The following is a 230,686-nucleotide window of genomic DNA, read 5'->3' as shown; positions in this document are numbered from 1 at the left end:
ATAGACACTGATACAGCCGCACAAATACTTAATGCTGCCATTGGTGGGATTAAAGACCGGGGCAAAGCCGTTCGTGGTGAAAAGACTATGCTTGACGCGCTTGAGCCTGCATATGAGGCTTTCACCCAAGCCATGGCCAAGGGAGCGTCGCTGACAGACTGTCTGACATTGGCGACAGCCGCTGCCGCCAGTGGGGTTGAATACACGAAAACCATTATTGCGACAAAAGGGCGAGCCAGCTACCTGGGGGAACGCAGTATCGGCCACCAGGACCCGGGTGCGACCTCTTCATATCTCATGCTAGCAACACTTACCGCGTTTGCTAAAGAACAGGAGGCGTAAGCATGGTAGGAATAGTTGTAGTTTCGCATAGTGCCAAGGTGGCAGAAGGTATCTGCGAATTGGCTGGACAAATGGCGGCCCCAGGACAAAAGCTTATTGCCGCTGGCGGCATGGCTGACGGTGATATCGGCACAGATGCTTTTAAAATCCAGGCAGCGATTGAAGCCGCCAATACCGGTGATGGTGTTCTGGTTATGGTTGATTTAGGCAGTGCTGTCATCAGCGCTGAGCTGGCAGTCGATATGCTTGATGAGGAGTTAAAAAGCCGGATAGCTATCGCCGATGCCCCTATACTGGAAGGAACGGTAGCTGCTGCTGTTGATGCATCTATTGGTCAGTCCTTAGTAAGTGTGGCAGCTACCGCGGAAGGGGCTCGTGATCTGCGGAAACGGTAAGGGAAAGAATATACCCAGACTCAAGTGGAGGAATAGATATGACTAAAATAGAAGTGGTACTTACCAATGAGGCCGGGCTACATGCCAGACCAGCGGCACAATTTGTCCAAAAGGCAGCAGGGTTTAGCAGCAAGGTAACCATTCACTCTGGCGGTAAAACAGCCGATGCCAAGAGTATACTGGCAATTATGGGTCTGGGATTAGGTCAGGGGAGTAAAATAGAGTTAACTGCCGATGGCCCGGACGAAGGAGAATGTCTCGCTGCGCTAAGGGCGCTGGTTGAAGGCAATTTTAGCGAGGGTTAACCGATGGAAGAGATATTACGTGGAACTGGGGTTGTACCAGGGATTGGTATTGCCACCGTAAAGGTGTTGTCAAGTGATTTAACTAATGATTTAAAACAATATGAAGCAGGTACGCCGGCGCAGGAAGCCAGCAGACTGGCGGAAGCTATTCAAGTGGCAAGTGCTGAGCTTGTGCAGATGAAAGCGGCGGCGCAAACGAACGGTCAACAGAAGCAGGCCGATATTATGGATGCCCATTACACTATGACTAATGACCCTGAGCTTGCCGCTGCTATGGCTGCAAAAATAGAGCAAGGTATAGTAGCACCGCAGGCAGCGCTGGCGTCTGCTGACGAATTTGCTGCCTTATTTGACGCCATGCCTGATCCATATCTGCGGGAACGTGCCGCCGATGTGCGCGATGTTGGCAGGCGACTGGTGCGGCTCTTAGTCGGAGCCGGACAAATCCAATATGGCGTTGAACCTGTTGTGTTGTGCGCGCAGGAAATAGAACCATCCCTGGCGGCCGGTATGCCTGAGGACCAAGTGCGCGGCATAATATTGGGCCAGGGCAGTACCACCTCACATACCATCATTATTGCCAAATCACGGGCGATACCGGCGGTTACCGGTCTGGGCGATGCCGTAACCCGGATTGTAGATGGTATGCTTGCTGTTGTTGACGGTCATGCCGGCCAGGTTATTCTTAACCCTACACCAGAGCATTTGGCCGATTACCAAGAGAAAGCCGCGGCTGAGGCTGCCCGTATGCGTCAGGACAGTGAAGTAGCAGCGCTTGCGGCAGTTACGAAGAATGGCACTAAAGTGCAACTGGCCGCCAATATCAGCTCACCTGCAGATATGACCGCAGCGCGCGCGCAGGGGGCGGAGGGGGTTGGCTTATTCCGTAGTGAATTTTTGTTCCTGGGGCGTGATGTCCCGCCAAATGAAGAAGAACAATTTGCCGCCTATAAAGCAGCCGCCGAGCAGTGTGGTCAGCATCTGTGTGTTATTCGAACAATGGATATTGGCGGCGACAAACCGCTGAGTTACCTAACTATCAGCAAAGAAGAGAATCCATTTCTTGGCTGCCGGGCCATTCGTATCAGCCTTAAGCGCCCCGAACTGTTTATTACCCAGCTCAAAGCTATCCTGAGGGCAGGTGCTTACGGCAGTGTCGCCATTATGCTGCCCATGATTATCAGTGCTGCGGAAATTATCGCCGCCAGACAGTACGTGGAGCAGGCCAAGACTGAACTTGCCCAAGAGGGCAAGGTCTTTGGGGCTAGCGTGCCAATCGGTATTATGATCGAGACCCCGGCAGCTGCTATTACCGCCCGCGAGCTAGCAGGCGAATGTGATTTTTTCAGTATTGGTACTAATGATCTAGTGCAATATACGTTAGCTGTTGATCGAGGAAATTCGGCTGTGAGCTCGCTCTATAGTCATTTCCACCCAGCGGTGCTTAGGTTGATCGATGGTGTGGTAAAAGCCGGTCATGAGCACAAGATATGGGTGGGCATGTGCGGTGAAATGGCCGGTGATCCATTGGCGGCACCGCTCTTAGTGGCTATGGGTTTTGATGAACTCAGTATGAGTGCACCTGCTATTCCCCGAGTAAAAGAAGTCATCCGGCGTTTTGCGGACGAGCAAATGCGGCAAGTGCTGGTTAAGGCACTCGCCTTGAATGATGCGGATGACATCCGCAGTCTGCTCCGTGACTTTGGCCAAAATTAGGGATAGTACAGTAATTATTGACCTGCAGAGAATGTCTGCAGGTCAATAACATTTTCCGAACAATATTTATATTATTGATATAATCATTCGATTTATTTATTGACAGCCATTATCTGCTAATGCTATGATAAACAAGGGAAAAAAGGGGAAAAACTAAAAGAGTTATTTTGCGATAATCATAGGTGGCCCGGTTCGGAGTGTAATATTGTAATAGAATAAGTGAAGAAGCCGCAACTGGATAAGAATGGTTAGCTGCGAGGCGCAAAGTGTCTGAGAGATAGCGAAGCAGATAGCCGTTTATATCTAGTTGCGTATGAAAGGATTGATGATATGTCTTCTGTAGTTGTCATTGGAACCCAATGGGGTGACGAAGGAAAAGGCAAGATTGTTGATTACTTAGCAGAACAAGCCGACGTTGTAGTTCGGTATCAAGGTGGGAACAATGCTGGTCACACCGTAGTTGTTGACGGTACGGAGTTTAAACTGCATTTATTGCCATCAGGCATATTATATTCAGGTAAAACCTGCGTAGTTGGCAATGGCGTTGTAATTGACCCGGCCGTTATGCTTAAGGAACTGCAAGGCATGAAAGATAAAGGTATTGATACCTCAGGTTTAAAAGTATCTAATCGTGCGCATATTATTATGCCTTATCACCGATTGCTTGACGAAGTAGAAGAAGAGTCCCGCGGGGATCGTAAAATTGGCACAACCAAACGTGGCATTGGGCCATGTTATATGGATAAAAACGCTCGCTCAGGAATCCGGATGGTTGATTTGATGGATGAAGAGGAATTCTGCTCTAAGCTGGAGTTCAATCTGGAAGCCAAAAACCATCTACTAAAAGCCGTGTACGGTGTAGAGGGCTTTGACTTTGAACAAGTCAAACAAGAGTATCTTGAATATGCCCGACAACTTAAGTCCTACGTGACTGATACAGCTGCCGTTTTGCATACATCTATAAAAAATGGCCAAAAGGTGTTATTTGAAGGGGCGCAGGCCACCCAATTAGATCTGGATCATGGCACCTATCCCTACGTAACTTCCTCACATCCCATCGCCGGTGGCGCCTGCATTGGTGCTGGCGTAGGCCCAACGCAAATAAATAAGGTGATTGGCGTAGTTAAAGCCTATACCACACGAGTTGGTGAAGGTCCCTTCCCAACTGAACTTACTGATGAAGTGGGCGAAACCATCAGAGAACTTGGTCATGAGTATGGTACAACAACAGGTCGTCCCCGCCGTTGCGGCTGGCTGGATGCCTGCGTGGTACGTTATGCTGGTTATCTTAGCGGCATTGAGTATATGGCAATTACCCGCCTGGATATCCTCGACAGCTTGAAGACCCTTAAAATTTGTACTGGCTACAAATATAAAGGTGAGATCATAAACGAGTTCCCTGCCAGCCTCAAGGTCTTAGCTCAGGTTGAACCGGTTTATGAGGAACTGCCGGGTTGGCAAGAACCTACCTGCGCTGTAAGAAGTTATGAGGCATTGCCAGCCAATGCGCGTCGCTATGTCGAACGCTTGAGCGAAGTCAGTGGTATTAAGATTGGTATTGTTTCTGTTGGTCCTGGTCGTGAACAGACAATGATTCTTGCTGATATGTTTTAAGTGAAATAACAAAAATACCCTGCGACGGCGCAATGTCATTAAGTTAACCATAATGACATTGCGCGACGGCGGGGTATTTTTGTTGTTTTGAGTGAACATTTCCCAATAAACTGATATTGACAAGCCTATGACCATATTGTATAATTTAACCTTGTGAAGATGATCCACTAGCTCAGTTGGTAGAGCACCTGACTTTTAATCAGGGTGTCCCGCGTTCGAGCCGCGGGTGGGTCACCATTTTTCTATCCAATCCAGTCCAGAAGGTCTGGTAAAACAATACTGGCCCGTTGGTCAAGCGGTTAAGACACCGCCCTTTCACGGCGATAACGGGGGTTCGATTCCCCCACGGGTCACCATATAAGCAGAGAGCCAGGTTTCTACGAACGAAAGTGACATAGAAACCTGTGCGAATCGCTTAGTTCCAAGCGATAGCACGGAACATCCTTAAATTATTTCGGGCGATTAGCTCAGCCGGGAGAGCGCCTGCCTTACAAGCAGGATGTCGGCGGTTCGATCCCGTCATCGCCCACCAAGGAAAAAGGAAGAGTCTTTGAATTTTATTTCAAAGACTCTTCCTTTTTGAACTCTCCAATTAGCAGAAAATTTAATTAATACATCACCAGTCAGTCCCCAAAAATAACTTTTCGGTAACGATATTGTGCAGTTGGGTAATCGTTTGTGGAAGGTGTATGATTTTACCATATATAATAATGATAAGTTCATTTTGTAGGTGGATAAGTCGTGCTTCTTTGGCGCCAGGGATGCGAAGCCATTTAATAGTTATAATATTTTAATTATTGCAACTCCATCTTCATGTTATGGTGAACTATACTGACATAATACGGAAGGAGTGTGTTTGCTAAGTTATTAATGGCGACGCACAACGGGAGCAACTCGGATTTACCATTCACAATTGGCTGCTTAGCGATAGCTGACAGTTATATTTTGATACTAAGGGGGCACATAGTATAGTTGCTCTTGGTGGTATTTTATTTAGGTTACGTACTTTTATTACAAATTTTAGTGAAAAGACTCCTGAATCTGTAACAGAACACGGAAGCTGACATAGTAGAGGAATAGTATTAGGATTGGGAACTTCGTATTGCTGAAAGAGTTTTTAATTATGGACACTGAGATGCTCACTTGGTTACAGGTGGTTTTGCGGGAGATTTAGTCTGAATATATCAATAATAATGAGGGGGTATTACTATGGGTCTTATTAATTCACCTGCTCAAATGGTTGGCATAGCCTATAATGCTGGTAAAGCAAAAGGGGATTTGTCGACAGGTCAGTTGTTCGTGCGCGGTATCATGGGTGGGGTATATATCGCAGTCGGTGCTGCTTTTTGCACCATTGCCATGACAGGTGTCGCACCTTTGCTGGGTGCCGGATTTGCCAAATTGATTGGCGGTGCCGTATTCCCTATTGGCCTGATCGCCATCATTCTTACAGGTATGGAGTTGTTTACTGGCGATGCTATGTTATTGCCAATGGCTGTCTGGGCGGGAAAGAGCACCTATGGAAAACTTGTTAAGAACTGGTCTTTTGTATATCTCGGTAACTTTGTTGGTTCGCTGGCCTTTGCCGCTGTTGTCATTATGGGGCCGTTTACTCAAGGGAATTTCGCGGCGGCTGAACCAAATGCCTTTGGCCTCATGGCCGTAACCGTTAGTATTGGCAAGATTCTTACTTATAAAGCGGCGGGAGACGTCGGGCTGTTGTCCTTATTCTTTTCCGGAATTGGTTGTAACTTTATTGTCTGTCTAGCCGTTCTCCTGGCTATGACTGCCCAGGATGCCATTGGTAAGATTTTGGCCATTTGGTTCCCAATCATGTCCTTCGTCGTTATTGGTTTTGAGCACTGTGTTGCAAACATGTACTTTCTGCCTGCAGGTAAATTACTTGTGGATAGTTTCCCGAGTTTAATCACTAAAGTGGGAGCTGACGGCAAAGCCTGGAATGCTTTGCTCCAGACCAACGGCGGTATTTCCTGGTATGATATTATGGTGTGGAATATTATCCCGGTTACGTTAGGTAACATCGTTGGTGCTGTCATCGTTATTGGTGCTACCTACCACTACTGCTTTAAATGCGATGCCTGTGGAGCTGCTGCTACCCCAGCTGTTGATTCCAAAGGAGTACCGGTGATGAATGCTAAATAGTAAAAGTCAGTTGGTGAACTAAGGAGGGAATTTGTATTGCATATGTCCGTCTTTGCATATATCAGTCTAGGAATGGGCACTTCTGTCATACTCTTAGCATATCTGCTAAGTCCGGATGCTAAACTGTCACTTACTCTGCTGCCTATGGTTCTGCTCCTAGGTGGGATTCCGATGCTGATGAACGTAATGAATAGGCGGCATGTGGATAGAATGGATCTTCGTCATGTCAAATTAGGCAAGATTAAGGATCTGGCCAAAAAAGCAATCGGTGAGCAGGTGCGGATTAGCGGTACGGTTACTGCGGTATCACAGCAATGGTTGAATCGGCCTAATTTTCAGGTTGTTGATCCCAGCGGTGAAATCGGTGTTTATATGTTTGTGGCGCCACGTGATAAAATCAAAGGTGGCGACCAGATTGAAGTAGTTGGTACGTTGCGCTGGTCCTTCGGGTTCAAAAAGAAGAACAAAAAGATTTGGGGCCTACAAATGGAGAAAATTCCTGCGCTGTCTTGATATAGGAGTTATCTTGCCAAAACACTGTAGGGAATAAACTTCAGGATGTTCTAAATGATAATAGGGCTGTGGAAAACTTAGAGATAAGTTTTCCACAGCCCTATTTTACTAGCGTGCCCCCGTTGGCGTCCTCAGCTGCGTGGTGCCTTTTTATGGTTTATTGTTTGTGAATTTATTGGTCCTGCTCGGGCGGATGATACCGTTCCCCAGGTATCAACAGGAATAAAGCAGGTAGCAGCTAGCGCAAATAACAAGGCAATACGCGCTGATAGTATGGCAACGGCAATAAAGCTTTGTTTGAGTTGATCGGCCAGTTTTTTGGAAACGCCAATATAAAACATACCGATAATATGGTCAGAATCGTCTTTTATTGGGGCATAGCCTGTTTGGTATTTAATGCCGACGACCTCGGCCTCACCAATATATATTTTACCACCTGTCAGCACAGTTTCGCTAACATAATCGGCTGCGATAGTACCGGTTGCTCGACTACCATCGCGCATAATATTGGTAGAAACGCGAGTGTTATTCAAAAAAATGGTGACAGTGTCATCTGTTAAGCGACCAATCCTATCTACTAACTCGGTATCATCATTGATCCGAGCACTGCCTTTGTATAGCTCACCAGCTACCACATGCCAAGACCCAGGGTGCATATAGTCAGCAATTTCCTGGGCAGTGGCCAAATCAGACTTAGCTTTTTCGGAGATAGCCACTTCAATTTGAGTATGCATGTCACGGATAGTAATAATACCCATGACCAAAGATAACAACAATGCTGACCCAATGATAAAGACGGTAAACCTAGTTTTGAGACTAAGCTGCATGGCTAACCTCCTTACAGAAAAGTTCTACTTCAGCCCCAGTGCAATTTTAAGCTGTTTTACCCGGTTGCGGCTGACAGGCACTTCTTGTTTGTTGGCATCATTCATGCGCAGCAAATAGGAGCCGTGAAACCAAGGGATGATTTCAAGTATTTCATCTAAGTTAATAATATACTGTCGATGAATGCGCAAAAAATTGGCTTCTGTTAATAAGTTATCAAATTCCTGCAAGGTTAACATGGCCGAAAACTCGTCAGCGCGGGTACGTACATAGACATCTTTATCCTTGACGTAAATAAACACAATATCACTTTTGTTCATTGGCACGATTTTGCCGCCAGATAGTACGCAGACCTTGGCAATTTGCGACACCTTCTCAGCTGTGGCCCTAGAGGATAAATGCCGTACCTTGGTCATGGTTTGGGCGAGTTTTTCAGCAGTAACCGGCTTAGTAATATAACCAATAGCCGGTGTGGCAAATGCATCGACAGCGTGTTCCGGATAAGCGGTAATAAAAACAATATAGGGCGGTCGAGTCATGCTGTTTAGCTTTTGGGCCATCTCAAGGCCTGACATACCAGGCATACTGACATCCAGGAATACTAACGTTGGCTTCTTTTCCAGAATAAAAATAAGTGCATCAACACAATTAGTAAACTTGGCGCATACCTCAATATCTTGGTGTTGGCTCAGCAGGTATTCAATTTCGTCGCAAATGGGTTGTTCATCATCAACAATAACTGTTTTTGTTTTCACACTACACCACTTTCTTTCTGAATTGATAGATTTTGCTGGAAGGGAATGCGTAGCCAAATTTCCGTGCCGAATGGTGGCCGCGAGGTTATGGTTAGGCCGTATTTTGTTCCATAGAGACTAGTTAAGCGTTGATGCACATTGGTTAAACCCACTCCGTCTGAATGGCCGGCCTGAATTTTGGCTAGTTTTTCCGGGGGAATCCCCACGCCATTGTCAGAAATAGTTACAATCAGAGTATCTTCCTCAATATAGGCTTCAATGGACAACAGGCAGCTGCCTAGTTTTGGAAACAAGCCGTGATTTAAGGCATTTTCTACTAATGGCTGCAATGATAAGGCAGGGATTAGGGCAACAGCTGCCTCGTCATCGACATTAACAGCGACGTCCAGTCTGTCACCAAAGCGGGACATCGCAATTTCCAGGTAGGCCATAATAGCAGCCAATTCATTTTGTAATGTTACCAGTTCATCTTGATTGGAATAGCCTTGCTGCATCAAGGTTGCCAGACTTCCCAGCAAGCTGCGGGCTTTATCCGGATCAGTACGGCAAAAGGACATTATAATATTAATCGTGTTAAAGAGAAAGTGAGGGTTAATTTGGGCGCGGAGGGCTTTAAGCTCAGCCTTTTCCCGCATTTTTCGTTGCTTATCAACTTCAGCCAGTTGAATCTGGACAGATAGCAAATTTGCAATTCCATCAGCAATGTGGATATCTAGTTCAGACACTGTATTTTCGTGAACACGGGCTATTTCGATGGTTCCAATTACCTTGTCGCCGGAGAACAGTGGTACCACAACGCTGGACTTTAGTGGGCAAAAGGGAAAGGGGCAGCCCCGATCGGACGGAGTATTAATAACTTTCATAGTCTTGCTGGCGACCGCGTCTTTTACAGCAGCCGAGAGAATCGGCGCGCCTGGTTTATGGTGATCGGCACCCTGGCCGATAAAGGCTAGCCGTTTATACCTGCCAGTGATGGAGACCGCATCTACTTGTGTTAATTCGTAGATAATACTTGCTGTTACTGTGGCTGAATGCGAGTTGAAACCCAGCCTGAGGAACGGGAGTGTGCGACTGGCAATGTCCAGGGACAATTGTGCGGCGCGTGCCCCGTAAATATCCTGTTCCGCCTCAATCCAATTAATAATATATAAAAATAGCCATACACCGATAGTGCTGACACCCATAGTAAGCACCGCTGCTTTAAAGTTAAAAAACATCGTAGCTGTGGAAGCCGGAAACAGTGTAATCAGGATTATTTGACAAAGCTCGATAACTAAGGCTACAGTCGCACCAGTTAGTGGTGTAATTTGGTGGAAATTAAACCGAAGGCGTAACATACCGGAAAGGGTCCCAGCAACAATAAGGAAAAATGGCAGCTGTATGGATGAATATTCTACCAATATTAGGTAACTGGCACAAATAAAACCCACTCCAAACCCAGATACAGGCCCGCCAGCAATACCCCCGAGGATTACTCCAATTAAACGAGTAGTTACGCGTGGCTGATCCCAGGGCAAGGTGCTGTAGTTGCCTGTTATTGCTAGAAAGGCAAATAGGACAATTAAGGAGAATTGGCTTGCCCAGTGGAAGGGATAACGAGCGCAGCGCATAATAAAACGGCTGCGGGCTGTAAGATAGGCTGTCATAGCGATAAAAGACAAAGCGCTTACTGTTTCTAATAGAGTAAAAACCGTCATAAATGCCTCCATGTTAATCTAAAAAAGTATTCGGCATAAGAGTGAAATCCCCCTTTTTAGCAATAGTATTTTTTCAAAATATTATATAAAATTCAGTTTTAATATGCAGCAATCGAAAGTAGTAGGCTGTCGACAGTTCGAGTCTGTCCCGAGGTACTATAAAAAAACCTTGCGATAGGCAAGGTTTTTTTGCATTAAAATCATAATGGCCACAAAACATATAAGTAGAAAATTAAGGAGGGTGAGCTATGTTTGACAATCGTATTCATGCAGGACAGCTTTTAGCAGAAAAATTAGCGGAACTAAGCCTGAAAACCCCCTATATACTAGCAGTTCCCCGCGGTGGGATTGTGGTGGCATCTCCTATTGCGGCTAAACTGCAGGCTAAGATGGGCGTTCTTATTGCGAAAAAAATCGGACATTCACTGAATCCAGAGGTAGCCATTGGTGCAATTATGCCTGATGGCAGTTTGATTCACGACAACCAATATGTTAGCGGTATTGGGATAACGCAGGAAAGCTTTGACGAAATAACAGCAAAAGCCCGTGAGATATTTGATCAGCAGGTTAAGGCCTATGAGTCCCTGATTATTAAAAATCACGAAGTTAAAGGCCGTGACATTATTGTTGTTGATGATGGTATTGCTACAGGCTATACCATGCGTGCTGCAGTAAAGTGGCTGCAAAAATGGAACCCGGCTAGTATAACTGTCGCTGTGCCGGTAGCACCATCTGATGTTGCCCATAAACTGCGGGAAGAGCAAGCTGAGGTTGTGTGCATCGAAGAGCCAGATGTATTTACGGCAGTCGGCACTTACTTTAAAGAATTCAACCAAATGACAGATCACGAAGCTTTGGAGTACCACCGGCTTGCGCCGAATGCTATTGTTCGGCTGTAGATAAATTGATTCTTAGTTTTAGGTGGGGGTTTAACCTATCTGAAGTTAAGTCGAACAATTCCAGGGACTTAGCCGTCTAAGAGAAAAACCCATCATAAAAGGCAAGGGTAGTATCCCAAAGTTGATACTACCCTTGCCTTGTTGCGTTGCATGAAGACGGCGTTTTTTCCCGTAATTTGGGTTGCAAATCAGGGGAAAATCACCTAAATGTAAGACAGGTTTTACCAAAATAAATGTATTCTGAATACATTTATTTTCTGGGAGGAGAATGAGAAACATCAATTGAAAGAGTAATTAGAAAATTAAAAATAAATAGGGAGGGGTAGCGGTGGCTGATATTTTGTACAAATGTCAAAAGTGTGGCTTGATTCAAGAGGCAAAGGATGGAAAGAAACCAGAGACTTGTGAGCAATGCAGCAGTAAAGATATTACTACAATATCTCAGCAAACAGGACAATTAGGATGCGTTGGTAAATAGAACAAACTTATCACAAGAGTACCCCCTCTGCAATTATCAGAGGGGGTACTCTTGTGATGTTTCAGGGTACAACAATGGCAAGACTTTATTTATCTTTATAACTTTGAGCGGGATGCAGTTGCATGTACTATTAGACTGCAGCAGTGTATACAGGAAAAGTAACGGGGCCTATTAGCCCCGGGGAATGGTATGGTGAAGGATACCGTTGGTCATGTGCATGGCATAATAATACTATCGGAAAAGCTAAGTTAATGAAGATACGGATTGAATACACAGATGGCAGTACCGCACAATTAAATGGTAATGAAATCAATTATATTCAGTTTTAATAGTTGACTCTTTAAGTAACATGCCACAGACTTTAAGTAATCCTTAGCATTCAGGTATATTTCAAAAGTAACCTCATGCTAATGAGTGCGATAATTTCAGTAGTTGAGCATTCCTTAATAATCCCATACAGGTTCCAAAGTGAGCCTGTTTTTCTTTGCCCATTCCTACAATTACATCAATGATGCAACAATTGGTATTCAACAGCACTTGCACATGTTACACAGAAAATGATATAATATGCAAGCAAAGGAGGAGTACCGGCTTCTTGAATGTTGTACTCTTGATTTTGCATAAGAAAATGCCATAGAACCCATAGGGCATTTAGTGTTTATATGATGCGGGCGTAGCTCAGTGGTAGAGTACCGGCTTCCCAAGCCGTGGGTCGAGGGTTCGAATCCCTTTGCCCGCTCCAGTAAAATCAAGCCTTCCAGGCAAATGCCTGGAGGGTTTTTTCTTTTGTTTCTGTAATGTTTCTGTAATGAAAAAAATATCAATGCGAAACAGTGCGATAAAATGTTTAAACTTAGTGCGAATTAATGCGAAAAATAGTTGACATTCAATTGGTGGCGGGTGTATTATATTTACAGGAGGTGATTTTATGGCGAAACATTGCGGATTAACAACAAAAGAAATTGCAGAAATCTTTGGCATTACTGTTAACACTGCTAAACTGTGGTTGAAAAATGGTAAGATCAAGGGGCAAAAGATAGGTAGAGACTGGAGGGTTGATCCTTTAGAACTCAAAGGGTTAATTACTCCCGGTATGATAGTTGGCTTTTGCGAAGCAACAGACGGGATGCAAGAGTTAGCGAAAAAGCTTTATCCTGAAGAATGGCAAAAGATGCAAGATGATGAAGCTGCATTTATTCAAGAACGAGAAGAGGAGATGATCCTTAACAATATCAGAAGACCATATTCAGAAGAAATTGCATTGCGATTCCCTTATCCATACGATGATGACGAAGTTGTATTTGTCGCTGAAGATGGACAAGAGTGGTGTGCTGATGAGCCTGAAGTATATTGGGGTTACTACGAAGACAAGCTTAAAGAAGAGCAAAAGAAATTTGATAAGCTTTTTGAGATGCTGCAGAAGAAATACAACATACACCAACGCGAGCTAGACGAAGTCAAAAGAACTGCAGAGAACATTCTCCTGTTTAGGCTGGCGGGTTATAAAGGGGGTGACGAGAGTGTTTAATGAAACTGCCTTTTATACAATTGATGAAGCCGCAAAGTACCTAAACCTACCACGTATGCAGGTCTATCGTTTGTGTAGAACAAAGGGATTCCCAGGTATGAAAATTGGGAAACACTGGAGAATTAGTAAACCAAAGCTCACAGAGTGGACACAAAAATTTCCAACAAGCTAGTGTTAAGGCGAACCAGTGTATTCCCTAAGAAATCCAATATTATTAAGGAGTGGTGTTATCGAAGAGATAAACTTGTTAAACAAAAAAAATAAGACACTCGTCAAAGTGTCCTACTTCTATCTGTTGTTCTAAATTGTCTTTTGTAGTATTGTGCGTCAACACGATACTACAGCAGCAAACTTAATGTCAGCATCAAAAGTGGTTTATAGAAGTCTCTATAGAACCTGTACTTTTCCATGGCTTGCACACTATTTTACATTATATATTATACAGCAATTATGTTGACAATACAAGATGCTGATATCAAAAAAACAAAAATTTGAGGAGCGTGTTTATAATGATAAAGCTAACTTGGATCAATTGGAATTGCGAAAGTGATAGTGCAGAACTTACTACTATAGATGATGCTAGAAGATTTATTGAGGAATATATTATCGAGCAACCTATTTCGGGAGTTTGACACTTGTATAAACAAAAAATGCCCTTGAAGCCTTGAAATAGGCTTATTTTTTTGTCAAATTTTTCTTTTGATTATCGAGTAATATCTAATAATGTGTTATAATATAGGTGACAGGAGGTATTCGTTATGCATTTGAGTATTGTTCAGTCCAAAAATTCTAAATCTCTATATGTCATTCGTTCTACTTATAAAAACGGTCGCAATTCTTCTGAACGAGTGGAAAAGCTCGGCACCTATACTGAATTATTAGAAAAACTAAACGGCCAAGATCCTATCGCGTGGGCCAAAACCTATATTGATGAGCTCAACAAAAAGGAAAAAGCCGGCAAACGCGAAGTAAGTATCTCATTTTCTCCAGCAAAACACATCGGGAAAAATCAGCAAGTCCTTTTTAACGGCGGATATCTTTTTTTGCAAGTTATCTACTATGCTTTAGGTCTTGATTCGATCTCGAAAGCCATTTCGAAAAAACATAAATTTGCCTTTGATCTTAATTCCATTCTTTCTAATTTGCTATATGCCCGAATTCTTTTTCCCGCCTCCAAACTTGCCACCATGCAAATTGCACAAAAATTCCTTGAACCTCCTTCCTTTGAAATTCAACATATTTATAGGGCTCTTGGCATTATTTCCGAAGAAAGCGATTTCATTCAATCCCAACTATATAAAAATAGCCGCCGCACCCTCGATAGAAATACTCACATCCTCTACTATGATTGCACAAATTATTTCTTTGAAATCGAACAGGAGTCCGGTCTTAGACAATATGGTATGTCTAAAGAACACCGACCGAACCCGATTGTTCAAATGGGCCTCTTTATGGATGGTGACGGCATCCCGCTGGCATTCAATATTTCCAAAGGCAACACCAATGAACAAGTGACTCTGACTCCGTTAGAGCAAAAACTTCTGAAAGACTTTGAACTATCTAAGCTTGTTGTTTGCACCGATGCCGGTCTTGCTTCCAACGCAAACAGAAGATTTAACGATAAAAAAAATCGAGCCTTCATTACCACTCAGTCGATAAAAAAGTTAAAGAAACCTTTACTGCAGTGGGCTCTTGCAAAATCAGGATGGTTTATTCCAGGCACTGACGGTACTTTTGATCTCACAAAACTCGATACAGACGATACCCTTTATAAGGCCTATAAAAATACCACTTTTTTCAAAGAACGCTGGATAAAAGAAAATGACTTAGAACAACGCCTGATTGTTACTTTTTCTTTGAAATACAGGGATTATCAAAGAAAAATACGCAGCTCCCAGTTAGAACGTGCCATGAAGCTTGTTCAAAAAAATCCGCAGAAAATCGGTAAATGCCATTCAAATGACTTCAAACGCTTTATCGCGAAAAAAAGTATCACTCCCGATGGTGAAATCGCTGCAAAAAACTTGTATAGCATCGACGCAGAACTCATCCTAAAAGAAGAAATGTTTGATGGATATTATGGTATCTGTACTAATCTGGAAGATGATGCACAATCCATCATACATACAAATCATCAACGTTGGGAAATTGAAGAAAGCTTTCGCATTATGAAAACAGAATTTCAGGCACGCCCCGTTTATTTGAGCCGCGATGACCGCATTCACGCTCATTTTACAACATGCTTTTTAGCACTGACTCTGTATCGCCTTTTAGAGAAGATCCTCGACGAACGCTTCTCTTGCCACAGAATTATAGATGGCCTGCGCAATTTCAATTTTTATAAAGTCGCTTCCGAAGGCTATATGCCTACCTATGTCAGCGATGACTTTACAGATCTACTTCATGAAAAATTTCAATTCCATACAGACCGACAAATTATTCCAACTCAAGAAATGAAAAAAATTTTTAAAGCCACTAAAAACGAAAAAACATTACTCAAAAAGTAAGAAAATACGAAGTGCCTAGAACCCTTTATTTTCAAGGGTTCTAGGCACTTTTTTCTCTTGCAAGTGTCAAACTCGGGAATACAAGATGCTGATATCAAAAAAACAAAAATTTGAGGAGCGTGTTTATAATGATAAAGCTAACTTGGATCAATTGGAATTGCGAAAGTGATAGTGCAGAACTTACTACTATAGATGATGCTAGAAGATTTATTGAGGAATATATTATCGAGCAACCTATTTCTATAGACTCACTTAGGGTTACTGATGGTGCCAAAGAATATTCATGCAGAGTAACTACTAGTGGAAATCACAATGATGCAACTGTAGTTACTTGGTTAGACCATAATGGTGAACCCGATGAACAAACATTGAAGAACTCTACAGATGCCATGCAGTTTATTGAAGAGTATCTGCTTGGACAACCTACTGTTCTCAATTCGATTAAGTTAGGAGAACAAAGTTTAAGCCTAGTGATATAACTTAGGAGGGCTAACTGCTCTCTGTGGTTAGCCCCATTATTACCTAATAATGAGAGGAGAATAACTTATGAATAGACTTCGTGAAATCGCCAAAGAAGTAGAGGAACTCGATAAGCAAGCAGAAGGTAATGAACTTTACCAGAAGGTAAGTAAGTTGTTTTGTGAAACGGCAACAATTCAAGCGCAGGATATACAAGAATCCAATAAGAGGGTACATAGGTTTATTGAACAACATAAGAGTCTACAGGTTACTCACTATCAAGTAGTAGAGTTAAATGATTTGATGTATGACTTTATAGTAACCAATGGCTTACTAAGCGAACTGCAGGGATATATTGAGGAGAACGAATCGGCCAAGGTACTTCATTAATCTAAACTGAGAGGAGAATCATTAGATGTTAACAGTACTTACTAATAGTATTCCCAAAGTCAAACCGGACTATAACAGTATCTATCATGAAGCATTTAAGAGGGCATTAAAGCGACCTAATATACATCAAGCTATATTCTATGGAGTTAAGTATATTGTCACTATGTCTGAACCGGAGAAAGTAACTATAGATGAAGCAATGCTTAAATTCGAGATAATACACATAGTAACCGAATTGATATCTATGGTAACGCCTGGAGACCTAATCCAGATATTCCCTGTCAGTAAAGAATTCGATGGTGAGAAGTGGGGAAGCAAGGACTACTTCTACACGATGCAAACGATTAACCAAATGGGTATCAATGAGGTCATAGGTAACAAGGTTCAGGATTTGCTTTGGGATTATCAAAACACTAATATCAGTGAATTCCTAGTGGCTCTACTAAGTAATTTGAGTGATATTCGCCGCCTACATGGTCACAAGGGTATTGCAGAGGAATTCTGTGAGGAACAGGGCATTCCCATGTATACAACTCATAAGGACGCTAGTGATTGTGAGTATCTGCAGGATAACACTACAGGTAAAGCAATGAGGCTCAAAAGAAAGATGCCAAGGTATATCAAATGTGTAAAGTAGAACGTTAATTAACAAATAGATCAAAAGAGAACTTGACGGATAATTACCGCCCCTTCTCTTACTAGTAATAAAGATGCCTAGATATATTCAGAGGGTGAAGTAGGAGGAGAGATAAATAATGAAAAACAGGTTTAAATCAACTACTACTATTGGCAAAACCATAAAATGAAAGTGCTAATTTACTGGCTTTATCAGGTAGTATTTCAGAATTGTGTCACAATGTATAGGGCAACTTTAAATACTACTCAGAACCCCAGGCTAGTGAATTTTCATTATCCATAATTTGTGAGAGGGAGGGGCGGGACATGGATATGGGAGAGGCGGAAGATGAAGCAGTATATGATATAACTTTTGATTGTAAAGCTAGGGATGAACAGAAGTATGTAGATGCTGAAGTTAATGCTAAAAATATGCTAAGAAAGTGCTATTCTGAATTACGGAAAATAAAAGACGATGACGTTAGAAAAGAAATAGCGCGAATGCTCAAGGAAACAGACCTTCCGTTATATGATAATTGGCATTATACGCCTATATTGTACTATGAAGGTTTTCAGATGGATGATACTGAAGGTGATGATATAACCTTTGAGCCAATATCAAATAATTGTAGTTTGGAACAGATGGTTATAGAGGAGAACCTAATAGATATCACAAGAGATATGATAGCTAAATTATCTCCTGTAGAACAAGAAGTTATTACATTGTATTACTTTGAGCAAAAGACGCTGGAGGAATCCGGTAAGATAATCAATAAGGCCGCAAATAGAGTCCATGAGATCCGCGAGAGGGCATTAAAGAAACTTAAGAAGCTGGATATATCATTAGATATCAAAGCGTTTATTAATGAGATCACAGACTGGAATGATACTATATATAAACCTGTAGACAAAATGCTTCCGATAGCTGAATATATTCCCAACGCTTCACCATGTAAACTTATGGGTTATCTACATAATTCGTTCCATGATAAAGCCACGGTATGCCCAGGAGCATATGCTGCAGATAGTCAAACATTAATTTGTAGCAAAAAACTGTACATAAATAATCCTGAGAATATTCCTAAGAAACATATGACAATACAAAAAGTAGCCGAAGCATTATTCATAGGGAAAAACGAGATTGAGAAATTAAGGGATATTGGTAGACTACCTTTGGATACTGAATCTAAACAGAATAATATTAATGGGAAGGATTTAGTTGATTGCCAGAATGAAGTATATTTCAAAGGTCGTAAGAGTAATAAAAAGTATTGGTGTAAGAGGAAACAATTTAAGGATCAAAGGAAATACATAGAGATAAACCATCCAAACTATAACTGTCATAACTGCTCAAATAGATGCTCATGTATCGCCGGGGCGGGAGAGTACAAATGGAAACAAGCTTGGCCTAATAGTGATTTATGTGTTAGGATTAACTATGAAAATAAATATTTAAAAGTGTCTTGACAATATCGAACTATCAGTGATATAATTAAAGATTACAATAAATCGGAAAAAATAGCAATTACCCCCTATATATAAGTAGAGGGTATAAAAAAGAAATTTTCAAATTAGGAATTTTATAAGGTTAGATTAGATCACTCAGGCAATTTGCTTGAGTGATTTTTTATGGGCATTTTGCTAAACAAAGTTTATAAACAGGAGGTGAGACTGAATGTCGGTATTATCAAAATATCGTAAATATCGAATGAAAGCTTGTTTAACACAAGTACAAGCAGCAAATATTTTGGGAATCTCAAAGACTTATTTATGCCTAATTGAACAACTTAAACAAAATCCAACCAGAGAGCTACTAACTAAAATGATAAGTTTGTATCAATGCAGACCTAGTGACCTGTCTTAATTTTTACCTATTGACTAAACAAAATTTAAAAGGAGAGATTCAAATGGAAGTTGTTGGAGTTAGGTTCAATGAACCAAGCAAGCGGCACAAGTGGACGTTATCTGCAATAAGCCTAGTTTTGGTTTTTGGTGAAGACAAAATAAGAATTGCAGACATCATCTTAGGTAAAAACGATAGAGTAGGGTATTTCATTAAGTGGCCTACACATAGAGGCATTGACAGGAACGATGGAAGCACTAGATATTATTCAGTCGCGCATTCGATGACTGATGCCACTTATGACAAAGTTTATAGAGCTATTGTATCCGAATGGGAACGGAAGGAGGAACACCTGGAATAAGCAGCGATATTCAATTTAAGCCACACAGAAGGGACATAATCACACTAGCCGATATACTAACTGAGGATGGACTACTAATTGAAAACCTGGAACTAATCAAAGGCAAAGGTACTATCAGAACAAAACCAAAGGTTAACGCTATGCTATTCAGGGAAATCATCCAGCAGTACAAAGTTTACATGATAGAAAAATATGGGACTATGGAGGAATATTAAATGGATGAAGCATTCGTAAAGGTACTTAGAGAGTATGGTGCTATGAAAAACGCTAACGAACGAAAAATTATTGAGTACTATAGGAACTTACTTGAAGACAAGACGGAAGAAATTGAGAACCTTTTGAATATCGCAAAGATTAATGTGCATCAAGGGGAGATACATTTAGAGTCAATAGAGGATACACTCACAGAGATACTTAAGGAAAACCCAATGTTAACAGTAGCACTCAGTAAACTAATAATGAACGTATATTTACTAACGGTTTGCTCTAACACTGAGTTATTATCTCCAGATAGTATTGAGTTTGAAGTTAGTGAAATCCAAGATGCACTTCAGGTTATAAATAGTATTTGTACAGGTTATCTACAGGAAAACTAAGATCAATAATATTAAACGAAAAGGATGGATGTAGAATGAAGTCACTTACAGAACAAATCGAGGCAATCCAGGAGCATAATCCAATGATGTATGCAGAACTAAAACGGCTGATAACGAATTCATATCTAATAGTGGAACACTCTAACAACGGTATGGATTTACCTGTAGTTATAGTTGGAACGGAAGAAATTAGCAAAGCAGCCAGAGGTATTTTAGGTGTATGCGACTGTTATAGTTCAATGTTTGACTGTGGAAACTGTACAAAAAATTGTGAGGAGTGTTGTTAATGAAATATTCAGCGACAATAGAAATGAAATGTGATACCTGTAGGAAAACAATCAAAGGTCAAACAGAAATTCGATATGAGATGACTGTCGATAAAGATAAGAATGTAACTTTTGAATGGTGCTGTGACTCATGTTTTGATAAGTTCTTGAAGTCCTGGGAGACTAAAGAGCTACTAAACTACAAATCTGATGGATATATTGGTGGATCTTTGTTCAAAGTCAAAATGGCAGATGGCAGGGTACTAGATGGAACTTACAGCAATATCGTAGGCGTACCAACAACGAATTTTAAGGATGCACCGGACTCATTTACAGAAGCAATTCAAGGACATATTCAACAATGGAAACAGAAGATCGCAAGCGAGGAATACCAAGCTGAACAAAAGAAACTAATCTCAGATATCCGTTTCAATGACGCTCAGAATGTTCCAACATTGGACTTTGTTACTAAAGGTAACTTGCGTATGGATGGCGTTAGATACAGAGTGACAGCTAAAGGTGATATTCTAGTTGATCCAGTTGCAGGAGTACCAGACTTTGTACTGGAACAGATACCGGGAGAATTCGAGAAGTTCAAACGGGGGATAGCGTAGACTATCCCCTTTTGTTTTATCTGGGAAGGAGATGTGCGTTTAATGACACGAGAAGATAAACTGATGATAATCCTAGAGGCAGAGCCAATGCTAGAGGACAATATTAACAAACTAATCACAGCAGCTTATACATTGGTCAATGATGGTGGAAAGGATCAACATAAGGTTGAGTGTGAGAATCTTAAGTTACATGAGATATTTAAAGAGATTGGTCAAATATTCGTAAGTTACTACAAGGGTGGGCTTGATTAGCCTACTCTTTCTTTTTGCCTGGAGGAGACACAGAGTGAGACTGGAGGAGTCGTTTATATGAGAAAAATTATTAAGTATACGAAGGAATGGTGTTGTAGATATGATAACGAAGGAAAAGCTTTATGAACAAGGATACCGCGCAGATTTAGAACAGGGGAATCATTTGTACTATTGCGACCATTGCAAGAAAATCACGAGATCAAAGCAATGGGATAGCAGTCTCTATAATTGCTGTGGTGATACTACAGATTATCATTATATAGCTCACTTAGAAGCCGCAGTCAACCCGCCCACTAAGGAACAAAAGGTAAAACTGGATATATGTCATGATGATCCGGTGCTTAAGCAAGCAAGAACTGAATGCAAATCTAAACTTTCTAAGCTGCAACGCCACCTGTATTTTTGCGATTCGTGCCACAAGGTACACACTCAGACTAATTATGAACCAAGTTTACCTTGCGATTGCGGGAATACTTTGATGCTCAAGTATACCTATATAGCTGGCAAAGAGTACTTCTCATATGGTGAAGCTACGGGGCAACAGATAAGCGTAGATAATTTTGTTAAGCAGGTCAGGAAGTCCCTGGGATTATCACAGAAGATGCTTGCTAAGTTACTTGGAGTTAACCAACAGTTTATGTCAGCTATGGAACAAGGTACTAAACAGATACCGCAGCATGTCACTAGCAAGCTTACAGATATGTATTTTGAGTAATACCTAGGTAGTGAAATTAAGTGGCCTATAGTTTGTATCTAAGTCTGATTTTACTACCTAATAAGCCCTTGATTTTAGCGGGTTAAAATACCTAATTTAAGCAAAGGAGTGGTTGCGTTATTGCAAAACCAAAGAAAGCTGCTGAAGCACCAAAGAAGGAGCCATTGGTTATTACTTATGAACTCGGTAACTTAACTCCATCATGCAAATGGATTTTATGGGTTAACCAAATTTACAAGGTTGATACTAAACATGAGGAATCATTTATTGAACATATGGAGAACTTTGGTTGTCAGATTAATAAGCAAGAACCTGCAATTCGCTTAGTTGGATTGTGATGTGGAAGTGAATACTTATTACTATCAATTTACTTATATGCTATTAAGAGTAGGTACTCCGTTATAAGTTTCAATTTGAGCTAATTGGCAGTTATATTTTTCTTTAAACAAAGTTAGCAGAGGGATATAAACTGAGGGGAGGTCTTCACCACAAATAATAGCCTCAAGAGCATCTTGAAAGTAGAAGAACTCCGGTTCGGGATTATTATTTAATAAAACAAACCTATACTCAGACTCATCTTTCCAATCATAATTTTTGGTAAAGAAGTAAAATGAGGCATACTTTTCGAGATATATATTTAATAATTGATCTTCCTTCATACCACCTAATTCATTGCAATCAAAAGTTAGTGCATCATGCGCCACGGGTGGTTTGTCGTGATAAGTAACTTTTTCGCTTTTTAAAAATCCGTTTAGATTAAATTCTGAATTTATTTTTTCAGTTATTTTTTCGCGGTTAAAAACCAAACAAATACCTCTATGGTTTTCAGCGTATTGCGCCCACATTCTCGATTTAAAGTACCCTCTGCTATGTTTGTTCTTGGATGTTGTTTCATCACTATCTAGCGAAAAACATAAAATTTTGCTTTGTTTTTTTATTTGGTTGGTTACTTTTTGCCCTATATCAACAGTTTCCCAAAAAACTTTTTTATCTATTGACCCAGTGCTACAACCGGTACTTATCCATTCTTTTGTTTCTCTGGGATCATTGCTACATGAAAATAAATTAAACATTAGAGTGCCCGAATTAAGTATTTTTTCAAGTGCAGTAGCTAATTTTGTATAATGATATAAGTACTTATCTCGATAGACGCATAGACCAAACAGTTCTTCGCTATTTTTCAAGTTATTCTCCTCCCGGTATTACAGTAACAAAGTATATTTTATCCAAGTAATTGAATTTTTCCTGCAGTTCAAATTTAATTCAAACTCATAATTTTATAGACACGCCCAAAATAGATGCCATCGAGTAATAGACAGGTAGTAGTATTATTAATGTCTTTTGGCTTGCGTAGACATAATGATAATTTCATAATAAGAAGGTGACAACATTGATTAAAGTAATAGATAGCATCATGGGAAGCGGTAAAACAAGTTATGCTATTCAAATGATTAATGATAATCCAGATAAGAAATATATATACATTACGCCCTATCTTAATGAAGTGCAGCGTGTAAAAGACAACTGTAGAAACTTTGAAGAGCCAGACAGTAACATCAAGACAGGTGAGTTGAAGCTCGACAGTTTAAATAGATTGTTATCTGAGGGGAAAAATGTCGTTAGTACACATGCGCTCTTTAAGTTAACAACGAAGAAAACTATAGAAGCCTTAGAGAAACACAATTATACATTAATTATGGATGAGGTAGCGGAAGTAATATCAAATGAGGATTTTAGGAAAGACGATTTGCCAACTATACTAGCAGCTAAGTTAGCACATGTTGACGAGGAAACAGGGTACTTAATTTGGGACGTTGATAATTATGACGGTGCATACAACAAGATTAAGCGATTATGTATTACTAAGTCAGTTATAGTGGTCAATAATACAGCTTTAGTATGGGTATTCCCGGCAACAATCTTTAAAAAATTTAAGGAAACCTTTATATTAACCTACATGTTCGATTGTCAGGTACAGAAATTTTACTTTGATTTACACAATATCTCATATGAATACTATCGAGTTAGCAAAGCTGAAAACAATCACTATCAACTGGTAGAATTCGAAGAGGACTTCAAGGATGATACAAAGGATATCAAGATTAACATTTACACTGGCAAGAAGAATGACATTGGGACAGTCAAAGTAGGCCGTGATAGAAGTTCTTATGGATATCTAAGTAGTGCTTGGTATGATAAGGCAACGAGAGATCAGCTTAAGAGAGTGAAGGATAATATCTATGGATTCTTTAAGCACGATACACAGACATCTAGTGAATTAAATCTGTGGACTTGCTTTAAGAAAAACCAAGAGCAACTGAAGGGCAAAGGATACAGCAATGGTTTTCTATCTTGTAACGCTAGGGCAACTAATTTGTACAGAGATAAAATAGCGGTGGCATATGTTATCAATAAGTTTATCAATCCGATAGTCATTAACTTCTTTAAGATACATGGGATAACGATAGATAAGAAACAGCAGGAAAGTTATGCTCTATCAGAGTTACTGCAGTTTGTCTGGCGGTCAGCTATAAGGGAACATAAGGAAATATACTTATATATTCCCAGTGCTAGAATGAGGTATGCTCTACAGAATTTCTTAGGGAGAGAACATGAGGATTAACTTTCGCTACTTCAAAGGTAGCAGAATTTAGAATAAACCTAGTAAAATAAAGGGTTCTAAGGGTGTCTTCATTAAAAGAAAACTAAGGTATTATAGTAATGCTTATGGACATGTAAAGGACATCAACAGGAATGCCAATGGTATTATTTCTATTGGTTATCCTGTTGGAATATTTAGGCCAGCATAAGGCGACTATAATACAAGTCATAGGACAATAACATAACTTATACTTGAACCGTATTAACGCGATAGCGTTCTTTGCGATAGCAAAAGCAAGCGAAGCGCGAAGCGTAACCCTACTTATGATAAAACCTTAAGTACAACATCAACAATACATCAATCTACATATGGTTATTTCCATATGATTAGCTGATATGATTCTGATGAACTACTTAACCAATATCAATAAGTAATATCTATGGTTAGTGTTACGAAGGTGATAGTCAGCCAGAATGAAAACATATTCTGTCTAACTATAGCGAACTGCGCTATATTGGTTAACGAATCAGATAATACTAAGTACTTTGTTATGATTATTTGGTATGTTCTATATTTGATTGATTGGGAAACTAAATAAGCCTATAGTGATTGACATGTTTAACCCACGGCATTATTAACCGTGGGTCTTTTCATGTGCTTATCTATAGAAATATTTTAGATAGGAGGTATAGAGAATTGATAATAACTTAGATTGATGCATAGATGCTTTGCAACACATGGACTATATACCATCTAAATCTAGCGAAAACAGTGGGCGGGACAGTAGCTTGCAATAATTGGTAAATATAGGACAGCGAAAGCAAACTATTGTAGAATCTATATTTACAGATAATGTGATAACAATATAAACTAATGAAAAACGATTATTAATAGACGTTAAAAACAATATTAGGGAGTGGTATTAATTGGATAATGAACATAGAAGGATAGAATTTGATATCGTAGTAACCGGAATCAGCAAGCTAAAGGGTGAAATACAAAGCATTCAGGACGCATTCGGCAAACTTAAGAATCAGAATGCTATCAACAGTAATATCTCAGAACAACTCAAAGAAGACCTGTTAAAAGCTAACTCTATTGTAAGCCAACATGTGACCAGTATCAATGATGGACTTTCAAAAGTTGGTGACACTGGCAATAACGGAATGGGTAAGCTCTTTGAGAGCTACAAAAGGTCATTGTCTGACTTGACACTACAGGCAGAGAAGTACCACAGGTTATTCCAAGAGACAGGGAATCAGGATTACTTTAATAAATACCAAAACATAGTTCCAGTTATTCAGCAGTTGGATCGTGAGCATAAGTCCTTCAGTAATAGCCTGGGTTTAGCCAATAAGAACGCTAGTTTACTTGAACGGACACTAGGGAACCTGAAGCATCATGCAGGGTATTTGGTATCTGGAGCTATATTAGGTGCTGGCATTGGAATTCCTTATGCTGCTGTGACTACTTTGGCAGACCTGGAGCAACAGTATAGTCAGCTTATGACAACGATGCCGCAAATGCATGAGAATCAGTATTCATATAACCAAGTAGTCAAAGAATCTCTAGCGTTAGCTCAAAAGTATGGAACTGAGATTAATAATGTAACTGATAGTCTTAGGTTGGTAAGTAGGCAATATAAGGATACGGAAAAGGCTCTTTTCCTCAGCGAGATAGCTGTAAAACTCAGCGTGGCAGATAATTTTAGTCCAGAAATAGCTAACAAATATATAGAATCAAGTGTCTCAGCGTTTCAGCAACAAGGGAACGCTATTAATTTTGCTACACACGCTATGGACGCAGCAACCGCAGTATCACATAATGCACAGATATCAGCGCAAGACTTAGCTGAAGCTCACATGAGGTCTGCAGCGGCAGCACATGCAGTAGGCGTTTCTTATGATGAGCTAAATGCCTTAATAGGAACGATAACAAAAAATAGCGGTTTAAGTGGAGCTACGGTAGGCCAGGGTGTGAAGTCGATTTTGAATTCGCTCCATTCAACAAAAGCCGAAGAAGAATTTCAAAAGCTTGGTATCTCTATTTATAACATTGGTGAAGACGGAACTAAGAGCTTCAAGAAATTATCTGACCTACTAATGGAAACAATGGTTAAAATCCCAATGGTCAAAACTAATCTTGAGGAAGCATTTAGAGACATGAGTTCTGGGAAGTTCCAAGTGTCGAAGTTTGCTGCTCTCATGGGTGATCCTAATGAGTACATTCGATTACTTGGGGTTAGCATTAACTCTTCCGGTATGACCGATAAGCAAATAGTTTATCAACTCGATACAATTACACGTAAGGCTGAACGGTTAAAGGTATCTTTGGAATCCCTAGTTATGACGGGAGGTCAAGCAGGAGGAATTGCATATATAAAATCCTGGCTTGATGATATCAATAATTTAATCAAGGGACTGCAGCAAGTACCCACAGAAGTTTATTCTATTGTTGGTTCAATGGTGAAATGGAGCATTATTCTTTACGCTGTTAAGTCTGGATTAACTTTCCTTAGTGGTTCAATGGTGAGCCTAAACGCACTCAAGGCCGCTAATGTAGTCACCACAACCGCAGAGACAGCAGCTTTGACCGCTGAAGGAGCAGCCGCAGCCAGGACAGCAGGTTCAATGGGAGTCTTAGGAGCAGCAACCGCAACCGCTACGGGCGGTCTCTCGCTTTTAATGGCAGGAATCATAGCCGCTGGAACCGCAACAGCTATCTATGCTGCTAATGTTGGTGAATCTGTAAGCGCACAAGATCAAGCCGAACAGAAAACCAAAGATATGATTAGCGTAAAACAGCAGGAAATTGACCAGAACAAACGCCAAGTTGAACATATTGGAACTTTAGGTAGCGTATATGAACAGCTTAAGAGCCAATTAGCTAGTGTTGGTACTGATGAAGAAGCCAGGGTTAAGCTATTGGGAATCATGGGTACTACTGAATCAGAACTTGCTAAAATCGTTGGTGAAGCTGGAGTTGAGCGCATAAAATCTTCTGAGGATATCCAGACAACGATAACGCAAGAACAGGAGATCCACTCACAGAAATCAGTTGAGATACAGAGTTCGCTAAATGAGCTAAAGACCACTCAACGCAAACTTGCTGATGATACTATTACCTTTTGTAATGAACGTGTGGGAGCTATCAATAATGAAGCTGTAGCTTTTGATAAGGCATGTTCTGCTATTGGTGAAGCCCTAGGCAGTATCGAAGAAATGATGTTTAAGTATCACCGCAATAAAGCCAGTTGGTTAAAAGATATGGCTGGAACCTTGGATAGTGAACGTGAACAATTTAAAGATATGCCCTGGTATGCTCAAATAGGGTGGGGACAGGTCGAAGGTGATTTGTCTGCTGGTGGCATGGGCAATACCGCAGACCTACTAAAGCAAGCTGAAGAATCCAACGCTAAAGCAGAGAAAATAAAGAATGATGCCGTATCATTTTATGCTAACAAGGGCGGGACAGCCGCTTCATTAGCTGGACTATATACTCCAGGAGCAGGAGGTGCTAGGGTTGGTGGCGATGAAGTACCGGAACCGGACGCAAAGAAAGCCAAAAGTAAGTCTGGTAGTGGCACAAAGGATGCACCAGATAAGACTCAAGAGTTGTTTAGGTTGGAAAAGGGGCGAGAAGTAGATGCTCTCTTTAAGGACTTAAAGCGTTCTTCAGAAGACTATCAAGGAGCCTTAGATAAGCTTAATACTAAACAGGACATATTCGGTGTCTCTGCTGATATCACAGCGCAAAAAGTTGGAACCATGAACAGTTATATTATGGACTTAATTGCAAAAGGGATGGAAATGGAAAGTCTAGCGAGTGAATATGAAGATCAAGCGCAAAGCTTAGTTTCCACCAATGAGACTCTAGTAGCAGCCCTGGCTGAACGTAAGGCAGCATGGAGTTCATTATCAAAGCAAGAGAAACAAGAGTTTGTATCGTCCTACAAGGATTATGTTCAGGATGAAAAGACATTACTCAAACTTGTGGACTTAGCGGATAACTTAAGGACTAAGGTATCAGAGATAAGAAAAGATGCAACTAAGGCTGCTAATGACACTGTTAAGGTAACCGCAAGTGATGCTATGAGTGCTTATGAATTAAATATGAGAAAAATAGGTTATAACCAACAGAATGAAACTTACGGTTTAGGCAGGTTCGCTACGCCAAATCAAACGAAAGTTGTCGAGTACAAATATGCTGTTCAAGAATTGGCTGAAGCTGAAAAAAGACTCAAGCAAATACAGGATAGCCCACATTCTGACGAAGACTTCCTGAAGCAACAGGCCGCAGTAAACCAACTTAAACAAAAGGCTGAGGAGCTTGGAGATACATTTTATGAGATTCGTTCCGGGTACGCCAGTGTAGTCTCAGATATAGTAGTACAGAATCAATCATTAGGACAAATATGGAAGAAGCAATGGAACGATTTAGCTAATGATGCTATTAAAGCACTCTTTAAGATTAAGAACAGTACTCCAGGTTTACTAAGCCAACTCCTTGGATTATCTGGAGGCAAAGGTGGTAGCTCAAGTTCAGGTTATGGTTTCAACTTCACTTCCCTATTAACACCTTTTACTGGTCATGCTACTGGCGGGATATTTGATACAGAGCATATCGCAAGATTCGCGGAAGGTAACAAAAAGGAAGCTATAATTCCACTTGAGGATAATCGGGATCGTGGTAGACAACTATGGCAGCAATCAGGTAAAGAGCTAGGTATGCTTGGTGCCGATGGTTTAACAAAGTACGCTACTGATAAATTAGGGTACAATCCAGAGCTAATGAAGGGAGAGCAATATGCACCATATTTTAAGAATGAAGCTCTCGCTACTCAACCTGTAGTTAATGTCCATGTGCAGCAGCAAGAGTCACAAAATCAACACCTAATAGAAGCTAACAAACTTATGGTACAACAGAATCAAATGTTATTAGCTATGTTAAACAAAGAAGGTGGTAATGGGAATGTTACAGTAATACCTATGGCTCCAACAGCGGAATCAGTAAGCAAGATATTAAGTCAGAATCCAGAGATTATTACAAACCTATTATATAGAGAGAAATCACTAAATAGGTGGAGTTAAGTCAGAGGGTACGGTAAATCGCCGTATCCTTATTTATTTACTGAACGCCTTTTTGCGTTTAGATGGGGTACAAGTTATCCCGCCCATAGGTCAAGTTAAAAACGAAAGGATTGATTATATGATACTAGTTGACAGAAACGGTGAGGAACACAAGGTCTACCCTATGTTATTTAAAGACGCCCCAGATGCTACTCAGTTAGTCCCAAAGGTAATAGATGTGCTAATGTTGAGAGGGACTATCTTTGAGAAATTTAGGACTCCTGAAGCATATACACTCGAAGAACAATATGAAGCACTACAGGAGCTACTGAGGTATGCAAGCAAGGAAGGTACTAATATTGATACCTTTGATATCTGCATGGCAAAACTAGCGTTCTTTAATTTTATACAATATGGAAGGATGATGGATAATATGGAAAAATACGAAAGCGGTAGTATAGTTATGGATAGAAACGGTGAGGAACACAAGGTCTATAGTTACTTGATTAATGATTATAGTAAAGCTATGGAACTGCTACAGAGAATTGATACTGTGAGTATGGTGAACAATGTAATGGATACTGATTCTAAGGAAGCTATGTTGGAGATCGTATACTTAGCTTTAGACTGCAAAGAAGAACAGGAGGCTATTGCAGAGTACTTAGATGCTGAATTTGCCAGTAAGTGCATTAGGTTATACTATGGATTACCTGTGATGGAATAAAGATAAATCAATGATTTTAGTGAGCAGGATTACTATTAGCTAGCATTATCGGCAGAGTCGTCATCATGAGAGGTTTGTGTCTCTGCGTCCTCTTTTTCATTAAACTTAGCTGCAAGTGTTGTTGCAATATATTTGTCAAATAGATTTAACATTTCAACGATAGTATTTTGCACTTCTGAAAAAGGTTTCAAATCGAAGTCCTTGTATTTCCAACTTGCCTGAGCGTTCAAATATTCATCATTCCAACCTTTTGTAAGATAGTTGGTTGTATAAGAAAACAAACGTAAACGAGTTCTTGAGAAGATAGGAAATAAGAAAAGGGTATAGCTTTGAATAGACTGATAATTAGCTTTTGCGTAAATACGAATTGCTTTGAATGGAAGATCTTCGAGTTCAATATCAATTTTAGTGCTCGAAAACGGATTATCATCATCTATTATTAAGCGTACAAAATAATCTTCTACTCCTTTTTTTTCTAGCCAGTTTCCTATAGTGTCTATCTGCGGGAGATTGTTTATATCTCCAAAAACTTCGGTTGTAAGAGTATACAAATCTGCTATTTCACTTTTAAATGTGTAATTACTAACAGTTTCCCTAATAACATTATAAAGTTGTATGATGTCTTCCTGATTACAAAATTTTTCAGCTAACTGTTTTGCTTTTAAAACAAGTGGTGTTTTTCCTGACTTAACGGGATTTAGTCCCTGTAATGTAGAACTTATTTCCTTTCTAATATTTTCGGGAATAAGTCCAAACTTTTCAGTATAGTTTGCTTGAACAACAAAAAAAGGTGTTTGGTTACTATTATCTGCAAACTCATCTGATATATAATCCATTATATCTTTATACCTTATTTCAATCCCGTTACGACTAAGAATTGCTGACACAAAACTCTTGGTAAAGAAACTCATATCTTTGTTTTGATATGATGATTGTTCTGTAGTTGATGAAAAGAAAAAGTAGCAGTTATTTAAAGTATTTTTCTGTAAATATTTCTCAAATATATTAGCATCTTTAATATAAGATACACCTGAGTGGCAAGCATCCACAATCTTTATAGTAATGTTAGGATTTAGGCTTCGAATTAAGTTATCCACCTCTGAGTTTTGAAGTGAGCTACTTTTTCTTTGGTTATTATTATAGTCAGAAAGTAGATAATAGAATTCATCATTTAAAAAGTCACCATGACCCGTAAAGTAAAAAAGCAACTCATTTATTGTCTCTGAACGATATTTATCTAAGAAATCAACTAGTTTATCTTTGACTTCATAACTTTTAGTTTTACTACTAATACTCAAGATTTTATCGTATTTTTGAGTTCCTAGAAGCAGTTTACACATAATATCAGCATCTTGCTTACAGCCCAGTAATTCTCCCAAGCTATCATAATCACTCACACCAATAACAACGGCAATATTTTTCATATTTTCCTCCTCAAGGTCTTTTTGTCTAAATTATACATTTTTTATAAAATTCCTTTATTATAATTCATACCTAAAGCAAATAGAATGTTCACTAAAGTATACAATTATGTACGCAAAAACCATATCCTATAAACCCGCTATTCTCTTGTTCACTTATGTTTAAAATTAAATTAATAAACGTTCACTATAATAATTGACATTAATGAACACATTTGCTATAATGAGTACAAGAGATAAGAACACAGGGGGCGGAACATAATGAACATAGCGTACATAAGAGTTAGCTCTAAGGATCAGAACACAGGCAGACAGTTAGAAGCTATGAAGTCGCATAACATAGAACGCATATATGAGGAAAAGGTTAGCGGCAAGGATACCAACAGAGCGGAACTAAAGGCTATGCTTGATTATGCTCGTGAGGGTGACACTGTGTATGTCGAGAGCTTCAGCAGATTAGCCAGGAACATGCTGGACTTACTTAAGATCATTGATGAACTATCATCTAAGAAGGTTGGCTTTGTTAGCCTCAAGGAAAACATTGATACTACTACACCTACAGGACGGTTACAGCTTGGAGTATTCGCAGCTATCTATCAGTTTGAGCGTGAGTGCAGCAAGGAACGGCAACGCGAGGGAATAGACCTTGCATTGGCTGAAGGTAGAGCATACGGCAGACCTCAAGAGTACCGTATAGATGACAACTTTGTAGCTATATACAAGCAATGGAAGGCCGGGGATATCACTGCAGTCAAGGCTATGGAGCTAGTAGGGATGAAGAAGGTTACATTCTATAAGAGAGTCAAGGAGTATGAAGCGACAGTAGCGGGACTATAAGAGGGAGCAGGGGGAAACCCTTGCTTTTCTATTATGTATGGACATATGTATATTGTGGGGGGTACGCGGTGTCATCTCCAGACCAATTGTCGAAGTCCTGGAGAGCTACGCGCTCGTATAGCAGCGACTGAGTCTGCCCATAGAAAATCACTTGAAATATGGGGGGGGATAACTTATGCCGTCATGCCCACAAGGGGGTACGGGTGTCTTTTCGATAGGCAAAACAGAAGTAACTTTATGAACTAACTTCTCCAAAAATTTTATAGAAAAAATTCACTAGAAATATCTAATGTCGTACTCAGTATGAATATGGAAGGAATTAGTAGAACTGTAGCGAATATCTAAAGCAAATAATGCTCAGAGGTGATCCGCTATGAAGCGTATAGGACTACTAGCGATAATAATTGTAGTCATCTTTGGATGCGCCATATGTCATGCCGAGAGTTGGAAGCAAGTAGATAATTCCTCGTGGGTAGATATAGATTCAATTCAGTTGGAACCCAACGGAATAATTAAAGCATCAGCAAGGGAATATCTGCAGGACAGCAATTATTATTCAATGGTTCTGCTCATAGATGGAAACAATAGAAAATACTGTTATGAAGCTGTGGAACTTTATAGTATGCAGAGAAAGTCTTTGGGAATAGCTTCAGTTGATCCCAAAGATAAAGACTCATGGATGAACTATATAAGTGACAATAAAGTAATACAGAAGATAATCGAGAGGGCTGCTGCAGACTCCTGCAATTAATATCATAAGGTATTGAATAATGTGGAACTTTATAATATACTGTCAGCAGGAGTGATTTTTATGCAGTGCATTATTCATTGGCAAACTGTATATAAATTAATTTTAACAATAGCATCAATCGGGAGAAATCTAAATTCACTTAGAACAAATTCGCTTGTAATTAGAACAAAAAAACCATATAGAAAAGATAAGAACAGACATATAACTTGTCTGTTCTTTATTTTTTTATAAAAAAGAAGTTAAGGAGGGTAAGAAAACTACAGTCGGATAATCAGAAGAAAACTAGGAGGAATGTCAAATGATGACCAAAGTAAAATTCAAAAAGTACCTGAGCGAGAAATATAATATCTCTCAGGTTTTGGCAGAGGAAGTTATCAATATAGTATTTGATAGCATTCCTGAAGTAACTGCTAAAGAAGGACTAAAGATTTTGGGTTTTGGAATATTTACGAGTAAATTCAAAGGCGGACAGAAAAAGAGGAACCCTCAAAATGGCGAGAGTATATTTGTGCCTGAACATAGGAGCCCAGTATTTAAAGCTGGGTCTGAGTTTAGGAGAGTGGTCAATAAGTAACTTCAAGTGTTAGTTCTGAAAAAAAACTGTATGTATTGGAGAGCTGTATATGATGATATACGTTACGTGGATAGCCGGGGACTGCATGAGCCATTCTGCTGACTTCGATGCTTTAGATGGAGCAAAAGCATTTGTTTATGATTATCTATTGAGCGAACCTGTAGCAATAGACTCGGTGATTATTACTAGAGGTACTAAAAAACATTATCCATATGTTACTGCTAGTAAAAATCGACTAGTTGACAGTGTAGTAACCTGGATAGATTGGAATGGGGTATCTGATAAAGAGACATTGAAGAATCCCAGAGATGCACTAAGGTTTGTAAAAGAATACCTGTTATCCCAACCCGTAATATTCAATTCGATTAAAATAGGAGAACAAGGTTTAAAACTTACGATATAACTTAAGGCGGGGCTAACTACTATAATATGGTTAGCCCTGGACTTTTTAATGATATTGTGGGAATAAGTATAAGATATTACAAATTGTGACATATGGACAGGCGTATGATGAAGCTAGAGTAACTATTTGGAAAAATTAAGGGAGAGGGTATATCATGAAAGTAGTTATGTCGGTATTATGTTTTATTGCATTTTGTTTTGGTGTATTAATGTTTATTGGATCAAAAAGTGCTATTCATGAAATTGAAGGGTTGGTTTGCGTTCTTATTGGAGCAATATTTTTAAGTAGTGTTTGCATTGTTGACTCAATTGAAAAAAACAGCGAGGCAAACCTTGTGAGCGAAAAGGTGCCAATAAATAATTCAGATGAAAAATAGTTATCAGAAATTACAAAAAGCAGCGAATCATAGGCATATAATGTAACTAAAGTAGTAATTTGTAAGGGAGTTTAATCTATGTCGAATGAAATAAGGTGTCCAAAATGCGATATAACTAATCAAGATGACTTTACCTTTTGCTGCAAGTGTGGTTGTAAATTAGATAAACAGGATAGTTCAATCCAGCAGCTAAACGATGTTCCTCTTGATTCCAAACCAAAAGATAGCGTTGCAAATGCGTTACCTTTTTGGCGCAAGATTCCAGGTTATAGGTCTAAAACCCCATGGAAGATGGTATTAGCCACTTTTGTCTATGGATTTATAATTCTTCAATTAATAATTCCCAAGCAAAATACTACAATAAGCAATAAAGAAAAAACGTCAGCGGCTGTCTTATATCAACAACTTGAATCAGTATATAAAAATAAAGATTATGAGAAAGCCAAAAATGTATTTGGTGAATTATTATCAAAATATCCAGAAGCACCTGAGACACTTAAAGGTAAGCAAATGATAGACGGAATTGATAAAGTAATACAACAAGAAAAAGAAGATAAAACAAAAGAGGAACAACGTAAAGCAGAAGAAGATAAAAAAAGAGCCGAGGAAGCAGAACAAAAGAAAGCTAGACTAGCAAGCGCATTAAGTTATACAAGGACAAAATATGATGAGGTAAAAGATATTACTTGGTATTATGATAACTCAACATCAAACTATTCAAACGAAACTGATTTCTATGCATATATTGGGAAAAGCAAAACTGGTAATCCGTGGTTGCGTTTTAGAATCCAATTTGGTTCAGATGATTGGTTATTTATAAAGAAATATACTATTAAAACAGATGAAACTACGTTTACTATCACAACAAACTATAATGAGGTAAAAAGAGACGTTGTTTATGGAAATGGTATATCGGAATGGTATGATGTGCCACTTGATTCAGAAAAAGCTAAAATAGTTAAAGCGGTAATAGCATCCCAAAAGACAATATTGAGATGTGAAGGTGAAAAATATTATAAAGATAGAACAATAACTGCTGAAGAAAAAGCCGCGTTGCAACATATATTGGACTCATATGAAGCTCTAGGTGGTACGAGTATTTAGAAAGGTGTGTATTTCAAAAGGAACTTCGCATGCCTACCTTGCGCAAACCATTACCTACACATAATCTTAAATAACAACGAATAACGACCCTTGTCTTTTATTGCAGAAACGATTATAATGGTAATGGAAGGCAGGTGTTATCTAATGTCCAAACGAAAGAAAGGCCGCTTGAATGGCGAAGGAACAATCTATGATAAAGAAGTTAAGAAAAAACGTAAGAACGGCGAAGAGTATGTTTTAAAGTATGTTGAAGCTCAAATAATGATTGACGGACAAAGGTTAAGTAAAACTTTTAAGTCCAAGGGTGAAGCTTCGGCGTGGTTGCTACAAAAACGTGACGAGGTACGAAAGGGAATACATGTAGAAACTGATAAAATAACCTTTGCAGAGTTTTCGGATATTTGGCTTAAGGACAAGCAAAGGGAAGGTAAAAAGCCTACTACTATATCAGGATGGAAAATGTACCTGGACAAACACATTAATCCTTCTATTGGCGAAACAGCTTTGCAGAAGATAACTACAGTTCAACTTAATAAATTCTATGATGATAAACTGGGGATTAACTCAAACAAAAAACACAGTAGCAAAGATCAAGAGAAACATGAAGAGCCTATAAGTCCTAATACAGTTATTCACTTTCACAGAATCATACATAACATACTGAATCATGCGGTAAAGCAAAGGATGCTAAGTTATAATCCTGCGTCAGTCTGCAGTAAGCCAAAAGCAGTAAAACCAGAGATTAACATATTGACAGTCGAAGAAGTTTTAAAGCTTCTTGATATAGCAAGTAAGCACAATATTAAAAAGAATGGCGAGATTAACAAAAGTATTAATCCTAGTTATTATCCTGCATTAGTTGTCGCAGTGTACGGTGGTTTACGCAGGTCTGAATTATTTGGACTGAAGTGGAAATATGTGGACTTTGAGAACAGCACTATAACAATTGCAGAAACATTACTTAAAGATAGTAATAACAAGATATATCAGGATGACGATACAAAGTCATATGCAGGTAAGAGGACTATATCGCTACCTGTAGAAGTAATGGAATTACTAAAGCATCATAAGGAGTTCATTGGTGAAACTGATTATGTGTTTTCCAATAGAAACGGCGAAAGACCTGATCCGCATAACTTCAATAGATTCTTTGATAAACTACTGGAGAAAGCAGGTATCACCAAAAGTGTACGTGTACATGATTTAAGGCATACTAATGTTAGCTTACTGGTAAAACAGAACGTCAATCCAAAAGACATATCTAAACGGATTGGACACTCATCATACTCTTTTACAATGCAAACCTATGCTCACATCTTTCCTCAGACTGATAAGGAAACGGCAGAGAAACTATCGAATTTATTACAGAAACCAACTACAGAAACCCTTGAGAAACCTAGAATTGTAAAGGGTAGAAGAGTGAAAAAAGTTTCTGCAATGTTTCTGCAACAGGATGGAAAAGACTAGATAACAACGTAAAATAACCGTCATTCATGGTAATATATGTAATTATGTATATTGTCATAAGTGCTGTAAACCCTTATAAATCAAGCAAATCCCCTGTTGATAATTGTTTAAAAAATAAGTGGTACCGGCTTCCCAAGCCGTGGGTCGAGGGTTCGAATCCCTTTGCCCGCTCCAGTAAAATCAAGCCTTCCAGGCATTTGCCTGGAAGGCTTGATTTTTGTCAGGATGGCAATACACATTTATCTGTTGGTTTTGTTTTTACTAGACATTGCGACTAGTGGAAAACCAGGAATTACCATTATGCGCGGTTATTTATGAGCCGCTCCTGAAGCAGCTTTACGAAAGCTTTCATAGGGTGATTGACCCATCTGTCTTTATGATGAACTAAAAATGCGGTGACGTTAATGTCCGGCCCTTTCCAGGGTAACAAAACCAGTTCTCCTGCGTCAACCTCTTTTGCTACTGAAACAAGTGGCAATAAAGTTATGCCAAAGTTTTGCATAATAAGTTGTTTGATTGCTTGTATTTGTCCAACTTCAAGAACTGTTTTTAGGTGCACACCTTCTTTTTGCAGTGTTTTTTCTAAAAGAATTCGATAATTGCTATCAGATTCAACTAGTACCAGGGTTTGATCATTTAGCATTTTAGGATGTAGCTCAGTAAGTTTAGTAAGCTCATTATTAGGATAGGTTACAAAGACAATTGGTTCCGGCCAGAGAGGAGTATTTGTCAAGTCGGGATCGATTATTGAAGGTTCAAGAAATAAGGCAAGATCCATTACTTTTTTTCGCAATAAAATACGAAAATCATTACTAGTGCCATATTTTATCTTCAATTCGACATCTGGATAAAGAGAACTATATTCTTTAAGCAAAGAGGTCATCCTAAATACACATAATGATTCAGGTATGCCGATAATTAGTGGTCCACACGGAATATTGGATTTATTCAAAGCATTTTTTGCATCATCTTCAAGTTTTATGATTTTTTCTGCGTAGTCATAAAGATGTTGACCATCATCCGTAAGTGAAATTTGTTGACCAAATCGTTCAAATAAAAGCGTATTTAATTCTTTTTCAAGTAACTGAATATGAGTGGTTATTGTTGATTGTGTATATCCTGAAAATTGGGCGGCATGAGAGAAGTTTCCTAATTTCACGATATTAATAAAGGTTTTCAACTGACGAATTTCCATTGTATCACGACCTTCAATAAAATTGAATAGGCGTATTTAATCTTTCAATTTTACAATTACTTTTAATTAATGATATTATAAATGTCGAAAGATGTCTAGCGTATTCAAATACCGGAATGCTGCAATTAAATTAATTTAATGGAACCCGTTTGCTGTTAAAATTCTGAATGTTATCAAAGTTTCGACAGTGATAAATTTAGAAACTCTGTTAACAAAGGAGTATAACTAATGGACGATTACGTTAGGAATGCAAAAATATTGGTTGCAGGTGAACAAGGAATGGTTATTGATTTTGGCGATGAGATCACTGTTAAAATTAACAGACTTGTTCAGCAGTTAGTAGAGGTTCTTAACAGTTGGGAAATGAAGGGAATCATAGAGGTTGTACCAACATACCGGTCAATTATCGTTTACTTTGATCCATTACAGATTACTCGGGATGAGTTGACCCTCGGTATTAGACAATTTTTAACCCAACTAGGTAATGGGGAAATACAAGCGATTACACGAAGGGTGATTCACGTTCCCGTATGTTACGGAGGCGTCTTTGGTCCGGATATTGATTATGTGGTTCGCCGGACAAAATTATCGATAGAAGAAGTAATAAACATCCATACATCAAGACAGTATTTGATTTACATGTTAGGATTTACTCCAGGATTTCCTTATTTAGGAGGACTGGATGACAAACTTGTGGTTCCGCGGTTGGAAAAAGTAAGAAGTAAAATTCCAACTGGTTCAGTGGGAATTGCTGGCAGGCAGACCGGATTTTACACGGTTGAAAGTTCCGGAGAGTGGCGATTGATCGGGCGCACGCCGTTAAGGGCATTTTATCCGGAAAACCTCAATCCATTTTTGTTTACCGCAGGCGATTACTTGCAATTCAAATCAATATCTGTAGACGAATTTTTCGAAATCTTCAGCAAGGTTGAAACAGGTTCTTATAGTCCGGAGATCACAATCCGCTGAGACTGATAAGAGTTAATAGGAATGTGCTATAGTAGGGGCTTTCGTTTTCACAGATATGTAATACATCATGCTGTATACATAATAATGTATTACATATCTGTGAAAATGCATACTCTAGTTTTTAGTTCACGAAGAGGAGGTGAAGATGATGAAATTGAAAACGACTGTTTCACACTGTAAAGGCTGTGGCATTTGTATAGAGTTTTGTCCGAAACAGGTTCTCGAATTAAATGAACTAGGCAAAGTGAATGTCGCTCGTGAAGAGGATTGCGTTAGTTGTGGTCAATGTGAGTTGCGTTGTCCGGACTATGCCATTTTTGTTAGAAAAAAGTAATTAGGAGGAATCAATCCAATGGCTAAAGCAGTGTTAATGCAGGGCAACCAAGCTTGTGCCGAAGGAGCTATAACAGCGGGAGCACGGTTTTTTGCCGGCTACCCTATTACTCCTTCGACGGAAGTAGCTGAGTTGCTTGCCAAACGACTTCCACAGGTTGGTGGTACCTTTATTCAAATGGAAGATGAGATTGCCGGTATGGCTGCCGTTATTGGTAGTTCTATCGCCGGAACTAAGTCTTTGACTGCAACTAGTGGTCCAGGCTTCTCACTTAAACAGGAACTCATCGGCTATGCATCCATAGCAGAAGTACCGTGTGTCATTGTAAATGTACAACGCACCGGTCCAAGCACCGGTCAACCAACGTCTCCTGCTCAGGGTGATGTTATGCAGGCTCGCTGGGGATCGCATGGTGACAGAGGCGTAATCGCTCTTAGTCCGTCAAGTGTTCCCGAAACTTTTACGCTTACAATTGATGCCTTTAATCTTGCTGAAAAGTATCGTACTCCTGTTGTTCTCCTTTTAGACGAGATAATTGGTCATATGCGGGAGAAATTCGTGATGCCGGATAGTAATCAGCAAATGATTATTAATCGAAAGAAACCGACACTTCCACCTAGTGAATTTTTACCTTATAAACCAGATGAAGATGGTGTTCCGCCGATGCCGGCTTATGGTGATGGCTACCGTTTTCATACAACCGGTCTGGTTCATGATTACACTGGTTTTCCAACAGGCAGTAACGCTGTTACTAACGAGGTTATTGACCGGCTTCATTCTAAAATCACAAAAAATATTGACGATATAATGAAATACGAAGAATTCAATCTTGATGACGCTGAAATAGCCGTAGTTGCTTTTGGCGGTACTGCGCGCAGTGCTTATGCCGCAATCGAAAGTGCTCGGGCGCAGGGAATTAGGGCTGGTCTATTCCGTCCGATTACGATTTGGCCGGCGCCGGAAAAACAACTTTTACGTTTGGCTGATAAAGTCAAGGCCGTTATTGTAGCTGAAATGAATCATGGTCAATATGTTAAAGAGGTGCGCCAGATTATAAACGGCAAAACGCAAGTCGTTTCTCTGGCAAAATGGAATAACGAGCCGATTACACCAAGCGAAATGCTTGCGTCTATCCAAGCAATCCGCTAAGGGGGGAGAACATTATGGAAAATTTGTTAGCGAAATATTATCGACCGAGATTGCCGCATATGTGGTGTCCGGGTTGTGGTAATGGTATTGTTACGGCATGTGTTGCCAGAGCAATTGATAAACTGCAGCTTGACCAGGATAAGACGGCAATTGTATCAGGCATTGGCTGTTCGTCCCGTGCATCAGGATATTTAAACTTTGATTCTCTACATACTGCGCATGGACGAGCCATTCCCTTTGCAACCGGCGTCAAACTGACTAAACCAGAGCATAACGTAATCGTGCTCACAGGCGACGGTGATGCTACTGCCATTGGCGGTAATCATTTCATTCACGCTGCTCGCCGCAATATCAATCTTACTGTTGTTGTTTATAATAACAGCATTTATGGGATGACCGGCGGTCAGTACTCGCCGTTGACACCGCATATGAGTATGGCAACCACCGCTCCCTATGGCAATGTTGACAGGCCGTTTGATTTGTATGAACTGGCCAAGGGGGCTGGGGCCACTTTTATTGCCAGAGCAACGACATACCATGCGACCCTGCTCACTGATCTCATTGCTAAGGCAATCAGTCATAAGGGATTTGCTATTGTTGAAGCAGTTTCCGCATGTCCAATCTCCTTTGGACGCCAAAACAAAATGGGTGGTCCAGCCAAAATGATGAAGTGGCAGAAAGATCATGCCGTTATGGTAGAGGCAATGGCAAAACTGGATCAGACCCAGATTGAGGGGAAATTCCCAATTGGCGTATTGTACCAGGGCGAAGGTCCGGAATATGTGACTGAGTACCAGAAGGTAATTCAGCGGGCAATGGGGAGTGGTAAGTAATATGATGGAATTTCGGTTAAGCGGTTCTGGCGGACAGGGGCTGATTTTGGCTGGTATTATTCTGGCGGAGGCAGCTATTGGTGACGGCAAGGAAGCAGTGCAGTCACAGTCTTACGGGCCGGAAGCACGTGGCGGCTCAAGTAAATCGGAAGTTATTATCAGTGACAAAACGATTTATTATCCCAAAGTAGAAAAACCTGATTTTCTGTTGGCTATGACGCAGGAAGCACTTGCTAAATATAGCGTCGATCTTAACCAAGACAGCATTCTTGTTGTTGACAGTACATTTGTAAAAGAAGTACCTGCTCAATTTAAAAAGGTGTATTCGATACCGATTACGCAGATGGCCAAAGAAGAACTTGGGCGCGATTTGTTTGCCAATATCATTGCGTTAGGAATCGTAGCTAAGCTTACCAAGGCTGTAAGCCTCAAAGCATTGGAGCAAGCTGTGCTGGCACGCGTACCAAAAGGAACAGAAAAGATGAATAAACAAGCATTAGAGTTAGGTATTGCGTCTATAAAGTAGTAGCATGTTCAAGGCAGTAAAAAGGCGTTTTCTCCTGATAAATATTGTACGTTGTTTAAGCCGTATGATGGAAAACGCACAGGGTTTTATAGTATCCTTGTGCGTTTCCTGATATGGTCGTGTAGTATAATACAATATCAAAATTTGAGCTGCAATATATATAGGAAGTTGGTGAAAAGATGAATGGCGTAGAGTTATTCCATGCGGGCGAGCAAGGGTTGGTTGTGGAATTTGGTAAGGAAGTTAATAAAACAATCAACAGTAAGGTTCATAAGCTGGCAAAAGGCTTAATGGCTAAAGCCAACAAGGCAATTCTTGAAATTGTGCCAACTTATAGGTCATTGCTTGTTTATTTTGATCCACTTAGTATGAAGCGAGAAGAATTGATTACACAAATCGAGGACTTGCTGATATCCGAAACTCAGGCATTACAATCGGGAGAGGAAAAGGAAATAGCCAATATTGTTCATATTCCCGTTTGTTATCAGGAGGAGTTTGCCCCTGACTTAAAGTTTGTAGCAGAGTACAACGGAATTTCTGCTGATGAAGTTGTGGGTATCCATTCGTCCACTCCTTATCTGGTATATATGCTTGGATTTACACCAGGGTTTCCTTATCTTGGGGGCATGTCGCCGAAAATAGCTGCACCGCGCTTGGACAAGCCCAGAGTGCAAATTCCAGCCGGATCTGTTGGTATTGCAGGTAGTCAAACTGGCTTTTATCCTATTGAAAGCCCAGGAGGGTGGCGCCTGATTGGGCGCACACCAATTAAAGCCTTTAATTCAGCTGTTGCTAATTCGTTCTTATTTTCCGCAGGTGATTATTTGCAGTTTAAATCTATATCTGTAGATGAATTTCACCAAATCCGTAAACAAGTGGATGCAGGTACCTATAGTCCTGACGTTACGGAATTGCAGAGGGGGTGACGATATGTTTACAACAATAAACCCAGGCTTTTTTTCGACAATTCAAGATAGTGGACGTTGGGGATACCAAGCCTATGGTATGCCGGTGGCAGGAGCAATGGATCGCTATGCTTATCGGGTTGCCAACTTATTAGTTGGCAATAAAGCGAATGCTGCTGCTATTGAAATGACGTTACTTGGTGCTTCCTTTAAGTTTGATGAGAGTCAGCTTGTTGCCCTTTGTGGTGCTGATATGCAAGCAAAGTTGGATGGTGTAAGTGTTAAAAACTGGTCTGCCTTTGTTGTACAAAAAGGCAGTGAACTTAAACTTGAGTATGCTGTGACAGGCTGTAGAGCCTACCTTGCGGTTCGCGGCGGAATTGATGTACCTAGTGTATTAGGTAGCCGTTCTACTTATACACGCGCGAAAGTTGGTGGCTTGGAAGGCAGAGCTCTTCGTCAAGGTGATGTATTGAATGTTGCAAACGACACCGAAGCCGAAGTTCAGGCGGGAAATCTGAAGGTCGATTATGTTCCCCAGTACGAACAAAGCATAACGTTACGCATTCTTTTAGGGCCGCAGGACGATATGTTTACAGCAGAGGCGATAGAGACCTTGTTGAAAAGTGAATATGTAATTACGGATGAGGCTGACCGTATGGGGTATCGGTTGGAAGGTCCTAAAATTGCGCATATTGACAAAGCCGATATCGTCTCTGACGCATTGCCTTTCGGCGCTATCCAAGTACCTGCACATGGTATGCCGATTATCATGATGGCCGACCGTCAAACAACAGGTGGATACGCAAAAATAGGTGCCGTTATCGGTCCGGATTTGTTAAAGTTGGCCCAAGCCAAGCCAGGTGATGAAGTGCGTTTCCGGTTATGTTCGGAAGAAGAAGCAGTAAATGCTTTACAAGCAGAGCAGCAATCATACGAAAATATTGCCCGCAGTATTCAGCCACAAAAACTAGTTTCCGAAAGTGTCCGGCAGTTTAACATTGTTATCGAGAACCAGGGGTATACAGTTCAAGTAGAAGAGTACTAGCGGTGAGAACTTGATCTGGTTTGGATTATGGTGCTGAGAAGAGAGGGGAGTTATGCATGGAGAATTTAGGTTCTATGAATCCCAAAGATGTGAGAAACTTAATCCGGAAAAAACAGTTAGTGAGGCCGACTGCTGGTATCGCGCAGGGTTATACCCAGGCCAATTTAGCTATTTTGCCAAAAGAATTGGCGTATGATTTCTTACTGTTTGCTCAACGTAATCCTAAGCCTTGTCCGATTCTTGATGTAACAGAGATAGGTTCGCCTGAACCTAAGCTGGTCGCACCAGGAGCAGATTTGCGTTACGATATACCTAAATACCGGATATATAAAAAAGGTCAATTATATGAAGAAGTGCTCGACTTAGAGAAATATTGGAATAACGATTTGGTAGCTTTTTTGCTGGGATGTAGTTTTACCTTTGAAACACCGATGATAAAAAACGGGATACCTGTGCGGCATATTGAAGAAAACTGCAATGTTCCGATGTATATAACGAATATTGAATGTAAACCGGCGGGAATTTTCTCCGGCCCCGTGGTTGTCAGTATGCGCCCGATTCCTGCAGAACTAGTGGTCCGTGCCACTCAGGTAACATCCCGCTTTCCTGCTGTCCATGGCGCTCCCATCCATATTGGTTCTCCGGAACGTATTGGTATAAGAGATATTAACAAACCGGATTTTGGCGATGCGGTGACGATAAACGAGGGCGAAGTCCCGGTCTTTTGGGCTTGCGGCGTTACTCCCCAAGCAGTGGCGATGAGGGTAAAACCTGATTTGATGATTACTCATGCTCCAGGCTATATGTTTATCTGCGACACTCATGATGAAGACTTATCGATATTTTAAGTAAACGCGTCAGTAAATCCTGATGCCTATATACTTGCAGGAGCTACCATTTTCCTCATTCCGGAATCAAAGGGAAGAGAACTTGAATAGTCAGCTTCTTTGAGAAAAAATTCTACTAGGAGGTCGTTAGCTATGAGGATTGACTTAAATTGTGATATGGGAGAAAGTTTTGGGGTTTATACTCTTGGCCATGATGAAACGGCTATGCCTTATGTTACTTCAATTAATGTAGCATGCGGTTTTCATGCATCTGATCCGAATAATATAGTACACACAATCAAGAAAGCTAAAAAATATAATCTGGCTATTGGGGCTCACCCTTCCTTTCCCGATTTAGTAGGGTTTGGCAGGCGGGTAATGGCGGCATCGCATGAAGAAATATACGCTGATGTAGTTTATCAAATTGGTGCCCTAATGGGAGTTTGTAAAACAGAAGGACTTACGTTGCAGCATGTTAAACCTCATGGGGCGCTCTATAATATGGCAGAGAAGGATAGCAAGGTGGCTGCTGCCATTGCCAAGGCCATAAAAGAGGTAGACCCAAATCTTTACATGGTTTGTTCATGTGGTTCCATGATGGTTCAAGGCGCGCAAGCCGTGGGGGTCAAATATGTTGAAGAGGCTTTTGCTGACAGGGCTTATACGAAAGAAGGTACACTAGTACCGCGACGCGAGCAGGGAGCGGTTATCCATGATCCCCAAGCGGTTGCTGACAGAGTGCTTACCATGATTATGAATGGGAAAGTACAAACAATTGATGGTTTTGATGTGGTGTTAAAACCACAGACCATTTGTGTTCATGGTGATACCCCCGGCGCAGTTGATATGATCAAGGCAATTAGAACAAGATTAGTTCAGGACGGAATCATAGTTAGAGCGTTTAGCGTCTAAAAAATATCTGAATAGTCAGTGTATTGAGGTGCGATTAATGCAAGCCATAAACTTTACTTTGACTGAGTCATATAATGCGTTGCAAGAGCGAAATTCGGTATGTACGATTCGTTACGGAGACATAACAGACCGGTATAGGGAAGGTCAGGTCATAAATATTACCTTTGGCGATATTTATACAAAAAGGACAAAAGTATATACTGCCTATATTGATAAAGTGCTTGTAAAACCCATTGGATTGCTAACTGGCCGGGAATTAAAAGGGGAGAATCATAAGCTGAACACCAATGATGAATTTCTTGCATGGTATCGTAGCGCTTTTAAAAAAATAATGAATCGATCGGATCTTGTTACGGTCATCTATTTTTCTGAAATTATCGGATTGACATAGCGAAGTTTAGGCAACAACGATTAGTTACTTTAAAGGAGAAAAAATGTCTGATGAATCAATACAAGCCAAACAGACGGCGTATGACGCCAAGGTTGAAAAAGTAATTGTGAAAAATCCTGAACGTAAAAATCTGCCGTACAATAGACTCTATACCCCGCTTGATTTCGAAAACTTTGATTATGAGAGTAAGCTTGGATTTCCGGGTGATTTTCCCTATACCCGGGGTGTACAACCTACCATGTATCGTGGCCGGTTTTGGACTATGCGAATGTATGCTGGGTTTTCGACAGCTGAAGAGTCCAATAAGCGTTACCGTTATCTGATTGAGTCAGGTGCCACCGGTTTGTCCTGTGCTTTTGACCTGCCTACGCAAATTGGGTACGATTCGGATGACACAATCGCCGAAGGCGAAGTAGGTAAAGTTGGCGTGGCCATCGATTCGTTGGCCGATATGGAAATATTGTTTAGTGGCATCGACCTCGGTAAGGTATCTACTTCCATGACGATTAATGCCCCGGCTTCCGTCCTCTTGGCTATGTATATTGCGGTTGCGGAAAAACAAGGCGTAAGTCTCAGTCAGATTAAGGGCACTATTCAAAATGACATTCTGAAAGAATATGCGGCTCGCGGCACATATATCTTTCCTCCCAAGCCGTCTATGCGCCTGATTACCAATATCTTTGAATATTGTTCGAAAAATGTTCCTAATTGGAATACCATTTCTATCTCGGGTTATCACATTCGTGAGGCCGGTTCGACGGCCTCACAAGAAATTGCCTTTACGATTGCGGATGGGATTGCCTATGTAGATGCGGCTATTAAGGCTGGTTTGAATGTGGATGATTTCGCAGGAAGGCTGTCCTTCTTCTGGAATGCTCATAACAACGTGTTGGAGGAAGTAGCTAAGTTCCGTGCTTCCCGCCGCATATGGGCCAGAATCATGAAAGAGCGTTTTGGTGCGACTAACCCCAAATCCATGATGCTTCGGTTTCACACCCAGACTGCAGGCTCCATGCTTACAGCCCAGCAGCCTGCTAACAACATCGTCCGTGTCGCCTTACAAACCGCAGCGGCTGTTCTTGGCGGTACCCAATCGTTACATACTAATTCACAAGACGAAGCATTGGCATTGCCTACGGAAGATTCCGTACGGGTCGCTTTAAGGACTCAACAGATTGTTGCCTATGAAAGTGGGCTGGCTGATGTTGTTGACCCGTTAGCAGGCTCGTACTTTATAGAAGCGCTTACCGATAAGATTGAGCAAGAGGCCATGGCGTATATTGAAAAAATTGATGAACTCGGCGGTGCGGTTGTTGCCATTGAAAAAGGTTATATTCAAAGAGAGATTCAGGAAAGCGCCTACAAATGGCAAATGGAGGTTGAGGCCCAACAACGGATTATTGTTGGCGTCAATAAGTTCCAGATAGAAGAAAAGCCAGTAGAAGGCTTGCTCCGGGTGGATTCCTCTGTTGGCGAACTACAGAAACAAAAGCTGGCTGATCTTCGTGCCAAACGTGATAATGAAGCAGTCAAAGCAAAATTGGCCATGCTTGAGAAAGCTGCTGGGGAAGAAGAAACAAATCTCATGCCGTTTATCCTTGAAGCGGTTAAGGTATATGCAACCCTTGGCGAAATCTGCGGTGTCATGCGTAAGGTATTTGGTGAATACGAAGCGCACGTAAGCCTGTAAAGTGAAGGTGCTTCTCGGAAAAACAGACAGATAACCACAAGTTTTTAATTTATGAAATTAAAGTTCGTAAAAAAGAATAAAATCACCGCCTACAGGTACGTTATAGCCGAAAGTTAATGTATCAAGCTATCAAGCTGCAACCATTTAATATCAAATAATTGAGGAGTGTGATCAGCAAATGGGTGAGAGTAAAGTAGAGAATAGATTTAAAGGATCCTATCTCGGCGCTATTTTTTTGATGGCCATCACGGCAATTGGCCCGGGATTTTTGATGCAAACCACTGTGTTCACTCAAAAAACGGGAGCCAGTTTTGGCTTTGTAATCTTGGCATCGTTAGTAATTGATATTTTGGTTCAGATCAATGTTTGGAGAATTATCGTTGCTTCCGGTATGCGTGGCCAGGAAATTGGGAATACAGTCCTTCCAGGGTTAGGTTATTTTATTTCAATTTTAATTGTAATGGGTGGTTTATGTTTCAACATTGGCAATATCGCCGGAGCGTCACTGGGGCTCAATGTTTTGTTTGGCACACCAATTGAAGCAGGAGCAATCATTAGCGGTATCATTGCCTTATCTATTTTCTGTTTTAAACAAATAGGCAAAATCATGGACAGCTTTGTAAGTAGCTTTGGTATTGTTAGGATTCTTTTGGCTGTATTTGTCGCCATAGCAGCTATGCCGCCAGTAGGCGAAGCGGTTGTTAAATCTTTTGTGCCTGATCAAATTGATATAGTAGCGCTGATCACACTCATTGGTGGCAGTGTAGGCGGATATATAACATTTTCCGGTGGGCACCGGCTTTTGGACGCTGGCATCAAGGGCCTAAAATTTATTCCGCAGGCAACGCGAAGCGCCATAAGCGGTATTTTAATCACCGGTGTTATGCGTGTAGTTCTTTTCTTAGGTGCTCTTGGTGTTATCGTACATGGCCATTTTATAGATCCGGCGAATCCGGCTGCCTCCGTCTTCCAAGCTGCAGCAGGAAACATAGGCTATAAGTTGTTCGGTATTGTAATATGGTCAGCAGGTACTACTTCGGTTATTGGCTGTGCTTACACGTCTGTATCCTTTTTAAAGTCTTTTAGCAAGAAAGTTGATGAATATTATAGCAAAATAATAATTGGGTTTATTATTTTTTCGACAATTGTTTTTGTTATGGTTGGTCAGCCGGTTAAGGTACTTGTGGTCGTGGGGACAATTAATGGGTTTATATTGCCGTTAGCTTTGGCTTCGATATTAGTTGGGGCTTATAATAAAAAAGTTGTCGGTGAATACAAACATCCTATGTGGATGACCGTTAGCGGTGTTCTTGTTGTTGCTATCATGGGATATATGAGTGTACGTACGTTTATTAATCAATTTTTAATGTAACCATATGTTTTACTTTCTGTAGGTGAAAAGAGGTAGGGGGACAATGATGGAACAAAGAATTAGAGTATTAGTAGCTAAGCCCGGACTTGACGGCCATGATCGTGGAGCAAAAGTCGTAGCCCGTGCTCTGCGTGATGCCGGTTTTGAAGTAATCTATACAGGCCTGCGGCAAACTCCGGAACAAATTGCGGAAACAGCCATGCAGGAGGACGTTAACGTAATAGCATTAAGCCTGTTATCAGGTGCCCATAACACACTATTTCCTAAAGTCGTAAATCTTCTAAATGATAGGGAGATGGATGATATACTTGTTATTGGCGGCGGCGTAATTCCTAATACGGATATTCCCGGTTTAAAAAAGGCGGGTATCGCTGAAGTTTTCACGCCAGGTACTTCCACTGCTAGCATTGTGGAATATATTAAGACGAATGTCGCAGCAAAACACTGAGCGAAGTAGTTCTTGCTCATGAGGTGGTGTTAATTCCAGTGGACGTAGTTGCCGAATTATTAATTGGCTCAAAGCGTGCCCTGGCGCGGGCAATTACTATGGTGGAAAACGAATCTTCTGAAGCGGCCGCGATGATGCAGCAGCTTTACCCGCGAACAGGTAAGGCACTGGTTATTGGTATAACCGGCCCACCGGGGGCAGGGAAAAGTACGCTTACTGATAAATTAGCAAAGAAATACCGGCAACAAGGAAAAACTGTCGGTATTGTCGCTGTAGACCCGACTAGCCCGTTTTCCGGCGGAGCTATTCTGGGAGACCGCATCCGCATGAATGAATTGATTCTTGATGAGGGTGTATTTATACGCAGCATGGGAACGAGAGGCAGTCTAGGCGGTTTATCATGCAAAACGGCCGATGTTGTCGCCATTCTGGATGCCTTCGGTAAAGATGTGATTTTTATCGAGACCGTGGGGGTAGGACAATCGGAAGTTGATATTGTAAAAGCGGCCGATACTACGGTGGTTGTACTGGTTCCTGGACTTGGTGACGACATTCAGGCCATTAAGGCGGGAATCCTGGAGATTGGTGATGTTTTTGTTATTAACAAAGCTGACCATGAGGGTGCGGAACGGCTTAACAGTGAACTGGAAATGATGCTTGTTCTCAATCAAGATGACATAAAATGGAGACCGCCCATAAAGAAAACGGTGGCTAGCAGCGGAAACGGTATTGATGAATTGGTGGTTACTATTGATGATCATATAGATTATCTAAATAAATCCGGGGAGCTGCACCGACGCCGTAGTATGCGGGCAAAAAATGAATTGCTGTCACTGATGGAAGAGCGTATCAAGCGTTATGTAGTTAAGAAAATGAGTGAATCAGGACAATTTGATTCGTTGGTAGCCAGCATTGAACGGCGTGAAAAAGATCCATACACCATCGCAAGCATTATTTTGGCAGAGTGTCTAAGATAAAGAGTTACGGAGGAGGAACCTATTATGTTTAAAGTACTCAGAGTAGATCACATTGGCATTGCGGTGAAAGACTTGGATGCAGCTAAAAAGTTTTACACTGATATTTTGGGTATGACGACTCAGGGAGAAGAAGTAATTGAGCAGCAAAAAGTAAAGGTTTGCTTTATTCCCAGTGGTGACAGTGAGGTAGAACTGCTGGAGTCGACTACGCCTGATGGCCCCATTGCAAAATTTATTGAAAAGAAAGGCGAAGGGATACAACATGTAGCCTTACGCGTCGATAGCATCGAAAATGCATTAAAAGACCTTAAAGCAAAAGGCATTCGGTTGATTGATGAAGTGCCACGTTACGGTGCAGGCGGTGCAAGCATTGCTTTTGTTCATCCCAAAGCCACGGGTGGTATTTTACTCGAACTATCAGAACGTAAATAGTTGAACATTAAAGATGTCTTAATGTCATAGATAAAGCTTATCGTCATCTGGAGGTGTGTTATGGCTACTGTTCAGGAAAAAATAAACCATTTGAAAAAGATTCAACAAAAGGTAATACTCGGCGGCGGCGCAAAACGGATTGAAAAGCAACATGACAAAGGCAAGTTGACTGCCCGTGAACGGATAGAAAAATTACTTGATCCTGGTACCTTTGTCGAGTTGGATCAATTTGTCAAGCATCGGTGCACCAATTTTGGGATGGAAGCCACAGAATCCCCCGGAGAAGGTGTGGTAACCGGTTATGGTACTGTTGATGGCCGGTTGGTCTATGTATTTGCGCAAGACTTCACCGTTATCGGTGGCTCACTTGGTGAAATGCATGCCGCTAAAATTGTCAAAGTACAAGATTTGGCGTTAAAAATGGGAGCGCCGCTGATTGGTCTCAATGATTCAGGTGGTGCGCGGATACAAGAGGCTGTGGACGCACTATCTGGCTATGGCAAGATCTTTTATCGCAATACGCTGGCTTCTGGCGTAATTCCGCAGATATCAGTCATTATGGGGCCATGTGCCGGCGGGGCAGTTTATTCGCCTGCCCTAACTGACTTCATCTTTATGGTCAAGAATACAAGTCAGATGTTTATTACTGGTCCGCAGGTAATCAAATCGGTTACGGCTGAAGAGGTTACCGCCGAGGAATTAGGTGGTGCAATGACCCATAATTCTACATCCGGTGTAGCTCATTTTGCGGCGGAGAACGATGACGATTGTATGCAAAAGGTTCGCTATCTGCTGAGTTTTTTACCCAGCAACAACCTGGAAGAAGCGCCTATTGTTGCAACCGGCGACGACCCAGATCGCATTGAGCCTGGACTGAACACGATAGTTCCCGAACATTCAAATCAGCCCTATGATATGAAACAAGTTATAAAAATGCTTGTGGATAAGGGCGAATTTTACGAAGTGCATGCGCATTATGCTGCCAATATAATCACTTGCTTTACACGGTTTGATGGGCAGACGACAGGTATTATTGCCAATCAACCGGCAGTCATGGCCGGTTGCCTGGACATCAATGCCTCAGACAAAGCGGCTAGGTTTATTCGTTTTTGCGATGCATTTAATATTCCATTGCTTAATATTGTAGATGTGCCTGGTTTTTTGCCTGGTACTGACCAGGAATATGGCGGTATTATTCGTCATGGGGCTAAAATGTTATATGCGTACTCGGAAGCAACAGTACCTAAAATAACCTTGATTACACGAAAAGCCTATGGCGGTTCTTATTTGGCAATGTGTTCACAGGATCTAGGCGCTGACCAGGTATTAGCTTGGCCTTCGGCTGAAATTGCGGTTATGGGTCCAGCTGGCGCTGCTAACATCATTTTCCGGGGTGACCCGGAAGTAGAAGCAAAAACCGCTCAGTATGTTGAGGAATTTGCCACTCCCTATAAGGCTGCAGAACGAGGCTTTGTAGACCTGGTTATTGAGCCTAGTGAAACCAGACCGCGTATTATTACCGCCCTGTCGATGCTGGCAAGCAAGCGCGAAGATCGGCCTGCTAAGAAACACGGCAACATTCCGCTGTAATTGCTGTTAAGAGAGGACAGTGAAGCATGTGAAAGAGATACAAGGTATTACTCCTGAAATAATTGCTGCAATTAGTGCCAGTATTGGCATAGTGCTTGGCAATAGCGGCGCAAAGCATGGAGAAAACAGGCAAGGTAATCTTGCTGTGCGGATTAACCGTACTCATAGAGTTTGGATAGATGCTGGCCGACAAAACAATATGAATAATCGTCTGGTTAGATAGAAAGGTGGGGACGATAGAAATGAGAAAATTTAGGGTTACTGTCAATGGTACTTCCTATAACGTCGAGGTACAGGAAGAAATCAAGTCTGTTACCGCTGTTCCCTGCGGTCAAGCGGTTGTTCCTGCTGCTCCTACTGTTACGGTTCCGGCTCAGGCTGCTGCTTCAGTGGAAATCGCTGCAGGCGATAGTGCAATTAAGGCACCGATGCCTGGTAAGATTACTAAAGTTCTCGTTAAAAAAGGTGATACGGTTAAAAAGGGCGATGTTCTGATGATTCTTGAAGCCATGAAAATGCAAAATGAAATCACTTCTCCGGTTGGTGGCTGTGTTACGTTGATGAATGTAGCGAATGGCAAGAGTGTTAAACCTGGTGAAGTCATGGCAGTTATTGGCTAACGAATCCCGCCATATGAAACCTTTGAAAGTAGTAACCTAAAGAAAAGAGCTTGCTTATCCCTCTTATGGGAGTCAGCAAGCTCTTTGGTGTTTGATTAAGAGGAAGAACGCCCCGTAAAAAATACTAAAGTCTAAACTGGCTGACAGCGGTCTGAAGATCCTGGGCTAGATTGGCAAGATTCTGGCTGGATGAAGCAATTTCCTCCATGGCGGCCGATTGTTCTTCGGTAGCCGCTGACACAGTCTGGGCTTGTCCAACCGCTGTTTTGCTGTGTTCATCGATTTCCTCCACTGCTTCTACAATCTGTTGAGTACTACTGGCCATCTGTCGAATAGCAGCAGAAATCGACTTCACTTGTTCCGATACTTGCGTTATCAATGTTGCAATTTCTTTAAATGTGTGTCCTGCCATAGTGACAACCTCTGTCCCAACTTTGACCTCACGAGTACCTTCGTCCATAGCAATAACGGCCTTTTCTGTGTCTCTTTTGATATCACTAATTAGAGCAGCAATTTGCTTGGTTGCATCTTGTGACTGTTCGGCAAGCTTACGGACTTCTTCAGCCACAACGGCAAATCCTTTTCCTTGTTCTCCTGCTCTGGCGGCCTCTATCGCAGCGTTGAGGGCAAGTAGGTTTGTCTGCCCGGCAATACCGGATATCGCATCGACAATCTGCCCGATTTCCTTAGATCCTTCGCCTAACTTAGCAACAACTTCTGCTGAATTGTTGACAGTCTGCTCGATATGAAGCATTTGACTAACAGCTTTCTCTACCGACGAACTACCTTCTTTTGCTTTATCAGCAGCTTGAACTGATTGTTCGGCTACCTGATTGGAACTGGCCGCTACTTGTTGGATACTGGCTGATAGTTGCACTACTACAGCCGATGTTTTGTCTACTGCCTTTAATTGCTCTTCTGCGCCGTTTGCCACATCGCTAATAGTGCCGGCAACTTGACTGACAGCCTGAGCTGACTGTTCGGCGCTGGCTGTCAGTTCTTCTGAAGAAGCTGCTACTTGTTCAGCACCAGCTTGTATTTTACGAATCAATGCTGCCATATTTGTCGTCATCTTTTCAAAGCTTCCAGCTAACTGACCCAATTCATCCTGTGAAATAATATTTAATTTTTCTAATCTCAAATCGCCGCCTGCAACCTTTTCTGATATCTGTCGTATAACATCAATAGGCTTTACAATACGCAGCGTTATTTTGTATGTAATAAAAATACTAACTATAAGGCTTATCAACGTTAAAAATAAAAACATCATCATTAAAGAATTCAGACGACTTGTCATTTCACGCTTTTCCATATTGGCTGCAATCGCCCAATCTGTTCCCGCTACCGGTGCATAGGCCGCAATCTGTTCAATGCCATTGTAGGTATACTTGGCAATGCCAGCTTCGCCCTGTATCATTTTTTTAGCAATATCTCTTAATTCTGCTGAAATTGTTTTATCCTCAAGAAGATTGAGGCTCATCACTAATTCTGTATTTGGATGGACAATAACAAAACCATCTTTTTGAATCATAAAATTACTGCCAGTATCGCCAACCTTGGTTGCATTGACCTGTTCCTGAATAATACTGAATGGAATATTGGCACCAACCAAACCAACCACTTTTCCATCCTTTTTAATGGGAGAAGATACGATAATTGATAATTTGCCGGTAGACTTATTTAATAGTACATCCGAAAAAACAGTTTTTCCAGTTTTCATGACGTCCTGAAAGTATGTTCTTTCCTTAATAGATCCTTTCCAGCCCCTCGAAGAAAACCCATCTCCATTTATATTGGAAACAAATATTCCATCATAGAGAATAAGCCTTTTATCCTCCTGTATAATATACGAAAGAACTGCTTCAGGCTTACCAGAAACTAAATCACTAGTATTCGCCAGCATTTCCATATCACTCTGACGAGCAGACAACCATAAACTGCACTCTTTGCTAATAGCATCGGTCTGTATTTTGAGAGTATCTTCTGTCTGCCCTGTTAATAGATCACTAGATTTCCAATAACTAAAACTCGCAACAACTGTCAATGATAAAATCATCATAATTGCAATAGCAAGCATCAGTTTTATTTTAATACTTTTCATATTTATCCGCCCTCTATAATCGTATATTTCTTTAATAGCGTGGAGCCATTGTTTTGCCACAAGACTCACAACTGAATTGCGGAGGGTAACTTAAATAACCGAAGTCCCTTACTACTCGGTAGGGGACAATTTTACCGACTGATTCATTAAATTTTTTAGCAGATATTGATGGTTGCAAAATCGATCAACCTCAAAAAACAATGGGAATATTCAAGCCAGACTTAGGCTTCGAATATCCCATTGCTTTCCGATTAACTGCACATTTATTCTTTTATACCAAACCTTGCGCTTTCATTGCTTCAGCGACTTTAATAAACCCAGCTATGTTGGCGCCAACAACCAGGTTGTCCTTAAAGCCATAATCTTCAGCCGCCTTACTGGAGTTTTTAAAAATATTAAGCATAATCGTTTTGAGTTTAGCATCAACTTCCTCAAATGACCAAGCTAGCCGCATACTGTTTTGGGACATTTCAAGACCGGAAACGGCTACGCCGCCTGCATTGGCTGCTTTGGACGGTCCAAGATATACGCCATGTTCCAGGAAGTATTTAATTGCGTCGTTAGTGCAGGGCATATTGGAGCCTTCACAAACAAATTTCACTTCGTTCGCAACAATCGTTTTGGCATCTTCAATAAGAATTTCGTTTTGAGTAGCACAAGGGATAATAACATCAACTTTAACTCCCCATGGCTTTTCACCCGGGAAAAATTTAACACCATATTTATCAGCATAATCTTTAACCTGGTCACGGCAGGACGCCCTCATTTCGAGCAGATATTCAATTTTTTCGCCACTGATGCCGTCAGGATCGTATATATATCCGTCAGGACCTGAAATGGTTACAACCTTGCCGCCCAATTCAGTAACCTTCTTTATTGTTCCCCAGGTAACATTGCCGAAACCTGATACAGCTACAGTTTTGCCTTCAAGGGATGTGCCTTTGGACTTCAACATTTCCTGGCAGAAATAAACGATCCCGAAGCCGGTAGCCTCCGGGCGAGCCAAGCTGCCGCCATATGAAATGCCCTTGCCAGTTATAACGCCATTTTCATAGCTGCCTTTTATTCTCTTATATTGTCCGAAAAGGTAGCCAATCTCCCTACCGCCAACACCAAGGTCACCGGCTGGCACATCTGTATTAGGACCGATATCACGATACAGCTCTGTCATGAAGCTCTGGCAGTACCGCATAACCTCGTTATCAGATTTGCCTTTCGGATCGAAATCGGAGCCGCCTTTGCCGCCGCCCATCGGTAAACTTGTCAATGAATTCTTGAAGGTCTGTTCAAAACCGAGAAATTTAATAATTCCGAGATTAACTGACGGGTGGAAGCGCAAGCCGCCCTTGTATGGTCCAATCGCGCTATTGAACTGAACCCTAAATCCACGGTTCACTCTTACCCTGCCAGTGTCATCCATCCAAGGTACACGGAAAATAAATTGGCGCTCCGGCTCCACAATCCGTTCAACAATTCCTAGTTCAATATATTCGGGATTTTTCTTAAGAACAGGAACTAAAGAACTAAGCACTTCCTGGACAGTCTGGTGAAATTCCGGTTCGTTTGCATTTCGTTCAACAACTCGGCGATAAAGTTCGTCACAGTACTTTTGAGCATTTGTAGTCATATCAAAATCCCCCTCAATGTTTTTGTTGATCAATACATCCAATCAACTTTACTTACGCTTCTTCACGAACAACATGCACTTTACTGAATTCATTTAATTCGAGTACTTTTTTAGGATGAAATTCTACACAAATGTCATATCATTACAACTTAAAGCGGTCAATTTCAAACAAATACACCTCACCTTCTGCAGAATATAAAAATCTATTATATTTTTTATAGATATAACACAGTACATAGTATTTAATATATTGTATTATTCCTACAAGAAAAATAAGTACCTTCCCGTAACCATACTTATATAATCACCCATCACAGGTAAACTATACCACTCATCGTCCAATAAATTCCACTATTAAAAACTTTGATAATATTTAGAAATTTTAAAACAAACTCTTTTCTTTGGGTAATTATCAACTTTTATGGAATAGTACTGCTCAAGACATCTTTCGATATTTATAATATCATTAATAGCGATATTGGTAAAATTGAAAAAATAAATACGCATATTCTATTTTATTGAAGGCAGGGATAGCGTGGAAGTTCTAGACATCCATCATAGCGTATATATTCCCAATCGATTCCAAATCCAATTTAGTATATACTGATAGTAAGGTTTGCTGAGATTATTTCAAGGAATAGGAGAAGTGCTATGAAGAAATTCGGTGATATGAAAGCACGTTTTTCAGGTATTCATGACCTGATGAAATTCAGGGTTACAGAAATACTGTTGATATCTACTGCATACGACGCGTATGTCCTTGAAGAAGATGGACGGTTAGCCGAGCAGATTTATCATCATTTCAACGACTTGAGTATTCCTTTTATACCCAGGATTCATTGGGTAGCCGACGAAGAAGATGCTTGCGAAGAATTGAAAATGAGAACCATCCATCTGATCATTACCATGTCCCGCATAAGCGACCTGAGTTCATTTGAGTTTGAAACAAAAATACATAAAGCATACCCAAACATCCCAATTGTTATGCTTTCTTATGACCGACTGATTCCGGAAATGATTGCCCGGATCCGAGAAATTTCTTGTATAGACAGGGTGTTCCACTGGTCGGGAGATAATAAGGTTTTAGTAGCCATCATTAAATACATTGAGGACAAGCAAAATGTAGAAGCAGACAGTAAGTTGGGAGTTCAGGCCATCCTTTTGGTAGATGATTCTCCAGCATATTACTCGCAAATATTGCCTACTATCTATACGGAAATTTTGACACAGACCCGGTGCCTGGTGTTGCATGCCATGAATATCAACCATGGTTTGCTTAGGGTTCGCCTTAGGCCGAAGATTCTTCTCGCGGAAACCTATGAAGAAGCAATGGCGATTATCGGCAAGTACCGCTACAATTTGCTGGGGATAATTTCTGATGTGAGGTTTCCCAAGGATGGAGCACTACATCCCCAGGCTGGTATTGAACTGAGTAAAATAGTGCAGGAGATAATCCCTGACTTGCCATTTTTATTACAGTCCGAGGAATTGGAAAATGCCGAAAAGGCCAAAGCATTACATTTGGATTTTATCAACAAAAACTCTCCCAACCTACTGCATAATTTACGCACTTACATTCTGGAAAATTACGGTTTCGGTTCTTTTGTGTTTAAGTATCCTGATGGCAGAGTCATTGATGAAGCAACTGACATCACAAGCCTGGAAAGGATAATCCGTGATTTGCCGGATGAGAGCTTGTACTACCATGCGACGAAAAATCACTTTTCACGTTGGTTTCGTGCCCGAGCCGAAGTTGAGGTGGCGGATAGACTGAGATTTGTGGACACAGAGCACGTGGCTAGTGTTACTGATATTCGAGCCTATATCCTAAAAGTCTTGAATGATTATTTCCAGAAATACCAAACTGGGTTGGTTCTTGATTTTGAGGGCCTTTCCAAAAAAGATATGGAGAATGCCTTTATTAAACTGGGGACAGGTTCTTTGGGGGGGAAGGCCAGAGGGGTCGCCTACATGAACGTCATGATTGCCAAAGCCCAGCTGACAGATAAGTACGAAGATATGAAAGTCAAGGTGCCTCGCTCGTTTGTTATTGGAAGTGATGTTTTTGAAAAATTTATTGAAGAAAATAAGATTTTTTCCTTTCTTGACTCTAACCCAACAGAAGAGGAGATTGCGCAAAAATTTACGGAAAGCCCTTTGCCGGCTGCCACTAAAGAAAACCTGCGTGTCTTGACCGAATATATAAAATGTCCGCTCGCAGTTCGTTCGTCAAGCACTCTGGAGGATTCGAGAATACTGCCTTTTGCTGGTATTTACAATACATATGTGGTTCCAAACTATCACGCAGACCTTAAAATTCGGGTTAAGCAGCTTGAGGATGCGGTTAAGCTGGTTTATGCCTCGGTGTTTTATGCAGCTCCTGTGCAATATGCCAAGAATGCAGATATCCGAATTGAAGAAGAAAAAATGGCTGTCCTGATCCAGGAACTGGTCGGAGAACGCTATGGTGATTACTATTATCCAGCCATTTCCGGCGTGGCTCAGTCCTATAACTTTTATCCTTATGATCCGTTGAAGCCGGAAGATGGAACAGTAAGTCTGGCCCTGGGATTAGGAAAAGCCATCGTTGAAGGTGAGCGGGTATATCGGTTTTCCCCGGCTTATCCCAAACGCAATCCCCTCGTTTCAAGCCCTAAGGAGTACCTGGAAAAATCGCAAAATGCGTTTTATGCGATAAATTTCGAGGATTCTGCCGACATTACGTTGCGTGCCGACGAAGACTATATTTACAAGAAGCTGCTGATTTCTCAGGCGCATAAAGATCAGTCACTGGAGTATACTGGTAGTACCTATTCTGCTGAAAATGACTGCATCTATGACAACGTATATCAACCAGGGCCAAAACTGGTGACGTTTGCACCCATTCTAAAGTACAATAGGCTGCCGCTGACGCAAATTATTAAAGACTTGCTGAGGTTGGGAAAACAGTCATTTGGCACCGATGTTGAAATCGAATTTGCTGTCAATATTCCTAAGGATAAAAACAAACCTAAGGAGTTTAATTTTCTGCAGATCAGGCCGATGGTGGTTGGCAGAGAAGCTTTTGAGGTTAGTATGGATGAATCGGAGGAATCTTGGTGTTTCAGCCAACGCACCATTGGCAACGGAATCTATCAAAATATCCACGATATTATTTTTGTGGATCCAGAGACCTTTAATTTGCAGGACAGCGTTCAAATTGCTAATGAGATTGGTGAGCTAAACCAGGTGCTGTTCAAGGAAGGGCGCCGGTGCATTCTCGTTGGATTTGGAAGAATGGGAACATCAGACCGATGGTTAGGAATTCCTTTGACATGGGAGCAAATGTCTCAGGCTCTGATTATTGTGGAAGTCGATCTTAAAGACCTCCGTCCTGAACCTTCGCTTGGCAGTCATTTCTTTCATAATTTGACGGCTACCCATATGGGCTACTTCCATATTCAATATGATAATGAAGCTGAGGGGATGTTTGATTGGGATTGGCTGCTCAAACAACCTGTTCTGCAGCAAACAAAATATGTCAAGCTGGTTAGACGGCAGGATGCCTTCCGGGCTAAAATTGACGGGAGGAGCTTTAAGGGTATTATCTACAAATAAGCTTTTTCTTTCTGCTTTACCAGCATTTCTTGTGGCATGTCAATTTTATAGAGATCACTTGGATTGAACGCTTCACCAGTAACAAACATATTGAAGGAGACTCAAAGGGACGAATAGCTAACGCATCGAAAGAACCGTCCCCCTGAGTCTTTAACTCAAGCCTGACCCCTATGTCTCCTTAAATTGTTAAACCCATTGTTGTTACCTTGGGGCTAGCTAAACGTTTAACTCTATGTAAACACACTTTCATCATGGAGGAATTAAATTTGAGTTTTATAAGAAGTATAATCAGTATTTGCCTGATCGTCGCAATGCTCTTAGCTGTAAGTGGCTGTGCTAACAAAGGGGTAACTCCTTCACCGGAACCTGCTAAACAACAAGTTGTACAGGATACGGCAGATAAAGAGAAAGCCGTTATGGATAACTATAACGCACTCTTACAAAAGCAGGATGTTACTTTCCACGAAATAATGGAATATGTTGATGAAAACATTACTTCTGTATCGCAGACGGGCGCTTCATTAATGATTATTGGACTGGAAAAGGTTCAAAAAGAAAAGCTACCTAAATTGCAAGATAGGTTTGGCGATAGCGAAGCAGTCCAAAAAGCAATAACCAAAATCTATAAAAGTGGTCTGACAAGTCAGGCTATTAGTAGTATTGAAAATCAAGAGGCCAAAGATTTATTAGTTGAGTCCCAGAACAACGGCTTCAAGATAGAAACAGCCGAAGGAATGTATTTTCCCATAATCGACTACTCCGCTTATAAGAAATACCGCAATGCCGTTACTCAAGACATTGCCGAGTTTATTGATATCATGGCAGTTGAATCAGACAAAACCCCGATTAAAGACGCAGCACTTATGATTAGCTGGAGTGAAGTAATCAAGCGGGCGCAGGAGCAAGAAAAGTTTATCAAGGACTATGGTAATTCAGCCAAAGTAGAAGATATGAAACAACTTCTCAAGCGTTATTTGGTCTTTGCCCTGTACGGTGCCAATAATACGCCGCTTTTTAGTTATGATACGAAGCAGATGGTTACTGAGGCCAAGAAAACGTATTTGGAAACCGCCTTCGACGCTAACAAGGGGAGTTTTTCAAAGGTTATGAATGAGTATCTTGCTGTGCTGAAAAAGAATGACTTCAAACTAACCGTAGAATTACAGGAATATAGGAACAAAGCCTCGGAGAAAATTCGCTAAATGCCAGTAAGCGTTTGAAAAATCATAGAAAATAGTAACTATTGTTCTTGAGGTGCAAGAATTTCTTGCACCTCATTCTTAGTAAGACTTTTTGTTCTATAGCTAAGCAACACGCGCATTGAACTAAGTGTAGGAGGAGGGTTTTTATTTGCACGTATCTACGACTTTTCAAGGGTTAATTGCCACGAAACACCATACTTATCTTCAATCCAAGCAAATTTTTCACTAAAAGGATAAGCAGCCAATGGCATTAACACTTTGCCATCTTGAGATAAGGTTTTAAAAACCCGGTCAATCTCGTCTTCCGTATTACATTTAACATATAGCGAAATAGCCGGAGTAAACGTGAACGCATGCTCGATATAGCTGTCTATACACATAAAGACATGTCCATGTAGCGAAAACGTAGCCAGGAAGACGGTTCCTTCTTTGCCAGCCTCGTTTGCCCCATAGCGCGTAATATGTATGATCTCTGACTGGTCAAAGCAAGAGGTGTAAAGTTTCATCGCCTCTTCAGCTTTTCCTGAGAACATTAAGAAGGTATAAACTTTTTGATTTTCCATCGTATTACACTCCTTTGTTTCGTTTCGCGTACCCACAGTAATATGTAGCGAATGCAGACGTTTTACTCCTTATCAGGTTGAGCTCAGCCATATATTGGTAAGGGTTCATTCGTTACCTATTCCATGTTGTCTCGTTTAATAGAATGAAGAGAGGAGAGCTTACATGAACAAAAAATATAAAGCAATCATTTCAGTCATAGCCGGAGCAACAATCATAGCCGGAGTGATTCTGCCGGTTGCTATGTCGGAGCAAACCAAAGTTTATGCAAAATGGTTTAATAAGACAGACAGTCAAGAATATCGGGAAGAAGATAAAGCGGTTACTGAACTGTATGAATCACAACCGAATGATCAAAAGGATGACAAAATACCAGCCGAAGTTATTGTTTCTACCAAGGACGGTAAAACGGAACGGGTTGTTATTCAGTCAGAACAGGCTGCCGTAATTGCGGTAGCTATTGATAAGGCTGTGACTGAAGCCCTTCAAGAAGCCGTTGGTAAGGGAGACAAGGTATGGTTGCTGGACCCAGTAAAGGTCATACAAAACAATGCTGCTACGTATGGTTTTGATGCCGACCACGATAGTTTTACTCTTGTGTCTGAGGTATATAAAAGTGAGAAATCAGGTACAGGTGAAGCGAGTGTCCTCGTAAAGCATGGTGATAAATATTACCTTGTTCGGCTTACTCAGCCAACCGGTTCCGGGGCTACTAAGATATGGCAGATAAGCTCTATCAAGGAAGTAAAAGTAAAAACATCGGTTGAAAACAGCAAAGATAACAAAGTTGACGTAGGTCCAGGGGTTGAAGGACTTGACTACGATAAAGTGGTAAGATGGCAGCAAAACGTTGACGCAGGCCGCGAATTGTGGAGGCTTGACCCGCTTAAAGTTGCCAAGATGGAAGGCAAGAGCTACGGCTTTAATGATAACGATACCTATACTATCATTAGAAAACTTAATAGCAGCACAATTGCCCGCCACGGTCAAATCGACATTGAAGTTAACCATGATGGTAAGCTGTACACAATGATTCTCGTTCGCCCGTTTGGTGGTGGTGATGCAATCTGGACAACTTACAAGGTGATTGGTCAAAAACCTCCGGTAACCACTCCAGCGCCAACCCCAACTGAAACAGTCTTGTTCCAAGTTTTCGATAAATTCTACGGCTGGAAATGGCAAAAGGGAAGCTATCCTAAGGATATGGCCTTTGCAACTGTCGTTGATTATGAGGGGCAGCTTAAAAATGATAATCGTATTCCTGAGGCTGCGCTGCTAAAACTCAAAGATGTGGACTTTAGTAAGAAAGTTGCTTTGGTTGCGTATCTTGGCAGTTCGCCGGGAGGCTATGGAATTGGCATTGAAAAAGTAACAATGAGCGGCAATAATATGACCGTTCTAGTGCGGACCAAAAGCCCTCGCCCAGGCGATATGGTAACCATGATGTTAACATACCCATCTGACTTCGTTCTAATTGACCGAAATGTTGTAGATATCTGGGGCGGCGTTAATGTAACTTTTGTTGACCAGCAGGGACAAGTATTAAGCAAAAATAAACTTACAATCACACATCGGTAATCCTTCTATTTATTGACGGGGGCGTAGGCAGAATGCTTATGCCCCATTTCGTTTATACTACATAAAACCACTTTGTTGACTATAGCAAGGAGTGAAAGTGATGCCTGTTGAGGCTTATCTAAGCTTTAAAGGAAATTGCCGCGAGGCCGTGGAGTTTTATTCACAGGTTTTTGGAACAGAAAAGCCGCAATTCATGACCTATGGTGAAGCGCCACAGGGACCTGACCTTCAGTTTGCTCTTCCAGATGATCTGAAAGGTTGGATAATGCATACACGACTTACAATTTATGAGAGTAATGTTATGTTTTCCGATGTGCTCCCTGATATGCCATTTACTGTTGGCAATAATATAAGCCTTACAATTGTCAGCGATAACATGGAAAAAATGAAGCAATCATTCGGCAAACTTAAAGAAGGCGGCACTGTTAAGATGGAATTGCAAGAAACATTCTGGAGCAAGTGCTATGGATTTATAACAGACAAGTTTGGAGTTAGCTGGCAATTTAGCTTACGATAATTAACAATTTTCTTCAATAACCAATTTCCCGATGATATTATACCGAGTTGATAGTCTACGTATAGGAAAACGGCCTCAATCCCCTTGCATATCAATTGCGCTGCAGGGTTGGGCCGTTTTTTTTTTCGCCGATAGATCGAGCATGACCGGCTTGGGGATTTTACCCGGTATGGTATAATAAAAAAATAAGACACTCTAGCCAACAAGGAGACTTAGCCATGACATCAAGGCAGACCCACCTCGTTTTTGACACTAAGATTGGCGGCACCAAACCAGTGACAGTTGTCGATAACGGCCATAAATGCCCCTTCTGCTGCCGTGACGAACTTGAGGGCATCATAGCCGAAGATGGGCCGATACTTCTTGTCGCCAATAAATACCCGGTGCTCAGGGACACCTTCCCGACTGTCCTCATCGAAACCGATGACTGCGCATCTGAACTGTCGCTATATCCCAAGGACCACCTTCACCGGGTCATCCGTTTCGGCATCGAGAATTGGCTGGACATGATCGCCGGCGGCGAATTCGCCTCGGTCCTGTTCTTCAAAAACCACGGCCCCAGCTCGGGCGGCAGCATTCGCCACCCCCACATGCAGATCATTGGTCTCCGCCACCTCGACTACACCGCCAACATCCCCCCGGCCAGCCTCGAAGGAATCGTCATCAGCCGCGACGGCGGCGTCGAACTTGCCATCGCCGACAAGCCGCTGGTCGGGTTCGTTGAACTCAACATCAAGCTCGCCGACCTCAAGCAAATCGACCGCCTGGCTGACTACCTGCAGATTTGCGCCCACTACTTACTCAACCACTTCAACCGCCACTGCAACAGCTACAATATTTTCTTCTACCATACAGGCGGCCAGATAACTGCCAAGGTCATGCCCCGGTTCGTTACCTCGCCCATCTACGTCGGCTACGCCATCCCCCAGCTGTCCACCCGCATTCCCGACGTCGCTGCTGACCTCAAGCGAATATACGGATTATAATTTCAGTCGAGGTGATTTCAGGAGCATAATTGCGGCCCCGTGTAGGCGTTCATCGGTAAAGGAATAAAAATTACATCCTGGTGATTACTCCCACCTTACTAGGTGATGTTATGAAACAAAAGTGAATACTGACTGTATGAGTATATCAGTGGTTGTAGATAATAAAATATTACCTTATAGTAGGGGGAACTTGCGGTGGGGGAACCAGAGTTACAAGTGTCAGAGATTCTGTTGTCACCGGAGAAAGAAATTCCCCAAGCTGTTTTAGACACAATTGATAATTCCTTTGTTTTTAGTCTAGAAGAGCTAAATCATGCAAAGAGACGCAAGAAGACTATGTATATTTCTTCAAATAAAAAGGGCGAATTTATAGGTTATTGCATTACATCTGTAGGATTTCCGTTTGAGGTTGCTGAAGAGATTGAATGTGATATAGAAGGTAAAGTAGTATGGATCGACGTGTTTGAAATTGCTGTTCCACACCAAGGATACAACTATGGCCGAGTTTTTGTAGAGCAAATGAAGAGTAGATGCTCTTATGATATACTGCTGCTATCTATTGAAGATTCTATATGTTTTTGGCAACAGATGGACTTTAAATTCATTAGCTACTCTGGTGAAATGGCCTATATGATTTATGAAGGACACATCTAGTAGTTTTGCAGTTAGCCGTGAATTAGAGTGAGATAAATTACCTTAATGACGAACAAAACACTTACATATAAAACGACAGGAGTAATTCTCCCGTCGTTTTACTCATTTATTTGGCAAATTGCCCAATGTCATATCTTACACCTTCATAGAAGCGAATAAGGATAAAAAGTGACGTGCCGTTGTTGAGAGATAGCGGTTGCGAAGCCAGATAAGGGCGGCGGCTGTTTCGAGCGTAGGATTAACAATGGTTTTGGTGACAAGGCTGGCGCTGGGAACAAGGCTGACTGCCGAGCGGGGGACTAATGCAATGCCGACATCGGCAACTGCCCATGCTAATAGGGGCAAAACATCGTCGCTTTCGCAGAGTATTGTAGGCGTGAAACCTATATTATGGCAGTGCTCTAGCAGCATTCCCTTATATTTGCGATGAATCATTAATGGTTTATCTGCCAACTCTGTTAGGTTGATCTCTGTCGAATTACTGCCAATGTTGTTCCTCTGACCGGCTTTGAAGGCAATGACAAGTGGTTCACGCGGTAGTTCAATAGACTCATAGATTTCGGTATCAAAGGGAACCCGTACCATGCCGATGTCGACAATGCCCTTGTCGAGCAGTTCTGTGATGCGTCGGCTTTCTCCTTCGCGCAAATAAAACTGTACATGGGGATAGCGGTCGCGAAATATTCTGATAAGATCAGGCAAAAGCGTGACCCAAGAGGAGGTAACTGCACCGATTGATAGGGTGCCACGCAGCCCTGTTTCGAATTCTTTTAATTCTCGAATTGTGCTATTCGTCAGTTCTAAAATTTGTTCAGCGCGATTGCGCAGGAGATTACCAGCTTCAGTTATTTTTATTTTACGTCTGCCGCGTTCGAATAATTGAACGCCGAGCTGTGTTTCTAATTGTTTCATTTGTCGGCTGAGCGGTGGTTGTGCAATATGCAGACGTTTGGCGGCCGCAGTTATGCTTCCCTCTTCAACAATAGTGAGGAAATACTGCAAGTCCTGAGTATTCATGATAACCCTCCAGCAATACCTAAATGACATAGTAAGTGATTATATTTGGTATTTTACGTATAGTAAAATACTTGATACAATCATATGCGTGATCGGTATCAGTAGTCAACGGTAATTTGCGGAGGGGTTTATATGAATTTTAGTACTGTACATTTGTTTGGCTTTTTTGCCACGATTATAATAGTTTTTGCAGTTGGCATCTATTCGGCGAGAAAGGTAAAATCGGCCGAGTCATTCAGTCTCGGAGGACGTTCAGCAGGGCCGGCAATCGTTTTGGGAACAATTGCGGGCACGATTATTGGCGGGGCTGCTACCATCGGCACAACGCAATTTGCATATTCGGTAGGTTTATCCGCATGGTGGTATACGCTTGGAGCTGGTATTAGTTTTTTGATAATGGGCATTTTCTACGCGAGCCCGCTGCGTAAAACAGGATTGGAAACCATTTCTCAGTATCTTGTCCTGAACTATGGCAGACCAATGGGACCTTTGACTAGCGTTATTTCGTCAGTCGGGATCTTCTTCAGTTTGGTGGCAAGTGGTTTGTCGGCCATTCATTTACTGACAACGCTTTTTGGCTTTACGTCATGGCAGGCGGCGGTTATTACGGTTTTTCTGGTTGCGGTTTACGTTTTCTGGGGTGGTATGCAGGGAACTGGTTTATCTGGTTTGATCAAGATAGCGATCATTTACGTAACACTATTTACAGCAGGGTGGTATGCATTTCAATCTTTGCAACAATTGCCTAGTTTAGAAACGGCATTCCCCTCGCCCATGTGGTTCAGTCTGGTTGGCGATATGTGGGGCAGTCTTGGCAACGTATTTTCTCTGATTGTTGGTATTGTTTGTACTCAGACCTATATCCAGGCAATATTTGCGGCGCGCGATTCACAGACGGCTTTGATTGGTACGTGTACGGCTGCGGTGATAACCATTCCAGTAGGATTGCCGGCTGTTGCGATTGGCATGTTTATGCGGGTAAACTATCCTGATATTTTACCGATTGACGCACTGCCATTGTATATGATGCATCATATGCCGGCTTGGCTTGGTGGTATTGGCCTTGCAGGGCTTTTGATCTCAGTCGTGGGCTCAATTGCTGGACTGCTTCTGGGAGTATCCACCATGGTTGCCCGTGATATCTTTTGTGGGGTATACGGTGTTAGTGATAATCGCCGTTTGCTGTGGATTAATCGAACAACCATTGTCGTGGTGGCGTTTTGCGCTATGTTGACGGCGCTGGCTAACATGCAGTCGTTTGTATTGACCTGGAACTATTTATCGATGGCTCTGCGTGGCGCGGGTGTATTTTTGCCGTTAACATTAGCCGTGTTTTTGCCAGGCGTTTTAAAGAAAAAATGGGCGATTTCCTCTATGGTCTTAAGTACGTTGTTCGCTATTACCGGCTATTCCCTATTATCATTTTCTGTTAATCCGCTATTCACGGGCATGACAGTAAGCTTGTTAATTATTTTAATTGGGAATTGTTTTTCTTGGTTTTCACAGAGAAAGCATATATTTGAGTGAAATGAGGTATGTGTTGCCTGAAATCTGGAGACTCACGGGAACGGATAGTTGTTGCTTTATAAGAAGTTTGCACCAGAACCCATTTTTCAGCTTGAGTCGCTTAAGCTACAAGTATATAATTAATAAATAGATTATTTTAGAGAATAGTAGCGGCGAAATTAACGATTAAGTCTTGGTAATAAAGCTAAGACTTTTTTTGTTAAGGAGGTTTTGTATGGCGATTAGACTGGAAAAACTATTTAAACAGGCGGCGCATCCCTATGAAATGAAGCTTATTGCTGGTAAAGGTGGAATAGGGAATATCATCAATTGGGTTCACATGATTGAGGATGATCAGGTTGCGGAATTTTTACGTGGCAATGAACTGATAATTACCACAGGCATTGCTCATAATACAGAGGCGTGGCTCAATGGATTTGCACACAGGCTTTTTCATAATCAGACAAGTGGACTTATCCTCAATGTAGGGCCGTATATCAACACTGTTCCGCAAGATGTTATTGATTTTTGTGATCAAAGTAATTTTCCGCTATTCACCATACCTTGGCACATCCGGTTGGTAGATGTAACACGCGATTTTTGCCGTCGCATTATTAAAAGTGAGCAAACAGAAATCGGTTTATCCAGTGCTTTTAAAAACGCCATTTTTTTTCCGGAAGATGTCTCACAATATCAAGCGCAGTTGGAACGGCACGGTTTTAATGCATCTTCCTATTTTTGCGCAGTTGTGCTATCGATAAATTCCTATGACGAGTCCAGAAGAAAGGAGGATATAGCTGCTGTACGTTTTCGTATTGAAAATGTTGTCAACCGGTTCGGTGATAAGTATAATATCTTTTCGCAGGATAATCGGCTAAATCTCGTATTGGCTAAGTTTTCCGATAAGGATATAGCTGCTTGTATGAACTGCGTGATTGAGTACTACCAATCCTGTAGGCCGGGGTATAAACTGCATATTGGTATAGGGCAGAATGTAGAAGGATTGTCAAACTTGGCCAGAAGTTATAAACAGGCTTCCTCTGCATTGCATATGGCAGTAAAAAGTGATCAGGCCAGGGTTTACTATCAACAATTAGGAATATATAAAATTCTGCTTTCGACAGAAGATAGTACCGTATTGAGTGAGGTTTACAATGATGTGCTGGGGAAGCTGGCTGACTATGATGTTGCTAAAAACACAGATTATATGAGTACACTTAAGGTATATCTTGAAAACGATGCCAGTGTACAGGCTGTGGCCAAACTCTCTTTTGTGCATCGCAATACGATTAACTATAAACTGAATAAAATCAAAGAAATTACGGGCTATGATATTGCTCGTGAGGAGGACCGGCTAAAGATTATGCTGGCCTTTATGATTAAAGATATTTTGTAGATGAGTTGCCGCTTGTGCTGGAGCACAAATTACTTTGTGTTTTGAACTATTGTATTGCATGTTTCTGCAATGCTATACTTGGTACAAGAAAACAAGATAATGCTTACGAAATAAGGATAAAAGCAAAGGGGCTTTGTTCAATGAGAACAAAGCTTCTTTGTGTTATTCTAGGAGGTTTTATTGTGCAAAATGCTGCTTTACTGAGTGTACCCAAGATTATTGCCGGCAGCAATGCAATCGAAACATTGGGTAAAGAAATTGTGGGGATTGGCCGCAAGCCGCTGCTTATAATTGGTTCCGGTTCAATTAAGCAAAGTGGAACGTTTGATCGCCTGGCAGCTGGTTTGGGTGCAAACTATGCCTTATTTGAAAATGTACCGTCAGATCCAGACATTGAAACAGTTAACGCCGGTCTTACTGTGTACAGGACGAACGACTGTGATTGCATAGTGGCCGTGGGAGGTGGCAGTGTTCTTGATGCTGCTAAGGCTATTGGGTTACTGGCGACGAATCCCGGCAAGATCACAGATTATGAATTTACACCGCCCAAATACAAATGCCCGCCAATTATGGCGATACCAACAACGGCAGGTACGGGCAGCGAGGTTACAAAGTGGAGTATTATTACCGATCCGGTGCTGAAAAAGAAAATGGCTATCGGCCATGAATATTTGATGCCGACAATGGTAGTGCTTGATCCGATATTGACAATTTCCATGCCAAGAGAAGTAACAGCAGCGACGGGGATGGATGCATTGACACATGCTATCGAAGCCTTTATATCAGATAAGGCGACGCCGCTCTCCGAACTATGGAGTTTAAAAGCCATAAGCATGCTGACCAAGAATATCCTTACCGCAACCTATAATCCTACCGATATACATGCTCGGACAGAAATGCTGCTTGGGCAGATGTACGCCGGCGTTGCTTTTAATAACTCTTCGGTCGCTTTGGTACACGCGATGTCCAGACCCCTTGGTGCTTACTACGGTATTCCGCACGGGGAGGCTAATGCCATGCTGTTGGCAACAGTGCTTGACTTTAACCGACTGGCTTGCACTGATCGATATAAACCGATTGCCGAGGCAGTAGGCATTAGGACTGAAAACAAGGATCGGGATTATATTGCCAAAAGTCTTGTTTCGTATGTTGCCGAACTATTTAGCGAATTACCCTTGAAAAATAAACTCAGGCAGTTTGAGGTATCTGTTGACGATATTCCCAAAATGGCGAAAGACGCTTATGTTAACGCCAGTGCCATGGTCAATCCCCGTAAAGCCTTAGAATCCGAAGTGATTTCTATTTACAAAAGTATCTATTAAACAGGATGTCATCAGACGATTGCGTAAAAATAAATTGGAGTGATTAAAATGCTGACAGGACAGGAAGTAAAAGAAAAAGATTTGCAATACAATTTGCATTCGTGGTCAAAGCAGGGTAACCTCAATCCAATACCAGTAGCCAAAAGCGAGGGAATATATTTTTGGGACTATGATGGCAAGCGCTATATAGATATGTCGTCCCAGTTGGTAAACATGAATTTAGGACACGGCAACCAGGCGATTATAGCAGCGATCAAAGAGCAGGCGGAAAAACTCTGTTTCATAGCACCAAGCTATGCTGTGGAGTCGCGCTCCATCTTGGCCGAAAAACTGATCGCGTTAATGCCTGATAATATGGGCAAAGTATTTTTTACGAACGGCGGAGCCGATGCGAATGAGAACGCCATAAAGATGGCCAGAATGTTCACCGGACGCAATAAGGTATTTAGCCGTTATCGCAGCTATCATGGCTCCACTTTTGGTGCTGGAAACCTTACCGGCGAACCAAGACGATATCCGTTGGAACCGGGTATTCCCGGCTTTGTAAAATTCTTTGATCCCTATATTTACCGGGAGTCTATTCAATTTGAGAGCCCGGAAAAAGCGGCAGCCTACTATGTGGCTAAACTGCGTGAACAAATTATTTATGAAGGTTCCAACAATGTTGCGGCGATTGTACTTGAGACGGTTACCGGCTCTAATGGCGTTATTATTCCGCCAGACGGTTATCTCCAGGGAGTCCGCAAAATTTGCGATGATTATGGCATTATGATGATCTGTGATGAAGTAATGGCCGGTTTTTGCCGCACCGGTAAAATGTTTGCCTTTGAACATTGGAATGTAAAGCCTGATATTGTGTCGTTTGCAAAAGGTATTACTTGCGGTTATGTACCGTTAGGCGGGGTTGCGGTCAGCAAAGAAATTGCTGCTTACTTCAATGATAATACCCTGCTTTGCGGACTTACCTACAGTGGTCATCCCTTGGCCTGTGCCGCCGGTGTGGCAGCCCTGAACTATTATCAGGAGGCTGACATTCTGGGGAATGTGCAAAAAAACGGCAAGCTTTTAGGCGATATACTTGATGGATTTAAAGCCAAACATGCTTGTGTTGGCGATGTAAGATATATCGGTTTATTTTCGGCAATTGAATTAGTTAAGGACAAAGAGACCAGAGAGCCACTGGTGCAGTATGGAACCGATCCAGAGGGTATTATGGGCCGCATTATTAAGATGCTGGTACAAAAAGGCTTTATCACTTATTCGCATGAAAATATGATTCTTGTTGCACCGCCATTAATTATTACCGCAGAGCAGATGATGGAAGCCATGGCAATCATGGATGAAGTACTGGCTGCTGTGGATCGTGAATTTATCTAGTCGGAGATGATGTGATGAGTTTACTGCATGATGAGATTAAAGAACTTTCGGTAAAGGTTCATCCTGAGGCAGTTGATTTTGCTGTCAGGCTGATTCAGACAAAGAGTATCAGCTGTAACGAAAGGGCCGTGGCAGACTGTTATATGAATGAAATGCGTAAACTCGGCTATGAAAGTGTTTTCCGTGATGAAATGGGAAACGTCGTAGGCTGTATTACCTTCAGTGATGACGGCCCGGCCATTATGTACAATTCCCATATGGATCATGTGGATGAAGGTGCCTTAGATAACTGGCAGGGATATGACCCCTATGGGGGCTTACTAGATGAATGTCAGGTAGACAATCAGGATGCTTCGGCTCAGGAAACAGCCCGTTGTATTCATGGACGCGCGGCTTCTGACGTAAAGGGCGGAGCCGCAGTCGCAGTGTATACAGGCGCAATGTTAAAGGAACTTAAACAGCGGGGTTTTGCAATAAAAGGCAAATTTATCTTTACGGGCGTTGTTCAGGAAGAGCCGGCCGAATGTGCAGGTATGAGCTATTTAATTGACACTACGTTTCCTGAACACAATCTTACCTATGATGCGATGGTAAGCTCTGAGGCCAGTTCCCTTAGGCTGGTACTTGGTTCGCGGGGCAGAGTAGAGCTGTTGGTAACGATTCAGGGCAGAACTTCCCATGCAAGCACACCCTGGCGCGGTATTAATGCTATTGAAAAGGCTGCTTTTTTTCTAAGTGCTCTGAGGGAATTTGCTGATAAACTGCCTTGTGATGACGACTTGGGCAGGGCAACAATTGCCCCCACGATTATATCCTGTACGCCTGGGCAGTTAAGTATCATACCAGATCGCTGCCAGATTGCGATAGACCGCAGACTGATGCCGGGTGAAACGGCAGAGACAGCCATGGATGAGATCCAGACGATTATTGATAAGATTAAACGGCAGGATACTACCTTTAGTGCTGAGGTTAAAGTGAATTCCATACCGCAGACTTCTTATACTGGGTTAACACATGTTTTGCCTAAGGCTATGGTAGCTTGGAAGATTGCTAAAGATCATCCTTTTGTTATGGCTTGCGCAGAGGCGCTTGAAGCGGTGGGGCAAGAAGTTCAATATAGCTATTGGGATTTCGGTACAGATGCCTCAAAAACAGCCGGGCTTGACCGCAAACCGTGTATAGGCTATTCGCCGATGCAAGAACAATATGCGCACACTCCTTATGATAAGGTAAGGTGCGATTATATACGTAAGGCGCTCGCCGGCAATGCAGCAATCTACATTGCGGTCAGCAACCGAACCCGGGAAACATTTAAAGCAATATAGAGGGGGAAAACAACATGAATTTATCCAAAAAGTGGTTGGCGCTCTGTTTCGTAGTTGCCATGGCAGCGTTATCCCTTACAGGCTGTTCAAGCAATTCGAAAGGCTCAGATACTGCGAGTAAAGAAGAGGGTATTAAGATCGGGGTGCTTTACTCGACAACTGGTCCATTCTCTATTTCGGAAAAACCAATGCTTAATGCCGCTAAATTGGCGATTGAAGAAATTAATGCCGCCGGTGGCATTAAGGGAAAAAAATTAATTCCTGTCTATGAAGATTATGCTTCCGATCCGGCTAAAGCCACAGAAAAAATCAAAAAACTGATTTTACAGGATAAAGTTGTTGCTACCATTGGCACCAATTCTTCGGCTTCCCGGCTGGCGGTAATTCCTGAAGTGGAGCGCAATAATTCAGTACTGGTATACAATACCTATTATGAAGGTGAAAAACCATCCCCGAATGTTATCTATACCAATACGGTTCCCAGTCAGCAAATTGCTGAGTATATGCCTTGGATAGTAAAAAATATCGGCAAGCGTGTTATGTTCGTTGGTTCTGACTATGTATTCCCCGTAAATTCAATCAAAAAAGCTAAAGCAATGCTGATTCAAGCTGGCGGTGAAGTGGTAGGCGAAGAATATGTACCACTTGGACATACGGAGTTTTCTTCATTAATTAACAAGATAAAACAAGCCAAACCGGATGTTGTATTTTCCGCCATTGCCGGTGACAGTGTGGTACCGTTTTATAAACAATATCAGCAATATGGCATCTTTGCTAAAGACATTCCTATCTGCTCGATTGCGACTCATGAGGCCACTGTAAAAGGTATCGGTGCCGCAGCCGCTGCAGGACATTACAGTTCCTTTGACTACTTCCAGGTTATTGATACACCGGAAAGCAAAAAGTTTATTGAAGCTTACAATAAGGCCTTTAATGATAATACGACAGTAACTAATTTAGCGGAAGGCGCGTATCACGGTGTATATCTTTTGGCCAAGGCTTTGGAAAAAACGAGTGATTACGACGGCAAAACGTTAATCAATGCCTTTAAAGGACTGGAAATTGATTCGCCGCAAGGCAAGATTAAAGTGGATGAAAGTAATAACCATACCTGGCTGCAATCACGTATTGCCAGAATTAAAGAAGATGGGACATTTGAAATTGTTTATAGCTCCAAAGATTTGGTTAAACCCGAGCTGTAGTCCAATAGGCTTACTCTGACAAAATAGTAGCGCCGGCGAAGACCGGTAAAAAAATAACAGTGCTTGTAGCACAGTGTAGTGCGCCGCTCTAATTTTCCTGATGGGATCTTAGAGCGGTGTATTCTTTTGTTTAGGCACTTACTAGAGAGGAATGGTGATCATGGAACTTCTCCTTTCACAACTGATAAATGGTGTGAGTGTTTCCGCGATGTTGTTTATTGCGGCATTAGGGCTGGTCATTATATTTGGGTTGATGGATGTTGTCAATATGGCTCACGGTGATCTCATCATGCTGGGTGCCTATATAACCTATTTTGTAACTACCGTTTTTCATGCTTCCTTTTTCCTTGCTATGGTATTAGCGTTTATTCTTACTGCTCTATTCGGCGTAGTAATTGAAGCAACACTGATAAAAAAACTGTACGGAAAAGTTGCTGAAACCTTGTTGGCGACCTTTGCACTCTCCATCATTATCCAGCAAGTGGTCAGAATGACCATGGGACCGGAAGACAAGTTTGTCGGCTTGCCGATAGAGGGGAGCCTTACTGTCGGGAGTATAGTAATACCGCAGTACAATCTGTTTCTTATAGCAATTTCGATTTTAATTTTGCTGGCAACGTTAGGCTTGTTCTTTAAGACTTCCTTTGGTATGCAGCTAAGAGCCGTCACTAAGAACAGAAGCATGTCACAGTGCCTTGGTATTAATACGACACGCATCGATAGTCTCACTTTTGCGCTTGGCTCAGGGCTGGCAGGATTGGCAGGTGCCCTTTTGGCGCCAGTCAAAAGTGTAACGCCTTATATGGGTACTGCTTATATCGTAGACGGCTTTCTTACGGTTGTTTTAGGAGGATTTACCTCGATCATCGGGACTGCTGCCAGTTCAGTGGTAATTAGTGAATCAGTTACCGCAATGGCCGGCTATATGAGTGAAATAACAGCTAGAGTTCTTGTTTTCTGCATCATTATCATTCTAATCAGGTTTAAACCTGAAGGGTTATTTACGAGCGAAAGGAGATGACTGCTGTGCTCAATAAAATTAGGAATTTAGGTATAGAAAAATATATTGATCTTATTCTGCTTATCTTTTTAATAAGCTTTCCTTTGCTTGCGTCGCCCTTTCGGGTAGAACTTATGAGTAAATGCGTAATATATCTGATATTTGCACTTTCGCTTGATATCCTGTGGGGCAGTGCCGGATTAATGAATTTAGGTCATGCCATGTTCTTTGGTTTGGGAGGATACGTACTGGCGCTTTCGTATGCGGTGAAAAATGGAGTTCCAGCCTTTATGGTTAGTTTCGGCGTTACCGAACTTCCTTGGTTTATGCAGATTCTGCAAAATCAGGCAGTGGCTTTCTTACTTGGATTACTGGTGCCTGGTGCAGTCGCTGCCCTCCTTGGTTACTTTATTTTTACCAGTAGGGTAAAGGGCGTTTTTTTCAATATAATTACATTGGCGTTAGCCTCTTTGATAGAACTGTTTTTCAATAACCAGCAAAAATATACCGGTGGTGCCAACGGTATCAGCGGTTTGCCACCACTGTCCTTTGGCGGGTCGCCGCTATCCATTCTGGAGACCTATTATTTGGTGCTGGTGGTAGCTCTACTGGTGTATATTTTCTGTCGGTGGCTGAATAACTGCCGCTTTGGACTGATTCTCCGCTCCGTGCGGGAGAATGAAAGCCGCTTGCAGTTTTTAGGGTTTAATCCGGCGGCCTTTAAACTGGTTGTCTTTGTGGTTTCAGGTATGATTGCCGGATTGTCCGGGATGCTGTATGTTCCGGTCAATTCCTTTATTTCACCAAACAATATTGGGGTAGTATTTTCAACCTCAGTTTTGGTATGGCTGGCAGTCGGTGGCCGGGGAAATTTAACGGGAGCCATGATTGGTGCCTTTTTGATAACCTGGATGGAGAGTCTGTTGTCTGAAAGACTTGACGATAGCTGGCAATTAGTGCTAGGGGCAGTCATGCTGATCGTGGTTGTCTTCTTTCCCAAAGGAATTATCGGTACTTTGATCGATTGGCAGAAAAACAAAAGAGGCCATCAGCAACCGTCAGAGTGTGATGACAGTGCTGAACCGGCAATAACTCCTGATAACTATAATGTGATAAGAGAGAAGGTGTAGACAATGTCCTTCTTAGAACTACAAGATGTCAGTGTAAGTTTTAGCGGATTTTTGGCTGTCGATAAAGTTTCGTTAGGGGTTGAGCAGGGAGAAACGAGGGTTATCATTGGTCCCAACGGTGCCGGTAAAACTACCATCATTGATATGATTACAGGCAAAACGGCTCCGACCGGAGGTAAAATTCTGTTGGATGGGGCAGATATTGCCGGACTGGATCCTTATGAAATAGCCTCTAAACATAAAGTTGGACGTAAATTTCAAGGACCTAATTTATTTGATTGTCTTACCGTTTACGAAAATATTGAGGTGGCTTTAGCCGGGCACAGCAGTGTTTTCAAAAGTTTTGTTTATAAGCGCGATAAGGCTATAAAAGAGGAAATAAAGTCTATATTGAGTCAGATTAATCTATATAACAAGCGTGATGTGCTTTCAACTTCTTTATCGCACGGAGAACGGCAATGGCTGGAGATGGGGATGGTGATTGCACAGAAACCAGAGCTTATTACCCTCGACGAGCCTACAGCAGGTATGACCGCTGATGAAACTTGTAAAACCGGTGAAATGATAAAAACAATGATGAAAGATAAGACGGTTATTGTGGTGGAGCATGACATTGATTTTGTAGAACAAATTGCCCAAAAGGTTACTGTTTTGCATCAAGGTAAATTACTGGCAGAGGGTTCCTTTGACGAGGTCAAGAAAAATCCGAAGGTTGTGCAGGTTTATCTTAAGGACGATGATGACGAGGAGGTGGAAAAAGATGCTTGAAATCTGTAATGTATCCGTAAATTACGGACAAAGCAGGGTTGTCAATAATGTCTCATTTCAGGTGGAGCCATTAGAAAAAATGGTCATTCTCGGTCGTAACGGAGTCGGTAAAACTACGCTGCTGAAAAGTATTATCGGTTTACTGCCGCTGCAAAATGGCAAAATCATTCTCAATAATGAAGACCTTAGCGGCCTGAAAGCCTATGAACGAGCCATTGGCGGCGTGGCGTATGTGCCGCAAGGCAGGGAAATTATTCCTCACCTTACCGTTAGGGAAAATTTGGAACTGGCAGCGCTGGCACATACCAAAGAAATTACCCAGCGTATGGAAGAGGTTTTTGAATATTTCCCGATTCTAACAGAGCATCTGCACCGCAAAGGCGGTGTATTATCCGGCGGGCAGCAGCAACAGCTGGCTATCGGCAGAGCTCTCATGAGTCATCCACAGGCACTGCTGCTGGATGAACCGACAGAAGGAATACAACCCAATGTGGTCGCTGAAATCGCCAATATTTTGATCAGAATACACCGGAAAATGTTGATTCCTATCATTATCGTGGAGCAGAATCTAAAATTTGCCAGGAAGCTTGCCGACCGCTTTGTCGTTATGCAAAAAGGCGAAATAGTGGCCAGCGGCAAATCGGACGAACTGACAGACGAAATTATTCATAAATACTTAACTGTGTAAGGATTACTTAGCAGATATACTACATGAGCCGTACTTAAGAAAAGGGGTGAATTCATGTCACTCATCCAAAAAACAATTCAGGAGTTAGCGCCGTTAATTAAGCAGAAGCAAATTTCACCGGTTGAATTGGTTACTGCCTGCTTGGAACAGATTGCAAAGACCGAACCGGAACTGAACGCCTATATCACAGTCTTTAAGGAAGAGCCGCTGCGAGCGGCAAATAGAGCCGAAAAGGATATTTTGCAAGGACGGTACCAAGGAGTTTTGCACGGCATACCCTATTCTGCCAAAGATTTATATTATACAAAAGGAATCAGAACTACAGGTGGTTCTGAGGTATTAACAGATTTTATTCCAGATTATAGTGCCACTGTCATTGAACGGTTAACCCAGGCCGGTGCCATATTGCTGGGAAAAAATAACCTGCACGAATTTGCATATGGGACAACTAATGAAAATGAATATTTCGGGCCTTGCCGCAATCCCTGGAATACCAATAGGATACCCGGAGGGTCGAGCGGTGGCTCGGCTGCCTCGGTCGCGGCAGGCAGTTCCATATTTTCTATAGGAACCGATACAGGAGGATCGATACGGATACCGTCCGCATTATGTGGTGTTACCGGATTAAAGCCGACATATGGCAGAGTAAGCAAGTACGGTGTCATCCCTTTAAGCTGGTCACAAGATCATGCCGGTCCTATTGCTAAATCGGTGTGGGATAACGCCGCGGTTTTGACGGCAATTGCCGGGTTTGATCCTCAAGATCCGGCTTCGGTGCTAGTATCCTGTGATGATTATATTGAGCCGTTATCCCGAAATAGTATTTCCAAAATTAAGGGTATGCGCATCGGAGTTTGCCCGGATTGTTATGACGGTATTTTAGAGCCGGACATTGCCAAGGTACTTAAAGAGGTTCTTTGCTGGTTTGAAGATAATGGTGCCTGCATCAAAACCCTTTCTTATCCGCCGCGGGATATCCTTGGAATTACCGGCGTACTTACGATGGGAGAAGTTTACGCTTACCATGAACGGTTTTTAAAAACTTGTCCCGAAAAGTACGGCAGCATAGTACGGCGAAGAATGGAAAAAAGCCAGTACGTTCCGGCCCATACCTATGTGAATGCGCAGCGCTTACGCCAGCTGGATCAGCAAGAATGGGCCAAGATATATAACGAAGTCGATTTAGTCATATTGCCGACGACAATTGTTTCCGCTTTTCCAATCGGAATCGATACAATTCCTTTTGGTGATGAGGAAGTAGACCCAAGAATTCATAATACGTTAACCCTAATGACCGCAATCAGTGATTTCAATGGCTATCCTGCTATTTCCCTGCCTTGCGGCTTTACGGCAGAAGGATTACCAATAGGTATTCAACTGCAGGGCAAACCATTTGAGGAAGCCGGTCTGTTACAAACAGCGTATATTTACGAGCAGACACATGCAAACCAGCGGCGGCTGCCGCCGCTATGTTGTTGAGTTTATCGACACTAACGAAACGAGGTGAATGGATTATGCAGGTTAATACCTTACGCGATATAACTGCACAATTTTCTGGCAGAAATACCGATGCCTTCATAGAGTCTCACTTACCGCAGTATACACTGGAACTAGAGACGCTGCTGCAATCGGTCAATACTGTTGCTCGGAATTTTCCGCTGGAACTGAGCCCTGCTCAGGCGTTTATCCCTTATTATAAAAGGAATGTTGGTAAATAGAAGCTGTACTTGTTTTAGCTATTTTTACAGAAGGTGAGGAGAAGGAAGATGTGTAAAGAATTGACCATGATCGCTGCAGAGCTAAAACCGCTTGCTGTTGAGTTTTGTCAGCGGCTGATACGTGTACCGGCATTATCCGGGCGCGAGGAAGGGGTAGCTGATTTATACCTCGCGGAGATGGAGAAACTCGGGTATGATGAGGTTTTTAGGGATGAATGGGGTAATGTTGTCGGCATCATTAAAGGAACCGAACCAGGGCCGACCATTATGTACAACTGCCATTTAGATCACGTAGATCCGGGTGATTATAGTGAGTGGCAAGGATATGATCCATATGGCGCCGCCATTGATATAGATGAAATGGAAAATCAGGATCGTACTGCGCTAGAAAAGACGGAAGTAATCCATGGCAGAGCTGCGTCCGACGTAAAGGGAGGCGGTGCTTGTCAGGTTTACTCGGGGGCAGTTCTGCTGAAACTCCGTGAAAGGGGATATAAGATCACAGGTGATTTTATGTTTACCGGGGTGGTATTGGAGGAACCTGCTGAACAACTGGGCATGATTAAACTTGTTGAAGAGACTTTGCCGGCGAAGGGGATACCCTTTGATGGTGTGGTTTCCTGTGAAGCTACCGGGCTGAAACTATATTTAGGGCACAGGGGGCGCGTTGAACTTAAGATTACTGTTGAGGGTGTTACTTCTCATGGCAGCGCTCCTTGGTTAGGTATTAATGCCGTCAATAAGGCCGCCAAATTTATTGAAAAAGTCGAAACGTCAGTAGCCGAAAGTGCGCTTCAGGACCCACAACTTGGATGTTCAAGTATTGCGCTGACTAATATAACCTGTTCGCCTGGCTCTATGTGTATTGTGCCTGACAGGTGTTATATAACCTATGACCGTCGGCTTGTTCCCGGCGAGACACCAGAAAGCTGTGTGCAGCAGATACAAGACATTATTGATGCTCTTTCTGCACAAGATCAGGATTTTAGGGCTAAAGTCGAAATAGCCGCAGTACCTCGCATATCTTATACAGGTAAAGGGGCCACGTTGCCAAACGTTAAAGAAGCCTGGAAAATAAGCGAAACCAATCCTTTTGTTCAAGCCGCGTCAGCAGGACTCGCGAAGTTAGGCCAGCCAGTTAAATATGGTTATTGGGATTTTGGCACTGATTTATCGGTTATATGCGGGCGTATACGCAAGCCGTCGGTTGGCTATTCACCCATGCAGGAACTGTATTGTCACCGGCCTATTGATAAAGTCAGAATTGATTACATGGAAAAAGCAATTGCCGGTAATGTGGCTATTTTTTTAGAAATGTGCCAGCTTGCCAGTGATGCATTTGTGCTTGACTAATAAGGAAGAGCGACAACAAAACAATAATAAATGACAAAAAAACCAAAGCAAAGATGCTTTGGTTTTTTTGTTAGCAATATTATCAAAATACATTGCAACTAAGTGAATGAAGTGTAAATCAAAACAAAGTATCATGTCAATTAAAATAGTAAAGGAGGGGCAATACATGCTCAATACTGTCAGAGCTGGCATTTCGGCAAGACATGTGCATTTGTCGCGAGAGCATCTGGACATCTTGTTTGGTTCGGGTTATCAGCTTCGACCCTACAAATATGTTCGACAGCCTGGCCAATATGCTGCAGAGGAAACCGTTGATCTGATTACACCTAAAGCTGCTTTTAATAATGTGCGGGTGTTGGGACCGGAGCGAAAAGAAACTCAAGTCGAAATTTCGCTTACGGATGCACTAAAAATCGGGCTTACTGCTCCGGTCAGGGACTCAGGTGATATCAAAGGTTCACCGGGAATTACCCTGATGGGACCCAAGGGCATGGTTGTTTTGCAAAAAGGCGTGATAGTAGCTTGGCGGCATATTCATATGAACTTGGAGGATGCAGCTAAAGTAGGTGTCAAAGATCGCGATTTTGTGCGAGTACGCTGTGGCAGCGATACAAGACCACTTGTCTTGGAAAAAGTATTGGTAAGAGTAGATGAAAGCTTTGTTTTAGAAATGCACCTTGATACAGATGAGGCTAATGCTGGGATGATAGCAAATGGTGATTTACTTGAGATTATTTAGCTTATATTAATTTTTTATGGAGGAATGAACTATGCCAAGACCAGTTTTTCATGAAGAAAAATGTAAAGGATGTGAGTTGTGTTTAGATGTATGCCCTATGGGTATTATTGTGATGTCCCAGAGGTTTAACGGTAAGGGCTATCATCCGGCGGCTTGTGTCGATGAAACAAAATGTGTTGGGTGCGCTCTATGTGCCAAGTCCTGTCCAGATCTAGTAATTGAAATTAACGAGTAATGGGGAGTGGGAATTTTGTCTGAAAAATTGCTGATGAAAGGTAATGAAGCAATTGGTAAAGCAGCAATTATTGCCGGTTGCAGATATTATTTTGGTTATCCTATAACGCCGCAGTCTGAGCTAATTGAATATATGGCCAAGCATCTTCCGCAAACAGGTGGAACGTTTTTGCAAGCGGAAAGTGAGGTTGCAGCCATTAATATGGTTTACGGTGCTGCCGGAGCTGGAGCTAGAGTTATGACTTCCTCATCCAGTCCTGGAGTGAGTCTTAAACAAGAAGGTATTTCCTATATTGCCGCTGCCGAACTTCCCTGTGTCATTGTCAACATTATGAGAGGTGGCCCCGGGCTGGGGGGAATCCAGCCCGGGCAAGCTGATTACTTTCAAGCGACAAAAGGCGGTGGGCACGGTGATTATCACTGCATAGTAGTCGCGCCGAACAGTGCGCAAGAAATGGCAGATCTGACGATACATGCTTTTAATTTAGCAGATCAATATCGAAATCCAGTAATGATCTTAGGCGATGGGGCTCTCGGCCAAATGATGGAGCCGGTTGCTTTCCATGATAATCCGCTGGTTCCGGTTGATAAGCCCTGGGCTACAACGGGGATGGGAGAACGAGGTAAGCCCAATAATATCAATACTCTCTATCTTGAGCCTGAGGCGCTAGAACAAGTAAATATAAAACTGCAGCAAAAGTACCAAGTCATTCAAGAGAGGGAGGTACGATGGGAAACAAGCCATACTGACGATGCAGAGCTAATACTTGTTGCCTATGGAATAACCTCGCGCATTGCATTTTCGGCAATGAAAATGGCACGGGCCGCTGGTTTAAAGGTGGGGCTGTTTCGACCAATTACTTTATGGCCGTTCCCCAAAGAAGCATTAGCTAACGCGGTGACAAATGCGTCGGCTGTTTTAACAATAGAACTTAGTACCGGGCAGATGGTGGAAGATGTTAATCTTGCCATTAAGTGTTCAAAACCAGTATATTTCCAAGGACGCACTGGTGGCATGATAATGAGCTCAAAGGATATCTATGAAAAAATAGTTGAAATATTTAAAGCAGAGAGAGGTGAATAACAATGGAGGGGATTTTGTTCGCGCGGCCACAAGCATTAGTGGATATACCAACTCATTATTGCCCAGGTTGCCAGCATGGGCTAGCCCATCGTTTGGTAGCAGAGGTGATTGATGAATTAGAGATACAGAAAAAAACGATCGGTGTGGTACCTGTTGGTTGTTCAGTTATGGCAGACAAATATTTTAATCTAGACGCTCAGGAGGCTGCTCACGGGAGGGCACCAGCAGTAGCGACAGGGATTAAACGGGTCCATCCCGATAAAGTCGTATTTACCTATCAGGGAGATGGCGACATTGCCGCGATCGGCATGGCGGAAATAGTGCATGCAGCTGCACGCGGTGAAAAGATAACGACGATATTTATTAATAATGCTATCTATGGCATGACTGGTGGACAAATGGCACCAACTACGCTGGTAAACCAAGTTACGGCAACATCACCGTTCGGTCGTCAACAATCTTCAACCGGTTATCCCATTCGATTGGCCGAGATGCTCGCTACCCTTGATGGGGCGAAATATATTGCCCGTGTTTCTGTAAACGATCCTGCCAATATGAATAAAGCCAAGAAGGCGATTAAAACTGCTTTTGAAACACAGATCCGCGGCGAGGGTTTTGCGATGGTAGAAGTACTGGCTGCTTGCCCAACTAATTGGGGGCTATCACCAGTTAATGCCAAACGTTGGTTAGAGGAGAATATGCTGCCGCAATTTCCACTTGGCGTCTATAAAAACAGTGCGGAGGTGAAATAATGAGATACGAAATAATTATGTCTGGGTTTGGCGGACAAGGGGTTATGGTTATGGGACAGCTCCTGACCTATGCAGGAATGATGGAAAATAGAAATGTATCATGGATGCCATCCTATGGTCCGGAGATGAGGGGCGGAACGGCTAATTGCGGTGTCATTATTAGTGATGATGAAGTAGGCGCACCAATTGTTAGTGAACCGTCTGCGGCAATTATAATGAACGTGCCATCATTGGAAAAGTTCGAACCAGTACTAACGGAAAACGGAGCTATGGTTATTAATAGTTCACTTGTTGATAAAACCGTGCAACGCAATGATATTCAGGCTTATTATGTACCTATTAATGAAATTGCCAACGAACTAGGCAGTATAAAAATGATCAATATGGTGGCTTTGGGAGCTTTTTCAGCTGCAACTGGTATAGTAAAAAATGAATCGATTATTAATGCTTTTGCAAAGAAATTTGCATCGAAGCCTAAGCTTTTGGCAGCGAATGAAGAAGCATTTGGACGGGGTTATGATTTTGTGGCGAAGATTAAGGCTACTCGAAAATAATTTATTGCCAGGGACTGTGAAAAAGGGGAAAAAACAACGATGGCATATAGGATTTTAACGATAAATCCAGGGTCTACTTCGACAAAAATAGGCGCATTTAACGATTCAACCGAGATCTGGAGTAAAAATATCAGTCACTGTGCCAGTGAAATAAGCCGATTTACCTCAGTAAATGACCAGTATTTGTATCGATTGGAAAAAATCAGAGAAGAACTTCAGCGCAATGAAACTGGTCTAAATGAGTTTGATGCTTTTGTCGCGCGGGGTGGGCTGTTAAAACCTATAATGGGGGGAACCTATACAATAAATGAAAGTATGCTGGCAGATTTACAGGGAGCACGATACGGTACACATGCTTCTAATCTGGGAGCTGTTTTAGCAAAGAGCTTAGCCATGGAGGCTGATAAACCGGCATTCATCGTGGACCCGGTCGTGGTAGATGAATTGATGCCGATTGCGCGTATTACTGGTCGGCCAGAGATAAAAAAACGCAGTATTTTTCATGCACTCAACCAAAAAGCGATTGCTCGTAGGCTGGCTAAAAACGTTAATAGCCACTATGAAGACCTTAATCTGATTGTTGCTCATTTGGGCGGTGGTATATCTGTGGGGTGTCATAATAAGGGTAACGTTATCGAGGTGAACAATGCGCTGAACGGTGAGGGGCCTTTTTCACCAGAGCGATCGGGAACGGTACAGGCTGAGCAATTTGCGGAATTAATATTTTCGCTCAAGCTGGATAAGGAAATGGTAAGTAAGCTGATTGCCGGGCGGGGTGGCCTTGTTGCTTATCTTGAGACTAATGATGCGAGGGAAGTGGAAAAGCGCATAGCGGCTGGTGACCGTCAGGCAAAACTGGTGTATGACGCCATGATTTATCAGGTCGCCCGCTTTATTGCTGCAGCGGCAGTCTCTGTTTGTGGATGTGTGGATTACATTGCAATTACTGGTGGTATGGCGTATTCCCAATATATTATAGAAAAACTAACTAAGTATGTTTCATTCGTCGCGCCTGTTATGATTTTTCCGGGTGAAGATGAGCTTAAGGCATTGGCTGAAGGAGCACTCAGGGTATTATTAGGTGAGGAAGAATGCCGGGAGTATGTTTAGTTTATATTAAATAGAAGAATAGTGTGTAGGGGCATCGGCGGTTCTGCCGATGCCCCTAGTTAATTTTCTTGTTTGGTTAAGAGTTTGCAGGAATAAGTAAGTTTTTGTTGAAAAATAAAGCTGAATGTTCTTTATTGATGGAAAGTGTTCAGTAATAAAGAACATCGCTTCTGTTTTCATTGTACCAATCATTTGTGAGGTGACTGGACGTGCCAAAAATCAATCAACTAGGGAAGACTCAGCTTTTTGAATGGGGTTCTATTCTTTGGTTTGTGGAGCCTGATAATCTGGATGTTGAGCGGATGAGCGCTGGTCTTGTAACTTTTTACCCCAATACGATGCAGGAGGAACATCTCCATTTTGGGGATGAGCAAGTTATCTATGTTGTTTCCGGCAATGGTGTACAGATTATAGACGGGCAAACTTTTACACTTAAGCCGGGAGATATCAGGCATATGTCTCCATACACGCGACACAAGGTATTCAATGATTCGGCACAAGAACTAAAGCTGCTTATTGTCTATACACCGTCTAAGTTTCAAAGATTACTTTCTCAGCCAGTTGAAGCAGCTGGTTTAAGCGAGGATAGCGACATCCGGTCTTTTCTTGACATGCAGGTAATTGATGGGCTGTTAAACCGGTTGTCCGAGGCCTTAGGACTTAGCCTGGCCATCCTTGATACTGCAGGAGAATTTATCATCAAGACCGATAATTACCCCGAATTTTGCGGCCTGCTTCATAATGCCAGTGATGGTAGCCATTGCCGCCGGCGTATCCAAAAAGCAGTTCAGGAAATTGAAAATATCGGCAAACCGCATTTGTTTTTTTGCTGTAATGACATTGCCAGTATTATAATTCCGATTTTGAGCGGAAAGTCGGTCAAAGGTTATATCAAATGTGGGGAAGTATTCTTGACTAAACCGGACGGTGAACAAATGAGGCATTCAATCCGGGACTTAGCCGCTGTTTATCGACTGCCGGTCAACGATGTCCTGACCACTGTTTCGGCAATAAGAACTGAACCCAAAAGTCGGCTGTACGCGGCTGCCGAGGCGACTTTCGCCATAGCCAACTGTATTGCCGAAATGACGAGCACGGCGCTGCGGCAAAAGGAACTGGACAATAGCCGGCTTTCACTGATAAGGGAACAGATAGCTACCGAAAAACTAGAGAAAGCGTTGAAAGAGGCTGATTTTAAATTACTGCAATCACAAATCAACCCACATTTTTTGTTTAATACACTTAATACTATCGCTCATCTGGCCTATATTGACGGATCTGAAAAGGTTGCCAAGCTGGTTTGGAGTTTGTCAGATTTACTGCGATTTACATTGCAGAAAACAGAACAGTTAATTCCGCTGTATGAGGAGATGAGAATGCTAAATAGTTTTCTTACCATCCAGCAAGCACGGTTTGGTAAACACCTAAACATTGTTTTGGACATTGAACAGGGTTTAGATAAGGTATTTATTCCGGGAATGCTGCTGCAACCGCTAGTTGAGAATGCCATTATTCATGGAATTGAGATAAATACGCAGCCAGGATTGATTAATGTGACTATAAAACGGCAAGGAGATAAACTTTGTTGCCGAATCAAGGATAATGGTATCGGCTTTGATACCAAGGCCATGGGGACAAAAAAACAGGGTATCGGCTTGAATAGTGTAAAAAGCCGGTTGCAGTATTACTTTAACGATGAATTTGATTTCCGCGTTGTAAGTCAGCCAGAGAAAGGCACTTCCGTTGAGCTGAGTTTTCCCATAGGTGGTAATGAAAATGCGCAATATTAGAGTTTTTGTGGCAGATGATGAATCCACGGTCAGAACCTTTATCCAGTTAGTTATTAACAAGGAACAAATGCCGGTCTCTGCTTTTGCAGAAGCAGAAAACGGAAAAGATGCAGTGAGAATTGCCCGTGAATTTAAGCCGGATCTGGTTTTTCTTGATATACGTATGCCTGGTTTGGATGGGCTGCAGGTAGCGGAGATACTCTTAGCCGATAATCCTAAGACTACTATTGTTATCGTATCAGCGTATAATGATTTTGAGTACGCCAGGGCAGCGTTTCGGGCCGGAGTTGATGATTATATTCTAAAACCCATAAGGCCAAATGAAGTAATGGAGATAATCAAAAAAACTGCCGAGAAATATGAAGCTTGTGCTGATGCCCCTCAGCAGACTGTTAAAACTCCAACTTTAGTTAAAGCAGTGATTGATTATATTGAAGTGAATTTAAGCGGGCCACTTCATTTACGGGATATTGCCGGAGCTGTTTTTGTAAGTCCCTGTCATCTTAGTCGTACCTTCAAATACCTAGCTGGACAATCTATTGTTGATTATATCCAGGAACAGCGATTGTTAAAGGCAAGTGAGTTACTGGCCAGTAGCGATTTATCCATTACAGAAATAGCTGGTAAGGTAGGCTTTAATGATGCCGCATACTTTGCAACCTGTTTTAAAAATAAAATTGGAGCTACACCGATGAAGTATCGAAAAACGCAAGAAATTAAAAAAAAATAACAATAAAATGAACAACACAGACAAAATGTCGGTGTTGTTTTTTTGTCAGCATAATATTGAATACTTTTAACAACTTACTGAATGAATAATCAGACAGAAAGAATTATCATGTAATTAAATCTATTTAAGGGAGAGGATTTAGAATGCGTAGTGACATTGTAAAAAAAGGTTCCACTCGAACTGCCCATCGTTCTCTATTTTATGCAATGGGGTATACACCAGAAGACTTAAAGAAACCGTTAATCGGTGTTGTCAACTCATTCAACGAAATAATTCCCGGACACTTCCACCTGCGTGATATTGCTGATGCGGTGAAACTTGGCGTTTCGGCTGGCGGCGGCACTCCGGTGGAGTTTCCGTCCATCGGCATCTGTGATGGTATTGCCATGGGGCATGACGGTATGAAGTATCCTCTACCGAGCCGTGAATTGATTGCTGATTCGATTGAAGCTGTGGCAACTGGCCATGGTTTTGACGGTCTAGTGCTTATTCCCAATTGTGATAAAATTGTTCCCGGAATGCTGATGGCCGCAGCCCGGCTTAATATTCCATCGATTGTCGTTAGTGGCGGTCCGATGCTGTCAGGGCGTTACAAAGGGGCTGACATCAGTGTTAGTACAATGTTTGAGGCAGCCGGATTGTATGAAGCAGGTAAAATTACCGCAGATGAGCTTGATTGTATGGAAAAATCGGCATGTCCAGGCTGTGGGTCATGTGCAGGTCTCTTTACTGCAAATACCATGAATTGCCTTACAGAAGCCCTGGGCATGGGCCTACCTGGTAATGGAACAATACCGGCGGCTCATTTTGGGGCTCGCCGAATGTTAGCCAAAGCAGCGGGTGAAACCATAGTTCACTTGGTGGAAAGGGATCTTAAGCCCCGCGATATCATGACGAAAAAAGCGTTTGCCAACGCGATTACTGTTGACATGGGCATTGGTGGATCGTCAAACACTGTTCTACATTTACCCGCGATTGCCTATGAAGCTGGAATTGAATTGCCACTTGAACTGTTTGATACAATAAGTGGAAAAACCCCCTACATTACGAAGTTGAGCCCTGGTGGTACGAATCATATGCAAGATCTCAACGAAGCCGGCGGCATTTCTGCTGTCATGAAGGAACTGGAGAAACTTGGTCTTATTCATACTGATGTAACCACCGTGACTGGTGAACTGAGTGAGCGGTTAAAGCATGCTGTTATTGAACGTTCAGACGTAATTAAGAGTGTAGAGCAGCCCTATCGCCGGACAGGTGGAATTGCTATTCTTAAAGGGAACTTGGCTCCGGACGGTGCGGTTGTAAAAGAAAGTGCAGTAGCTGAAGATATGCTGGTGTTAAAAGGCCCGGCACGAGTATTTGATTCTGAGGACAAGGCTATTGAGGCCATTGTCGGTAAGACAATCAAAGATGGTGATGTGGTTATTATTAGGTATGAAGGTCCGCAAGGCGGTCCCGGTATGCGTGAGATGCTTAATCCAACTGCAATCATCACCGGTATGGGATTAAAAGTAGCATTATTAACGGACGGGCGATTCAGCGGCGCGACCCGGGGCGCATGTATCGGTCATATTGCTCCGGAAGCAATGGCTGGAGGACCTATTGGGCTAATTCGGGACGGCGATATTATTGCAATTGATATCCCAGGGCGGATGCTGAATGTAGAGTTGAGTGACAACGAGCTCGCTGAACGTAAAGCAGCTTGGGTAAAGCCAGCACCGAAGGTGACTACTGGATATCTTGCCCGTTATGCCAAACTTGTTACATCAGCAAAGATTGGTGCTGTACTAAAATAAGGAGGAGTTTCTATGGAAAAATTAGAAAGAGCAGCTCAATTTATAACTAAACTATTTCCGGTATGGGTCATTGTTTTTGCGGCAGTTGCCTTCTTCAGCCCTAATCCGTTTAAGCCCTTTGGCACATATATACCATATTTGCTAGGGTTGATTATGCTAGGCATGGGTCTTACCATGAGTCTGGATGACTTCAAACTGGTCTTTACCCGACCTAAGGATGTAATCTATGGGGTAGTCCTACGATTCGTAATTATGCCCGGAGTCGCGTTTGCTGTTGCTAAGCTAATGGATTTGCCGCCTTCACTGGCGGCTGGTCTAATTCTCGTAGGTGCTTGTCCCAGCGGCACCGCATCAAATGTCATGACATTTATTGCTAAGGGTGATACCGCACTATCGGTAACTGTCTCCAGTATTAATACCGTATTGGCTCCATTTCTCACGCCCTATATATTCTTACTTTTGGCTGGTACACTCATTCCGATTAATGCCGAGGCATTATTGGCAGATATCCTGAAAATCGTATTATTTCCTGTAGCTCTTGGCATTGTGATTCGCATATTTGCTGCAAGTTTTGTTGAGCGAGTTATAAAAATCATACCGTTAGTATCTGTGTTATCCATCATCGCCATTATTACCATCGTAGTTGCGTTGAGTGCTGCTAAGCTAGCTACCGTTGCTGCAATTGGTTTTATCGCTGTAGCTATGCATAATGGTATCGGCTTAGGTATGGGCTATGGCACCTCTCGGACTCTTGGTTTGACTCACAAAAAAGCAAAAGCATTAGCCTTCGAAATTGGTATGGAGAATTCAGGTTTGGCAGTAGCCTTAGCGGTAGCGCATCTTGATCCAATTGCAGCAATTCCTGGCGCTATTTTTAGTGTATGGCATAATTTCACCGGGTCACTGCTTGCAGGCTATTGGGGATCAAAAGATTCAGATGAAATGATCAGCCCCAATGACGTCAAAGCCTAATTAGGAAAAGCAGCCCCAATGACGGGGCTGCTTAAGCTAAACCATTTAATGAGGTGATGAAGATAATGAATGACGAAAAGTGGCTGTATAATGAAATGTCGCATTCCGGGGTGGACTTCTCTGATAGTAGAGAAGTCCGGATATATGATTCCTATATGCAGAAAATCAGGAATATAGAGCCGGAAGTTGCAAAAATGAAAGATGCTCTAATACTGGGGTCTGACGACAGCGTATTAGATATTGGCACAGGAACTGGAGAAATGGCCATTGGATTAGCTTGTCACTGTAAACAGGTGTTGGCGATAGATGTCTCTGCGGCTATGATAGAGTACGCCGAGCAGAAAGCAGCAAGGCGAGGATGTAGTAATATTACCTTTCAACAAGCTGGTTTTTTAACCTTTGCGCAACCGCAGCAATCATTGGATAGAGTTATTTCCCAATTTGCCCTGCACCATTTACCTGATTTTTGGAAATTTATCGCGTTAAAGAGGATATATACTGCTTTAAAGCCAGGTGGGATATTTTGTCTGCAAGATGCTGTGTTACCAGTAAAGGTTGACGACTATAAACGGTATTTTACTGACGTTGTTAAGCAAATTGAGAGTAGCGGAGGCGAGAAAGTAGCTAGGGATACAGAAAAAACTATTCGCGACGAGTATGTGACTTTGGATTGGATAATGGAAGGTTTGTTAGAAAAGGCCGGCTTTATAATTACCAGTCAAGAATATGGAGCTCCTTTTATAGGGACATATCTCTGTACTAAATAGGAGATAATATAAATAAGTACGGAGGAAAGGTAATGAACATTCTTGACAATCTTGTTGGCCTAGTATCAATTATCAAAGGTTTGTTTGTGAGTGATATTGGCATTAGTATAACTGACAGGGAAAAATTTGTGTACTATTTACCTGGCCGGAAGCTCGATCTCAAAGTGTCAATTGAAACTCCATTGAGCGAAGATATGATTACCAGTCAGGCAATGAAAAATCGGGCCCGTATAGTCAGGAGAATGGATGCTTCTCTTTGGGGGGTACCATTTATTGCCGTGGCGGTTCCTATTATTAACGAGTATGGTGAGGTTGTAGGAGCTATTTCAGTGCAAGAAACCATAGACCGGCAAGAAACCTTACAACGAATGGCCAATTCATTTACCGATAGTATTAACATATTGGCTAGCACAACCGAGGAGTTATCAGCGCAGGCCGAAGAAATTTCGGCAACCTGCCAAAGCCTGTCGGCGCAGGTTGTTGGTTCTTTGTCAAGAGCTAAGGAAACAGATAGGGTAGTAGGTTTTATTCAGGAAATATCAAGTCAAACCAATCTACTAGGGCTAAACGCTGCTATTGAAGCGGCGCGTGTAGGCGAGCAAGGACGTGGGTTTGGCGTAGTGGCCGAGGAAATCAGAAAGTTGGCAGCGAGCAGTGCAGAGTCAGTTCAAAAAATCAGGAAGATTCTTTTGGATATTCAGTCTGATAGTAGCGTTATCGGTCGACAAATTGGTCAAGTAGAAGCGATTGTCACTGATGTGGCTAGCGCGATCTCACAGGTGGCCGAGACTATTCAGCAAGTGGCGGCTGAAGCTCACAAACTGGACATAATTGCGTGCGACCTAGACGGAGAAACAAATTAATAAGATAATTTGTTTGATGTAATATTCTGGAGTGGCAGCCAGACTTAGTGCTACTGAATAGACGGCGTGAAAATGCCGTCTTTGAATTCCCAAGCCGTGAGGCGATGGTTAGAATTCCTTTGCCTCTTCCAGTAAAATCAAGCCTTTTAGCGATTTGCTAGAAGGCTTTTTATATATAATGGGCAGTTTCTGGGGCGAAACATAAAATAATACATTACGATAGGTTCATCCCGTTGGAATAGTGTCAGCAGACTTTAACGGCAACGGTATCATGGACTTAGCTGTACATAGTGCCCCTTTAGCAGTGAAATGAATATGATATTGCAGATTACTGCTAGATGAGGAGGCCATTAACTTGTCTCACTTTGCTATTATCGACTTCGGTAAAGCAGGATTTGAAATTGTACCAATAACCCCCGAAGGAAGTACTTACATAGCTCAATGCAGAGGTAAAATGACGTACTCTAGGCGGAATATCGCTAAATCAGCATTTAAACGGATGGAAATGACATTAAACAAACGTATCGACAATGCCAACCTGAGTAGGGGGCAAATTCGGTAATACTAAAATGCCTGATGGTTCAATTAAAGAGTAGGTTCTTTGTCAATTGGTAGGGTAATTCGGCATAAGGTGAATGTGTTGAGAAGCAGGGTGATGAAAAAGCCTTGCTTTTTTATTACTATCTCTATTCTATTTATACCGTTTATGCAGCAACGATCGGCGCCTTAATTTGCCGAAAAATTCGAGTATCGGAATAATTAGTTATCATAAATTGTCGAATATAGATTTTTTTTTGGAAATAAAACAGGAATAATGAGAATTTTAGAGAATTTTAATAAACATTATATTTTGCAAGTAATTCCTTTATTGTGGTATATCGTCGAGCCAAGAATTTTTATGTACGGAAGAATAATGTTTATCGAGAATTGATGTTATTTTTCGCTCTTTATTAGGCGGTGACCCCATTTTATCTTTATACATCGAAAGGAATTATCTATTTATATGACAAGCAAAAACTACGCAATAAAAATTTCTTTAATCTATTTTGCCTTTGGGGTAATATGGATTTTTTTATCTGATACTATTGTTGGATTTGTATCTTTAAACAGAGATATTATAATTTTGTTTTCCGTTATAAAGGGCTGGATTTTTGTTAGTTTATCGGCTTTTCTTATTTACATTATCGCCAACCGATATATACAGAAATTAGCTCACACTAACCAGTTACAACAAGAAATTTTGCGAGCTATTCCAGATTTAATCCTACGTATGGATTGCCATGGTAATTTTCTTGACTATAATAAGCCAGCTAACTTTGATTCATATGTTCCTCCAAATCAGTTCTTAGGGAAAAATATTATGGACATCTTTACCCGGGAATTGGCACATCAGGCCCTTGGGCATATAAAACAAACGATCAGTAGTGGAAATATACAACTTATGGAGTACCAGCTACCGCAAAATAACCAAGTACATTACTTTGAAGCTCGTTTTGTCAAAAATGGGGATTTAGAGGTAATGGCAATAATCAGAGATATCACTTATAAAAAACAAATCGAACAAAGGTTAGAACTTCTTAGTATAAGGGATTCACTTACTGAAGTGTATAACCGTACTTATTTTGAAGAGCAAATACTTAAGAGTGGCAGGCAAAATGGTAAAAACGTTGGCATTATCGTTTGCGATGTAGATGGCCTTAAATTAATTAATGATACATTAGGGCACTTCTCAGGCGATGAATTACTCAAGACCGTAGCCAAAATACTGAGTTCCTGCATATCTCCGCCAGATATTATTGCTAGAATTGGCGGAGACGAATTTGCAATATTGGTATCAAATCCAGAGTCTCAAAAAATGAACGAGTTATCTAAGGCAATTAAAATAGCTATAGAACAATATAACGATGCTAACCACAAGCTTCCGTTAAGTCTTTCCAGCGGCTGGGCAATAGGCTTTGAGGATATCAATTCGCTGTTTAAAGAAGCGGATAACAACATGTATCGGGAAAAAATGCATAAGGGTTTAAGTACACGTAGTGCAATAGTACACGCAATGATGCTGGCTTTAGAAGCCAGGGACTATATTACGGAAGGGCATGCCGAACGACTGGAAAGCCTTGTCGCAGATTTTGCTCAAAAAATACAACTGTCGGCCCCGATGGTTGCCGATTTGAAGCTTCTGGCAAAATTCCATGATATAGGGAAAGTGGGTATTCCCGACAATATCCTATTTAAACCTGACAAACTAACGCCTGATGAAATATCTGTTATGCGTCGTCACTGTGATATTGGTTTTCGGATAGCTAAATCAGTACCGGACTTAGCTCCTATTGCCGATTGGATTCTAAAGCATCAAGAATGGTGGAATGGAGAAGGATACCCCCTTAACCTTGCTGGCGAGGAAATTCCATTGGCGTGTCGTATACTTGCGCTAGCCGATGCTTTTGATGCCATGACGAATGATCGTCCATACCGTAAAGCAATGAGTTACCAAAAAGCTATGGACGAAATACGCAAATGTGCGGGAACTCAATTTGACCCTGTTCTTACTGAAAGTTTCATTGCAATGCTAACTAACTTAGAAAGATAAATCAAATAGCTCTTATCCAGGGGTGAAAGATCAGCTAACTGGTCTTTGAATTCCCAAGCCGTGGGTCGAGGGTTCGAAACCCTTTGCCTGATCCAGTAAAAAAATCCTTCCAGGCACTTGCTTGGAGGGATTTTTTGGTGTCAGGAAGGCAATAGACTATTACCTGATATTGTTGTATTGACCTGTCTATAACTTCATACTTTAAACTTTATATTATAGTAAGTAAAAACTAGGTAAGGAGTAGAGTATATGAAAAGAAAAATTTTAAAGATTCGAATATTTTATTGGTTGGGGGCCATTCTGGATGCACGCGTAGGAATTATATTATTAATAAGGAGGTATCTGGAATTGCCTGATTTTATACGAACCAATGGCCCGAGTGTTGATTTATTAGGTGCATTACATGGAGTAGGGGAAGCTTGCGCTCTGATGTGGGGATGGACATTTTTACTTATTTGGGCAGACCGGAAACCACTGGAGAGAAGAGGCGTGATTCTGTTAACCGCATTTCCAGTGGTTTTTCTCTTACTCAGTAATAATATGCATATAGTTCTGGGAGGATTTGATACTGTCTTAAACCAGAGTATAAATTTCGGGATAGGGATTATTTTAATAGTCTTTGCTTTATATTGTTATATTGAGGCAGGCAAAATTGAAAAAGAACTAAAATTGAGATAGACCTAAAAAGACTTATACTCAAAGTGAGGCGTATGTAAGTGTTCCTAATTAATCGAAACTTCGGGTTACTTTGGTTTGGTCAGTTAGTGTCGCAATTAGGCGACAAAGCATATAATATTGCCCTAATGTGGTGGTTGTTCGAAAAAACTGCGTCACCACTTTTAGTTAGTTTATTTCTGATCGCCTCAATGCTTCCTGAGTTGATCTTCGGTCCACTGGCCGGAGTGTATATCGACCGCTGGAACAAAAAAAGAATATTGGTTGCGGCTGATTTTGTTCGCGGAATTGTTATCTTAACTCTTGCTGCTCTGTATCAGTCAGATGTCTTGGCAATATGGCACATCTACATCGCCGCTCTTTTGATATCGCTCTGTTCGGCGTTGTTTAATCCCACTACAATGTCGATAATACCGAATGTTGTTGCAAAAAGTAGGCTTCAGAGAGCAAACGCTTTGAGTCAAATGGTAACAGGGGTGGTAGCAATAATTGGTCCGCTATTAGGAGCTTCCAGTGTTGCAATGCTGGGTTATATGGGGGTACTTATATTTAACGGCTGTTCCTATATAATATCGGGGTTTGCTGAAATTTTTTTGCGTATAAGTACAATGGAAGTAGTGATGAAAGAAACGGTATTCTCCAGTTTGGCGCAAGGGTTGCGCTACATTTGGTCAGATGCGCGAGTATCAGTAGTGGTAGTTGTGGTTGCCATCATTCATGTGTTTGTCGGTAGTATTGTGGTAGTCATACCTTTCTTGGCCAATTCATTGGCGGGAAGCGGGATTAATAATTTGGGAGTGCTACAAGCTGCCCTCGGCGGAGGGATGACTGCTGGCGCGGTGTACGTTTCTAAATATGCGCGTAGTTACTTCAACGGATTAAACTTTTTTTACGCTATCGTGTTTATGGGAGTGGGAATATTAATGCTGGGAATATTCCAGTTAGTCCACATCAGCTTATTAGAAATATATGCAATATGCTGTATAATAATAGGTGTGTGCGTAGCAGTTGTAAGCGTATTCTGGCGTACAATCGCCCAGATTTGCGTTCCGGAGGAAATGACCGGCCGGGTTTTTAGTGTGTTGTCTACTACGGGAAATATTTCTTTGCCTATTTCGATGGCGTTATTCGGTGCATTTTTAAATTGTGTGACTCCAGCGATACTACTTACTTTTGCAGGAATATGCCTAATCATTATTGGAATGGTGTTAGTATATAACGTCCGAACATTTTTCGCAGACTTAAAATTGTAAGGTAGCTTCGTTAATACGGTTTCCGTTGAAATAGAGAACCATTGCATTTATGTATTGTGTCAATTAGTTCCGGAAATAGGAGCGAAACAATATGACGTTTACCATTGGCAAATTAGCTAATAAGTTTAATCTATCCCGGAGTACGCTGCTTTACTATGACTCAATCGGCCTACTATCTCCTTCTGAAAGAGGTAGCAGCAATTATCGTATATACTCCGAAATTGATTGCAAACGTCTGGAGCAGATTGCTATATATAGGCAAGCGGGTTTATCTCTTCAACAGATTAAAGAGATATTAGATAACACAAAGTGTACCGCAGCAGCTAGCTTGGAAGCTAAAATAGAGGAGATAAATGAGGAAATTAATAAACTGAGGCAGCAACAGCATTTTATCATAGAGTTTTTACAGAATAGCAAACTTTTGGAACGAGTAGGCATAATACCCAAGGATGCTCTGGTCGAATTGCTTCAGTCCGCCGGAGTCGATGAGAAAGCTCAGTGGAGACTTCATAATCAATTCGAAAAGAAATTTCCGGAAAAACATAAGGCACTTTTGCAATTACTGGGACTAACTTCCGACCAAGCAAGTAAAGTTCGGGAGTGGTCGTGCAGAGAACAAGAAACGGCAAGTAGGAAGGCAATACATAATTATAAGAGATAAAAAGATATAGAATTCATGGACTAGATAAAAATATCAAGTCCGAAATCCCCTGAGTTAATTGACTTCGTGATACTTGAATCAAGGGGACGGTTCCGCTGATTCGAACTCACTCTTCTAGCGTGATAATTTCCATTGCATCAAAAGAACCGTCCCGTGCGCCAAAGGGTGGTGACAATGAAATGCGGATGTCAGCACCCTGTCCCCGTGACACCTAAGCAATAGAACTCTGTCAATAATGGGAAGCAAAATGAACGTCCCCCTGCTTCTTCCATATCCTTCTTTCTTCATTATACATCCAACTGATTGTTCGGATTTTTTCTTTCCCAAAATCGATAACCCTTCTGTACTATATCTTACAGGGGACAGGGACATCGTTCCTATGTTGATGGTTGAATATTATCCCTGTCCCCGTGTTTCCCTTCCGGTGGTATTAGGCCTGCTGGTGGCGATAGTTAAGACAATAATAGGGACTGGGACAGCAAACCTGTCCCCTTTGTCCCTCGGCTTTGTTTCCTCTGTATATAGAAATCAAATAGATAATTGGATACTTGTCTATAAGGCTAATTATGCTTATTTTTTTGTAGATTAATTAAATTTTCAAGAAATTTTTGGTTTTCACTAGGGGATGCCATTGGTAGTACAGTGCTCGAGGTATCATCTGATATTTTTTCATTGATAAATTCATACCATTGTTGTAATATCCTAGTCGTGTTTTCAGCTCGTTCATTTTCTAGTTTGCTAGTATATTTATCAAAAAATCCTTTTGCAATAACTCCAGAAGAAATAAGTAAAATTATTAATAGAATTAAGGTGGTATATGAAAAATTGTTAGTAGTTTGAGATATATCCTCTATTAGTCCGCTATTTTTATCATCTGCATAAGAAACTTGAAATTTATTATTGGCTTCCTTTATCCAGCAAACTATAGTAATTTCAGCATTTTTTGATAAACGAGGTAAAGATAATAACACTTTTTCCTGATCTATCTGCTTATTATTTATTGTTTCGGTAGTATCTAGTTTGTACTGTAGTACTTTACCGTCGAGAGTTGCGGCAATATTAATATTATTTGAAGAAAGGGATCCATCATTTTTTATTTTAATAAGTCTTACTGTAGTTGGTAAAGTAGATGCTTTCTCGCCTAATGGTATATCGGGGGCATATTCTCGGATTATATCACCTACGTTATAATCAACTTTAGTTGTAGTTAGTACTATTTTAGAACCAAGGAGTCGATCGTACATATTCGGACCAAAAATTAAAGCAAGCAATGCTATTAATGCAGATATTATAGCTATATTTTTACTCATTTAAGACCTCTCATGCAATCTAATTCGTGTATTGTCCACTCAGGAGATATACCTTCAGTAAGCCTCCGCGTAAATTCAATGTACTGTAGTCCACTGTTACAACATTCTCGCGTAATTAACTTTCTAAGAGCAGGAGCAGAATCATACGAGACGCTGTCAAATAAGGAATCTACTGCTAAAAAGAGGCTAGAGTTAAGTTGCAGTTTTTCACGATTAGTTATCAATGATAAAATAAATACAAAGTTTAGTAAAAGAATTTTGCTACTGGAGGGAGACATTAAAGTTTTGGTATTTAAAAAAAGTGATAGATCATCATTATTATAAATACCTAATTCCTTGCTGTAATTGTAAAAAGTACTTTCTAGAAGGCTAATCTTATCATTAAAGCTTTGATCCATCAATATTTTTAATGAATCATAAGCCTCTGTTGATTTATGTAGTAATGAAAGATTGTTTGCTATTGGATGATATAATTTTTGATATTCGTATCCGAGCATCTTAATTACTTCTTGAATAACTGTTTCTTCAAAAGGTTTATCTTTGGTTAAAACTTCTGAAATATTTGCAATGTATTGTTGTAATAATGCAAAAGAACTATCATTTAATTTAGCTTGATTTCTAAGATACTCAATTTGCTTCTTCGTTTCATCAAGGTAGGAAATGTTTAACCCCAAAATCTTTTTTATGGTTTTTATATCTATAATCCCATATGATAGATTCAGTTGAGGTAGGAAAGAAGATTTTAGTATTTGATATCCAGCGGTTTTATCGTCGTCGAATTCAAAGTGGGGTGACAATAGAAAGTTATATAATTCAATTAGCTCAGTGGTTCCCGCCTTAATCTCAAGATTAAGGTCTCCTGTAATATAAATCGCAGTTGATTTAATGGGACGATGAAATCTAATCGTTTTGGAGTCGAAAATACATTCGACATAAAAATCATTATAATCAACGAGAGAATTATTTGACAAATTTTTCTTTAGTCCTATGGTGTATTGGATAAGATCGAATAAGGTTGTCTTTCCTGAACCATTGGGGCCAAGGATTATATTCATCCCATCATTGAGAAGTACTTGAGAATTTCCAAAGTTTATTTCTTTTATATAGAATCGTTGCATTGATGATCCTCACTTTCAATAGGATATAGCTTATTTAGGTAAAAAAATGAAGATTCCTGCTAGTAAACTAAAAAATAGTGGTAGTTTCTAATATATATGTAAAAATATGATAAAAAATTCAAATATACAAGGATTTTCTCTCAAAATGAAGAAGTGTATTTAAAAAAGCTATAGGATGGTAATTTATGGAGTGGATTAAAGAGCAGATTCAATTTATTTTAAATAATAAAGAATGGATTTTTAGCGGTCTAGGCTTATCCGTACTTGGAGCTATAGGATGGATAATAAAAAAAATGGCATCTAAGGATGTTAGAGTTCAGCAGATACAGCAGTCGGGGGATGGTTCGACCAACTATCAAAGTGCTGGTAAGATGGTAATTAAAAAAGACAAAGACTGAACCCAAATTACAGATTTTCGACATTAATTGACTATGAATGTGTTTTGTTTATTTAAGAGTGAGCTATCATTCTTAGGCAAACTAATCATAATCGAAAGAGGATTAATATGTTAGATAGAAAAACTATTCAACAGGCCCAACAAGGTGGAAATTTTTCGACCAATATACAGGTTAATGGTCAATATTATGAACGAGAGCTTGTAAAGGATCTTGGCGTGGTGGCTGATATCTTTAAATATGTATTAGGCAAAATTGCTGAAAGAAATTATAAGTCTAGAAAGCGAATTGATGTCGATAAAAAAATTACTATTAATTTTGCAGAAGATAAATGGGACTTTATTCGCCGTCTCCTGGTAGATGCTTATCTTAAGATGGATATAGTCGAAGATATAATGAAAGAATATGATACGGAAATACAAAAAGACATTCACTCAGACATTTACTTCAGATATAATACTATTAATAATGAAGAGTCAGATCAACTAAAAGTATTTAACTTGTTATGTCAGGAATATACTCCAACGGGTAAGGATCATGATCCGCAGTATACTTGTCTTGTAAGAGCTTATGTACTTTTCTTTTTTGAGGACTGTACTTGGGGTAAACTGACTGCTTCAGAATTAGCGGAGAGCAGTTAGAATGGAGGTAGGACAGAATGATTATTCCAACGAAACATGAAAATCTAAATAAAAGTATACTTGTTATCGGTTCAGAGATTATTTCTTTTCTGAAGAGTTCTACATATTCCATAGATAGCTTATATTGGAATGTACGGAAAGGGAATAAAGATGCGGATTTAGATACATATCTTGATGCACTAACTTTTCTGTTTTGCATTGATTCAATTGAACTTGATCGAGATATATTGAGGATGAAATAAATGGTGATATTAAAGAAGTTATACTCAAATCCGTCAGGACTTTTTGATACAGTGGTATTCAATGAAGGAATAAATGTTATATATGGTCGATATTCCGACAAGGCTGGGAAGCGGGATTCCTTAAATAGTGTTGGGAAAACTAGCTTAGTAAATCTAATAAATTTTTGCCTACTGTCATCTTTTGATAGTAGATCAAAGCTTTATGGCGCGGGGAGTATTACCTCCGGATATCTTATTGCTTTAGATTTAGAAATTGAGAATGAGACTTATACTATCCAGCGGTCAACTGAAACACCAAGGAAGGCCTATTTTGGTGTTACTGGGGGTTTATTGGATAGCTACAAGATTGAAGAATTAAAAGTTATATTATGTAACAAATTTTTTGGCGATCAAAGCTACCCAGGAATGTTTAGTGACAAGTGGTTTAGAAAGCTTATTTCGTTTTTTATGAGAGATGAAAAGGTAGGTTACGATAAAGATCCAATAATTTACATGCCAGAGATGTCTAAATTAGAAAGTGTTCAGCACAACTTATTTTTGCTAGGCATCGATAACTGTTTAGCTTTTTATAACTATAGATTAAAAACTGAGCTAAAAGAAAAAAGTAAGACAATAAAAGAAGTGAAAAGTTTAATATGTAATAATTATAATATAGAAGATATTGAGGATGTTAATGCTACAATATCTAAACAACAAAGAGAGATTGAGCAGTTAGAAAAGAATGTTCAAATATATAGGCTAGATCAAAACTATAAGACTGTAGAAGAAGAGGCCAATGATTTAACGAGTAAAATAAAACAGCTAGTATTTAGCAATTTCGCTGATGAAACTAAAATTACTAAATACCAGGAGAGTTATGAAATTGGGTATACGATTTCTCCAAAAAAAATCAGTAGATTGTATGAAGAAATAGATTCAGCTCTTGGATTAAAAGTTAAGGTTATTTTAGAGGACGCGGTTGAATTTAAGAAACAACTTATCGAGTCAAGGAAAAGGTTTCTTACGTCAGAAATTAAGAAGCTAGAAACGGATATTCAAGAACGCAGAAAACTTATAGAAGTACTAGATACTAGGCGAGCTGATATTTTTCAATTTCTTGAAAACAAGGAAGCCATAAAAGATTTAACGGAAGCCTTTGAAAATTTAAATACTATAAGGGAACAACAACAAGAGCTAAAGGGAAAGCTCCAACTGTACAATGATTTAAAAGCTAGTATACTTGATTTGCGTCAAGAGGAGGCTATTCTCAATAAAAAAATTAACGAATTTATGATGTCTATCAAGCTCGAAGTAGAAAAAATCAGAGTGATTTTTGACGAATTTTATAATGCAATTTATCATAGTCAAGATGATGCCGTTTTTAATATAAGTTATAAAGATGGTCAGAGTGATTCGAAAATTGAGATTAAAGCTCAGACACCTGATAGTGGGGGATGGGGGAAAGGTCGAGGATGCATACTCGTATATGACCTAACAGTACTGTTTAATGCAATACTAACGAAAAGACGATTTCCGTCATTTCTTATTCATGATGGGATTTTTAATGGTATCGATAAGAGCCATTTCGTTTCTACCATGAACCTATTAGAAAAATATTCACATACGCATAAATTCCAATATATCTTTACTGCGAATGAGGATGATACATGGGTTCCGGATGAAAAAGATAAGGAGTATGGACAATTAAGTTTTGACTTAAAGGAAAAGCTAATAGCGGTTTATAATGAGCAAGAGACAGGGAAGTTATTTAAGCGTAAGTTTACAACTAATAGAGGGAGTTAGATTAACAACGGTGGGAGAGAAGAACTAGAAAACTACCTCATTAGGAAAGAAGTAAAGGGACGTATATTTTGCTTCTCATTGATCGACTGGATAAAGCGGGAAAGATACAACGGATATTGCCCAAAGACTCGAAAAAGTTTTGAAAGAATTTTTGCTGTTCCGACAGAAGAAATGAAACATGTCATGGGGATGAGGGTGGTGACAATGAAATGCGGATGTCAGCACCCTGTCCCCGTGACACCTAAGCTATAGAATTAAAAAACATTCTCCCTGTCCTCTGTTTTCACGGATTGCCTCCACCATAAAAACGCCTAAAGCAGCCGGAACTTTGCCGGTTTAAGTGCTTTAGGCGTTTTTATTGTAGCAGAGCTACTGTTTTTTAACTTAATTATCGTCTTATGGGGTCATTGGAGCGCCCTATCAAGTAATCAAGCGACACATTGAAATAGTCTGCGAGACTAATAAGCGTATCTGCGGATGGCACTGTTATCTCAGTTTCAAATTGCCCGATTGTTCCTTTGTTTTTTAATCCGATTTCTTCGGCAAGTTTCTGCATAGAAACTTTGCGATCGGTACGTAATTGCTTTAATCTTTCAGCGAATATTTTTTGTGGAAACATAAAATAAACCCCTTGACGTTTCGTAACACGAAACGTATAATAAAGTTATGTTTCGTGTTACGAAACTATTTAAATAATATGGATGAACTTCTTATTCTACAAATTTTAGATAAGCGAGGTGAAGTGGAGCAGTAAATTACTGTTATAAAAAGCCCCAAGGCGCAATCAAAAGGGGATGATAATCCTACAGCAAAACAAAAGCTTTCGCATTTTGGGCATGTGCGGATTGCTAGATCGCACTGGCAGTGAGAAGCAGCGTGCGAATTGATCCCTCAATTGTTTATCTTGATTTGTATACAAGTGAGGAGATCTATTAAATAGCAGCATTGCAAACCGTTAAGCATAATGCTGCTGGTTTCATGCGCCCAAATTGACGAATGCGCGTTAAGTGTTGTAAAAGCAATTCTATTATAGCTTATCCATTCTAAAGGGTAAATAAGGAAAGCAGTATCAGAGAAAGGAAGCGGATAAAAGAGCTAACCTAAACCACAGCAGGCTTACATCCAGTAAGCCGCCAAACAAGGGCGAAGTCTGCCCTAAAATGTGTCACAAAGACACTTACCGCCTATCGACACGGTAAGATTGCTACTAATGGAGACAAATCGAACGGAAAACAGGGGTGTGTTCCACATGCGATTGTCTCCATTATAGCGCAGCAAGCGCCTGTCTTCAATGTAGGTGATGCAAAAAATGGAGAAAGGAGCGAGAGAAAGTACGACCATTACGAAACAGGAAAGAGGTGTAGATCAATGAATCGGGTTCTGTTAAAAGCGGCGGTATTGTCCATATCCGTATTACTCTTGGCAGCCACGGCAGTTTCCCCGGCGATCGCCAATATCAGTGCGGCCTTTAAGCAGGTAAGCACCCAGACTATAATGCTGCTGGTGGCCTTGCCGTCGATGACAATGGTACTAGCTTCCCTGGTATTTAGCAAACTAAGCGAGTTTATGGGTAGACGAGCGCTCGTTCATGTGGCCATGCTGCTCTTTTTGGTTGGCGGCATTACGCCTTACTTCATGAATGATATGACCATGATCCTGGTGATGAGAGCTATTCTAGGCTTAAGTTTAGGCCTGATATTTCCGCTATCGCTGGTACTTATTTCCGACTTTTTCGAGGGTGGCGAGCGGGCTACGATCATGGGCCTGCAGAGTGTTTGTGTAAACGTTGGTGGGATTCTATTCTCCCTGCTGGGCGGCCTGCTGTGTGTAGCCGACTGGCATAATACCTTCCTGGCCTACGCAATTGGTTTCTTGGTACTCATCTTTGTATATTTCTATCTCCCCGAACCGCCTAAAACGCAGGTGACGGCCAACCAGGGGGAGGCAGCAGCCAAAACTCCGTTGCCCGGTAAGGTGTATTTTATCGAAAGTGTTGTGTTCCTGTATAATCTACTGATCTTCGTTTTTTTCACCAACGTCGCCATTCAGGTTGTTGGTGAAAATATGGGCAATGCGGCGACTGCCGGTTTTGCGTTAACCCTGTTTACCGGCGGCGGTCTGGTGGGTGGTTTGCTGTTTGGCAAAGCCATGCAGCGGTTAAAAGGCTATACCATTGCCATTGGCTGGTTACTGACCGGGGCGGGGATGGCGCTGGTTTCTGGCACGCAGGATTTCAATCTATTGTTAACCGGCTGTTTTATCGGCGGCATCGGCTTTTCCACCACCTGTCCGGCTTTCTTTGTTACTCTTTCCATATTGTCACCGCCCGCCAGGGTGGCGTTCAGTATCGCCTTAGCCTCTGCGCTGAGCGGTATCGGTCAGTTTGTCGCCCCCTTTGTGTTGGAAGCCGTATCCGGACAATTTGGGCAAGGACCGGGACGGTTTCCGCTCCTGGTCAGTGCGGTCGCCTTTGTAGCGGTGGGTTTGCTGTTGCTGCTGCAAAATTACCTACAAACACCCAGGCCAGTTAAGTGGAATAGCTGATCCGTAAACAAAAAAATAAATGGGAGGGTATACCTGTATGAAAACAAATCAGGAATTACTTAAGGAGCGTACCGAGCGGCTACAGAAAGCCATCCTGTTGGAGAAAACAGACCGGACCCCCGTCATTCTTACCGCTGACGCATTCTGCGCCAGGCATGTCGGGATGAAACTATCCGAGTTTTGTTTAAACATGAAAGCATCCCATGAAGCCATTTTGTCTTCCTTCCAAGCCCTGGGGGATGTAGATGGAACAGGCGGTACCTTTGCCGCCGCCGCGATGTTCCCGCTGATGTTTTATACGAAGATTAAACTACCGGGTCGCGATCTCCCGGACGATACCCCCTGGCAGCTGGATGAGCAGGAAATCATGACAGTCGAGGATTATGACACGATCTTGAACAAAGGCTGGCAAGCCTTTAGCGACGATTTTTTAAAGAATCGTCTGGGTGTGGATGTAGATTCTCTCTACGCCCAACTGGCCGATGTTCCGCTATTCATGAAAAACTTTGAAGAGGCCGGGTATCTAGTGTATACGCCCAGTGCCTCCATAACAGTAAATGAACATTTGAGCGGTGCACGGTCCATGCCCAAATTCTTGCGGGATATCTACAAAATGCCGGACAAAGTGGAAGCCGTGTTAGATATTATCCTGGCAGAAACCCTTGTCGGGTTCCGGGAACAAATCCGTGCTTTTAAGCCCTTAGTGGTATTTATTTCACCGGCCCGGGGGGCCAGTGAATTCTACTCCCCGAAAATCTGGGAGCGGTTTGTCTGGAAATATCTTAAGGCCGCCGCTGAAGTGATCATTGAAGAAGGGGCGGTCGTTGACCTGCATATCGACGGCAACTGGGAACGGGATTTAGCCTACTTCAAGCAATTACCCAAGCATAAATGCATCTTTGAATCCGATGGCGCCACAAATATTTACAAAATTAAAGAAGTCTTAGGCGATCACATGTGTATTAAAGGCGATGTGCCGGCAGCCCTGTTAGCCCTTGGTACACCGGATGAGGTCTATAACTACTGCACGAAACTGATTAACGACATGGGACCAGGCTTCATCCTGGCCTCCGGCTGCACCATCCCACCCAATGCATCAGTCGAGAATGTCAAAGCCATGATTGCCGCTGCTACCGGTAAATAAGCGCAATAACCTCCACTAACTTACAAATGAAAGAGAAATAAGTTGTTAAGGTGGGAGAAGGATGAAAAAAAGCGTAGTCATCGCTGCCGTGCTGGCTTTACTGGTGAATATCGCTGGCACTGTAGCAGCGGACAGACCAACGAATCCCTTTGGCGACGTCCCGGCTAACCACTGGTCCTATGCTGCGGTCAACAAACTAAAACAAGACGGAATCATTGACGGTAACGGCCAAGGCCTTGGACAAGGACAAGGTACTTTCGGGGGTGACAGAACGGTTACCCGCTATGAAATGGCGCAAATGATCGCCCGGGCTATCTGGAATACGGAAAAAGCCAATGCAGAGGATAAGGTAGTAATCGATAAGCTCGCGGCCGAATTTACCAGTGAACTTACCAGTTTAGGGGTGCGTGTCGAACCCCTGGAAAAGAAAAGTGACAAGATAACGATCTCCGGCTTTCTGCACCTTTCTGACCAGGTATGGAATAACAGCGGCTCTTTTGCCGGGCATACTGTAACTACCGGCGATACCCCGCACCCTAACGACGGTCACTATCCGGCCGTTGGTATGGATCTCTATGTCAATTACAAGATTAACGACAAATGGCAAGTGAAAATCGAGAATGAAGCTGTGAGAGATTTCAGAACAGGGGGCTTCTGGTCCCGCATTCCTAACGGCGACGGCACATATACGACGATTGACGGCACAGTTAGCGGTTCGCAGCGCTATGATCAACTGTATGCGGAGGGGCTTGTCGGCGCAGCTACAGTAAAAGCCGGCCGTTTTGATTACGGAGCCGCCTACGGATTAATGGTCACTCCCGGCCGCAAAGGGATCAATGGGGTTCAGTTGGCGGTTGGCGACCGGAACCGGACCATTTTGACCTATGGCTATTTCCGGCAAGGCTGGACGGGTAACGCCACCAATCCCTATCTTATTTCTAACAAAGCAGACAACCGGTATGCCGCCATTGAATGGGACGCCCCGCTTGCCAAAGACCTCAATGTAAAAGCAGCCTATCATAACCTAGCCACTGACGGCTCCGATACAAGCATTGTGTCAGACAATATTAACCTGTGGGAAGTCGGTGTCGATACGATGCTCGGCAAAAAACTGAACCTGTTTGCCACGCATGGCAAATCCGATGCCTCAAGTCAGAACAAGGCCTACATGGCCGGGATTACCTATGGACAAGCTGATCTCAATACCCCCGGCTCTTATTTCGTAACGGCCCGCTATCTGAATGCCGAGGCCAAGGCTTCCATTGCCCCAGATAACTACTGGGTGTCAAAATATGATTGGGGTCTGAAAGGGCCTGAGTTAACAGGGCAGTTTATCATTGATAAAAACATGGATATCTTTTTGTGGGCTGCCTCCCTGAAGTCTACTGACGGTATTCATACCGGCAAACTAAACACTGTCAAACTGGGGGTTGACTTCTACTTTTAAATTTCCGGTAGTCAGGGGGAATCCAGGCTAAAAAGGGTCTTGTGATATTCTGCAAAAAGACAGGGGACGGTGGGTGCGTCACTATTTAGTCAAGACGTTACCAACGTTCCCTTTGTCTTATTATGTTTTAACCGTGAAAAAGTCAAGAAAATATAAAAATTATAAGTATGGAATACCATATCAGGCTTTATTTATCGGTTTTAATAAGGTTTGCAGCTATTGGAAAGAGCAATTTGGGACAAAATATTGTTAAAATAGACACAGCCGGTAATTAACGGAGGAACCCAAAATGGAAAACACGCACAACTTTCTTTTGCCCAAAACCAATCTTATGGGAATGGGCGCAATCAAGGATTTGCCCAACGAACTATTGCCTTGGAAACTTACTAAAGCATTAATTGTTACTGACAAAAATATAATAAGCCTAGGCTGGGTAGAGCAGGTCGAGAAGATCTTAAAGAATCTATTTATTTTTTATGATATCTTTGACGGTGTCATGCATCCCAATCCCACGGTTTCCTTCGTGGAGGACGGATTATCCTATTTTCCCAGCAGGCTTAATATATTCAGCAGGCAATATAAACTAATTATTTCTATCGGCGGCGGTAGCAACCACGATTGTGCCAAGGCGATAGCGGCTGTCGCCACTAACGGTGGTTCCATCATTGACTATGAAGGCTACCTGAAAATGACAAAGCCGGCTATACCGCTTATCGCCATTAATACTACCGCCGGATCGGCTGCCGAAATAACAATGACTGCTATTATCAACGATGAATCGCGCAAAGTGAAAATGACAATCACTTCCCCCTTTATCACACCTTTTATCTCGGTTAATGATCCCCTGTTTATGACGACTATGCCGCAAGAAGTAACCGCCAGTTCCGGGATAGATGTTGTCTCCCATTCGGTGGAGGCCTATATGTCTATCGAATCTTCTCCCGTAACTGATTCGCTGGCTCTCACAGCCATAAGACTGGCTTTCGGCTATCTCCGGCGAGCCTACGAGAATGGCAACGATCTAAAGGCCAGAGAACAAATGATGTACGCCAATGCAATGGCGGGCATGGCTTTTAATAGTGCGGGACTGGGGTATGTCCATGGGATGTCGCACCAGTTGGGCGGCTTCTATGGCGGGTTTCATGGTTATTATAATGGAGTTTTGCTGCCCTATGTATTTCAGTTCAATGCCTCCGCAGTGCCGGCGGGGAAAATTCTCAATCTGGCTGAGGCTATAGGTGTAACAGCTTCCAGCAAGGCGGAAGCTGTGGAAAAAATCTTTATCGCAATAAAAAACTTAACTGCTGCAATTGGGATTCCCGCCGGATTAGATAAACTGGGTGTAGATGAAAACGATATTGATGTTCTTGCCGAAAACGCTTTAAAGGATATATGTTCATTAACCAACCCGCGAAAGGGCTCTCAGCAGGATGTCGTAAATCTATATAAAGCGGCAATGTGGGCCAAGCCGGGGATAATCACCGAAGCATACGACAATACTACTCCTGGCATGCTAATGTCTTTTCCTTTGCCTATTGCCGATAACGCGAATTTGAGTTATGGTACTCCGACGCAGATACACTAACTGGGCCGGGCGTAAAATAAAAAGCGGCCTACTTAAAGGCTACTTTCTTAGCAATCGGCTTGTACTCAGTAGACCGATTTTAAATTAGGTTTGCCATACTTTTCATCAGCTTATTTTTTATTTGAATCATCCCGTTGATCTTGGGGTAGCGGCTTTGCCGCCACTGGCTGTAACTCTTGGAAAAATCCGGTTCTTTCCGACCGGGCAAAAATGCCCTCCTGCCACATTTGGTAGCCATACAATATCAGGCCCATTGCCCAAGCGAAAAAAAACAATATTAAACTGGCGTCAAAATCTTTTATTCCCCTTCTTGCAATCCAAGGCACATAAATGGTAGCAAACAAGGTATTAAGAAAAAGTTCCGAGACTAAGAAATACTGAAAGCGTCTATAACAATATTTCAAAGTCCACATAGTCACTACTGGAAATAGCCCATAGGTGTAAGTGGGCATTAATGCAAGCGGATAAGTCGTTTCCCGGATATACCACCACCCGTTTGCAATCCCAATCTCAGTTGTAATAATGCATAGAACGGTGGCTAGAAGGCCGGCGGGCATGTAACGCTTCACATCTTCTCTTGGCATGAAAATCAAAGTCAGCCAAGGTATAAGGAACAGCCCCCACAGCAATACCTGATTGCTCATTGTAGATCCCCCCATTGTTGAACTTGTTTTATTATGAGGATATCGGCTTAAATTTATTTATGCATTTTTGGAAGTGCAGGGCGGCTATTTGAAAATAACAGTCGCAACCGCAACAGTCCGAACCACCACATAAAGATAAAAATTAAAATACAATCGTAAATTCCATCTCTCAAAGTAGCGGGTGGAATTTTTTATTTTTCGTAAAAACTTTTTAACATAAACATTAGCATTGGGAGGGTATATAGAGGGTAAGTAATGGCGGCATTATATTGTTTTTTACATAAGTTTTACATAGGCGTAACATTAGCTTTTTCTCCGAGTGATATACTGGAGCCAAAATCCAGAGAGGGAGGCAATACATAAACGTGAAGAAAAATATTCTAAAGGTAATCGCTGTTGGAGTGCTCAGCACAATGCTGTTGGCAGGCTGCGGAACTCCTAGTTCCTCGGGAAATTCAGCGTCGAATGGGCAAAAAGTTAAGATTGAATACTGGCACTGTAATGCAGAAACCCAGGGTGGAAAAACGGTAGAACAACTTGTCAGCGAATTTAATGCACAGAGCAAAGGCGTCGAGGTAGTGGCACGCTACAATCCTGACATGTACAAGGGCTTGATGCAGAATTTGCAGGCAGAGGTTGCAACCGGAAAATCACCGGCCGTAGTGCAGATTGGTTGGGCATTTTTGGATTACTTTTCTAACAACTTCAGCTATGTTGAACCACAGCAAGTGATTGATGAGTACTATCCGGAGGATAAAACCTTTTTGCAGGATAAGTTTTTGACTAACGTTTTAGGGCTTGCAAAAAATAGCAAAGGTAGTCAGGTGGGTATTCCGTACTCCTTGAGTACCCCGGTGCTGTATATCAATAAAGATCTTTTGCGACAAGCCGGGCTGGATGAAAATGGACCTAAAACATGGGAAGAGCTGATTGTGTTTGCTAATACCATTAAAGAAAAGACGGGAAAATACGGCTTTTATATGCAGGAGCCTGCCGATAATTGGGCACAACAGGCACTTATGGAAAGTAACGGTGCCAGAATGATGACAAATGGCAAGGCAAGTTTTGCTTCCGAAGAAGGTATTCAAGCGTACGAAGCCTATGCTGATATGGTCGCAAAAAAGAAATCCGCATTACATATTTCCTGGGGTGAGGGTGTACAGTCCTTTATTGACGGTAATGTAGGCATGTTGTATACAACAATCGCGCAGCGTGCAAACGTTCAAAAGGGTGCGTCTTTTGATGTTGGAGCGATAAACTCGCCAGCATGGCAGGGCAAGCCAAAGAGACTGCCGGCGGGCGGCTGTTTCCTGGCTATTACTGCTAAGACGAAGGAAGAACAGAAGGCAGCATGGGAATTTGAAAAATTCCTCTATAGTGTTGAATCCATAGCGGCATGGACCAAGGGTACCGGCTATGTACCACCGCGTAACGATGTTGCAACAGCTGAGAACGGTTTAAAGAGCTTTTTGGTTGAAAATAAGATGATGGCGGCAGCAACGACACAGATGGATGGCGTAGTATCCTGGACTTCTTTTCCAGGGGATGCAGGTCTTCAGGCAGAACAGCTTCTTCTTGATGTAAGGGATCGGATTTTGAACGGTAATATTTCTGCAAGAGATGGGCTGGTACAAACGCAGGCAAAGATTAATGAATTGCTGAAATAAATGAAGAAGCAAGGTGTGTTTGCAGAAATATCCAGATAGAAAAACGAGTACAGGTAATCGGTGAGTAGGCTCGACGAAAGCGTCGGGAATATAGTTAAAACGGTGGCCTAAGAATACATTCTGGAGCCACCGTTCTTATTTAATTGATTGAGATAAGACAACAAAGAGGGTGAGGAAATAGATAAAAAGCAAGCATGGTACAAATTCATTACCAGCAAGACCTTGATGGCTTATGGTTTTATTCTGCCTTCTTTACTTGTTTTTGCAGTGTTTATGTTCTATCCGCTTTTTTATACTATCTATTTAAGTTTTTTTGATTGGAATATGATTAAACCAGTAAAAGCATTTGTTGGCATTCAAAACTATATTGCCTTGTTTCAGGACCCTCTGACCTATACGGTGATGAAAAACACCCTGGCATATATTGCGATTTTGCTGTTGCTCAATTGGGCGGCCCCTTATATATTAGCCTTCATTCTATCATTTGTGATTAAACGGGGGCGGGGTTTTTATAAAAGTCTGTTTTTCTTACCTAGCGTCATTTCTCTTGTGGTCGGTTCTATTTTGTATTTGTGGATCTTAAATCCTGTCTCAGGTCCGGTTGCGATTATCGCCAAGTTTTTTGGGATTACCATACCCATATGGAGCAAGACCCAGGGGCTGGTCATCGTTGTGCTGAGTATCATTACCACCTGGAAAGTATTTGGCTATAATTTCATTGTCCTGTTTGGCGGAATTGGCGGTGTACCCCAAGAGGTCATTGAAGCAGCCCGACTTGATAATGTACCGCTGCACCGGATTTTTTTTGATATTGCAGTACCAATGAGCAGCGCCACAGGCATCTATGTGTTCGTCATGACCATAGTCCAGGGGTTGCAATATGTTTTTACTCCAATCAAGGTCATCACCCAAGGTGGTCCGGATAATGCAAGCTCCAACGCTATTTATAATGTTTATCAAGAGGCGTTTACGCTATATCACACTGGCTATGCTTCCGCCTTTGCCATTGTAACAATGGCCCTGTTTGTTACTCTGTTGATTTTCGAATTCAAGTATGTGGAGAAAGGCATTCATTATGAGAATTGACAAGGAAATTAAGTGGCATGTTCTGCTTTGTTGCGCTTTAGTCTTGTCTCTGACACCGATTGTCTTTGCTCTTTCAAGCTCTTTTAAGGAACTGAGTGAGGCATACAGCAACGTATTTGGCCTTCCACTACATCCGACACTCAGTAATTATGTGCAGGTATTTTCGCGGTTGCCTTTGATGCAAATTACCACCAATACGTTTTTGATTGCCGTGGCGGTTACGATTTTTAAAACGGTTACCAGTACACTAGCGGCATATTCTTTTGTATATTTTGATTTCAGAGGAAAAAATGTCCTGTACTTTATTTTAATTAGCACCATTTTTATTCCTTTTACCGTTACAATGATCCCTAACTACCTGACTATATCTCAGCTTGGATTCAGGAACAATATCATCGGTGTCATTCTGCCGCAGCTCAGTGATGCCACCGGTATTTTTTTGATCAGGCAGGCGATGCGGACTGTGCCGAGATCACTGATTGAGGCGGCGCGCCTGGATCAGACAGGGCACCTAAGGATTCTGGGAAATATTGTATTCCCTTTGGTTAAACCTGCGGTTGTTTCCAGTGGAATTATGTTTTTCATTAATTCATGGAACGAGTATGTTTGGCCGATCCTAATTCTAAAAGATAAGGCAAATTTCACACTGCCTTTGGCATTACAGCTCTTTATCAGCTCTGAGGGCGGCACTGATTTCACGATTGCCATGGCGGTGTCGGTTATTACTATGATCATTCCTTTGGTGCTTTATATTATTTTTCAACGGTATATTATTAGCACGTTTACTTCTTCCGGTGTTAAAGGATAGTGACAAAAATCTTTCAAAGGAGGGCAGCCCATATGAAAGAAATTGTTTTTGAGAACGTATGTAAGTCGTATGGTAAAACCAAAGTCATAGAGAACCTGAATCTTAACATCAAGCCGGGCGAACGACTGATACTTTTGGGTGCATCGGGCTGTGGAAAATCTACAACGCTGCGGTTGATTGCCGGTTTGGAGGAAATTACTTCCGGCAACTTATATATGAATGGACAGCGGGTCAATGATGTATCCAGCGGTGATCGAAATGTGAGCATGGTTTTTCAGAATTATGCCTTATATCCACATATGACGGTAGCCGACAATATTGTCTATGGACTTAAGATACAAAAACTGCCGAAGGAGGAAATTCGCCAAAGACTTCAGTCTGCATTGGATATGCTGGAACTTAACGGACTTGAGGATAGAAAACCAAAAGATTTGTCGGGAGGTCAGCGCCAGCGTGTGGCATTGGCGCGGGCAATAGTGAAACGAAGCGATTTGTTGTTGCTGGACGAACCGCTATCTAATCTGGATGCCCAGTTAAGAGGTCATGCCAGAAAGGAGTTAGTCAAAATTCACCAGACCTACCATCAAACTTTTATTTATGTTACGCATGATCAGGTTGAGGCTATGACAGTCGGAGAACGGATAGCACTCATGCACGAAGGAAAGTTGCAAATGATTGACACTCCCTATAATGTGTATAACCGGCCGGCCAATGTTTTTACGGCCAAGTTTATCGGTTCACCATCAACCAACATTTTTGAGGCACATTATGCTGAACGGTCAATTATCATAGGCAAACAAGCTGTCAGATTGCCCGAACTTTGGAGTGCCCATCTTGGGAAAAATGGTTGTCGGGAGTTTTATCTGGGGATTCGACCTGAGCATATCCAATTGGAACGGAATAAGACAGATAACGTATTTGTGGGTATTGTTAAATATATTGAAGAATATGGTAACCGTTGCGGTGTTTATTTCGATATCGAGGGCAACGAAGTTGTTGCGATCTGTGATAGGGCCGAATTTAAACCAGGCAATCGTGTGTGCTTTGGGCTTGCGGCCGATAAAATTCATATATTTGATAAACAGACGACGATGAACATTGGTTATCCGGAGGTGTATTGTGAGCATTTTTATCAGTACCAATCTGTATGAGCCAGAACAACTGACAGGGATTTTTAGCCTAATGAACAAAATTGGTGACCATTCATTGGGTATCGAATTGTTTCCGGAATGGCAGAGTGAAGTGTTCTGTCATAAACTGGCGGAGCACATGGAAAGCTTTCAGCGGTATCCGATCGCTTTACATGGCCCCTATTATTGTACTGAGCATAGCAAGGCTGAAGGAACTGTGGAGTATGCCAGATCGATGGATTACTTTCGTCAAACGCTGAAGCTGTCTCAACGACTGAAAAGTCGATATATCGTTTATCACCACAATAATTGCCGGGTGGAAGCGGAGTGCTGGCAGCAAATGGTGAGAGCTTCCACAGAAAATCTCATAACGCTCAGGCGCGAAGCTGAACATTTCGGTGCGCGGATTGTAATCGAAAATGCAGGTGTGCTGGCCAGAGGTAATATGTTATTTAATGAAGAACAGTTTATCAATATGGCCGATAGTATCCCGGATGCTATTTTGTTGGATGTGGGTCATGCTCATGCCAACGGCTGGGATTTGAGCCAGGTGATAAAAAAGCTGGCTCATAAAATCATTGCCTATCACGTGCATAATAACGATGGACATGAGGATAATCATAATTCCATTCTTGATGGGACACTGGATTTCGCTCAGTTTATTGCCTGTTATCAAAAGTATACACCGCAGGCGGATATTGTCATCGAATACGGAAAGCAGTGCGCGCAAAAAACAGATTCCATCGCAGCTGATATTGATTATATCAAACAAATTCTGAATTGACGGTTGACAGTATAAAGAACAATCAGGAGAGAAGAATGAAAATGCCGTCTTTGGATTCCCAAGTCGTGAGCCGCGAGTTCGAATCCGTTGCCCGCTCCAGGAAAACTAAGCCTTCCAGGCATTTGCATGGAAGGCTTGATTTATTGTCAGGAGGTAATACAAGAGGAATACTTGTAAGAGTGACAGTCGCTGTTATCCCAGCGAGTGATTGAGGTTATGATAATAAGTAGCCAGAGAACTGCGAGCACAGGTAAATAGGATTACTATTTTTTAATTTTGCCAGGACTTACGGGACAGGTTGTCTAATTTATCAATTAGGCTGCTTTTACTAAAATCCGGGGAATAAATGGTAAGCAAGGAAGGTTTAGATGAAGAATATAGTTTTTTTTGATGTGGATAATACCGTTGTTGATCGTGCTACTAACAGTATATTACCGTCAACCCTGGACGGGATTCATATGTTAAAGCAAAAAGGAACACTGGTTGCGCTGGCTACCGGCCGGTCGCTCAAAATGCTGCAGGATGAAAATCTGTTGCAATTAGCAGATATTATTATTTCTTCGAATGGTAGTCTGGCGACTTATAAAGGTGCGGTTATTTATAGTAAACCAATTGAGGCCGATATATTGCAAAAAGCCAGGGAAACATTCGGGAACAAGGTGGCTTATATTTTGCATACCCCTTATAAGTCGGTGGCCTTTAACCATGATGCATTCATTGATGAGTTTCTGGAAACTTTGCATGTAAAACTCGATACACCAGAAACATATCTGCATACACAGGAAGCGGTTTATCAGATTAATGCTTTTTTTACAGAGCAATATGCCAGCTTAAAGGAGCAGCTTGCTTTTTTGCGATTTATACCGCTTAAGGAGATGCAGCATGGATATGATGTATTTGCCGGTGATACCGGCAAGGGTGTGGCTGTGAGTGAAGTCCTTTTCCGACTCAAGCTTACTGATTACAAAACCTATTGCTTTGGCGACGGATTAAATGATCTGGATATGTTTAGCCATGTTGATGTAGCTATTGCCATGGGCAATGCCCATCTGGATTTGAAGGCTCAGGCAGACTATGTGACAGCCAGTGTTGATCAAGATGGTATTTATCAGGCATTAGCTTTGTATCGTCTGCTGTAAGCTCCCGAATAACCTAGTATTTTGCTTGTTCTTGATTAAAATCTGCCGTAATATAAAAATAAGCAGACTTCGTAATCATTAATTGCTAATTGAATACTAATGAGGTGGAAAAATAAAAAAACCTCACGCGGTACATTGTGCTGAATGCGCAGTTGTGAGGTTTTTTTATTTTGCCTTCCTAAATCGTAAGATAGAGGGTAGTTAATGGAGGTTTTATGTGTATGTTCACATGGAAGTAATCAATTCAAGAAAAAAGGAGATGAATGACAAAGGTAATAGACTATTTAGTAAAATAATTTTAGCTCACTAGCAGAGTGTTTGAGATCATGAAGGTGGTATAATATCCATAAGGCAATGTCGGGAGATGGCTTAGAGGGTATGTTTAGTAATATTTATCGGTTTTTAGTGAGGTGGTAGTAATTATTTCTGACGAAGAACTTGCTAGGCAATTGCAGCAGGGAAATGAGATAGCTTTGGAGACTATTGTTTCTCGCTACCATTCTAAGATATTTTCCTATATCTATCGGATGAGTAAAAATTATCATAGTGCTAACGATATTACCCAAGAGGTATTTATCAAAATATGCCGGAATATAAAAAAGTACAATCCAGAGTTTCTTTTCAAGACGTGGATTTATACAATTGCGTCAAACACATGTAAGGACTATTTGAAAAGTGCATATGTGCAAAAAACGATTCCTGGTCTTGAGATATCTGATAATATTAGGGATTATGAGGATACGCCGGAAGAATTTTTACAGAAGCAGGATGAACAGGAAACGATTATAGAAGTTCTCAATCAATTGGGAGACATTCACCGTGAAGTAGTTGTCCTTCGTTTTTATGAAGACCTGAAACTGGAGGAAATAGCATTAGTATTGAATATTCCTGTAGGAACCGTTAAATCAAGGTTATCTAATGGTTTGCATAATCTTAAAAAGCTGCTTAAAGAGGGGGGCGTGGAACTTGGATAAATATCAGGAGATTCTTAGCGAAATTGATAAGGATAGGAATGATAAAGAGATGGTTGGTGTACTAAACAAACTATCTGAATTTACCGTTCCTGAACCTACTGCTGCGATGACCAGCAGTTTGTTGAATAACCTCAAAGCCGTTTTGCAGGAAAATGAAATGAGTGATAGTAAAGAGGTTCCCATTATTAAACCTGTTGATCAAGTAGCGGTACAAAAACTTGCTAGTAATGGCGGTCTACTATCTGTTTTTCGTCTGGTGAAACCGCAAATGAATATACTGAGTTGGCGGTTTATGGCGACGACGAGTTTAATCATTTTTGCAGGTATTTTATTAACAAAGGGTGATATGAATTCGTTGATTTTTTTAACAAATGGCGCGCCAATCTTAGGCTTGTTGACGCTTTTTTATGAACACAGGGCCCAGTTTTATGGCGCAAATGAACTGGAAGCATCTTGTCCCTATACTCCAGCTCAATTGTCTGGTGCAAGAATTATTGTAACATTGGGATATACCATCATTGTTTGTCTGATTGCTACAGGGATGATAGCCCTTTCCTTTTCTGATATACTGACAAATGGAAAAATACTATTATGGAAGACAATTCTTGCATGGTTAGCACCAATGGTGTTTTTCCTCGGTGTTTCCCTAGCTGTTTCTTTGCGTTTTGGCATTAGTTATGGCTGTGGTTCTGCGTTTATAATATGGGCAATGCAAATTATTTTTGAACATAACGATTTTGGCAATCGTTTTATACAAGCGGGTTTATTGCGCGAAATGCCAATGGTGTTTTTAGTGATAGGTCTCCTGCTGATTGCAATGCATATACGTTACTTACGTATTGAAAATATTGATTACTCCCAAGAGGAATAAAAGAGAGAGAAGAATATGCTGGAATTATATTCCGTTACAAAATGCTTTAAAAAAAGTAGCGTGCTAAATAATGTTTCCCTTTCTTTGCCCAAGGGCTTGCATCTGCTGACTGGACCTAATGGGGCTGGTAAAACAACTTTATTACGCATCATCGCAGGAATTATTGCACCAACAACTGGTCAAGTATCTCTTCATGGAATGTTTCTCCCTAATGATAGTGTCAAGTTTAAAGCTCATATAGGGTACCTACCTCAGAAATTTGGTGTTTATCCTGAAATGACTGCTCAGAAATTTTTGAGGTATTTTGCCGATTTAAAGGGAATTCCTACTTCCTTGGCTGCTCATAGGGTTGAAGAGGTAATGGACATAGTAAAAATTACTTCTTTTCATAACAAAACGTTGCGTGACTGGACAAAAGGCATGCGTCAAAAGGTTGGGATAGCCCAAGGATTATTAAATGATCCGGATCTTCTCATTATGGATGAGCCATTATCAGGGCTTGATCCGGAGGAACGGTATTATTTTTGTAATTTATTTTCCAAAGTATCCTCTGAGCGCATTGTCCTATTGAGTACCCATATCATTTCAGAATTAACGGCTTTGGCAGATAGTATCATGCTCTTACATAAGGAAAAATTGCGGTTTAAAGGCCCAATACCCAGAATGATAGACGCTGCCAGGGGAGGGGTCTGGCTAGCTACTTTGTCTGAGGGCGAGTGGGATGATAAAAAAAATGAGTTGATAGTCAGTAGTTTACGGGTTGATAAAGGTTTGTATGAAGTAAGGATTATTAGCGATGTTAGGCCGGAGATTACGGGGGTGTGTTCCGTAGAACCTACTTTAGAGGATGCGTATATCTATCTAGTATCCCAGGATGATTCCGAATGAGGAAGAAATGGTATTTATGATGATAGAGATCAATAGCCTTAGTAAAAGATACAACAACGATTGTATTGCACTGAACGATATTACTTGCAGTATAGGCACAGGTGTGTTTGGTCTCTTGGGTGAAAATGGTGCGGGGAAAAGCACCTTGTTAAGGATTTTGGCGACGATGATTGAGCCTACGGGTGGTAGGGTAAGTGTTAATAGTTTAGATGTATGTTCAGAGAAAGCAGCGATTCGTAATCAATTGGGCTATTTGCCGCAGGAATTTGGTTTTTACTCCAGGTTGACCGGTTTTGAGATGCTGGAGTATATTGCAGTATTAAAAGGGATAACCGATAAGCAAATAAGAAAAACACAGGTGAATAAGGCGATTGACCTAGTTAATCTTGGGGAGGTTAAGGACAGACGAACTTCCGCATATTCTTTTGGCATGAAACAGAGGCTGGGGGTTGCACAAGCTTTATTGGGTAACCCCCAGCTTTTGATCATGGACGAACCTACTGCCGGGCTTGATCCGGTCGAACGAAATAATATTCGCAATATAATCAGTGAACTGGGACGTAGAATAACCATTGTTTATTCTACCCATATTCTTGCTGACATTGAAGCTTGTTGTTCGGAACTTGCTGTATTACGTCAGGGAAGTTTGGTATTTCAAGGAAAGCCAGATGAACTTGTCAAGTTGGCCACAGGTATGAGTTGGCAGACAACAGATACTGCCAGTACAACAGATGGTTATATGTCATTGATGGGATCGACAAGGTAAATATATATGAATAGTATAATGGCGATTGCCTTTCAAGAAATGAGAGTAGGTATAAAAGGTATTGGCTATTGGGTACTTGTGGTGTTAGCCAATGCTCTTTTACTGTATTCTTTATATGAGTATCAATCGTTTGTGCTTAGGGCTACGCAATTTTTTTATATGTTTTTTGTCTTTTGGAATATCGGTATGATTGCCAGGGATTGGCGCAGTGGCGCTTCAGAAATTTTCAATACACTTCCTTGTAAGGATTTGGAGCTGCTGTTGGGGAGAGCAGTAGGCAGTTTCTTGCTTTTAAGTTTGCTGGGTATGCAGATGTTCTTAGTTGTAACCACTGCGGTACTGTTCATTTTTCCTGCGCCGATGCCCTTTTTTGACCTGATATGGAACTATTGGTTGAATTATTTTTTGATCAGTATAAATTCAATATGCTTTACTTTGTTTATAGAGACACTTTGCCGTTCGAGTAATTTTTTAGCTACATTGCTAACCGCCTTTAGTCTAATGGTCACTCTTGATGGTGATCTTAACACCTCATTGCCATATTGGTTACCGCCGATAAATTTGGCTGTTAATCTGGCAGCTACAGAATTCCCTTCACAACTTACAGGGCGTTTTCCTAAGACTGGATTTATACCAATAGTTTTGTGCCAACAGTTGGGGCTTTCGGCAATGTTATTTTTATTCAGTTACTATTTTTATAGTAAGCGGCGTTGTTTGGGGCAACTGCGACTATCATATATACTGATGTTAACAATTGCCTTTGTCATGTTTTTAGCAAGTTCTATGCTATTTGTTCGGGAGTATGAAGGCCGCGATCAAACCTATCAGGAATCTTTTATTAATGCGGCGGCTGATGCCGGACAAGCAGTAAATACGGCAAACATGCTGCAACCTGTTAGCTATGTAATGGATATTAAATTAAAAACAGTCTTGAATATTGTGGATTGTGGTGCAAAGCTGGTTTTTAAAAATACAAGTAACAGCGAAATACAAGAGATTCCCTTAACCTTAAAAAATTATTATGTCATTCACAATGTAAAAGATGGCAGCGGCAAACAGCTTGTTTGGGAAAGAAACGGCGATTTTATTACAGTGAAACTAAGTGCGCCCCTTGCTGCCGGAGCCACTATGGAATTTGATCTGAATTATTCCGGCAAAGTATGGGAGTGGTTTACGAACTATGATGCCCAGCCGCGGGGATTCATTAATTTTGTTTCACCGGCGATGACATTATTACGGTCTGGTCATGCATGGTATCCTGTTTTAGGTAAAAACCTGGTATACAACATTGTTGTCTATCAGAGCAAGTGGACTGATCAACCCACACAGATATTGTCGGCGCGCAATGTCTCCCACCTGCCTGCTGCCTTTTTTATAACTGTTGAAATAGATAGGGACATGGAAGTTGTTACTGGACTACCTTTGAGGGAAGAAACCTATCTAGCAGAGGGAACTGGTAGGAAGTTTGCTTTTTTTAGTTCATCTGCCCAGGATGTTTTTTTGATTGCTGCTCCTTATGTAAAAATAGCTGATCCCAATGGAGATATGATAGCTTATTGTGCAAAACTGCATAAAGAGAACGCAAATCCTATCATTACATTAGTCAACGATAGGACCACATTTTATGAAAAACTGATACCGCTAACAGACAAGCAATCTTTGAGCATAGTAGAGGTGCCGCAATTCTTACTGAACAGTTGGATGGGGGAAACTGCTGAACGGAAAAGACTAGGATTGAAAAATGCTATTTTGATCTCTGAATATTATTTTAAATTATTGCCAAAAGCGGATACGAGTGAAAAGGAATTACAAAAGCTATATTTTGAAGAAGCTGTTCTAAGTCTTTGGTGGCCAGCATTTGATACAAGCGATCCAGGAAATATAAGTGCCGGAATGCTTTCCTATATGTATACCTTATATAACGAGAATATACTGGGCAAAGAGTATTATGACGACGTGAAACAATTCTGGTTGCAGTATAAGCCGGATTCTAACTTGGTGTCTGGTCCGGGCGTGGATAGGGATAGAAGCCATGCCGGGGGTGACAACCTGGTTGTAAAAGAGGTTTTTTTAATCCTTGATGATATTAGACAATCAGAGTTAGGTGATGAAGGCGTAAAATCCTTTATGCAAAAAGTCCACGCATTATCTGTTGACACATACGATAGGGAGCTGGATTTGCACGATGTGCTTCACGCTATGGATGAACTTGCGCAGGAACTTTTACAAAAGGGCTATCCGATTCAACAAGTCAATAGGATTATGACAGCGCCAAGGGAAAAGGCGGAATATATGAATTCGCTAAACTTATCTTCCGTGGAAGTAGTACGGCCATTTAAGCTTAAAGTTCGTTGATGAAAGTATTGATTGAGGGTAATACATATATGTATACAAGGCGCTTTTTGGGGTGCCTTGTATTTTTTTCTTATAAAAATGGGTTTGTTTGAACCAAAGCAAAGTTATTCTCGTAATGACTATGGGAGAATAAAAATTTGGAATGTAGGTGATTTTTTTTGAAGCGTTTATGGTTAATAGTAACTGTTTTTCTTTTAGCTTTAGGAAATTGCAGTATTGGATTGGCACAGTGGGCTGGGGTTGAATTGCCCGCCGTCACTGGATCTTATGGAGTAGGCACTGTGGTTCTACCTATGGTTGATCCAGGGCGGCCTGGCATATATGTCGATGGGAGTTCTTCCAAACACCGGGAGTTCATGACCCAGATCTGGTATCCAGCAAACAAAGGAGTAGATGGACCCAAGAGTACATATACGGATGAGGCTACTGCCGAATATTGGCTAAAGGCAATCAATACTCCCGGAGTGGATAAAAATATCCGGTTTAAGATTAAAACCCATGCGGTGGTTGGCGCTCAAGTCGTAGCTGGTCATGAGCGGTTTCCAGTAGTAATCTTCTCACCAGGATTGGGTATGAGTTATTTCCTATATCAAAGCATTTTGGAGGATGTTGCTTCCCACGGCTACATTGTGGTGGGGGTGAACTCTCCTAATAGTGCCTTAACATCTTTTCCAGATGGACATATAAGGGTAGCGTGGGTAGCGTCCGACAGCGAAGACGAAGTAGAAGAGAAGAGTAAGTATAATCAAGAAGTAGCGGATGATCTAACGTTTGCAGTCAAGCATCTGCAGGAGCTTGACAGTAATTCTAAGTTGCCGTTTGCTGGGCGAGTCGACTTTAAGCGTGTTGGGTGCTTTGGACATTCTTTTGGTGGCGCAGCGTCGATTCAGACTGGCATCCAAACCCCACAGGTAGCCGCAGCTATTGATTTTGATGGCTCAACTTGGGGAGAAGATTATAAAAGGCCAATTTCAAAGCCGATGATGATTGTCGGGCCATCAAGAGGAGATAAGACTTTGGAGGTGTTATGGGAAAATCTCCCTAAAAGTAGTTATAAGATCACGGTAAACGATAGTGCTCATTTAAGTTTCAGTGATTACATACTGATAACGAGAGCTCTGGGAATATACCAACCTGACCCGAACGACAATCCAAACCCGATGGATGCGACTCGGGCGATCCAGATTACTCGCGATTTGGTGCGAACTTTCTTTGATACAACTCTTAAACAGGCTAATCCGATCCAGATAAATAGGATAGGCACGAAATATCGGGAGGTGAAGGTTGAAGAAAAGCATGAGGAAAGTAGTACTATGTGCCTTTGGCAATCCTAAGGTTTGATCTATAATATTTTGAAAAGGTGGAATAAAAATGAGATTTAAGAAGAGTATTATGTTGATGGTAGTTTTAATGATCTTATCGATAAGCAGCGCTATGGCTGCCCCTAATTTTGTTTTATTGTTTTCTAAAGACAATGTAAGTGTTTACTTTGATCAAGAAAGCGTAACATATGATGGCACTATTATTAATAGTTGGCTAAAATTAAATATTAATAATAAGTCGTATGTGATTAACTATTTATTTAACACGGAGACTAAGCAAATGAAAGCTGAAAAGCAAAGAACATATGATAGTAACAATAAGCTGGTTAAAGAAGAGAATCTAACTCAAGAATGGGAAAATATTGATAGGGATAACATGATTCTTTACAATAAATTGCTGGAAAAAGTTAAAAAATAATTTGTAATGTAAGACTTTTTTTTGAGGGTTACCTGAGGGTGCCCTTTTTTTACTATGCAAAATCATAAGTGAAATAATAAATAGTCATTGAATGTATCGAACTAAAAAGCTATTTGTGTCGTACTTATTTATGTGTAAACTTTTTGCATATAATATTTCTATTTTTGAAAAAGGAGAATGTTAAATGAAAAATACCAGAGTAGCTGTAGTTTTTATGCTGGGTATGTTAGTCACTGGGTGGATTTTACCTTCCGTCGCCCTGGCGAGTGAGGGAAAAGACGCGGGAGGTTCAGCCACGCAGTCAGTCGAACAGCCTGTCGTAAAGGCAAAAAAGAATAAAGGATTATTAGCTAAAATGTTTCCAACCATTGGTAGTAGAATTTGGAACCCTCATATTAGCGGCAATGTCAAAGTGAATGGCAATAGTCATGTAGGTAATGAGCTCGATCTACATGACACCCTTGATTTGAAAATGGAAGATACTAAAGCCACAAATCCAGATGAGGTGGGGCTGATACCGCCGGACGGTAAAATAAGATTAAACTTTGAATACTATAAACTTGTGGGTAATAAGAACCTTAGTAGCAGTGCTAATTTTAAAGACACTACATACACTGCGGGTGAAGGTTTGAAAAGTGAAACGAGAATAAAATATCTGACCGCGAAGTGGCTTCCTTCTTATAGTCCAGAGGGAGACAGAAATTCTTCTTTGCTATTTGAATTGGTGTATTTCGGACAAAAACAAAGAGTGGCAGGAAGCCAGGGGGAAGAAGTAAAAGATTTCGATGGAATTATTCCGGCTATTGGCTATAGGATGGAATCTGGTAGGACAGGAAAAACGGTCTACTATGCAGAGGCTTCCGTTTACCCGGGAAAACAGTATTATTACAATACAGAAGCAGGTGTTGTAAAGTTATTTGGCAAACTTGCTCTCGGTGCCGGGTATCGTATATGTGCTCAAAAGATTACATCTGGTAATGACTACTTAGAGTTTAAGGCAAGCGGTCCTTTTTTACAGGCCATATATAAGTTCTAGAGCAGATCAAGTTGAAAAATGTAAAATTAATAACACCACAGTCGTAGCACAACAATTACAAGACTGTATAGAAGATGAAAAGTTTATGAGGATATCTATGGCTAAACGTAAGTAAATGCTGCTATGAAGAGCCGGATGCCTTAATAGGGTAAGTACGGTTCCGTGAGGGGGGCTGGAACGTGAGTTCCGCCTCTACTCGACTCTGAGTCGTCCTACTTAACCTATCTACTTTAAGGGGGCGCATATCAATTACGCAGGGGTTGAGGCTTTTTTCGCCGATACCTAAAAGTAACAGTTACCAAATAGTTTAGTATCCCTGCTACCTTGTCCCAATTTCCAAAGCAGTAGCAATAAACATAACCATGCTTAATGTACCGTTTAAATAGAAAAAAGCTACATTAATTTTAGATAGATTTATAGGTGAAATAATCTGGTGTTGTTTATATAGCATATATGCAGCAACCACTAAACCGATCCAATAGATTAAGCCTAAATTCAGGACCATGCCGGTAATAGTGAAACAAATTGACGCCGCAAGATGGATAAATGCCGAAATTGTTAACGCAGTCTCAATCCCAAAATAAGCGGGAATAGAATGTAAGCCTATGGTTCGATCAAATTCGACATCGTCGCAGGCGTAAATAATATCAAATCCAGCCACCCACAGGGCCACTGCGACACTTAACAACACAGCGCCAATCGGGACCTCATTGGTCAAAGCGATCCATGCACTTAGCGGAGCAAGCCCAATAGCCAAGCCAAGCACAAAATGAGAAAGCCAAGTAAACCGCTTTGTATAAGAATAGAAAACAAAGATTAACAAAATTGCAGGCGAAATGATAAACGCTAATGTACTTAACATATAAGCTGCAAGCTCAAATACAGCGGCGGCAATTAGCGTAAAAAACCAAGCCTCCCAGACTTTTATCAAGCCTTGAGGCAAAGCGCGGTTCCACGTGCGTGGATTTTGCGCATCAATAAAGCGATCAATAATTCGATTAAGTCCCATTGCCGTAGTTCTGCCGCCGACCATTGCCAAGGTAATCCAAAACAGATTCCAAGCGTTGGGCACCTTCCCGTCAGCCAAAAGCGCGGCAACATAGGCGAACGGTAGCGCAAAAACAGTGTGCTCAAACTTAACCATTGTTAAGAAAACCCTTAGCTTTGCAAACATGTATTTCTCTTCCCTCTGTAATAGTATAAGCCTATGAACTGGCGCAGTTGTCAGCCGCCAGCCATTTTTGCACAGCATAATCAAGTGGCAATATTGCCAAAACAGTTTCGCGCCATTCCGGCTCGGCTGCAAGCACCCGCAAGTCGACAGTTTTTAAATAGCCGCGGCAGGTGTTGCAGACCGTAACTGCCCAGCCAGGGAAATCATCGGTTGTTAGCTTTTTCATGTGATCTGGTCTATCTTCATGACAAAAACAGCAGCCAATTCGTTTATAACTCCAGTGGGTAAAACAACTGCCACAAACCAGAGTCCGTTTACCAGAGCCTTTTTCAAGACAGGCGAAACTGGCGACATCGCCGCAGACTGGGCATCTCGCCCCTACCCACTGGGCAACAGAGGCAGCTTTGGTAATGGCTTGCGCCATATGAGCCAAAGCTGCCTGGCAAGCCAGGTGCAGATAGACATTAGCGTTTTCTGCATTAATACCACAGGTCTCCCAAAGGCCGTTTACAGCTTGCTCTTGCCAATAGGCAGTGACGACCTGCAACGCTTGTCCCTGCGCAAGCGTTTTTGATCCATGTACTCTAAGAACCGCCACAAGCAATTCCGCCGCCGCCGTATATGGTAAATCCGGCATTGTCAACGCCGCTTCTCCCTTTGACACACGCATTAAGTAGTTCTCTTCTACCGTAACGGGTGCCAATGATTCAGTAGCCTTTTCTAAAGTAACTAAGATAGGTCTAAGTGCATCAGAACTAATCACTGACCATTCTCCTTTGTCGTTTCTTTGGTTACTTCGCGATACCATAATGCATGATGAGTTTTGGCAAAAGTACGGGTGATTGTTCCATATAACATCCCATGGATTGATTCTTTCGAACCGGGATGTAACAAACCAAGATACATATGAGCAATAATTACGGCAGTCATGCCAAGGGCCGCTAAGTCATGCAGTGGATACGCCCAGCGGATGACCTCCAAGGGGATAGCTTCGGCAAACCACATCATAAAACCCGTTATTGTCAGTATCGTACCGACCACAAGAACCATCAGTGAATTGATTTTTTGTCCAGCGTTAAACCGGCCTTGCTCCGGCAGTTCAGGATGCCCCCCCATAAATTCCTGAGCAAATCCTTGCAAAAATTTTATATCGCTTTTCTGAAAGAAAGTAATTTCCTTTAGCCAGCGAATAAAACTCGTGCGATCACCAATAAAGAAAAGAAGCAGTGAAACAAATCCAAAGACAATACCTGCACCCCTGTGGATAATCCGGGCTCCTTCAACTCCGCCTGTCAGTGCGGTAATGAAGTGAAACTTTGGCGAAAAAACGACAAGCCCAGTTAGTAATAAGACAAAGAAGCTAAGTGTGTGAACCCAATGTGTCACCCGTTCGCCAACACTAAAGCGCTGAATGCGGTCATTATCCATTTTTACCAACCCCCTGATCGCGTGATTTGCCGGCGCTCTTCTCATCATCTTTCTTCCTGGTTTTAATAAACGAAATTGCAGTTGTCAGTAAGGCGCCAGCGATAGCAATCTCACCGAAAGGACGAAGCACCTGTTTCCAGGCATGTACAGAAACTGGTACATGTGGTTCATCTGGCAAGCCATAGAACTTAGGTTCACGCAATAATATATAGGTAAAGTTAATCCCTTGTAGATTAGGAGCACTATATAAATTTGCCTTGGGATACAGTGGCTGGAGTGCCTTGAACCGCGCCTCGGCTAATGCCATAATATCTTCCCGTTTCCCGTAGACCAACGCCTCTGGCTGGCATGTTTGCACACAGGCTGGTGCCAAACCGTTGCCAACACGTTCAGGACAACCGGTACATTTATATGCTTTGTTGGTAATAGGATCCACCCGTGGTACGTGAAATGTACAATTTGTTACACAAAAACCACAGCCGATACACTTATTGTGATCAATCACAACAAATCCCAGCTCTGTATGAGATATAGCATCATGGTTACAGGCCTGCATGCAGGCCGCTTCCCCACAATGCATACATTGCTCTTTTCTGAACAGCCATTGCATTTTATTATTTTCGTACACTTCATCGAAAGCGATAAATGTCCAGGTTTTTGGCGTAAGTTGATCATGTGTTTGATAGCTGCTGGTAAACGTTGTTTTTTCTGCAGGCAGTGTGTTCCATTGCTTACAGGCTACTGAACATGCCTGACAGGCTGTGCATTTGGAAGCATCATATAACACGCTCATTCTTTCCGACACCTTACTTCACCTTCCTTACATTGACCAACTGCGCTTTGAATTCAGGTGTTCCCGATGCCGGATCAAAAGCAGCATGGGTTAGATTATTCACGCTCGGTCCGGTACCTAACCCAGCATAACCCCACCCAAACGGCATACCCACAGTGTATGTTTCTTTGCCGTTAATCATCAAGGGTTGAATGCGGTTGGTTACCATCGCCTTGACCTGAAGGGTGCCACGTGCCGAGGACAGTTCAACAACTTCGCCGTTAGTAACGCCGAGTTTAGAAGCCATGACCTTCCCCATCTCAAGGAAAGGTTCGGGCATAAACTCCACCAGCCAGGGCAAGTTCCGCGTCAGTGAACCGCTGCAAAAATGTTCGGTGCCAGACGTATATGTCGTCAGGACAAACGGGAATTCTTCCTTGCCGCCCAACTGTTGCTTCTCCTTAATAGCTTGTCGCACTTTCGCCAGAGGATTGATTTGAACATTCGGATGCAGAACATTGCTTGTTGGACTTTCAATCGGTTCATAGAACTCTGGCAACGGCCCGTCAGAATTAATTCCGGCCAGCGATATCGGCATATTAGTGCCTGGTTTCATATTTTTGAACGGAGCCGTAAACAAACGAGCCATTTGATCGGCATTCATCCTAAATGCCGTCTTGCCTTGTGGGGTATCTGGCCCCTTAGAGCGATCAGGAACATCGGGAACGTCGTTGCCAACCCACTGGCTCTTAGCCGGATCCCACCAAACAAGCTGACGAGTTGCATCTAGTGGCTGACCTTGTTGGTTGCACGAAGCGCGGTTATATAGTATCCGAATATTTGCAGGCCAAGCATATGTCCATTGGGGGAATAGGCCCAACCCGCCCGGATCTTTTCCATCACGCCGTTTGGCCAGGTTACCGTTCCCATAAACGCCGGAGTAAATCCAGCAACCTGAAGAAACTTGTCCGGCCTCGCCGGCAAGATACTCGCCCAACGACCCAAGCAATTTCCCAGTTGTCATGTTATAACCGTTGATTTCTTGCAATACCTTTTCAGGGTCTGCTTCGTGTCCGTAATCCCAAACAGAATGAAGAATTGGTGCATCTTTCGGATCGGTACTGCCTGCGTACAGCGAGCGTACCTTACGGAAGATTGAATCAAAAATATCAAGATCGGCTCTGCAAGCCCCCTCAGGCTTGAGTGCTGCCGATTTCCATTGTATCCAGCGACCGCTATTGGTTAAACTGCCAGCTTTCTCATAGGAAAAAGCGACCGGCAGGAAAATAACTTCGGTTTTTACTTCGGCAGAATTTACACCAGGCGCCTTCCAGAATGAAGCTGTCTCAGTTTCGAAGAAGTCACTGACTACCATCATCTCCAGCTTGGCTAACCCCGATTGTACCACCGCATTATTAGGAATACTCACCCGCGGATTAATCCCGACATTGAGTAGCAGTTTAAATTGTCCTCTGGACATATCTTCGGTCATCGGAATATAGCTTGTGGCTTTACCTGTCGTAATGCGCGGCAAATAGCCATATGCATAATCATTATCGGCAGTGGCTTTCTCGCCATACCAGGCTTTTTGCAGAGAGATCAAATGCTTAAGATTAGTTGATCCATATTTCATGCCATAAGCAGTTGTATCTTTGTCCTCTTCCATCGGCGTAGGAAGATAGCCAGGCAGCGTTGTCGATAAATTAGAGAAGTCGGTAGAACCTTGCACATTAGGCTCGCCACGTAGAGCGTTGACGCCGCCGCCGGCAACGCCAATATTGCCTAATAGCAATTGAATAATGGCATAACAGCGAATTCCCTGGGTAGCCGTGGTGTGTTGCGTCATTCCCAGTGCATACATAATCGTACCAATGCTGTTCTTAGTAATTATATCGGCAATTTGTTTAATGGTTTCTGCTGGGATCCCACTGATGGCTGACCCTGTTTCTAAGGTATACCGGCTATAATGTTGTTTCATCAAACTGAATACAGTCCCTGGTTCTTCCAGTGAAGCAGCCTTAACCGGCTGGCCCTGTTCATCCAGCACATATGACCAACTGTCGGTAGCATAACTTCCTTTTGTGCTGTCATAGCCTGAGAAAAGGCCATCCTGAAACGCAAAGGCTGGATTAATCTTACACAAAGCATTAGTAAAATTAACAAGATACTCTTTATTATACAAACTATTTTGCAGGATATAATTAATAATCGCGCCTAAGTAAGCAATATCAGTTCCCGGCCGTATTTGGGCAAAAAGGTTAGCCTTGGCGGCAGTCCTTGTAAACCGAGGATCAACGACAATAATTTTTGCACCTTTTTCCTGTGCCCGCAATAAATATTTCATTGCAATCGGGTGGTTTTCCGCCGCGTTTGAACCGGCAATTAGAAACCACCTGGCATTTTCCATATCTGTCCAAGAATTAGTCATCGCACCCCGGCCAAATGAAGGTGACAAACTTGTCACCGTAGGGGCATGTCAAACACGTGCCTGATGTTCGTTATAATTACTGCCGATTGTACGGATAAATTTGGTCATCAAATAACATTCTTCATTATCCAGCTCAGCCGATCCTAATAAACCGATGGCATTTGTGCTGTTGGTTGCAGGTAGCCAAGTGGTATCCCGCACTTCCTTAATTTTTCTGGCAATCTTGTCAACAGCTGTTTCCCATGATATTTCCTGCCAGTCTTTTCCTCCTGGCGCACGATAAAGCGGCTTGGTGATCCTGCGAGTATTACCCCGTACCTGCCCCAAAGCCGCGCCCTTAGGACAGAGCGTCCCTTTATTTGTCGGATGATCCGGATCACCTTCAACATTAACGAGGTTTCCTTCTCGTACATGAACAATCACGCCACAACCGCCAGAGCAGAAATGACAGATGCTAGGGTATTCAGTAGCATCATGTAATTTCAACGTATAACCAGTTGCTTTGGCTTTCTCGGTATCGAGATGTAAGCCCGTACTTAATATTGCAACAGTTGAAACAGACAATTTAAGAAACTGCCGACGGGAAAAATCCATTATAAAACCTCCCTTGTTTTTAAATAAAAAACTCTATTTATAAATTTCGTTTTTTTGCGAATATAAATTATCTTCGCCATTGATAGCAAAAATCCTGTAAAATTTTGCTACTTTATATTATTTATTAGAAGATTAACTCTTTATAGGCAACTTGAGTAAAGAATACTAAGTGTGATCCAAATAAAACAAACATCTACCGAATTCTCAAAATATCGGTAGATGTTTGTTTTAGGGCAAAAGGGCAAGTACCGGGTTATTGGCATACGATTATCAGCAACTCCGTCCCCTAAAATACATAGGTATTTGTTTGGAAGGCTTTTTGTGTGCGCCCAGCATGGGCGCTTACTCGTCACATGTCCAGTAAGGATGATGACGCGATTATAATTTTTGCAGAAGAAGCAACTGCGGAAAGGTATCAGGTGCTTAGCTTTGACTTACCTAGGCACGGAGACCGCAAAGATGAAGACTATGCTTGCAAGGTTCAAAACTGTGTCAGTGACCTTGCTGCTATCATGGATTATGCGCGAACTGTCTCAAGCAAGATAAGCTTGTTTGCTTGCAGTATGGGGGCATATTTCAGCTTGCTTACGTACCGGGATTTTCCGTTCGAACAGTGTTTGTTTCTTTCTCCTGTAGTCAGCATGGAGCGTATTATAAATATTATTATGTCATGGTTCAATATAAGTGAGGACAGATTAAAGTCGAAAGAGAGATTGAAACGCCAATCGGGCAGACACTCTACTGGGATTATTACTGCTATGTAAAATTCAATCCTATCGACACATGGGATAAGCCAACTGCGATTCTCTATGGTTCGGATGACAAGCTTTCTGAGTTTGAGGTAGTATCAGATTTTGTTAAACGATATAATTGCAAATTGCAGGTGTTGGAACATGGCGAACATTATTTCCATACTGACGAACAGTTGCAATATTTTAGACAGTGGCTGAGCGCTACTGTCTAAAATATTGCAATGTGCTTAGGCATTACTAACTATTAATTGGACGCGGTTACGCCCTTTGCGTTTGGCTTGGTACAGAGCTTCATCCGCTCTTTTTAAGACATCATGGAATGACTTGTCCTTTTTCCATGCCTCGGTTACTCCAATACTTACCGTGGTTTGTAATACTTTTTTATTATAAAATGCTTTATTATTTTCACATAAACTCCGCAATCTTTCTGCGATTTCTATAGCAAATTCGAGCTTGGTTTCAGGTAAAATCAAAGCGAACTCTTCCCCGCCTAATCTGCCAAGAATGTCACTAGGGCGGTTATGGTCTACAATGGTCTTAGTAAATGCCTTCAAAAAAGCATCACCGGCGGCGTGTCCAAATTTATCATTCAACGTCTTAAAATAATCCAAGTCCAGCATGATGAGCGAAAAGGATGTTTCGTTTTCTTTAAATAGGTTAAACTGGTGTTCACCTAACTGAAAAAATTTTCGTCGGTTCAACGCACCTGTCAAATAATCGGTATAAGCAACCTTTTCCAGCTCCAAGCGCATGGTATGCTCCTTTACCAAAGCATAATAGTGCTCATAACGGAATTTTCGAAATTTAGTCGCAATCACAATCCCTAATAACAGTGCAATCAAGTAAGAAACAAATATTACATCCAAGGATAAGGTATATTTTGGAGTTTTCATGAGTACCAGAATTGCTAAATCACTAATAGCTAAACATCCAGCCAAGATGCTCTTTCCCCAAACATTTCCTGGGAAATAAAGCGAAATCAAGAGGACTACCACAGTATCAAGATAAGTAAAATTAATATTATCAGCTTGCCTGGTTACATTGATAAAAGTACATAGCAAAATAAAAAGACTGCACCAAACATAGACTAACAGTTCGTGCTGTCGAAAAGTCTTTATCCTACTAAGGAAATACAAGGATACTGCAGATAATGACACAAAAATAACACGAGCCAAAACTGCCTGATAAAACTGAGGGCCTATCCCAAAAAACACATAATCGTTGCGTATAAACATAAGACAAAAACAAATGGCAACAATGATAGCTATTTTAGTATGGAATAGATCTTCTTTTAAATAAAATTGTTCCACCGCACTGTCATGAACATTCGAGAACATAGACATAGCATATTCCTCACTCAGTCTGCTAACTAATTTCTTGACAAGTTATTTCAGTATACAGTGTCGAAATACCTGCTTGTTTTATAAAAAATTCCAAAATCGACTATTCTTTTACGTTTTCTAACCTTAAATTTGCCACTTGCTGTGAATTTTGCAATGGGTTATATCAATGTGGCAGGATAGGTATATTATATCTGTGGCTCTATAATGATATAGTAAGATGAGGTTGCAGCCGATTTGCGACCTCTCTTTTTTATCTAGGCAATTTAATCCTGAAATGTATAACGGAGGTAGATGTAGGATTTTTGTTATATTTAGTAGAATTAGATAAATTTAGATTGATAATACGTAAAAGTTATTACTTGTTGTATATAGTAAGTGAGGAATTGTATGCGGCGAAAAATATTTACTAGGTCCGATTATAAGTTATTACCACTACTAAGTTTTGCTATTACAGGCATTGCGATAGTTTTAATGTATTACTTCAGTACCAAGGTAAGTTCCCAGCATTTAAGTTTATAAGTATAGTAGGCAACAGTGGAGGGGTAATAATGGATAAGGTCGGTCGATTTATACGGAATTGGATCATTCCCGACAGGTCCATAATTCTATTTTGTGCTGTTTTATTAGTTTTCGTCTGGTGTGGTGCTTTGTGGCAAATTGACTATGATCATAAAGCCACCATTGACATGATGCGTCAAGACAGTGACCGACTTACGCGGGCCTTTGAAGAGCATGTGCGCAGAGTGTTGCAAACGAATGAGTTCTATTTAAACAACATGAAGGCTGAATATGAGCAGACTTACACACTTTCCCCCGCATTAGAACGCGTGTTTCAACAACTGCGTCTTGATCCGATGGCCTCAGCCGGCATTGTCAACTCTACTGGTGATTTTGTGGTAAGTACTTTGGGAAATACTGCAGGCGTAAATATTGCTACAGTTCCTCATTTTGTTTACCATATCGCCGCTGACACGGGCGCGAGTTACCTTGGAAGACCTTTTGTTGGCCGGACATCGCAAAAAGTCAGCATACATATGACTCGCCGCCTCAATAATCCGGATGGTAGTTTCGCCGGTGTGGCAGTTATCGCAATGGATCCCTATTATTTTACGAAATTTTATCGTGAAATGGATTTTACAGAGAATTATACTATCCGCTTGATTGGACTTGATGGCATAATTCGCGCAAGCAATGATTTTTCTGAACTGGATGCCGACATGAGCGAATCCGCCCTTTTCCAGCAAATAAAAAACGCAACAGACGGTTTCTATTCTACTCACGGTAGTACTTTCGGCAAAATGTTAGAGGTCAGTTATCGCAGGATGCCTGAATATCCAGTGATTATTCAGGTTGGTGTATCGGAGGATGCTTTGGCGCCCTTTGTCCAGCGGCGCACCATCTACCTTGCCGTTGCCGGCGGCGTCAGCCTATTTATCCTATTTTCTATTGGGTATATTATTGCCAGAGCGCGAAAGCAACGTAGGGACGAAACCTGGCTTCGCACTTTTGTTGCGAATACTCCCATTATTTTCTATGCTGTGAATCCGAAGGGGAATTTCATGTTATCTGAAGGCCTTGTACTAAATAAGCTCGGCTTGAAGGCCGGTGAAGTGGTTGGTCGCTCGGCCTTCGAAATTTATCGTGATTATCCAGAGTTTCTTAATGCAATTCGTAAGGCTGCAGGGGGCGAAGCTGTCTTTTTAGAACATAAGGTAGGGGAAATTTATTTAAATAGCCGCATGATTCCTATATTTGATAATAATGGAAAGGTTAAAGCTGTCGTAGGGGCAGCTATTGACATTACCGACAGAGTCCTAGCCGAACAGCAACTTCAGGATGGTTTTGCGGAATTGACCGCGACACATGAAGAGCTTATCGCCATCGAGGAAGAGCTTCGCATTCAGTATGGCGAACTTGACAAGGTGAATCAGGATCTTATCAGTCAAAATACTGTACTTGAAGCGCTGCGAGAAATAGCTGCAAAATTGATGAGTCAAACCGACCTTGAGGGGTTGCTCAAGACTGTCATCATCTGGGCAACAGCGAGCGTTGGTACACCGCACGGCAATCTTGCCCTGCTCAATGAACAAGAGATGGTTATGGACGGGCTCGGTGGGCAGGGGATATTTGAAACTCACGCGGGTATTAAGCTGCCTCTTGATATAGGGATCATCGGTCAAGTATACAGGACAGGTAAGCCGGCTGTAGTTAGAAATTACAATACCTGGGCGAACAGACTGCCGCACCCCGCACTGCATGAGGTCCGCTGCTTTGCTCAGGTACCTTTAAAACGCGAAGATAAAGTTATTGGGGTCATCGGAGTGGCCTTTACCAACGAGCACTATCATTTTGGAGAAAAAGAACTGGAACTGTTGAACCGATTTGCCGAATTGGCATCGATTGCCGTGGAAAATGCTAGGAAAATGGACGAGTTGCATCGCAGTCAAAAGATGGCGATGGACATCTTTAACGCTGTCGGTGACTGTCTTGTTCTCAATGATGGGGAAACAGGCGAAATTTTGGCAGTTAACCACCGGATGGTGGAAGTGTCCGGGTATTCAGAAAAAGAATTCGAAGAGCATGGGAACATTTTAATTTCGACTGCCGCCAATAAAGAAGCTGCTTTACAAGTTATCCAGGCTACGGTAAGGGAGGGGCCCCAGCCACTTTATGAACGGGAAACCCATGACCGTGAGGGAAGACGCTTGATTTTCGAAATTAGTGCCACACCGGTTGAAATAGATGGCAAAATCCGCTGCTTGGCATCGATGCGGGATATTACGGCTCGCAAGCAGATGGAGGAAGGCTTGGAATATCTCCGCCAGCGCGATCCGATGACCGGTGTATATAACCGTGCTTATTTTGAAATCGACATGATGCGGGTGTCGTCCAGCAAACACCGCTCTATCGGTATCTTCGTCGGCGATGTGGACGGCTTGAAGTTGATCAATGATACGCTGGGTCATCGCCAGGGGGACGAGCTTTTGAAATGCGTGGCCGGCCTGTTGGCCGCCGGGATTAAAGCGCCGAACTATGTAGCCCGGATTGGCGGCGACGAGTTTGCAATTGTGCTATTTGATTCGACCAGGCAGCAGCTGGGGGAATTGGAGCAGTATTACCGGATGCAGGTGGAGGCTTATAATGTTGATAATCCCCACCTTCCGCTCAGCCTGTCGCTAGGGTGGGCCCTGGGCGAGGAAAATGTGAATGTGGAAAGCGTCTTTAAAACCGCCGATAACACCATGTACCGTCAGAAGATGCATCAGAGCCAAAGTGTTCGTGGTTCGATTGTTCGGACGCTAATGAAGGCGCTTGAGGCCCGCGATCATATTACTGAAGGGCATGCCGACCGTTTGAGCAGGCTGATGCTACTGATGGGACAATGCTTAGAAATGCCGCAAGAAGCTATTTCTGAATTACGGCTATTTGCCAAGTTTCACGATATTGGTAAGGTTGGCATTCCGGACAGCATATTAAAGAAGCCTGGTAAACTAACCGAAGATGAAATGAACATAATGCAACAGCATTGTGAGATTGGATTTAGGATTGCGAAAGCATCTCCGGACCTGGAGCCGATTGCTGACTGGGTATTGAAGCACCAGGAGCATTGGGATGGTAGAGGCTATCCGCTCGGCATCAGCGGCGAAGAAATCCCGATTCAGTGTCGTATTCTCAGCATAGTGGATGCATATGATGCCATGACAAGCGACAGGCCTTACCGCAAAGCTCTGTCCAACGAAGATGCGCTTGCCGAAATTCGTCGCTGTTCCGGAACCCAGTTTGATTCGGTTCTAGCAGAAAAATTTATTGCTATGGTTAGCCAGGAGGTGTTGTAAGCTTCTACAGGTTTATAGCAAAATTGATCATTTTATGTAAAAATATAGCAGGAATTGACTGGCGGAAACTAGAAGATAGCTATAACTTACGAATAATAAGTTGCAGCTATCTTTTTTCTTGGCTAAATTAAAGTGTAAGTAGGATTATGGTTGTGTATCAATTCATGGGGAGGATTTGAGTATGCAAATGCTTAGCGATTTAATCAAGAATAATCAGTCATTTTTAATAAAAAGAACTTTGGACTACGCTAAATTGCATAATTACACCAAATATACCTCTACCTTAGAGGAAGCTTGGGTAGTATCAATCACAGGTTTATCTACAGCGCTGCTTAATGCTTCTTCAATAAATCCTCAGGTTCCAGAAATTGATGTTGAGCATGACTTTGCGCACAATCCAATGGCTTCTTTTGGTATAAAAGAAGCCCAAAAACACAGGCAAAGAGGAGTTACCTTGGAAATGTTTTTAGGCTTGATGAAATATTATCGCCAGACATATCTTGACTTGATAATGCAATCAATTCAAGATCAGGAGCAGCGACATTTATATATGCTATGGGTAACTCGGTTTTTTGATCACAATGAGATTTCTTTTTGTTCAGAATGGACTGCTCAAACAAAACAGACAATAATATCAGAACTTCAAGTTGCCAATCGAAATCTAACAAACGAGAAAAATAAATACGTAACAATATTTGAAAGCATACCGAATCCGGCTATACTTTTAGATGATGAAAATCGTTGTATTAATATGAATTATGCGGCATACCAACTCTTTCAGGCAAACCACCAATCTCCAGGCTATATATATTATTCAACCTTATCACTACAACCACAACTGAAGGATCTTTTGCCTTGGTTAAACGCTGAATTTATGGACTTTTATCAAGGGGATGCATTGGAATTTTCATTAGAAAAAGATTTTGAGTTGCCAAATCAAGAAAAGCGAAACTATATTATAAAATTTCACCGCATGCTGGATGTAAGTGATAAGTTCGAAGGAACGATAATTTTATTTAATGATATTACAGAACGTAAGAAAATCGAAGAGCAGCTTTTGCATATAAGCTTTCATGATATATTAACTGGTTTGTATAATCGTAATTATATGGAGCAAGAATTAATTCGAGTGTCAACAGGCCAATACAATCCGGTAGGCCTCATCTCTATTGATATTGATGGACTTAAACTGGTTAATGATAACTATGGTCATGATGCAGGAGATACTTTACTAATTACTGTAGCCCAAATTATTAAAAAATGTTTTCGCGACGGTGATATAGTTGCACGCATTGGCGGTGATGAATTTGCAGCATTAATGCCTTTGAGCGATGCAATAGTAGTTCAGAATGTGTATCGAAAAATATATGAAGAGGTAGCTGGGCACAACTTGGTTAACCTAACAATTCCAGTCAGTATTTCGATTGGATGGTCTGTTGGAAATCCTAGCGTTATGGGCAGTATAAATGAAATTATTAAAGACGCGGATAGAATGATGTATGTTGAAAAGCAAGGTAATCGTTTGAAATATAGTACACTTTTCGGAGAACGGTCCAAAGAATATGGTCAGAAGTTATTTAAACCGATAACTTAGACGTTTCGGGCATAGTCATAAATAGTGATGGGTACCTGCATTTGGCTTGAGCCTGAGCCAAATTATTAAAAAAATGCCGACCAAACAAATGTAAATAGCCTGTCGTTAACTTGCACTATATTGAGCATATTTTTTCGGAGATATGCCAACTGCTTTTGTAAACGCTTTTAAAAAGTTGCTATAATCATTAAAGCCACACTTCTCGCAAACTTCGCTGACGCCCAGATCCATAGTTAATAAGGATTTGGCGAGGGTGATCCGGCGGGCATTAATGTACTTGTTAATAGTGGTACCGGTAGTTGCCTTGAAAATTCGGCAGATATAAGAGGTACTGAGGTAGAATTGCTCGGCTAGCTGTTCTACAGTAATCGTCTCGGTGATATGCTGATTGATGTAGGTGAGGATTTCTTGCACCTGTTGGTTGTATTGAAAGTTGGAATCTGCTGTTTCTGAACTATGGTTATTTATAAATAAACTATTGAGCATAACCATCATTTCCATAAATGCAACCCGCTCAATTATATCACTGCCAAATTCATTCGAAGTGGTTATTTTGCCAATAAAATAAAGAAAACGGTGCTGCTGCTCCTTATTTAATGAAATACGATGGTTAAATACCTGATTACGCTCGGTAAAACAATAGCTAAGGTCGGTTTGTATTGTCGAAATCTCCTTTAAAAAATCAGGATGGATAGAAATAATAATACGTTCATGAACCATATTATTAATTTGGGTTAAATAATGGCTTTCAAATTGATTGATAATAAATAAATCGCCTGGATTAATATCGTAAAATCGGTTATCTATAAGGAATTGTTTTCCACCTGAAATGGAATAATATATTTCATAGCAATCATGGATATGCATATCCATGATTTTTTCTTCTTTGTGCAAATGGGCAATTGCATAATATTTGTTTTTCAAACATTCCGAAATTGCTGTTTTACATGATGTGAATGCTTCCATATTACATACATCCTTTCTTAGGGTAATTATAATTATCTTGTTCAAGATATGCAAGATTTATAAGAAAAAATGACAGGATTATGAAATAATAGTATGATATACTGATTGCATAAGGTAAGACAACAAAATAGCTATATATTCCGCAGTAAAAAAGTTTGCAGGCGTAGGTTGGTGATGCATTGACAACGCCTCACTACTAGCGTTTAACTTCCGCTTTTGCCAACACACCACCTACCTGTAAAAATCTTTAACACGTTGTATATAGCAGCAGAAAAGTAAAATAAAAAGGAGGTAAAAATGATGGGTATTATGAAAAAGTTTGCATTGGAAGGAAAAGTTGCATTAGTAACTGGTGGCTCTTACGGAATTGGTTTTGCTATTGCAAGTGCTTATGCTGAAGCAGGTGCAACTATTATTTTTAATGACAGGAATCAGGAATTGGTGGATAAAGGAATCCAGGCTTATAAAGAAGCGGGAATCAGTGCCTTTGGCTATGTATGTGACGTAACCAAGGAAGATGAAGTTCAAGCTATGGTGGCAAAAGTGGAACAAGCGGTTGGTATCATTGATATTCTTGTAAACAACGCTGGTATTATCAAACGTATTCCAATGACTGAAATGACTGCGGAAGAATTCCGTCAGGTAATTGATGTAGATTTAAATGCACCATTTATTGTAGCGAAAGCAGTAATTCCGGGAATGATTAAAAAAGGACATGGTAAAATTATCAATATCTGCTCGATGATGAGTGAACTTGGGCGGGAAACAGTATCTGCTTATGCAGCTGCTAAGGGCGGCCTGAAGATGCTGACAAAAAATATTGCATCAGAATATGGCGAGTTTAATATCCAGTGTAACGGTCTTGGACCTGGTTATATTGCAACACCGCAAACAGCACCTCTCAGACAAGAAGGACATCCATTCAATAGCTTTATTATTGCAAAAACACCGGCTGCACGCTGGGGAACACCTGAAGATTTACAGGGGCCTGCCGTATTTTTAGCATCAGATGCCTCTGATTTTGTAAACGGACATATCCTCTATGTAGATGGTGGTATCCTAGCTTATATTGGAAAACAACCTTAATTTAGGTTTGTATTATAAGAGAACGTTGGAAACGTATTATTAGGAGGCATAAAAAATATGAAAATAGCATTAATAAATGAAAATAGCCAAGCAGCTAAAAATGAAATGATTTGTTCTGTTCTAAAAAGAGTGGTAGAACCAATGGGCCATGAAGTGTTTAACTACGGAATGTATAGTGCAGATGATAAAGCGCAATTGACTTATGTACAGAATGGAATCCTGGCAGCGATATTGTTAAATGCAAAAGCAGTAGATTATGTAATAACAGGATGCGGTACAGGAGAAGGTGCTATGTTGGCTTGCAACGCTTTTTCGGGAGTGATATGTGGACATGTGGTAGATCCATCTGATGCATATATGTTTGCTCAAATCAATGATGGAAATGCAATTTCTTTACCCTTTGCAAAAGGATTTGGCTGGGGTGCTGAGTTAAATCTTCAATATGCCTTCGAGAAGCTATTTGAAGGAAAAAGCGGACAAGGCTATCCTAAAGATAGAGTAATTCCAGAACAACGGAACAAGAAAATTTTAGATGAAGTTAAAAAAGTTGCTCATCAAGATATTATGACTGTTTTAAAAAATATAGATCAAGAGTTACTCAAAGGTGCAGTAAGCGGAGAAAAATTCCAAGAATACTTCTTTGCAAATTGCAAGAATGACGAAATTGCGGATTATATCAAGCATGTGTTAGCTTAACCAATCTCGTTGTCGCTCCAGAAAAATCAAGCCTTCCAGGCATTTGCTTGGAAGGCTTTTTTATCGTCAAGAAGGCTGTCAATGCAACTATGATAGAGCTTTTGTTAGTACGTTTTCTTGACTTCAATTTTATAAGTTTTTAGTTTTCGATATAGTGTGCTTCTATCCATTCCCAGTGATTTCGCGGTATGGGTTATATTTGAGTTGTATTGTGCTAATGCTGAAGTAATTCTATCTTTTTCAGATGCTGGAGACATGCCGGTGGGAATGTTGTTTGTAAGGACGGGTTCGGATTCTCTGTCGTGCCAATACTTTTGTATAACACCCTCAGTAATAACCTTTTCACTAGCGATTACGACTAATCTTTCAATGAAAAACTTTAATTCTCTAATATTTCCAGGCCAAAAATATTCAGACAGATAGTCGTATCCGGTCGGGGTAATTTCCAGCTGTTTAAGGTGTTGCTGGTTATAGTAATCCAGGAAATGATGGGCGAGATATTTTACATCGTCGTGTCTATTACGCAAGGGTGGTAACGTCACTGTTAGCACTTTAAGCCTGTAAAAAAGATCTTGCCGAAAATGTCCTGCTTTAATAAGTTCCATTAAGTTTTTATTGGTAGCGGCAATGATTCTCATATCAACTGGGATATATTTATCATCCCCTAAACGCATGACCTGCTTTTCTTGCAATACCCGGAGTAACCGACCTTGACCGTATTTGTCCATTTCTGAGATTTCGTCCAGAAAAATTGTGCCCCCATGCGCCATTTCAAATAAACCGGGTTTTCCCTTTTTTGTTGCTCCCGTAAATGCTCCTTCTACATATCCAAAAAGTTCGCTTTCAAGCAAATTTTGTGGTAAGGCAGCACAATTGATGGCAACAAATGGTCCACTTTTCCTTTGGCTATTATTGTGTATGCTTTGAGCAAATAATTCTTTTCCTGTGCCTGATTCGCCGGTAATTAAAACAGTGGCATCAATTAAGGATATTTCTTGTGCGATTCGTTTGGTTTCAATAATTTGCGGGGAGGCTCCTACGATATCGGTAAAGCGATATTTTGCAACAAACCGTTTGGCGACTACTTCATTGCGGATTCTAACTTCCATTTCCTGAATACGTGTGACATCCTGGAAAGCGATGATAGCACCGATGATCAATTGATCAACGATGATCGGCGTAATGTTGATGGTGATCCAAATACTACCGAGTCGGATGACTTGCCCGATAGTGTGCTGACCGTCTTGTAAACAGGCATCAACATTGATAAAGGTGAGTACTGAGTTAGTTTTTTGCCCAAGCATTTCTTTGGCCGAACGATTTAGCAATCGTTCGGCTGTTGGATTAAAAACCTTAATGATTTTTTCTTTATTGATACTAATGATGCCTTCTAATGAATGGTTCACTAATGTTTTAAATTCTTGGGCTCGTTCTTTTTCGATTTGTCGGCCTAGTGCGATTTTTTGAGCCTCTAAAAACGCTGAACGAATGGAAAAATCGCCAGATCGTATGAGGTGAGTTTTTAAGCCTTGCTTGGCAGCCAGAAGAACCGTTTTTATACCTCCCACCACAATATTGGCATCTGTTGCTGCGACTTCGCCTATTTTTGCGGGGATATCATCAATTGTCTTAAGGGGATAAATGGCCAGTTTAATAGCCAGAATGTCTGACAATACTTCAATGTCATTGGCCATATTGCGATAGGCTAATATAGCAACTTTGGGGTGCGGTAATCCGGTTATTTTTTTTGCTTCATGAAAAACTTGGGCGAGGTCTTGTCCGGTAATGGGAATTTCAACAACAGGGATTCTTACGTTTGATTCGATAATTAATTGGGCTGTGCCGCCTCTGCAAACAATAACGTCAACATCGTCATTTTGCAGTTTTTTAGCAAGTTGAATTCCCCTTTTTAGACGTGCTAAATAGAGGTCAATTTTATGGTCTAAGCCAAGTTGATGGATAATTTCTTTGCCTTGTAAAAATAATTGTTTATCAGGAGCAATAAAAACGATTTTAGACAAGTAGGATCACTCCTTTAGATCAAGTATTCTTAATTATACTGTTTGAAAAATCAAAGCGCAACAGCGTTTGTAGTATAAAATGCTACATTTGTTGTATGGGTTGCTTTATCTAATCGTGCCATTAAGGTTGAAGTGAAACGATAATTGTTGTCTTTGAATTCCCCGGCTGTGGGTCGCGCGTTCGAATTCATGGCTCACTCCAATAAAATGAAGCCTTCCAGGCATTGCTTGGAAGGCTTCATTTTATTGTCAGAGGCATTACATGGAAATTTTGCAGAAAATTTATAATTATAAAAAAGGATTACCGGTATTTGGTTTTGAATTTACAATAAAAAGATATACAATTTATGCGTGACTAAGCTGTAGGGATAGGATAAACCACATCTAAGTGTAGTCGTACTTTATTGCAGTGCCGGAGGGATTAGAACCATGACGGAGGATTTCATTGAAAGAGGTGCTTTATCTGGAAAATGGAATTTGGTTTTGGCAGCTTTGCCCTACGGAATTGGCATTTTGGATGAAAATGGGTACATTATCTATGCAAATTCAGCTTGTTTGGAAGTTGTGAATTACTCGATTATCCAGATGATCGGGCAAAGTATTGACAAATTTTTACCAAACGGCGTAAATTTTGTGGAAATACGCTCTAGTAAAAAGCCATTTAGATATAGTAGAGTCAGTCCGAGCGGCGGTACGGTAGTGACTGACATTATACCTTTTGACACAGAACAGGAAACAGGCGGTGCGATTTTACTAGTAAAAGACGATCAGCAGTTGAAGAATGTAACAGAGCAATTGCAATGGGCAATGGCAAAAGTCGAATATTTGGAACAAAGGTTAAAAGAGGAAAAAGAATCCGGCTGGTATTCGGGGCGGATGAGGAGCGAATCGTTGGAGCAAAAGATGATTCGCTCAATAAAGCCTGGTAAAGCTTTTGAAAAGTTTATCGGAATGAGCCAAAAGGCGTTGGACTTGTTAGGAGTATCTGCAAAAGCGGCCAAAGTGCAATCAACGGTGTTACTATGTGGCAAAAGTGGTACTGGCAAGGAACTTATCGCTGAAGGCATTCATCAGGCCAGTTCCCGGGCGCAGGGGCCTTTTGTTAGAATCAATTGTGCTGCCATTCCAGAAGCTTTGATGGAAAGTGAAATGTTTGGACATGAAAGGGGGGCTTTTACTGGCGCGGTAAAACGAAAACTGGGGAAATTTGAACAGGCGCACAAAGGAACGATATTTCTGGACGAAATCGGTGAAATGGAACTAAATATGCAGACAAAGCTGTTAAGAGTACTGCAAAACGGCTGTTTTGAGCGGGTGGGTGGTGAGGAAACTATTCGAGCTGATGTTAGGATTGTTGCTGCTACCAACCGAAACATGGAACAAATGGTCAAGGAAGGAGAGTTCCGGGAAGATCTATACTACCGCTTGAATGTAATTCCGATACAATTGCCGACCCTTAACGAAAGAAAAGAAGATATTCCCCTTTTAGTAGATTACTTTCTGAGAAAATATTGCCGCGAATTTGGTAAGCAGATTATGGGAATTAAAAAGGCTGCCATGGATGCTCTTATATGCTATGATTGGCCGGGAAATGTACGAGAACTGCAAAATATTATGGAAAGAATGGTGGCGCTGACTGATAGCTCTTATATTGAATTAGATGACATACCTGACTGCTGTTATTGCATGGAAGCACCAAAAATTAGTGTTGAGGCAGGAAATCTCTATGGGGCAATCATGCAGAGCGAATTATTTTCATTGGCTGAGTATGAAAAACACATCATCAAAGCCGCTCTTGAAAAGCATGGCAGCTATACGGCTGCCGGTAAAGCCCTGGGAATTACTCATAAAACAGTAGCGGCTAAAGCGCAAAAATATGGAATCGATAAATGAAAACCGTGATATCCACTAACAGGAAAGCAGTGTAGGGAAGGGGAACTTAGTACTATGTCAGGATATTTTGGTGAATTTTTTGGTACAATGGTGCTGATTATATTGGGCAACGGCGTAGTGGCTAATGTTGTTTTGAGCCGGACAAAAGCTGAGGGTGGTGGATGGATGGTAATTGCTTCTGGTTGGGCTTTTGCTGTGACTATTGGTATATTTTGTGCGAATGCCACCGGTTCTGTCCAAGCTGATATCAACCCCGCATTAACGCTAGCAAAACTTTTGATGGGTATTTATCAGCCGACCCAGGCTATTTATATTATGTTTTGCCAAGTTGTTGGAGCATTTGCTGGGGCATGTTTGCTTTGGCTTCATTTTTGGCCTCATTGGGCAGAAACGGAAGATAGCGGTTTGATATTAGCGGTATTTTCTACTGGGCCGGCTATTCGCCACAATCTAGCCAACTTATTCTCAGAAGTTATGGGCACTGTTATGTTGATTGTACCTGTGTTTGCCATATTCTCGAAAAATGTCGGAAATATTCCGCCAGGAATAGGTGCCTATTTAGTCGGGATTTTAGTATGGTCGATCGGCCTAAGCTTGGGTGGCACGACCGGATATGCTATTAATCCTGCCCGCGATTTGGGGCCGCGGCTGGCCCATGCTATTCTTCCTATTCCAGGAAAAGGCGATTCGGATTGGCGCTATGCATGGATTCCTGTAGTAGGTCCGTTTATAGGCGCTATGCTCGCCTACGTAATTGCACAGGCTGTTGGCATTATTTAGATACATGCGGTTTTTTGCGTTTAGAAAGCCTTATCCATGCTTCAAGAATTTTGATCCAAAAATTGAGTTGGTTTTTTTCTGTTTATATTGAGGATTCTTCCGATACTATATTCCGATATCAAATAACATAAGACTACAGATAAAATCGACACTGAAATAAATTTAATCCACACCGAAGCTTCTATCTTTTGTGCCATATAGGCCAGCGGTAAAAGGACAAAGTGGTGTATATAGTAGATAATATATGAATTAGCAGACAACCTGCGCCAGAGGTACGCATCGCTATTAAAAAAATCCCGGAATAGTACCATAAAACCAAAGGTAGCTGCAAGGCAGAAAAATGAGTGTACTAAAGCGTGACCTACTTTAAGCATTACTGGTGTAGTATCGCTAAATACAACTCGGTATGCAGTAAAAATCACAAGCATCAATATCGACGTAAAAAAACAATGTTTAGCAAGAGGGTTGTAGCCAGCTTCAGTAAACCATAAGCTGCGCCATGCATGTATTCCTAAGCCAAAGTAACACAAATACAGCAAGATACGTGTCGGTTGAATATGGGCTACATAGGCCGCACTTACCCACTCATCTACCTGGAAATAAAGATTGGCAACAAAGAAAGTTATTGCAGTCACTGTGCCAAACAGTAAAAAATCTATAAGGGAAGGCGATGAAGGTAAAATTTTTCTTTGAAAAGAGGATGGTGCAAATTTATATACAACAGTGAGCAGCAAAAAAAACCACGCTAACACACCCAAAAACCAATATTGTGCATGGTTAAAAATCGGAGGTCCAAAAAAAATTGCCCAAAAAGAAATATAGCTTGGCGGTGTAGCAGTACGGCTAAAGGGAATCGAATAGGTAATCAACGGCGCAAACAGCAATACGCCGACTACCCAGGGAACAACAATTCGGAAAAATTTACTGCGCCAAAATGCTGCTGTGCCTTTTTTTATTAGTACAGGCAATGCAAAATATCCAGCAATGAAAAACAGTATTGGCATAATAAATACGTCGGTAGTCATTACAAAAAGATCAAACAGTGGATTTTTTTTTATATCAATTACATACCACCATTCTGGTGGTCTAGTCATATACCCGATGGCAACATGAAAAATAACAACCATCAAAATAATAAATCCCCGAAGATTATCAAAAAAACATATTCTACCAGTATTACCCATAAAATCACCTCTCTCTATTGTTGTATAAAACTTTTATACGCAAAAATTATGCCAACGTATAAGGGTTGTTCCTTACCCTCAATACTATAAGCATATACGGACTGTTTTTAAAGATCGGCCGCTAGTTGGCTACTAATCGGTAATCCCAAAACGGGTAAAAAATACCCGTTACGGGGAATTTTTACCCGTTTTTTACATTGTATTTATGATAGTAAACAGCTGCTGTTACACATGATGAAATACTGCAATATATGACAAATTAGGTGTAAATTATATGTTATAATGTAAATTACGATAGCGGACTGACGTAATAATTATTATTATCGCAGGAGGATGGAAAAATGAAGCGTTCGTTAGGTATAAAACAAAAGTTAGTTATGTATACTACCTTGTTCATTGCTGTTGCTGTTTTGGCAGTTGCGGTGCCTGCACTTTATTTCTTCACGGCGAATATGGAAAAAGAGCGCGAACTGCAAACAAACCAAGGATTAGACGGTCTAAATACTATATTAGAAGATTATAAGAGCGATGCGGTCATTTATGCGACGCTTTTCAGCCGCCACCCCGAGGTTATTAAAGCAGTGGAGGCGCGGGATTCGGCTGCGCTAGTACGGATTATTGGACCATTGGCTAAAGAGGCTAAACTTGATTCGGTTACTGTGTCGGATGAAAAGGGCATAGTGATCGCCCGGACGCATGACACGAAAAAAGGTGATAGTGTGATGAATCAGCTCAATGTGCAGAAGGCTCTCAAGGGCACGACTTTTGCGGCCATTGAGTCAGGTACGGTTGTAAAGCTATCGGTTCGGGCTGGGGTGCCAGTGTATAATGCCGAGGGACGTGTTATCGGCGTAATAACACCCGGGTACAATGCAAGTCGGGATGAGATTGTCGACAAGGTCAAGCAGATGTTTGGCGTTGATGTCACGTTATTTCTGGGCGACGAACGGATTGCCACAACGATTATCCAAGATGGACAACGGGTAATAGGCACTAAACTGAATCCTGTAATTGCCGAAAAGGTGCTGAAGCAGGGGCAAAAATATGTTGGTCGTGCTGAAATTATCGGCAAGGAATACATAACGACATATTTGCCATTGATGGGACCGGAAGATAAACCCATCGGGGTACTGTTTGCGGGTCAAAATATTTCGGAACTTAACGTTGAAAAAAATAAATTGATGCTGAGCATTGGTGCGATTGCGCTTTGTGCCCTAGGGATAGGGATGTTTTTTACCTTTTTATTGGCTAAGGGTATTACAACTCCTATCAAGTACTTGGTGGAAGGCGTCGGCAAAGTGGCTGCAGGCGATCTTACCCAAAGGGTGGTGGTTACTTCCAGCGATGAAATCGGTGTTTTGGCTGGTCACTTCAACGTCATGGTGGATCAACTAAAAGCGTTGGTGACACGCGTGAGTGGTATAGCAGGAAACTTGTCCGCCGCAAGTGAAGAACTTACAGCCAGCGCTGACCAGACAGCCCAGGCAGCCAATCAGGTTGCTATTACCATTAGCGAAGTCGCAAATGGGGCTGAAAAGCAGCTAAAAGCGGTTGATGATACTGCTGTAGTTGTAGATGAAATGTCAGCCGGGATACAGCAAATTGCGGTCAACATCAATACGGCTGCTGATACTTCAAAAAGATCGACTGATTCAGCGCAAGCGGGCAGTGCGGCTGTGGAAAAAGCTATAAACCAGATGAGGCAGCTTGAAGACACTGTTACCAATTCAGCCCAAGTAGTTACTAATCTAGGGGAACGATCTAAGGAGATTGGACAAATTGTGGATACCATCTCTGGCATCGCGGGGCAGACTAACCTGTTGGCTCTAAATGCTGCCATAGAGGCGGCGCGGGCAGGCGAACAGGGAAAAGGCTTTGCTGTTGTAGCAGATGAAGTTCGAAAATTGGCCGAACAATCAAATGACGCGGCAAAACAGATCGCCGAACTGATCTCCATAATTCAACAAGATACTGACAGTGCGGTAGTGGCGATGAACGAAGGGACCAAAGAAGTCCGTGTTGGTACGGAAGTGGTGAGTGAGGCAGGCCAATCCTTCAAGGAAATATTCCGATCAATCACTGAAGTAACGACCCAAATCAGTGGAATATCGAAGGTCACAGAGCAGATGGTGAGCGGTAGCCAGCAAATAGTAACTGCAGTACGCGATATTGATGTCATATGTAAGGATGCAGCAGGGCAGACACAAACAGTATCTGCAGCTACTGAAGAGCAGTCTGCCACTATGGAAGAGATTGCATCTTCGAGCCAAGAGTTAGCTAAGATGGCAGAAGAACTGACAGAGACCATCAGCGCGTTCAAGATATGATGTAATTTACGGAGATTCCCAAGCCCGGATACTGTTGTTCACTCCAGTAAAAACAAGCCTTCCAGGTATTTGCCTGGAAGGCTTGTTAATTGCCAGAAAGACGATAATATGTAAACAGCCCAGTCGGATGGAAGTCCGACTGGGCTGTTTACATATTATCAATTAGTCTTCCGGATAAATCATCTGATCAGGAGCTACATTGCAACGCTTTGCCCAAGGGTAATAGATGAATGCAGTTGCAAGTAAGCCAACAATCCAGGAAATGTCGGTACCTCCTAACATCTTGGTAATGGGGCCTGTGTACATGGCTTGAGCCATGAATGGGATTTGTATCAATACGCCGATAAAATAGGATACAAGCGCAGGTGCATTCCATGCGCCATAACGTCCTTGGGGATTATATAAGGCAGGAACATCAATGTTTTCTTTTGAGATCAAATAAAAGTCAATGAGATTAACAGAACTCCACGGGGTGAAAACCATGAGCAGAACCAAGACAAAGTTCTTGAAAAGATTGAGGAAATCTTTGCTAGCAAAGAGGGCAATACAGACCGAAGCCGTGATCATTGCCACTATGAAAAGGGCACGTTGGGTTTTCGAAGCACTTTTTTTACCACTAAGCGCAGTAGTGATTGTCAATAACGACATGAAAGAACCATAGGCATTAAGCGTATTGACTGTTAGTTTGCCGATGACTATGACCATATAGATCACAACGGCAATCATTCCGATTCCCGCTAGTTCACCTAAATAACCTACCTGGTTTTTCAGGAAATTTCCGCCGTACCCCGCAAAGCTGGCGGCACTAATAATGACGCCAAGTGTCATCGCCCATTGGGTGCCGATTACGGTTCCGAGAAATGTATTCCAGAATGTGGCCGATTGGGGTGTGCTGCGCGGTAGATAACGGCTGTAGTCTGCGACATAAGGACCGAAGGTGAGCTGCCAGCCTGCCGATAGAGAAACAGCCAATAGGAAGGTGGTCAATTCAAAAGGCTTTACACCAAATAGAGAAGCGACAGGGAATTTTACAAATGCCATGATTGTAAGATAGCTAAAGCCGAGAAGACCTGTGATGGTAGCAATTCTGCCTAAAGCATGGATATATTTATAGCCAAGAAGTGCCAATAATACGGTGAGGCTGCCAAAGATTATAATACCAACAGCTGGCGTTTGAACGCCGAGGATGCCGTTTATAGCCTGTCCGGAAAGCACTGTGCCGGTTGTAGCGAAACCGAGGTACATGAGTACAGCTAAGACAAGGGGTACAATCGCACCAAGGACACCAAATTGCGCACGACTGGAGATCATCTGCGGCAAGCCCAAACGTGGTCCTTGCGCAGAGTGAAGGGCCATAACAGCACCTCCCAAGATATTACCAATAAATAGACCGATACAAGCCCAAAGAGCGTCAGCGCCAAAGACTACAGCCAAAGCGCCGTCCACCACACTAGTAACCTGCATGTTTGCTCCGAACCAGAGTGTGAATTGACTGAATGGAGTGCCATGCCTTTCGTGATCGGGAACCATATCAATAGAATGTGTTTCAATCAAACCTTCTTTTTCTTGGGCCACTACTTTCACTCCTTTTTTCATAACTGCTCAATAATTGATTGAACAGAACGTAAGTCTTTTTTTGATCAAATTATGCTTGATCTTAATAAAATCTTCTTTGGGAGAACTCCTTCCGTAACATATTTGAATTTTATTTGATGCTTAAACTATAGTATAAGCAGAAGCTGTCTAAAAAACGTCGATTTTTGTTTTATTAAATCATCATTTATAGCTATGCTGTCCGAAAAAGTGGTATTATGATAAAAAAAGAATGGATGTAAAAAAGTTAGTGGTGAAGCGTTATCATTGCATCACCTACCTGCGGCAGAATATAGATCAAACTTTTTTATTGGAGTTGAGTTTATGGGTAAATTACGTGTGATTATGTTTGGAACTCCGGCTATTTATTGGAATGAGCATAAAATGAATTTTCCATTTGTCAAAATGGAGGCTATGTTATATTATCTTTTGGTTGTTGGTGAAGTCACCCGGGAAAAGTTAGCCACAATGTTTTGGGGAGAAATGGATGATGCTGTTGCCAAGAAAAACTTGAGCAATACTATCTATTTAATTAAAAAGACTATGTCTACCGCGTTGTTAATTACACCAAATCGCACAACGATTGCCGTCAATCCAAGCCTTATTGATAGTACCGATGTAGAATTACTTAATACACTGGAAGTACAAGACTTTCTGGATAGATGCCAAGGGGATTTTTTAGATGGGTTTTACTGCAAAAATACGGATGCCTTTGATGAATGGGTCATTTTGGAACGTGAGCAGTTTAAAGAACAAATAACAGCGCGTCTTACTAAAAACATTAGTAAGCTTATCAATGATAAAAATTATACTATTGCCAAAAAAAATATTAAGCAATTAATCAAATTGGATGAATATAACGAAGGTGCTTACCGTTTATTAATGAAAATTTACGAACGGGAAGAAGTCTTTTATAAGGTTATTGAAATTTACCACGATCTTGAAAAAAAATTGGAGAAAGAGTTAAATCTGCAGCCCAGTACCAAGACCCAGGAAATAGTTAAGCGTGTAAGAGAAAAAAAGATTGTTACAACAATAACTCCGGAGTTTCCGGATAAGGAATGGTTTTTCGGTAGAGACATGGAGTTGCAGGTTTTGCGTGTTGCTGTTGATCATTTTTGTTTAAAACGCCATAAGCGGCAAATGATTCTTCTGCAGGGGGAGCAAGGGGTTGGCAAAACGGCGATTGTAGAGCGTTTGTTTGAAAATGGTTCGGCCGATAATTTAAGTGTTTTACGGACAAAGTGCTATCAAGCAGAATTAGCTTATGCTTATAAAGCGTGGAGTAGTATTTTTATACAGGTGATGAACCTGTTAAAACAAGATAAAATTACGATTCCGCCATTATGGCATAAAGTAATGTCTTATTTTTTCCCTGCCCTTGAAACAAGTGAGGCTTCTGCCGGACAAGAATCTTTTATGGTGGCTTACGAATTTAACCCGACGATGGTTGAGGAAATTATGTGTGGTGTCTTAGGCCGACTAACTAAACAGCGGCAGGTTATTATAGTTATTGATGATATTCATTGGATGGATAGTCAGAGTTTGGCAGTATTACATCAAGTTTTGCGCCTTCATGGTGCTCGAATTTTTTGTATTGCGATATGTCACAGTGAATATATAAGTCAGATCGAAAAGTTTTTGTGGGATTTTGAACGGGATGACATGATCGAGAATTTTATGGTTGAGAGATTTAGCTTTGAAGATGTGGTCAAATTATTGGAAGCAAAACTACCTGCAAATAAAATCAATGTGGAGCTGCAACATAAATTGTATGAGTACACCGGTGGTAATGCTTTATTTTTAATGGAATGCTTACATCTGCTGGAGGCGGGACAAGAATTGGGCAGTGGTTCTCTGCGGTTGCAAAGTGTGCTGAAAGAGCGGATTGGTAATCTTTCAGATAATGCCCGTAGAATACTTGAGGTAGCATCCATTTTTTTCAAATACTCTAGTTATAACGAATTGTTAGCTGTCTCTAAGATGGATGAATTAGCAGTGGTTGAAGCTATTGAAGAGTTAGAACGAAAAAAATTGATAGCCAAGACAGATAGTTCGCTGCACCAGGGACTTATATACACCTTTTACAATTTGCAGATTCAGAGCTTCGTGTATCAACAGATGTCGGTACCCAGGCGAAAATTGCTTCATAAGTGGGTGGGCATGGAGTTAGAAAGGCAATTTCATAGCAAACTAGAGACTAAAGATATTTACGAATCAATTTTATATCATTACACCCAAGCTGATGAAAAAATCAGAGTTCTTGAATACACAGTAAGGCTGGCTGAAAAATATTTCTGCCCGCAGTATGAATTGTTTCCAGAATTAAATGATTGCTATCCTGCCGGTTACAGCAATTTTAGGGAAAGTCGCCGTCAAACTATGGGCTATCTGGAAAAAATTGCTGAATTGCTCAATCGTATGGCAGCAGAGACGGTTGATGCCGGACAGGTAGCTGTTTATCAAATTGCGTATTGGGAAATGATGGGGCGCCATTATATTTGGCGTGGCGAGCATGTAGCAGGCATAAAAATGATTCATAAATTGTTGCGATTGGCTTCCACCAGAGGACTTCAGGATTATATAGGTAAGGGTTATCAACAAATGATATTTTTAGGTATTCAAGTTAGCAGACCCAGTATTATTAAAAAATTTGCTGAAAAACTGTTGCATATGGCAGAAAGGGGAAATTTACTGGAAAAAAAAGCTGCAGCCTTACGTTTTTTAGGAATTGCAGCAGCTTTAAACGGAAAATCGATGCAGGCAGAGCAGTATTATCGCCAGTCTATTGGGCTATTTAAAAAATTGGATATACGGAATAACTGCTATGTTCTGAACATTGCTGCTAGTTACAATTACATTGGAAACTTGCGGCGCGATGCTCTTGCTATGAAGGAAGCTCTCAACTATTACGAGCAAGCGGTCAGAATTGCAGGTCACAAAAGGATTAGTGAAGGCGTGGCCGTGTTTTACATCAATGCCGGATATACTGCCTTTAAACTGGGCGATAATGACAAGGCACGCCAATATTTAGCAGAAGCGTTGGCGGTAGGAGATGGTTTTGGGGACTACACGGGGTATTGGTGTTCACGGAGTTACTGTACACTATACTGTGTACTGGCTATCATTGCCGTCCAAGAAAAGCGTTGTCACGAAGGGCGAATGTATTTGAGTAAAGCCGATGAATTTTTAAATAGATATCATGATCATTATCAAACCGGACTGGTATTACAAACAAAAACAAAAATTAGACAGGTAATGGATAGAAATCATATTGTAGCTGATGTTTTTGGCGATTATTTGACGTTGTCAGCTTTAGAATATTATAAGCAGGCGCAAACTGTTTTTAATAAGTCAGGCGGGGCTTTAGATATGCAATCGTTGGATGAGGTCGTGTCAGGCTTTTCTTGAAAGATTTGATTAGTAATGTTTACTGATAATCTTTATTATCGCTAATGGGAATAATTTATGTACCAAACAACTGTTCCGTGCTATAATAAACATAGCGATTTAGAAAGCTGGTGTAAGCTATGTATGACCCCAAAGAGTTGTGGAAAGAAGTTGAACAGTTACAAGGAATACTTCATGAGACTATTGGTAAAAAAGGTGCTAACTCACCTGACGCGATTCGGGCAATTCAAGCATTCAGGAATAAGATGCAGGAATATAATGATTTAATCAATCGTCGTTAATTAACCCTTGATAAAAGAGCAACTACGTGTTAAAATAAGATAAATTAATAATTTAGGTCAATGCAGACCTCCTGAGCTTTTGCTCGGGAGGTCTTTTTTCTTAAGCTACCTTGTTTTTGCTAATCATAAAAATCTGGACAGAGAATTGAGATTGTGCTGATATCTCAATGAATTGGAGCGATTTACGATGAAAATACCAGATGCAGACTTAAAGCAAGAAATTGCGCGCGTCAATAACAATGTAAATCTTTCACTGTTTGGAACAGGCTTGCGAAAACAACGGGTAACCATTGTAGAAAACAAGATTATTATTACCGCCGATCATAAGCGCGTTCCTGCGCTGGCTGCACTTGACCAAAGTGACCGAATGTCCTCACGCTTAGCAGATGTTGCGATATTAGACGAGTATAAACGCCGCCTCAAGGAAGAGTTTATAAATCAAATAGGGCTGCCGGTGGTCTGCGTTCTAAAAGATTACGCTCCCGATTATGAATTGGCTGTGACGTTTATTCTGCTTAAGGATGCTTTAATAAAAACGTAAGATCGAGAAGGAACATACTAATTATTATGTAATATCCACAGTTTGAATGAACTAATAAAATGTCTATAGGTGGGTCGTAGGAACTCAAAAGAGAGCCGAAAGCTACCGCTTTTTGGAATGTTGATGAGTACGTAGAACAAGCGTACTCATGTAACATGACTTAGCGGTAGCTTTGTTTTTTTTAGGAGGTTTTATTTATCCAGATGGAAAGTATAACTTTCCCTGGATTGAACGACTAAGGCTTCTGCCGGCGTCCTAAAGGACTTGGCACAAGCCAAGTCTTATCTTATTGGGACAAGTATAAGCCTGTAAACGCCGGCAAGTAATAGTATAGCTGAAACACAACTTGTTCACCGATCGAGGAGGTAATTATATTGGATGAGATTATTAAAGTAAAAGATGTTTTAAATGCATTAGACAAAATAACTGGCGGCAGATGTGTCAAGAATCTAGATGATATATTCAGTGGCAAGAATAAATTTGTGATTATGAAGTCATCTAACATTCCTGGTAAAGAATGCATGGAAATGCCTGGTCTTATTTGTGGGAACTTAGAGGCAACCGTAAAGAAGCTTGCAGTAACCATGACACTTACCGAGTGTAATATTGAGTTAGCAGGTGCTACCGGTGTTGATGCTATTATTGCGCATCATCCGGTGGTTGATGCTGCCAATTCCGGTGGTGTTACGATGAGAGGGTATTTAAACTTGTATGGTTTATCGGTTTTTGAATTACATGAAGCTTTTCACGGTCTGCACCCTGGCATTGCTTATATCCATGGTCACAAGTCTTTCCGTGTCGATATTGCTTACGGCAATATACCAGGCAATATCCTGTATGTTGGCAAAGCCCTGAAGGATATACCAACGATCGGGGCTATTTTGGATCGGCTTAATGAATTTATGGGTATGCAGGAAGAACAAAAAATGTTGCTAACAGAAAAAAATGTGCGAAATTGTCATGAAATTTGTGAAACTAATGTGGCTACAGGAGGCAAACTGCTTGTCGGCACGCGAGAAAATAAAGTGGGAACAATTCTTCATATCTTCCCACACACTGGTTTTACGGCACAGCATCTTGAAATGGCGAAGCGAGAACACCCGGAAGCAGATACTGTTATTGCGTCAATAAGCCGAGTTGGGAAAGATAGTGAGCTAGTGAAAAAGGCGGAAGAGCTTGGTCTTAATTTCGTTGTCGGCAATTGTCATGCCATGGAAATTTTGGAAAATGGGTTGCCGCTGGCCATTGCTTTGCAAAAAATACTACCGGAAGTGGAGGTGGTACTCTTTCGCGAGCGGATTACCTCTACCCCGTTACATAAGGTTGGTACCACCGCTATCCGAAATTATGCGGATTATATTGCCAGCGAATATTTGATAAACAAGGAAGGAGGTAACGAGCAAACTGGCATAAGGTGATTCTGTGACAACCTAATTATAGATTTACAGCAAATATAAAATGTAGGGAGGACAAGACAATGGCAACTATATCTGATCGTTTGGGTAAGCTTCCTTTAGGTAGTTTCCACTATCGGCTCCTGGCACTAATGGGGTCAGGCATTGCATTCGAGGCGCTAGACACAGGACTTATTGCCTTCGTTTTAGCGAAAATGATCGGGGCATGGAGCTTATCCCCAGCCCAAATTGGGTATATCAGCAGCGCTGGCCTAGTGGGCATGGCGGTTGGCGCTATTCTGTCCGGCACGTTAGCAGACCGGGTAGGACGAAAAATGATTTTTGTCGCAACGTTAGGAATCTATGCCGTGGGTACTGGACTGTGCGGTCTAGCCTGGAACTACGAATCCTTACTGGCCTTTCGTTTTTTAGTAGGTGCAGGCATCGGTGGACAGCCACCAGTGGCGAACGCGTTGATGAGTGAGTATGCTCCAGTGAGGCATCGTGGAAAAATGCTGGTGCTGCAAAATAGCAGCTGGGCAATTGGTTGGCTAGTGGCAGCTTTGATTGCCTATCTGATCATCCCCAAATACGGCTGGCAACTTGCCTTTTATATCGGAGCGCTACCAGCACTCATCGTTGTTTACGTGTGGCGAATATTACCTGAGTCGGCCATGTATCTTGTAAGTAGAGGGCGACATATGGAAGCCCACGTACTGGTTTCCAAAATCGAGCAGGAATTGGGTGTTCCGGTAGGTGAGCAGCCGCGTGCTGACGAAATGCTAAGTGTGAGCACACAAAAATTCAACTTTACCGACCTATGGTCTCCGCTTTATATCCGTCGTACCATTTGCCTATGGGTCTTATGGTTTGGTATGGTGTATTCCTATTATGGTATTTTCACATGGCTGCCCTCACTATTAGTGAAAAGCGGGCATACTCTCATTCGATCTTTTGAATTTCTGTTGTATATGACTCTGGCCCAAATCCCCGGTTATTTCGCCGCCGCCTATTTTGTGGACAAGATTGGGCGCAAGGCGACCATGGGATCCTTGCTGGTCGTCTGTGCTTTGTCTGCTTATATGTTTGGCAGTGCCAAGTCTGCGGAAGACATTGTGCTGTGGGGTTGTGTCATGTCCTTTTGCAACTTAGGTGCTTGGGGAATAACTCATGCTTATTCTACAGAGCAATATCCTACTCATGCAAGGGCTGCTGGCGTAGGCTGGGCCGCCGCCTGTGGGCGGATCGGTGGCATTGTTGCTCCGATTGCTGTTGGAACTCTAATGACAGGCTCTGATCAGTATGGCACGGTATTTACCATGTTTACCGTTGTATTGGCGATCATTGCGTTAGACATTATATTCTTGGGAAAAGAAACTATGAATAAATCGTTGGATGAATTGACTGAGAGGCAGCTTATTGACGCTCAGGCACCTGCGGCTACAAAGAGCTTTGCGTTGGATAATACCAAAAGCTAGTTTAGTCTGATACTGGTTACATTAGGGGAACTGTGATCACGAATGTTCCCCGTGACTGCCAGTCAATTCGCACATCAGACCGGTTAAGGGGAATATGTGTTGTCATGCCGCTTACTGTGGCTATGTCTAGGCTTACACTAGCAGCCAAGAGACCGGGGTCAAGTATGATATCAGTATTAATTAAGAATGATATTTCAGATAGATCGTTCGGAAGAGTTATTCCAATGGATGGTGCAGCTTCGATTGCCGCTGACATATTCGAAGCGCTATAACGGTTGCTGCGTCCAGACCCTGCGAGGCGCTTGTCAGGTGGAATAATACCAGCTAATAAAAATTCGTCACGGCCAGCCGAATCTGGGTACAGTGTATTCCCTGCCAATGCAGTACTTTCAAAATAATTACTGGGGACTACCGCGATCTCCTTCTGAGTGTTCCAATCAAAGTAATACTTCATTGTTAACTACACCTCCATAAGATTTCCTTATATAAATATGTCATCCCTGCTAATTTTGTTCTTGCAGTGTTGTGAAGCGCCAGTTGTATAGAATATTTTTGTTGAAGCGCTATTGTTATAAGGAGTAGCCTTAGTCGCGTGGAACGCAGTTAGAGTGAGAGTTAAGGCTTCAAGGAGCGAAAGAAGCGATCGGCATTGAGACGATTAATACCAAAGAAGTATAGTAGTTTATATAGTAGGTGAACGTGAGGAGGTGCAGAAATGATGAAGAAAGTAGTAATTGTCGGTGGCGGCTGGGCCGGTTCTGCTGCTGCGTTAGCAGCGCGAAATACTGGTTGTGAGGTAGAACTGTTTGAACGGGCAGATATGTTACTTGGCACCGGATTAGTTGGCGGAATTATGCGTAATAATGGTCGCTTTACTGCTACGGAGGAAATGATTGCAATGGGTGGCGGGGAGTTATTTGAAATCTGCGATGCATGCTCACGCCATAAGAATATTGATTTTCCAGGGCATAAGCATGCTAGCTTATATGATGTATCAACCATTGAACCAGCGGTTCGTAGAGCATTGCTGGAGGCCGGGATAAAAATACATTTAATGGCTCGCATCAACGATGTTATTGTCGAGGCTGGCAAAATTGTCAAAGTTATTGCCGGTGTATTGCATAAGGATGAGGAAATGGAAGTTTATGGTAATGGATTTGTTGATGCATCCGGTACAGCCGGTCCCCAAGGTAATTGCATGAAGTATGGCAATGGCTGTGCCATGTGTATGTATCGTTGCCCGACCTTTGGGCCACGTTTCAGCATTGCTGCGAAGGCTGGCGTAAAAGAAGTTATCGGCGAAAAAGCCGATGGTACTTTGGGCGCAATGAGTGGATCATGTAAACTTCACAAAGATTCCCTTGCGCCTGAAGTCAAGGAAGAACTCGACAGAACCGGTGTTTGTGTTATTGCGGTTCCGACGCATTTGCAAAAAAGCATGGAATCCCTTGGGCAAAAGGCATGCCAACAGTATGCACTAAAGGAATTTGCCGAGAACATTGTTTTATTAGATACTGGTCATGCCAAACTCATGTCGGCCTATTACCCCCTCGAGTTGCTGCGCCAAATACCTGGATGTGCTAATGCCCGATTTGAAGATCCATATGCTGGCGGCATCGGCAACTCTATGCGCTATTTCGGTATGCTACCCCGAGACAATGCTTTGCAGGTACAAAGTCTGAAAAATGTCTTTTGCGCTGGCGAAAAAGCCGGATTACTTGTCGGTCATACCGAAGCAATTGTAACTGGAACACTCGCCGGTCACAATGCTGCACGACTTGTGTTGGGGCTTGATCCAATCCAAATTTCCCAAGAATTAGCTTGTGGTGACGCTATTGCTTATGTAAATGAAATGATGCAGACAAAGGCAGGACTAACGAAGAAGTATACCTTCTCTGGTTCGGTATATTTTGAGCGTATGAAAAAGAAAAACCTCTATACCACGAACATAGAAGAAATCAAGAAAAAAGTTACTCAGACCAATATGAGTGGAATTTTTGCAGAGAAGCTTGAATAGGCCCCTTTTTGAGCACGTATACAATTAGGGTTATTTAATGGAGGGCTGTCTGTGGGCAATATAACAGTGGCAAGGAGACTAGACCAGATTGCTTTCGCAGGAATCCGAAAAGTCTTCGAAAAAGCCAATCAATTAGAAGCACAAGGTAAAAAGGTGATTCACTTTGAAATAGGCCGTCCCGATTTTGATACTCCAGTTCACATCAAAGCGGCGGCGAAACAGGCGTTAGACAAAGGCTTGGTCCACTATGCTCCGAATAGTGGAATCCCAGCATTGCGGGAAGCCCTTTCGGCAAGGCTTAAAGCCGACAAAGACTTGACTTATAACCCTGATACCGAAATCATAATTACAGCTGGGGGACAGGAAGCTTTGTATGTAAGCTTTTTGAGCATTCTAAATGAAGGGGATGAAGTAATTCTTCCTGATCCCTGTTTTGGTCCGTTTCCCTTGGCAGTGGGCCTGGCCGGTGGTGTCCCCGTTAAAATTGGACTGCAGCCAAGTCAAAACTACGGTTACGATTGGGAGGCCGTTAAGAAAGCACTATCTCCCAGGACTAAGGCGATTGTAGTGAATTCCCCCCATAACCCGACAGGCGGTGTTTGGTCAGAGGAACAACTAAAAACAGTGGCTGCCTTTGCCTGTGAGCATGATCTATGGTTAATCTGCGATGACGCCTATGACCATTTGATCTACGAAGGCTGCCGTCTGTCACCTGCTAAATTTCCGGGAATGCGGGAACGAACCATATTATGTGGTTCCCTTTCTAAAACCTATGCAATGACAGGCTGGCGCATTGGCTATATAGCTGCGGTTGAGCCGATCATTGGCGCAGCTATCCGGCTGCAGCAGAATATTATGCTGTCACTCTGCACTTTCGCTCAGCATGGAGCGGTGGTAGGACTAACCGGTTCGCAAGACTGCGTCCGTACTATGGCAGCTGAATTTGCTCGCCGCCGTCAGCTGGTACTGGAAATGGTCCGACAAATCCCTGGAATTGAATTGAGTGGAATTCCCAAGGGAGCATTTTATGTTTTTCCCCGCATTACTCTGCCTAACATTACTTCGGCTCAGGTCGCTGACTACTTATTAGATAATGCGGGTGTTGCGGTAGTCGACGGCTTGGCTTTCGGGGCAAGCGGTAATGGGCACTTTCGCCTATCCTATGCGGTGTCGTATGAAGATTGTCGGGAAGGGCTGGAACGTATTGCGGCGGCGATGAAAGTGCTGGCGCAAAACAATAGTTAGGGGGGGAGAAATATGCCTATTATAATAAGTGCCATGCCAAAGTGGCGGTTTGATGCGTCGCAGGTTGCCTTGCCTGAAAACTGGGATATTCGGTTTATCAATCCGTCAACAGAGGAAGAATTGATTCTGGCCTGCAAGGAAGCGGAGTATCTGTTAGTGCCGGCTAGTACTCCCGAAATTAACGCCAATGTCCTGCGAAACAGTACTCAAATCAAATTGATTCAGAGCGTAGGTGCAGGGTTTGACCGTATAGACACACAAACGGCAGCAGCTTTAAAAATACCGGTGGCCAATGTTCCTGGCCAAAATGCCAAATCAGTGGCTGAATTCACCATTGGCCTGATGATTGCACTCCAGCGGCAGATCCTTGTGGCAGATCAGGAAATAAAAGCCGGCAGGTACGGAGAGATACGAAAAGTTCTATTTAAGCAGGGACTAAGTGAAATAGAAGACAGCAAGATTGGGCTAGTCGGGTTAGGGACGATTGGCCAGCATGTAGCGAGAATTTTACATAGTTTGGGGGCCTCTGTCAGTTACTACGATGGCAGGCGGCAACTGCCGGAAACAGAAGCTCAATTGCAGGTAAGCTATAAATCTCTGGAGGCACTGCTGGCAGACAGTGATATTGTAAGCCTGCATGTGCCGCTTAATGATACTACGCGCGGTCTTATCGGCCAACGGCAACTGGAACTTATGTCGCCTGGTAGTTTTCTGATTAATACTGCGCGAGGTGAAATAGTTAATCAGATGGCCTTGGCGCAGATGCTGGAAACCGGCCGCATTGGTGGTGCGGCAATTGATGTCTTTACGCCAGAGCCGCCAGAATTGGAAAACCCGTTGCTGACTCTTTCACCTGCGGCTAGGGATCGGTTGATTGTGACACCGCATATTGCGGGAGTTACTGTCAGGGCAATGCGCAAGATGCTGCAGGCTAGTCTGGAAAACATTGCGCGAGTCGTAAACGGTCAACCGCCGGCAAATATAGTAAATAGATAAAGGTCTAAGCAATAAAGCCAAGGAAAATTGGTTACATTCTGATGCATAGTGAAGCAGGAATCTGACCCTATTCGACTTATTGAAAGTATCCTAAGTTTGGTATGCAGGCGCTCTGCAGTTTGAGCAGTAGCGGGACATACCGGAATGATACTATGCGAGAGCGGAAGGGATTGGATATCTTGAAAACAGTATTGATCACATCTAAAGAATTTGGCAGCCAAATCGATGGGCAGCATAGAATAAACCTGGAGCAGTATTTTGCCGAAAACGGTTGGCAGATTGTATGGAACTCGGCAGGTTCTGCGATGAGTGCCAGAGACATCATCCAGCAGGATATTAGGCATAGGCTTGACGCAATTTTGGTTTATTCCAGTTCAGATGAAATTAGCCACGAGGTTTTCAAACACTGCCGAAATTTAAAAGTGGTATCCCGGCATGGTGTGGGTATCGAGAATATTGATGTCCTGGCCGCTCAACAAGCAGGCGTGGAAATTAAAACAACTGCCAAAATGCCTGGATATGAGACAGTTGCAGATTTAACCTTTGCGTTGATGCTGTCTTTGGCAAGGAAGGTGCCGCAGATTGACTCTACATTACGAAAAAACAGCTGGTATCGCCCTGTTAGCAGCGATGTTTGGGGAAAAACGCTTGGGATAGTTGGATTAGGACGTATTGGAAAAGCGGTTGCTAAACGGGCTAAAGGCTTTGATATGAAAATTTTGGTTTCCACGCGCCACCCTGATGCTGCCTTTGTTGCCGCAAACGGGATAACTTTGTGCTCAAGGGAGGAACTGTTGACCGCAGCTGATTTTGTCAGCTTGCATTGTATGTTACATCAAGAAACCAAGCATATGATTGGTGCCTCGGAGTTTGCCCTGATGAAACCAAGCGCATATTTGATTAACACGGCCAGAGCAGGTCTGGTAAACCAAGGTGAGCTACTTACCGCGCTGAAAAGCAAAACAATCGCCGGTGCAGCTATTGATGTATTCGAAAACGAACCGGCAGTGAATGATCCCATCATCGCGGAAGGCTTGGATAATGTTGTGGCAACCACGCATGTTGGCTCATATACGGTGGACTCTCTGAAGCGGATGGACTTTCTGGTGGCAGAAAATATTGTAGAGGCAGTATGATAACTAGTAGATGAATTGCAATAATGTATTGAAAGCGGGGATTTAACAACTTGATAAAATTGGTATGGTAGAGGCGCGAGACGCAATAGTACTACAGGGAGCTGGCTGCGATGAACTGTCAGGAAAGGGCGGATTGCCGAAGTGCTGGGATTGCTAATTCCCGGCATTGGGGCCGTATTCAACAGGTACGGCACTGTCATCTTCGGATGGTGAGCTATCGCACGAGGGTAAGACTCCTCTTCACTATGCCGGCAGCCTCTAACGTATAGGGTGGCTGCCTTTTTTCTATTAGTTTGTCAGAAGGTAGGATTACATTTCTGACAAAAAATTGACAAAGACTTAGCTTGCGATAGTAGAATCCCAACTAATTTAGGAGGTGAAAGTATGAACTGGGATAATATGCCGCTATTAGTCATTCTGGTACTGTCGGTTATTGGAAACAACAATTCCGTGGCCTTGGCCGTTTTGGCGCTGTTGTTAATAAAATTAATGGGTTTCTCATCCTGGTTTCCTAGTATTGAAAACTATGGACTAAATATTGGTATTACCATTTTGACAATGGCAGTGCTAACGCCTTTGGCACAGGGGCGAATTTCCATAGGAGAAATGCTAGTTGCCTTCAAAACGCAGGCTGGTGTGATTGCCATAATTGTTGGGTTAATTGTATCTTGGGTGGCAACGCAAGGCATGTATTTTTTGAAGGCGTCGCCTGAAACTACGACTGCTTTGATTATAGGTACAATCGGCGGTGTTTGTTTTTTGCACGGTCTGGCAATTGGGCCGCTTATTGCCGGCGGCGTAGTAGCCATGATATTAAATTTATTGAATTTGTTAAAATGAATTACTCCCAAACAAATCACAAAAAATTCTAAAAAAACCACATATTCCATTTTTTCTCAACATTGTATACTAAAGGTATCCTACGGAGAGCTCGTTTATTATCTATTTCAGTCAAAATCATAAGTATATTACTAATAGCAGGAGGTGAAAGCAAGGCCATATATCATCTATTAACGCAATTTTCTGTTCTCTGTTTGGATAATTTGTATTGATTATAAGGAGACTACTAATGAAAAAATTCTTAATTCTTGCAATCATGGGAATGCTTGTATTCTCTACGGCTGTCGTTGGCGCTAAAGCCAATGGTGATTACATCGACATCCAACGAGAAGCTTTCCAAAAAGAGGTTAACGGTAAGCAAGTTGATTTGTTCACACTGACAAACAAAAACGGTGTAGTCGCAAAAATCACCAACTATGGCGGAAAGATTGTACAACTTTTAGTGCCTGATAAAAATGGACGACTCGGCGATGTAGTGCTTGGTTACGAGACTCTTGATCAGACCATCAATGGACAAGCTTCGATGGGGTGTACCATCGGACGTTACGCCAATCGGATTGGTAAAGGGCAATTTACGTTAGAAGGAAAAGACTATCAACTCACAGTTAACAATGGCGCAAATCATTTGCATGGTGGTACTAAAGGAAGCCGCTTTGTTGTTTTTGACGCTAATCAGATTGATGCCAAAACCTTGCAACTTTCCTATTACTTTAAAGATGGCGAAGAAGGTTACCCTGGGAATTGCTTATTAAAAACTGTCTATTCACTAACAGACAATAATGAACTAATCATTACCTACGATGCAGTAACCGATAAACCAACCATTGTAAATTTTACAAACCATGCTTTCTTTAACTTGGCAGGAGCCGGTAGCGGCACCATTCTAAATCATCAACTAACCTTAAACGCTGACAATTTCACTCCTGTTGACGGTACACTAATTACAACTGGAGAAATCCGCCCTGTTAAGGGAACTCCAATGGATTTTACCAAAGCAACTACAATTGGTGCTAGAATTAACGATTCATATGAACAGTTAAAATTTGGCCCCGGGTATGACCACAATTATGTATTGAATAAGGCAGGCAGCGAATTGAGTTTTGCCGCTCGTGTTTATGAACCTAAATCAGGAAGAGTCATGGAAATCTATACAACCGAGCCTGGTATTCAGTTCTACGCAGGAAACTTCCTTGAGGGAAAAGTTCCTAGAGATATCGGTAAAGGAGGCAAAGCTTACAATTTCCGTGAGGCCTTCTGCCTGGAAACACAGCATTTCCCTGATTCCCCCAACAAAGATAACTTTCCTTCAACTGTATTAAAACCGGGCCAATGGTTCTCATCAACCACAGTGCATAAATTTTCCATAAAAAAATAGTAATAATTGAGGCCATCCAAGACAGGTGGCCTCAATTTTATTATTGCTGAAAGCGTGGATTCTTTTTGTGGGCGCTATTAAAAACTAACAAAGTGGGATTACCTTTAGTTTCAGAGTAAAGTAATGAATAGAGGAAAATGGTGTCCTGGTTTCGTATATAATAATTCAGGCTGTAAAGTTAGGTGACACAAGCAAAGTGGGCCTTTGGCCGTATTTTGGATTTTACATAGAAACATGATCTGGGAGGACAGTTATGGCAGAATGGAAAAATGACAATGAACTTTTCGCAATCATGCGCAAAGAACTTTATACACCAGTAGTTGGCGATATTCTTGATAAATTGGGACGGTATCATCAGTTTCTGCCGCAAGCGGTGCAACCGATGAAAGAGGATATGGTGCTTGTTGGTCGGGCTATGCCTGTATTGATGATTGATGTGTATGGCGAGCAGAAAAAACCGTTTGGCTTATTGACAGAAGCGCTTGACCAATTGCAGCCAGGAGAAATCTATATAGCCAGCGGTGGTGATATGTGCTGTGCCTATTGGGGAGAACTTTTGACGGCGACTGCTAAAACGCGGGGCGCTAATGGGGCTGTGGTCAACGGCTTTCACCGCGATACTCCCATGGTTCTGGAACAAAATTGGCCAGTATTTTCGCGGGGAAGGTATGCGCAGGATTCTGGTGTCAGAACACAGGTTGCCAATTACAGATGCCCGATTGAAGTGGGTGAAGTATGGATCAAACCAGGCGATCTGGTGTTTGCCGATCTTGACGGTGTGCTGATTATTCCGCAGGAAATCGAAAGTGAAGTCATTGTCCAGGCTTTGGAAAAAGCCAGGGCAGAAAAAGTGGTGCGCAAAGACATTGAGAATGGTCTTTCGAGTACAGATGCCTTCAAAAAGTACGGAATCCTGTAAAACCAGTTCGATCCCTTCCAGGCATCTGTTTGGAAGGCTTTTTTATTTTCGGCAAGAAAATAAACGGTGAATTTAACAGTAAATGTCCCTTGCATGCACGCAAAGAGAATTTTTGTCCATTGACGATATACAGAAAGGGCATTATAATAATCTTGGTACCTCTTTTAAATTTAATATCTATAGGATCTATTTTTATCAAGAGGTAAATTTGCAAAAATAGGAGTTGTCTTTTGCGTGTTCAAATCTTTATTTTCTGCGATCAGTAAAATTAGCTTAGTCAAACAAATAGTTCTTGGTCTTGTCCTTGGTCTTATCGTTGCGCTGTATGCGCCAGACCTTGCCAGCCGGGTAGCCCTTTTTGGGACATTATTTGTTGGTGCTTTAAAAGCTGTGGCACCAATATTAGTACTAGTCCTCATTATGAGTGCCCTTTCTAGTCAAAAGCAGGGCGTAGAAACCAATATGAAATCTATTATACTTTTATATATTCTGGGTACTTTTTCCGCTGCTTTTATTGCAGTGGTAGCAAGCTTCCTCTACCCAGTAGACCTTAAGCTTGTTGCTAATGCATCAGATGTAACACCGCCGAATGGTATTGTCGAAGTACTGCGTACTCTTGCTTTGAATGTTGTTGATAATCCAGTAAAAGCATTAATGACTGGTAATTATATTGGCATTCTCTCTTGGAGTATTATTTTTGGCATTGCACTTCGGCATGCCAGTGATACAACCAAAGAAGTTATTAATGGTTTTTCTGATGCTGTATCGCAAGCCGTACGTTGGGTTATCCAACTTGCTCCTGTGGGTATCTTTGGCCTAGTTGCAGATTCTATCTCTCGCAATGGTATTGAAGCCCTTATCGGCTATGGCAAGCTACTCGTACTTCTAATTGGTTGTATGCTTTTTGTTGCGTTGGTTATAAATCCACTTATCGTATTTTGGAAAATTCGTAGCAATCCCTATCCATTGGTATTTACCTGTCTCCGTGAAAGTGGTATTTACGCTTTTTTTACGCGTAGCTCTGCTGCGAATATCCCTGTAAACATGAATCTTTGTAAAAAACTTGACCTTGACCCAGATACGTATTCTGTATCTATTCCGCTTGGCGCAACAGTCAACATGGCCGGTGCGGCTGTAACTATTTCCGTACTTTCCCTAGCAGCAGTTCATACCCTCGGTATTCCTGTTGATATCTGGACTGCTTTACTTCTCAGTATTGTGGCTACCATTGGTGCTTGCGGTGCCTCTGGCGTAGCCGGTGGATCGCTGCTGCTTGTACCGATGGCCTGTGCACTCTTCGGTATTAACAATGATATTGCGATGCAAGTTGTTGGGGTAGGCTTTATCATCGGTGTATTGCAGGACTCCTCCGAAACAGCTCTCAACTCCTCTACAGATGTACTCTTTACCGCGGCTGCAGATATCGCCAGATGTAAAAGGCAAGAACAATTACAATTACAAATGCAAGAAGAATTATAAAATAAAATAGGGCCAGCTGTTTACCAGCTGGCCCTATTTTATTGCCATGATAAAGCAGAGAACTAGTTACCTGGGGAATACTATGTAGTTTCTATTATCATACACATAAGAAGCAGCTTTATTTTGCTATGCTGCATATTAACCAGAGTAGTAGCGCTGTCCCGACAGGAACAACTACCAAAGAGCCTATTACCGACAAGACATCTAAAACCATGATAATCCCCCGGTACATCATATGCAGGAGGGCAGTTATTGAGAATCCAAAATAGATGCCTATTTTTTTATTGTAGTTTTAGTTGAAAACAAGGAAATACAGGAGCTGTAGGCAGAATGTATAAATATAGCAGTGATTCCGAAAATTAGTATGTGAGCATTTGTAGTAAATCTAACATTGTTTCATTCACAATAAATAGGAGATGATAAGATGAATATTTCGTTGGCAGACATAAAAAAAGCCAGGGAAACGTTGACCGGGGTTGCTGTACGGACAGAGCTAGCCTACACCAATACGCTGAGTGATATGACAGGTAATAGTGTTTATTTAAAAATGGAAAATCAACAGCGTACAGGGTCTTTCAAGCTGAGAGGTGCGTACAATAAAATTGCAAATTTAAATGAAGCTGAGAAGAAAACCGGAATCATTGCTTCGTCTGCAGGCAATCATGCGCAAGGGACAGCTCTTGCAGGCACACTTTTTGGTATTTCGTCTACTATTGTGATGCCGAAAAGTGCCCCCTTGTCGAAAATTAAAGCGACGCAAAGCTATGGCGCCAACGTTGTTCTTCATGGGAGTGTTTATGATGAAGCTTATGCGGAGGCACGGCGTATTCAAGCGGAAAAACAATTGACGTTTATTCATCCCTTCGACGATCCTATGGTTATTGCCGGTCAGGGGACAATTGCTTTAGAAATATTGGAAGATTTGCCTGATGTCGAGGTCATCGTTGTACCGATTGGCGGCGGCGGGTTGATTTCAGGTATCGCTATCGCCATTAAGAATCTAAAACCCAACGTAAAAGTAATTGGCGTTCAGACGAAAAATATGCCATCCATGGTTGAGGCTATTGCGCAAAAAAAGATTGTCACTTGTAACGGCTGTCCCACTATTGCCGATGGAATCGCAGTGAAAACTCCTGGCGAGATAACCTTTGAACTTGTCCAGCGCTATGTTGATGATATTGTAACCGTAGACGAAGAGGAAATCGCGAGTGCGATATTGCTCTTGATGGAGCGTGTCAAAACGATCTCAGAAGGATCAGGTGCTGTTGCTGCTGCCGCAGTACTAAACAGACTACAGGAATACAAAAACAGCAAAATAGCAGCAATTATTAGTGGCGGTAATATTGACGTAAACATGATGTCTCGCATCATCAATAAAGGCTTGACGAAATCGGGACGTAAAGTAATCTTCAATATGGTGATTCCGGACAAACCTGGTTCACTATGGAAATTATTGCAATTGACAGCTGAAACAGGAGCCAACGTGCTGAACGTTACCCACCATCGGGAAAGCCGCGGTGTTGCACTCGGATATGCGACTGTGGAATTAGAGTTGGAGACTGCCGACCAAGCGCAAATCGATGCCATAAAATATCTGATGGAACAACAGCAGTATTGTGTAAATATTGTATGATCAACAGGGGTTGAGAGTGAGTGCTTTATTACGAGGAGAGTACCTATGTCAGAAGTAACAATTAGAGGAGTTCAGCTGAAAGATGTAGAGCGTGTAACTGAAATCGAAGCAATTTGTTTTCCCGAAGCAGAAGCAGCACCACGAAAATCATTTGAAGATAGAATTACTGCGTTCCCAGAATGCTTTCTGGTAGCTGAGACGGAGGGGCATTTAATCGGATTTATCAACGGATGTATCACCAACAGTGCTGTTATCCATGATGAACTATTTTATACTACAGAGCACCATATACCAGAGGGGAAAAACGTAGCTATCTTTGGACTGGATGTAACTCCTGCCTACCGAAAACAGGGAATTGCAGCTCTCTTAATGAATCACTTTATTCAGTTAGCCAAGAATACTGGTCGAAAAAGTATTATCCTAACTTGCAAGGCTCAGTTGGTTGATTATTATAAGTCCTTTGGCTATGTGAATAACGGGGTCTCTAAATCTACACATGGTGGAGCAGTGTGGTTTGATATGATACTTGTTCTCTGAATTAGGACAGGTACGTGTTTTTTAGTCCATTATTTTTATTTTTCTAATATTTTCTAAACAAATTCTAAAAGTTGGAGTTTAATATTTAAATAATGGTTTACCACAATAAGGAGGCGAAGGAATTCATATGAAAAGTATAGCGAAAAAGGTTATAATCTACTCAATGGTCGGACTAATGCAAGTGGGTTTATTTGCTACTGTTGTCGAGGCATCACCACGCCATGAGGAACCGCCACGGTATGAGCACCATAGAGATCAACATCAGAGAGAGTGGGAAAAAGAAAGAGCTCATAAAATACACGAGGAAAACAAGCGCCATGAAAGAGAAATGAAGCGGCGCCCGTTTGAGTCGAAGAGGCAGTGGCGCGAAAGGATGAAACATGAAAATGATCGCCACGAAAGGGCAATACATGCGATCATGGAACACCACCGAGATTGGCGTAGGTAACGCTAGAGAAGAAACAAGAATCGTGAGCTTGAGGGTGTAAGTGGTGATTGCCTCAATGAAATTTTAAAATAAAAAGACCTGACTCTAATCCAACGAAGGGAAAAGAGTCAGGTCTTTACTGCGTAAGGCAGTAGTGATTAACTAGGAAATGGTATGCAATTTAAAAATGTTCAGGTATAATTATAGATAGAATTTACATCATGGATAAAGGGAGTGTACTAAATGGAACGAAAACCGACGTCGATTCCCCCTGTCGAAAGATTAGGAAAAATCTCGCCTGTACGTCCCATTCAGTTCTTTAACCAGCTGTCTGACCAAAGTATGCCGCGCAAGAAGAATAAGCTGAAGAATCAACAAGTCGATCAAGCCAATGAGAAGGGTTTGAAGCAGAAAGAGGGCTCAATCGATCTTAAAGCTTAGTATCTTCAGGACTCGCGGGGCGCTTTTTGGTATACCTCATTCAAGACGTAAAGGAGAATTGTACATGAAGAAATTATTAACGGGAAATGAAGCGGTCGCCCGTGGAGCCTTCGAAGCAGGCGTGAAATTTGCGTCTGCCTATCCGGGTACACCCAGCACGGAAATACTTGAGAATATCGCTACCTATAAGAAAGATATTTTGGCAGAATGGGCACCAAATGAGAAAGTCGCCTTAGAAGCTGTTATTGGCGCATCTATCGCTGGTGCGCGCTCCATAGCCTCAATGAAGCATGTCGGAGTAAATGTGGCCGCAGATCCGTTATTTACTTATGCCTATACAGGAGTAAATGGCGGAATGGTGCTGGTTACTGCTGATGAGCCTGGTCAACATTCCTCGCAAAATGAGCAAGATAATCGTAATTACGCGAAGTTTGCCAAGATAGCAATGTTGGAGCCGACAGACAGTCAGGAAGCCAAAGATATGACCAAAGCTGCTTTTGAAATCAGTGAAAAATATGATACACCAGTGTTACTGCGGATGACGACAAGAGTATGTCACTCTAAGGGCATTGTTGCATGTAAGGACCGGGAAGAGGTTGGTATTAAAGACTATGTGAAAAATACTAAGAAGTATATAACAGTACCAGCTCACGCCAGAATACTGCGACTAAAAGTAGAAGAACGACTGCAAAAACTGCTGGAATTCTCGAACAATACCAGCTTGAATTATATTGAATGGAATAGCACCAAAATTGGCGTAATCGCTTCAGGAGGATGCTGCAGTTACGCTAAAGAAGTATTCGGGGATAGCGCGTCCTACTTAAAACTAGGCTTTACTCATCCGCTGCCAACTGAGAAGATTAAAGAATTTTGCAATAAAGTGGAAAAGGTTTATATTATTGAAGAGAATGATCCGTACATTGAAGAGCAAGTTCGCCTATTAGGCTTTGAGTGTATCGGTAAAGACCTGATTCCCTTTTGCGGTGAATTAACACCTGATGTTATCAGAAAAGCAATTTATGGTAAAGAAAATCCGTCCATTGACTATGATGCAGATAAAGTTGTTCCAAGACCGCCAACCTTGTGTGCTGGCTGTCCGCACAGGGGATTTTTCTATACCATAGGTAAGCGGAAAAATCTTCTGGTTTCCGGGGATATCGGCTGCTATACTTTGGGTTTTGCGGAGCCTTACAATGCGATGGATTATAATATCTGTATGGGTGCAAGCATTAGTGCTGGTCATGGGGCGCAGCAAGTATTTAGCATGCAAGAAAACTTGCCAATGCGGGCTGTCGCTGTTCTTGGTGATTCCACATTCTTCCACACTGGTATCAATTCGCTCCTGGGTGTAGCCTATAACCAGAGTAATACCATTACGGTAATCCTGGACAACAGAATTACCGGCATGACCGGACATCAGGAAAACCCTGGTTCAGGCTATACCCTGCAAGGCAAAGAGACTACTCCGGTAGATATAGAAAAACTGGTAAGGGCCTGTGGGATTGAACAGGTAAAAGTTATTAATCCCAATGATCTTACAGCAGTGGAAAACGCGCTGGACTGGGCGCTGAGCTTACATGAACCAGCAGTAATTATCACAAGATGGCCTTGTGTATTAAAGAAATTTTCACCGCAGGATAAAGAAGAGTTTAGGGGAACCTTTACTAAGCGCTGTACTGTGGATGCCGAAGTATGTGTAGGCTGCAGAAGCTGCATTAAAACAGGTTGTCCGGCCATATTCTTCGATAAAACCAGCAAAAAGGCGAGTATCGGTCTAGACTGTGTAGGGTGTGAGGTATGCCTCCAGGTTTGTCCGAAACAAGCGATTCAAAAGGAGGAAGCATAATATGGTGAAGAGTATTCTTTTGGTAGGAGTAGGCGGCCAGGGTACCATACTTGCCAGTAAGCTTCTGACAACAGGCCTGATGGAAGCCGGATATGACGTAAAAATGAGTGAAATTCATGGTATGTCGCAACGAGGCGGCTCGGTATCGTCGCAGGTTAGATACGGAGATAAAGTGGAATCTTCGGTTATCGAAGTAGGTGGAGCCGACATCCTGGTATCTTTTGAGAAAATGGAAGCCTTACGTTGGCTGAAATATCTAAAACCAGCTGGAAAAGTTGTGGTAAACGACTATGAAATAAATTCGATGCCCATTCTTTCTGGGAAATTTGATTATCCTGCCGGAATTTTGGAAGAATTGTCAAGCAAAGTTCCAACAAAAGTAGTCTGTGCGGCAAAGCAGGCGGCAGAGCTTGGTAATTCTAAGGTTATGAATATTATTCTGTTAGGCACCATTATTAAATCCATGGGCCTGGAAGCTATTCATTGGGAAAAAATAATACGTGACAATGTTAAGGCGCAATTCGTAGAGCTGAATGTAAAAGCGCTTGCAGTAGGCATGAGCTTAGTATAATGAAATATAAAGAATATATTATCTATTGACTATTATGCAGTAGGTATTATTATTAAAGTATCCGTAAGTGGAGGCGATAGATATGTTAATCGACGGTGTAAAAGTTGTCGCAGAGTCCGAAATTACCGAAGAAGAGATCAGGGCAATCGTTGCTGAAGAGCAGCAACTATGGACGCGCAAAGGGAAAGAACTTGCTTCCGTGCAGTTAAGCATACATGGAGATGAGATTGAAGTTAAGGCAGTTGAACGTTCCCCGATTAAGCGGGTACGCCGGATAACTGGGTATCTTAGTACCGAGGACCGCTTTAATCCCTCGAAGCAAGCTGAATTGTCGGACAGGCGTGCCCATATTTAGTGCTGTAACCATCCGCGACAATTGGTGTAAAGGCCATTGTCGCGGATAATTTGTTTGTATAGGGAGTGAGGAGAAACATGCTGTTTACGATCCATCCTAGTAATTTAGTGAGTGCATTATCAATAGCGCTAGAACTGTCGACAGACGGTTTATCGAAACACCATTGGCGAACCGCATTGATCGCAGGACGGATTGCGGAGCATATTGGATTAGATGAAGGGCAGCAACAAATCTTAGTGTATGCCGCGTTGTTGCATGATATTGGTGCCGTGTCCAATTGGTCTGAAAGAAAGAAGCTGCAGGTGTTTAGGGTGGGAGAAGACGTATATCGTCACGCCGAGGCTGGTTACGAGCTGTTAAAGGATTCTCCTCAGTTTGGTATACTGGCCGAGACAATCCGACATCACCATGATAATTGGGATGGCTCTAATCCGTTCGGCCTGGCAGGTAAGGATATTCCCATAACCAGCCGGATAATAAACCTGGCTGATCGTCTGGAGATATTGCTGAAAGATAAAGTCTACATATTTGAACAGCGTCCTGATATTTTATCAGCGATACGAGAATTAAGTGGCAGTTTGTTTGATCCTGATTTGGTTCGGGCATTGCATGAGTTTGCCCGCAGGGAGAGCTTCTGGCTGGACCTAACTAATCCCAACTATTATCAGAATTTTTTTCGACAGGTTGATACGTATGGCCGGATGGTATTCAATATCGATGATGTTGTAAACATTGCCGAGATTTTTGCCACCATTATTGACCGAACCAGCCGCTTTACCGGTATGCATTCCCGTGGCGTTGCTCAGGTTTCGGCATTTTTAGCCCAGGCCAGAGGCTATAACAGGGAAGAAATTAAGCTAATAAAAATTGCCGGTTTGTTTCACGATTTGGGGAAACTGGCGATACCTAACGAACTATTGGAAAATCCAAATAAGTTGACAGATAAAGAGTTTTCCATCATCAAACAGCATCCGTACTACACCTACCGGATTCTTGAGCAGATCGACGGCTTTTCCCTTATTGCTGAGTGGGCGGCTTTTCATCATGAAACCTTAGACGGCGCAGGCTATCCTTTCCGTATTCCTGAATCTTCTTTAAAACTAGGTTCAAGAATTGTTAGTGTAGCCGATGTTTTTGTGGCGTTAAGTGAAAATCGGCCGTATCGCCGCGCGCTTGCGCTGACGGAAGTCGAAAAAATTATGCGTGGTATGGCTGATAATCGCAAAATTGACAGTCGTATCGTTGCTGACTTATTTAGTGATACTAGTAGCTTGAGTGGTTTGGCCGAACAGGTTGGACAAATGAGCTGGCCAACAGATTAATTTAGTCAGGTTGACTTTTTCACCGGCAGAAGGTAAAATAAGAGTGTCCAATTTGCCGGTATAGCTCAGTTGGTAGAGCAACGCTTTCGTAAAGCGTAGGTCATCAGTTCGAATCTGATTATCGGCTCCAGGAGATTCGCGAGTTGTGACGGTGGTGTCCATTAAAGCGTGGGTTCAAGTGGTGCAAAAGTGGTGCAGTTGTCACATTTTTAAAGAGACAGACGGGATTGTTCGTCTGTCTCTTTAGTATTTTCATCGGTATTTTTCTCTGTAGTTTCGTTCTCGGTTTTTTCTTCTTCCGGTTTTTCTTTTAATATTTCAGAGACTGCGGCAGCAGCTTTTTTTGTTGCGCCTTTTCGGGCATGTACATAAGTGCGGAATGTAAACGCCTGGTCAGCATGTCCAAGTAATGATGATACTTCGGGTACCGGAACACCCTTATCAATTAATAGAGAGGCTAATGCATGGCGTAGGGCATGTCTGGTTACACTCTTCATGCCTATTTTTTCGCGTACTTCGTCAAACTCCTTGATAAAGCGGCGCGGCTCTAGCGGATCGCCATTCCTATTGCAAACAACGGTTTTTGAGTTTTTTAGTTCTTTGCTGGACTGCTGTCGGGCTTTTTCCGCATTTAGAACCTCGATAACACTTTCATCAACAAAGATAGTTCGGAAACTATTTTCTGTTTTAGGTGTTTGGGGTGCTAGTCCATCCGTCTTACTACGTTGCAGGTTTTGCGCAATAGTAATAGGCCTTCCTCTTCATTGATATCCGTCCAGCGAATGCCTAGAGCCTCACCAAGACGCATACCTGTATGGGCTATAAAGGTAGACACCTGCGTAAATTCTTGTGCCTTTTAGAGCCTTCAATAGCTTTAATATTTCATCTTCATCCAGTTTAACAATTTCTTTTTTCTTTGGAGTAGGCCGTTCAACATCATCAATAGGGTTAGCGTGGATTAGCTTGTTGATCCGGGCTTGATTAAGTGCATCATGCAGAGCATTGTGGAGCTTTAATATAGTAGTTTCAGCTTTTTTATTTTTACGCATGGCGTTATAAGCCTTGCTTGATATGGGCTTAGGCAAAACGCCAATAGTCCTAACCGCCATTAATGACCTAAAGTACAACAGGTGTACTTGCTGGATGAGGGGCAGCGGTTGGGCAAAAAAATAACCCACTTTCGTGAGCGCTACTTTGAGCCGGATCAACGAGATAGAAATACAGTTTTCAGCTATGCGCCTAAGGCAGGATCTGACGAGGCTATACAGCAGCTGCTTGGCGATATCTGCGTTAGCATGAAAGCTGAAGATTACTTAGAACTGCCTGACTGTATCTCTGTTACGGTGCCGGTGGTATTGGATAGCAAGGCCAAGGCAGCTTATGACAAGCTAGAAAAGGAAATGCTGCTTGAGGTAGATGAGACCACCATAGACGCGGGATCAGCAGCCGTGTTGACCAATAAGCTACTGCAGCTGTGCAATGGTGCTGTGTACGGTCCGGAGCGGGAAGTTCTTGAGATCCACAAATGCAAGATAGAGGCGTTCATGGAGCTGGTCGAAGGCCTTAACGGTAAGCCAGCGTTAGTGTTTTTAACTTCCAACATGACCGGGATAGGATTAAGGCAGCGTTAAAAAGCAGCGGCTTAAGAATCCGCGAACTGAAAACGCCGCAGGATGAGGACGACTGGAACAGCAGGAACATTGATATCTTGTTAGCCCACCCGGCAAGCGCGGCTTATGGTTTGAACTTACAGCAAGGGGGTAACCACGTTATCTGGTTTGGCCTAAACTGGTCCTTGGAGCTTTATCAGCAGGCGAATAAGCGGTTACATAGGCAAGGACAAAGGACAAGCAGAGAAGGTTATAATCCATCATTTGGCCGTTGAAGGTGGCGTTGATGAGGACGTGATTGCCGCATTAGAGGATAAGAGCGGCACACAGGATAGGTTGATGAATGCTTTGAAAGCTAGAATAGAAAAAGTTACGAAAGCGGGTTAACCAGTCCTAACCAAGACAAATAAGGGGGAGTAGGTATGGACGTGATTGAGCGAATTAAACAACAGGTAAACAGCTTAGTTGGAATGACTGGTGGTGAAACAAGCTGCATAGAGGCAATACATGTTCCCTTTGTAGATTTAGTTGAGCTATTGATTTTGGCTGACAAAAACGACGCGGCGCAGCGGGTGCCCGTGACAGAGAGGTTGCCGGCAAACAAGGTCGGTAAATACGGAATCAGTGAACTTACTGTCGTCTTGTGTACTGATGGCAAAGAGTGGTACAAAGCTTACTACGTCAGACATCATGAGGTTAATTGCGAGGACATGGGTTATGAGGGCGACGGAGAGTATGACGAGGAAACCGATAGTTACTATTGGCCGGAAGGTTGGTATGAATGTAGCAGTGAGAATGAGGATACTGACTGGGCGTTAGGTGCAAAGATTACCCACTGGATGCCACTACCGCCGCTGCCGGGGGAGGGTGACTGAATATCGTGGTCCTATTGCTTCTTATCATCATCACTAGGTAATGGTGTTTTGCTGCCGTAGGATGGAGTTTTGTTGAACTGGGACTCCATTCAGATTGCAGAAATATATCATCTTGCCACATTTGAAAGGGATATATTATAACTGCTAGTAAAATGGCAATCGCCGCCGTTGGTATAGGGGTTATGCCAACAAGTCCATATACGCCAGTAATGGGGTAAAAATAATCAAGAATAATAAAAGCAAAACCCAAGTCTAAAATAGTGTTTACTGCCATGTATCTCCAAAAGTTATTAAACGTAAATTTAAGTACCCACATTGTTAGAACTGGCATAGTTCCATAGAAGTAAGGCATCATTTCGTAAAATGGATACGTTGTTTCTCTTACAACCCAAAAACCGAATGTAATTCCAACATCATGGACTATAGTCGTCAAAACAACTGAGAGGAGACCAGCTGCAACATAACGCTTAACATCTTTACGCTTCATAAAGAACAAGGTGAGCCAAGGCGCAATAAACATAGACCACTGTATCAGTTGGTTGCTCATAAATCCTCCGTGCATCAATACCCATTACAAACCGAATGGCAAAAAAACATTAGTATCACCTACGATAGCTTAACCTAAACTTATAGCTTCAATGCAGTGATAAAGGAAGGAGAAAAAATATGAAAGCCATAACAATCCTGCAGCCTTGGGCAAGCCTAATTGCCTGCGGCGCGAAGAAGATAGAGACACGGGGCTGGGCGACTAAGTATCGGGGGCCGATTGCTATTCATGCGGGACTATCACAAAAATATTGTGTACTTCAACAAGAAGAACCATTCGCAAGTGCTTTAGAACGGTTTTCTAAAATGTAGATACTGGCGGTGCAACCGAAGCCGAATACGAAGACCGCGTTGAGCTTGAATATGGGAAAGTAATTGCAATAGCTGATTTGATGGATTGCTGCATCGTTGATGGTTATGGACATGATTTAAACTGGCAACCTGGCGTTAATGATAAGCAAAGTAAATTTTATTACGCATATCCTGCCGGAGTTAACGAGACTAAAGCAGAAGACTTGCGCAAGATTTAATTGACCAATTAGGATATGACCCAGAGGATTACGACTTTGATTTTATGACTTTTGAGCAGGTGCGAGACTTGATTAATGAGTTGAAGGATAGCGTGGGTGTTAGCTAACCAGCCCTAACCAAGACAAATAAGGGGGGAGTGATAAAGTAAAAGCCATATGTAAGCCCTGGACAATGCCAGAGCTTTGGACAGGCTTAAGCCCTCACAGATTCTTCCTCACACGTTCCACCAGGTACTATAAATTGTATTTCTTGTACATTAATTGCGACAATCGTACCTACAGGAAACTCAGGTCCATCCTCCAAATCAAGTTCACATGTTAGTTGCAGCAAAATAAATTCTGGTTCTACGTCTACGTTGACATTCACATTAATCGGTGGATCATCATGATGGCGATCGTTGATTTCCCCTAAAAACGTTCCTGTTAATACGTGATCTTCAAGTACAACGGTTATAACCAGGCCGCCAGCGAGATCAAATCCTTTACCTTTTGGAAATTTCATCTTTTCCTCCTATTCTTTATGCTTGAATGGGTAATTCCTATGTATCATATTCAACGATTATTGTAAAAGTGATATGTTTACTAAAAAATATATCTGGAAGGAGACGTCAGTCATGAAAGCCATAACAATCCTGCAACCGTGGGCAAGCCTCATTGCCTGCGGCGCGAAGAAGATAGAAACGCGGAGCTGGGCGACTAAGTACCGGGGTGAGATTGCGATTCATGCGGGGCTTAATACAAATTTTTTGAGGCAGTTATATACACAAGAACCATTTAAAACGGCATTGAATGGAGTAAAACCTAGGCTAGGTTATGTAATTGCTATAGCTGACTTGGTTGATTGTTTAGAAATAAATCAAAGCCAAGTGTATTATTTAAAGCTTTATCAAGAAAAAGGTATCAGCAATGAGTATGCTTTTGGTGATTACACCGTAGGCCGCTACGCCTGGATACTCGACAACGTCCAGAAGATTGAGCCGGTGCCAGCAAGAGGTATGCAGCGGCTTTGGGAATGGGAGGTATGTAACAAAGCCGTACAGAAAACAATCTAAGAAATAAACAAATGGAGGAGAAAATTAATGATTAAAAAAACTATCTTAGTTTGCTTAATACTCGGTTCTTTAATCTTGTCAACTGGATGCCAATATACAGCTAGAAAACTTGGAGGTACAACCACCGAGCAGCTACCACCAAATACAAAACTCGTTAACGTCACATGGAAAGAGAATAGTCTATGGTTGATAACACGGCCTATGAGAGCCGATGAACAGCCTGAAACGTATGAGTTTAAAGAATCATCGATATTCGGGATAGTGGAAGGCAAGATTTTCATCAAGGAAAGTAGATAAGTTTTATAAAGGGCGGCTATATGTCGCCCTATCGGCTTTTATTTTATTTGGGGGTGGGGTACATGAATAAGAGTTGTGGCAATTGTATCTATTGGAGTGCCAATCACGCTGAGCATAAGAAATGCAAGGATTGTAAGGATTTAAGAAATAACTTTGTACCCAGGGACATGCTTTGCCCGGTGCCTAGCTGCCAGTCCAGCATAGCATGATCTACTACAAGAAGGATGCCTACCTATGCTGCCCGAATTGCGGCACAGAGATATGGCCGTTTAATTCAGAACAGAGCGATAGTAAGAGTATACGGGAAGAGTTTGAAAAGCAGCTTCCTTGTGATAGGAGCAAGGATGTATCAAAAAGCATGTTATAGGTTAACAGCAAGATACCTAGCGGAAGCAAGACTAAGGGGAGTAGCAAGAAACAATTAATGCAGAAACCGTCGACTACTGCACTTTATAAGAGGCTGGCAGAATAAATTACTTGCAGTTAAACTTGACAAACAGTATAATAAGGGGTAAGAGAGACAATGTTCGTTGTTTACATAACATAGTTAGATTGACCTTCCTTAACTAGGAGGTCTGTTTTTTATTTGTGCAATAATAAATGCTTACCAGGGCCACTGACTGTTTCCTCCTTTCCAGTTGGAGGCTAATTATACATTGCGCAAAATATGCCAAAAATTATGCCAGAGCCGAAAAGGCTCTTTTCTTATGCCTAGACACATATTTCTATTAAGCAACATATTATGTAACAAAGGAGGTTTGATAGAAAAATGAATTATAATCAAGATGGTTGCCAAAAGTTTTGTTTCAAGAAATGTCCAAAATGTGGGCACATGCATCCTCACCAGTGCCCTAAATGTCACTGGGAATGCAAAGAAAAGTGTGAAAAATGCCCTAAATGTGACCACTGGTTTGAAGATGAATGTGAATGTCCTAAGTGCCACAAAAAGTGCAAGCATGATTGGTGCGATTAATTTCTTAGAGCGTCCTTCGGGGCGCTTTTATTATGCCCAAAACAGGAGGCGAACTCTATGACCGACAAGCCCAAACCTAAACCAGTGCCAACAACTACATCCATTGTTCACCCGCCTACGCCCCAAGAGGGAAGACAAGTAGTAGGGTGACTGGGGTGCTGAAATAGTAACGATACCTAGCCGGGAGGTGGTGACCTTGTAAGTGGCACAAATGCATGAACTCGCAGAACGCGACTATATCCTAGGCATGAAGTACCGGGAGATAGCCGAAAAATATAAGTATCTATAGCTACGGTTAAGTCATGGAAAACTCGCTATAAATGGGAACGTGACAAGCTAGCTAAACCCAAAAATGAAATGCATACAACGCATACAAAAAATAAAAAGGTATGCATACAAACTGAACCAGACCCCGAGCTCTCCGACCAGGAGCATCCTGCTTGCGTTGGCCGGATTAGCCATTACGGTAATAAAATAACGCCGTCCATCACGGGCGGCGCAAAAGGGAGAGGAAACAATCATGTTTAGTTTAACCAAGCGCCAGGCGGCTATACTGCTTGGCGTTATTTTATTGGTGCTTGCCGGGTATTTCGCCTGGCAGCACTTTCACCAGCCACAGCCGGTTACTGCCGAATCCCAGCAGCAGGCCGAAACGTCAGCCGGAGTGGCGCTAGCAGCAAAGAATGCTCACATAACTATGCTGCAGTCACAGCTTGATGAAACAGCCCAGCAGCTTGCTAAGCTAAAAAATAAACCACCGGACACGATTGTAAAAACCGTTCCGGTGGAAGTCACTAAAACTATTGAGGTTGAGCGTCAGAAGTCTGGTGCGGACTTTGCTATTGTCACCGATCCGAAGCGGCCGGACAAGCAAGTCGATTTTAAAGAAGTCGAAAAGCTACCGGCAGATACGTCAGTTACATTAAATCAGTACAATGTATTTGCCTATAAAAAGGTTATTCGGGGCGTTAATGTTTATTCTGATTGGAGCAAGGCCGTCCAGGGTAAGTTTAAGCTAGATGAGGTTACTGCCGATGTTAGCCGGAGGATTACTAAGGACGGTAAATATATAGGTGTTGTTGCTGGATATGATTTTAATCATGACCATGCCAAAACTGGAATAAGATACTCGTTTTAATTTAAAGCCCTCGGGAAACCGGGGGCTAATTTTTCTGATGGGAGGAAACCCAAATAGATAAACAACTTATTTGCCAGCAATTTAAACCTTTCGTTAAAAAGTACGCAGGTATATATAGAAAATCCGTTCCAGATGCTGAATCGGAAGCTTGGCTGGCCTTACTGCAAGCTATTCATACCTTCAATCGGGATCTGGGAGTTCCGCTGGCCGGCTATCTTGAAAGTCGGGTTAAATACGGCCTGTTAAATCTTTGGAGAAAAGAATTAAAAAGAAAGCAAATGGAGTACCAGGGGGATAAGGCCCTTGAGTATGTGGCAGCCCCAGATGATCCTCAGGCTGAGCTAATATATAAGGAAACGATTGTGAGGATGCTTGAGGCGTTGCAAGAATTACCTCAGCGACAATTACTGGTGCTAATTCATATTTTTGTGCATGGTCAGAAGCTGGCACATATTGCGCAGGTATTAGGGATTACAGCACAGGCAGTTTATCAAATAAAAAAGAGAGCGTTGAGCCGTTTAAAAAAACAGCTAGCTTGAATGTATGTAAGTGAAAGCCGATATACAGGAAACACATGGTAAAAATAAGAGTTCCTTAGCTATGTTGGCTTAATAATTTAATTGGAGGAATGAAAAAATGACTGTACGAAAGAAAAAAATGTTTACGACTAGCGGCACATTTACAGTACCAGTAAATGTAGTAGGTAGCACTATCTATGTTTCGGGTTGCGCCGGCGGTGGCGGCGGTTCATCAATATATGGCTGTGGTGGTGGTGGTGGACAATCCATGATTAATAGGGCTGTTAGTGTAACGCCTGGGCAAGTTATTAATATAACCATTGGAGCAGGTGGTATGGGAAGCACAGCAAAAAGTGATGGCGGTTCACTTTTCGCAGGAATTGTCCAAGGTCAAGCAGGCGGTGATACGATATTTGGATCTATCACATTAAAAGGTGGAAAGCAGGGTTATTGCGATTCCAATGTCGCACATTATAACGGCGGAGCCGCTGGCGGTGAAAATGCTTCACAAGGCGGGATCTTATGCACTAGCCTATACATGGAAGCTGGCAACATTTATTACCAAGGTGGTTCAGGTGGCAGTTCTTTGTTCGGTGTGGGTGGAACTGGCGGTACAGCAACGTATGTGAACCAAACAAACCAAGAAAAAGCACTGACCCAAGGTTCTGATGGTGTTGGTTTTGGTGCAGGCGGTGGTGGTGGCGGGACTTGGCAACATACAAGTACTGATAGCAAATATAGTCGCGCTGGTAATGGAACTAGCGGTGTTATTATTGTTGAGTGGGAGGAGTAACTATGTATCTAACCGAAATTACCGACATAACCTATGATAAAAAGTACCAGGGACTGCGGTTGGCTTGCATGGGCGACTCTCAAACAGACGCACTATGGGATGGTATTGATTATGCGTACGGAAGGGCGCCAAGCATAGGACATTGGACGAATCTATTTGAGAGACAAACAGGGATTCCAGTAGATAATGCTGGGCATTGTGGGGATACTACACAAAATATGCTTGATCGATTTGGAAGCGACATATTAAAAATATCACCATGCAAGCCAACTTTATCACCATATAAGCCAACTCATTGCGTCATTATGGGTGGTGGCAATGATTGCTTTAGCCTTGTCGCGACTAGTACAGTAATAAGTAATATTACGCAAATGGTCAATATGTGTCTCGCAAATAATATCACACCAATTGTAATGGATTGCCCAATTTATTACCGAGATGCTTCCCAGGCACAGCAACAACAAAATTTAATAGCAGCGATGCATACTGCGATAATGAGTTATACCAGTCAAAATTCTATCAATTATATTAACTTATATAATAGTCCGCTTATGGTTAACAATCAGCAAGATCTAACATGTTATCTAGGAGATAAAATTCACATAAACGGCAAAGGGAGTCTAGTTGTAGCTACAGCGCTATTACAATACTTTAATACACTTATAGCATGATGCCAACGCGACTGTAAATATGAATTAAAATATTGTAGAACATTTTTTAATAGTTAAACTACAATACTACTGATTTTACTGCATTGATGGCTACTGACAATAATTAAAATACACTTTCTCACGCTTTCGTAAAGCGTAGGTCATCAGTTCGAATCTGATTATCGGCTCCAGGAGATTCGCGGGTTTGCAGACTATCTGCAAGCCCGTTTTGTATTGTTTGCCCTAAATCAAGGGTAAACAATACAGTGTTACACGTTTTTGCACATAATAATACAAATCACCTCCCCAATCAGTATTTCCGAGGTGAAATAAAATACGAAGTAAAAATTAAAAAAATGAGTTAAAAGGTGTCAGCGGTGATAAACAATAAAAATCCCTACTGCATAGACAGAGGGATTGACCAATACTGGATTTAATCGGAGTCTTCAGGTTTTTCTATAAAAAACTCTTGTTCGAGGGTAGAGCTTGTAGATGCTTGAATAGTATGATTACCAACAGGAAACCCGGGACCAACACCATGTACGATTTCTTGCACTTCAACCTGGTCTTCGTATTTAAGTGGAATTGCAGCAGAAATATCAAAATAAGCATCTTGTGGATTTGAGGCCGTGACAAAATCCCCAGTATCTTTATTGTTTATGAAAACGCGGTAAACAGGCATGTACAGGAGACCTCCTAATGAGCGACATTTTTTGATAGTGTGAACAGAAACAAGAATTTTTACTACTGGAAGTATATGCAAAAGATAATCCCTTTGAATATGGAAACGGCGACATAGTTCCTGCCACTTTCTGCAAGAGGGGATTTGAGGTGAGAACAAGACCAGCGCCATTGGTGGTCTTGTCTCTAGGGAGAAGAAAAAGTATATAGGCTCCGTTTTTACGGTCACCTAACTATTTAATGGTGTATACACATTAATATTATCTTCAATTTGGTAATTTTTATACGTGATAGGGAAGAGGCTGGTGGCAATACTAAATACGATTGGTATCGAATAATAATGTTAACTGCAGCGGAAAGAGGGTGTATGAATGTGTGACATTGACGGGTTGTATATGCGTATAGGTGATATGGATAGAACCGAACTAGCAAAAGCATATTTAATAGCATTAAAAGAAAATGCGGATTTACGCCGCCACCTTCAAAAATCGATTGAGAGGGAGACTGATGCTGAATCGAAGGCAGATACAGATATGTAGGCGGTGATTGTGTACGTGGATGATCGGGTATTAACTTTTGATGGCGAAACTAAAGGGTTGCTACGTAAAATAAAAACTTTTAGGACATGGCAGAATAAGTAAATAAAATAGTAGGTTTTGGGTTGGTCAAATGAGGTGAAGCAAATTGATATACCTGATGCGAATATTTAGTCGTTTCAGTTGGAAAAAAATCATGGTATCTACGTTTAGTTCTAAGCTGTATATCATAAGACGAATTATATGGGCGTTAATTAAAATACCTGTAATTTTACTGCCTTTAATCGCTATTGTTTACTTTTGCCACAGAATGGCGGCCCTACTCTCAAAAGCCATTTTGAGAGTAGGGGTAATAATTAAGTATATAGCTGATAGAGACATTGTGTTACGAATGATGTGGACAGGCTTAACAACTAAACCAAAATATAAAAAGCCGGGGAAATATACACCGGATATACGCAAATTAAGGTCACTAAAATAGGACGTTTAATGGTATTTAAAGTAAATGTACTTTGGTAACTAGGCAGCGCGAAATTATTGCGTTGCCTAATATATTTTATTGCAGGAATAATTTTCCTTTTGGCGAATTAATGTAAAAAAATGGTAACAGGAGTTGTTTAGATGTTATGCAAGCTTATAAAGAATTATGGAAAGAAGTGGAACAGCTGCAGGAAGAACTTCATGACGTTGTTAGTAAAAAAGGTGTAAACTCACCTGAAGCGATTCGGGCGATTCAGTCGTTCAGGAATAAGATGCAAGAATATGATGATTTAAAAAATCAACGTTGAGCGGTAACGGGCTTTTTTCACTCAGGAATGGAGAACATCCGACGATGAAGCCGATTAGGCTGTGTGCTAGGGGATCAGGCAGTACGTTGATGACTGCTGAGCAGACTGGGCATAGATGTTACATGATTGAGCTAGATCCGGTTTATTGTGATGTGATTGTCGTAGGATGGGAAGCAATGACAAAACAGAAGGGAGTGAAGCTGGAAAGTTATAGTTATTCATTAGAATTATCATCTTGCCACATTTGGAAACCATAAATTATTAGGGCAAGTAATGACGATAGAATAAATGCAATTAGATCAGCTTTAAAGTCTAAAAATCCTCTGCTGCCAAACCATGGTAGAAGAAAGTAGGAAAAAAAGAAATTAGCACCAACTTCTACGCCTAGTATAGTCCCAAACGTCCATTGGTAAATTTTAATATCCAAATTGGCATTATCGGGAACAACCCATAAGTATAAGAAGACATCATTGCAAGTGTGGTCAGGGCTGGCGGTATACGTGTAAGATTGCTGGGAAGCAGGTGCTTTTGTTCTGCGATGAGGGTAAATGGTTTATTGAGAGGTAATTATTTCACGGGCGATGAATACTATATAGTAGAAACGCTTTAAACGTGAAGGTGTTACCATTATGCAAACGGATCGGATAATAGTGTACTTAATAGCTATTCTTGCGATAATGATAATATCTAACCTAATAGTGATTACGGTAACGCTTTTAAAGATATATCTAATAACGTAAATTAGCCCCTGGACGCTTTCGTAAAGCGTGGGGCGGAGGTTCGAGTTCTCTTATCGGCTCCAGGAAATTCACGGGTTTGCAGACTATCTGCAAGCCTGTTTTTTATCGTTTGTCCGCGGAAGTAGGGCATAAAATACAGTGCTACACGCGGTAAGACGTAATAACATATACTATTTTTTGCGTTTTTTAAGTTCTGATTCTATTTCTCTAAGCGATTCATGCTGTTCAACCGGGATAAAATGAGAATATTTTTGATAAGTCACTGATACATCACTATGGCCTAATCGGGCAGAGCAAGACCAAGATCAGGACCAGGACGGTGAGCCTCCCTAAAGTGGTGCAAATCAGGTCAAGCCCAAAGCCTGGGGAATCAGAATACGAGTATGGAAAGCGACTGGGAGCAAGGATTAAGTAAGGTAAATGATTACCGCCAAGGAGAGCCAATCCTGTCAAGGTAAACGATAACTAAACCGACTAGAACAACTATGACAACGATTGCAATAAAAATCATGGCTTCCTCCTTGGTAGCTTACTCCGACAAAGAGTCATAAACATTTTGGTTTGATTTAACAGCAGGTTCGTCACGCAAATACTTTTTAGATTTGTTTTCAGTAATTAGGGTGTCAATTTCTTTGTTGGTGGAATCAAGTTCAATAGATGTTTTATCAGTCCGGAATTTTAGATAAGAGTTACCTCTATAAGTCGTAATTATCACCTCTGTTCTAGTTTTGGGCTAATAGTTTTCCAGTGTTAGTATGTGCGAGACTGAATTATTTATGTGGGGGCCAGTTCAAGGTTAGTTGAAACAAGCGAAAAAACAAAAAAAGCCGCGTTAGCGGCGGTGAGTAAAACTACATTTTTACTGATTTACTTGACCTACGGACTGCTAGTAGTGCCTGAGCGATGATTTGTTCAATCTGATGTTTGCTTAATCCCAAAGGGCTAACCATGTTTATAACTTCAGATCTAAATTTCTTTTCATTAAAATCAATAATCAAATTATCACCACCTCATAGTTCTGGTTACTTTATTATACGGATTATGTTGTTAAAGGTGATTCACCATACAAAACTAAGCCTAAGCAAACCAGGAAAAATAAATATTAGTCGGCTATAATAGCCGACTAATAAAGTATTTAGCATCATTTATTATCTGGTAATAGTGGTTTATTTTGAGTATTTTTTTCCTTAGCGCTATCGCGATTTGAATTATATTTTGGATCGCCGAAGGTCGGGACAATCACCAATAATCAACTGTGTTTTTTATCTATATCGTCACGTCCTTCGGGCCAGAGAGGGCATTAATCCTCTTTATCAAAGTCTTTAGGCAATGGTTTTGCTGCTGTTGGATGTAGTTTCGGCGAGGTACTAATTCTTTCGGTTCGAGCGAATACATCATCCTGCCACATTTGATAACCGTAAATCACTACTGCGTGCATTATAGTTATTGGCAATGACGACAAAGGGGAAATGTTAAACTCAAATACACCTCTACTAGGTAAAAAGTAGTTTAGTAGAAAGAAATTAAACCCGATATCTAGGATTGTATTGGTAACCATATACGGCCAAAATCGTCCATAGGTGAACTTAAAAACCCACATTGTTAATACAGGCATTGTACCGAAATAGTAAGGTAACATTTGATTGAATGGGAATGGCGCCTCACGGGTAGCCCAAAACCCTAGCGTAGTACCAATATCATGAATTATCGTAGTTAAAAGTACGGCAAATACAGTGACCGGCATCCAACGCTTTACCTCTTCCTTCTTCATGAAAAAGAGGGATAGCCAAGGAATGAAAAACATTGACCACATGATTATGCTATTACTCAAAAAATGTCACTCCCTACGGTAGCAAGATAGGTTTAGGTTTAGCTTAATATCTGGATTATATACGAGGGGAGGCCAAGCCATGAAAGCCATTTCTATAAGCTTTGCTTGAGGAATGTGAATTATATCTAGGAACAACCCTGCAAGCACGTTGGGTTGGTTTTGTGCCACTATCAATAAGTTTGCGTACTCTGGGCAAGGTAATATCAATGGTTTCTGTGGTGGCAGCAGTTAAGAACTGGAACCAAAGGATTGAATCGAATTTGTTTGTTGCCGGAGTTTTCGGGGGAGGGGAAAATGAAAGAACAGCGTAGTTAGCGCTGTTCAGGGTATTGAGGTTATTCCGATTCTTCTTCTACTACGAGCTTAAAATCTTTTCTATAAGCATGAGGCACAGTCTTTTCTGCCAGAAAGTATGCGTCCATGTAAGTCGCTCCAATTACTAATTCTTTGGTTGGTTCACCATTTATGATGATACGGAAGGTTGGCATAATACAACCCCCTTTCTTCCTTAGTTTAGATGATGGACGTGTTTTAATGCAAGCTTTATAAATCCCTTTGAGGCTATGAAGTAAGAAAAGGGGCGTCAAGCCATGACCATATTACCAATCAACCGCGAATATAAGCGCCGCCAGCGGAGCGGACAGTTTGAGGAAAAAATAAAAGGTGGCAATCGCCACCAACAATCAACTTTGTTTTTTATCTATATCATCCGAGGTATTAGTTGATAACTTTTTATTTCTATAGTCCTTTAAAATTTGTTGCTGTTTATGCCACTCATTGGTTCGATCATCATGTTTTTTGCTCAAAAATCCACACCTCCCCAATTAGTATTTCCGAAATGCGATGAAATACGGCAGTGAAATTTTTCAAATAAATTGGGGGCGATCACACGTCCTTCGGGCCAGAGAGGGCATTAATCCTTGTTATCATTGTTTTTAGGTAATGGTTGGAGTACCTTAGTGCATGCGGCTAGATATATCATGCTTTTAATTGCAGTTGATCTAAATAATCAACAATTGTTTTGTCTATAGCAGTTATCGCAATGTAGATTGGAAAAGAATAATAATGCTCCCAATTAATCATGATGTAGATTTTATAAACCGCTAGAAGAGGTTCAATAATTGCAGACCCCGCTAGACTAAGTAGAATCGAATAGAGTAAAAAGCGTTTCCAATCAGGGAAATACTGATATATCAGCATTGATGATACGGGCGCAAAAGCGTAGTTTATTGCAAGAAGCCCAGTCGGTAGTGGAGCAATTTCAATTCGATAATCCCATAGATTAAACATTACACCTAACTGATCAAGAAAGTCGAATATAAGTATCATAAGCAATCCAAAAAGGATAACTGCAGTGCTTTTCTTTTTATTAAGCAATTTTAACGCTATAAGCCAAGAGATTATGAGTATAGCTAGTAGACAAAACCATTCTATTGACATAAAAGAGTTACTATACCAATAGTCGACACGTAACTTAGTAAGATGTTTTTTGACATCAATAATATGATCAAAGGGAAACGACATTTAGTGATAGCCTCCACGAAATTTATAATGATTTATTTAACTAGAAAGTTTCTTAAGTTCAAGTATTTGATGAAACTTATAAAACAACCAGAATAATATCCAGTCAGCTATATAGGAATGCCATATAGTCCAGCCGTTTAAATATTCCATGTGGCCTGTAACTAAGTGTATATACTCAATGAGAATTGCGACTCCTGTCCAACCAAAGAAGTAGAGGAACATATTTCTCAAAGTTTGCTTTACTGGAATCCACTGAATAAACAGATAGGTTACGACCGGGAAAATCTCAAATTCATCACCTAATTCTAAAAACAGGGGATGCATGCTTTCTTCAATGTATTCCCAATGCGGGTAATATTCAATAAGTATGTCTGCTATTAGCCCAAGAAAAGATGCAAACACGCACACAGGAAGCATTTCCTTCCAGCGTCTTTTGTTAGCATATACAAACCAAATGATCCAAACAATTATGAACCGTACAATATAAAACATCGTTAATCACCTAACATAGCGTAGCCTGAGAATGTAACTTTAATACCTAATCAAAGAAGGAACTACATGAAAGCCATAACAATCCTGCAGCCGTGGGCAAGCCTCATTGCCTGCGGTGCGAAACAGTACTAGCAAAGGCATGCAGCGGCTTTGGGAGTGGGAGCCATGAACATGCTACCAATCAACCAAGAGTATAAGCACCGTTAGCGATGGGCTGAGAAACGGGAAGGAAGTGTATTGTGATCAAGAAATCTAAGGTTGTAATACATATAGACAGTACGGTAATTAGAAATAGAGCATAAAGAAAGGGCGGCTATATGTCGCCCTAAAGCCCTCGATAAGTTTACAGAACATAGGTAAGTCGACCATCTTTAATGGGTGGTCTTTTCTTATGCCCAAAAACGGCAATGACAAGCCGATGACGGTAAGTTTATGCTATATATCCCTTCGCTCTTGGGAACAATGTAGTTATCTAAGAATGAAAGGAAGGTAATATGGCCGAACTTATTGAGCTTCAGGAAATGATTGAAAAGCTACGCAGTAAGATGAATGAAGTTGCTCTGAAAAAAACATTAACTGATCCAGAAGTTGTCCGGGCAAGCCAAATGCTTGATGTGTTATTAAATGAGTATCAGAGAATGTTAACAGAAAAAATTAACAAATAGAGCCTGCGAGCTCTTTTCTTTTACCAAATGCGACCATAAAATTAAACAGGACTGGTGCTGCTAATTCTTTAAGCGTCCTTCGGAGCGCTTTTCTTGTCCTTAAAACAGGAGGTGCAATAAAATAGTCCTAACGTGTGCCGAGACTTTTAATTATGTAAGGAAATTAGTATTTAGTAACTGGTTTATAGACTTGTCGTCGCTTATAAAATCCCACTCTCAGCCATTGGTTGGGGGTGGGATTTTTTGGTTAACGTGTTGATTAAAGCACAATTAATCTAAGGTGTAGCAATCAGAATAATTTGTCGTCTGCCGGGTTCATAATGGTGGGCGGCTTTTTCCATTTTCCAACCTTTTCTAAAGAAATTCTAAAAGTATACATGTATACTTTCAATATAGAAAATTCACAGAAGGCAATGTCTTCCTGTTGAACATAAATCTTCACAACTTCTCTCTCCTATATAAAAGTACCCAGCGACTGCCATGCCGCTGGGTACTTTGTGTTTTGAAAATTAATACCCTATATCTCAACCTGACGGTTGGGGGTGGACGGTTTAATCATATCCTTCATTTATAGAGGAATAATTATACTTTGTTTGGTTTATATCGGTTTAATAACATAATTTGAATTATTGCCTGCACTTAATCGTATAATAGTGTATAATTTAACTATCAACTAGGATGATAAAGTCGGGGGTCTTAATCATCGACTTTGACACTATTCAACTATTGGAGGCGACACAATGCCAAGCGGTGGTAAGCGAGAAGGAGCCGGACGCAAAATCGGCTCAGCAACCTCAGACCGGACAGCCCAATTCACCAAGCGAATCACCCCGGTAGAAAAGGTAATGCTAGAGGAATATTTAAATAAATTACGAGGTGGTAAAAATGACTAATAAGGAAAAACAAGATTACCGGGAACAATTAAAAGTTATCTGTAAAGATATGCACGTATCTTGCATGATAGATAGTTGCTACCCAGACGAATCAGTCAAACAAGCATTAAGAAATTTACAGCAAGCAATTTTATTGTTAAAAGATTAACCAGCCCAACCGCTGTTTTATCTGCAGGAATAGCAGTAAAGCTTTCGGCCTGATGGTGACGGTCGGCTTTTAATATAAGGAGTAGAAAGGAAAACCCTAAACTTAGCACCCCCTCCATGAGCTACTTAATACCTTATGGCCTAAATACATGTATAACGGCGTCTTAGAGGTACGTGATACCCTTTAAATGTTATAGCCGTCTGCCGGGTTTATCCTGGTAGGCGGTCTTTATAATTTGTGGCAGACGGCTAATGCTTTACATATAATAGATAAAAAGAACATGGGGGGGGAGCCTTGTGGGTTATTCTTCTCGCGTACCAAACTGGCATATGCCAAAACCCTCGAAAAAATGTATCAAAATGTATAAACCATTTTTTAAATTATATAGAGTTTGCTTCTTTCGATTATATAAGGTATGTTCGCGGTGTGGTTGCGAATTCGATTACTACTGCTTTCGTGGCGTATGTCCATGTTGTAACAATAAGCCTGATAGTAATAATAATGATGATCCTCCTCAAGCTGGTTTCGTGTTCTTCCCGGAACTCTTACTTCCAACTTCTGAACTTGCGCTTTTCCCAGAACTTGCATTTTATCCATAGAATGGTTACTGGAGAACCGGAAGCTTTTCGTTTTTTCCTAAGGTAGTATATGTTTTAATTTATCAGAAAATATAAACTTTTATTTTAGTGTTCCATTATTTGTAAAGTTTGTTATAATGTATACATTGTTGTTTAAAAGCGGAAGGGACTGAGGTAAAAGTGGCAGCAATTTTAGTAAACATTGAGCGTTTACGTCAAAAAATGCATGAACTTGTGGAGATTTACGGAATAGGTAGCACTCAGGCTTTAATTGCAAGCCAACAACTAGATGCAGAATTAAACGCATACTATAGGCTACAAAGTAAAGTTGAAAAAATTGCATCATGACTAATCTAAAGTACGGCCACTTATATTGGTTGTGCTATTTAAGCACTTTCTATACAAAAATATGAGAAATTTTTACAATTTCTGTGCGCAGCTATAGTAATATCCTTTTATTAATATCCAGCATAAGCTGTAATAGGAGAAAATAAGGAGGAATTGCCTGTGTACACTCCCCAAAATTATTCTTACCTGCTTGGTATGGACGGTTTTAGCGATAAACTTCTGAAAATGCATTTTATCCTGTACCAAGGTTATGTCAATAATACCAATATCATGCTTGCGTTGCTGCGGGACCTGCTGGACGCAAACCGAACCAACGGTCCGGAGTATGCTGAACCGAAACGGCGCCTCGGCTGGGAATTCGACGGCATGCGCCTTCACGAATACTATTTCGGTAATCTCGGCGGCAACGGACGTATCAATCGTAAATGTTCGCTTTTCAAAAAAATCATATCTAATTTTGGCAGCTACGATAAATGGGAGCAGGACTTCAAAGGCACTGGCATGATGCGCGGTATCGGCTGGTCGGTGCTTTACCAGGACATCAAAAACGGGCAATTGATCAACTTCTGGATCAACGAACACGATACCGGCCATCCTGCAGGCTGCAAACCCCTGCTGGTCATGGATGTTTGGGAACATGCCTACATGCCCGACTATGACTTAAACCGAAATAATTACATAAAAGCCTTCTTTGCTAATATCAACTGGGATATAGTCCAGGAACGTTTGGAAGAGTAAGGTTAATATTCTCCTTTTCCTCAATTTCCCATCTGATGAATTTACTTGCCGCATCCTTCGTGGATGCGGCTTTTTTATTCATTCCCTCTTTATGATGTAGGCCGTAAAGCCGACAGTATTGTGGCGGGTTTCGCTGCCACTACATTGTTGGATTTGTCCCAGGGACAAGTTCCCCAAAATCAAATTTGTGCAGGTGATTGGCTGATCTTAATTTAAGGGAAGATTGCTAAGAAAATTATTTATGAACTGCATATAATGAAGTAACATAATAGGGAGGTATGGTATGGATAAGGAAAAAATTAAAAATGCGATAGATGATGTAGGCCGTAAAGCCGACAGTATTGTGGCAGGTTTCGCTGCTTTCCATAATTTTGAAAAGTGGCAAATATGGCTCTGTGTTGCGGTGATTGTACTGATAGTACTAATTGCACTATAGTCATCTGCTAACAGATACAAAAATAGCGCCGCAAACGACGGCGCTCAAGGGAGAGGAAAGAATTATGCTTAGTTTAACCAAACGCCAAGCGGCTATACTGCTTGGTGTTGTTTTATTTAGTCCCTATCTGGCACTGCTGGATAGGGATTTTTTTGTTTTTATTGGGGGCGATTTGATAGCTCTGCTCCTTTGTATTAAATATTTAATTCACTTGAGTTGTGGCAATAGTGATGCTGAGCGGTTTAAACGTGAGATTCGGGAGTTAGCCGGACAGAGTCTGGTGGGGAAATAGCAAAGGCTAGGGGGCTATAACGCCCCCTCAGTCGGCAACAAGGTTATTGCCAGGGATAGGAGACCCAATCAAAGTACGCGATGGCTAACAGACATATACCGACTACAACGAATACTACAATTGCTATCGTTTCCATAGCTTCGCCTCCTTGGGGAGACCTTCCCAGATTAGTATATACGGGACTGAATTATTTATTTGGGGTGAGAATGTGAGATGGCGGTGATAAATATTTAAGTACAATATGCCTTTGAACGAAAAAAAATAGCCTAGTAAAAAGATATTGTTAGTTTACTAGTTGATTTGTATACAGTGGAAGGGCAAATGTTGAAGTTGTAACACTGGCAACAGTAGGCACAGAACTGAACAAATGAAAAAGCCAGCCGTCGCCTGGCTGACTTCTTCTGAATGCATATGAAACTATGAAACCTATACTTATTTTAGCATGTAAGACGTATAGATTCGAGTGGTAAGATATGGTAGACAGGGCAGCTAGTCTGCCGCCCTGTCTTTGACAACTTGCTCCAATTCTTTAAGATATTCGGCATCGTTAGCAGTAGCATTGGAATTTGTTGGGTCATTTATTTGTTCGGGTGATAGGGCAGAGTCACTAGCGTTCTTGGTAGTTTCACTAGTGAATAACTTCATTTTAGATTTTTTAAGCATTGCAATCACCTCCTGGTATAGGTTCTGCCAGGGAGCGATTGTACATGCATTTTTATAATATTTGGGGGTGGGGTCGCATGAATAAGAGTTGTGGTAATTGTATAAAAGCCTTTTCCGTTTATTATCCGAGGTATTTAACAATGTTGGGGTCGTATATGAATTGGAAGTGATCAGTTTTTATAATCAGCCCGCCACCGTAACACTGGCCGAAGCCCACGACTGGGATGTGCCAGCGCTTCAGTAACTCTTCGGCGGTGAGATACGTGTAGTTTCCGAGAGTCCAAGGGTCCATAAGAAATATTTGGTTCCCATTATATCCGCAGGCTATCACATAGTGCGAATCCTTCCAGTCCCAAGCGTAGTCGACGCCGTTTTCCCCCCATGCCTGGATCTGAAGCATAGGGGTTATCCCGTCGTCAATAAAAGCTTTAAGACAATCAATGTTCATATTCTCAATAAAAGAGGCTTGGAAGCCAATCATCTCCACAAAGAGGATGATTTTTTGGTAGTTCGTCCCCAGTTTCGGTTTTGATTCTAGTATTATAGCTAATTCGTCCTGACGGTAATCGAAGCCGTAGCATCCCAGTATCGACTGTACGCATGCTACACCGCAGGTGTATTCGGTTTCCTGTCTACACAAAGGAACGTAGATAAAGCGCTTGCAGTCGCGGGTTTGATCTTCCAGAATATTAATGCTCTCTGGTGTCGTTGTCATTGCTATTTTTCAATTCCTTTTCTTAATGTTAGAGAAAGTTCCCTACAATAACATTGTATGTTACCGATTGAAATAGGGTGATTTTTCAACTGGTCGCTACGCTTGGATAGCAGCTATTACTAAGAGTGTTGGGAAAATAAAGCGTTTTTGTAAAATAGATAAGTTGTATATTTGGGTTTAAATGTAGTATAATGATATTGCTGCAACGGAGTGGGGGGGTTAATAAGGTTTGTGGAAGGCCTTATTGATTTGGTGGAGCTCCGTTGCTCGGATGAAGTTTCAGCCGTCTGCCGAAGGTGGGCGGCTTTTTCATGCAGGAATTTCTTTGACAAACTCGAATATCTTTTTTTATCCAGATGGAAAGTATAACTTTCCCTGGATTGAACGACTAAGGCTTCTGCCGGCGACGCACCCGGATGGTGCTAGTGCCGATTGCGCCAAGGATGGCATAGCAATTCGGTCGTCCTGAGGGACTTGGCACAAGCCAAGTCTTATCTTATAACATAGTAGGGGGTAATATATATGGCCACATCTAACTGCAACGAAGAAAACTGCACCTGTCCTAAAACTACCTGTGAACGACATGGTAAGTGCTGTGAATGTATTAACTTCCATCGCAGTCAGGAAAACAAGGTCTTTTGCATGCGGGATCAAGAAAGTAAGTAGATAACCCATGCTGTTTCTGTCGAGCGTAGATCGTCAGTTTGAAGCTGACTATCGGCTTTTAGGTAAATCGAGACCTTGCGGATTGCAGGGTCTTTTTCTTGCGTCATATAGTGGTAAAGGGAGGCTATTATAATGTGTGGAATGAATTGGTATCGGGAGGAAATGGAAAGGGCTGAGGAGGATATAAACCGTCTGAATGATTTATTAGCGATGATGCAGCAGCGTTATAAGCTGTCGCCAGATGCCGCCCCCAGCATTTTAGCGGGTCTAAATTCAGATATTATTGCCGTATACCAGGAAATCATGTTGCGCAAGAATACACTGGTAACGCCAAAATCCCCACAAGGTTAGTACCTGTGGGGATTTTATATGGCTGAAACTATGACAATGAATCATCAAGGTCTTTATTTATGGCTTCGTGATAAGAGGTTTCTTTAGTTGTGGCTGTAGAGTCAATCGAGGAGTTAATTTCAGCGCGGGTCAGGCTGTTATCACTGCCATTATCGCTAAACTTATCGGTTGCGTTTTCAGGTGCATCTTCATCGTAGCCGGTGGTAGCAAGTAGTAACTGGGCATCTGGTACACTGGAAAACATGCCGGAAATAAGTTTTTTCATCAAATCCCCCCTCATGCTAACAATGATATAGTGGTCATACTATATAGTGTTCCCAAACTTTTTATTTCAATAAAGCTTTTTGTAAAAAAAATAGAATGGCATAACGCCACTCTATTTTGATAAGGGGGAAGATAGGGCTCACTTTATTTAGTAGCTTTTATGTTGGCAAGAGCTTCTTCTTTTGACATGGTATCGCTAGTAGCTGCATTTTGCTGTGTTGTGCTTTTGTTAGCAGCGGACTGGCTTTGTTTGGCAACAGTGCTGTTTGATAGATCTTTAAATCCCATTCCACTCACCTCCACTGCTAGTATTCCCTATCCTGGATAAATATACCACAAAAAATTGGGTTTTCTAAAAATAAATGGGTGGAAATATCCACCCATGGCACTATCTACGGCACTTTTCTTCTTTTTTGACCTCTTTAGAGGAAGGGCAGATCTCTTTGCCGAATTCTACATTTTTTTCCTCTTTACAACCGCTCTTGCACTGTTCTTGTTTTTTAGCCATAGTATCACCTCCTTTCGCTAAGTTGGGAGGCGTTTTTAATCGTCGATCATTTCGTTAATCATGAATTTGGCGGCTTGATAAATAACTGCGCCGACAGCCACGACCTTTAACATCGAGGTCATGTCAAAATCCATATCCATGTCCATGCCTAGCATTGAATTACGTTTCTTTTTATGAAACATAATTACCACCTCCTCATTTGATAGTTTAACCACGGCGTAGAAACATAACACGAAGTAAGAATTGGATTGTAACCCAAAAAATATTCCGATTGCTTAATAAGCAACCGGAATAGTACGATAATATGAATGAATAGGAAATATTTAGGCCAAGGAGGGCTTTAAGATGGTGACAAAAATAATGCCTATTTATCGATTAGAATTTGCTAATCGTGACCATCGCAGTGCCACGGATGGCGCGAAGAAGAAGTTGGGGCAGAAAGCAACCTTTAAAGAGGTTTTTGCCAGAGAATTGGCAGGTACTGCTAAACGTTAGGCTTTCGAAAAATAGGGCCCTGTAGGCTCTGTTTTTTTATGAAAGTCTTATTCTATCCCCATTGTTATGGCAAGATCTTCCAAACCGCGGCGACTCACGGTTTGTCCTAATCGCTCGGCGGGATGTCCGTATGTTTTATAGTAGGCAATGATTTTTTCGACAAGGGGCAGGACGGCCTCTGGCGGTATTTTTTCTGCAATAATACGACCAGCCTGTGCCTGGCGGCCAGAGTTTCCACCTACAACAACTGTATAGCCGCTAGCAGCACCATAAAGACCGATATCTTTGACAAACACCTCTGAACATGCATTGGGACAACCGCTGACACCGATGCGCAGTTTGCTAGGAAGATCAATTCCGTAAAACTTATTTTCAAGGGCTAGACCTAGGGCGGTGCTGTCCTGAACGGCGCGTGGGCAATAGGGTTTGCCAACGCATACGACTACGCTGCGCACGCTCTTGGCGGACAACGATTGGCTGTCAAGACCAAGTTCAGCCAAGGCCAGAGAGCGATCTTCGGGGCTTAGGCCCAGAATGACAACACTGTTGCCGGCGATTTTGATAGTACCTGTATATTTTTCCGCAATAGCAGCCAATTGGCGCAATAGGACAGGTGTAACAAAACCACCAGGCAGATGCGGGGTAAGTGGTAGAGTGGTGGGGTGATGAGTCATGGTTATCCTCCTGAGTTTTTCTTTAAGTATAGCAGGGGCTGTCAATCATTGAAGTGATTAAACTCACGGTGGCAGTAGGTTGGCGGGGGATTTTGACCGGAAAAAGTCGCGAAGATTGTAAACTAATAGAGGAAAATGCCAGTAGAACCACGAATATTACGAGGAAAATGATTTCCAAAGATTACAATAATTTTTAGAATATTGGAGTTGATTCGATGAAGGGAACGGTCGTTGGGACTTGGGTCAATACGGCCCATAAGGTATGGGGCGAGTCCTTGGCAGTAGCAGCAATGCAGCACGTCGGCTGGCAGCCTGATAAAATGTTTTTACCTATGGAGGAAATCGAAGATGACAAACCCAAGGCGTTTGTTAAGTATCTAGCCGAAAAGACAGGTAAAAGCCAGGACGAGATCTGGTTAAATATTGGCAAAGACAATGTCATAACTTTTGCGAAGGCTTATCCGGCCTTTTTCCGTCAGGAAAGCTTATATTCATTTCTGCGATCCATGTATGATGTTCATGTTGTTATGGTAAAAAGAATACCGGGGGCTAAGCCGCCTGAGCTGTTAGTTGATCCGGTATCGGAATATGGCGCAATATTAAGCTATCGCTCTAAGCGTGGCATGTTCGGCTATATGAAGGGCCTCTTAGCTGGGGCTGCCGAGTTTTTTAAAGAGGACATTAAGACTGAGGTTATGGAGTCTTCAGCAGAACACTTGAAGATGCTGATTACTTTCCCCAAGCCGGTCAGCTATACAAAAGTTTACCGCTGGAACAAACTGTTATCCTTGGGGATAGTAAAGAGTATTCCGGCCAAAATCGGCCTCGGGGTAGTGGCTGCTTCACTGGTGGTTGACGGGGCATTGCTGGCTGCTGGGGTCAATGTACCACTGTGGACAGCTTTGCTAAGCGGTGTAGTAGCTGCTGGCGGTGCCGGACTGTTGCTGCAGCCGTTTGCCGCCATTAAAGAGGAACTAGCCGGTATTCAGGAGCGGAAGTACTATACTGAGACTAAGCTGGAATCTGGCGACGAGTTTGAAGACATCATGAATATGTTGGCCGAGTACAAGCTGCGGGTTAAACGCGAATTCATCGGATTTAAAGGGATAACCGATGAGATGAATAACTATGGTGATGACTTTAATAGCTTGGCTTCGCGTATGCAGGATACCTCAGATGAGATATCAGGAGTTGTGAATGATGTGGCCACTGCTGCTACCAATCAGGCTATGGAAACCGAAACGGCCGTAGGTATCTTGAACGGTAACCTGGAAACGTTGCGGACAGTAGTAACTGAGCAAAGTCAAAATAAAGAGCGTCTGGAAGCGGCGGTAGATGAAATTAATAAAGGTTTTGCCGAAGTACAGGTATCCAGCAATAAGCTGGAGCATAGCCTGGAAAAGTTTTCTGAGGTTAAATCTTCGGCCGGACATCTGCAAAATCAGGCGACCAAAATCAACGAAATTACCGGAATGGTGGCTGCTATTGCTGGGCAGACTAACTTATTGGCGCTTAATGCTGCTATTGAGGCTGCCCGTGCAGGTGAACAGGGCCGCGGTTTCGCCGTAGTGGCCGAAGAGGTTCGTAAGCTGGCAGAACAATCGCAGCATCATTCGGAAAGTATATCAAGCGACTTAAAAATACTTATGGATATTATTGACAGTGTTGTGCAAATGATTGAAGCTGAATTTGATATCCTGGCTGCTGAGAGTCATCAAATGAATGAGGTGGTTATTGGTAATACCCGCCATGTAGACAACATTCATTTGGTAGCTGAAAATATTGTAGATATGATTACTAAGTTAGAACGGGAAATGACCGGTCTCAATGCGGTATATGGAAAAATTGAATCATTGGCAGCCATTTCGGAAGAAAACTCTGCCGCCAGTGAAGAGGTTAGTGCTTCGGTACATATCTATAATGAGAAACTACATGATATGATGGGTAAGATTACCCAGTTTAAGACGGTTATTCAACATTTTAGCGTAGATATTAACACGTATCGTACCTAACGTTGCAGCAGAGGCGGGGGATTAAACCCCGCCTCTGCTTATCCAGCCGGTGATGACCCCAGTGGGAATAAAATCCCCTGATAGTTGTGATAGTATTCTTAGGAAACAGTGGGAGGTAAGTATGATTCGCGAGCGTCGTAATAAAGCGAAATTGGAAATGTATTATAATAAATTTGTTACCGAAGGCAGCCTGGACCCGAATGTTCACCCTTGGATAGCTGAATCCTGGTTACGCAGCCAGAGCCTGGGCGTTGGTACAGAGAGCTTTTGTCTCAATGAAAAGTTATCGGCACAAGAGCTTGCTGAGCACCGGGAAAAGTATTGCTCGGCTATTGGCTTTCTGGATGGGTTATATGAAGAAATTAAGGAGCATTTTACTACCTATAATCTGAGCATGCTGTTGTATGATCAGGATGTATATGTGCTGAAAAACTATGCCATGCCGTTTTACCAGAAAACGGCAGGCGAGTTAGAAGGAGCCCGGATGCGGGAAGAGGATGTCGGTACCTCTAGTGTAAGTATTGCCCACAGGCACAAAGTTCCTTTTCTGATGTTTGGCCCTGAGATGTGGATCAAAGACTGCCAAAGCGGGGATGCCTGTTCGGCTCCGATTATCGTGGATAACCAAGTAAAATATATTGTGACAGTGGTGTCTGTTCAGCAAAATGAGCTGCCATACAGTGCCGTGGTCGCTTTGGTACTTAGTATTAAATATGCCATGGAGCAGCATCTTAGGTTAATGGCCAGCCTTACTGCCAAACATACCATCCTTGATGCTGTACCGCTAGCGGTATATCATATTCTACCTGGGGGCGAAGTGGCTTATGCCAACAAGCTAGGAAACAGCCGACTTTCAGGCATTGTTCCCCCAGGTAGTGAAGAAAAAGAGGAAGGTCCCAATCTCAGCAATGTCTTGTTAAATTATCGGCACACACCGCTGTATAAAGGCTTTTTGGGTGTGCCATCATATAATCGTGAAGTAACCTGGATAACACCGCGCAAAACCTACGAGGATATTACCACAGTGGTACCGATTTCTGGAGATGACGATGATATAGAAAGTATTGTAGCCGTATCTTTGCCGATAGAGGATTTACGTACTTTGGTTGCTCATACGGCAGGTTATACAGCTCGCTACAGCCTGTCCAGTATGGTAGGAACCAGTAATGTCTTTGCTACCATGCAGGATAAAGCCAGCCGTACGGCAAGACACGATTATCACCTGTTGCTGCAGGGGGAACCCGGGACAGGCAAGCAGCGTTTGGCGCATGGTATTCACCAGGCGAGTTCACGTGCTGCCGGACCATTGATTGCGGTCAAAGGTGGTGATTTGCCGCCAGAGGTACTGGAATTCGAATTATTTGGCAGGGGCGGCAGTGAAGCCGAAGGCCGCCCAGGTAAATTAGAACTGGCCAGCGGTGGCACACTATTTCTAGATGAGGTTGAGAAATTCTCAGCTGTGCTTCAGGAGAAATTGGCAGAAGCTCTGGAAACCAGACAATTATCGCGATCTGGCGAGAATGTCAGCCGACCGATTGACGTCCGGGTTATTGCCGCTTGTGATACGGATTTGAAACGGCTTGTAGAAAAAGGCGTATTTTCTGCCAGACTTTATGATATCATTTCCCGCGCCGTTGTGCGGGTACCTTCACTAAGAGCCCGTCGCGACGATTTGCCTAGTTTGGCTACCCATATTATTGAAGAATTGGCCACGCTGCATAATCTGCCACCCAAGCACTTAGAACCAGCGGCCGCCGAGCTCATTATGGGCTATGACTGGCCAGGTAATATCAAACAGCTTCAGGGAGTTGTTGAACAGGCCTTTTTCCGTACCGCTGGTACGACCATTACCTGTGTTGATATTGTTATGCCTGGTGAGCAAGGTTTGAGTAAGGCTTGGAAAGAGGATAAAGCAGCCTTTATTGAGGCTTGGAAAGCTGCCGGTGGCAATATCAGCCGCTTGGCAAATATGCTGGATGTCAGCCGGGTGACCTTGTATCGGTACTTGAAAAAATACGGGTTAGATAAAGAGTAGAGGAGGAGAATGGTTGCGACTGCGTAAAAAGCCATGGGTAGCTGAGGCGCTGAAAGGCTTTAGTGATATAGTAGTACAGAACCCAGGAGAAGGATTAGCGGGAAACTGGCAGGATATGTTTGGAAACGCTTTGCCAATGCATGTTGAACTTGGTACCGGCAAAGGGCGGTTCATTACCGGAATGGCCGAGCAGCAGCGAGGGTTGATCAATTTCATCGGGATCGAGGCCAAAGAGGAGATCGTGTATTCTGCTGCTCAAAAGCTTCGCGAACTGGAGTTGTCCAATGTCCAGCTGCTAGTATTTGATGTAAATGACATTCTGACGATTTTTTCACCAGGGGAAATTGAGCGGCTGTATATTAATTTTTGCGATCCCTGGCCTAAAAACCGTCATGCTAAACGGCGGCTCACCCATATTGAGTTTTTGAAGAAATACCGCACTTTGTTAAAGCCGGGTGGACAATTATGGTTTAAGACTGATAATCGTCCGCTATTTGAATTTTCGTTAGAGCAGTTTAGTGAATTTGGCCTCGAAATCAATGGTATTACCTATGACCTGAGGAAGAGCGGGTTTGACGGTAATGTTATGACAGAATATGAGACTAAATTCAGTGCTCTGGGACAACCAATTTGCCGTTGTGAAGTAAATTTTTAATGTCACTTACCGGTTACGCGCGCATACAATAAAATAAAATCCTTTTTTGTATGGGAGTGTGTTGTGATGTCGCGTCATTCACCTGGTACAGGCAATGTCCGGCCCGTGCCGCCGCTTGATATGGAAGAGGTCAAGTTTTGGCTGCATATCATGGAAGAGCATGCGCTGTTCATTAAGACCGGTTTACCATTTGATAAGCCTGATTTGATCGAAGAAGCGGCTACTTTTGAACGTGAATTCAAGGCTTTGCGAGTGCGAGCCGATAAGCTTACAAGCGAGAAAAAATTTGCTGAGCTAATTGCAGAGAGTATCGATTCTCTTAAGGAATTTCTTCGATATAAGCAGCTGTTATTAGGATGTTCGCTGACCAATAAGCTGGGCAGTGCGTTGCCACCGCTGTTTTTTGATCATGTTATCCGCGAAGCTGAATACTTTATGGCTATTTTGGAAAAACTCCATGCCTGTAAGAAGCTTGCTGTGGTTAAAGCGCTGGAAGCTGATTTTTGGCTAAGACTGATGACTGAACATACCAAATTTATTGGTAGCAGGATTGACCCTTCTGAACGCAGCCTGCTGGATGTTGTTACCGGCTATCAAGCTGAGTTCGATAATTTATCTATGCAAGCGCGTGACTATGTGAGTTTCCTTGCGCATAAGCCCATGGAATTACCTGCTTTCGACCGGTTCCTACAAGATAGTCGGGTCGCGACCATGCGGCTACGGGATTTTAAACAGGCAATTCATGAGATGATTGTTCAAAACAGAATGTTGAGTACCATTCCCGCTGTACTGGCAGACCATGTTCGCCGGGAAGCCGATCATTTTTTGTTAGTGCTGTCAATGATGGAAAAGGGCGTAATCAAGGTGGAAAAGGATGTGCTGGCTTTCAAACATAAGTATCCTAGTATTATTGATACAGCGGTGGCAGCAGAGTTTTCTGATGAGATGTTGGAACCAGACGAATTCCTGGGGCCTGGACGTGAGCCTAAGGCTGAGGAAACGATTGATAATATCGAACTTGATTATACTCCTGGCAGTGAACGAGAAAAGTTACCTATTAGTGAAGTTTTTTCTACTAAAGCCAAATGGGATGCTGCGGATAATGTCGAGGAGCCAGTGAGTCTTGCAGATAGTACCAAAGCCGAGGTGGTAGAGGAGGTAGCTGTAACGGCTAAGGTCGTAGCGGCAGAACAGGTGGCAATACCTCCCAAACCGGTGGCTGAGCCTAAAAGCAAACCAGGCAAGTATAAATGGGGTGGCAACTGGCCGCGTCAACTGGGAAAACTAAAATAATAACCACTAAAAAAGTACCCCTCTCGCGTTGGCGGGAGGGGTTTAGCTTGATTATAGCGAATACCTATGGCAGGATAGCAATGGTAGATAGTAATTGCCGCTTGGTATTGGTGACCGCAAGTAATGATCCGTCAGTTAAATCAAGTAGGCTTAAGTCGGCAAACAGATTGCTGGTGCCAATGGCTGAGTGATTGTCAGGAAGTAAGTACAGTCGGGATAGCGAACGTCCAATGGTTAACCGATCAATCACTTGGGCAGTTTCCAAATCAATGACAAAGATAGAGGCACCATCCTCATTGACAATATAGGCTGTTTTGTTGTCGGCGGCAAGAGCGGCATGACAGGGGTAGGCTGCCAGACCGCTGGGACAACTGGGACATTGGATGGTGACGACGGTGGGAGAGGGGCATTTTTTGCTTAGATCAAATAAAGCAACTCCTTCGCTGGTAAAGGCTGTGTTCGTAAAAGGTACAATTAGGCGGTTTTCTGCTAAAATGATATTGGTAGGAATACCGGCGATATCATACTGCCAGGTAATCGTACCGTCAGTTCCTAGTCCCATGATGGTGCCGCCCGCCTGGTGTTCCCACGCCGTATAGATGGCATCAGCATCAGCGGCTAAACCTACGCAACTGGCTTTAACAGCAGGTGCGCCCAGTAGCTCTAGCGACATGGTTGTTAGGTCTAGTCGGTGTAAGTTACCGCATGGCTCGGCAAGATACGCAATGAGAGTGGCAGTTTTCGGCAAGATAAACTGAGCCGGGTAGGGAATGGTTATCGGCAGGCAATAAAGAGACAAGCTAATTAAATTGACTGCCAATATACTATTTTCACCAGTTGTAGCTGCGCAAGGCAGATAGACCTTGGTATAATCCGGGGTAACGGCAAGCTCAGTAGGTGTTAGTTCAGACGAGAAACGTAATTCATGGAGAATTTCACCGCTAGGCCCGTCGACAATAAGTATGGCAGAGGTAGCTGCATCTACAGCTACTATTTTATATGATTTTACCCCATGCGATCACCTCTTTTACCCAAGTCTTGTAGCTTTGTAAGTCGTTCACTATATACTATTGGGCTTACTGCCAGTTTGTTAACATGTTTTTGGAAGGAGTGTCAGCTTGTGAGTGAGAGGAAGGTCAGAAGCTTCCCCAAGCTGTGGGTTAGTCCGGCAGAAGCCGTATTTTTTATTGCCGGAATTTTATTTTTGATTGGCACGGTGAATATTTTTAGCGCCAGCTTTGTGCTGGGGGGACAGCTATTTAAGGATGGTTACTTTTTTATAACAAGGCACTTAATTTCATTTGCAATAGGCTTTGTTGTTATGGTAGCAGCTGCTGCTATTGATTATCGCCGCCTGCAGGGGGGGTGGCTGCTGTTGGCAATAATAACGACAATCGGGCTACTTTTGGCCGTTCATGTTGCCGGGGTGGATGCTAATGGTGCCAGACGCTGGCTTAGTCTGGCCGGTTTTAAATTTCAGCCCTCTGAAATCGCCAAGCTTACAGTCATTATGACTACGGCGGCTTATTTAGGGGCCCGACTTGATCGAGGGCGAAAAATAACGTTATCCTCGCTGCCACTCGGCGTAGCACTGGTAATGGGTGTTCTAGTACTTAAACAACCAGACATGGGGACCGCGGCAGTCATTGTGGGTTTATGCCTGGTGTTATATGTGTTAGCAGGTATACCGCGCCAGGAACGGTACTATCTGGGAATGAGTGCAGCTGCTATGATCGTATATTTAGTCTATGCGGCATCATACCGGGCTGAACGGATTTGGGCCTGGCTTGACCCCTGGGCATATCAACAGACAACTGGTTATCAGACTGTGCAGTCACTGCTGGCGATTGGTTCTGGTGGCTTGTTTGGTTCAGGTCTGGGGATGGGAGCCAGCAAATTTAACTATTTGCCGGAAGCGCATACCGATTTTGCTTTTGCCGTATTGTGTCAGGAAATGGGCTTCGTCGGGGTAATGCTAGTACTGGTATTACTTGGTGCTCTGGCCTGGTATGGTATCCAGATTGCCAGCCGGGCAGCCGACGGTTATGGTTTTATGTTGGCGACAGGTATAACTGCCTTGGTAGTCGGCCAGGCTGTCGGCAACATTGCCATGGTTTCAGGAGTAATTCCAGTAACGGGTGTGCCGTTGCCGTTCATTAGCTTTGGCGGCACATCGCTTATTGTCAACTGCGCAGCTATCGGACTGCTGATTAGTGTTGGCCGGCGCATGACGTCAAAAGTTTTTAAACCAGGGGCTAGATGCTTTGGTGCCGATCGTCCAAGGCTTAAGTTGGTGAAAAGGCCGCCCCGTCCAAGCGGCGCATAAGGGTATATGTTTAAAGGCCTCCTATTACGGTAATAATTACTAATGAACTTGTTGGTTAGTAATTATTCGGGGTGTTGGCGTAAAAACCAAGTTCCTCAAGGGAGGCCTTTGCTTATGCTGTGGCTTATTCGAGCAGGCGCATACCTTTTTAGTGGTTTGACAATTTGGCAGTTCATTCAGGGAGCCGGGACACCTGATATGGCAGAAATTCATCGGCATTTAGCCCTTGATCAGCCACATGGCATGGTCTTTGGAGTATGTGCTGGCTTTAGTACCTATACCGGAATGGATGTCACTTTAATCCGCCTGGCCTGGGCATTGTCAGTGTTGTACCGCGGGGCAGGCTTGGCGCTGTATATTATTGCTTTTTTAATTATGCCTGTATCGTAATAGTTATTTCGTTACTTGCTTCGATAGGCTTGCGCCTATCGAATTTTTTTTATGTTAGTAGGGTGACATTTACTATGGTATTCACATAAAATACACTAAGTCAATGAGAGGAGGCTTCGTTGTGAGAAAAAAAACCAGACATCAAATGTATAGTAAACCCGGCAAAAATAATGTCATGAAAATGCAAGAGGAACTTCATGACATGGATGATATGTGTGACATGGATGAAGAGATGGATGATACAGAGGACATGGTTTGTGAAAAGCCTAGCTATATGGGATGCATGAAGGGGATAGATAAAGATATGTGTGGCAATTTCCCGGAATGTATCCAGTTAGCCCATTCGTATGTACCTTGGCAAACCTACGAAAAGGCGTTTACTCCACCTGAGGCGCTTATGAAAGGAACGTTGTTTCCGGAACTCTGGGGTGTCTATAAAATTCCTAAATAGATTGGCTTGGAGGTGTAAATAAGTGAAATATGAAAAGCAAATGATGTTACTTAAAAAGGTGCAAGAGATGGAGTTTGTAGCAATTGAACTTAATCTGTATCTTGACACCCATCCTTGCGACCAAGATGCACTTAACGATTTTAATTGTGCAGTAGAAATGCTGAAAAAATTGAAAGAAAAGTATGAGTGCGAATACGGACCGCTTATAAACTTTGGTTTTGGCGGTATGTCCGGCGAGCCTTGGCAATGGGCTCAGGGACCTTGGCCATGGGAACTATAACGTGAGACTTAGCTTCAGGTGGGGTTTTAACCCCATATGAAGTTTAGTCGAACCTATCCAGGGACTTAGTTACTCGCCTGTGCCCTTTAGGGTATAACTCCCGCTTGCAAAGCGAGAGTCTTAGAGAAACTTGGTCATCGGATAAAGCTTTGATAAAGGAGCGGTAGATATGTGGTTATATGAAAAAAAACTCGAGCATCCTGTGCGTGTCACTTGCCCGGACGTAAAATTCGCCAAAATGGTAATAACTCAATATGGCGGCCCTGACGGCGAACTGGGCGCCTCGCTTCGGTATTTGAACCAGCGGTATAGCATGCCGACAGATAATGCTAAAGCGTTGCTAACTGACATCGGAACCGAAGAGCTGGCTCACATGGAAATGATTGCGGCCTTAGTATATAAGCTTGTTGACGGTGCCAGCTGCGAAGATTTCAAAGCCGCAGGCTGGGAAGGACAATATGTTCAGCATAATCATGGACTCTTTTGGACAGATGCTAATGGCGTTCCGTGGTGCGCCTCTTACATTGCCTGCCTTGGCGATCCTATTGCCGATTTGACTGAGGATATGGCTGCCGAGCAAAAGGCGCGGGTGACATATGAGCATTTGATTGCTTGTACGGAAGACCCTTGTGTTAAAGATACTCTGCGGTTTTTGTGGGAAAGGGAAGTTATCCACTTCCAACGGTTTGGCGAGACTTTGAATGATGTGCAAGAATGGATGTGCAAGAGTAAGCATGTTTGGCATGGACATAAGTGTGGGTGTGAGTAAGGGATTATAGACTATGACATAAGGTAAATAGGTTAACCCCCTGATAAAGCGCAGGGGGTTAACCTATGCCAAGACTTCGTCCTGATTAACACAGTTTGTATCATAACTTGCCGAACCGCCGTATACCGAACGGTACGTACGGTGGTGTGAGAGGACGGCGGTTAGTCACCGCCTCCTACTCGATTTACAAAGGAAATCTAATTCTAGTGTAGAATATAAGGTGATAATAAATTCAATATAAATGGAGGAATTTTAATGCTAAGAATTGTAGTGCTTGTTATTTGTCTAATTTTTACTACATCCGTACCAGTTTTTGCTGAACATTTGAAGGGCGCATCCTACTATGACGATAAAGTCACTATTAATATTCATTCGAATGAAGGTGGGTATCTTTCGCAGCATGGGTCCATTAAAGTGCATAAGGGTGAAAACGTTTTTGTCCAAATTAGGCCAAATAAAGGATTTATTATTAAAAAAGTATTTGTTGATCACATGCTTATTAGCCCGGTACATGAATATGAGTTTAAAAATATTACCTGCGATCGTGAGTTGTATGTAAAATTTGAACCAATAAATAAAAAGCCTAAGGTAAAAGCACCGCACAAATAAATAACTCAAATGTCGCTGACTTTGCCGATAGACGGCTTTTTTCCATCCATTTCTAAAGAAATTCTAAAATTAGGGATATATAATTTCAATATAGAAAATTCACAGAAGGCAATGCCTTTTTGTTGAACATAAATTTTCGCACTCCTCTCTCATTGTAAAACTACTCAGCAACATTACTGTTGCTGAGTAGTTTTATTATGATATGTCTGTCGGGGGCTATTTTTGGCATACTTCTATCTTTAAGTAATCTTTAACTTACTTCCTGGGTTTACATGGTACAATTACGTAAAAAGCACAGGAGGTAAATAAAAAATGAGCGGATCAAAATTACCTACTTGGCAGGAGTTGCAAAATGGATTGATAGCAAAAGCCATGAAAAACGAAAGCTTTCGCAAGGAGTTACTGGCTAATCCCAAAACGGTAATGGAAAGCGAAATGGACAAGTTAAGGAAAGGGAAAAAATTTTATCTACTCTGGAGATAAAGGTAATTGAACAATCGGCTAATTTTCTGTATCTGGTACTGACATCTAACGCAACAATCGACATGGAAGACAAAGCATCTGAGTTAAGCCTCTGGCATGTGCAAGGGGCTTTTTCGATTTAATAGTTATCAATAGGAATTTACCGCTTTAACCGTAGACAATTTCAGGGTCAGCTTATTAATAGGCGGCTTTCTTGGTGATTCAATACTTATACAATTACTTATTCTGAGCTAAGGGCATAATCAGTTTTTTATTTTTGGGTTTCACCCTATGGGAATATTAGAATTAGGCAGGAGTTCTCCTGTTTTTAAAGAATAAAAAAATAGTTATATATCAAAAAAATATTGACCTTATTGTAACAATAAGGTTTAAAATTTTTAGAATAGGATTAACTAGTATTGCACGTTATGATGTATACGAGGAGTTATTCTCATGAAAAAGTACTATACTATTGGGGAAACAGCGAAATTGCTTGGCGTTACTACGCAAACGTTACGTCATTATGAAAAAATAGGCATTCTTGAGCCTAAGTATATATCGGGTAGAAGCGGATACCGGTATTACGAATTCAACCAGTTTCATATCATTGATCGTATAAAATATTTGCAATATTTAGGCTTATCGTTATCTGAAATTGGCTGTATCATGAAAAAAGGAACGGTTGACGGCCTGTTACCGGCGCTGGAGCAACAGTGGCAGGCTGCTAATCAAGCGTTAGAAGCCATTCGTGCGAGGACTAAAGATGTTGAATGGTATATTGACTACTTTACTTATTTGAGCAAAATGGATGTATCAAAAGTGCTATATCGCATGCATATGGAAACGAGACATTTGATTTATGTCCCTTGCTACGAACACGATGAGCTGGCAGATATGGAAATCCGACTGGCTAAAACTCGTAGCCGGACTGAATTGCATCACTTGTCTTATCGGCGTCAATATGGTTATGAATTAACTACATCGGGCCTGTTTCAGAGTAAATTTGAACCTAAAACATATTTTATTTATATCAAAAATAGACCTCAGTCCTTTACACCCTACTATAAAGAACTTCCTGCTGGGGAGTATCTGTGCTTTCGTACCAAATTGCTACAGGAAAAATGGGATACGACAATTTTAAAGAAATATTTTGATTCTCTTCCTAAGCCGTCTACTATTCTTGCATTAGAGTTTGAGGATAATTTGGTTGAATATATGAATGCGGATTATGAAGTGCAAATGCTGTTAGAGTAATTTGTTTTATGAAAGTTAAGTGCGTTTATAGGCGCTGCTGAAAAATAACAAAAGATGTGTCTTCTGCGAAATAACAGAATACACATCTTTTGTTGTTATTTTACGGAAGTTTCATGAATGATTATTCTGTTTTGTCAGAAGATTCTTCTTGACATGTATCTAAGAATAAGGTTTATCCTTGAGCATATAACCCACTGAACCTATTTGGAGGAGATGTTGATGATGTCTAATGAGTTAACCAGAGAAACGAATATTTTGTATACGGGAGGTGAGTCTAAGCTTCCGATTGAACGGCCGGAAACTCCACCTATCTATCATTCAACAGCGAACATCATTCGTGATATGGATGATTATGATTTTGCCAGTACTGGCGGTAAATATTACTATTGCCGGACTGCGAACCCGAATCGAGATGGGGTGGCAGAAGCTGTATCCTATTTAGAAAAAGGAGAACAATCTCTTGTTTGCTCTTCGGGTATGGCAGCCATCTCTACTGCAGTCTTATCTCTCATCAAGGCAGGTGATCACATTGTTGCCAGTCGCTCGATTTATGGAGAAACAATAGAGCTGTTTGATAATATCTTAAAAAAGTTTGATGTTGAAGTCACTTATAGTGATTTTACAAATATTGATAGTGTTCGCGAGTCCTTAAAACCTAATACCAAGATATTGTATACAGAAATTATTGCCAATCCGCTTATTGAAGTCGTAGATATTGACGCTTTATCTGAACTGGCTCACAGCATAGGAGCGCTTGTGCTGGTTGATAGTACATTTACTACGCCGTTGGCAATTCGTCCACTAGAGCATGGAGCAGATATTGTTATGCATAGCTTGACGAAATATTTTGGCGGCCATAGTGATATTACGGCTGGTTCAATTACCGGTTCAGGAAAATTAATGAAAAAAATATATTCCGATTATTTGCTTTTAGGAGGTTGCCTGGATCCAAACAGTGCCTGGCTGATGTTGCGCAGTATCCGAACCATGGAAATGCGTGTCACTAAACAGTTTGAGAATGCAAGAAAAATTGCTGAAGCCCTGCAGACAGATTCGCATGTGCGGTATGTAAATTACCCGACTTTGTCCAATCATCCGCAGTGTGAATTAGCGGCAAGGCTGATGCCGAATGGCTGTGGAGCCATGCTTAGTTTTCGTGTAGAAGATGATAGAGATAAAGTGAATGCATTTATGCATAAGTTGAAATTAGTAAAATATCTTGGCACATTAGGCGGATATCGTACGACTATCGCTCATCCGGCCACCGCATTCCGGAACGAGTTTACCCCGCAAAAACTGAAAGAGATGGGAATGGAAGAAGGACTGATTCGTATTTCTGCCGGAGCAGAGGCGGTTGAAGATTTAATTGCTGATTTTAAACAAGCGTTAACGGTCTTTGAGAACGTGTAATTTTGGAGGAGGCTTATTATTTATGCTTAAAAACATTAATTTGCCAATAGCATTGCTTGCTGTAGGGTTATTGATCGCAATGGTCATTCCCATGGCGTTATATCCAGACGGAAGTGCTGCCGTTATTAATATCTTTTATTCGATTATGACATTGAATTTGCCGTGGCTATTTTTGATGCTTGCATTTCTTAGTGCGGTATTTGCTGTGTTTATTATGTTCTCCAAATACGGAGACATTCGCTTGGGCGGTTCTGATGCCAAACCCCAGTATAAATTTTTTACATGGGCTGCTATGAATATGTGTTCCGCAGCGGGAGCGGGAATTCTGATTTTTGGCATGGTAGAGTGGATGTATTATGTTAAAACTCCACCCTTTGGTGTTGTTCCTATGTCGGTGCAAGCTTATGAATACGCTTCTGCCTATGGAATGTTCCATTGGGGGTTTTCAGCTTGGGCTATTTATTTGCCTGCGTCGCTGGCATTGGGCTACATTTTTTGGAATAAACAGGTAGATTCTTTGAACTTATCGGATCTTTGCAAGAATGTTTTGAAAGGGGACAGCCTGCCGGTCCGGATTGTACGAACCTGCATAGATGGGATCGTTGCTTTCGGCTATATTGGGGGCCTGGTTTGCACGGTAGGTTTGGGTACCTCTATTCTGGCCGAATTAGCCGGATCTTTGCTAAATATGCCGGTTACTTTTGAACTGCGCATAACCGTTATTCTCGTATTTTGCCTGTTCTTCATTTTGTCGACCTCCAAAAGTATTGCTAAAGGAATTGGCATTATTAGTGATTTTAATGTTAAACTGGCGATTGCTTTTTTTCTTTTCGTTTTCTTGGTAGGACCCAAATCCTTTATCTTAAACAATTTTGTGATGGCGATTGGAACCAACATTCGTGAGTTTGTTCATATGAGCTTTAATACCGATTCGATTGCGCAAACTGGATTTATTCAAGAGTGGACGGTTTTTTATTGGGCTTGGTATGTGGGCTGTACCATTTCCGATGGCTTGTGGCTGGCTCGTGTTTCTTACGGGCGTACTTTCCGTGAAATTGCTGTTGTACGGTGTATTTGGACATCGCTGGCTTGCTGGCTGGCGTTTGCTGTGCTTGGAAACTATGGAATGAGCTTAGAACTTACCGGAACGCTCAATTTATCGCAAATAGTTAGTGATAGCGGCAATAATGCAGCGATATTGGCTATTTTGAAGACATTGCCTTTCTCTGGCGTAGCTATTGCTGTGTATATGGCAGTGGTATTCATTACCTTAGCGTGTGGAGCTACGGCAGCATCTACGGTTGTATCGATTCTTACCTCTAAAAATCTAAAAAATGACGAAGAACCCCATAAATGGTATAAAGTATTTTGGGCATTTCTTGTTTTATTGCTGCCAGTCAGCATATTATTCCTGGAACATATGGTGCCGGGGCTAAATGTTTTAAAAACAATCCAATCTGTTACGTCGGTTTTTGCCATCCCAATGCTATTTGTTATAGCATTACTTCTTTTGTCATTTTACAAGATATTAAAGAAAGATATCGAGAGTCAAAATATCCCTGTAGACAAGAACAAACAGTTTAAGTGGAATTAGGATCCTGTGGGAACGGGAAGTCATTCACTTCCAGCGGTTTGGCGAGACTTTGAATGATGTGCAAGAGTAAGCATGTTTGTCAGGGACATAAGTATGGGTGTGAGTAAGGGATTATAGACCATGACATAAGGTAAATAGGTTAACCCCCTGATAAAGCGCAGGGGGTTAACCTATGCCAAGGCTTCGGCCTGATTAACACAGTTTGTATCACTATTTCAAATAGAATTAAGAATATATTAAATGGGACAAGGTTCCTGTCCCCGTGGCCCCAGATATTGGCGGTATACAAAAAGATACTATAATACAAATAAGTGCGTACTTGCAAATCGCGATACTAGTATGTATTATTATAGCATGGGAATGATGGTTCCAAAAAATAAAAATGCGAGGGGGCTACGGTATGAGGTTTTCCACGCTATTAAACATTGTCTGGGTGGGTTGAGCAAGAAGCGTTTAATGGAAGGCACGTCCTTTAGCGAAGCGGGGTCAACTATTAATCAATAACATGTAGGAATGAAATAATATTCGATAAACATAAGTAAATATAAAGATGATCTCTCCAAAAATAAACACCGCGATAAATAAACAATGAGGGTTTGGCGAGGTCATCAATGGGAGGAATCTACATATGGGAAAAAATATACTTGTATTAACAGGTAGCCCTAGAAAAGGCGGCAATACCGATAAGTTAGCGGATGCGTTCATTGCTGGCGCCCAGCAGGCGGGACATACGACCGTAAAGTTTACAACTGCAGATAAACACATCAAGGGTTGTATAGACTGTCAGACTTGTTTCAGCAAGGGTAGCGCCTGTTCTGTTCCGGATGATTTTGCCAAACTTGCGCCGCTGCTTGAACAAGCCGATATGGTTGTATTTGCAACGCCATTGTACTGCTTCACTTTTCCGGCACAACTGAAAGCTGCCATTGACAAGTTCTATTCATTTCTCATCGGGAAAAGAACGTTGAAGGTGAAGGAATGTGCGCTTTTGGTTTGCGGTGGCGGAAAGGATTTAAATACATATGATGGCATTGTCAAATCTTATAAGCTGATTGCCGATTTCCTGAACTGGAAGGACAGCGGCGTAATTATCGTAACGGGGCTTCATGATAAAGATGAGATTCTGAAGACCGACGGACTACAGAGAGCTGAACTATTGGGAAAAAACATAGTTTAATCATTTTAGCTAATGTCAATATATGAAGATTAAACTTGTAGGGACAAAGAAGGGACAGGTTCGTCGTCTCCCATCCTTTGCTATACAACATTTTATCACATTCCACATAAAAAAATTAAATGCATAAGTTCTTCCGAACTTACACACTTAATTTTACACTCCCTGCCGGGGCATTGGTATTTATTGATGTATTATTGTCTTAGTTATCTCAAGTACTTTTTCAGCTGCATCGTCTGTCTTGACGTGGAATTTAAGCCGGCTTCCTTCAGGTCCAGATAGCATAGAGGTAAAGGTATCTACGTCTTTAACAGGTATATCATTTACTTTTGTAATTCTATCGCCAAATCTAAGACCAGCCTGATAGGCGCTACTTTTAGGATCTACTATGCTTACAAAAATAGAATTGCCAATTAAACCATCTGCGTATTGAAAACCGTAAGTAAGTTCAAATCCTTTTAATGGAATCGCAAGTTTATCTATTTTCTCTTTTGCAAGATAGTTTAGCGCCATTATCGTTGAGTCAGGATTCCATCCACCCATTATCCCTTTGCGTACTATAGTTTCTATTCCAGGATATTTTCCTTGTAATTCTTTTGACGTTTGGTTAGGAACAACCATTGATAGATTATCAGCTTTTGCTTCCCATAAAGAATTGATGTAATTATACATTGTGTTTAAATCATTCAGTTCTGTCGTGAAGCTATTAGGATTTATCTCTTGAAATGATTTTACTTTGTCGTTAATTTTAGAATTCGCATCTCGAAATTGATTGTAAGTAATACCGGTATAAAAACTATTATTTAGGTTTTGGTAATCAGTTACGATTGGTATAAGATATTTTATTTCTTGGCTATCAGCGGCGAAACCTGAAGTGGTAAATAAAACTAGAAATAAAAGTAATATAATAATTTTTTTCATAAACGCACCCCTTAAATTAGTTATGTATATAGTTAATAATACAGTATTGTACATTTATAATCCTGCCTATCCTAAAAGTATCTAGACGTTATCAGAAAATTTGCGTTCTCCAGTTGCCAAACTCTTCTAAGGAAATTCTAAAAATAGAGATATATAATTCAAAACATAGAAAATTCATAGAAGGTAATTCCTCTCTATTGAACATAAATTTTTTCACACTCCTCTCCTTTAATAAAAGTACCAGCGACTGCCATACCGCTGGGTACTTTGTGTTTTGTAACGATATTAAACGGCCACTCTCAGCCATCTGCGGCTTTCTTTATTTTACTTATTGTGTATATTTGTTTAGGTTTCTTATGTTATCATGTTATTCAGGTGAATTATGGTGCCGAACAATTCCATTCATACCTTATTTACACCAACCGTCATCCAGGCTGCTTTTATTTTTATCGACATTTCCATAAGGGGGTGCAGTTTTGAACATTATCAGTAGCAATATAAAATACTTAAAATACGTGTTAATACATAAATATTATGTATTTATAGAAGCTTGTAAGCTAGGTATTCCTTGGCGTGGATTAGCTCATGATTTAAGCAAATTTTCAGTAGCTGAATGGAAACCAAGAGTACAAGGATTTTCTAATAAATGTTTAAAAAGGGACGATGGGACATTTGATTTAAGTGAAGCAAATAACGATTTAATTACAGGCATTGTTAAGCATTATCATAATAATCCTCATCACTGGCAATGGTGGGTTACCTTTTTAGAGACTGGCAACAAAGTAATGCTACCGATGTCTGACAAATATAGAAAAGAAATGCTAGCTGACTGGTTAGCTGTCTCACGAATGTCAGATCGGCTAGATGTGATTCCTTGGTATTTACAGAACAAAAAAAACGTTCTATTACATCCGGAAACACGGCAATGGATAGAAGCTCAATTAGGCATATATAATGAATAAGAATCTTACACACTCCCATGCAAGCAATATATAAAGGGAGTTTTATTATTTAAAATAATAATATGTTCAGCATGACCATGGACTTTTCTGGACTGACGCTAATGGTGTGCCATGGAGCGCTAAATATATCGCCTGTCTCGGAGATCCGATTACCGATCTGACGGAAAATATGGCGGCCGAGCAAAAAGCTCGCACGACCTATGAACATTTGATTGCTTGTACTGAGGACCCTTGCGTTAAAGATACCCTGCGCTTCTTGTGGGAGCGGGAGGTAGTTCACTTCCAACGATTTGGCGAATGCTTAAATGATGTGCAGGAACATATGAGCAAGAAGAATATGTGGTGTGGCTGTAGGACGGAAAAATAGAAGATAGTGAAAATGCCCTAGTGAGGAGATTATCTCCTTGCTAGGGCGGTTTTTGGGGTTAATATTAACAGTTATTATTAGAAGTTATTATATGAGAAGTGGTATGTATTTTGCAGAGCATCTTTTCAAGATAAAAAACACAATCCTTGTCCCGGTGTTTCTTGGAAGGCATAACTCGACGGAACCGTCCCTGCGAGTTCCTAATTATTACCGATGTTTATTGCCAATCGCAAAACACTGTCCCACTTTTCCGCCCAGTGTATGATAGGCATTATTTTTGGGGATATAGACAAGCGGATTCAAAGCTTCGATTGCTATGTGCCCTGTATCATCTAGAAACATTTCTTCAATTTTCATATCCACAATTTCCCCGATAAACTGGGTATGCAATCCAATCTTAACTGTATGCAGAACTTTGCATTCCAGGACCAGCGGGAACTCAGCCACATATGGCGCATCAACAATTTCGCTGTTAACAGCAGTCAGTCCCAGTTTTGAAAACTTATCCGCATTTCTCCCTGATTCCGTTCCAACGTAATCCGCTTCACTTATGTATTGCAATGAAGGCAAATTAACTGTAAAAGCCTTACGTTCCATAATATTTTCATATGTTAATGTTGCTTCCCTAAGAGATACCGCGATGCAGGCCGGCACTGAACAACATACGCCGCCCCAGCCTGCTGTCATCAAATTCGGGGTTCCCTCTTTTGTATAAGATCCGATAACCCACACCGGACAAGGCACAACCTGTGCAGATAATGAAATAGATTTTTTCACGTCTATACCTCCTGTTATTTTTGATATAGAAAGGATGCACTTCCGCTATCACGCTCTTATTGTGGGTCGTACATTAGCTCAAAGCATCCATTCCTTTTTGACACTGAAAATGCATTGAATAAATTTATTTTAAATTCATGCGAGCTGTATACATCACAAAACTATTCGCTTACCGATTTTATCAAACTTATTCGAGCGTATTACTTACAAATCTAATTCCCATTTCAAAGGCTTTTTCACAGTCCTTGGGAAATTCCTCTTGTCGTCTTTTGGCCTTCGCCGATTCGTCGAACGCTGTTGCAACGTACTTAGAATAATCACTAAACTGATATGTGTCTGTAACAAACAGTGATTCTGTTGGTCCCATAACTTTCTCAAAAATATTTTCATATCGAGTTAGAATGCGGTCATATTCTAGCTCTTTTATCATGCTTTCTGGTGTATTCATTGTGTAAATAAAGCCTATCGATTTTTTCTTATCATTAAGTGAGGAGTAGTTTTTATCATATACAAGGTACTGAAAAACCAATCTTTCTATGAATGACCTCATCTCACCTGTAACCTCACTAAGGTAGATAGGTGAGCCAAGAATAACGGCATCAGCACTCTCGACTTTTTCCAATACGGGGGTTAGGTCATCCTTGTAATCACACTTTCCGTAGCTTTTCCCACCTTTTAACTTACAGGCGAAACAGCTTACACAGCCTTTGAAGTTGAGGTCATACAGATTAATTAGTTCAGTAGTAGCTCCTTGAGAAGATGCCCCTTCCAGTGCTTTATTTAGTAGTGTTGCGGTATTCCCATTTTTTCTTGGACTTCCGTTTATAGCGATTACATACATAACAATACCTCTATTTTTTATTGACTTTGTCATTTAAATTATTGACCGGCTATTTTGTTTTCCAAGCGGTGCAAATGAATTTGAGCGAAACCAGGATTTTTTTTACCGAATAAAGTTGGTCATTACAGGATCTTCTTTTTCTGGTAATGCCAAACCCGCAGCTTTTCCCGCTTCAATAGATTTCAGTAACCATGCCATATTATTACCTAGAGTACGCAGTGTTTGCATACCTTCCAAGTCCTGCTGCACCTCTTCTGGAGTATTTCCATGTACCATATTCCAATATTGGGATGATACAATAGGCATATTGCTTATTGTAAAATATTTGTTGATCTGGTCAAATGTAGCCGTAGTGCCTCCACGACGAGCGCTTACAACTGCTGCCACAGGTTTGAAGGGTAATTTCCCGCTCCACCTGTTGGCAGAGAAGGCCCTATCCATAAAGGAGGTTAACGTTCCGGTAGCAGAAGCAAAATGTACTGGAGAGCCGAACACAAAACCATCTGCCTCAGCGGCCTTACTTAAAAATTCATTTACTGAATCATCCATAAAGCATTGGCCTGTTTTCATACAAGAAGAACAACCTAGACAGCCGGAAACTGGCTTTGCCCCTATATTAAAGATTTCTGTTTCAATACCTTGTTTTTCTAATGCTCCGGCTACTTCAGCCAAGGCAGTATAAGTACACCCCTTTTCATGAGGACTTCCATTAACTAATAATACTTTCATTTAAATAATGCTCCTTTTTATATCTCGTGTACAAGGTACTATGCCCCTAGTCATGGCTACGTTTATACATGAACTATATATTTTTTATTGCAGTGTTTGTGAATCTAACTCCCATATAGAAGGCTGTTACTACGTACTTAGAATAAATTGCGGCTTCTAGCAATATTTCTAAAAATTGTGCCGGATACGGAGCCAATCCAGAAAATTGATTTTGTTTTCCAGGGGGTGCAAATGAATTTGAGCGGGGGGCCAGATTATGAGGACTTCTTTTTTTACCGAATAAAGTTGGTCATTACAGGAGCTTCTTTTTCCGGTAATGTCAAACCCGCAGCTTTTCCCGCCTCAATAGATTTCAGTAACCATGTCATATTATTACCTAGAGTACGCAGTGTTTGCATGCCTTCCAAGTCCTGCTGCACCTCTTCTGGAGTATTTCCATGTACCATATTCCAATATTGGGATGATACAATAGGCATATTGCTCATTGTAAAATATTTGTTGATCTGGTCAAATGTAGCCGTAGTGCCACCACGACGAGCGCTTACAACTGCTGCTACAGGTTTGTAGGCTAATTTTCCGCCCCAAATGTTGACAAAGAATGCCCTATCCATAAAGGAGGTTAACGTTCCGGTAGCAGAAGCAAAATGTACTGGAGAGCCGAACACAAAACCATCTGCCTCAGCGGCCTTACTTAAAAATTCATTTACTAAATCATCCATAAAGCATTGGCCTGTTTTCATACAAGCATAACAACCTAGACAGCCGGAAACTGGCTTTGCCCCTAAATTAAAGATTTCTGTTTCAATACCTTGTTTTTCTAATGCTCCGGCTACTTCAGCCAAGGCAGTATAAGTACACCCCTTTTCATGAGGACTTCCATTAACTAATAATACTTTCATTTAAATAATGCTCCTTTTTATATCTCGTGTACAAGGTACTATGCCCCTAGTCATGGCTACGTTTATACATGAACTATATATATTTTATTGCAGTGTTTGTGAATCTAACTCCCATATAGAAGGCTGTTACTACGTACTTAGAATAAATTGTGCGATTGTATTATACAATGAGCCTTGCTTTTTTGTGTACTTTTTTATAGTTTTGAGGAATACGGGGTCAGGCTTGAGTTGTTATAACTCACATTCCGCAAGCCAGATAATGTAAATTATATTTTTTCAGAAAAACCAAGAAAAGTGTCCCGATTGCTACCATGCTCTGTCGGATAGCAAAAATTCGGGAGACCGTTAACCATATGGTGAAGTGGCAGGAGCTAAATTCCCTTGTTTCACCAGGACTCTTAATCGAAACGTTAATTATTTGCATCTTATGCGACCGAAAGCCCTTATGGAAGGTGGAACAATTCTGGGCAGAACAGGATTTAGCGCATCTTTTCCCTCACACCGGACTTACTTATGGTCAGCTCAATGATGATGCCTATGGGCACGCCTTAGATAAACTGTCGGAAATCGATCAGTCGCTTCTCATTAGCTTAGTTTCGCTCACACTCTTGCAGGCGCATGATCTACAAATCTCTTCTTTGCACCTTGATACCACGAGCAAGTCTGTCCAAGGTGCGTATACGCAGAAGAAGTCTGAGGATTTCCAGTGGCAATCTGCAGGGATATTGGCAGAGACCACCACGCGAGCCACCGCTTCCTACCAGTTATATTCCACGCGGGAACCCCTAAACGGGCGGGAGTATCGTTTCGTAGTCGTTCAATCCTCTGCACTTGAGGCCAAGAAGGAAAAGACCCTCCGCAAGCGAGCCGCTCTGCGACAGGCTCATTGGGAGAAACTCGCCAAGCAGCTCGATTCCCAGGTGTTTGCGTGTGCAGCAGATGCGCAAACAATGCTTACCGGCCTGCAACAGCAAATCGCCAAGGAGCACTTCCATTTTGAAGGAACCGTGCTTTCAGAGGAAACAAAAACCTATCCGCAAAAGGGAAGACCCAAAAAAGGAGAGCAACCACAGACGCAGACGATATACCGGACTCAGTGCGCGGTGGGAGAAATGAATACTGCGGTATGGGAAGACTGGAAACGTAAGGAATCTACGTTTATCTTGATTACTACGGAGTTAGATGAAGAGCGCAACAACAATCTTTGGATTCTTACCGAATACAAGCAGCAGATTGGCGTAGAAAACCGATTTCGCGTATTAAAAGACCCTGTATATCTAGGCCCTATCTACTTAAAGAATGAAAAGCGCATCCAGGCATTAGGGTATGTGTTTATTTTGGTGTTGCTGTTGGCGTGCTATCTGGAGTACCGGGTACGTACTAAGCTTAAGCAGTTAGGAGGAGCCGTCAAGCTGCCAGGTAACAAGAAGACCGCAACGCCTTCCGTTATGACCATCTTGGAAATTCTTGAGACCATTCATGTGGTTTCAATTGGTGGCGTGCGCTACTTCCCAGATAACATGAATCGTGAAGCACTGAGGATGATTGAGTGGGCTGGATTTACGCAGAGTATCTATTTACAGCCATTACCTAATCCGTGATTCTGGTAGTTCTATGCCTTTGAAAAATCAAAAATGGAATATATTTACTTGCGGAATATGAGTTATAATCGAAAAACGCAGCGGGTAGTTTTAACCTACCCGCCGTGTGAGTTCTCTTTGGAAACGAAGACGCACTAAACAGTGTTGCTTATTAGTGGAAGTGTCGACTACCGCTACAGCGGTTTGTTCTGCTCGCTATCAAACCAAATCCTAAAATAAAGAGCCAAGCCGCGCCTGCTTAATTTTTTCAAAGGTCTGTGAACAATTCTGCCTCTTTTCGAGTCATATTCTTTTTACTAAAGTCCTCTCCTACAATCGCATAGAGCGGATTATGAAAATTCCTTGCGTTTTGAGGACACACGGCAATACAAGCGGTACAGGAAATACAACGGGATTCATCTGTCTTGTGCGGGGTTTCCGTAGTTATCGCGTTGGTCGGGCATACCTTGACACAAGCGCCACAGGCATTGCATTTAGAATCGCCGGACGGCTTGAGTGGAATTGAAGCCGCCTCGCAGTAGGGGGTATTACCTTTAACCGTAATGTTTTCCGTCCCCGTAAACTCCGCAAATGCTGTGTTACATTTTTCCCCGAACTCCTTAATTATATCCTCATCCTTTTTATCGGGGCGTCCTTTCGCCACTTCCGGGAAAAGGGAGTGTTGGGCAACGAAAGCCGCCGCCGCGACAACAATAAAGCCGTTTGCTTTCAGTATGTCGGTCAATTCCAGTAGAGCGTCGTCATAGTCACGGTTTCCATAAACGACAATGGCAACGGCTGGCGTATTCATTCCCTTAAATTGTTTGAGCATATCGGCACATACCGCAGGAACACGTCCGGCATATACCGGCACAGCGAATACTGCTGGGGTGTCTGCCGCAATGGTTACGGCTTGCTTTGGCGGCTGCTGTAACAGGTCATATTCCTTTTTTTTATCGCACCCCAAACCTTGATACAGTGTGGAAACGACTGACTTTGTAGTTCCTGACGCGCTAAAGTAAATAAGATTAACTGACTTCATGATTGAATCCTCCCATTATTATTTTGTCTGTGTCATTGAATAAAAGAGCAACAAAATATGTAACGGAGCTTTCCCCGTTGTTATAGTTGACTCCAGCTTTTTCAGCCGGTGACTGTTAACGAGGGTCAGACTCTTCCCTATTCATAAAAGGGCTTTACCCTTTCATCCAAGATGCCTTTGATTCACTGATGACACCGTCATCAGTCGTGGCTTGGGTTAAGCTGTTGGCCTGTGCTTGAATACAGATGTAAATCAAGTTTTCAGCTCCGGCTTTAATCGCTCTCTCTGCAGCAGGGGCGACGCGGATGATACTTCCCTCTTGAATGGCAAATTCTTCGCCATCAACTTTAAACTCGCCTTTGCCGCTAATGACAATGTAAACTTCTTCATTCAGTTTATGGGAATGGACAAACGGTGTGAACTGACCGGCAGGTGTGCAGTTAAACGATATTTCACAGCCGGTAAGCCCCAGTTCATTCCCTGCCATAATCCTGCCCTTTTCAGCTAAGTCTTTCTGAAACGTACCGATGTTCATTAAGCCATAGTTTTTTGTCATTGTAGATACCTCCAATTATTAATAGCGTTGATGTAACTTCAACGACTACATTGTATCATGCATAAATGTAATGTCAATACCTACATCTTGAAATTGCTAAAAAAATATGATATTCTTACTGTGGAGGTGAGAGTTTGCGTATTAGTGTTAAATGCTCGTCGGCTGTCCATGTGCTGTTGATGATTGCTGTGTTGCCTACCAGTTATAAGATAACCAGTGAGCTCCTTGCTTCCAGCGTGGGAAGTAACCCGGTGGAAATCCGTAAGCTGCTCAGCAGCTTAAAAAAGGCAGGAATTATCGATGTCACCCGTGGCCCTGGCGGAGCGAAATTGAAGAAATCTCCCGAAGATATAACGCTTTTAGATATTTACAATGCAGTAGATTCCGCATCCTTGGATGAACTGATCGGGGTGCATAGCCATCCTGCCCCACAGTGCCCCTTTGGTAAAAACATTGGTAATTTATTGGCGGAACCATATGCAGAGATAAGCGAAGCGGTACGCGAAAAAATGTCAACCATCACTTTAGAGCGATTGCTTACACAGCTTCAAGAAATGGAGCCAGCAATTTACGAGCAATTTGCCGATAATTGAACCAGGGGGCCGCATTGCTTATGCTTCCTTTATCGCATACAGGCATACTAAATCCAATTGCCGCCGTTCCGCCTATCCTGACTGTCAAGGGACGAGTAGTATTTTTTCGCAAAGAGTGCAAAAAAATCTCCACTCTTAAACCCTTGACAGTCAGGATTTGTGCCGTGGCATTTTGCCGCCGAAAACGGGGAACAGGATAAAAGACCATCCTGCTCCCCGTTTTCTTCCGCTTCATTTACGGCACAATCGGCTCCACTTGCGCGGTGGTTATCGTTCACTTTTGCGGGGCTACGCGCCCCGCACCCGCGACCTCTCCCAAAGAACAGAATTAAAAGATAGATTTTGATGGGCGAGTATGCTATACAAGTAAAGCCATAATACAGGGCAAATTCATGCCCTGTATTATTTTTTGCAAAATTGGACAAAACACCTTGACAAAATCACTTTGAGAACTTGCTTTCATTTTCCCCCTGCCTGACAAAATCTGTGCACTTGAAGGCCCTATCGAGAATCATCTAGGCCCACTCGGCATAACTGGTGCTAGAGCCCGCTCCATTCTGGCTTTAGCAAAAGCTTTAACAAACAATTCCATAACGCTTTCTTACAGCGCTAATCCGAAGATTGAAATGGAAAAGCTTCTCAAGCTTCCTGGGTTTGGCCCTTGGACAGTCCAATACATCGCGATGCGGGCCCTTGGCTGGCCTGATTCCTTTCCTCATACCGATTATGGTGTCAAAAAAAGCACTATTGGGTCAACCCCCGCTGGAAATACTAGCACTGTCGCAGGCGTGGAGCCCATGGCGATCATACGCAACTATTTTGTTGTGGTGTCTCCTTCCCAAAATAATTGGTTCATTGTAAAATGAAATGCAACAGTGACTGAATAGAAAATAAAAGAATAGTCACCAAAAGAAACCGAGTATGATATAAGTGACCAAACCCAAATCATACGGAGGTTTCAATGATGACTGTTCAGGTCAAGCATACCACAACCGCACGATCTTTTAAACATCTCTCACGTTACGAACGCGGCATGATCTTCGCGCTATTGAAAGAAAAGCGGTCAATCCGCTACATTGCCCATCAAATGAAGCGCAGTCAAAGTACTATTTCGCGAGAAATCAAAAGAGGAACAACTGCGCAACTAAGGTCTGATCTGACCACATATGAAGCGTATTTCCCCGAAACCGGTCAAGCCGCATACGTAAAGCATCGATCGACCAGTGGTTTTGTTTGCAAGATAAGCTTGGTAGAGCCATTTTTACAGTTTGCAGAAACAAAAATACTCCGAGATAAATGGTCTCCTGACACTGTAGTAGGTTTTTGTCGAAGTCAGGCACAGTGGCAAGACCAAGAACTGGTTTGCACGAAAACCCTGTACAACTATATTGACCAAGGCCTGTTGAAAGTGCGTAACCTTGATTTGTTGCTGAAGGTTCGGCGCAAAACGAAGAAACAACGAGTGCGAAAGAACAAACGTATTCTGGGCCAAAGCATTGAGCATCGTCCGGCAGAAGTTCAAACCAGGCAGGAGTTTGGGCACTGGGAGATTGACACAGTGATCGGCAACCGCTCCAATGATCAAGCCTTGTTGACGATGACAGAGCGAAAGACGCGCCAGGAATTAATCATTCTATTGGCCCGGAAAGATAGTCAGTCCGTACAAGCTAGTCTTAGGGAACTAAAGGAACGTTTTGGACTCCGGTTCCAGCAGGTATTTCGAACCATAACGGCGGACAACGGTTCCGAATTTTCAGACCTAGCAGCACTTGTGCAACAATGGAACAGCAACGCTTATTTTGCACACACTTACTCTTCTTGGGAACGTGGGACCAATGAGCGTCATAATGGGTTACTCCGCCGCTTTATCCCCATAGGAAAACCCATTCGCGAAGTAGCACAGGCGACCATTTCGCGGATTCAGGACTGGTGCAATCACTTACCCCGAAAAATATTGGGTTACAAAACTCCTCAACAATGCTTTGACGAAGAATTCTTGAAAATCGCATAAGTATTCTCGGTTTTTCACTGGGTGTTGCATTTGCTATTGCAATCTACAAGAGAAATTAAAACCAGAGGAAGCTAAAAAATTTATTGAAAACGCCTTTAGAGATGGTGATATAAAAACAACTGGTACAGATATTGACAAGATATTACCTCCTATTTCGAGATTTTCAGGTGGAGCAAATAGGTCGATTAAGAAACAAACAGTTATTGAAAAACTAAAAGTGTTTTTTGAGAAATATTTTGGATTAGCTTAATCTTTCGGTAGCTGTTCACCATTCTTTGTGGTAACATCATAATAATTTCGCCGTTAGGTATGACCTAAGGAAAAGAAATAGACCTGAACGAAGCCAGTAATACTTAGTTTAGAAAGTATGGTTGGGATGGTGCTAAAATTTATAGCCATTTTGACAATATTGAATTGGTTTGTGATCCTCAACCCCGCTTTACATCAGGGTTTAATGGACTTTACTTAAATTGATAATTTCGGCGAAACCTTGAATGATGTGCAAGAGTGGATGTGTAAGAGTAAGCATGTTTGGCATGGGCATAAGTGTGGGTGTGAGTAAAAAGTCGCCGAAAAAATAGATAATGAAAGATACCCCCCGGGTTAGTAAAAAGGGGGGGTATCTTTGGTTAAGAGGAGGGTTCTAGCCGCTCATCCCGCTAAGACCAGTAGGATCAGAACCGCCAGCTCCGCCTACTAATACAGCTAGAGTTTCCTCTGGAGTAACAGTAAAATTCCCGGTTATAGAAGCACCATAACCACCAAGTTTGGCGCTAGGGCCATCAATAGGCCCACCTCCTGCACCAACAGCACTGACAGTAATCGAGTATACGCCGCTTGGAACAGTAAATGATTGCAATCTACCAGTATATACAAATGTAATTGATTCCATAAAAATTAAAGGAATGACAAAGACCATTGAAGAATTTTAATTATGTAATGTTTTGGAATAAAATTTGCTGCTTTTTATTGGAGGTCAGTGTTGTTTGAGTTAAGTTATCATCCTATTGAAGATGCCTGGTTTTACCTGTTGGCGGCGTTTATTATTGAGGCACTTGCCGTGTACATCTGGCAGTACCGCAAAAGTCCGGGGGCTTTGCCGCTGGCGGCTTCCTTAGTTAATCGCTCGGTTTGGCTGATTAGTCTTGTCATGATTGGCACAACATCAGATTATGAGAGTAAACTTTTCTGGGTTAATGTTCAGCAGGTGACGGCCTCTTTGTCGGCTGTTTTCTGGCCGGTATTCTTGTTGCAAATGACTTACCAATGGGAACGTGGGAAATGGCAGAC

At 41.8% G+C, this 230,686-nt stretch carries 233 protein-coding genes, 5 tRNA genes, 2 pseudogenes and 1 riboswitch (2 of these 241 only partly in view); of the genes and pseudogenes, 188 read left to right on the top strand and 52 right to left on the bottom strand.

All coding sequences use genetic code 11. The features are described 5' to 3' along the window. The 10 genes from dhaL to ACZ449_RS22100 all read left to right on the top strand — a co-directional run. A protein-coding gene (gene dhaL / locus ACZ449_RS22145; RefSeq protein WP_464261917.1) for a dihydroxyacetone kinase subunit DhaL crosses the window boundary here: on the top strand, positions 1 to 342 show its 3' portion. 267 nt of this gene lie to the left of the window's left edge; only the last 342 of its 609 coding nucleotides appear in the window; its start codon lies off the left edge, out of view; its stop codon occupies positions 340 to 342. A 2-nt stretch (positions 343 to 344) separates the two neighbouring features. Beyond that, entirely contained in the window at positions 345 to 737 is a 393-nt protein-coding gene (dhaM, locus tag ACZ449_RS22140) for a dihydroxyacetone kinase phosphoryl donor subunit DhaM (RefSeq protein WP_464258218.1), read from the top strand. A gap of 38 nt (positions 738 to 775) precedes the next feature. After that, positions 776 to 1,042 (top strand): HPr family phosphocarrier protein, encoded by a 267-nt coding sequence (locus tag ACZ449_RS22135; protein ID WP_464258217.1) that lies wholly within the window; start codon positions 776 to 778, stop codon positions 1,040 to 1,042. 3 nt (positions 1,043 to 1,045) lie between these two features. Next, positions 1,046 to 2,758: a phosphoenolpyruvate--protein phosphotransferase gene (gene ptsP, locus ACZ449_RS22130; protein ID WP_464258216.1), complete on the top strand. Its 1,713-nt coding sequence runs from the start codon at positions 1,046 to 1,048 to the stop codon at positions 2,756 to 2,758. A 330-nt stretch (positions 2,759 to 3,088) separates the two neighbouring features. Then, a complete protein-coding gene (locus ACZ449_RS22125; RefSeq protein WP_464258215.1) occupies positions 3,089 to 4,372 on the top strand; it encodes an adenylosuccinate synthase in 1,284 nt (427 codons plus the stop codon). Between the two features lie 161 nt (positions 4,373 to 4,533). Continuing rightward, positions 4,534 to 4,609 (top strand) — tRNA-Lys (locus ACZ449_RS22120). 44 nt (positions 4,610 to 4,653) lie between these two features. Beyond that, positions 4,654 to 4,728: transfer RNA gene (locus ACZ449_RS22115), tRNA-Glu, on the top strand. 100 nt (positions 4,729 to 4,828) lie between these two features. Then, a tRNA-Val gene (locus ACZ449_RS22110) sits at positions 4,829 to 4,904 on the top strand. Positions 4,905 to 5,581: 677 nt separating this feature from the next. Beyond that, positions 5,582 to 6,535 carry a formate/nitrite transporter family protein gene (locus tag ACZ449_RS22105; protein WP_464258214.1) on the top strand — a complete coding sequence of 318 codons (954 nt, stop codon included), beginning with the start codon at positions 5,582 to 5,584 and terminating at the stop codon, positions 6,533 to 6,535. Between the two features lie 36 nt (positions 6,536 to 6,571). Beyond that, the gene (locus ACZ449_RS22100) at positions 6,572 to 7,048 is read left to right on the top strand and encodes a hypothetical protein (protein WP_464258213.1); all 477 of its coding nucleotides are present in this window, start codon (positions 6,572 to 6,574) and stop codon (positions 7,046 to 7,048) included. A gap of 131 nt (positions 7,049 to 7,179) precedes the next feature. Here ACZ449_RS22100 and ACZ449_RS22095 read toward each other — a convergent pair whose 3' ends face one another. The 3 genes from ACZ449_RS22095 to ACZ449_RS22085 are packed head-to-tail and all read right to left on the bottom strand — an operon-like array spanning position 7,180 to position 10,325. Beyond that, complete coding sequence (locus ACZ449_RS22095) at positions 7,180 to 7,875, bottom strand: cache domain-containing protein (RefSeq protein ID WP_464258212.1); 696 nt, start codon at positions 7,873 to 7,875, stop codon at positions 7,180 to 7,182. 24 nt (positions 7,876 to 7,899) lie between these two features. Beyond that, positions 7,900 to 8,628: a LytR/AlgR family response regulator transcription factor gene (locus ACZ449_RS22090; RefSeq protein WP_464258211.1), complete on the bottom strand. Its 729-nt coding sequence runs from the start codon at positions 8,626 to 8,628 to the stop codon at positions 7,900 to 7,902. Next, positions 8,625 to 10,325, bottom strand: a complete 1,701-nt coding sequence (locus tag ACZ449_RS22085) for a histidine kinase (RefSeq protein WP_464258210.1) — start codon at positions 10,323 to 10,325, stop codon at positions 8,625 to 8,627. Before ACZ449_RS22085 ends, ACZ449_RS22090 begins: the two co-directional genes overlap by 4 nt. Positions 10,326 to 10,573: 248 nt before the next feature. Between ACZ449_RS22085 and ACZ449_RS22080 the strand changes: the two genes are divergently transcribed. The 17 genes from ACZ449_RS22080 to ACZ449_RS22000 all read left to right on the top strand — a co-directional run bounded on the left by ACZ449_RS22080 (position 10,574) and on the right by ACZ449_RS22000 (position 21,848). Further along, positions 10,574 to 11,224: a phosphoribosyltransferase gene (locus ACZ449_RS22080; RefSeq protein ID WP_464258209.1), complete on the top strand. Its 651-nt coding sequence runs from the start codon at positions 10,574 to 10,576 to the stop codon at positions 11,222 to 11,224. 328 nt (positions 11,225 to 11,552) lie between these two features. Further along, positions 11,553 to 11,702 carry a hypothetical protein gene (locus ACZ449_RS22075; RefSeq protein ID WP_464258208.1) on the top strand — a complete coding sequence of 50 codons (150 nt, stop codon included), beginning with the start codon at positions 11,553 to 11,555 and terminating at the stop codon, positions 11,700 to 11,702. Positions 11,703 to 12,369: 667 nt separating this feature from the next. Continuing rightward, positions 12,370 to 12,444, top strand: a tRNA-Gly gene (locus tag ACZ449_RS22070). A gap of 186 nt (positions 12,445 to 12,630) precedes the next feature. Next, a complete protein-coding gene (locus tag ACZ449_RS22065; RefSeq protein WP_464258207.1) occupies positions 12,631 to 13,230 on the top strand; it encodes a helix-turn-helix domain-containing protein in 600 nt (199 codons plus the stop codon). Beyond that, positions 13,223 to 13,402 carry a helix-turn-helix domain-containing protein gene (locus ACZ449_RS22060; RefSeq protein ID WP_464258206.1) on the top strand — a complete coding sequence of 60 codons (180 nt, stop codon included), beginning with the start codon at positions 13,223 to 13,225 and terminating at the stop codon, positions 13,400 to 13,402. The genes ACZ449_RS22065 and ACZ449_RS22060 overlap by 8 nt, the downstream gene beginning before the upstream one ends. 586 nt (positions 13,403 to 13,988) lie before the next feature. Beyond that, on the top strand, positions 13,989 to 15,737 hold the full coding sequence (locus tag ACZ449_RS22055) for an IS1634 family transposase (RefSeq protein ID WP_464258205.1): 1,749 nt from the start codon (positions 13,989 to 13,991) through the stop codon (positions 15,735 to 15,737). A 128-nt stretch (positions 15,738 to 15,865) separates the two neighbouring features. After that, on the top strand, positions 15,866 to 16,216 hold the full coding sequence (locus tag ACZ449_RS22050) for a hypothetical protein (RefSeq protein ID WP_464258204.1): 351 nt from the start codon (positions 15,866 to 15,868) through the stop codon (positions 16,214 to 16,216). 67 nt (positions 16,217 to 16,283) lie between these two features. Continuing rightward, positions 16,284 to 16,586 carry a hypothetical protein gene (locus ACZ449_RS22045; protein WP_464258203.1) on the top strand — a complete coding sequence of 101 codons (303 nt, stop codon included), beginning with the start codon at positions 16,284 to 16,286 and terminating at the stop codon, positions 16,584 to 16,586. Between the two features lie 25 nt (positions 16,587 to 16,611). Then, positions 16,612 to 17,223, top strand: coding sequence for a hypothetical protein (locus ACZ449_RS22040; protein WP_464258202.1), 612 nt, complete (start codon positions 16,612 to 16,614; stop codon positions 17,221 to 17,223). A 305-nt stretch (positions 17,224 to 17,528) separates the two neighbouring features. Beyond that, positions 17,529 to 18,668 carry a sigma-70 family RNA polymerase sigma factor gene (locus ACZ449_RS22035; protein ID WP_464258201.1) on the top strand — a complete coding sequence of 380 codons (1,140 nt, stop codon included), beginning with the start codon at positions 17,529 to 17,531 and terminating at the stop codon, positions 18,666 to 18,668. A 208-nt stretch (positions 18,669 to 18,876) separates the two neighbouring features. Next, on the top strand, positions 18,877 to 19,065 hold the full coding sequence (locus ACZ449_RS22030; RefSeq protein ID WP_464258200.1) for a helix-turn-helix transcriptional regulator: 189 nt from the start codon (positions 18,877 to 18,879) through the stop codon (positions 19,063 to 19,065). 43 nt (positions 19,066 to 19,108) lie between these two features. Beyond that, positions 19,109 to 19,405, top strand: a complete 297-nt coding sequence (locus ACZ449_RS22025) for a hypothetical protein (protein ID WP_464258199.1) — start codon at positions 19,109 to 19,111, stop codon at positions 19,403 to 19,405. Positions 19,406 to 19,620: 215 nt separating this feature from the next. Further along, the gene (locus tag ACZ449_RS22020; RefSeq protein ID WP_464258198.1) at positions 19,621 to 20,001 is read left to right on the top strand and encodes a hypothetical protein; all 381 of its coding nucleotides are present in this window, start codon (positions 19,621 to 19,623) and stop codon (positions 19,999 to 20,001) included. 35 nt (positions 20,002 to 20,036) lie between these two features. After that, positions 20,037 to 20,288, top strand: coding sequence for a hypothetical protein (locus tag ACZ449_RS22015; protein ID WP_464258197.1), 252 nt, complete (start codon positions 20,037 to 20,039; stop codon positions 20,286 to 20,288). Next, positions 20,288 to 20,881, top strand: a complete 594-nt coding sequence (locus tag ACZ449_RS22010) for a hypothetical protein (protein ID WP_464258196.1) — start codon at positions 20,288 to 20,290, stop codon at positions 20,879 to 20,881. Before ACZ449_RS22015 ends, ACZ449_RS22010 begins: the two co-directional genes overlap by 1 nt. A 42-nt stretch (positions 20,882 to 20,923) precedes the next feature. Continuing rightward, positions 20,924 to 21,133, top strand: a complete 210-nt coding sequence (locus ACZ449_RS22005; RefSeq protein ID WP_464258195.1) for a hypothetical protein — start codon at positions 20,924 to 20,926, stop codon at positions 21,131 to 21,133. Between the two features lie 100 nt (positions 21,134 to 21,233). After that, a complete protein-coding gene (locus ACZ449_RS22000) occupies positions 21,234 to 21,848 on the top strand; it encodes a helix-turn-helix transcriptional regulator (RefSeq protein WP_464258194.1) in 615 nt (204 codons plus the stop codon). 371 nt (positions 21,849 to 22,219) lie between these two features. On the opposite strand, the gene ACZ449_RS21995 is transcribed toward ACZ449_RS22000, so the two are convergent. After that, positions 22,220 to 23,032 carry a DUF2971 domain-containing protein gene (locus ACZ449_RS21995; RefSeq protein WP_464258193.1) on the bottom strand — a complete coding sequence of 271 codons (813 nt, stop codon included), beginning with the start codon at positions 23,030 to 23,032 and terminating at the stop codon, positions 22,220 to 22,222. A gap of 206 nt (positions 23,033 to 23,238) precedes the next feature. On the opposite strand from ACZ449_RS21995, the gene ACZ449_RS21990 reads away from it, so the two are divergent. From ACZ449_RS21990 to ACZ449_RS21980, 3 genes are all read left to right on the top strand, one after another. Further along, the gene (locus tag ACZ449_RS21990) at positions 23,239 to 24,471 is read left to right on the top strand and encodes a hypothetical protein (RefSeq protein WP_464258192.1); all 1,233 of its coding nucleotides are present in this window, start codon (positions 23,239 to 23,241) and stop codon (positions 24,469 to 24,471) included. A gap of 905 nt (positions 24,472 to 25,376) precedes the next feature. Continuing rightward, entirely contained in the window at positions 25,377 to 29,540 is a 4,164-nt protein-coding gene (locus ACZ449_RS21985; RefSeq protein ID WP_464258191.1) for a phage tail tape measure protein, read from the top strand. A 118-nt stretch (positions 29,541 to 29,658) separates the two neighbouring features. Further along, complete coding sequence (locus ACZ449_RS21980) at positions 29,659 to 30,243, top strand: hypothetical protein (RefSeq protein ID WP_464258190.1); 585 nt, start codon at positions 29,659 to 29,661, stop codon at positions 30,241 to 30,243. A 35-nt stretch (positions 30,244 to 30,278) separates the two neighbouring features. Here the strand turns inward: ACZ449_RS21980 and ACZ449_RS21975 are convergent, their stop codons facing one another. After that, complete coding sequence (locus tag ACZ449_RS21975; RefSeq protein WP_464258189.1) at positions 30,279 to 31,667, bottom strand: caspase family protein; 1,389 nt, start codon at positions 31,665 to 31,667, stop codon at positions 30,279 to 30,281. Between the two features lie 258 nt (positions 31,668 to 31,925). Here ACZ449_RS21975 and ACZ449_RS21970 point away from each other — a divergent pair, with 258 nt between their 5' ends. The 7 genes from ACZ449_RS21970 (at position 31,926) to ACZ449_RS21940 (ending at position 37,176) form a co-directional block, all read left to right on the top strand. Beyond that, entirely contained in the window at positions 31,926 to 32,501 is a 576-nt protein-coding gene (locus tag ACZ449_RS21970; protein WP_464258188.1) for a recombinase family protein, read from the top strand. A gap of 373 nt (positions 32,502 to 32,874) precedes the next feature. Beyond that, a complete protein-coding gene (locus ACZ449_RS21965; protein ID WP_464258187.1) occupies positions 32,875 to 33,252 on the top strand; it encodes a hypothetical protein in 378 nt (125 codons plus the stop codon). Between the two features lie 298 nt (positions 33,253 to 33,550). Continuing rightward, positions 33,551 to 33,826 carry an HU family DNA-binding protein gene (locus ACZ449_RS21960; RefSeq protein WP_464258186.1) on the top strand — a complete coding sequence of 92 codons (276 nt, stop codon included), beginning with the start codon at positions 33,551 to 33,553 and terminating at the stop codon, positions 33,824 to 33,826. A gap of 49 nt (positions 33,827 to 33,875) precedes the next feature. Beyond that, complete coding sequence (locus tag ACZ449_RS21955; protein ID WP_464258185.1) at positions 33,876 to 34,229, top strand: hypothetical protein; 354 nt, start codon at positions 33,876 to 33,878, stop codon at positions 34,227 to 34,229. A 154-nt stretch (positions 34,230 to 34,383) separates the two neighbouring features. Then, positions 34,384 to 34,605 carry a hypothetical protein gene (locus ACZ449_RS21950; RefSeq protein ID WP_464258184.1) on the top strand — a complete coding sequence of 74 codons (222 nt, stop codon included), beginning with the start codon at positions 34,384 to 34,386 and terminating at the stop codon, positions 34,603 to 34,605. A gap of 78 nt (positions 34,606 to 34,683) precedes the next feature. After that, positions 34,684 to 35,709 (top strand): hypothetical protein, encoded by a 1,026-nt coding sequence (locus ACZ449_RS21945; RefSeq protein WP_464258183.1) that lies wholly within the window; start codon positions 34,684 to 34,686, stop codon positions 35,707 to 35,709. A gap of 144 nt (positions 35,710 to 35,853) precedes the next feature. Next, positions 35,854 to 37,176 (top strand): tyrosine-type recombinase/integrase, encoded by a 1,323-nt coding sequence (locus ACZ449_RS21940; protein WP_464258182.1) that lies wholly within the window; start codon positions 35,854 to 35,856, stop codon positions 37,174 to 37,176. Positions 37,177 to 37,474: 298 nt separating this feature from the next. Here the strand turns inward: ACZ449_RS21940 and ACZ449_RS21935 are convergent, their stop codons facing one another. Continuing rightward, positions 37,475 to 38,371, bottom strand: a complete 897-nt coding sequence (locus ACZ449_RS21935) for a LysR family transcriptional regulator (protein ID WP_464258181.1) — start codon at positions 38,369 to 38,371, stop codon at positions 37,475 to 37,477. Positions 38,372 to 38,599: 228 nt separating this feature from the next. On the opposite strand from ACZ449_RS21935, the gene pxpB (ACZ449_RS21930) reads away from it, so the two are divergent. From pxpB (ACZ449_RS21930) to ACZ449_RS21845, 18 genes are all read left to right on the top strand, one after another. Next, on the top strand, positions 38,600 to 39,340 hold the full coding sequence (pxpB, locus tag ACZ449_RS21930) for a 5-oxoprolinase subunit PxpB (RefSeq protein ID WP_464258180.1): 741 nt from the start codon (positions 38,600 to 38,602) through the stop codon (positions 39,338 to 39,340). Between the two features lie 148 nt (positions 39,341 to 39,488). After that, a complete protein-coding gene (locus ACZ449_RS21925) occupies positions 39,489 to 39,674 on the top strand; it encodes a 4Fe-4S binding protein (protein WP_464261916.1) in 186 nt (61 codons plus the stop codon). An 18-nt stretch (positions 39,675 to 39,692) separates the two neighbouring features. Then, positions 39,693 to 40,823, top strand: a complete 1,131-nt coding sequence (locus ACZ449_RS21920; RefSeq protein WP_464258179.1) for a 2-oxoacid:acceptor oxidoreductase subunit alpha — start codon at positions 39,693 to 39,695, stop codon at positions 40,821 to 40,823. Between the two features lie 14 nt (positions 40,824 to 40,837). Next, positions 40,838 to 41,656, top strand: a complete 819-nt coding sequence (locus tag ACZ449_RS21915; protein ID WP_464258178.1) for a 2-oxoacid:ferredoxin oxidoreductase subunit beta — start codon at positions 40,838 to 40,840, stop codon at positions 41,654 to 41,656. A 1-nt stretch (position 41,657) separates the two neighbouring features. After that, a complete protein-coding gene (locus ACZ449_RS21910) occupies positions 41,658 to 42,182 on the top strand; it encodes a 2-oxoacid:acceptor oxidoreductase family protein (protein ID WP_464258177.1) in 525 nt (174 codons plus the stop codon). Between the two features lie 179 nt (positions 42,183 to 42,361). Then, the gene (gene pxpB, locus ACZ449_RS21905; protein ID WP_464258176.1) at positions 42,362 to 43,108 is read left to right on the top strand and encodes a 5-oxoprolinase subunit PxpB; all 747 of its coding nucleotides are present in this window, start codon (positions 42,362 to 42,364) and stop codon (positions 43,106 to 43,108) included. A gap of 4 nt (positions 43,109 to 43,112) precedes the next feature. Then, positions 43,113 to 44,135 (top strand): 5-oxoprolinase subunit C family protein, encoded by a 1,023-nt coding sequence (locus ACZ449_RS21900; protein ID WP_464258175.1) that lies wholly within the window; start codon positions 43,113 to 43,115, stop codon positions 44,133 to 44,135. Between the two features lie 56 nt (positions 44,136 to 44,191). Next, positions 44,192 to 44,983, top strand: a complete 792-nt coding sequence (locus ACZ449_RS21895; protein ID WP_464258174.1) for a putative hydro-lyase — start codon at positions 44,192 to 44,194, stop codon at positions 44,981 to 44,983. 132 nt (positions 44,984 to 45,115) lie between these two features. Beyond that, a complete protein-coding gene (locus ACZ449_RS21890; protein ID WP_464258173.1) occupies positions 45,116 to 45,874 on the top strand; it encodes a LamB/YcsF family protein in 759 nt (252 codons plus the stop codon). 37 nt (positions 45,875 to 45,911) lie between these two features. Next, a complete protein-coding gene (locus tag ACZ449_RS21885) occupies positions 45,912 to 46,265 on the top strand; it encodes an ASCH domain-containing protein (protein WP_464258172.1) in 354 nt (117 codons plus the stop codon). A gap of 43 nt (positions 46,266 to 46,308) precedes the next feature. Next, positions 46,309 to 47,955 carry an acyl-CoA mutase large subunit family protein gene (locus tag ACZ449_RS21880; protein WP_464258171.1) on the top strand — a complete coding sequence of 549 codons (1,647 nt, stop codon included), beginning with the start codon at positions 46,309 to 46,311 and terminating at the stop codon, positions 47,953 to 47,955. Between the two features lie 178 nt (positions 47,956 to 48,133). Continuing rightward, the gene (locus tag ACZ449_RS21875; RefSeq protein ID WP_464258170.1) at positions 48,134 to 49,327 is read left to right on the top strand and encodes an NRAMP family divalent metal transporter; all 1,194 of its coding nucleotides are present in this window, start codon (positions 48,134 to 48,136) and stop codon (positions 49,325 to 49,327) included. Positions 49,328 to 49,373: 46 nt separating this feature from the next. Further along, a complete protein-coding gene (locus ACZ449_RS21870; protein WP_464261915.1) occupies positions 49,374 to 49,775 on the top strand; it encodes a cobalamin B12-binding domain-containing protein in 402 nt (133 codons plus the stop codon). A 38-nt stretch (positions 49,776 to 49,813) separates the two neighbouring features. Next, positions 49,814 to 50,752, top strand: a complete 939-nt coding sequence (gene meaB / locus ACZ449_RS21865; protein ID WP_464258169.1) for a methylmalonyl Co-A mutase-associated GTPase MeaB — start codon at positions 49,814 to 49,816, stop codon at positions 50,750 to 50,752. 24 nt (positions 50,753 to 50,776) lie between these two features. Then, positions 50,777 to 51,184 (top strand): methylmalonyl-CoA epimerase, encoded by a 408-nt coding sequence (gene mce, locus ACZ449_RS21860; RefSeq protein WP_464258168.1) that lies wholly within the window; start codon positions 50,777 to 50,779, stop codon positions 51,182 to 51,184. Positions 51,185 to 51,244: 60 nt separating this feature from the next. Further along, positions 51,245 to 52,774, top strand: coding sequence for a methylmalonyl-CoA decarboxylase subunit alpha (gene mmdA / locus ACZ449_RS21855; RefSeq protein WP_464258167.1), 1,530 nt, complete (start codon positions 51,245 to 51,247; stop codon positions 52,772 to 52,774). 28 nt (positions 52,775 to 52,802) lie between these two features. Continuing rightward, positions 52,803 to 52,997 (top strand): hypothetical protein, encoded by a 195-nt coding sequence (locus ACZ449_RS21850; RefSeq protein WP_464258166.1) that lies wholly within the window; start codon positions 52,803 to 52,805, stop codon positions 52,995 to 52,997. A 19-nt stretch (positions 52,998 to 53,016) separates the two neighbouring features. Beyond that, positions 53,017 to 53,394, top strand: a complete 378-nt coding sequence (locus tag ACZ449_RS21845; RefSeq protein WP_464258165.1) for a biotin/lipoyl-containing protein — start codon at positions 53,017 to 53,019, stop codon at positions 53,392 to 53,394. A 124-nt stretch (positions 53,395 to 53,518) separates the two neighbouring features. On the opposite strand, the gene ACZ449_RS21840 is transcribed toward ACZ449_RS21845, so the two are convergent. Beyond that, positions 53,519 to 55,495 (bottom strand): methyl-accepting chemotaxis protein, encoded by a 1,977-nt coding sequence (locus ACZ449_RS21840; protein ID WP_464258164.1) that lies wholly within the window; start codon positions 55,493 to 55,495, stop codon positions 53,519 to 53,521. Positions 55,496 to 55,766: 271 nt separating this feature from the next. Further along, positions 55,767 to 57,122: an NADP-specific glutamate dehydrogenase gene (gene gdhA, locus ACZ449_RS21835; RefSeq protein ID WP_464258163.1), complete on the bottom strand. Its 1,356-nt coding sequence runs from the start codon at positions 57,120 to 57,122 to the stop codon at positions 55,767 to 55,769. 651 nt (positions 57,123 to 57,773) lie between these two features. On the opposite strand from gdhA, the gene ACZ449_RS21830 reads away from it, so the two are divergent. Together ACZ449_RS21830 and ACZ449_RS21825 are read left to right on the top strand one after the other, a co-directional pair. Next, positions 57,774 to 60,719: a PEP/pyruvate-binding domain-containing protein gene (locus tag ACZ449_RS21830; RefSeq protein WP_464258162.1), complete on the top strand. Its 2,946-nt coding sequence runs from the start codon at positions 57,774 to 57,776 to the stop codon at positions 60,717 to 60,719. 266 nt (positions 60,720 to 60,985) lie between these two features. Continuing rightward, a complete protein-coding gene (locus tag ACZ449_RS21825; protein ID WP_464258161.1) occupies positions 60,986 to 61,921 on the top strand; it encodes a hypothetical protein in 936 nt (311 codons plus the stop codon). A gap of 158 nt (positions 61,922 to 62,079) precedes the next feature. Here the strand turns inward: ACZ449_RS21825 and ACZ449_RS21820 are convergent, their stop codons facing one another. Next, positions 62,080 to 62,484, bottom strand: coding sequence for a VOC family protein (locus ACZ449_RS21820; RefSeq protein ID WP_464258160.1), 405 nt, complete (start codon positions 62,482 to 62,484; stop codon positions 62,080 to 62,082). A 163-nt stretch (positions 62,485 to 62,647) separates the two neighbouring features. Between ACZ449_RS21820 and ACZ449_RS21815 the strand changes: the two genes are divergently transcribed. The 4 genes from ACZ449_RS21815 (at position 62,648) to ACZ449_RS21800 (ending at position 66,217) form a co-directional block, all read left to right on the top strand. After that, on the top strand, positions 62,648 to 64,060 hold the full coding sequence (locus ACZ449_RS21815) for a protease complex subunit PrcB family protein (protein WP_464258159.1): 1,413 nt from the start codon (positions 62,648 to 62,650) through the stop codon (positions 64,058 to 64,060). Between the two features lie 100 nt (positions 64,061 to 64,160). Continuing rightward, complete coding sequence (locus ACZ449_RS21810) at positions 64,161 to 64,577, top strand: VOC family protein (RefSeq protein ID WP_464258158.1); 417 nt, start codon at positions 64,161 to 64,163, stop codon at positions 64,575 to 64,577. A gap of 218 nt (positions 64,578 to 64,795) precedes the next feature. After that, entirely contained in the window at positions 64,796 to 65,563 is a 768-nt protein-coding gene (locus ACZ449_RS21805) for a DUF4931 domain-containing protein (protein ID WP_464258157.1), read from the top strand. 195 nt (positions 65,564 to 65,758) lie between these two features. After that, the gene (locus ACZ449_RS21800; RefSeq protein WP_464258156.1) at positions 65,759 to 66,217 is read left to right on the top strand and encodes a hypothetical protein; all 459 of its coding nucleotides are present in this window, start codon (positions 65,759 to 65,761) and stop codon (positions 66,215 to 66,217) included. A gap of 135 nt (positions 66,218 to 66,352) precedes the next feature. Here ACZ449_RS21800 and ACZ449_RS21795 read toward each other — a convergent pair whose 3' ends face one another. Continuing rightward, positions 66,353 to 67,234 carry a LysR family transcriptional regulator gene (locus ACZ449_RS21795; protein ID WP_464258155.1) on the bottom strand — a complete coding sequence of 294 codons (882 nt, stop codon included), beginning with the start codon at positions 67,232 to 67,234 and terminating at the stop codon, positions 66,353 to 66,355. 132 nt (positions 67,235 to 67,366) lie between these two features. Between ACZ449_RS21795 and ACZ449_RS21790 the strand changes: the two genes are divergently transcribed. The 30 genes and pseudogenes from ACZ449_RS21790 to ACZ449_RS21645 all read left to right on the top strand — a co-directional run bounded on the left by ACZ449_RS21790 (position 67,367) and on the right by ACZ449_RS21645 (position 98,589). Beyond that, on the top strand, positions 67,367 to 68,761 hold the full coding sequence (locus ACZ449_RS21790) for a sodium:solute symporter family protein (RefSeq protein WP_464258154.1): 1,395 nt from the start codon (positions 67,367 to 67,369) through the stop codon (positions 68,759 to 68,761). A 214-nt stretch (positions 68,762 to 68,975) separates the two neighbouring features. After that, complete coding sequence (locus tag ACZ449_RS21785; RefSeq protein WP_464258153.1) at positions 68,976 to 70,136, top strand: PucR family transcriptional regulator; 1,161 nt, start codon at positions 68,976 to 68,978, stop codon at positions 70,134 to 70,136. A 182-nt stretch (positions 70,137 to 70,318) separates the two neighbouring features. Further along, positions 70,319 to 71,458: an iron-containing alcohol dehydrogenase family protein gene (locus tag ACZ449_RS21780; RefSeq protein WP_464258152.1), complete on the top strand. Its 1,140-nt coding sequence runs from the start codon at positions 70,319 to 70,321 to the stop codon at positions 71,456 to 71,458. Between the two features lie 48 nt (positions 71,459 to 71,506). Next, positions 71,507 to 72,835, top strand: coding sequence for an aminotransferase class III-fold pyridoxal phosphate-dependent enzyme (locus ACZ449_RS21775; protein ID WP_464258151.1), 1,329 nt, complete (start codon positions 71,507 to 71,509; stop codon positions 72,833 to 72,835). 14 nt (positions 72,836 to 72,849) lie between these two features. Continuing rightward, a complete protein-coding gene (locus ACZ449_RS21770) occupies positions 72,850 to 74,160 on the top strand; it encodes a M20/M25/M40 family metallo-hydrolase (RefSeq protein WP_464258150.1) in 1,311 nt (436 codons plus the stop codon). Positions 74,161 to 74,174: 14 nt separating this feature from the next. Next, positions 74,175 to 75,362: a transporter substrate-binding domain-containing protein gene (locus ACZ449_RS21765; protein WP_464258149.1), complete on the top strand. Its 1,188-nt coding sequence runs from the start codon at positions 74,175 to 74,177 to the stop codon at positions 75,360 to 75,362. 160 nt (positions 75,363 to 75,522) lie between these two features. Next, complete coding sequence (urtB, locus tag ACZ449_RS21760) at positions 75,523 to 76,383, top strand: urea ABC transporter permease subunit UrtB (protein WP_464258148.1); 861 nt, start codon at positions 75,523 to 75,525, stop codon at positions 76,381 to 76,383. 5 nt (positions 76,384 to 76,388) lie between these two features. Then, the gene (urtC, locus tag ACZ449_RS21755) at positions 76,389 to 77,492 is read left to right on the top strand and encodes an urea ABC transporter permease subunit UrtC (protein ID WP_464258147.1); all 1,104 of its coding nucleotides are present in this window, start codon (positions 76,389 to 76,391) and stop codon (positions 77,490 to 77,492) included. Positions 77,493 to 77,495: 3 nt separating this feature from the next. Next, the gene (gene urtD, locus ACZ449_RS21750) at positions 77,496 to 78,260 is read left to right on the top strand and encodes an urea ABC transporter ATP-binding protein UrtD (RefSeq protein ID WP_464258146.1); all 765 of its coding nucleotides are present in this window, start codon (positions 77,496 to 77,498) and stop codon (positions 78,258 to 78,260) included. Beyond that, positions 78,253 to 78,948: an urea ABC transporter ATP-binding subunit UrtE gene (urtE, locus tag ACZ449_RS21745; protein WP_464258145.1), complete on the top strand. Its 696-nt coding sequence runs from the start codon at positions 78,253 to 78,255 to the stop codon at positions 78,946 to 78,948. The genes urtD and urtE overlap by 8 nt, the downstream gene beginning before the upstream one ends. Before the next feature lie 54 nt (positions 78,949 to 79,002). Then, complete coding sequence (locus ACZ449_RS21740; RefSeq protein ID WP_464258144.1) at positions 79,003 to 80,427, top strand: amidase; 1,425 nt, start codon at positions 79,003 to 79,005, stop codon at positions 80,425 to 80,427. 35 nt (positions 80,428 to 80,462) lie between these two features. Then, positions 80,463 to 80,666: a hypothetical protein gene (locus ACZ449_RS21735; protein WP_464258143.1), complete on the top strand. Its 204-nt coding sequence runs from the start codon at positions 80,463 to 80,465 to the stop codon at positions 80,664 to 80,666. A gap of 48 nt (positions 80,667 to 80,714) precedes the next feature. Then, positions 80,715 to 82,019: a M20/M25/M40 family metallo-hydrolase gene (locus tag ACZ449_RS21730; protein ID WP_464258142.1), complete on the top strand. Its 1,305-nt coding sequence runs from the start codon at positions 80,715 to 80,717 to the stop codon at positions 82,017 to 82,019. 166 nt (positions 82,020 to 82,185) lie between these two features. Further along, positions 82,186 to 82,758: a phosphate propanoyltransferase gene (pduL, locus tag ACZ449_RS21725; protein WP_464258141.1), complete on the top strand. Its 573-nt coding sequence runs from the start codon at positions 82,186 to 82,188 to the stop codon at positions 82,756 to 82,758. 31 nt (positions 82,759 to 82,789) lie between these two features. Next, positions 82,790 to 82,993 carry a 4Fe-4S binding protein gene (locus ACZ449_RS21720; RefSeq protein ID WP_464258140.1) on the top strand — a complete coding sequence of 68 codons (204 nt, stop codon included), beginning with the start codon at positions 82,790 to 82,792 and terminating at the stop codon, positions 82,991 to 82,993. A gap of 15 nt (positions 82,994 to 83,008) precedes the next feature. Further along, on the top strand, positions 83,009 to 84,076 hold the full coding sequence (locus ACZ449_RS21715; protein ID WP_464258139.1) for a 3-methyl-2-oxobutanoate dehydrogenase subunit VorB: 1,068 nt from the start codon (positions 83,009 to 83,011) through the stop codon (positions 84,074 to 84,076). Between the two features lie 2 nt (positions 84,077 to 84,078). Further along, complete coding sequence (locus tag ACZ449_RS21710; protein WP_464258138.1) at positions 84,079 to 84,828, top strand: thiamine pyrophosphate-dependent enzyme; 750 nt, start codon at positions 84,079 to 84,081, stop codon at positions 84,826 to 84,828. After that, complete coding sequence (locus tag ACZ449_RS21705) at positions 84,828 to 85,382, top strand: 2-oxoacid:acceptor oxidoreductase family protein (RefSeq protein ID WP_464258137.1); 555 nt, start codon at positions 84,828 to 84,830, stop codon at positions 85,380 to 85,382. The genes ACZ449_RS21710 and ACZ449_RS21705 overlap by 1 nt, the downstream gene beginning before the upstream one ends. A 39-nt stretch (positions 85,383 to 85,421) precedes the next feature. Continuing rightward, positions 85,422 to 86,492, top strand: coding sequence for a butyrate kinase (buk, locus tag ACZ449_RS21700; protein WP_464258136.1), 1,071 nt, complete (start codon positions 85,422 to 85,424; stop codon positions 86,490 to 86,492). 209 nt (positions 86,493 to 86,701) lie between these two features. Continuing rightward, positions 86,702 to 88,282 (top strand): histidine kinase, encoded by a 1,581-nt coding sequence (locus tag ACZ449_RS21695; protein ID WP_464258135.1) that lies wholly within the window; start codon positions 86,702 to 86,704, stop codon positions 88,280 to 88,282. Continuing rightward, positions 88,269 to 89,012 (top strand): response regulator transcription factor, encoded by a 744-nt coding sequence (locus tag ACZ449_RS21690; RefSeq protein WP_464258134.1) that lies wholly within the window; start codon positions 88,269 to 88,271, stop codon positions 89,010 to 89,012. Before ACZ449_RS21695 ends, ACZ449_RS21690 begins: the two co-directional genes overlap by 14 nt. A gap of 143 nt (positions 89,013 to 89,155) precedes the next feature. Beyond that, positions 89,156 to 90,808, top strand: coding sequence for a dihydroxy-acid dehydratase (ilvD, locus tag ACZ449_RS21685; protein WP_464258133.1), 1,653 nt, complete (start codon positions 89,156 to 89,158; stop codon positions 90,806 to 90,808). Positions 90,809 to 90,820: 12 nt separating this feature from the next. Next, positions 90,821 to 91,780: a bile acid:sodium symporter family protein gene (locus tag ACZ449_RS21680; RefSeq protein ID WP_464258132.1), complete on the top strand. Its 960-nt coding sequence runs from the start codon at positions 90,821 to 90,823 to the stop codon at positions 91,778 to 91,780. 65 nt (positions 91,781 to 91,845) lie between these two features. Continuing rightward, positions 91,846 to 92,547: a class I SAM-dependent methyltransferase gene (locus tag ACZ449_RS21675; RefSeq protein ID WP_464258131.1), complete on the top strand. Its 702-nt coding sequence runs from the start codon at positions 91,846 to 91,848 to the stop codon at positions 92,545 to 92,547. A 536-nt stretch (positions 92,548 to 93,083) separates the two neighbouring features. Continuing rightward, a pseudogene (locus ACZ449_RS21670) lies at positions 93,084 to 93,204 on the top strand (methyl-accepting chemotaxis protein); the annotation flags it as partial. A gap of 561 nt (positions 93,205 to 93,765) precedes the next feature. Further along, the gene (locus tag ACZ449_RS21665; RefSeq protein ID WP_464258130.1) at positions 93,766 to 93,972 is read left to right on the top strand and encodes a hypothetical protein; all 207 of its coding nucleotides are present in this window, start codon (positions 93,766 to 93,768) and stop codon (positions 93,970 to 93,972) included. Positions 93,973 to 94,413: 441 nt separating this feature from the next. Further along, complete coding sequence (locus tag ACZ449_RS21660; RefSeq protein ID WP_464258129.1) at positions 94,414 to 96,000, top strand: bifunctional diguanylate cyclase/phosphohydrolase; 1,587 nt, start codon at positions 94,414 to 94,416, stop codon at positions 95,998 to 96,000. Positions 96,001 to 96,249: 249 nt separating this feature from the next. Then, complete coding sequence (locus ACZ449_RS21655) at positions 96,250 to 96,678, top strand: hypothetical protein (RefSeq protein WP_464258128.1); 429 nt, start codon at positions 96,250 to 96,252, stop codon at positions 96,676 to 96,678. 38 nt (positions 96,679 to 96,716) lie between these two features. Next, positions 96,717 to 97,928, top strand: coding sequence for an MFS transporter (locus ACZ449_RS21650; protein ID WP_464258127.1), 1,212 nt, complete (start codon positions 96,717 to 96,719; stop codon positions 97,926 to 97,928). 91 nt (positions 97,929 to 98,019) lie between these two features. Next, positions 98,020 to 98,589: a MerR family transcriptional regulator gene (locus ACZ449_RS21645; RefSeq protein WP_464258126.1), complete on the top strand. Its 570-nt coding sequence runs from the start codon at positions 98,020 to 98,022 to the stop codon at positions 98,587 to 98,589. 560 nt (positions 98,590 to 99,149) lie between these two features. On the opposite strand, the gene ACZ449_RS21640 is transcribed toward ACZ449_RS21645, so the two are convergent. Together ACZ449_RS21640 and ACZ449_RS21635 are read right to left on the bottom strand one after the other, a co-directional pair. Next, positions 99,150 to 99,899, bottom strand: coding sequence for a hypothetical protein (locus ACZ449_RS21640; RefSeq protein WP_464258125.1), 750 nt, complete (start codon positions 99,897 to 99,899; stop codon positions 99,150 to 99,152). Then, positions 99,896 to 101,017: an ATP-binding protein gene (locus ACZ449_RS21635; RefSeq protein WP_464258124.1), complete on the bottom strand. Its 1,122-nt coding sequence runs from the start codon at positions 101,015 to 101,017 to the stop codon at positions 99,896 to 99,898. The genes ACZ449_RS21640 and ACZ449_RS21635 overlap by 4 nt, the downstream gene beginning before the upstream one ends. A 185-nt stretch (positions 101,018 to 101,202) precedes the next feature. On the opposite strand from ACZ449_RS21635, the gene ACZ449_RS21630 reads away from it, so the two are divergent. From ACZ449_RS21630 to ACZ449_RS21615, 4 genes are all read left to right on the top strand, one after another. Beyond that, complete coding sequence (locus tag ACZ449_RS21630) at positions 101,203 to 101,415, top strand: hypothetical protein (RefSeq protein ID WP_464258123.1); 213 nt, start codon at positions 101,203 to 101,205, stop codon at positions 101,413 to 101,415. 107 nt (positions 101,416 to 101,522) lie between these two features. Then, positions 101,523 to 102,053: a hypothetical protein gene (locus ACZ449_RS21625; RefSeq protein ID WP_464258122.1), complete on the top strand. Its 531-nt coding sequence runs from the start codon at positions 101,523 to 101,525 to the stop codon at positions 102,051 to 102,053. A 17-nt stretch (positions 102,054 to 102,070) separates the two neighbouring features. After that, positions 102,071 to 102,295, top strand: a complete 225-nt coding sequence (locus tag ACZ449_RS21620; protein WP_464258121.1) for an ABC-three component system middle component 6 — start codon at positions 102,071 to 102,073, stop codon at positions 102,293 to 102,295. Continuing rightward, positions 102,296 to 104,077, top strand: coding sequence for a DUF2326 domain-containing protein (locus tag ACZ449_RS21615; RefSeq protein ID WP_464258120.1), 1,782 nt, complete (start codon positions 102,296 to 102,298; stop codon positions 104,075 to 104,077). A gap of 388 nt (positions 104,078 to 104,465) precedes the next feature. Here ACZ449_RS21615 and ACZ449_RS21610 read toward each other — a convergent pair whose 3' ends face one another. Further along, positions 104,466 to 104,696 carry a helix-turn-helix domain-containing protein gene (locus ACZ449_RS21610; protein ID WP_464258119.1) on the bottom strand — a complete coding sequence of 77 codons (231 nt, stop codon included), beginning with the start codon at positions 104,694 to 104,696 and terminating at the stop codon, positions 104,466 to 104,468. 749 nt (positions 104,697 to 105,445) lie between these two features. Here ACZ449_RS21610 and ACZ449_RS21605 point away from each other — a divergent pair. From ACZ449_RS21605 to ACZ449_RS21590, 4 genes are all read left to right on the top strand, one after another. Continuing rightward, the gene (locus tag ACZ449_RS21605; RefSeq protein ID WP_464258118.1) at positions 105,446 to 106,621 is read left to right on the top strand and encodes an MFS transporter; all 1,176 of its coding nucleotides are present in this window, start codon (positions 105,446 to 105,448) and stop codon (positions 106,619 to 106,621) included. A 37-nt stretch (positions 106,622 to 106,658) separates the two neighbouring features. Next, positions 106,659 to 107,765, top strand: coding sequence for a uroporphyrinogen decarboxylase family protein (locus ACZ449_RS21600; RefSeq protein ID WP_464258117.1), 1,107 nt, complete (start codon positions 106,659 to 106,661; stop codon positions 107,763 to 107,765). Positions 107,766 to 107,826: 61 nt separating this feature from the next. Then, positions 107,827 to 109,212 carry an S-layer homology domain-containing protein gene (locus ACZ449_RS21595; RefSeq protein WP_464258116.1) on the top strand — a complete coding sequence of 462 codons (1,386 nt, stop codon included), beginning with the start codon at positions 107,827 to 107,829 and terminating at the stop codon, positions 109,210 to 109,212. A gap of 289 nt (positions 109,213 to 109,501) precedes the next feature. Next, entirely contained in the window at positions 109,502 to 110,797 is a 1,296-nt protein-coding gene (locus ACZ449_RS21590; protein ID WP_464258115.1) for an iron-containing alcohol dehydrogenase, read from the top strand. 110 nt (positions 110,798 to 110,907) lie between these two features. Here the strand turns inward: ACZ449_RS21590 and ACZ449_RS21585 are convergent, their stop codons facing one another. Then, positions 110,908 to 111,441 (bottom strand): hypothetical protein, encoded by a 534-nt coding sequence (locus tag ACZ449_RS21585; RefSeq protein ID WP_464258114.1) that lies wholly within the window; start codon positions 111,439 to 111,441, stop codon positions 110,908 to 110,910. Positions 111,442 to 111,806: 365 nt separating this feature from the next. On the opposite strand from ACZ449_RS21585, the gene ACZ449_RS21580 reads away from it, so the two are divergent. The 14 genes from ACZ449_RS21580 (at position 111,807) to ACZ449_RS21515 (ending at position 126,685) form a co-directional block, all read left to right on the top strand. After that, positions 111,807 to 113,108 carry an ABC transporter substrate-binding protein gene (locus ACZ449_RS21580; protein WP_464258113.1) on the top strand — a complete coding sequence of 434 codons (1,302 nt, stop codon included), beginning with the start codon at positions 111,807 to 111,809 and terminating at the stop codon, positions 113,106 to 113,108. A gap of 225 nt (positions 113,109 to 113,333) precedes the next feature. Then, complete coding sequence (locus ACZ449_RS21575; protein WP_464258112.1) at positions 113,334 to 114,194, top strand: carbohydrate ABC transporter permease; 861 nt, start codon at positions 113,334 to 113,336, stop codon at positions 114,192 to 114,194. Next, positions 114,184 to 115,002, top strand: coding sequence for a carbohydrate ABC transporter permease (locus tag ACZ449_RS21570; protein ID WP_464258111.1), 819 nt, complete (start codon positions 114,184 to 114,186; stop codon positions 115,000 to 115,002). The genes ACZ449_RS21575 and ACZ449_RS21570 overlap by 11 nt, the downstream gene beginning before the upstream one ends. A 32-nt stretch (positions 115,003 to 115,034) precedes the next feature. Beyond that, the gene (locus tag ACZ449_RS21565) at positions 115,035 to 116,153 is read left to right on the top strand and encodes an ABC transporter ATP-binding protein (RefSeq protein ID WP_464258110.1); all 1,119 of its coding nucleotides are present in this window, start codon (positions 115,035 to 115,037) and stop codon (positions 116,151 to 116,153) included. Further along, positions 116,122 to 116,916 (top strand): sugar phosphate isomerase/epimerase family protein, encoded by a 795-nt coding sequence (locus ACZ449_RS21560; protein WP_464258109.1) that lies wholly within the window; start codon positions 116,122 to 116,124, stop codon positions 116,914 to 116,916. Before ACZ449_RS21565 ends, ACZ449_RS21560 begins: the two co-directional genes overlap by 32 nt. Before the next feature lie 368 nt (positions 116,917 to 117,284). Then, the gene (locus ACZ449_RS21555; RefSeq protein WP_464258108.1) at positions 117,285 to 118,055 is read left to right on the top strand and encodes an HAD-IIB family hydrolase; all 771 of its coding nucleotides are present in this window, start codon (positions 117,285 to 117,287) and stop codon (positions 118,053 to 118,055) included. A gap of 410 nt (positions 118,056 to 118,465) precedes the next feature. Continuing rightward, a complete protein-coding gene (locus ACZ449_RS21550) occupies positions 118,466 to 119,029 on the top strand; it encodes an RNA polymerase sigma factor (RefSeq protein ID WP_464258107.1) in 564 nt (187 codons plus the stop codon). Beyond that, positions 119,022 to 119,900, top strand: a complete 879-nt coding sequence (locus ACZ449_RS21545; protein ID WP_464258106.1) for a hypothetical protein — start codon at positions 119,022 to 119,024, stop codon at positions 119,898 to 119,900. Before ACZ449_RS21550 ends, ACZ449_RS21545 begins: the two co-directional genes overlap by 8 nt. A gap of 15 nt (positions 119,901 to 119,915) precedes the next feature. Next, positions 119,916 to 120,788 (top strand): ATP-binding cassette domain-containing protein, encoded by an 873-nt coding sequence (locus ACZ449_RS21540; RefSeq protein WP_464258105.1) that lies wholly within the window; start codon positions 119,916 to 119,918, stop codon positions 120,786 to 120,788. A gap of 16 nt (positions 120,789 to 120,804) precedes the next feature. Continuing rightward, on the top strand, positions 120,805 to 121,554 hold the full coding sequence (locus tag ACZ449_RS21535; protein WP_464258104.1) for an ABC transporter ATP-binding protein: 750 nt from the start codon (positions 120,805 to 120,807) through the stop codon (positions 121,552 to 121,554). A 6-nt stretch (positions 121,555 to 121,560) separates the two neighbouring features. Beyond that, positions 121,561 to 123,909 carry an ABC transporter permease gene (locus ACZ449_RS21530; RefSeq protein ID WP_464258103.1) on the top strand — a complete coding sequence of 783 codons (2,349 nt, stop codon included), beginning with the start codon at positions 121,561 to 121,563 and terminating at the stop codon, positions 123,907 to 123,909. A gap of 158 nt (positions 123,910 to 124,067) precedes the next feature. Beyond that, on the top strand, positions 124,068 to 125,243 hold the full coding sequence (locus tag ACZ449_RS21525) for an alpha/beta hydrolase family protein (RefSeq protein WP_464258102.1): 1,176 nt from the start codon (positions 124,068 to 124,070) through the stop codon (positions 125,241 to 125,243). A gap of 37 nt (positions 125,244 to 125,280) precedes the next feature. Beyond that, positions 125,281 to 125,649, top strand: a complete 369-nt coding sequence (locus tag ACZ449_RS21520; RefSeq protein ID WP_464258101.1) for a pilus assembly FimT family protein — start codon at positions 125,281 to 125,283, stop codon at positions 125,647 to 125,649. A 184-nt stretch (positions 125,650 to 125,833) separates the two neighbouring features. Next, positions 125,834 to 126,685, top strand: coding sequence for a hypothetical protein (locus ACZ449_RS21515; RefSeq protein WP_464258100.1), 852 nt, complete (start codon positions 125,834 to 125,836; stop codon positions 126,683 to 126,685). A gap of 319 nt (positions 126,686 to 127,004) precedes the next feature. Here ACZ449_RS21515 and ACZ449_RS21510 read toward each other — a convergent pair whose 3' ends face one another. Genes ACZ449_RS21510 through fdnG form a run of 5 tightly spaced genes read right to left on the bottom strand, consistent with a single transcriptional unit; the run spans position 127,005 to position 133,081 of the window. Continuing rightward, the gene (locus ACZ449_RS21510; RefSeq protein WP_464258099.1) at positions 127,005 to 127,859 is read right to left on the bottom strand and encodes a UbiA-like polyprenyltransferase; all 855 of its coding nucleotides are present in this window, start codon (positions 127,857 to 127,859) and stop codon (positions 127,005 to 127,007) included. Positions 127,860 to 127,890: 31 nt separating this feature from the next. Next, positions 127,891 to 128,622 carry a hypothetical protein gene (locus ACZ449_RS21505; protein ID WP_464258098.1) on the bottom strand — a complete coding sequence of 244 codons (732 nt, stop codon included), beginning with the start codon at positions 128,620 to 128,622 and terminating at the stop codon, positions 127,891 to 127,893. Further along, positions 128,619 to 129,287: a formate dehydrogenase subunit gamma gene (locus ACZ449_RS21500; protein ID WP_464258097.1), complete on the bottom strand. Its 669-nt coding sequence runs from the start codon at positions 129,285 to 129,287 to the stop codon at positions 128,619 to 128,621. The genes ACZ449_RS21505 and ACZ449_RS21500 overlap by 4 nt, the downstream gene beginning before the upstream one ends. Next, complete coding sequence (locus ACZ449_RS21495; RefSeq protein WP_464258096.1) at positions 129,280 to 130,080, bottom strand: 4Fe-4S dicluster domain-containing protein; 801 nt, start codon at positions 130,078 to 130,080, stop codon at positions 129,280 to 129,282. The genes ACZ449_RS21500 and ACZ449_RS21495 overlap by 8 nt, the downstream gene beginning before the upstream one ends. Before the next feature lie 13 nt (positions 130,081 to 130,093). Continuing rightward, a complete protein-coding gene (gene fdnG, locus ACZ449_RS21490) occupies positions 130,094 to 133,081 on the bottom strand; it encodes a formate dehydrogenase-N subunit alpha (protein WP_464261914.1) in 2,988 nt (995 codons plus the stop codon). A 323-nt stretch (positions 133,082 to 133,404) separates the two neighbouring features. On the opposite strand from fdnG, the gene ACZ449_RS21485 reads away from it, so the two are divergent. Then, complete coding sequence (locus tag ACZ449_RS21485; RefSeq protein WP_464258095.1) at positions 133,405 to 133,845, top strand: alpha/beta fold hydrolase; 441 nt, start codon at positions 133,405 to 133,407, stop codon at positions 133,843 to 133,845. Positions 133,846 to 134,060: 215 nt separating this feature from the next. Here ACZ449_RS21485 and ACZ449_RS21480 read toward each other — a convergent pair whose 3' ends face one another. After that, on the bottom strand, positions 134,061 to 135,143 hold the full coding sequence (locus ACZ449_RS21480) for a GGDEF domain-containing protein (RefSeq protein ID WP_464258094.1): 1,083 nt from the start codon (positions 135,141 to 135,143) through the stop codon (positions 134,061 to 134,063). A 581-nt stretch (positions 135,144 to 135,724) separates the two neighbouring features. Between ACZ449_RS21480 and ACZ449_RS21475 the strand changes: the two genes are divergently transcribed. Beyond that, entirely contained in the window at positions 135,725 to 139,012 is a 3,288-nt protein-coding gene (locus ACZ449_RS21475; RefSeq protein ID WP_464258093.1) for an HD domain-containing phosphohydrolase, read from the top strand. 181 nt (positions 139,013 to 139,193) lie between these two features. Next, the gene (locus ACZ449_RS21470) at positions 139,194 to 140,606 is read left to right on the top strand and encodes a sensor domain-containing diguanylate cyclase (protein WP_464258092.1); all 1,413 of its coding nucleotides are present in this window, start codon (positions 139,194 to 139,196) and stop codon (positions 140,604 to 140,606) included. A 105-nt stretch (positions 140,607 to 140,711) separates the two neighbouring features. Here ACZ449_RS21470 and ACZ449_RS21465 read toward each other — a convergent pair whose 3' ends face one another. Then, positions 140,712 to 141,572 (bottom strand): AraC family transcriptional regulator, encoded by an 861-nt coding sequence (locus ACZ449_RS21465; RefSeq protein ID WP_464258091.1) that lies wholly within the window; start codon positions 141,570 to 141,572, stop codon positions 140,712 to 140,714. 297 nt (positions 141,573 to 141,869) lie between these two features. Between ACZ449_RS21465 and ACZ449_RS21460 the strand changes: the two genes are divergently transcribed. Both ACZ449_RS21460 and ACZ449_RS21455 read left to right on the top strand, forming a co-directional pair. Next, a complete protein-coding gene (locus ACZ449_RS21460; protein WP_464258090.1) occupies positions 141,870 to 142,658 on the top strand; it encodes a gluconate 5-dehydrogenase in 789 nt (262 codons plus the stop codon). A 57-nt stretch (positions 142,659 to 142,715) separates the two neighbouring features. Further along, on the top strand, positions 142,716 to 143,354 hold the full coding sequence (locus ACZ449_RS21455; RefSeq protein ID WP_464258089.1) for an RpiB/LacA/LacB family sugar-phosphate isomerase: 639 nt from the start codon (positions 142,716 to 142,718) through the stop codon (positions 143,352 to 143,354). 104 nt (positions 143,355 to 143,458) lie between these two features. Here ACZ449_RS21455 and ACZ449_RS21450 read toward each other — a convergent pair whose 3' ends face one another. After that, a complete protein-coding gene (locus ACZ449_RS21450) occupies positions 143,459 to 145,375 on the bottom strand; it encodes a sigma 54-interacting transcriptional regulator (RefSeq protein ID WP_464258088.1) in 1,917 nt (638 codons plus the stop codon). A 429-nt stretch (positions 145,376 to 145,804) separates the two neighbouring features. Between ACZ449_RS21450 and ACZ449_RS21445 the strand changes: the two genes are divergently transcribed. Together ACZ449_RS21445 and ACZ449_RS21440 are read left to right on the top strand one after the other, a co-directional pair. Then, complete coding sequence (locus ACZ449_RS21445; protein ID WP_464258087.1) at positions 145,805 to 147,268, top strand: sigma-54 interaction domain-containing protein; 1,464 nt, start codon at positions 145,805 to 145,807, stop codon at positions 147,266 to 147,268. 54 nt (positions 147,269 to 147,322) lie between these two features. Next, on the top strand, positions 147,323 to 148,048 hold the full coding sequence (locus ACZ449_RS21440) for an MIP/aquaporin family protein (protein ID WP_464258086.1): 726 nt from the start codon (positions 147,323 to 147,325) through the stop codon (positions 148,046 to 148,048). 41 nt (positions 148,049 to 148,089) lie between these two features. On the opposite strand, the gene ACZ449_RS21435 is transcribed toward ACZ449_RS21440, so the two are convergent. Then, positions 148,090 to 149,232: an acyltransferase family protein gene (locus tag ACZ449_RS21435; protein WP_464258085.1), complete on the bottom strand. Its 1,143-nt coding sequence runs from the start codon at positions 149,230 to 149,232 to the stop codon at positions 148,090 to 148,092. 341 nt (positions 149,233 to 149,573) lie between these two features. Here ACZ449_RS21435 and ACZ449_RS21430 point away from each other — a divergent pair, with 341 nt between their 5' ends. After that, positions 149,574 to 151,559: a methyl-accepting chemotaxis protein gene (locus tag ACZ449_RS21430; RefSeq protein WP_464258084.1), complete on the top strand. Its 1,986-nt coding sequence runs from the start codon at positions 149,574 to 149,576 to the stop codon at positions 151,557 to 151,559. A gap of 162 nt (positions 151,560 to 151,721) precedes the next feature. Here ACZ449_RS21430 and ACZ449_RS21425 read toward each other — a convergent pair whose 3' ends face one another. Further along, complete coding sequence (locus ACZ449_RS21425; RefSeq protein WP_464258083.1) at positions 151,722 to 153,134, bottom strand: purine-cytosine permease family protein; 1,413 nt, start codon at positions 153,132 to 153,134, stop codon at positions 151,722 to 151,724. A gap of 342 nt (positions 153,135 to 153,476) precedes the next feature. Between ACZ449_RS21425 and ACZ449_RS21420 the strand changes: the two genes are divergently transcribed. The 5 genes from ACZ449_RS21420 to ACZ449_RS21400 all read left to right on the top strand — a co-directional run bounded on the left by ACZ449_RS21420 (position 153,477) and on the right by ACZ449_RS21400 (position 160,257). Next, positions 153,477 to 156,563, top strand: coding sequence for an AAA family ATPase (locus tag ACZ449_RS21420; protein ID WP_464258082.1), 3,087 nt, complete (start codon positions 153,477 to 153,479; stop codon positions 156,561 to 156,563). 119 nt (positions 156,564 to 156,682) lie between these two features. Next, positions 156,683 to 156,844: a hypothetical protein gene (locus ACZ449_RS21415; protein WP_464258081.1), complete on the top strand. Its 162-nt coding sequence runs from the start codon at positions 156,683 to 156,685 to the stop codon at positions 156,842 to 156,844. A gap of 187 nt (positions 156,845 to 157,031) precedes the next feature. Further along, entirely contained in the window at positions 157,032 to 157,385 is a 354-nt protein-coding gene (locus ACZ449_RS21410) for a hypothetical protein (protein ID WP_464258080.1), read from the top strand. A gap of 374 nt (positions 157,386 to 157,759) precedes the next feature. Further along, positions 157,760 to 158,803 carry a Nif3-like dinuclear metal center hexameric protein gene (locus ACZ449_RS21405; protein ID WP_464258079.1) on the top strand — a complete coding sequence of 348 codons (1,044 nt, stop codon included), beginning with the start codon at positions 157,760 to 157,762 and terminating at the stop codon, positions 158,801 to 158,803. A 59-nt stretch (positions 158,804 to 158,862) separates the two neighbouring features. Next, positions 158,863 to 160,257: an MFS transporter gene (locus ACZ449_RS21400; protein ID WP_464258078.1), complete on the top strand. Its 1,395-nt coding sequence runs from the start codon at positions 158,863 to 158,865 to the stop codon at positions 160,255 to 160,257. 16 nt (positions 160,258 to 160,273) lie between these two features. On the opposite strand, the gene ACZ449_RS21395 is transcribed toward ACZ449_RS21400, so the two are convergent. Then, on the bottom strand, positions 160,274 to 160,711 hold the full coding sequence (locus ACZ449_RS21395) for a hypothetical protein (RefSeq protein ID WP_464258077.1): 438 nt from the start codon (positions 160,709 to 160,711) through the stop codon (positions 160,274 to 160,276). A 261-nt stretch (positions 160,712 to 160,972) separates the two neighbouring features. Here ACZ449_RS21395 and ACZ449_RS21390 point away from each other — a divergent pair, with 261 nt between their 5' ends. The 17 genes from ACZ449_RS21390 to ACZ449_RS21310 all read left to right on the top strand — a co-directional run bounded on the left by ACZ449_RS21390 (position 160,973) and on the right by ACZ449_RS21310 (position 177,526). Beyond that, positions 160,973 to 162,274 carry an FAD-dependent oxidoreductase gene (locus ACZ449_RS21390; RefSeq protein ID WP_464258076.1) on the top strand — a complete coding sequence of 434 codons (1,302 nt, stop codon included), beginning with the start codon at positions 160,973 to 160,975 and terminating at the stop codon, positions 162,272 to 162,274. A 51-nt stretch (positions 162,275 to 162,325) separates the two neighbouring features. Further along, positions 162,326 to 163,519: a pyridoxal phosphate-dependent aminotransferase gene (locus ACZ449_RS21385; RefSeq protein ID WP_464258075.1), complete on the top strand. Its 1,194-nt coding sequence runs from the start codon at positions 162,326 to 162,328 to the stop codon at positions 163,517 to 163,519. A 12-nt stretch (positions 163,520 to 163,531) separates the two neighbouring features. Next, positions 163,532 to 164,515: a 2-hydroxyacid dehydrogenase gene (locus ACZ449_RS21380; RefSeq protein WP_464258074.1), complete on the top strand. Its 984-nt coding sequence runs from the start codon at positions 163,532 to 163,534 to the stop codon at positions 164,513 to 164,515. A 179-nt stretch (positions 164,516 to 164,694) separates the two neighbouring features. Further along, on the top strand, positions 164,695 to 165,651 hold the full coding sequence (locus tag ACZ449_RS21375) for a phosphoglycerate dehydrogenase (protein ID WP_464258073.1): 957 nt from the start codon (positions 164,695 to 164,697) through the stop codon (positions 165,649 to 165,651). Positions 165,652 to 165,711: 60 nt separating this feature from the next. Continuing rightward, positions 165,712 to 165,876, top strand: a riboswitch (Lysine riboswitch). Positions 165,877 to 166,035: 159 nt separating this feature from the next. Continuing rightward, positions 166,036 to 166,491 (top strand): DUF441 domain-containing protein, encoded by a 456-nt coding sequence (locus tag ACZ449_RS21370; protein WP_464258072.1) that lies wholly within the window; start codon positions 166,036 to 166,038, stop codon positions 166,489 to 166,491. 229 nt (positions 166,492 to 166,720) lie between these two features. After that, positions 166,721 to 167,866, top strand: a complete 1,146-nt coding sequence (locus tag ACZ449_RS21365) for an aldose epimerase family protein (RefSeq protein ID WP_464258071.1) — start codon at positions 166,721 to 166,723, stop codon at positions 167,864 to 167,866. Positions 167,867 to 168,119: 253 nt separating this feature from the next. Continuing rightward, entirely contained in the window at positions 168,120 to 168,785 is a 666-nt protein-coding gene (locus ACZ449_RS21360; RefSeq protein WP_464258070.1) for an RraA family protein, read from the top strand. A 234-nt stretch (positions 168,786 to 169,019) separates the two neighbouring features. Then, a complete protein-coding gene (sstT, locus tag ACZ449_RS21355) occupies positions 169,020 to 170,264 on the top strand; it encodes a serine/threonine transporter SstT (protein ID WP_464258069.1) in 1,245 nt (414 codons plus the stop codon). A gap of 424 nt (positions 170,265 to 170,688) precedes the next feature. After that, complete coding sequence (gene ilvA / locus ACZ449_RS21350; RefSeq protein ID WP_464258068.1) at positions 170,689 to 171,897, top strand: threonine ammonia-lyase; 1,209 nt, start codon at positions 170,689 to 170,691, stop codon at positions 171,895 to 171,897. Between the two features lie 45 nt (positions 171,898 to 171,942). After that, positions 171,943 to 172,434 carry a GNAT family N-acetyltransferase gene (locus ACZ449_RS21345; RefSeq protein WP_464258067.1) on the top strand — a complete coding sequence of 164 codons (492 nt, stop codon included), beginning with the start codon at positions 171,943 to 171,945 and terminating at the stop codon, positions 172,432 to 172,434. A 127-nt stretch (positions 172,435 to 172,561) separates the two neighbouring features. Next, the gene (locus ACZ449_RS21340) at positions 172,562 to 172,882 is read left to right on the top strand and encodes a hypothetical protein (RefSeq protein WP_464258066.1); all 321 of its coding nucleotides are present in this window, start codon (positions 172,562 to 172,564) and stop codon (positions 172,880 to 172,882) included. A gap of 222 nt (positions 172,883 to 173,104) precedes the next feature. Further along, positions 173,105 to 173,302 (top strand): hypothetical protein, encoded by a 198-nt coding sequence (locus tag ACZ449_RS21335; RefSeq protein ID WP_464258065.1) that lies wholly within the window; start codon positions 173,105 to 173,107, stop codon positions 173,300 to 173,302. A 64-nt stretch (positions 173,303 to 173,366) separates the two neighbouring features. Next, entirely contained in the window at positions 173,367 to 175,148 is a 1,782-nt protein-coding gene (gene iorA / locus ACZ449_RS21330; protein WP_464258064.1) for an indolepyruvate ferredoxin oxidoreductase subunit alpha, read from the top strand. Position 175,149: 1 nt separating this feature from the next. Beyond that, a complete protein-coding gene (locus ACZ449_RS21325) occupies positions 175,150 to 175,719 on the top strand; it encodes an indolepyruvate oxidoreductase subunit beta (protein WP_464258063.1) in 570 nt (189 codons plus the stop codon). An 82-nt stretch (positions 175,720 to 175,801) separates the two neighbouring features. Beyond that, a complete protein-coding gene (gene nrdD / locus ACZ449_RS21320; protein ID WP_464258062.1) occupies positions 175,802 to 176,074 on the top strand; it encodes an anaerobic ribonucleoside-triphosphate reductase in 273 nt (90 codons plus the stop codon). Between the two features lie 77 nt (positions 176,075 to 176,151). After that, positions 176,152 to 177,396, top strand: a complete 1,245-nt coding sequence (locus ACZ449_RS21315) for an HD domain-containing phosphohydrolase (RefSeq protein WP_464258061.1) — start codon at positions 176,152 to 176,154, stop codon at positions 177,394 to 177,396. Between the two features lie 54 nt (positions 177,397 to 177,450). Then, positions 177,451 to 177,526, top strand: a tRNA-Thr gene (locus ACZ449_RS21310). Positions 177,527 to 177,605: 79 nt separating this feature from the next. On the opposite strand, the gene ACZ449_RS21305 is transcribed toward ACZ449_RS21310, so the two are convergent. Beyond that, positions 177,606 to 178,061 (bottom strand): tyrosine-type recombinase/integrase, encoded by a 456-nt coding sequence (locus ACZ449_RS21305; RefSeq protein ID WP_464261913.1) that lies wholly within the window; start codon positions 178,059 to 178,061, stop codon positions 177,606 to 177,608. A 129-nt stretch (positions 178,062 to 178,190) separates the two neighbouring features. After that, positions 178,191 to 178,445, bottom strand: coding sequence for a hypothetical protein (locus tag ACZ449_RS21300; RefSeq protein ID WP_464258060.1), 255 nt, complete (start codon positions 178,443 to 178,445; stop codon positions 178,191 to 178,193). Between the two features lie 108 nt (positions 178,446 to 178,553). Between ACZ449_RS21300 and ACZ449_RS21295 the strand changes: the two genes are divergently transcribed. Next, the gene (locus ACZ449_RS21295; protein WP_464258059.1) at positions 178,554 to 179,027 is read left to right on the top strand and encodes a hypothetical protein; all 474 of its coding nucleotides are present in this window, start codon (positions 178,554 to 178,556) and stop codon (positions 179,025 to 179,027) included. A gap of 401 nt (positions 179,028 to 179,428) precedes the next feature. Next, a complete protein-coding gene (locus ACZ449_RS21290) occupies positions 179,429 to 179,881 on the top strand; it encodes a hypothetical protein (RefSeq protein WP_464258058.1) in 453 nt (150 codons plus the stop codon). Here the strand turns inward: ACZ449_RS21290 and ACZ449_RS21285 are convergent. Next, on the bottom strand, positions 179,835 to 180,428 hold the full coding sequence (locus tag ACZ449_RS21285; RefSeq protein WP_464258057.1) for a hypothetical protein: 594 nt from the start codon (positions 180,426 to 180,428) through the stop codon (positions 179,835 to 179,837). The genes ACZ449_RS21290 and ACZ449_RS21285 overlap by 47 nt on opposite strands. Positions 180,429 to 180,547: 119 nt before the next feature. Here ACZ449_RS21285 and ACZ449_RS21280 point away from each other — a divergent pair, with 119 nt between their 5' ends. Next, entirely contained in the window at positions 180,548 to 180,739 is a 192-nt protein-coding gene (locus ACZ449_RS21280; RefSeq protein ID WP_464258056.1) for an ASCH domain-containing protein, read from the top strand. A gap of 411 nt (positions 180,740 to 181,150) precedes the next feature. Here ACZ449_RS21280 and ACZ449_RS21275 read toward each other — a convergent pair whose 3' ends face one another. Continuing rightward, positions 181,151 to 181,459, bottom strand: a complete 309-nt coding sequence (locus tag ACZ449_RS21275; protein ID WP_464258055.1) for a hypothetical protein — start codon at positions 181,457 to 181,459, stop codon at positions 181,151 to 181,153. Between the two features lie 112 nt (positions 181,460 to 181,571). Between ACZ449_RS21275 and ACZ449_RS21270 the strand changes: the two genes are divergently transcribed. The 6 genes from ACZ449_RS21270 (at position 181,572) to ACZ449_RS21245 (ending at position 186,399) form a co-directional block, all read left to right on the top strand. Then, positions 181,572 to 182,009, top strand: a complete 438-nt coding sequence (locus ACZ449_RS21270; RefSeq protein ID WP_464258054.1) for an ASCH domain-containing protein — start codon at positions 181,572 to 181,574, stop codon at positions 182,007 to 182,009. Positions 182,010 to 182,036: 27 nt separating this feature from the next. Continuing rightward, positions 182,037 to 182,306 carry a hypothetical protein gene (locus tag ACZ449_RS21265; protein WP_464258053.1) on the top strand — a complete coding sequence of 90 codons (270 nt, stop codon included), beginning with the start codon at positions 182,037 to 182,039 and terminating at the stop codon, positions 182,304 to 182,306. Positions 182,307 to 183,799: 1,493 nt separating this feature from the next. Next, positions 183,800 to 184,417 carry a hypothetical protein gene (locus ACZ449_RS21260; protein WP_464258052.1) on the top strand — a complete coding sequence of 206 codons (618 nt, stop codon included), beginning with the start codon at positions 183,800 to 183,802 and terminating at the stop codon, positions 184,415 to 184,417. Between the two features lie 53 nt (positions 184,418 to 184,470). Further along, positions 184,471 to 184,956 carry a sigma-70 family RNA polymerase sigma factor gene (locus tag ACZ449_RS21255; RefSeq protein ID WP_464261912.1) on the top strand — a complete coding sequence of 162 codons (486 nt, stop codon included), beginning with the start codon at positions 184,471 to 184,473 and terminating at the stop codon, positions 184,954 to 184,956. 97 nt (positions 184,957 to 185,053) lie between these two features. After that, on the top strand, positions 185,054 to 185,728 hold the full coding sequence (locus ACZ449_RS21250) for a glycine-rich domain-containing protein (RefSeq protein ID WP_464258051.1): 675 nt from the start codon (positions 185,054 to 185,056) through the stop codon (positions 185,726 to 185,728). A gap of 2 nt (positions 185,729 to 185,730) precedes the next feature. Further along, complete coding sequence (locus tag ACZ449_RS21245; RefSeq protein ID WP_464258050.1) at positions 185,731 to 186,399, top strand: GDSL-type esterase/lipase family protein; 669 nt, start codon at positions 185,731 to 185,733, stop codon at positions 186,397 to 186,399. Positions 186,400 to 186,811: 412 nt separating this feature from the next. Here the strand turns inward: ACZ449_RS21245 and ACZ449_RS21240 are convergent, their stop codons facing one another. Further along, positions 186,812 to 187,060, bottom strand: a complete 249-nt coding sequence (locus ACZ449_RS21240) for a hypothetical protein (RefSeq protein ID WP_464258049.1) — start codon at positions 187,058 to 187,060, stop codon at positions 186,812 to 186,814. A gap of 370 nt (positions 187,061 to 187,430) precedes the next feature. Here ACZ449_RS21240 and ACZ449_RS21235 point away from each other — a divergent pair, with 370 nt between their 5' ends. The 3 genes from ACZ449_RS21235 (at position 187,431) to ACZ449_RS21225 (ending at position 188,640) form a co-directional block, all read left to right on the top strand. After that, positions 187,431 to 187,598, top strand: a complete 168-nt coding sequence (locus tag ACZ449_RS21235; protein ID WP_464258048.1) for a hypothetical protein — start codon at positions 187,431 to 187,433, stop codon at positions 187,596 to 187,598. A 623-nt stretch (positions 187,599 to 188,221) separates the two neighbouring features. After that, positions 188,222 to 188,383 carry a hypothetical protein gene (locus ACZ449_RS21230; protein WP_464258047.1) on the top strand — a complete coding sequence of 54 codons (162 nt, stop codon included), beginning with the start codon at positions 188,222 to 188,224 and terminating at the stop codon, positions 188,381 to 188,383. A 44-nt stretch (positions 188,384 to 188,427) separates the two neighbouring features. Next, positions 188,428 to 188,640 (top strand): hypothetical protein, encoded by a 213-nt coding sequence (locus ACZ449_RS21225; RefSeq protein WP_464258046.1) that lies wholly within the window; start codon positions 188,428 to 188,430, stop codon positions 188,638 to 188,640. Positions 188,641 to 189,974: 1,334 nt separating this feature from the next. On the opposite strand, the gene ACZ449_RS21220 is transcribed toward ACZ449_RS21225, so the two are convergent. The 6 genes from ACZ449_RS21220 to ACZ449_RS21195 form a co-directional block, all read right to left on the bottom strand. Continuing rightward, complete coding sequence (locus ACZ449_RS21220) at positions 189,975 to 190,121, bottom strand: hypothetical protein (protein ID WP_464258045.1); 147 nt, start codon at positions 190,119 to 190,121, stop codon at positions 189,975 to 189,977. Positions 190,122 to 190,423: 302 nt separating this feature from the next. Continuing rightward, positions 190,424 to 190,954, bottom strand: coding sequence for a hypothetical protein (locus ACZ449_RS21215; RefSeq protein ID WP_464258044.1), 531 nt, complete (start codon positions 190,952 to 190,954; stop codon positions 190,424 to 190,426). Positions 190,955 to 191,289: 335 nt separating this feature from the next. Beyond that, complete coding sequence (locus ACZ449_RS21210) at positions 191,290 to 191,442, bottom strand: hypothetical protein (RefSeq protein WP_464258043.1); 153 nt, start codon at positions 191,440 to 191,442, stop codon at positions 191,290 to 191,292. Positions 191,443 to 191,637: 195 nt separating this feature from the next. Further along, positions 191,638 to 191,760 carry a hypothetical protein gene (locus ACZ449_RS21205; RefSeq protein ID WP_464258042.1) on the bottom strand — a complete coding sequence of 41 codons (123 nt, stop codon included), beginning with the start codon at positions 191,758 to 191,760 and terminating at the stop codon, positions 191,638 to 191,640. Between the two features lie 172 nt (positions 191,761 to 191,932). Continuing rightward, positions 191,933 to 192,478: a CBO0543 family protein gene (locus tag ACZ449_RS21200; protein ID WP_464258041.1), complete on the bottom strand. Its 546-nt coding sequence runs from the start codon at positions 192,476 to 192,478 to the stop codon at positions 191,933 to 191,935. 36 nt (positions 192,479 to 192,514) lie between these two features. After that, on the bottom strand, positions 192,515 to 192,970 hold the full coding sequence (locus ACZ449_RS21195) for a CBO0543 family protein (protein WP_464258040.1): 456 nt from the start codon (positions 192,968 to 192,970) through the stop codon (positions 192,515 to 192,517). A gap of 494 nt (positions 192,971 to 193,464) precedes the next feature. Here ACZ449_RS21195 and ACZ449_RS21190 point away from each other — a divergent pair, with 494 nt between their 5' ends. Next, on the top strand, positions 193,465 to 193,635 hold the full coding sequence (locus ACZ449_RS21190; protein ID WP_464258039.1) for an aspartyl-phosphate phosphatase Spo0E family protein: 171 nt from the start codon (positions 193,465 to 193,467) through the stop codon (positions 193,633 to 193,635). Between the two features lie 289 nt (positions 193,636 to 193,924). Here ACZ449_RS21190 and ACZ449_RS21185 read toward each other — a convergent pair whose 3' ends face one another. Further along, positions 193,925 to 194,077 carry a hypothetical protein gene (locus tag ACZ449_RS21185; RefSeq protein ID WP_464258038.1) on the bottom strand — a complete coding sequence of 51 codons (153 nt, stop codon included), beginning with the start codon at positions 194,075 to 194,077 and terminating at the stop codon, positions 193,925 to 193,927. Positions 194,078 to 194,375: 298 nt separating this feature from the next. On the opposite strand from ACZ449_RS21185, the gene ACZ449_RS21180 reads away from it, so the two are divergent. The 6 genes from ACZ449_RS21180 to ACZ449_RS21155 all read left to right on the top strand — a co-directional run bounded on the left by ACZ449_RS21180 (position 194,376) and on the right by ACZ449_RS21155 (position 197,068). Next, complete coding sequence (locus ACZ449_RS21180; RefSeq protein ID WP_464258037.1) at positions 194,376 to 194,528, top strand: hypothetical protein; 153 nt, start codon at positions 194,376 to 194,378, stop codon at positions 194,526 to 194,528. Further along, positions 194,521 to 194,676 carry a hypothetical protein gene (locus tag ACZ449_RS21175; RefSeq protein WP_464258036.1) on the top strand — a complete coding sequence of 52 codons (156 nt, stop codon included), beginning with the start codon at positions 194,521 to 194,523 and terminating at the stop codon, positions 194,674 to 194,676. The genes ACZ449_RS21180 and ACZ449_RS21175 overlap by 8 nt, the downstream gene beginning before the upstream one ends. A gap of 758 nt (positions 194,677 to 195,434) precedes the next feature. Continuing rightward, positions 195,435 to 195,602 (top strand): Spo0E family sporulation regulatory protein-aspartic acid phosphatase, encoded by a 168-nt coding sequence (locus tag ACZ449_RS21170; protein WP_464258035.1) that lies wholly within the window; start codon positions 195,435 to 195,437, stop codon positions 195,600 to 195,602. A gap of 159 nt (positions 195,603 to 195,761) precedes the next feature. Then, a complete protein-coding gene (locus tag ACZ449_RS21165) occupies positions 195,762 to 196,340 on the top strand; it encodes a superoxide dismutase (protein ID WP_464258034.1) in 579 nt (192 codons plus the stop codon). Between the two features lie 283 nt (positions 196,341 to 196,623). After that, the gene (locus ACZ449_RS21160) at positions 196,624 to 196,776 is read left to right on the top strand and encodes a hypothetical protein (RefSeq protein ID WP_464258033.1); all 153 of its coding nucleotides are present in this window, start codon (positions 196,624 to 196,626) and stop codon (positions 196,774 to 196,776) included. Positions 196,777 to 196,840: 64 nt separating this feature from the next. After that, the gene (locus ACZ449_RS21155; RefSeq protein WP_464258032.1) at positions 196,841 to 197,068 is read left to right on the top strand and encodes a hypothetical protein; all 228 of its coding nucleotides are present in this window, start codon (positions 196,841 to 196,843) and stop codon (positions 197,066 to 197,068) included. Between the two features lie 489 nt (positions 197,069 to 197,557). On the opposite strand, the gene ACZ449_RS21150 is transcribed toward ACZ449_RS21155, so the two are convergent. Both ACZ449_RS21150 and ACZ449_RS21145 read right to left on the bottom strand, forming a co-directional pair. After that, a complete protein-coding gene (locus tag ACZ449_RS21150; protein ID WP_464258031.1) occupies positions 197,558 to 197,731 on the bottom strand; it encodes a hypothetical protein in 174 nt (57 codons plus the stop codon). A gap of 121 nt (positions 197,732 to 197,852) precedes the next feature. Further along, positions 197,853 to 198,446 (bottom strand): cysteine peptidase family C39 domain-containing protein, encoded by a 594-nt coding sequence (locus tag ACZ449_RS21145; RefSeq protein WP_464258030.1) that lies wholly within the window; start codon positions 198,444 to 198,446, stop codon positions 197,853 to 197,855. A 271-nt stretch (positions 198,447 to 198,717) separates the two neighbouring features. On the opposite strand from ACZ449_RS21145, the gene ACZ449_RS21140 reads away from it, so the two are divergent. The 3 genes from ACZ449_RS21140 to ACZ449_RS21130 all read left to right on the top strand — a co-directional run bounded on the left by ACZ449_RS21140 (position 198,718) and on the right by ACZ449_RS21130 (position 199,463). Further along, a complete protein-coding gene (locus ACZ449_RS21140; protein ID WP_464258029.1) occupies positions 198,718 to 198,915 on the top strand; it encodes a hypothetical protein in 198 nt (65 codons plus the stop codon). A gap of 53 nt (positions 198,916 to 198,968) precedes the next feature. Continuing rightward, a complete protein-coding gene (locus tag ACZ449_RS21135; RefSeq protein WP_464258028.1) occupies positions 198,969 to 199,112 on the top strand; it encodes a hypothetical protein in 144 nt (47 codons plus the stop codon). Positions 199,113 to 199,244: 132 nt separating this feature from the next. Continuing rightward, the gene (locus ACZ449_RS21130) at positions 199,245 to 199,463 is read left to right on the top strand and encodes a hypothetical protein (RefSeq protein WP_464258027.1); all 219 of its coding nucleotides are present in this window, start codon (positions 199,245 to 199,247) and stop codon (positions 199,461 to 199,463) included. Positions 199,464 to 199,491: 28 nt separating this feature from the next. On the opposite strand, the gene ACZ449_RS21125 is transcribed toward ACZ449_RS21130, so the two are convergent. The 3 genes from ACZ449_RS21125 to ACZ449_RS21115 form a co-directional block, all read right to left on the bottom strand. After that, on the bottom strand, positions 199,492 to 199,731 hold the full coding sequence (locus ACZ449_RS21125) for a hypothetical protein (protein WP_464258026.1): 240 nt from the start codon (positions 199,729 to 199,731) through the stop codon (positions 199,492 to 199,494). A gap of 140 nt (positions 199,732 to 199,871) precedes the next feature. Continuing rightward, positions 199,872 to 200,015 (bottom strand): hypothetical protein, encoded by a 144-nt coding sequence (locus ACZ449_RS21120; RefSeq protein ID WP_464258025.1) that lies wholly within the window; start codon positions 200,013 to 200,015, stop codon positions 199,872 to 199,874. A gap of 255 nt (positions 200,016 to 200,270) precedes the next feature. After that, a complete protein-coding gene (locus tag ACZ449_RS21115; RefSeq protein ID WP_464258024.1) occupies positions 200,271 to 200,417 on the bottom strand; it encodes a hypothetical protein in 147 nt (48 codons plus the stop codon). Positions 200,418 to 200,580: 163 nt separating this feature from the next. On the opposite strand from ACZ449_RS21115, the gene ACZ449_RS21110 reads away from it, so the two are divergent. Continuing rightward, positions 200,581 to 200,730, top strand: a complete 150-nt coding sequence (locus ACZ449_RS21110) for a hypothetical protein (RefSeq protein ID WP_464258023.1) — start codon at positions 200,581 to 200,583, stop codon at positions 200,728 to 200,730. A 47-nt stretch (positions 200,731 to 200,777) separates the two neighbouring features. Here the strand turns inward: ACZ449_RS21110 and ACZ449_RS21105 are convergent, their stop codons facing one another. After that, entirely contained in the window at positions 200,778 to 201,404 is a 627-nt protein-coding gene (locus ACZ449_RS21105; protein ID WP_464258022.1) for a nitrite reductase, read from the bottom strand. 215 nt (positions 201,405 to 201,619) lie between these two features. Here ACZ449_RS21105 and ACZ449_RS21100 point away from each other — a divergent pair, with 215 nt between their 5' ends. From ACZ449_RS21100 to ACZ449_RS21085, 4 genes are all read left to right on the top strand, one after another. Continuing rightward, positions 201,620 to 203,416: a heme NO-binding domain-containing protein gene (locus ACZ449_RS21100; protein WP_464258021.1), complete on the top strand. Its 1,797-nt coding sequence runs from the start codon at positions 201,620 to 201,622 to the stop codon at positions 203,414 to 203,416. A 121-nt stretch (positions 203,417 to 203,537) separates the two neighbouring features. After that, entirely contained in the window at positions 203,538 to 205,451 is a 1,914-nt protein-coding gene (locus ACZ449_RS21095) for a sigma-54-dependent Fis family transcriptional regulator (protein WP_464258020.1), read from the top strand. A 13-nt stretch (positions 205,452 to 205,464) separates the two neighbouring features. Next, positions 205,465 to 206,106, top strand: a complete 642-nt coding sequence (gene trmB, locus ACZ449_RS21090) for a tRNA (guanosine(46)-N7)-methyltransferase TrmB (RefSeq protein WP_464258019.1) — start codon at positions 205,465 to 205,467, stop codon at positions 206,104 to 206,106. 66 nt (positions 206,107 to 206,172) lie between these two features. Then, entirely contained in the window at positions 206,173 to 207,399 is a 1,227-nt protein-coding gene (locus ACZ449_RS21085; RefSeq protein ID WP_464258018.1) for a DUF2935 domain-containing protein, read from the top strand. A gap of 64 nt (positions 207,400 to 207,463) precedes the next feature. Here the strand turns inward: ACZ449_RS21085 and ACZ449_RS21080 are convergent, their stop codons facing one another. Then, positions 207,464 to 208,219 (bottom strand): YncE family protein, encoded by a 756-nt coding sequence (locus ACZ449_RS21080; protein WP_464258017.1) that lies wholly within the window; start codon positions 208,217 to 208,219, stop codon positions 207,464 to 207,466. A 300-nt stretch (positions 208,220 to 208,519) separates the two neighbouring features. Between ACZ449_RS21080 and ACZ449_RS21075 the strand changes: the two genes are divergently transcribed. From ACZ449_RS21075 to ACZ449_RS21025, 11 genes are all read left to right on the top strand, one after another. Beyond that, positions 208,520 to 209,725 (top strand): FtsW/RodA/SpoVE family cell cycle protein, encoded by a 1,206-nt coding sequence (locus ACZ449_RS21075; protein WP_464258016.1) that lies wholly within the window; start codon positions 208,520 to 208,522, stop codon positions 209,723 to 209,725. 114 nt (positions 209,726 to 209,839) lie between these two features. Then, positions 209,840 to 210,115 carry a PspC domain-containing protein gene (locus ACZ449_RS21070; RefSeq protein ID WP_464258015.1) on the top strand — a complete coding sequence of 92 codons (276 nt, stop codon included), beginning with the start codon at positions 209,840 to 209,842 and terminating at the stop codon, positions 210,113 to 210,115. A 121-nt stretch (positions 210,116 to 210,236) separates the two neighbouring features. Beyond that, complete coding sequence (locus ACZ449_RS21065; RefSeq protein WP_464258014.1) at positions 210,237 to 210,566, top strand: spore coat associated protein CotJA; 330 nt, start codon at positions 210,237 to 210,239, stop codon at positions 210,564 to 210,566. A gap of 22 nt (positions 210,567 to 210,588) precedes the next feature. Then, on the top strand, positions 210,589 to 210,846 hold the full coding sequence (locus ACZ449_RS21060) for a spore coat protein CotJB (protein ID WP_464258013.1): 258 nt from the start codon (positions 210,589 to 210,591) through the stop codon (positions 210,844 to 210,846). 169 nt (positions 210,847 to 211,015) lie between these two features. After that, positions 211,016 to 211,615, top strand: coding sequence for a manganese catalase family protein (locus ACZ449_RS21055; RefSeq protein ID WP_464258012.1), 600 nt, complete (start codon positions 211,016 to 211,018; stop codon positions 211,613 to 211,615). Between the two features lie 255 nt (positions 211,616 to 211,870). Beyond that, positions 211,871 to 212,224, top strand: coding sequence for a hypothetical protein (locus tag ACZ449_RS21050; protein ID WP_464258011.1), 354 nt, complete (start codon positions 211,871 to 211,873; stop codon positions 212,222 to 212,224). 312 nt (positions 212,225 to 212,536) lie between these two features. Beyond that, positions 212,537 to 212,707, top strand: coding sequence for a hypothetical protein (locus ACZ449_RS21045; RefSeq protein WP_464258010.1), 171 nt, complete (start codon positions 212,537 to 212,539; stop codon positions 212,705 to 212,707). A 432-nt stretch (positions 212,708 to 213,139) separates the two neighbouring features. Next, positions 213,140 to 213,940: a MerR family transcriptional regulator gene (locus ACZ449_RS21040; protein WP_464258009.1), complete on the top strand. Its 801-nt coding sequence runs from the start codon at positions 213,140 to 213,142 to the stop codon at positions 213,938 to 213,940. Between the two features lie 219 nt (positions 213,941 to 214,159). Beyond that, positions 214,160 to 215,350, top strand: coding sequence for a trans-sulfuration enzyme family protein (locus tag ACZ449_RS21035; protein WP_464258008.1), 1,191 nt, complete (start codon positions 214,160 to 214,162; stop codon positions 215,348 to 215,350). Between the two features lie 22 nt (positions 215,351 to 215,372). Next, positions 215,373 to 216,944 carry a BCCT family transporter gene (locus tag ACZ449_RS21030; protein ID WP_464258007.1) on the top strand — a complete coding sequence of 524 codons (1,572 nt, stop codon included), beginning with the start codon at positions 215,373 to 215,375 and terminating at the stop codon, positions 216,942 to 216,944. Positions 216,945 to 217,572: 628 nt separating this feature from the next. Then, a complete protein-coding gene (locus ACZ449_RS21025; protein WP_464258006.1) occupies positions 217,573 to 218,121 on the top strand; it encodes a flavodoxin family protein in 549 nt (182 codons plus the stop codon). 180 nt (positions 218,122 to 218,301) lie between these two features. On the opposite strand, the gene ACZ449_RS21020 is transcribed toward ACZ449_RS21025, so the two are convergent. Next, entirely contained in the window at positions 218,302 to 219,093 is a 792-nt protein-coding gene (locus ACZ449_RS21020; RefSeq protein ID WP_464258005.1) for a PDZ domain-containing protein, read from the bottom strand. Positions 219,094 to 219,515: 422 nt separating this feature from the next. On the opposite strand from ACZ449_RS21020, the gene ACZ449_RS21015 reads away from it, so the two are divergent. Continuing rightward, on the top strand, positions 219,516 to 220,001 hold the full coding sequence (locus tag ACZ449_RS21015) for a DUF5662 family protein (RefSeq protein WP_464258004.1): 486 nt from the start codon (positions 219,516 to 219,518) through the stop codon (positions 219,999 to 220,001). A 73-nt stretch (positions 220,002 to 220,074) separates the two neighbouring features. Next, positions 220,075 to 220,368 (top strand): annotated as a pseudogene (locus ACZ449_RS21010) (manganese catalase family protein); the annotation flags it as partial. 207 nt (positions 220,369 to 220,575) lie between these two features. On the opposite strand, the gene ACZ449_RS21005 reads toward ACZ449_RS21010, so the two are convergent. The 4 genes from ACZ449_RS21005 to ACZ449_RS20990 form a co-directional block, all read right to left on the bottom strand. Next, a complete protein-coding gene (locus tag ACZ449_RS21005; RefSeq protein ID WP_464258003.1) occupies positions 220,576 to 221,145 on the bottom strand; it encodes a flavin reductase family protein in 570 nt (189 codons plus the stop codon). Between the two features lie 187 nt (positions 221,146 to 221,332). Then, positions 221,333 to 221,986: a flavodoxin family protein gene (locus ACZ449_RS21000; protein ID WP_464258002.1), complete on the bottom strand. Its 654-nt coding sequence runs from the start codon at positions 221,984 to 221,986 to the stop codon at positions 221,333 to 221,335. A gap of 102 nt (positions 221,987 to 222,088) precedes the next feature. Then, the gene (locus tag ACZ449_RS20995) at positions 222,089 to 222,715 is read right to left on the bottom strand and encodes a flavodoxin family protein (protein WP_464258001.1); all 627 of its coding nucleotides are present in this window, start codon (positions 222,713 to 222,715) and stop codon (positions 222,089 to 222,091) included. A 272-nt stretch (positions 222,716 to 222,987) separates the two neighbouring features. Beyond that, on the bottom strand, positions 222,988 to 223,614 hold the full coding sequence (locus ACZ449_RS20990; protein ID WP_464258000.1) for a flavodoxin family protein: 627 nt from the start codon (positions 223,612 to 223,614) through the stop codon (positions 222,988 to 222,990). Between the two features lie 311 nt (positions 223,615 to 223,925). Between ACZ449_RS20990 and ACZ449_RS20985 the strand changes: the two genes are divergently transcribed. Further along, entirely contained in the window at positions 223,926 to 225,215 is a 1,290-nt protein-coding gene (locus tag ACZ449_RS20985) for an IS1634 family transposase (protein ID WP_464257999.1), read from the top strand. A 247-nt stretch (positions 225,216 to 225,462) separates the two neighbouring features. Here the strand turns inward: ACZ449_RS20985 and ACZ449_RS20980 are convergent, their stop codons facing one another. After that, positions 225,463 to 226,236 carry an EFR1 family ferrodoxin gene (locus tag ACZ449_RS20980; protein ID WP_464257998.1) on the bottom strand — a complete coding sequence of 258 codons (774 nt, stop codon included), beginning with the start codon at positions 226,234 to 226,236 and terminating at the stop codon, positions 225,463 to 225,465. Positions 226,237 to 226,390: 154 nt separating this feature from the next. Next, entirely contained in the window at positions 226,391 to 226,792 is a 402-nt protein-coding gene (locus ACZ449_RS20975; RefSeq protein WP_464257997.1) for a cupin domain-containing protein, read from the bottom strand. Between the two features lie 134 nt (positions 226,793 to 226,926). Between ACZ449_RS20975 and ACZ449_RS20970 the strand changes: the two genes are divergently transcribed. The 3 genes from ACZ449_RS20970 (at position 226,927) to ACZ449_RS20960 (ending at position 229,646) form a co-directional block, all read left to right on the top strand. Then, positions 226,927 to 227,385: an Rrf2 family transcriptional regulator gene (locus tag ACZ449_RS20970; RefSeq protein ID WP_464257996.1), complete on the top strand. Its 459-nt coding sequence runs from the start codon at positions 226,927 to 226,929 to the stop codon at positions 227,383 to 227,385. Positions 227,386 to 228,349: 964 nt separating this feature from the next. Beyond that, positions 228,350 to 229,396, top strand: coding sequence for an IS30 family transposase (locus tag ACZ449_RS20965; RefSeq protein ID WP_464261911.1), 1,047 nt, complete (start codon positions 228,350 to 228,352; stop codon positions 229,394 to 229,396). 28 nt (positions 229,397 to 229,424) lie between these two features. Further along, complete coding sequence (locus ACZ449_RS20960) at positions 229,425 to 229,646, top strand: type I restriction endonuclease subunit R, EcoR124 family (RefSeq protein WP_464261910.1); 222 nt, start codon at positions 229,425 to 229,427, stop codon at positions 229,644 to 229,646. Between the two features lie 393 nt (positions 229,647 to 230,039). Here ACZ449_RS20960 and ACZ449_RS20955 read toward each other — a convergent pair whose 3' ends face one another. Next, a complete protein-coding gene (locus ACZ449_RS20955) occupies positions 230,040 to 230,288 on the bottom strand; it encodes a hypothetical protein (protein ID WP_464257995.1) in 249 nt (82 codons plus the stop codon). A 90-nt stretch (positions 230,289 to 230,378) separates the two neighbouring features. Here ACZ449_RS20955 and ACZ449_RS20950 point away from each other — a divergent pair, with 90 nt between their 5' ends. Further along, positions 230,379 to 230,686: the start of a histidine kinase N-terminal 7TM domain-containing protein gene (locus ACZ449_RS20950; RefSeq protein WP_464257994.1), read on the top strand. It continues 1,420 nt past the right edge of the window; 308 of the gene's 1,728 nt are visible here — the first part of the coding sequence; it begins with the start codon at positions 230,379 to 230,381; its stop codon lies off the right edge, out of view.

The organism is Desulfosporomusa polytropa (genome assembly GCF_055380075.1).
This window is presented reverse-complemented; position numbering and strand designations above follow the sequence as displayed.

What these genes read in the sequence shown, in the direction of transcription:
- ACZ449_RS21115 (WP_464258024.1), bottom strand. Translation starts at nt 200,417, where the DNA reads ATGTTTCATAAAAAGAAACGTAATTCAATGCTAGGCATGGACATGGAT.
- ACZ449_RS21290 (WP_464258058.1), top strand. Translation starts at nt 179,429, where the DNA reads ATGGACGTGATTGAGCGAATTAAACAACAGGTAAACAGCTTAGTTGGA.
- ACZ449_RS22040 (WP_464258202.1), top strand. Translation starts at nt 16,612, where the DNA reads ATGTTAACAGTACTTACTAATAGTATTCCCAAAGTCAAACCGGACTAT.
- ACZ449_RS21945 (WP_464258183.1), top strand. Translation starts at nt 34,684, where the DNA reads ATGTCGAATGAAATAAGGTGTCCAAAATGCGATATAACTAATCAAGAT.
- ACZ449_RS21790 (WP_464258154.1), top strand. Translation starts at nt 67,367, where the DNA reads ATGAATTTTAGTACTGTACATTTGTTTGGCTTTTTTGCCACGATTATA.
- ACZ449_RS21360 (WP_464258070.1), top strand. Translation starts at nt 168,120, where the DNA reads ATGGCAGAATGGAAAAATGACAATGAACTTTTCGCAATCATGCGCAAA.
- ACZ449_RS21895 (WP_464258174.1), top strand. Translation starts at nt 44,192, where the DNA reads ATGGAGAATTTAGGTTCTATGAATCCCAAAGATGTGAGAAACTTAATC.
- ACZ449_RS21345 (WP_464258067.1), top strand. Translation starts at nt 171,943, where the DNA reads ATGTCAGAAGTAACAATTAGAGGAGTTCAGCTGAAAGATGTAGAGCGT.
- ACZ449_RS22035 (WP_464258201.1), top strand. Translation starts at nt 17,529, where the DNA reads ATGGATATGGGAGAGGCGGAAGATGAAGCAGTATATGATATAACTTTT.
- ACZ449_RS21415 (WP_464258081.1), top strand. Translation starts at nt 156,683, where the DNA reads ATGTATGACCCCAAAGAGTTGTGGAAAGAAGTTGAACAGTTACAAGGA.
- ACZ449_RS22005 (WP_464258195.1), top strand. Translation starts at nt 20,924, where the DNA reads ATGACACGAGAAGATAAACTGATGATAATCCTAGAGGCAGAGCCAATG.
- ACZ449_RS21095 (WP_464258020.1), top strand. Translation starts at nt 203,538, where the DNA reads ATGATTCGCGAGCGTCGTAATAAAGCGAAATTGGAAATGTATTATAAT.
- ACZ449_RS21965 (WP_464258187.1), top strand. Translation starts at nt 32,875, where the DNA reads ATGAAGCGTATAGGACTACTAGCGATAATAATTGTAGTCATCTTTGGA.
- ACZ449_RS21970 (WP_464258188.1), top strand. Translation starts at nt 31,926, where the DNA reads ATGAACATAGCGTACATAAGAGTTAGCTCTAAGGATCAGAACACAGGC.
- ACZ449_RS21120 (WP_464258025.1), bottom strand. Translation starts at nt 200,015, where the DNA reads ATGGGATTTAAAGATCTATCAAACAGCACTGTTGCCAAACAAAGCCAG.
- ACZ449_RS21495 (WP_464258096.1), bottom strand. Translation starts at nt 130,080, where the DNA reads ATGAGCGTGTTATATGATGCTTCCAAATGCACAGCCTGTCAGGCATGT.
- ACZ449_RS21610 (WP_464258119.1), bottom strand. Translation starts at nt 104,696, where the DNA reads ATGTTTCCACAAAAAATATTCGCTGAAAGATTAAAGCAATTACGTACC.
- ACZ449_RS21400 (WP_464258078.1), top strand. Translation starts at nt 158,863, where the DNA reads ATGGCAACTATATCTGATCGTTTGGGTAAGCTTCCTTTAGGTAGTTTC.
- ACZ449_RS21180 (WP_464258037.1), top strand. Translation starts at nt 194,376, where the DNA reads ATGCCAAGCGGTGGTAAGCGAGAAGGAGCCGGACGCAAAATCGGCTCA.
- ACZ449_RS21265 (WP_464258053.1), top strand. Translation starts at nt 182,037, where the DNA reads ATGATTAAAAAAACTATCTTAGTTTGCTTAATACTCGGTTCTTTAATC.
- ACZ449_RS21710 (WP_464258138.1), top strand. Translation starts at nt 84,079, where the DNA reads ATGGAGGGGATTTTGTTCGCGCGGCCACAAGCATTAGTGGATATACCA.
- ACZ449_RS21055 (WP_464258012.1), top strand. Translation starts at nt 211,016, where the DNA reads ATGTGGTTATATGAAAAAAAACTCGAGCATCCTGTGCGTGTCACTTGC.
- ACZ449_RS21570 (WP_464258111.1), top strand. Translation starts at nt 114,184, where the DNA reads ATGAGAATTGACAAGGAAATTAAGTGGCATGTTCTGCTTTGTTGCGCT.
- urtB (WP_464258148.1), top strand. Translation starts at nt 75,523, where the DNA reads ATGGAACTTCTCCTTTCACAACTGATAAATGGTGTGAGTGTTTCCGCG.
- ACZ449_RS21435 (WP_464258085.1), bottom strand. Translation starts at nt 149,232, where the DNA reads ATGGGTAATACTGGTAGAATATGTTTTTTTGATAATCTTCGGGGATTT.
- ACZ449_RS21885 (WP_464258172.1), top strand. Translation starts at nt 45,912, where the DNA reads ATGCAAGCCATAAACTTTACTTTGACTGAGTCATATAATGCGTTGCAA.
- ACZ449_RS21775 (WP_464258151.1), top strand. Translation starts at nt 71,507, where the DNA reads ATGCTGACAGGACAGGAAGTAAAAGAAAAAGATTTGCAATACAATTTG.
- ACZ449_RS20975 (WP_464257997.1), bottom strand. Translation starts at nt 226,792, where the DNA reads ATGACAAAAAACTATGGCTTAATGAACATCGGTACGTTTCAGAAAGAC.
- gdhA (WP_464258163.1), bottom strand. Translation starts at nt 57,122, where the DNA reads ATGACTACAAATGCTCAAAAGTACTGTGACGAACTTTATCGCCGAGTT.
- mce (WP_464258168.1), top strand. Translation starts at nt 50,777, where the DNA reads ATGTTTAAAGTACTCAGAGTAGATCACATTGGCATTGCGGTGAAAGAC.
- dhaM (WP_464258218.1), top strand. Translation starts at nt 345, where the DNA reads ATGGTAGGAATAGTTGTAGTTTCGCATAGTGCCAAGGTGGCAGAAGGT.
- ACZ449_RS21140 (WP_464258029.1), top strand. Translation starts at nt 198,718, where the DNA reads ATGAAGTTTCAGCCGTCTGCCGAAGGTGGGCGGCTTTTTCATGCAGGA.
- ACZ449_RS21640 (WP_464258125.1), bottom strand. Translation starts at nt 99,899, where the DNA reads ATGAGTAAAAATATAGCTATAATATCTGCATTAATAGCATTGCTTGCT.
- ACZ449_RS21620 (WP_464258121.1), top strand. Translation starts at nt 102,071, where the DNA reads ATGATTATTCCAACGAAACATGAAAATCTAAATAAAAGTATACTTGTT.
- ACZ449_RS21085 (WP_464258018.1), top strand. Translation starts at nt 206,173, where the DNA reads ATGTCGCGTCATTCACCTGGTACAGGCAATGTCCGGCCCGTGCCGCCG.
- ACZ449_RS22045 (WP_464258203.1), top strand. Translation starts at nt 16,284, where the DNA reads ATGAATAGACTTCGTGAAATCGCCAAAGAAGTAGAGGAACTCGATAAG.
- ACZ449_RS21030 (WP_464258007.1), top strand. Translation starts at nt 215,373, where the DNA reads ATGCTTAAAAACATTAATTTGCCAATAGCATTGCTTGCTGTAGGGTTA.
- ACZ449_RS21130 (WP_464258027.1), top strand. Translation starts at nt 199,245, where the DNA reads ATGTGTGGAATGAATTGGTATCGGGAGGAAATGGAAAGGGCTGAGGAG.
- ACZ449_RS21615 (WP_464258120.1), top strand. Translation starts at nt 102,296, where the DNA reads ATGGTGATATTAAAGAAGTTATACTCAAATCCGTCAGGACTTTTTGAT.
- pduL (WP_464258141.1), top strand. Translation starts at nt 82,186, where the DNA reads ATGCTCAATACTGTCAGAGCTGGCATTTCGGCAAGACATGTGCATTTG.
- ACZ449_RS21370 (WP_464258072.1), top strand. Translation starts at nt 166,036, where the DNA reads ATGAACTGGGATAATATGCCGCTATTAGTCATTCTGGTACTGTCGGTT.
- ACZ449_RS22010 (WP_464258196.1), top strand. Translation starts at nt 20,288, where the DNA reads ATGAAATATTCAGCGACAATAGAAATGAAATGTGATACCTGTAGGAAA.
- ACZ449_RS20980 (WP_464257998.1), bottom strand. Translation starts at nt 226,236, where the DNA reads ATGAAGTCAGTTAATCTTATTTACTTTAGCGCGTCAGGAACTACAAAG.
- ACZ449_RS21020 (WP_464258005.1), bottom strand. Translation starts at nt 219,093, where the DNA reads ATGTACAATACTGTATTATTAACTATATACATAACTAATTTAAGGGGT.
- ACZ449_RS21960 (WP_464258186.1), top strand. Translation starts at nt 33,551, where the DNA reads ATGATGACCAAAGTAAAATTCAAAAAGTACCTGAGCGAGAAATATAAT.
- ACZ449_RS21475 (WP_464258093.1), top strand. Translation starts at nt 135,725, where the DNA reads ATGGATAAGGTCGGTCGATTTATACGGAATTGGATCATTCCCGACAGG.
- ACZ449_RS21795 (WP_464258155.1), bottom strand. Translation starts at nt 67,234, where the DNA reads ATGAATACTCAGGACTTGCAGTATTTCCTCACTATTGTTGAAGAGGGA.
- ACZ449_RS21935 (WP_464258181.1), bottom strand. Translation starts at nt 38,371, where the DNA reads ATGGAAATTCGTCAGTTGAAAACCTTTATTAATATCGTGAAATTAGGA.
- ACZ449_RS21135 (WP_464258028.1), top strand. Translation starts at nt 198,969, where the DNA reads ATGGCCACATCTAACTGCAACGAAGAAAACTGCACCTGTCCTAAAACT.
- ACZ449_RS21050 (WP_464258011.1), top strand. Translation starts at nt 211,871, where the DNA reads ATGCTAAGAATTGTAGTGCTTGTTATTTGTCTAATTTTTACTACATCC.
- pxpB (WP_464258180.1), top strand. Translation starts at nt 38,600, where the DNA reads ATGGACGATTACGTTAGGAATGCAAAAATATTGGTTGCAGGTGAACAA.
- ACZ449_RS21390 (WP_464258076.1), top strand. Translation starts at nt 160,973, where the DNA reads ATGATGAAGAAAGTAGTAATTGTCGGTGGCGGCTGGGCCGGTTCTGCT.
- ACZ449_RS22080 (WP_464258209.1), top strand. Translation starts at nt 10,574, where the DNA reads ATGTTTGACAATCGTATTCATGCAGGACAGCTTTTAGCAGAAAAATTA.
- ACZ449_RS21915 (WP_464258178.1), top strand. Translation starts at nt 40,838, where the DNA reads ATGGAAAATTTGTTAGCGAAATATTATCGACCGAGATTGCCGCATATG.
- ACZ449_RS21575 (WP_464258112.1), top strand. Translation starts at nt 113,334, where the DNA reads ATGGCTTATGGTTTTATTCTGCCTTCTTTACTTGTTTTTGCAGTGTTT.
- ACZ449_RS22055 (WP_464258205.1), top strand. Translation starts at nt 13,989, where the DNA reads ATGCATTTGAGTATTGTTCAGTCCAAAAATTCTAAATCTCTATATGTC.
- ACZ449_RS21595 (WP_464258116.1), top strand. Translation starts at nt 107,827, where the DNA reads ATGAAAAAAAGCGTAGTCATCGCTGCCGTGCTGGCTTTACTGGTGAAT.
- ACZ449_RS21680 (WP_464258132.1), top strand. Translation starts at nt 90,821, where the DNA reads ATGGAAAAATTAGAAAGAGCAGCTCAATTTATAACTAAACTATTTCCG.
- ACZ449_RS21635 (WP_464258124.1), bottom strand. Translation starts at nt 101,017, where the DNA reads ATGCAACGATTCTATATAAAAGAAATAAACTTTGGAAATTCTCAAGTA.
- ACZ449_RS21460 (WP_464258090.1), top strand. Translation starts at nt 141,870, where the DNA reads ATGATGGGTATTATGAAAAAGTTTGCATTGGAAGGAAAAGTTGCATTA.
- ACZ449_RS20955 (WP_464257995.1), bottom strand. Translation starts at nt 230,288, where the DNA reads ATGGAATCAATTACATTTGTATATACTGGTAGATTGCAATCATTTACT.
- ACZ449_RS21225 (WP_464258046.1), top strand. Translation starts at nt 188,428, where the DNA reads ATGAAGCCGATTAGGCTGTGTGCTAGGGGATCAGGCAGTACGTTGATG.
- ACZ449_RS21270 (WP_464258054.1), top strand. Translation starts at nt 181,572, where the DNA reads ATGAAAGCCATAACAATCCTGCAACCGTGGGCAAGCCTCATTGCCTGC.
- ACZ449_RS21250 (WP_464258051.1), top strand. Translation starts at nt 185,054, where the DNA reads ATGACTGTACGAAAGAAAAAAATGTTTACGACTAGCGGCACATTTACA.
- ACZ449_RS21740 (WP_464258144.1), top strand. Translation starts at nt 79,003, where the DNA reads ATGTCACTCATCCAAAAAACAATTCAGGAGTTAGCGCCGTTAATTAAG.
- pxpB (WP_464258176.1), top strand. Translation starts at nt 42,362, where the DNA reads ATGAATGGCGTAGAGTTATTCCATGCGGGCGAGCAAGGGTTGGTTGTG.
- ACZ449_RS21940 (WP_464258182.1), top strand. Translation starts at nt 35,854, where the DNA reads ATGTCCAAACGAAAGAAAGGCCGCTTGAATGGCGAAGGAACAATCTAT.
- ACZ449_RS20995 (WP_464258001.1), bottom strand. Translation starts at nt 222,715, where the DNA reads ATGAAAGTATTATTAGTTAATGGAAGTCCTCATGAAAAGGGGTGTACT.
- ACZ449_RS21070 (WP_464258015.1), top strand. Translation starts at nt 209,840, where the DNA reads ATGCTGTGGCTTATTCGAGCAGGCGCATACCTTTTTAGTGGTTTGACA.
- ACZ449_RS21675 (WP_464258131.1), top strand. Translation starts at nt 91,846, where the DNA reads ATGAATGACGAAAAGTGGCTGTATAATGAAATGTCGCATTCCGGGGTG.
- ACZ449_RS21025 (WP_464258006.1), top strand. Translation starts at nt 217,573, where the DNA reads ATGGGAAAAAATATACTTGTATTAACAGGTAGCCCTAGAAAAGGCGGC.
- ACZ449_RS21275 (WP_464258055.1), bottom strand. Translation starts at nt 181,459, where the DNA reads ATGAAATTTCCAAAAGGTAAAGGATTTGATCTCGCTGGCGGCCTGGTT.
- buk (WP_464258136.1), top strand. Translation starts at nt 85,422, where the DNA reads ATGGCATATAGGATTTTAACGATAAATCCAGGGTCTACTTCGACAAAA.
- ACZ449_RS22030 (WP_464258200.1), top strand. Translation starts at nt 18,877, where the DNA reads ATGTCGGTATTATCAAAATATCGTAAATATCGAATGAAAGCTTGTTTA.
- ACZ449_RS21470 (WP_464258092.1), top strand. Translation starts at nt 139,194, where the DNA reads ATGCAAATGCTTAGCGATTTAATCAAGAATAATCAGTCATTTTTAATA.
- ACZ449_RS21980 (WP_464258190.1), top strand. Translation starts at nt 29,659, where the DNA reads ATGATACTAGTTGACAGAAACGGTGAGGAACACAAGGTCTACCCTATG.
- ACZ449_RS21875 (WP_464258170.1), top strand. Translation starts at nt 48,134, where the DNA reads ATGGGTGAGAGTAAAGTAGAGAATAGATTTAAAGGATCCTATCTCGGC.
- ACZ449_RS21515 (WP_464258100.1), top strand. Translation starts at nt 125,834, where the DNA reads ATGAAAAATACCAGAGTAGCTGTAGTTTTTATGCTGGGTATGTTAGTC.
- ACZ449_RS21735 (WP_464258143.1), top strand. Translation starts at nt 80,463, where the DNA reads ATGCAGGTTAATACCTTACGCGATATAACTGCACAATTTTCTGGCAGA.
- ACZ449_RS21325 (WP_464258063.1), top strand. Translation starts at nt 175,150, where the DNA reads ATGGTGAAGAGTATTCTTTTGGTAGGAGTAGGCGGCCAGGGTACCATA.
- ACZ449_RS21445 (WP_464258087.1), top strand. Translation starts at nt 145,805, where the DNA reads ATGACGGAGGATTTCATTGAAAGAGGTGCTTTATCTGGAAAATGGAAT.
- ACZ449_RS22015 (WP_464258197.1), top strand. Translation starts at nt 20,037, where the DNA reads ATGAAGTCACTTACAGAACAAATCGAGGCAATCCAGGAGCATAATCCA.
- ACZ449_RS21365 (WP_464258071.1), top strand. Translation starts at nt 166,721, where the DNA reads ATGAAAAAATTCTTAATTCTTGCAATCATGGGAATGCTTGTATTCTCT.
- ACZ449_RS21565 (WP_464258110.1), top strand. Translation starts at nt 115,035, where the DNA reads ATGAAAGAAATTGTTTTTGAGAACGTATGTAAGTCGTATGGTAAAACC.
- ACZ449_RS21845 (WP_464258165.1), top strand. Translation starts at nt 53,017, where the DNA reads ATGAGAAAATTTAGGGTTACTGTCAATGGTACTTCCTATAACGTCGAG.
- ACZ449_RS21870 (WP_464261915.1), top strand. Translation starts at nt 49,374, where the DNA reads ATGGAACAAAGAATTAGAGTATTAGTAGCTAAGCCCGGACTTGACGGC.
- ACZ449_RS21240 (WP_464258049.1), bottom strand. Translation starts at nt 187,060, where the DNA reads ATGCCTGTTTACCGCGTTTTCATAAACAATAAAGATACTGGGGATTTT.
- ACZ449_RS21335 (WP_464258065.1), top strand. Translation starts at nt 173,105, where the DNA reads ATGGAACGAAAACCGACGTCGATTCCCCCTGTCGAAAGATTAGGAAAA.
- ACZ449_RS21630 (WP_464258123.1), top strand. Translation starts at nt 101,203, where the DNA reads ATGGAGTGGATTAAAGAGCAGATTCAATTTATTTTAAATAATAAAGAA.
- ACZ449_RS21585 (WP_464258114.1), bottom strand. Translation starts at nt 111,441, where the DNA reads ATGAGCAATCAGGTATTGCTGTGGGGGCTGTTCCTTATACCTTGGCTG.
- urtD (WP_464258146.1), top strand. Translation starts at nt 77,496, where the DNA reads ATGTCCTTCTTAGAACTACAAGATGTCAGTGTAAGTTTTAGCGGATTT.
- ACZ449_RS21880 (WP_464258171.1), top strand. Translation starts at nt 46,309, where the DNA reads ATGTCTGATGAATCAATACAAGCCAAACAGACGGCGTATGACGCCAAG.
- ACZ449_RS21920 (WP_464258179.1), top strand. Translation starts at nt 39,693, where the DNA reads ATGGCTAAAGCAGTGTTAATGCAGGGCAACCAAGCTTGTGCCGAAGGA.
- ACZ449_RS22105 (WP_464258214.1), top strand. Translation starts at nt 5,582, where the DNA reads ATGGGTCTTATTAATTCACCTGCTCAAATGGTTGGCATAGCCTATAAT.
- ACZ449_RS21785 (WP_464258153.1), top strand. Translation starts at nt 68,976, where the DNA reads ATGGCGATTAGACTGGAAAAACTATTTAAACAGGCGGCGCATCCCTAT.
- ACZ449_RS21975 (WP_464258189.1), bottom strand. Translation starts at nt 31,667, where the DNA reads ATGAAAAATATTGCCGTTGTTATTGGTGTGAGTGATTATGATAGCTTG.
- ACZ449_RS21910 (WP_464258177.1), top strand. Translation starts at nt 41,658, where the DNA reads ATGATGGAATTTCGGTTAAGCGGTTCTGGCGGACAGGGGCTGATTTTG.
- ACZ449_RS22025 (WP_464258199.1), top strand. Translation starts at nt 19,109, where the DNA reads ATGGAAGTTGTTGGAGTTAGGTTCAATGAACCAAGCAAGCGGCACAAG.
- ACZ449_RS21150 (WP_464258031.1), bottom strand. Translation starts at nt 197,731, where the DNA reads ATGCTTAAAAAATCTAAAATGAAGTTATTCACTAGTGAAACTACCAAG.
- ACZ449_RS21605 (WP_464258118.1), top strand. Translation starts at nt 105,446, where the DNA reads ATGAATCGGGTTCTGTTAAAAGCGGCGGTATTGTCCATATCCGTATTA.
- ACZ449_RS21705 (WP_464258137.1), top strand. Translation starts at nt 84,828, where the DNA reads ATGAGATACGAAATAATTATGTCTGGGTTTGGCGGACAAGGGGTTATG.
- ACZ449_RS21230 (WP_464258047.1), top strand. Translation starts at nt 188,222, where the DNA reads ATGCAAGCTTATAAAGAATTATGGAAAGAAGTGGAACAGCTGCAGGAA.
- ACZ449_RS21410 (WP_464258080.1), top strand. Translation starts at nt 157,032, where the DNA reads ATGAAAATACCAGATGCAGACTTAAAGCAAGAAATTGCGCGCGTCAAT.
- ACZ449_RS20990 (WP_464258000.1), bottom strand. Translation starts at nt 223,614, where the DNA reads ATGAAAGTATTATTAGTTAATGGAAGTCCTCATGAAAAGGGGTGTACT.
- ACZ449_RS21720 (WP_464258140.1), top strand. Translation starts at nt 82,790, where the DNA reads ATGCCAAGACCAGTTTTTCATGAAGAAAAATGTAAAGGATGTGAGTTG.
- ACZ449_RS21440 (WP_464258086.1), top strand. Translation starts at nt 147,323, where the DNA reads ATGTCAGGATATTTTGGTGAATTTTTTGGTACAATGGTGCTGATTATA.
- ACZ449_RS21045 (WP_464258010.1), top strand. Translation starts at nt 212,537, where the DNA reads ATGAGCGGATCAAAATTACCTACTTGGCAGGAGTTGCAAAATGGATTG.
- ACZ449_RS21175 (WP_464258036.1), top strand. Translation starts at nt 194,521, where the DNA reads ATGACTAATAAGGAAAAACAAGATTACCGGGAACAATTAAAAGTTATC.
- ACZ449_RS21235 (WP_464258048.1), top strand. Translation starts at nt 187,431, where the DNA reads ATGTGTGACATTGACGGGTTGTATATGCGTATAGGTGATATGGATAGA.
- ACZ449_RS22085 (WP_464258210.1), bottom strand. Translation starts at nt 10,325, where the DNA reads ATGACGGTTTTTACTCTATTAGAAACAGTAAGCGCTTTGTCTTTTATC.
- iorA (WP_464258064.1), top strand. Translation starts at nt 173,367, where the DNA reads ATGAAGAAATTATTAACGGGAAATGAAGCGGTCGCCCGTGGAGCCTTC.
- ACZ449_RS21925 (WP_464261916.1), top strand. Translation starts at nt 39,489, where the DNA reads ATGAAATTGAAAACGACTGTTTCACACTGTAAAGGCTGTGGCATTTGT.
- ACZ449_RS21645 (WP_464258126.1), top strand. Translation starts at nt 98,020, where the DNA reads ATGACGTTTACCATTGGCAAATTAGCTAATAAGTTTAATCTATCCCGG.
- ACZ449_RS21900 (WP_464258175.1), top strand. Translation starts at nt 43,113, where the DNA reads ATGTTTACAACAATAAACCCAGGCTTTTTTTCGACAATTCAAGATAGT.
- ACZ449_RS21730 (WP_464258142.1), top strand. Translation starts at nt 80,715, where the DNA reads ATGTGTAAAGAATTGACCATGATCGCTGCAGAGCTAAAACCGCTTGCT.
- ACZ449_RS21455 (WP_464258089.1), top strand. Translation starts at nt 142,716, where the DNA reads ATGAAAATAGCATTAATAAATGAAAATAGCCAAGCAGCTAAAAATGAA.
- ACZ449_RS21830 (WP_464258162.1), top strand. Translation starts at nt 57,774, where the DNA reads ATGAAGAAATTCGGTGATATGAAAGCACGTTTTTCAGGTATTCATGAC.
- ACZ449_RS21245 (WP_464258050.1), top strand. Translation starts at nt 185,731, where the DNA reads ATGTATCTAACCGAAATTACCGACATAACCTATGATAAAAAGTACCAG.
- ACZ449_RS21625 (WP_464258122.1), top strand. Translation starts at nt 101,523, where the DNA reads ATGTTAGATAGAAAAACTATTCAACAGGCCCAACAAGGTGGAAATTTT.
- ACZ449_RS21195 (WP_464258040.1), bottom strand. Translation starts at nt 192,970, where the DNA reads ATGTTTTATATTGTACGGTTCATAATTGTTTGGATCATTTGGTTTGTA.
- ACZ449_RS21315 (WP_464258061.1), top strand. Translation starts at nt 176,152, where the DNA reads ATGCTGTTTACGATCCATCCTAGTAATTTAGTGAGTGCATTATCAATA.
- ACZ449_RS21890 (WP_464258173.1), top strand. Translation starts at nt 45,116, where the DNA reads ATGAGGATTGACTTAAATTGTGATATGGGAGAAAGTTTTGGGGTTTAT.
- ACZ449_RS21530 (WP_464258103.1), top strand. Translation starts at nt 121,561, where the DNA reads ATGAATAGTATAATGGCGATTGCCTTTCAAGAAATGAGAGTAGGTATA.
- ACZ449_RS21155 (WP_464258032.1), top strand. Translation starts at nt 196,841, where the DNA reads ATGCTTAGTTTAACCAAACGCCAAGCGGCTATACTGCTTGGTGTTGTT.
- ACZ449_RS21105 (WP_464258022.1), bottom strand. Translation starts at nt 201,404, where the DNA reads ATGACTCATCACCCCACCACTCTACCACTTACCCCGCATCTGCCTGGT.
- ilvD (WP_464258133.1), top strand. Translation starts at nt 89,156, where the DNA reads ATGCGTAGTGACATTGTAAAAAAAGGTTCCACTCGAACTGCCCATCGT.
- ACZ449_RS21200 (WP_464258041.1), bottom strand. Translation starts at nt 192,478, where the DNA reads ATGTCGTTTCCCTTTGATCATATTATTGATGTCAAAAAACATCTTACT.
- ACZ449_RS21555 (WP_464258108.1), top strand. Translation starts at nt 117,285, where the DNA reads ATGAAGAATATAGTTTTTTTTGATGTGGATAATACCGTTGTTGATCGT.
- ACZ449_RS21690 (WP_464258134.1), top strand. Translation starts at nt 88,269, where the DNA reads ATGCGCAATATTAGAGTTTTTGTGGCAGATGATGAATCCACGGTCAGA.
- ACZ449_RS21950 (WP_464258184.1), top strand. Translation starts at nt 34,384, where the DNA reads ATGAAAGTAGTTATGTCGGTATTATGTTTTATTGCATTTTGTTTTGGT.
- ACZ449_RS21535 (WP_464258104.1), top strand. Translation starts at nt 120,805, where the DNA reads ATGATGATAGAGATCAATAGCCTTAGTAAAAGATACAACAACGATTGT.
- ACZ449_RS21260 (WP_464258052.1), top strand. Translation starts at nt 183,800, where the DNA reads ATGTTTAGTTTAACCAAGCGCCAGGCGGCTATACTGCTTGGCGTTATT.
- ACZ449_RS22020 (WP_464258198.1), top strand. Translation starts at nt 19,621, where the DNA reads ATGGATGAAGCATTCGTAAAGGTACTTAGAGAGTATGGTGCTATGAAA.
- ACZ449_RS20985 (WP_464257999.1), top strand. Translation starts at nt 223,926, where the DNA reads ATGCTCTGTCGGATAGCAAAAATTCGGGAGACCGTTAACCATATGGTG.
- ACZ449_RS21110 (WP_464258023.1), top strand. Translation starts at nt 200,581, where the DNA reads ATGGTGACAAAAATAATGCCTATTTATCGATTAGAATTTGCTAATCGT.
- ACZ449_RS21810 (WP_464258158.1), top strand. Translation starts at nt 64,161, where the DNA reads ATGCCTGTTGAGGCTTATCTAAGCTTTAAAGGAAATTGCCGCGAGGCC.
- ilvA (WP_464258068.1), top strand. Translation starts at nt 170,689, where the DNA reads ATGAATATTTCGTTGGCAGACATAAAAAAAGCCAGGGAAACGTTGACC.
- ACZ449_RS21340 (WP_464258066.1), top strand. Translation starts at nt 172,562, where the DNA reads ATGAAAAGTATAGCGAAAAAGGTTATAATCTACTCAATGGTCGGACTA.
- ACZ449_RS21805 (WP_464258157.1), top strand. Translation starts at nt 64,796, where the DNA reads ATGACATCAAGGCAGACCCACCTCGTTTTTGACACTAAGATTGGCGGC.
- ACZ449_RS21820 (WP_464258160.1), bottom strand. Translation starts at nt 62,484, where the DNA reads ATGGAAAATCAAAAAGTTTATACCTTCTTAATGTTCTCAGGAAAAGCT.
- ACZ449_RS21040 (WP_464258009.1), top strand. Translation starts at nt 213,140, where the DNA reads ATGAAAAAGTACTATACTATTGGGGAAACAGCGAAATTGCTTGGCGTT.
- ACZ449_RS21000 (WP_464258002.1), bottom strand. Translation starts at nt 221,986, where the DNA reads ATGTATGTAATCGCTATAAACGGAAGTCCAAGAAAAAATGGGAATACC.
- urtE (WP_464258145.1), top strand. Translation starts at nt 78,253, where the DNA reads ATGCTTGAAATCTGTAATGTATCCGTAAATTACGGACAAAGCAGGGTT.
- ACZ449_RS21510 (WP_464258099.1), bottom strand. Translation starts at nt 127,859, where the DNA reads ATGTTTGCAAAGCTAAGGGTTTTCTTAACAATGGTTAAGTTTGAGCAC.
- ACZ449_RS21430 (WP_464258084.1), top strand. Translation starts at nt 149,574, where the DNA reads ATGAAGCGTTCGTTAGGTATAAAACAAAAGTTAGTTATGTATACTACC.
- ACZ449_RS22125 (WP_464258215.1), top strand. Translation starts at nt 3,089, where the DNA reads ATGTCTTCTGTAGTTGTCATTGGAACCCAATGGGGTGACGAAGGAAAA.
- ACZ449_RS21280 (WP_464258056.1), top strand. Translation starts at nt 180,548, where the DNA reads ATGAAAGCCATAACAATCCTGCAGCCTTGGGCAAGCCTAATTGCCTGC.
- ACZ449_RS21520 (WP_464258101.1), top strand. Translation starts at nt 125,281, where the DNA reads ATGAGATTTAAGAAGAGTATTATGTTGATGGTAGTTTTAATGATCTTA.
- ptsP (WP_464258216.1), top strand. Translation starts at nt 1,046, where the DNA reads ATGGAAGAGATATTACGTGGAACTGGGGTTGTACCAGGGATTGGTATT.
- ACZ449_RS21380 (WP_464258074.1), top strand. Translation starts at nt 163,532, where the DNA reads ATGCCTATTATAATAAGTGCCATGCCAAAGTGGCGGTTTGATGCGTCG.
- ACZ449_RS21600 (WP_464258117.1), top strand. Translation starts at nt 106,659, where the DNA reads ATGAAAACAAATCAGGAATTACTTAAGGAGCGTACCGAGCGGCTACAG.
- ACZ449_RS22050 (WP_464258204.1), top strand. Translation starts at nt 15,866, where the DNA reads ATGATAAAGCTAACTTGGATCAATTGGAATTGCGAAAGTGATAGTGCA.
- ACZ449_RS21815 (WP_464258159.1), top strand. Translation starts at nt 62,648, where the DNA reads ATGAACAAAAAATATAAAGCAATCATTTCAGTCATAGCCGGAGCAACA.
- nrdD (WP_464258062.1), top strand. Translation starts at nt 175,802, where the DNA reads ATGTTAATCGACGGTGTAAAAGTTGTCGCAGAGTCCGAAATTACCGAA.
- ACZ449_RS21145 (WP_464258030.1), bottom strand. Translation starts at nt 198,446, where the DNA reads ATGACAACGACACCAGAGAGCATTAATATTCTGGAAGATCAAACCCGC.
- ACZ449_RS21420 (WP_464258082.1), top strand. Translation starts at nt 153,477, where the DNA reads ATGGGTAAATTACGTGTGATTATGTTTGGAACTCCGGCTATTTATTGG.
- ACZ449_RS21300 (WP_464258060.1), bottom strand. Translation starts at nt 178,445, where the DNA reads ATGCGTAAAAATAAAAAAGCTGAAACTACTATATTAAAGCTCCACAAT.
- ACZ449_RS21395 (WP_464258077.1), bottom strand. Translation starts at nt 160,711, where the DNA reads ATGAAGTATTACTTTGATTGGAACACTCAGAAGGAGATCGCGGTAGTC.
- ACZ449_RS22065 (WP_464258207.1), top strand. Translation starts at nt 12,631, where the DNA reads ATGGCGAAACATTGCGGATTAACAACAAAAGAAATTGCAGAAATCTTT.
- ACZ449_RS22095 (WP_464258212.1), bottom strand. Translation starts at nt 7,875, where the DNA reads ATGCAGCTTAGTCTCAAAACTAGGTTTACCGTCTTTATCATTGGGTCA.
- ACZ449_RS21160 (WP_464258033.1), top strand. Translation starts at nt 196,624, where the DNA reads ATGGATAAGGAAAAAATTAAAAATGCGATAGATGATGTAGGCCGTAAA.
- ACZ449_RS21035 (WP_464258008.1), top strand. Translation starts at nt 214,160, where the DNA reads ATGATGTCTAATGAGTTAACCAGAGAAACGAATATTTTGTATACGGGA.
- ACZ449_RS20965 (WP_464261911.1), top strand. Translation starts at nt 228,350, where the DNA reads ATGACTGTTCAGGTCAAGCATACCACAACCGCACGATCTTTTAAACAT.
- ACZ449_RS21540 (WP_464258105.1), top strand. Translation starts at nt 119,916, where the DNA reads ATGCTGGAATTATATTCCGTTACAAAATGCTTTAAAAAAAGTAGCGTG.
- ACZ449_RS21285 (WP_464258057.1), bottom strand. Translation starts at nt 180,428, where the DNA reads ATGAGCAACCAACTGATACAGTGGTCTATGTTTATTGCGCCTTGGCTC.
- ACZ449_RS21210 (WP_464258043.1), bottom strand. Translation starts at nt 191,442, where the DNA reads ATGCCAACCTTCCGTATCATCATAAATGGTGAACCAACCAAAGAATTA.
- ACZ449_RS22135 (WP_464258217.1), top strand. Translation starts at nt 776, where the DNA reads ATGACTAAAATAGAAGTGGTACTTACCAATGAGGCCGGGCTACATGCC.
- ACZ449_RS21500 (WP_464258097.1), bottom strand. Translation starts at nt 129,287, where the DNA reads ATGGATAATGACCGCATTCAGCGCTTTAGTGTTGGCGAACGGGTGACA.
- ACZ449_RS21100 (WP_464258021.1), top strand. Translation starts at nt 201,620, where the DNA reads ATGAAGGGAACGGTCGTTGGGACTTGGGTCAATACGGCCCATAAGGTA.
- ACZ449_RS21840 (WP_464258164.1), bottom strand. Translation starts at nt 55,495, where the DNA reads ATGAAAAGTATTAAAATAAAACTGATGCTTGCTATTGCAATTATGATG.
- ACZ449_RS21660 (WP_464258129.1), top strand. Translation starts at nt 94,414, where the DNA reads ATGACAAGCAAAAACTACGCAATAAAAATTTCTTTAATCTATTTTGCC.
- ACZ449_RS21465 (WP_464258091.1), bottom strand. Translation starts at nt 141,572, where the DNA reads ATGGAAGCATTCACATCATGTAAAACAGCAATTTCGGAATGTTTGAAA.
- ACZ449_RS21955 (WP_464258185.1), top strand. Translation starts at nt 33,876, where the DNA reads ATGATGATATACGTTACGTGGATAGCCGGGGACTGCATGAGCCATTCT.
- ACZ449_RS22000 (WP_464258194.1), top strand. Translation starts at nt 21,234, where the DNA reads ATGATAACGAAGGAAAAGCTTTATGAACAAGGATACCGCGCAGATTTA.
- mmdA (WP_464258167.1), top strand. Translation starts at nt 51,245, where the DNA reads ATGGCTACTGTTCAGGAAAAAATAAACCATTTGAAAAAGATTCAACAA.
- ACZ449_RS21655 (WP_464258128.1), top strand. Translation starts at nt 96,250, where the DNA reads ATGAAAAGAAAAATTTTAAAGATTCGAATATTTTATTGGTTGGGGGCC.
- ACZ449_RS21765 (WP_464258149.1), top strand. Translation starts at nt 74,175, where the DNA reads ATGAATTTATCCAAAAAGTGGTTGGCGCTCTGTTTCGTAGTTGCCATG.
- ACZ449_RS21190 (WP_464258039.1), top strand. Translation starts at nt 193,465, where the DNA reads ATGGCCGAACTTATTGAGCTTCAGGAAATGATTGAAAAGCTACGCAGT.
- ACZ449_RS21770 (WP_464258150.1), top strand. Translation starts at nt 72,850, where the DNA reads ATGAGTTTACTGCATGATGAGATTAAAGAACTTTCGGTAAAGGTTCAT.
- ACZ449_RS21590 (WP_464258115.1), top strand. Translation starts at nt 109,502, where the DNA reads ATGGAAAACACGCACAACTTTCTTTTGCCCAAAACCAATCTTATGGGA.